Source organism: Streptomyces sclerotialus (assembly GCF_040907265.1).
GTDB classification, from domain to species: Bacteria; Actinomycetota; Actinomycetes; order Streptomycetales; family Streptomycetaceae; genus Streptomyces; species Streptomyces sclerotialus.
Genome location: NZ_JBFOHP010000002.1, coordinates 5,629,310 through 5,859,995, shown reverse-complemented (window position 1 = coordinate 5,859,995; position 230,686 = coordinate 5,629,310). Strand labels below are relative to the sequence as shown.

The following is a 230,686-nucleotide window of genomic DNA, read 5'->3' as shown; positions in this document are numbered from 1 at the left end:
TCCCCCGTCACGGATGCACGGGCGGTGCCTGTGACAAGCACCCCGTCCATGACCGACTCCAGGCGGAGGTCGAGCTCGATCGGTGCGCCCTCGGGCACGCCGATGACCTCGTTGCCGAGGTCCGCCGGGGCCTCGACGGAGCGGGAGACCTTCTTCATCGCACCGGGACGCCGGCCCAGCTCGCGTGTGTCGAACACGAGAGGGGAGCGGTGGTCGAGGCGGGCGTTGATGGCTTCCTGCTTTCTACGGCGGTTCGGGCCGCCCACGCCGCACGGGGCGGTCGTCGGGCAGCACAGATCGCGGACGTATGCGCGACCGAACAGCCAGGATACTGGACGGGCCGCGATTGACCCAATCCACACCCGGCGGCCCCCGGCGGGGCGCGCCGCCGGGCCGCGCGGGGCCGTCCGTCAGCGCCCCTGCTCGTACTGCCGCAGCTGCTCCAGGTCGATCATGCTGGTGTCGAACAGGCTGGTCTCGTCCAGGGCCGCGGGCTGCTGTCCCTGGTGGTGCGGGGGCTGCTGCGGCTGCCCGCCGTGCGTGAGGTGCTGGTCCCGGTCCTGCTGAGGGACGTACGCACCGGCGTCGTACCCCTGCTGGACCTGCTGGGCCTGCTGCTGCCAGCCGTAGCCGTACGGGTCCTGCTGCTGGGCGTACTGCTGCGGCTGCTGGTAGCCGTACGCGTCCTGGCCGTAGCCCGCCGTGGCGTAGTAGTCCTGCTGCGTGGCGGCCGCGGGGTCCATGGCGGGTGGCGCGAAGGGCTGCCCGGCGGGCTGGGCGGGCGGCGCGGCGGGCACCGGGGGCATCTGGGGGGCCTGGGGAGCCGTGGGCTGCTGGATGCCGGCGAGGTCGGCGAGGTACTCGGCGTCGCCGGACTGCGGCAGGCCCGTCGCGGGGTCGGTGTGCGCCGCGTACTGCGCCCCCAGCTCGTCCGTGGGCTGCGCGCCCAGGAGCTTCTGGCGGCCCCGCCCGACCGCCTCCAGGGTCTTGGTCAGTACGGCCTCGAAGGCGCCGAACTTGGCGTCCACGTACGCGTCGGCCCGCTGCCGCAGCGTCTCCGGGTCCGCGCTGCGCTCGGGCGCCTCGGTGTCCTCGTACCCGTCCTGGTCCAGGCCCGGGCCGCGGCCGAGCAGCTTCTCCCGGCCGCGGTCCACCGAACCGATGGTCTTGGTGAGCACGACCTCGAAGTTGGCGAGCTTGCTGTCGACGTAGTCGTCGGCCTCGGCGCGGATCTCCTCGGCCTCCCGCCGGGCCTCGGCGAGGATGCGGTCGGCCTCCTCCTGCGCCTGCCGGGCGACCTCCGTCCCGGAGATCAGCGAACCGCGCCGGGCGTGCGCCTCCTCGATGATCCGCTCCGCCTCGGCGCGGGCCTCCTCGACCACCTGCTCGCGCCCGCCGAGCAGCTCCTGTGCCTGCGCGAGCGACCCAGGGAGCGCGGCCCGCACCTCTTCGAGCATGGCCAGCAGCTCGGCGCGGTTCACCACGCAGGAGGCCGACATGGGCATGGACCGGGCATGGCCGACGGTCTCGACGATCTCGTCGAGCTTCTTCTGCACGTCCACTGGGGCTCGCCACTCTCTGGGGGATGAAACGACGTAACGGGGACGACTGTACGGCCACCCGCCCTCGCCCCGACACCCACTGACGCCCCGTCAGCCGGACGGCCCTCCGCCGCTTCCGGCGTCACTTCTCCGCGAGGCGCTCGGTGAGGGCTTCGAAGACGAAGTCCGGTACCAGGTGGGAGACGTCGCCGCCCCAGGCCGCGACCTCCTTGACCAGGCTGGACGAGAGGAAGCTGTAGGTGGGGTTGGTCGGGACGAAGAGCGTCTCGACGCCGGAGAGGCCGTTGTTCATCTGGGCCATCTGCAGCTCGTAGTCGAAGTCGCTGACCGCGCGCAGGCCCTTCACGATGGCCGGAATGTCACGCTGCTTGCAGAAGTCGACGAGCAGCCCGTGGAACGCCTCGACCTGGACGTTCCCGTACTCGGCGGTCGCCCGGCGGATCAGGTCGATCCGCTCCTCGACCGTGAACAGGCCCTTCTTGGACTTGTTGATCATCACGGCGACGTGGACCACGTCGTAGAGCTTGGAGGCCCGGGCGATGATGTCCAGGTGCCCATTGGTGACGGGGTCGAACGACCCCGGACAGACGGCACGGCGCACTTCAGGTTCCTCGCTCTCCGATGCGGTCATGACTCGCTTGCCGACGTGGCATCACCGTCGACAGCGTTCCTGCCGGCGCTGCCGCCGGCGTCCTCACCGGCGTTCTCGCACGTCGAAGCGGCGCGACCGTACCAAAGCGTGGCCTCGCCGTAGCGGCGGGACCGCAGACCCTCGAATCCCTCGGGCCAGCGGAATTCCCCGCCTCTGGTGCTCCGCTCCACGGTGGCGAGCGCATCGCCCGTGATCCAGCCTTGCGAGCGGAGTGTGAGGAGGATCTCGCGAAGATCGTCGTCGCTCACGGCGTACGGCGGATCCAGGAAGACGATGTCGTACGGCTCCCCGGAGACCGGCCCGGCGGCGACCTGCTCGGCCTTCGCCGCGCGGAACTCGGCACCCGGCAGGCCGAGGCTGCGGATGTTCTCCCGGATCGTCCGGGCGGCCTTCGCGTCGGCCTCGGCCAGCAGCACGGCCTCGGCCCCGCGGGAGAGCGCCTCCAGGCCGACCGCGCCGGACCCGCCGTACAGGTCCAGCACCCTGGCCCCGGTCAGCGGGCCGTCCAGCGCCTCCCAGGTGGAGAACAGGCCCTCGCGCGCCCGGTCGGAGGTCGGGCGGGTGCCCGTGCCCGGCGGCACGGCCAGGCGCCGGCCGCCGGCCACGCCGGCGATCACGCGGGTCATACGATCTTCGTCCTCAAGCTGTGCGGCCCATGCGGCCCATGGGCGGGGCGGGGCCGGGAGCGGTCCCGCACCCCCACGATATGGCGTGCGCGCCTCACCTGCCGTCGGTCTCCTCCACCCCGCCCACCAGCGCCGGTGAGGCATACCGCGACCAGGACAGGCAGCCGTCCGGCGGGCAGTACTCCGGGCGGCGCGGGTCGTGGCCGAGCTCGCGCAGTTTCGTCCGTACCGAATCGGGCGTACGGCCGAAGCGGGCGGCTATGCGGGCGATGGTCTCGCCGTCGTGGAAACGGCGGGTCAGGTCCTCCTCGTGCTGCGGCACCCACGGGGCGCCGTGCCCGGGGAACAGCTCACGCAGCACGTCCCGGTCCGGTATCGGCTCGGCCACGTCGGCCACCAGCGCGAGCGCCCGCAGGGCGCGGTTCAGCGCGATCCGCAGGGCCGGGACCTCGGTCAGGGGCAGGGTGAGGGCACCGGAGGCGAGGAGCGTCTCGGGAGCGTCCTCGTGCCAGCCGGTGAGGGTGAGGGTGACGGTCGCGTCGTCGTCGCTCGTCAGCTCGATACGGAAGATCTTGTCGCCGAGCGGCAGCTCGTTCAGATGCCGGAATGCCATGAGACGGCCCCCCTGGTCCGCGCACGGCCGGCCGCCGGACGGAGAGATCAGGACCGGCCCGTACGGAATCCAGTCTCCCAGGAGGGTCCGACAACGGGGCCCGCTCTCCCCGGAACGCCCGGCGACGGGGCGGGGCCCGCCCGCGCCGCCTCACCCCTTGTCCAGGTAGCTCTCCCGCTCGGTGTCCAGCAGGGCGTCCAACGCGACCCGCAGCTCGGGGAGTCCGGCCAGCTCCGGGTCCGCCGCCACGGTCGCCGTCGCCTCCTCCCGGGCCGCCTCGATGACGTCCTCGTCCTCGATGACCGCGAGCATCCGCAGGCTGGACCGCACCCCGGACTGCGCCTGTCCCAGCACGTCGCCCTCGCGCCGCTGCTCCAGGTCGATCCGGGACAGCTCGAAGCCGTCCAGGGTGCTCGCCACCGCGCCGAGCCGGGCCCGCGCCGGGCTCGCCTCGGACATCTCCGTCACCAGCAGGCACAGGCCGGGGGCCGAGCCACGGCCGACCCGGCCGCGCAGCTGGTGCAGCTGTGAGACGCCGAACCGGTCCGCATCCATGATCACCATGGCGGTGGCGTTCGGGACGTTCACCCCGACCTCGATGACGGTCGTCGCCACCAGGACGTCCACCTCACCGGCGGCGAACCGGCGCATCACCTCGTCCTTGTCGTCCGGCTGCATCCGGCCGTGCAGCACCTCCACCCGCAGCCCCGCGAGCGGCCCCTTCGCCAGCTGCTCGGCGACGTCCAGCACGGCCAGCGGCGGCCGCTTCTCCGCCTCCTCCGCCGCGGCGTCCTCCTCGGCCTCCTCGCCCTTCTTCTTCGCGCCCTTCGGCTCCTCCTCGTCACCGATCCGCGGGCACACCACGTACGCCTGGTGGCCGCCCTCGACCTCCTCGCGCACCCGCTCCCAGGCGCGCGCGAGGAAGTGCGGCTTGTCCTTGGCCGGCACCACATGGCTGGCGATCGGCGACCGCCCGGCCGGCAACTGGTCCAGTACGGAGGTCTCCAGGTCACCGAAGACCGTCATCGCGACCGTCCGCGGAATGGGCGTGGCCGTCATCACCAGAAGATGCGGCGGCTGCTTGCCCTTGGCGCGCAGCGCGTCCCGCTGCTCCACACCGAAGCGGTGCTGCTCGTCCACCACGACCAGGCCCAGGTCGTGGAACTGCACCTTGTCCTCGATCAGCGCATGCGTGCCGATCACGATGCCGGCCTCGCCCGTGACGAGGTCCAGCAGCGCCTGCTTGCGCGCGGCGGCCCCCATGGAACCGGTCAGCAGCACGACCTTCGTACCGTGCTCCGCTCCCCCGAGCATGCCGCCCTCGGCCAGCTCCCCCATCATCTCCGTGATCGACCGGTGGTGCTGCTGCGCGAGCACCTCGGTCGGCGCCAGCATCGCCGCCTGGCCGCCGGTGTCCACCACGGCGAGCATGGCCCGCAGCGCGACCATGGTCTTCCCGCTGCCCACCTCTCCCTGGAGGAGGCGGTGCATCGGGTGGTCCGTGGCCAGGTCGTCGAAGATCTCGCGGCTGACCTTCTGCTGGCCGTCGGTGAGGGTGAAGGGCAGCCGGGCGTCGAAGGCGTCCAGGATGCCGCCCTCGGTCAACGGGCGGGGCACGGCGGGCAGCTGGGTCTCGGCGAAGCGGCGGCGGGCCAGCGCGACCTGGAGGACGAACGCCTCGTCCCACTTCAGGCGGGCCCGGGCGTCGGCGATGTCGGCCTTGGTGGCGGGCCGGTGCACCTTGAGCAGGGCCTCGGGCAGGGGGATCAGGCCGCGGCCCTCACGGAGCGCGGGCGGCAGCGGGTCGACCGCCTCCCGGGCGCTGGGCAGTACCGCGTCCACCGCCTTGGCGACCTTCCAGGAGGGCATCTTCTGGGCGGCCGGGTAGATCGGCAGGAGCCGGCCCGCGAACGCGTCCACGGCGTCCTCGCCGCCCTCGCCCGCGAGGAGTTCGTACTCGGGGTGGGCGAGCTGGAGCTTGCGGTTGAAGACCGACACCTTGCCCGCGAACATCGCGCGGCGGCCCGGGACCAGGTCGTGCCGCGGCTTGTGGATGCCCTTGCCGAAGAAGACCAGCTGCAGCCGGCCGCTGCCGTCGGTGAGGGTGACCTCCAGGCGCTGGCCCCGGCCGTGGTTGAAGGTGAGCACGCGGGCGTCGGCGACCCGGGCGACGACCGTGACGTGCTCGTCCAGCGGGAGGTCGGCGAGGGTGGTCAGCTCGCCGCGCTCGGCGTACCGGCGGGGGTAGTGGTGCAGCAGATCGCCGACCGTGTGCAGGCCGAGGTGCTCGGCCAGCACCTTCGCGGTGGTGCCGCCGAGGATCTTCTTCAGGGGTTCATCCAGCACGGGTCCATTGCACACCACGCCACTGACAAGCGGCGGGAGGACCGGTGTTCCCGATACCGGGAGGACCGCTGATCCCGGTACCGGGAGGACCGGTGGTCCCGGCACGCGGGGCGGGGCCGCCGCCCCGGGAGCGCTACTCCACGCCGATCAGCAGCAGCGGTGCCGACCGGCCGCCCTCGTAGACGACCGTGTCCACGGCCAGGTGGTGCTCGCGGACGTGGCGTTCGAGGCGTTCGGCCAGTTCCTGGGGGAAGCCGCCGCCGAGTACGAGGGTGACCATCTCGCCGCCCGCCGACAGCATCCGGTCCAGTACGTCGGCCGCGACGGCCGCCGGGTCGGCGCCGATCACCGCGACGTCGCCGTCCACCAGCCCCAGCACGTCACCGGCCTGGCAGACCCCGGCCGTGGTCCAGGACTGCCGTTCGGCGACCGCCAGCTCCCCGTACCGGGTGGCGCCGGCGGCCGCGGTCATGGCCACCACGTCCTCGTCGAACGTGCGCCCGGGCTCGTGGACGGCCAGCGCCGCGATGCCCTGGACCGCGGCCCGGGTGGGGATCACCGCGACGCGTACGCCTTCGGCCCGGGCCTCCCCGGCCGCCGCGGCGGCCGTGTGCCGCAGCTCGGCGTCGTTGGGCAGCAGGACCACCTCGCGGGCGTGCGCCTGCCGGATCGCCTGCACCAGCTCGCCGCTGGCGGGCGGCTCCCCGGGCCGCACGGAGACCACCGTCGCGCCGGCCTCGGTGCACAGGCCGGCCAGCCCGTCCCCGGGCACCACGGCGACCACGGCCCGCTCCACGCGCTCGGGGGCCTTGCCCCGCGTGGCCTCGGCGCCCGCGAAGTGCGTGATGCGGATCCGGTACGGGCGGCCCGCCTCGATGCCCGCCTCGACGGCCGCGCCCGCGTCGTCCACGTGCACATGGACGTGCCACAGGCCGTCCCCGCCGACCACGACCAAGGAGTCACCGAGCCGGTCGAGGCGGGCCCGGAGCCGGGCCACGGCGGCGTCACCGGCCTCCAGCAGATAGATCACCTCGAAGGCGGGGCCGCCGGCGGCGGCGTGCTCGTCGGCGGCCCCGCAGCCGCCGGCCTCGGCGACGACCGCGACCGGGTCCGTACCGGCCCGTACGGCGGGCGCGCCCACCGCGAGCCGTACCCCGCCGGCCGCGGGCGCCCGCTCCCCGGACAGCGCTTCCGCGAGCGCCCCGAGGACGGCGACCAGGCCGCAGCCGCCCGCGTCGACGACCCCGGCCCTGCCCAGCACCGCGAGCTGCCCCGGAGTCGCGTCCAGCGCCTTCCCGGCCCCCTCGTGGGCGGCGCGCGCCACCGCCGCCGCGTCGCCGCCCGGGACGGCGCCCTCGGCGGCGTCCGCCGCCGCCGTCGCCACGGTGAGGACCGTGCCCTCCACCGGGTGCGCCACCGCTTCGTACGTGGACGCGGCGGCCCGCCGCAGTGCACGGGCCAGCGCGTCGGCCGCACTGTGCGCCGCGTCACGTTCCGCCGTACCGGAGGCGGGGGCCGGCGTCTCCGTACCGGGCGCGGGGGCCGCCTCCGGAGGCGCCGCCAGCACTTCCGTCATGCCGCGCAGCAGCTGCGCGAGGATCGTGCCGGAATTGCCGCGCGCCCCGATGAGCGCGCCGTGCGCCATCGCGCCGATGGCGTCGGCGAGGCCGGGCGCTGCGCCGGAGGCGCCATGGCCGTCGAAGGCCGCTTCGACGGCGCGGGCCGCCGATTCCATGGTCAGGTAGAGGTTGGTGCCGGTGTCGCCGTCCGCGACGGGGTAGACGTTGATCGCGTCGATCCGCTCCCGGTCCCGGCCGAGCGCCTCCAAGGCCAGCCCGCACCAGGCACGCACCGCTGCGGCGTCGAGCGTGTGCGGCACGGATGTCCTCCTCGGTAGGGGCCGTGCACCGCAGAGTAGCCGCGGGCGGCGCGTGCACTCGGAGCGGGGCACCGGACGGGCCGTGGTAGTTTCGTAGGGCGGGAGCGGTCGTTGTATGCTGCTCCGGTTGCCCGATGCGAATCGGGCCATTTCCCTCCCGGCACCGCTTGTCGTTCAATGCACTCGGCGCGCTGGGAATTACCGTAAGTGCATCTGAAGTCTTTGGAGTGACCCGTGGCTGCCAACTGCGACGTCTGCGGCAAGGGGCCGGGCTTCGGCAAGAGCGTTTCTCACTCGCACCGCCGCACCAACCGTCGTTGGAACCCCAACATCCAGACGGTGCGCGCTGTGATCGGGCGCACGCCGAAGCGGCTCAACGTCTGCACCTCGTGCATCAAGGCCGGCAAGGTCGCGCGCTGACGTTACGTCGTGGCGCAGCCTGCCGGTTGCCTTGGAGCCGGTCCACCTGAGGGTGGGCCGGCTTTCTGCTGTGCCGGGGGTGCGGGCCGCTCGTACGGAGCGCCCGCACCGGTGCGCAGGCGCCTCCGTAAAGCCCCGGCGCTCAGCGCAGCTGCCAGCCGTGGTCCACGGGGCCGATCCCCTCGCCCAGCCGGAAGCCGGCCGCGATCGCGCCCGTGACGTACTCCTTCGCCGCCGCCACGGCCTCCGGAACGGTGTCGCCGTGCGCCAGCCGCGCAGCGATCGCACTGGCGAGCGTGCAGCCCGTACCGTGCGTGTGGCGGTTGTCGTGGCGCGGGGCACGCAGCCAGTGCTCCTGCTCACCGTCGGTGAGCAGGTCCACCGCGTCGCCCGACAGATGCCCGCCCTTGATCAGCGCCCAGCCCGGACCGAACTCCAGGACGGCCGCCGCGGCCCGCCGCATGTCGGCCTCCTCACGCACCTCCACGCCCGTGAGCTGGGCGACCTCGTCGAGGTTGGGGGTGGCGACCGTCGCGGTCGGCAGCAGCTTCGTACGGACCGCTTCCAGGGCCGTGGCGGCGAGCAGCGCGTCACCGTGCTTCGAGACGCCCACCGGGTCGACGACCACGGGGGCGGAGACCTCACCGAGCAGGGCGGCGACGGTCTCGACCAGTTCCGGCGAGGAGAGCATCCCCGTCTTGACCGCCTGGACGCCGATGTCGTCCACGACGCTGCGGAACTGGGCCCGCACGGCCTCGGCCGGCAGGTCCCACGCGCCCTGCACCCCGAGGGAGTTCTGGGCGGTGACGGCGGTCAGCACGCTCATGCCGTGCGTGCCGAGCGCGAGCATCGTCTTCAGGTCCGCCTGGATCCCCGCGCCGCCGCCGGAGTCGGAGCCGGCGACGGTCAGGACGCGTGGTGGTGTGTACATGCTTCGAATCTAATCGACGGCGGACGGCCGGGGCCCGGAGGCCGTCAGCCGACCACGTCGTCGTCCCCGAAGTGGTCCCAGCCGCCCTTGGTCCAGGGCGCGCCGTCCACCGTCACCTGGGGCAGCGCGGAGGGGTTCAGCACCTCGCCGATGACCTTCCAGCGGGCCGGCAGCTTCACGTCCGGCGGGAACGTCGCCACGATGGCGTGGTCCTCGCCGCCGCTGAGCACCCACTGGAGCGGGTCCACGCCGCAGGCCGTACCGATGTCGGCCATCTGCGAGGGCACGTCGATCTTCTGGGACTGCAGGTCGATACGGACCTTGCTGGCCTCGGCGATGTGCCCGAGGTCGGCGACCAGGCCGTCGCTGACGTCCGTCATGGCGGTCGCGCCGAGCCCGGCGGCCGCGGGGCCCGCGTGGTACGGCGGCTCCGGCCTGCGGTGCGCCTCCACGAAGGCGCGCGGGGAACGGAAGCCGCGGGTGAGGACCGCGTGGCCGGCGGCGGACCAGCCGAGCCAGCCGGTGACCGCGACGACGTCGCCGGGCTGGGCCCCGGAGCGGGTGACCGGCTCGGCGTTGCGCAGGTCGCCGAGGGCGGTGACGGCGACGGTGATGACCTCGCCGCGTACGACGTCGCCGCCGACCACGGCGGCGCCCGCGACCTGGCACTCGTCCCGCAGGCCGTCCATCAGCTCGGTGGCCCAGGTGGCGGGGAGTTCGGCGGGCACGACGAGGCCGAGCAGGATGGCGGTGGGGACCGCGCCCATGGCGGCGATGTCGGCGAGGTTCTGGGCGGCGGCCTTGCGGCCGACGTCGTAGGCGGTGGACCAGTCGCGGCGGAAGTGCCGCCCTTCGAGGAGTACGTCCGTACTGGCCACGACCCGGCGGTCCGGCGCGGTGACCACGGCGGCGTCGTCGCCCGGTCCGATGCGTACGGCCGGGGTGGAGGTGAGCCGCGAGGTCAGCTCTCTGATGAGGCCGAACTCCCCCAACTCGCCCACGGTGCCCTTCATGCTGTTGCCCTTCCCATGCGTACGGACCTTCCGTACTCCACTGACGCGTCGCGCACGGCCGACGCCGCCTTGCCGGACGGCCGCGCTCCGGATGACGCGTTCCGCGCCGGCGGCCGCCAACTGTTCGCCGCGTCGGCCGCGCGGGTCTCCCCGCTCCGCTCGGCGACGCGGTACCGTGGCGTCCCTTCTTCCCACATGATCCTCGAAGCCGCCCTGGAGGTCCCGTGGTACAGGCCTACATCCTGATCCAGACCGAGGTCGGCAAGGCCTCCGCGGTCGCCGAAGTGATCGCCAAGCTGCCCGGTGTGATCCAGGCCGAGGACGTGACCGGCCCCTACGACGTGATCGTGCGTGCCCAGGCTGACACGGTCGACGATCTCGGCCGCATGGTGGTCGCCAAGGTCCAGCAGGTGGACGGCATCACGCGCACCCTTACCTGCCCGGTCGTCCATATCTAGTCCCCCGTATGCTCGGCCGGGTGAAATCCTCGCCCCGCCGGTCACTCGCTCCGCCCCTGCTCGCCGTGCTGATCACCGCGGTGGGCTGTGCCCCGTCCGACGACTCGGCAAGCGTGGCGGTTCCCGCCCCGAAGGGGGAACCCGCCCGGCTCTGCCGGGCGCTGCACGGAGAACTGCCCGACGCCGTGGACGGCCTGAAGCGGCGGACCGCCGATCCCGTCTCCGACTTCACCGCGGTGTGGGGGACGCCCGCCGTGCGTCTGCGCTGCGGCGTGCCGAAGCCCGAGGTCCTGCAGCGTGGTAATGAACATTACAACCCGCTGCAGGACGCGGCGAAAATCAACGGCGTCGAGTGGGTCTTCGAGAAGCAGGACGACGGCTATCGCTTCACGACCGTGCTGCGCCGGGCGTACGTCGAGGTGACGGTGCCGGGGACGTACGCGCCCGAGGTCGACGTCCTCACCGACCTGGCATCGGCCGTGAAGAAGACCGTGCCGGTCGGGGTCGTGTAGGTCACGCCCCGACCGGGAGCGGCCCAGCCTCAGCGCAGGCCCGTGGAGCGGCGCAGCGCCGCCTGGATGAGCCGGTCCACCAGCTCGGGGTAGCTCACGCCGGACTCCTGCCACATCCGCGGGTACATCGAGATGGGCGTGAAGCCGGGCAGCGTGTTGATCTCGTTGATGACGAACTCGCCGTCGTCCTGCAGGAAGAAGTCGGCGCGCACCAGGCCCTCGCAGGACGCCGCCTCGAAGGCCTCGACGGCCAGCTCCTGGACGCGCGCGGTCTGCTCCTCGGTGAGCGGCGCGGGCACCAGTCCGGTGGCCGAGTCGATGTACTTGGCCTCGAAGTCGTAGAAGTCGTGCGCGGTGACCGGCGGGATCTCGGCGGGGACGCTGGCCCGGGGGCCGTCCTCGAACTCCAGCACACCGCACTCGATCTCGCGGCCGCTCAGCAGCGACTCGACCAGGATCTTCGGGTCGTGGCGGCGGGCCTCCTCGATGGCCTCGTCCAGCCCGGCGAGATCGTCCACCTTGGAGATGCCCATGGAGGAGCCGGCGCGGGCGGGCTTCACGAACAGCGGCCAGCCGTGCTCACCGGCGAAGTCCACGATCTTCTTGCGTGCCGCCGCGGGGTCCTGCTCCCACTCGCGCGGGCGGATGACCTCGTACGGGCCGACCGGCAGCCCGAAGGAGGCGAACACCCGCTTCATGTAGTCCTTGTCCTGGCCGACGGCCGAGGCGAGCACGCCGGAGCCCACGTAGGGCACGCCGGACAGCTCCAGGAGGCCCTGGAGGGTGCCGTCCTCGCCGTACGGGCCGTGCAGCACGGGGAAGACCACGTCGACGTCACCGAGGGCCTTGGGCACCGCGCCGGGTTCGCTGTAGACGACCTCACGGGTGGTGGGGTCGACCGGCAGGACCACGGCGCCGTCGGCGGACTCGGCCAGCTCCGCGACGCTCGGCAGCTTCCGGTCCGTGATGGCCATCCGCTCCGGATCGTCGGCGGTCAGCGCCCAGCGGCCGTCCGTCGTGATGCCGATCGGCAGCACGTCGTACTTCTCGCGGTCGATGGCGCTCAGGACGGCGCCCGCCGTGACCACGGAGATGGCGTGCTCGGAGCTGCGCCCGCCGAACACGACGGCGACGCGGGGCTTCTGGGAGGAGGTCTCGCTGCTCATATCGGACCGAGACTACCTGTTGGTACGGCCGATGCGAACGTCCTGGGCGGCGTGGGGCGCTTCTATGGGCCAGGCCCCCGCGTCCCCCGCGTCCCTGGCAGGGCCCCTCCCTCTCCCCGGACCAGCGGGAGAGCTCCCGTACCCGTGGCCAAGGCCCCTCCCCCACCTCCACCACACATGCCGCGAAGGTAGCGCTCACGGTGCGTGGCCGTGGGGGCCTGTGGACAAGCTCCGGTTCGTCAGGGCCTGTGGAAAACCACCGGTTCAGTGCCGCTCCGGCTTCGCCGACCGCGACATCAGTTCCTTCAGGGCCACCAGCGGCGGCTTGCCCTCGTGGACGATGTTCACCACCGTCTCGGTGATGGGCATCTCCACCCCGTGCCGGCGGGCCAGATCCAGCACCGACTCACACGACTTCACGCCCTCGGCCGTCTGCTTCGTGACGGCGATGGTCTCCTCCAGCGTCATGCCGCGGCCGAGGTTGGTGCCGAAGGTGTGGTTGCGGGAGAGCGGTGAGGAGCAGGTGGCGACCAGGTCGCCCATGCCCGCCAGCCCCGCGAACGTGGCCGGGTCCGCACCCAGCGCGAGGCCGAGCCGGCTGGTCTCGGCGAGACCACGCGTGATCAGCGACGCCTTGGCGTTGTCGCCCAGCCCCATGCCGTCCGCGATGCCGACCGCGAGCCCGATGACGTTCTTCACCGCGCCGCCCAGCTCCGCGCCCACCACGTCGGTGTTGGTGTACGGGCGGAAGTACGGGGTGTGGCAGGCGGCCTGCAGGCGGGTGGCGACGGCCTCGTCGGTACAGGCGACGACCGCGGCGGCGGGCTGCCGGGCGGCGATCTCCTTGGCGAGGTTCGGTCCGGTCAGCACGGCCACCCGCCCGGCGGGCACCTTGGCGACCTCTTCGATGACCTCGCTCATCCGCTTGGCCGTACCGAGCTCGACGCCCTTCATCAGGGACACCAGGACGGTGTCGGAGGGCAGCAGCGGCGCCCAGTCGGCGAGGTTGGCCCGCAGCGTCTGGGAAGGCACCGCCAGCACGGCGAACTCCGCGCCCTCGGCGGCCTCGGCGGGATCGGTGGTGGCCCGTACGGTCTGCGGCAGCTCCACACCCGGAAGGTAGTCGGGGTTGGTGCGGGTCGTGTTGACGGCCTCGGCGAGCTCCGGGCGGCGGCCCCACAGGGTCACCTCGCAGCCCGCGTCGGCCAGCACCATGGCGAATGCGGTGCCCCACGACCCCGTGCCGTAGACGGCGCAGCGCGTCACTTGCCTTCATCCTCCTGAGTACGGCCGGACGCGTCGTCCCGCCGCTGCATCTGCTGGGTCTTGCGGCGCTGTTCGGCGCGTGCCTTCCGGTGGTCGTACGGCTCGGCGGGCGCGGGCTCGTCGCGGACCTCGGCCAGGATGGCGGTCACCGCTGCCATGATGCGGTCGGTGACGGCGCGCAGCACCTCGGCGGTGGGCTCCTGGCCGTAGAACTCGTCCAGGTCGACCGGCGGGCCCGCCTTCACGCGCAGTGTCTTGCGCGGGAAGAGGCGGAGCTTCTTCTCCTTGGCGTACGGCGGCATCGCCTCGTTGGCGCCCCACTGGGCGACCGGGATGACGGGTGCCTTGGTGAGCAGCGCGACCCGGGCGGCGCCGGTCTTGCCCTGCATGGGCCACATGTCGGGGTCCCGGGTGAGGGTGCCTTCGGGGTAGAAGGCGACGCACTCGCCCCGGTTGATGGCGTCCACGGCGGCCCGGAAGGCGGTGGCCGCGTCGGTGGACTCGCGGTACACGGGGATCTGTCCCGTGCCGCGCATGACCGCGCCGACGAAGCCGCCCTTGAAGAGGCCGGCCTTGGCGAGGAAACGCGGGACCCGTCCGCTGTTGTACTGATAGTGCGCGTAGGAGAGCGGGTCGAGATACGAGTTGTGGTTGACCGCGGTGATGAATCCGCCTTCGGCCGGAATGTTCTCCATTCCCTGCCAGTCCCGCTTGAACAGCACCACGAGCGGCGGTTTTGCGATGACCGCGGCGAGGCGGTACCAGAAGCCGATTCTGTGGCGGGACACTCGGACACCCTCCTTGTGGGAACTGCTGAGCTGCGGCGACCCGGCAGCCGCACAAGTGTCGCCCCCGGTACCCGGTCTGTCGAGGACACCGTAACCCCGCGCCCTGCTGTGGACGGCGGCAGCGGGTGACAATGCTGCCGATGCGAGAAGAAGGAGCGGACGCGGTGTGGAGCCTGGTGGTGCCCCTGAAACCGCTGGTGCGGGCCAAGAGCAGGCTGTCCGCGGCGGCGGACGCCCGCTTCCGGCCCCGGTTGGCGCTGGCGTTCGCCCTGGACACGGTGGCTGCGGCGCTGGAGTGCCCGGTGGTGAGCGGTGTGGCGGTTGTCACGGACGATCCGCTGGCCGGTGAGGGTCTCGCGGCGCTGGGGGCGCGGATTGTGGCCGATGTACCGGCGGCGGGGCTGAATCCGGCGATCGCGTACGGGGCGCGGGCGGTGCGTGCGCAGCGTCCGGATGCTGCGGTGGCGGCGCTGAACGCGGACCTGCCCGCGCTGCGCCCGGCGGAACTGGAACGGGTGCTCACGGCGGCCGCACAATTTCCCCGCGCATTTCTCGCGGATGCGGCGGAAATCGGTACGACGCTGCTGACGGCCGCGCCGGGGACGGAATTGGCACCGGCATTCGGTGGCGCTTCGCGGGCCCGTCACACGGCTTCCGGCGCTCAGGAGATCACTTTGTCCGACGTGCGGTCCGTACGGCAGGACGTGGACACACCGGAGGATCTCCGGGCGGCGCTGGAATTGGGCGTGGGCGCGCGGACGGCCCGGCACACGGCGGCCATCTCGGCGGGAATAGCGGCGCTGGGCGCGCAGGGGGCCTGAGCGGGGCCCGGCAGGCCGCTCAGAAGGTCTGGAGCGTGACCAGGGTGATCCGGCGCTCCCCGGCCTCTTCCGTCACGTCGATACGGACCCGCTGGCCGGGCCTGAGCAGCCGCAGGCCGCCCGCCTCGAAGGCGGTGGCGTCGAAGGGCAGCGGGGTGCCGTCGTCGAGCAGCACGCTGCCCGTGCGGCTGTCGGCGTCGTAGGTGTATGCGGTGGCCTGCATGGTCAGAGCCTAATCGGGAGGGGCGTGGACGACGCACCGCGGGCCGGGCTCCCCAGGGGAGCCCGGCCCGTCGCGAGGTTCCGCCGGACGGTCAGCGCTTGCGCGCGGTGGTCTTCTTGGCGGTGGTCTTGCGGGCGGTGGTCTTCTTGGCCGGCGCCTTCTTCGCGGTGGCCTTCTTGGCCGGTGCGGTCTTCTTGGCGGTGGTCTTCTTCGCCGCGGTCGCCGTCTTCTTCGCCGGGGTGGTCTTCTTGGCGGTGGTGGCGGTCTTCTTGGCCGGGGTCGCCTTCTTGGCGGTGGTGGCCTTCTTCGCCGTGGTGGTCTTCTTCGCGGGCGTGGTCTTCTTCGCCGCGGTGGTCTTCTTCGCCGCCGTGGTGGTCTTCTTCGCCGCCGACTTCTTGGCGGTGGCCTTCTTGGCGGCGGCCTTGGCGGTGGTACGGGTCGAGGAGCCGCCCGAAAGGCTGCCCTTGGGGGCCTTCTTGACGGCCACGTCGTTCTTCGGGAGCTTCTTCGAGCCGCTGACCAGGTCCTTGAAGCCCTGTCCTGCGCGGAATCGCGGCACGGAGGTCTTCTTCACGCGTACCCGCTCACCCGTCTGCGGGTTACGGGCGTAACGGGCCGGGCGGTCGACCTTCTCGAACGAGCCGAATCCGGTGACCGAAACGCGGTCGCCGCCGACCACGGCGCGGACGATGGCGTCCAGGACCGCGTCGACCGCGTCCGCGGCGTTCTGACGTCCGCCGAGCTTGTCGGCAATGGCTTCTACGAGCTGCGCCTTGTTCACGTCTTCCCCTTCGGAGACATTGCTGGAACGAATGTGTTCAAGCTTTTTCGCACGTTAGGCAGATATATACCGCAAATCAAACACGAAACGGGCTAATCACCCTTGTGCCGCAACGAACTCGACCGTCACGGAGTTCCGTCGGCATCGACATCTTCGGGATAACGGCCTTCGTCGAGGTCGTTCATGAACCGCTCCAGACGCCGTGCCGCGCCGGCGAGATCGTGTTTCGCCGCAGCCGTGATGACGAGCAGCTTCCGGGTCAGCGCCATCCGTACGCCCTCCGGGACTTGCAGTGTCCGCACTCTTGTGTGTGCGGCCTTGAGGCGGTCGGCGACGAGACCGTAGAGCTCCAGTTGGCCGTCGCGTTCCATGCGCTAATTGTGCCATCTGCGGTGAGTTGTCGCTTCACGGGGCCTCAACACGCCACTCAACAAGACGAAGCGCCCCTTGCCAAGTAGCAAGGAGCGCATCGTATGCAAGATGTCTTTCAGCCAGAAAATCCCGAGGTCAGGCCACTACCGTCTGCGGCTTGAAGGACGGCCTGTTCGCCTCGTACGAGGCGATGGCCTCCTCCTCCCGGAGGGTGAGGCTGATGTCGTCCAGCCCTTCCAGCAGCCGCCAACGCGCGTTCTCGTCCAGCTCGAAGCCGGCCTTGACGCCCTCGGCCCGGACCTCGCGGTTCACCAGGTCGACGGTGACCTCGGCGGTGGGGTCCGCCTCGGCCAGCTGCTGGAGCGCCTCGACGGTCTCCTGCGGCAGCACGACCGTCAGCAGGCCGTTCTTGAGGGAGTTACCGCGGAAGATGTCGGCGAAACGCGAGGAGATGACGGCCTTGAAGCCGTAGTTCTGCAGCGCCCAGACGGCGTGCTCACGGGAGGAGCCGGTACCGAAGTCGGGGCCGGCGACCAGGACGGTGGCGCCCTGGTACGCGTCCTGGTTGAGGACGAAGTCGGGCTGCTTGCGCCAGGCCTCGAAGAGCCCGTCCTCGAAGCCGTCCCGGGTGACCTTCTTCAGCCAGTGGGCGGGGATGATCTGGTCGGTGTCGACGTTGCTGCGGCGCAGCGGGACGGCCCGGCCGGTGTGGGTGGTGAAAGCTTCCATCGTTCTCAGACTCCAGCGGGCGCGGGCGCGGGGACGGCGGCGTCGGACAGGTCGGCCGGGGACGCCAGGTGGCCGAGAACCGCCGTCGCGGCGGCGACCTGGGGCGAGACCAGGTGGGTGCGGCCACCCTTGCCCTGCCGGCCCTCGAAGTTGCGGTTGGAGGTGGAGGCGGAGCGCTCGCCCGGGGCCAGCTGGTCCGGGTTCATGCCCAGGCACATGGAGCAGCCCGCGTGCCGCCACTCGGCGCCGGCCGCGGTGAAGACCTTGTCCAGGCCCTCCTCGACGGCCTGCAGCGCCACCCGGACGGACCCGGGGACGATGAGCATCCGTACGCCGTCGGCGACCTTGCGGCCCTTCAGAAGGGCGGCGGCGGAGCGCAGGTCCTCGATGCGGCCGTTGGTGCACGAACCTACGAAGACGGTGTCCACCTTGATGTCGCGCAGCGGCTGACCGGCCGTCAACCCCATGTATTCCAGGGCCTTTTCGGCGGCGTAGCGCTCCGAAGCGTCCTCGTAGGAGGCCGGGTCGGGGACCCGCTCGGACAGCGGCGCGCCCTGGCCGGGGTTGGTGCCCCAGGTGACGAACGGGGCCAGCTCGGAGGCGTTGATGACGACCTCGTGGTCGAAGACCGCGTCCTCGTCCGTGCGGAGCGTCTTCCAGTACTCGACCGCCGCGTCCCAGTCGGCGCCCTTGGGGGCGTGGTCGCGGCCCTGGAGGTAGGCGAAGGTGGTCTCGTCCGGGGCGATCATGCCGGCGCGGGCGCCCGCCTCGATGGACATGTTGCAGATGGTCATCCGGGCCTCCATCGAGAGTTTCTCGATGGCGGAGCCGCGGTACTCGATGACGTAGCCCTGGCCGCCGCCGGTGCCGATCTTCGCGATGATGGCGAGGATCAGGTCCTTGGCGGTGACCGTGTCGGGCAGCTCGCCCTCGACGGTGACGGCCATCGTCCTGAAGGGCGAGAGCGGCAGCGTCTGGGTGGCCAGCACGTGCTCGACCTGGCTGGTGCCGATGCCGAAGGCCAGCGCGCCGAAGGCGCCGTGGGTGGAGGTGTGGGAGTCACCGCAGACCACGGTGGTGCCCGGCTGGGTCAGTCCCAACTGGGGTCCCACGACGTGGACGACGCCCTGCTCGACGTCGCCCAGCGGGTGCAGCCGGACGCCGAACTCCGCGCAGTTCTTGCGCAGGGTCTCCAGCTGGGTGCGCGAGACCGGGTCGGCGATGGGCTTGTCGATGTCCAGCGTGGGGGTGTTGTGGTCCTCGGTGGCGAGGGTGAGGTCCGTACGGCGCACCGCCCGGCCGGCCTTGCGCAGGCCGTCGAAGGCCTGCGGGCTGGTCACCTCGTGCAGCAGGTGCAGATCGATGAAGAGGAGGTCGGGCTCGCCTTCCGCGCGCCGGACGACGTGGTCGTCCCAGACCTTCTCCGCGAGTGTCCGTCCCATCGCTGTCCCTCCGGCCGGCCGCTTCGCCGGCCCAACTCGTCTGATTGCGCGCCGCTCGTACCCCTCGTACCGGGCGGTACACGGGCCCCGGTCCAGGGCCTCGCATCAAGAGTGGCGACTTCCGCAGAAAATTGAACTTGCGTTTCACAGTGTGAGACGCGAGTATCGTTGCATGGACAACTCTAGCGGCGTCGGCGTTCTCGACAAGGCGGCTCTGGTATTGAGCGCTCTGGAGTCCGGTCCGGCCACCCTCGCCGGGCTGGTCGGAGCGACCGGGCTCGCGCGCCCCACGGCGCACCGGCTTGCGGTAGCACTGGAACACCACCGGATGGTGGCGAGGGACATGCAGGGCCGGTTCATCCTCGGGCCGCGGCTGTCGGAGCTGGCCGCGGCGGCCGGCGAGGACCGCCTGCTGGCCACGGCGGGACCGGTGCTCACGCATCTGCGCGACGTGACGGGCGAGAGCGCCCAGCTCTATCGCCGGCAGGGCGACATGCGGATCTGCGTGGCCGCCGCCGAGCGGCTCTCGGGCCTGCGGGACACCGTCCCGGTGGGCTCCACGCTCCCGATGAAGGCGGGCTCCTCCGCGCAGATCCTGATGGCCTGGGAGGAGCCTGAGCGGCTGCACCGCGGCCTCCAGGGGGCGCGCTTCACCGCGACCGCGCTCTCGGGCGTACGGCGCCGTGGCTGGGCCCAGTCGATCGGCGAGCGGGAGCCGGGCGTGGCCTCGGTCTCCGCGCCCGTACGCGGCCCCTCGAACCGCGTGGTGGCCTCCGTGTCCGTCTCCGGGCCGATCGAGCGCCTGACGCGCCACCCCGGGCGGATGCACGCCCAGGCCGTCATCGACGCCGCCGCGCGCCTCAGCGAGGCCCTTCGTCGTACGAGCTGACCTCTCCCCCGCGCCTGTCGTCGCCAACGCCGCCGACGGCAGGCAGGGGGTCGCACGCTCTCTTCTGTTGTGGCACGAGACCCGTGACAGCCATGGTCCCGCACGGCGGACAGGTACCGCTCGTCCGGGATACGCACCGGGATACGAAAAAGGCCCTTCACCGAAGTGAAGGGCCTTTCTTCTGTACCCCCGACCGGATTCGAACCGGCGCTACCGCCTTGAGAGGGCGGCGTGCTAGGCCGCTACACAACGGGGGCTGGTCTGCTGCTTTCAGCAGATGGTGCAGTTCACCTGCTCAACTGCGCTGGCCTACCAGGACTCGAACCTAGACTAACTGAACCAGAATCAGTCGTGCTGCCAATTACACCATAGGCCATGGTGGTGTAGACCAATCCAGGACCGGTCCACCAGTACCCCCGACCGGATTCGAACCGGCGCTACCGCCTTGAGAGGGCGGCGTGCTAGGCCGCTACACAACGGGGGCCCTAGCGATCCTCATCATCACCGCATCCGGGAGCGACCCGAAGGTGGTGGATTGCAAGGATCTGTACCCCCGACCGGATTCGAACCGGCGCTACCGCCTTGAGAGGGCGGCGTGCTAGGCCGCTACACAACGGGGGCTTGCACTGCAATCAAGAGACGTGCTTCGACGTGCGATGACGCAAAAGATGATCTCTTGCTGGCCTACCAGGACTCGAACCTAGACTAACTGAACCAGAATCAGTCGTGCTGCCAATTACACCATAGGCCACCAAAACGCAACCCCCTACGGGGATTTTGTTCGGCTTGCGCTTCCCGGCCGGGCCTCTCGGCCCTCTCGGGCGGCGCAGAAAGAACATTACCCGAAGGTGTCCGGCGCTCCAAAACGCGTATCGCCGCGCAGCAGGCCGGGCAACTGGTTCAGGCCGGTGATCCGGACCAGCTCGGGCCGGCCGCCCAGTCCCCGGCGGTCCAGCCAGATGCCGGTGAGGCCCGCGGCCACGGCCCCACGAGCGTCGATGTCGGGCTCGTTGCCCACGTACGCCACCTCGGCGGGCGGCAGTCCCAGGGCCTCGCACGCGGCGTGGAAGGCCTCTGCGGCGGGCTTGGCGATCCCCAGGTCCTCCGCGCACACCAGCGCCTCGAAACGGTCGCGTACTCCGAGTACGCGCAGCTTGCGGTCCTGGTTGCGCACGGAGGAGTTCGAGAGCACCGCGTGCCGGTAGTCCGCCGCCAGCAGCTCCAGGGCGGGCAGGGTGTCCGGGAAGAGCTCCCAGGCGGCCTCGTAGTGCGCGAGGTACCGCCCGAACCAGTCGTCGGCCTCCTCGTCGGTCAGCGCCGGCGCATCCAGGAAGTCGCGCACCCGGTCCCGCCGCTGCGCCTCGAAGGTGAGGCCGCCGGCCTCGAACCGCCGCCAGTGCAGCTCGGTGAGCTCCTTCCAACGGGTAAGGGCCTGGTCGACGGAGGGATATCCGTCGGTCAGGCCCTCGGCGAGGAGATGCGCCTGCATCCCCGCACGGTCGGCACTCGCGTAATCGAAGATCGTGTCGTCGACGTCCCAGAGGACCGCGCGTATCGGCATACCGCGCACGTTACCGGGGGTGGCGGGCTCAGGAGACCCAGTTCTTCAGGGGCTCGGTGTCGAGGGTGAGGTCCACGGGGTCGGGGAGGTGGGCCTCTTTGCCGAACGGGGTGATCTGCACCCGCTCGTAGCGGATACCGTCCGGCTGGGAAAAAACCTTGAGCTCGCAGCTGTCCCGGTCGATCAGCAGGTGGACGGGGATGCCGGTCTCGGCGTACGCCCGGGGCTTGTCCATCCGGTCTCGGCGGTCGGCGTCCGCGTCGTACGCCGTCACCTCGACGGCCATCGGGACAGGGCCGGGGTCGGACCAGTCACCGTCCCCCACGAAGGACTCCAGCTCCGCCAGGACGCCCGCGGGGCACACCCGGCCTTCGCCATGCGCCTCGACCTCGAGGCCCCGCAAGGCGTAGAGCCCCAGTTCCGGGCGGTGCTCCCAGCACAGGCGGTAGAGCCAGGCGAACATTTCGCTGTGGTTCCCGTCCGGCCTGGGCTTGACCCCCAGCCGTCCGCCGAGGAACTCCAGACGCAGCTTCTCGGCGGTCCGGTACGCGCAGCGGGCCAGCTCCTCGAATTCGCAGACCAGCATGTGCGGACGGCCGACGGATGTGTGCATGGGGTGCCTCCCGGGGCGCCGGTGCCTTCGCCGGGAGAACGAAAAGGGGGCGCCGCCCGGCACGGGTCGGCGCCCCCTTCCGAAGCCGGGCCGTTACGCGCCCAGCTTCTTCAGCGCGGCGTCCACGCGCGCCAGCGTGCGGTCCTTGCCCAGGATCTCCAGGGACTCGAAGAGGGGGAGGCCGACCGTGCGGCCGGTGACGGCCACGCGGACCGGGGCCTGGGCCTTGCCGAGCTTGAGGCCGTGCTCCTCGCCGGCGGCCAGGACGGCCTCCTTGAGGGACTCGGGGCTCGACCAGTCCGCGGTCTCCAGCTTGGCGCGGGCGGTGGTGAGCAGGGCCACCGGGTCGCCCTTGCCCATCGCCTTGGTCCAGGACGCCTCGTCGAAGACCGGCTCCTTCAGGAAGAGGAAGTCGACGTTGTCGGTGATCTCGGAGAGGACCTTCAGACGGCTCTGGGCGTGCGGGGCGATCGCGTCGAACACCGACTGGTCGAAGTCCGCCTCGTCCCACGGGGCGAAGGGGGCCCGCAGCCAGGGGGCGCAGCGCTCGGTGAAGTCCTTCACGTCCAGCATGCGGATGTGGTCGGCGTTGATCGCCTCGCACTTCTTGAGGTCGAAGCGCGCCGGGTTGGCGTTGACGTCCTCGATCTCGAACTTCGCGACCATCTCGTCGATGGAGAAGAGGTCCTGGTCCTCGGAGAAGGACCAGCCGAGGAGCGAGAGGTAGTTCAGCAGGCCCTCGGGGAGGAAGCCGCGCTCGCGGTAGAGGTTCAGCGAGGACTGCGGGTCGCGCTTGGAGAGCTTCTTGTTGCCCTCGCCCATGACGTACGGCAGGTGGCCGAAGGCCGGGATCTGCTGGGCGATGCCCAGCTCGATGAGCGCCTTGTAGAGCGCGATCTGGCGCGGGGTGGAGGAGAGCAGGTCCTCGCCGCGGAGGACGTGGGTGATCTCCATCAGGGCGTCGTCGACCGGGTTGACCAGGGTGTAGAGCGGCGCGCCGTTGGCCCGGAGGATGCCGTAGTCGGTGACGTTCTCCGGGGTGAAGGTCAGCTCGCCGCGGACCAGGTCGGTGAAGGTGATCGTCTCGTCGGGCATCCGGAAGCGGACGATGGAGGTGCGGCCCTCGGCCTCGTACGCGGCCTTCTGCTCGGGGGTCACCGTGCGGCACTTGCCGTCGTAGCCGGAGGGCTTGCCGGCCTTGCGGGCGGCCTCGCGGCGCTCGTCCAGCTCCTCGGCGGTGCAGTAGCAGTGGTAGGCGTAGCCGCCGTCCAGCAGCTTCTGCGCGACGTCCTGGTAGATGTCCATGCGCTGGGACTGGCGGTACGGGGCGTGCGGGCCGCCGACCTCGGGGCCCTCGTCCCAGTCGAAGCCGAGCCAGCGCATGGCGTCCAGGAGCTGGTCGTAGGACTCCTCGGAGTCGCGGGCCGCGTCGGTGTCCTCGATCCGGAAGACCAGGGTGCCCTGGTGGTGCCGGGCGAACGCCCAGTTGAAGAGGGCGGTGCGGACCAGGCCCACGTGGGGGTTGCCGGTCGGCGAGGGACAGAAACGTACGCGGACGGGGGTCGCGTTAGCCACGCTTGATCACCTTGTTGGTGAGAGTGCCGATGCCTTCGATGGTGACGGCGACCTCGTCGCCGACGTTGAGCGGGCCGACCCCGGCGGGGGTGCCCGTGAGGACGACGTCGCCGGGGAGCAGCGTCATCGCCTCCGTGATGTGGACGATCAGGTCCTCGATCGAGCGGACCATCTCGCTCGTGCGGCCCAGCTGGCGCTGTTCGCCGTTGACCGTGCACTGGATGGTCAGATCGCTCGGGTCCAGCTCGGTCTCGACCCAGGGGCCGAGCGGGCAGGAGCTGTCGAAGCCCTTGGCCCGGGCCCACTGCGCCTCGCGCTTCTGGACGTCACGGGCGGTGACGTCGTTGGCGCAGGTGTAGCCGAGGATGACGTCCTTGACCCGCTCGCGGGGCACCTCGCGGCACATGCGGCCGATGACGACGGCGAGCTCGGCCTCGTGGTGCACCTCCTGCGAGAAGGAGGGGTACACGACGGGGTCGCCGGGGCCGACCACGGAGGTGGAGGGCTTGAAGAAGGCGACCGGCACGTCGTCGACCTCGTTGCCGAGCTCCTTGGCGTGCTCGGCGTAGTTGCGGCCGATGGCCACGACCTTGTTCGGGAGGACGGGCGGCAGCAGCCGCACCTTGTCCAGGGGCACCTTCTGGCCCGAGCGCTCGAACTCGGCGAAGGGGTGTCCCTTGATGACGTCGAGGTCGTTGCCCTCGACGACGCCGAAGCCGACGTTGCCGTCGATGGAAAATCTGGCGATGCGCACGGAAGCCGCTGCCCCTCTTGATCTCTTACCGGGAGTGGACACCCCAGGCTATCGCGGGTCGGCGGCCCGCCCTCTGTCCTTTTTGTACGGGGCGTGCTGCCCCGTTTTGTGCGGCGCGTCCTACTCGGGCGCGTCCATCAGGACGGTGCGGCGGGGGTTGGCGGTCTGCGTGGGCAGCTCGACGGCGTGCTCCGGCTGGGCGGCGTCCTCGGCCGGTGCGGTCTGCAGGTCCTCGGCGTCCTTCAGGTGCGCCAGGGTCGTGCGCCGCGGGTTGGCTATGGAGCGGAACATCATCGTCGTCTTCACTGCGGAATGCCTCGCGTATCTCGCGTGTGGTGGTCGTTGCCGATCAGGTGCCGCTGGGCGATTGCGACACCCTTGTAAAGGGCAAGGCTATGCGCGCCATTCCCGTGCGCAGGGCGGCCAAGTCGACGATCATCATGTGAGTTTGCTCACGAACAGTGTGGCAAATGCCGCAATTTTCATGATCGAAAACCGTTGGCGAAACGGACATTGGCGGATCGAAGCGCACGTTCCACTCCCCTTTACCGCACCGGGGGTGACGCGCTATGGCGACCGGAACGCCCACAAAAGTCCGTAATAAGGGGCAGTCGCTTCTACGACTCGTTACTCACTCCATACATTGCGTCACACATGTCACAGCCAGGGGCTCCGCTCTTGTTGCCGCTCCGGCACTGTGCTGGAATTCCCCGGACCGCCGCATGTTTCACACGGCGCGCAGGGGGCGCACAGCAGCGCCGCGCGGTGGGTGCCGCTCTCTTCGCCAGAGGGAGCAGTCCACCGGTCACACTCACGACCGCCATGGGGCCCGCGGCCCCCTACGACTCGACACCGTCCCGCCGTACCGCGGAGGGACGCCTGGTCCAGAGGTTGCGACGCTAGTGCAGGGACGTTTCAAGAGGGATGGCAGCGCTGCGGCTGACCCGGAGCTGCGCGGCGGGACCGACCGCGCCTCCTCGCAGCAGCGCGCCCAGAGCAACGGTCCGGCGAGCGGCACCTTGCCGACCGACCGGACCGACCCGGCGCCGGCCGGCGACTCCGCCGCCGAGCGCCCCAAGGCCAAGGGCCCCACGGGCCCCGGGGCCCGTCTGTCGCTGCGCAACTGGCGCATCAGCACACGCCTGGTCTCTCTGATCGCGCTGCCCGTGGTCGCCGCCACCACGCTGGGCGGCCTGCGGATCAGCAGCGAGCTGGACAACATGGACCAGCTGGACCGCATGCAGCTCCTGACGGAGATGACGCGGCAGGCCACCGAGCTCGCCGACGCGCTCCAGGAGGAGCGGGACCGCTCGGCGGGCCCGCTGGCCGGCTCGGGCAACACCAAGGACGACACCGATGTCGTGGCGCCGCGCGAGGAGACGGACCGCGCGGTCAAGTCGTTCAAGGAGCACACCGACGACATCGACTCGGCGCGCGGCTCCATGGCCGGCGTCCGCGCCACGATCGTCGACATCCAGCGCCAGCTGGGCACCCTGAACGAGGTGCGCAACAAGGCGTACTCCGACAAGGAGAACGTCGCCCAGACGATCAGCGCGTACAACCAGCTCATCACCTCCCTGCTCGCGCTCTCCCAGGACATGGCGCAGGCGACCAGCAACCCGGAGATGATCCAGAGCACCCGCTCGCTGGCCGCGTTCTCCTCCGCCAAGGAGTACGCGTCGATGCAGCGGGCCTTCGTCAGTGCCGGTCTGGCCCACAAGGGCCACGCGCACCTCTCCGCCAACGACCGGCTGGCCGGCCGTACCGCCGAGGACAACGAGGAGTCCGCGCTCAAGCGGTTCTCGAACATCTACCCCGGCGCCGCCTCCCTCATGGAGGGCCTGGACAGCGGCAACGACGACATCGAGCACGCGAACTCCTTCGCGGACCGCAGCTTCAAGACCGAGTCGGGCATCCGCGGTGAGGAGATGTCGTACCTGGACTGGTACGACCTCGACACCAACAAGATCAGCCTGATGTCGCGCATCGAGACGACGCTGCTCTCCCAGATGGAGCAGAAGTCCCGCGAGCTGCGCAACGACGCCACCACCGGCGCCCTCGTCAACGGTGCGGTGATCCTGCTCGTCCTGGGCATCTCGCTGGTCGGCGCGTTCGTCGTCTCCCGCTCCATGGTCCGCTCGCTGCGCCGCCTCCAGGACACCGCGCAGACCGTCTCCCAGAAGCGGCTGCCCGAGCTGGTCAAGCAGCTCTCCGAGGCCGACCCGCAGGAGGTCGACACCTCCGTCGAGTCCGTCGGCGTGCACAGCCGGGACGAGATCGGGAAGGTGGCCACGGCGTTCGACGAGGTGCACCGCGAGGCCGTCCGGCTGGCGTCCGAGCAGGCGCTGCTGCGGGGCAACGTCAACGCGATGTTCACCAACCTCTCGCGCCGCAGCCAGGGCCTCATCCAGCGGCAGCTGTCGCTCATCTCGGAGCTGGAGTCCCGCGAGGCCGACCCCGACCAGCTCTCCTCGCTCTTCAAGCTCGACCACCTCGCGACCCGCATGCGCCGTAACGGCGAGAACCTCCTCGTCCTCGCGGGCGAGGAGCCGGGCCGCCGCTGGACCCGCCCGGTCCCGCTGGTCGACGTCCTGCGCGCCGCCGCCTCCGAGGTGGAGCAGTACGAGCGCATCGAACTGAGCGCGGTGCCGACCACCGAGGTCGCGGGCCGCGTCGTCAACGACCTCGTGCACCTCCTCGCCGAGCTGCTGGAGAACGCCACCTCGTTCTCCTCGCCGCAGACCAAGGTCAAGGTGACCGGTCACGCGCTGCCCGACGGCCGGGTCCTGGTCGAGATCCACGACACCGGCATCGGCCTCTCCCCCGAGGACCTGTCGGCGATCAACGAGCGGCTGGCCAGCCCGCCCACCGTGGACGTCTCGGTGTCCCGCCGGATGGGTCTGTTCGTGGTCGGCCGCCTGTCCCTGCGGCACGGCATCCGCGTCCAGCTCCGTCCCTCGGACTCCGGCGGTACGACGGCCCTGGTCATGCTGCCGGTGGACGTCGCGCAGAGCGGCGGCGCGGGCAAGAAGCCCGGCCAGGGCGGCAAGTCCGGCAAGCCCGCGGGCGGCCGCGGTGCCGGTGAGGGCGGCCAGCACACCAGCCGCCTCGCGGGTCTCCAGCCGCGCGGCCAGGTCGGCGCGGGCCCCCGTACGGCGCTGCCCACCCGCCCCGGCGCGGGCGCGCCCGGCGGTGCTCCCGGTGGCGCGCCCGGTGCCCCGGCCCGTCCGCAGAACAACGACGCCTTCGGCAGCCGGCCGGCGGCCCCCGCCGGCCAGGACCGGCCCTCGCTGCCGGTGCGCGGTGCCGAGCAGGGCCGGCCGCCGGCCGCGAGCCACCAGCCGACCGTCGCCCCGCCCACCGGCGCGCCCGCGCCGCGCGGCGAGCGCCCGCAGCTGCCCACCCGGAGCCCGGCCGGCGAGCTGACCGGCGGCCCGGCCGGCCCGGACAGCGCCGCCCCGCAGCAGCCCGGCTCCAACTGGGGTGCGCGGCGCGAGCGTGGCGAGGCGGCCGACGACTGGCCGCTGGCGCCCCGGCGCGGCCAGGAGGACCACCCGCGCGGCCACGAGGAGCCGGAGACGACCGGCCGGTACGGCCGTGCGGAGACCACCGAGCAGTACGAGCGCCCGGACACCACCGGTCAGTACGAGCGCCCGGAGAGCACCGGTCAGTTCCCGCGGCCGGCGGCCGGCGGGCCCGGTGACACGGCGCAGTTCGAGCGTCCCGACTTCCAGGGCCCGCGCCCCGGCGCCGGCGCCCCGGCCGGCGACGGTGTCCCGGCGCAGGGCGGCCGGCCGATGTGGAGCGGCGAGTTCGCGCTGCCGTCGGCCCCGTCGTCCGGGCAGCCCGCCGAGGAGGCCCCCACGCCTCCGCCGGCGCCCGCCGGGCCCACCAGCCCCATGTGGAGCGGCGAGTTCGCCCCGCAGTCGGCGCAGGACGGCCGTCCCGCCGAGGAGAGCGCTCCGGCGCCCGCCCGCGGCGAGGAGGCCCCGGCGCGCGGCGGCCAGGCGTACGACGCGGACTCCTTCGGGCGCGACGACTCCTTCGGGCGCGACGACGCGTTCGGCCGGGACGGCTCCTTCGGTCGCGAGGACTCCTTCGGCCGGGAGGACGCCTTCGGGCGGGAGGACGCCTTCGGGCGCGGTTCCCGGACCGGCGAGGTCCCGCTGCAGCAGCAGCCGCACACCGCGCCGGACGACGCCGACCTGCTCGGCGGCCCCGCGCCGCGCGGCGCGGGCGGTGACGGCCGTACGCCGATCTTCGACACGATCGAGTCGAACTGGTTCACCCAGCCGGGCGGCAGCGCGGCACAGGAAGCCCCGAGCCGCCCGCAGAGCGCCCCCGAGGCCCCGCGGCTGCCGCGGCGCGAGCCGGCCGGCAGCGGCGCTCAGGCGCAGGCCCAGTGGCGTTCCTCGCCCAACGACGACGTGTGGCGCCGGGCCGAGCAGGTCCGGCAGCCGGCGGCCGGCGGGGTCACCACCTCGGGCCTGCCGCGCCGCGTCCCGCGGGCCAACCTCGTCGCGGGCACCGCACAGCAGGAACAACGTCCGGGCGGTCCGCAGGTCTCCCGTGCACCCGACGACGTGCGCGGCCGGCTGACCAATCTCCGCCGGGGAATCCAGCAGGGCCGGCAGGCCGGGCACACCGGCACGCACCCCCTCGTGGACCCCACTCACCAGCAGGAGCGTTAGTTGAGTCCGATGAGCCAGGCGGCGCAGAACCTGAACTGGTTGATCACCAATTTCGTGGAGAACACCCCCGGTGTCTCCCACACGGTGGTCGTCTCGGTGGACGGTCTGCTGCTCGCGATGTCCGAGGGCTTCCCGCGGGACCGGGCCGACCAGCTCGCCGCGGTGGCCTCCGGGCTCACCTCCCTGACATCCGGCGCCTCCCGCATCTTCGAAGGCGGGAACGTCAACCAGACCGTGGTGGAGATGGAGCGCGGCTTCCTCTTCCTCATGTCGATCTCCGACGGATCGTCGCTGGCCGTACTGGCGCACCCCGAGTGCGACATCGGCCTCGTCGGTTACGAGATGGCCCTGCTCGTCGACCGCGCGGGGGGCGTCCTCACACCGGACCTGCGCGCGGAACTGCAGGGCAGCCTGCTCAACTGATCCACCACCGAACCCACGTGCCGCAGTTCCCCCCACCGGCCCGACCCGACGACAGCCAGTTGTCCAGCCCGGAGGACCCATGACCCCGCCACCCGCCTCGCCCGGCCCGTACGGCGATACCAGCCAGCCGTACGGTGACGGGGGCGACCAGCCACTGGTCCGCCCGTACGCGATGACCGGAGGCCGGACCCGGCCGCGCTACCAGCTCGCCATCGAGGCGCTGGTCAGCACCACGGCGGATCCCTCCCAGCTGCCCGGGCTGCTGCCGGAGCACCAGCGCATCTGCCAGCTGTGCGCCGAGGTGAAGTCGGTGGCCGAGGTCTCCGCGCTGCTCCACATACCGCTGGGGGTGGCCAGAATCCTGGTCGCCGACCTGGCCGAGGCCGGCATGGTGGCGATCCACCAGCCCGGCGGCAGCGGTGAGGCCGGCGGCACGCCCGATGTGACCTTGCTGGAGAGGGTGCTCAGTGGACTTCGCAAGCTCTGAGGCCGAGTCCCGTTCGACCACGTCCGCGAAGATCGTGGTGGCGGGCGGTTTCGGCGTGGGCAAAACCACCTTCGTCGGGGCGGTTTCCGAAATCAATCCGCTGCGTACCGAGGCCGTGATGACCTCCGCTTCGGCGGGCATCGACGATCTCAGTCACGTCCAGGACAAGACGACGACCACCGTCGCCATGGATTTCGGGCGTATCACCCTCGATCAGGATTTGATTCTTTATCTCTTCGGCACGCCCGGCCAGGACCGTTTCTGGTTCATGTGGGACGATCTGGTCCGCGGTGCGATCGGCGCCGTGGTGCTGGTCGACACCCGCCGGCTCGCCGACTGCTTCCCCGCGGTCGACTACTTCGAGAACAGCGGGCTGCCGTTCGTGATCGCGCTGAACGGCTTCGACGGAGCGCAGCCGTACACCCCCGACGAGGTGCGGGAAGCGCTGCAGATCGGCCCCGACACGCCGATCATCACCACCGACGCGCGGCACCGCAGCGAGGCCAAGGCCGCCCTCATCACGCTCGTCGAGCACGCCCTGATGGCCCGGCTCAAGTAGCGCTTCCGCGCTGACAGTTGCGCCGGGGTGCGCTGTGTCCTTGGACACGCCGGGCCCCGGCGTTCATAACGTTTCGACAGAGAAATCCGGGGACCTCGACACCGGATGCGCACAGCTGGCTTCACTGTGTTCACTTTGTCCCCGTCTTTTGCCGCGCCTCGCCCTTAACGCCCCTTTTATCTGGCGCCCCACGGGCCTTGCTCATCTTGTGCGCACTGTTTGGAACGCGCGGCCCTGACGTGCTGGAATTCGCTGAACTCCGGAGTAGGTAACGCCCAGAACGAAACGGCACAGCGAGATACGTGCCGGCGCCGAGAGGTTGTTGGTCGAGTGAGGCGAAGCAAGTCGGGCCCCGCGCCGCAGCAGGCGGCGCAGCGGGGCAACTTCACACCGCCGCCGCGTCATACGGCGTCGCCTACCGACGCGCCTGAAAGTCCGCTGACCGCCCAGCCGGTGAGCGGCAACCGGCTGTCCCCGCGCAACTGGCGCGTGGCGACCCGGCTGAACGCGATCCTGCTGCTCCCCGTCATCCTGGCGCTGATCTTCGCCGGGCTGCGCGTGAACACCTCGGTCTCCACCTGGAACGAGGCGCAGGACGCCGAGAACACCGCGAAGCTGGTCCAGGCGGCCGCCGCCTACGGCCAGGCCCTCGTCGACGAGCGGGACCGCACCGCGGCGCCGCTCCTCCAGGGCAAGCAGAACGACCCGGCCGTCCGGGACGCGCGTGCCGACACCGACGCCGCCGCCGCCGACTTCCACGACGCGGTCAAGAACATGCCCGACAAGCCGGGCCTCAAGCGCCGCCTCGCGGTCTTCGAGAAGGTCGAGCCCAAGCTCGACGCGCTGCGCAAGGCCGCCTACACCTCGCAGCTCAGCGGCGTGCAGACCGAGGAGGGCTACACCGAGGTCCAGCACCCGCTGATGGAGTTCTCCAACGAGCTGGGGCTGGGCACCGGCAACATCACCTCCTACGGCCGTACGGTCTACGCGGTCTCGCTGGCCAAGGCCGCCACGTCCCTCCAGCGCTCCATCGGCACCCACCTGCTGGTACACCCGGCGACGAACGCCAAGGAGCGCAAGAAGCAGCTGACCGCCTACGCGTCGTACGCCTACCTGGAGGGCATCGCCATCGGCGAGTACACCTCCGGCGGCACCCCGGAGGACGTGGCGCGCCTGAAGAAGGACTCCGCCGCGCTGCAGAAGAAGGCCCAGCAGCAGGCGGCGCAGGCCAAGAAGCAGGCCGCCGCCGCCGGCCGCGCCTTCCAGGCCCCGCCGACCATGGACCAGATGGTCCAGGCGATCTCCTCCGGCGCCTCGCCGCAGTTGCTCGCCGCCAAGGGCATCACCCCGAAGACCTGGTACACGGCGGCCACCGGCAAGTTCGACATGTACCGGGGCATCGAGAAGGACCTCGCCGACAAGGCGGTGGCCGAGGCCGCGCAGATCTCCTCGGACGCGCAGCAGACCACCTTCGTGGACTCCGGCGTCGCCCTGGGCGCGCTGATCATCGCCTTCCTCATCGCGGGCATGATGGCGCGCTCGATGACCCGCAACATGCAGGAGCTGCGCACCGCCGCCTTCGGCATCGCCGAGCAGCGGCTGCCGATGCTGGTCGACCAGCTCTCCCGTACGGACCCGGGCCGGGTCGACACCCGGATCAAGCCGATCCCGATCAACACCACCGATGAGATCGGCGAGGTCGCGCGGGCGTTCGACCAGGTCCACCGCGAGGCCGTGCGGCTCGCCGCCGAGCAGGCGCTGCTGCGGGGCAACGTCAACGCGATCTTCACCAATCTCTCGCGCCGTAACCAGGGCCTGATCGAGCGGCAGCTGACCCTCATCACCGACCTGGAGAACAACGAGGCGGACCCGGACCAGCTGGAGAACCTCTTCCGCCTGGACCACCTCGCCACCCGTATGCGGCGCAACGGCGAGAACCTCCTCATCCTCGCGGGCGAGGAGCCCGGCCGCCGCTGGACCCAGCCGGTCCCGCTGGTCGACGTGCTGCGCGCAGCCACCTCCGAGGTGGAGTCCTACGAGCGCATCGAGCTCCAGGGCGTCCCGGAGAGCGAGATCCACGGCCAGGCCGTGACCGACCTCGTGCACCTGCTGTCGGAGCTGCTGGAGAACGCCACCACGTTCTCCTCGCCGCAGACCAAGGTGCGGGTCACCGCGACCCGTCTCCCGGACGGCCGCGTGATGATCGAGATCCACGACAAGGGCATCGGGCTCACCCCCGAGGACTTCGCGGACATCAACCACAAGCTGGCCAACCCGCCGACCGTCGACATCGCGATCTCCCAGCGCATGGGGCTCTTCGTGGTCGGCCGGCTGGCGGACCGGCACGGCATCCGCGTCCAGCTGCGCCCCTCGGGCGAGCAGGCCGGCACCACCTCGCTGGTCATGCTGCCGGAGGCGATCACCCACGGCGGTGGCGGCGAGGACAGCTTCGAGGACGACTTCACGGTCTCCCGGATCATGCCGGAGCACCCGCAGTCGTTCCCGCAGCAGCCCGACATCCGTACCGCCGCCGAGCTCGGCTTCGACGACCAGTACCGGCCGTCGGGCGACGGCATGGAGCTCGACCCCGTGGGGCGCTCGCTGCACCGCGAGGAGCGCCGCGCGGCGCTCGAGGCGCAGGCGAGCGGTCAGCAGGGCCAGGAGCCGGTGCAGGAACCGGCGCAGGACTTCGGCGGGCTCCCCCGGCGCGGCGAAACGGAGGGCACGGGCGCCGCGTACGACGGCTTCCAGCAGCAGCCGTACGCCCCCCAGGAGGCCGCCGGGCAGGCCTACGCCGAGCCCGCCGGCGCCTACGAGGACCCGTCCTTCGGTGGCCGGAACCTGTTTGACCAGGGTCCTTCGGACGCCACCGGCCGACAGGCGCAGTACCCGGCGCAGGACCAGCAGCGTCCCGCGTGGAGCGAACCGGCGCCGTTCCAGGGGTACTTCGGCGGCCAAGCGGAATCGGACCACAATGGTCCTGAAGCTCCCGCGCAGCCGCAGGAACGCGTAGCATTCGATCGTCCGGGTCCCACCCCGAGCGAAACCCACTCGCTGACCGACGCCGGCCTTCCGCGCCGCGGAGGTGACAAGGCTCAAGGGCAGCGGGAGTGGCAGCAGCCCGAGGAGCCGGCGTCGCCCCCGCAACAGCGGAGCGCGTCGGAGGACAGCTTTGGTTGGCGTACCGCCAACGATGAGCGCTGGCAGCGGGCGGAGCAGCTTCGCGAGCCGAAGGCAGGCGGGATCACTCCCTCCGGCCTCCCCCGGCGGGTGCCCAAGGCCAATTTGGTCGAGGGTGCGGCGGAGCAGACCCCGCAGGGCGGCCCCCAGGTCTCCCGTGCGCCCGAGGACGTCCGGGGCAGGCTGAGCAACCTGCGCCGCGGCATCCAGCAGGGACGCAGTGCCGGTATGGAGGCACCCAAGAATGACCAACAGGGCTTCGGCCCCGGCAGCACCTACGATCAGGAGCGTTAGTGTGAGCCCGATGAGCCAGGCGGCGCAGAACCTGAACTGGTTGATCACCAACTTCGTGGACAACACCCCCGGTGTGTCCCACACGGTCGTGGTCTCCGCGGACGGTCTCCTCCTCGCCATGTCCGAGGGTTTCCCTCGGGACAGAGCCGACCAGTTGGCGGCGGTGGCCTCCGGGCTCACCTCGCTGACCTCGGGTGCCTCCCGCATCTTCGAAGGCGGGAGCGTCAACCAGACCGTGGTGGAGATGGAGCGCGGGTTCCTCTTCATCATGTCCGTCTCGGACGGATCGTCGCTGGCCGTACTGGCGCACCCCGAGTGCGACATCGGCCTCGTCGGTTACGAGATGGCTCTGCTGGTCGACCGTGCGGGCAGCGTTCTCACGCCTGACCTGCGCGCCGAACTGCAGGGCAGTCTTCTCAACTGACAGACAGGCAGTGCGTTTCTCGCCACCGCACCATAGGGTGCGGTGGCGCGACCGGCGTCGGATTGGCAAGTTGGAGGAGGAGACGTGGCAACGCCCCCTAGCGGATACCCGTACGATTCCGGGCATCATCCCGAGTCGCAGGGCGAGACCCAGTACAACCGCTTCAACTTTCCCTCCGCGCCGAGTCGTCGGCAGCCGCGGCCGCCCGCGCCGCAGCCCCAGCCCTACGACACGCCGTACGGCACCCCGTCCGCGTCACCGTACGGTCACGGTGACGCGGCGCCGCAGGTCCCGCGTATAGAACCGGTGCAGCCGCAGCGCCGCGCCGAGCCGTCGGCGCCGACCGGCGGTACGCAGAACCCGCTGGTCCGTCCGTACGCCATGACCGGGGGCCGTACCCGGCCGCGCTACCAGCTCGCCATCGAGGCACTGGTGCACACCACGGCCGGTCAGTCCCAGCTGCAGGGCCAGCTGCCGGAGCATCAGCGCATCTGCCATCTGTGCCGCGAGATCAAGTCGGTCGCCGAGATCTCCGCGCTCCTCTCCATCCCCCTCGGCGTCGCCCGGATCCTCGTCGCCGACCTGGCGGAGGCCGGACTCGTCGCCATCCATCAGCCCGGCGGTGACGAGTCCGCCGGCGGACAGCCAGATGTGACACTGCTCGAAAGGGTGCTCAGTGGACTTCGCAAGCTCTAGCGGTGCAGCCCGCTCCACCACCTCCGCGAAGATCGTGGTGGCGGGCGGCTTCGGCGTGGGCAAGACGACCTTCGTCGGGGCCGTCTCTGAGATCAATCCGCTGCGTACCGAAGCCGTGATGACCTCCGCCTCGGCGGGCATCGACGACCTCACGCACGCGCCGGACAAGACCACCACGACGGTGGCCATGGACTTCGGCCGCATCACGCTCGACCAGGACCTGATCCTGTACCTCTTCGGTACGCCCGGTCAGGACCGGTTCTGGTTCATGTGGGACGACCTGGTCCGCGGCGCGATCGGCGCCGTGGTGCTCGTGGACACCCGCCGCCTGGCGGACTGTTTCCCGGCGGTCGACTACTTCGAGAACAGCGGCCTGCCGTTCGTCATCGCCCTCAACGGCTTCGACGGACATCAGCCCTACACCCCCGACGAGGTCCGTGAGGCCCTGCAGATCGGCCCGGACGCACCGATCATCACGACGGACGCACGACACCGCAGCGAGGCCAAGAGCGCGCTCATCACGCTCGTGGAGCACGCCCTCATGGCACGCCTGCGCTGACGCCTGACGGCGCGCCCGCCGTACGCGAAGGGCCCCGCACACCATGGTGTGCGGGGCCCTTCGCGCGCCGTAAGCGGCGCGGGGAACTGCGCGGCCGGCGACGACGGCGGCGCGGCCGTCAGCGCAGCGTGCCGCCCACGGCGGTGACGATCAGGGCCAGCGACGTCGCACCCGCATCCGCGTGGCCGTACCCCATGTCGCCCATCCGGGCCGCACGCCCCCGGGCCGGTACCAGCTCCGCCGTCGCGGCCGCGGCCTTCGTGGCCACCTCGGCCGCGGCCCGCCACGCGGGCCCCAGGTCCTCCGCGCCCCGCGCGGCCAGCTCGGCCCGGAACGGATCCACCGCGTCCAGCATGGTCTTCTCACCGACCCGTGCACCCCCCAGCTCGGCGACCGCCCGCTGCGCCGCGGCCACGGCCTCCGCGAGCAGCGCCGTCGTACAGGGGGCGCCGTCCGGGGCCCGTACGAGGACGGCGCCGGCCTCGGCCAGCAGCGCCCCGTAGAGTGCGCCCGACGCGCCACCGGAGGCGTCGGAGAGGGCCAGGCCCGCGCTGAGCAGCGCCCGGCCCGCCGAGTGCGGGTCCCCGGCCGGCCCCGGCTCGTCGACGCGCGCTGCGGCCACGGCCGCGCGCAGCCCGCGGACGATGCCGATGCCGTGGTCCCCGTCGCCCGCGACCCCGTCCAGCCGGCCCAGCTCGTCCTCGTTGGCCGCGACCAGGTCCAGCGCGGCCTGGAGCGCGGCGGTGGCGGGCAGGTCTGCGGCGGGCGGCCCGGCCTGCGCCTGCTCAGCGGCGGGCGCCGGGGTCTCCCGTACGTCGTCGGCGTCCCTACGGGGCACCGGCAGGCTGCGGAAGGCCGGGGTGTCGCACGGCGCGTCGTACAGCTCGGCCAGCTCCTCGTCGAGGACCATCACGGACAGCGAGACGCCCGCCATGTCGAACGAGGTGACGAACTCGCCGACCTCCGGCCGGAAGGGCGTCAGCCCGGCCGCCTTCAGGCGCCGGTTGACCTGCCGGAAGATCACGAACATCTCTTCGTACTTGGTCCGGCCGAGGCCGTTGAGCAGTACCGCGACCCGGCCGCCCGCGCCCTCGGGCAGCGGCGGCAGCTCCGGGAGGAGGTTGTCGACCAGTTCGTCGGCGAGCTCGCTCGCGGTGAGCCTGCGGGTGGTGCGCAGGCCGGGCTCGCCGTGGATGCCCATGCCCAGCTCCGTGGTGCCGCTGCGCACGGTGAACAGCGGCTCGGCCGCGCCGGGCAGCGTGCAGCCGGCGAAGGCGGCGCCGAAGGTCCGGGTCATGGCGTTGGCGCGGGCCGCCACGCGGGCCACGCCGGCCAGGTCGTCGCCGCGCTCGGCGGCGGCGCCCGCCACCTTGAAGACGAAGAAGTCGCCCGCCACGCCGCGCCGGTCGCGTGAGGGGTCGATCTCCTGGCCGGCCACCGGCGGCGGGCCGCTGGCCACGTCGTCGGTGACCAGGACGGTGCGTACGGGCACGCCCTCGGCGGCGAGGCGGCGCGCGGCCAGGCCGAAGTGCATCACGTCGCCCGCGTAGTTGCCGTAGGACATCAGGACGCCGGCGCCGCCGTCGGCGGCCTTGGCGGTGCGGTAGATCTGCTCGGCGCTGGGGCTGGCGAAGACGTCGCCGACCGCGGCGGCGTCCGCGAGCCCGGGCCCGACCAGTCCGGCGAAGGCCGGGTAGTGGCCGGAGCCGCCGCCGATGACGAGGGCGACCTTGCCGGGGCGCGGGGCGTGGTGGCCGACCACGCCGAAGGTGCCGGGGACCCGCCGGAGCGTGCGCGCGTAGGCGTCGGCCAGTCCCTCCAGCCAGTCCTCGCGGAAGGTCGCGGCGTTGTGTCCGAGGCCGTCGGGCGTCGTGGTCATCAGGGCACACTCCTTTGATCCGTCCCTGTTGGATTTAACACCCGCATCACAGATTCGTCACCCCTCAGCGCGTAAATCACGCTCAGTACTGTGAGAAACACGTGAGAACCGCGGACCGGAAAACCCTGGATCACATCTTGCATGTGAAGTTCACAGGATTCATGCTGCTGATGTCACACCCTCACCACCCTCGTTCCCACGGAGGCGCGACATGGCTCCCCCATCGGCGCTCTCACTGCCCGACCGTCTCGGCATCCCCAAGCCGCTGGTCCTCGGTTACCTCGGCGTGCTGCTCTTCATGATCGGCGATGGCGTCGAGTCGGGCTTCATCGCGCCGTACATGGCGGACCACGGCGCCGGTACCGAGGTGCACGCCTCCTACGTCATCACCGCCTACGGCGTCACGGTCATGCTCGCCTCGTGGCTCTCCGGCGCGCTGTCGGACCTGTGGGGGCCGCGCCGGGTGATGCAGCTGGGGCTGGCGATCTGGATCGTCTTCGACGTCCTCTTCCTGGTCCTCGCGCTCGGCCCGCAGAACTACGCCCTGATGCTGGTCTTCTACGGCCTCCGCGGCTTCGGCTACCCCCTGTTCGCCTTCGGATTCCTGGTCTGGATCACGGCGACGGCGCCCATGGCGCGGATGGGTGCCGCGGTCGGGTGGTTCTACATGGCCTTCACGGGCGGTCTGCCCACGCTGGGCTCGCTGGTGGCCGGCGCGAGCAACCCGGTCTTCGGCCAGTTCGGCACGTTGTGGGTGGCACTCGGCATCATCGTGCTCGGCGGCGCCTTCTGCATGTTCGGCGTGAAGGAGCGGACCGGCTTCGCCCGGCTGGCACCGCCGGACGTCAAGCCGGTGCAGTCACTGGTCTCCAGCCTCTCGATCGCCTGGACGCATCCCCGGGTCGCGGTGGGCTGCGTGGTGCGCATCATCAACACGGCGCCCGAGTTCGGCTTCCTGGTCTTCCTGCCCACCTTCTTCGGCAAGGAGCTGGGCTTCGGCGAGGGCCGCTGGCTGACCCTGCTCGCCGTGATCTACGGCACGAACGTCGTCTTCAACCTGGTCTTCGGCGTCGTCGGCGACAAGATCGGGTGGCGGAGGACGATCGCCTCCTTCGGCGGCATCGGCTGCGCGGTGACGACCCTGACGCTGTACTTCGTGCCGCAGGCCGTCGGCAGCAACTACCCGGTCGCGATCGTCTGCGGCATGCTCTACGGCATCACCCTGGCCGGCTTCGTCCCCATCTCCGCGCTGATCCCGGCGCTGGCCCCGGAGAACAAGGGCGGCGCCATGGCCCTGCTGAACCTCGGCGCGGGCGGCGCGGCCTTCGTCGGCCCCGCCATCGTCAGCCTCTTCCTGACCCCGGTCGGCCCGGCCGGCGTCGTCGTCATCTTCGCCGCGCTGTACGTCGCCTCGTCGCTGATGACCCTGTACCTGAAGCTGCCCGAGGCGACCGCGGACACCACTCCCCCGGCGCCCGCGGTCGAGGCGGCCGGCGCGGTACGCACCTGACCGCCCCGGCACGCCGAAGGGCCCCGCACACCGAGGTGTGCGGGGCCCTTCGTACGTACTTCGCGTCACCGCTGCCAGGAGCGCGCGCCGTGGAAGCCGCGCTGGCGCTCCAGTCGGCGCCAGCGGGCCGCCGTGGCGTGCGGCTGCGCCGGGACGGCGGCCGGCCGGTGCGCGGCGCGCGCCAGCAGCACCGCGGTCAGCGCGGCGAGCTCCTCCTCGCTGGCCTCGCCCTTCTCGACGCGGACCAGGGAACGGTCGGAGATATCGGCAGGGTTCACTTTCGTCGTCTCCAAGGTCGCAGGGGTGCTGCGGTACAGAGCGGTAACGGGATCACTGCGGCGGGTTGCCGTGCTTGCGGGCCGGCAGGTCGGCGTGCTTGGACCGGAGCATGGCCAGCGAGCGGATCAGCACCTCGCGGGTCTCGGCCGGGTCGATCACGTCGTCCACCAGGCCGCGCTCGGCCGCGTAGTACGGGTGCATCAGCTCGGACTTGTACTCCTTGACCATGCGCGCCCGCATGGCCTCGGGGTCGTCCGCCTCGGCGATCTGCTTGCGGAAGATCACGTTGGCCGCGCCCTCGGCGCCCATCACGGCGATCTCGTTGGTCGGCCAGGCGTAGGTGAGGTCGGCGCCGATGGACTGGGAGTCCATGACGATGTAAGCACCGCCGTAGGCCTTGCGCAGCACGACCGAGATCCGCGGCACGGTGGCGTTGCAGTACGCGTACAGCAGCTTCGCGCCGTGCCGGATGATCCCGCCGTGCTCCTGGTCGACGCCCGGCAGGAAGCCGGGGACGTCCAGCAGCGTGAGGATCGGGATGTTGAAAGCGTCGCACATCTGGACGAAGCGGGCGGCCTTCTCCGACGCCTCGATGTCCAGCACGCCCGCCAGCGACTGCGGCTGGTTGGCGATGATGCCGACGACCTCGCCGTCCATGCGGGACAGCGCACAGATGATGTTGGTCGCCCAGCGCTCGTGGACCTCCAGGAACTCGCCGTCGTCGACGAGCTCCTCGATGACCTTGCGCATGTCGTACGGGCGGTTGCCGTCGGCCGGCACCAGGTCCAGCAGCGCATCCCCCGTACGCTCCGCCGGGTCGTCGCAGGGCACCGACGGCGGGTTCTCACGGTTGTTGGACGGCAGCAGGGAGAGGAGGTAACGGACCTCCTCCAGGCAGGTGGCCTCGTCGTCGTACGCGAAGTGGCACACGCCCGAGGTCTCGGCGTGCACGTCCGCGCCGCCCAGCCCGTCCTGGGTGATCTCCTCGCCGGTCACCGCGCGGACCACGTCGGGTCCGGTGATGAACATCTGCGAGGTCTCCCGCACCATGAACACGAAGTCCGTCAGCGCCGGGCTGTAGGCCGCGCCGCCCGCGCACGGGCCGAGCATCACCGAGATCTGCGGGATGACACCCGAGGCCTTGGTGTTGCGCTGGAAGATGCCGCCGTAACCGGCGAGCGCCGAGACGCCCTCCTGGATACGGGCGCCGGCGCCGTCGTTCAGCGACACCAGCGGCGCACCGGCCTGGATGGCCATGTCCATGATCTTGTGGATCTTGGTGGCGTGGGCCTCGCCCAGCGCGCCGCCGAAGATCCGGAAGTCGTGCGCGTACACGAAGACGGTACGGCCGTGCACGGTGCCCCAGCCGGTGATCACACCATCGGTGTAGGGCTTCTTGTTCTCCAGCCCGAAGCCGGTCGCCCGGTGCCGGCGCAGCGGCTCCACCTCGTTGAACGACCCCTCGTCCAGCAGGAGGTCGATCCGCTCGCGGGCGGTGAGCTTGCCCTTGGCGCGCTGGGCCTCGGTGGCGCGCTCACTCGGGCCTCGCCGGGCCTGCTCACGGATCGCGTGCAGCTCGGCGACGCGCCCGCGGGCGTCGTTCGCCTCGGCGGGCGCATCTTCGACAGTGGTCATGCATCGACGGTACGCGGACAGGTGCTCATGAACCGATGTCGGTTTCGTACAACGTCGAGCGCGAAATGGTGGGCAGGCAGAACAGAACCACGCTGCACGCGGGGCGCAGCCAGGGCCCGGACGCAGGCGACCACTCCCGGGGCGCTGTACGGGGCCCACAAAAGACACCGGTGTGCTCTTGTGGCGGTCCGCCGGTTGACCGCGCTCCCCGGCCACCGGCCCGCACCGGCGCCGGACGGCGGGACCAGGCCCGTGCCGCCCGGCGGCCGGCTCAGCCTGTGGTGACCGTACAGGTACGGGTGGCGCAGACCTTCCCGGGATCGATCCGCAGCCGCAGCCGCCGCCCGGTACCGAGGACCGTGACCCCGGGCCCGGCGCTCACCACGCCCCGCACCGGCCGGTCCCAGACGATCTCCACCGGCTCCCCCGTACGCGGCGGCTCCGCCACGCACAGCGTCGCCGTCCGCCCGCGCCCGCGCACCAGGACGGACACCGGGCCTGAGACGGTCAGCTCCCCCGCCGTACCCGCCGCCCAGAAGTTCGCCGCCGTCACCCCCAGCGCACGCACCGCCACCGCCTGCGCCGTGCCGGTGTTGGCGAGCACCCGCAGCCAGTGCCGGTCGGCGGCGCGCGCGGCCAGCTGCCGCGGCCCGGCCCCCGGCATCAGGACGTAGGCGTACGAGGCGTCCGCCGGGTCCTTCCCGTGGTCCCGCCAGAGCGTGAGGTAGCGGCGGGTGACCCGGTCCGGCGAGGAGCCGGTGTTGATGTCCCGCCACGCGCCGGTGCGCGCCTCACGCAGCGCCCGCAGCTCCGTGCCGCCCGGGAAGACGTACCCGCCGTGCCCTTCCAGGTGCGCCCAGCGGGCCCGCGGGAAACTGCCGGTCCAGCCGGTCGCCGTGGGCTGCGGCACGCCGTCGACGGTGAGCACCGGGCTGCCCGAGGCGCCGAGGTTGCGGTTGTCGACGATCGTCTCGGCGGCCACGCCGTCCCGCCCGGTGATCCCGGCGCCGAGGCAGACCACCGCGTCGGCCAGACAGAACCAGGACTTCTTCGCCCGCAGCGTCGAGGAGAGCCCGCGGACGTCCTGCCCCACGGCGGCGAACTCCCCGTCCGTCGTGCCGCCCACCCACGACGCGGCGGGCTTGGGCTCGCCCCAGCCGCCGCCCTCGTTGTCCGCGAGTCGCTTGGTGGAGACCGTCGTCCCCGGCAGCCGGTACGGGTCGGCCGTCGGCCAGAAGAAGTCGGTGTACTGGCCGCCCCCGAAGTCCGCGCCCCACCAGTAGAGCATTCCGGCGCCGGTGTGCCAGCCGCGCGGATTCTCGCCGTTGCCGTTCTCGTAGTACGCGATCCGCTCCGAGGCCATGGAGATGTTGGCGGCGAAACCCGGACGGCGGTGCACCGCGCGGTCCATGGCGGGGAACAGCTTGTGCGCGACGGGCTCGGGCGCGGCGGGGGCGGGCCCGGCGGCCACGGCGGCCAGCCGGGCGGCGTCCGCCACCCCGAACTGCCGGTCGGTCAGCACGTCCAGCGTGGTGTCCCGCTCGATCCAGCCCTTGAGCAGGGCGTGCCAGCGGTCCCGTTCGGCGGCCGAGGCCCCCTGCCCCAGCACCGCGACGGCGGCCAGCAGCGCGTGCCCGTGGAAGTGGTCGCTGCGCATCACCTGCCGGTCGTCGCTGACCAGGTAACCGCGGCTGACCGCGCGCCCGTTGACGCTGTCCATCATCAGACCGTTGTGCAGCAGCGGCGCGTAGGCGTTCTCGACGCTGTCGAAGATGATCTGCCGCTTCGGGTCGGTCACCTCCCAGCTGCTGCCCCGCAGCAGCGCGAACAGCCGCCCGAGCCCGTCCAGCAGCACGTATCCGTACGTACCGGAGTAGGCGACCCAGGTGTGCTGGACGAACGACCCGTCGGCGTACAGCCCGTCCCCCTTCGTCACGTACGGGAAGACCGGCGACAGGGCGTCGCGGGCGAGCGCCAGCTTCGCCGCCGACCGGCCGAGGACGCCGCGCACCGCGACGACCCGGCACAGGTCGACGCGGTTGGCGCCGGTGCTCGTCCCGGTGTAGTCGCCGAGCACCGAGTCGGGCACGAAGTGGTCGACGGCGGCGAGGTACCGGCCGCGCCGCGCGTCGCCGAGCGCCTCGTCGACGATCGTCATCGTGTCGAGGAGCAGCCGCGGGCTGCCGATCTGCCAGTCCCACCAGTTGCCGTACCGGGTGGTGTCCGGGTGGTAGACCCGGGCGTCGAGGTGGTCCAGGCCCGTGAGCACGTCGGTGAGGAGCCCGGCGTCCCCGGTGAGGCCCGTGCCGGGCTGGGCGTACGCCTGCGCCATGGTGTTGAGCCGGCTGTAGCTCTGGGTGACGCCGGCCGACGGTTCGAACGGGGAGTCGGGCCAGAGCGAGCCGGCGGCGGGCGCCATGGCAGCCCGGAAACGCCGTGCGAGGTCGCCGGTCTCCCGCAGCCGGGAGGCGTACGGCTCGGCCGCCGGGTCGTAGCCGGTGCCCAGCTGGAGGTCGAGCCAGCGCTGCCGCAGGGTGGCGAACTCGTCGTCGGCGGCCCGGCCGGAACCGGCCGCCCGGGCGCCCGGCGCGGGCAGCGTGAGGGCGGCCGCGCCCGCGCCGCCCGCCGCGAGGAAGCCCCTGCGGGTCCAGTGGGAAGCGCGTGCGGCCATGGTCAGCAGCCGCCGCAGTTGTAGTAGAGGACGTCCCAGTGCGAGCCCTCCTTGGCGTAGATGTTGCCGGAGCCGGACTTGTACATGGGCGCGCCGTCGCCGCGTACGCCGATGTAGGTGAAGGTGCCGGTCACGTAGTTGCTGACGCAGGTGGAGAGGGAGAAGTCGAGCTTGTAGCCGTTCCAGTGGCTGTACGTGCCGCTCGCGTGGCCGGTCTCGGTGCCGCCGGTGATGTTCAGCGCGCAGCCGCTCGCCTTCTTGAGGGTGACGGCGCCCTGGGCGGTGGGCAGGTTGAGCTGGTCGAAGGACGTGCAGGTGGGCGTGTTGCGGTCGGAGCAGCCGCCGGACGAGGACCAGGTGATGCCGGCGTCCCGGAACATCGCGGTGGCCTGGGCGTGGGTGAGCTTGGTGACGGCGTGCGCCTCGCCCGCCGCGGTGAGGACGCCGAAGCCGGGCGCGAAGAGGGCGCCGAGGACGAGCGCGAGGGTGCCGAGGACGGCGCGGACTCTCATGGGGAACCTCCTGCGGTGTACCGGTGAACCGTGCGACGGGTGTTTCGGCGGTGCAGGTGGAGCACCGCCGATGATGCCCGACCTCTACACGCGTCGCCAGCCCCCGTGAACAGGGCGGACGAGGGCCGTACGGCTGCCCTCCGACGGAAAGGTTGAAACTTGAACCAGTGGGCGCTACGCTCGATCTCGTTGAACGTTAAACAAGGCGTTCGGCGACACCCGAGGTCTCCCCGACCCGTCCCCCGAGGAGGAGCCATGGCTCTGTTCCACCGCAAGCGCACCGCCGAGAGCGCTGCCCCCGCCGCCACCGCGACCCTCGCGGCGGACCCGGCCCTGGCCGCGCTGACCGGCGACTACACCATCGACCCCGCGCACAGCAGCATCGGCTTCACGGTGCGGCACGCCATGGTCACCAACGTCCGCGGCGCCTTCGGCGAGCACGAGGGCACGCTGCACCTGGACGGCGCGAACCCGGCCGCCTCGACCGCGTCCATCGACGTACGGATCGACAGCATCGACACCGGCATCGCGGACCGCGACGGCCACCTGAAGAGCGCCGACTTCTTCGACGCCGAGAAGTACCCGCTGATGACCTTCCGCTCCACCGCCGTCGAGCAGACCGGCAGCGAGACGTACCGGGTCACCGGCGACCTGACGATCAAGGACGTCACCAAGCCGCTCGCGATCGACCTGGAGTTCCACGGCTCCGCCACCGACGTCTACGGCGCCGAGCGCGTGGGCTTCGAGGGCAGCGCCGAGATCCTCCGCTCCGAGTGGGGCCTCACGTGGAACGCCGCGCTGGAGACGGGCGGCGTGATGGTCAGCGACAAGGTGAAGCTGACGTTCGACATCTCGGCGGTCAAGGCGGCCTGACCTTTCCGCCGCTTTCCGTGGCAGGGCCCCTCCCTCTCCCCGAACCGGGGATGAGGGAGGGGCCCCGTCCGTCCGCCCCCGCCCAGTGGCAAGGCCCCTCCCCCACCTCCACCACGCATACGGCGAAGGTAGCGCGCCTCACCGCCCGTCGCTGGGGCCTGTGGACAACCGCGGCGCTCAGTCCTGCGGCTCGACGCCCGCGCGCATCAGGCCGTACGCGTACGCGTCGTCCAGCGCCTGCCACGACGCGGCGATGACGTTCTCCGCGACGCCCACGGTGGACCACTCGCCGCGGCCGTCACCGGTGGAGACCAGGACGCGGGTGATCGAGTCGGTACCGAGCGCGCCCTCCAGGGTGCGGACCTTGTAGTCCACCAGCTCCAGCTCCGCCAGCTGCGGGTAGATCTGCTCCAGTGCGACCCGCAGCGCGCGGTCCAGTGCGTTGACCGGGCCGTTGCCCTCGGCGGTGGCCACTATCCGCTCGCCCTTCGCCCACAGCTTCACCGTGGCCTCGTTGGCGTGCGTGCCGTCCGGGCGGTCCTCCACGATCGCCCGCCAGGACTCGACGGTGAAGTACCGCAGCGGCCGGCCCTGCACCTCCTCGCGCAGCAGCAGCTCGAAGGAGGCGTCGGCCGCCTCGTAGGTGTACCCCGCGAGCTCCCGCTCCTTGACCCGCTCCACGACCCGGCCGACCAGCTCGCGGTCGCCGCTCAGGTCGATCCCCAGCTCCTTGCCCTTGAGCTCGATGGAGGCGCGGCCGGCCATGTCGGAGACCAGCATCCGCATGGTGTTGCCGACGAGCTCGGGGTCGATGTGCTGGTACAGGTCCGGGTCGACCTTGATCGCGGAGGCGTGCAGGCCCGCCTTGTGCGCGAAGGCGGAGACGCCGACGTAGGGCTGGTGGGTGGAGGGCGTGAGGTTCACGACCTCGGCGATGGCGTGCGAGATCCGGGTGGTCTCGGCGAGCTTGCCCTCGGGCAGGACCTTGCGGCCGTACTTCAGCTCCAGCGCGGCCACGACCGGGAAGAGGTTGGAGTTGCCGACCCGCTCGCCGTAGCCGTTGGCGGTGCACTGCACGTGGGTCGCGCCCGCGTCGACCGCGGCCAGGGTGTTGGCGACCGCGCAGCCGGTGTCGTCCTGGGCGTGGATGCCCAGCCGTGCGCCGGTGTCCGCGAGGACGGTCCGGACGACCGCGGTGACCTGGGCGGGGAGCATGCCGCCGTTGGTGTCGCAGAGGACGACGACGTCCGCGCCGGCCTCGCTCGCGGTACGGACGACCTGCTTGGCGTAGCCGGCGTCCAGGGCGTAGCCGTCGAAGAAGTGCTCGCAGTCCAGGAACACCCGGCGGCCCTGTTCGCGCAGGTAGGCGATGGTGTCGCGGATCATCGCCAGGTTCTCGTCGAGCGTGGTCCGCAGGGCCAGCTCGACGTGGCGTACATGGGACTTGGCGACCAGGGTGATCACCGGGGCCTTGGACTCCAGCAGGGCGGCGACCTGCGGGTCGTCCTCGACGCGTACGCCGGCCTTGCGGGTGGCGCCGAAGGCCACGAGCTGTGCGTGGCGGAAGGGGACCTCTTCCTGTACGCGGTGGAAGAACTCGGTGTCCCGGGGGTTGGCACCGGGCCAGCCGCCCTCGATGAAGCCCACGCCGAAGTCGTCCAGGTGGCGCGCGATGGTCAGCTTGTCCGCGACGGTCAGGTTGATGCCCTCACGCTGCGCGCCGTCGCGCAGCGTCGTGTCGAACACGTGGAAATCGTCGGACAGAGAGGGTTCTGAGGTGTCCGTCATGCTGGTCTGGCTCCTGTCGGGATCTCGGTCTACCGGAATAACCGGTTCCACCGTCCCCTCATGATCCCTCGCGCTCCGTCCCCGGCCGTGGTGGGCCGGGAAACGAAAAAACCTCTCGCGGGTGCGAGAGGTCTGCGCGCGGGTCTGGGACGACGGTGCCGCGCCGTACTCGGTTTCGTACGGGGCGGTCACTGCGGACCGGCGCGCCTGCTGCCAATAATCATGGCGAACGAGAGCATGGGGGCAGTCTTGCACACGACTGCCCCCGAAGTGCCCGTTGTCTCAGGATGCGAGCACTCGTGCGCCGGTGTCCTCGCCGTCGGTCCGGGTGCCGACCCGCTTGAGGTCGATGTCACGGGTCTCGCGCATGGTCAGGTAGACGACCAGGGAGACGGCCGCGCAGCCCGCGACGTACCAGGGGTACGCCGACTCGACGCCCGCCTGCTTCAGGCGCAGCGCGATGGGTTCGGCGGTGCCGCCGAAGAGCGCGTTGGCGATGGCGTACGGGAAGGCCACCCCGAGTGCGCGGACCCCGGTCGGGAACAGTTCGGCCTTCACGCAGGCGTTGATCGAGGTGTATCCGGTGACGATGACCAGGGCGAGCAGCGAGAGCCCGAGTGCCGGCCAGAAGCTTCCGGCGTACTTGAGGAGTGTCATGAGCGGCACGGTCAGGAAGGTCGCGCCGACGGCGAAGGTGATCAGCAGGGGGCGGCGGCCGATGCGGTCGGAGAGCATGCCGGCCAGCGGCTGCAGGCACATGAAGACGAAGAGGGCGCAGAAGCTGACCAGGGTGGCGGTCTGCTTGGGCAGTCCTGCGGTGCCGGAGAGGTACTTGGTGAGGTAGGTCGTGTACGTGTAGTAGGCGACCGTGCCGCCCATGGTCAGCGCGATGACGAGGAAGGCTTCGCGCTTGTGCTGCCAGAGGGCCTTGAGGGTGCCGCGTCCGGCGGCCTGTTCTCCGGTGCCGCCGGCGACGGTCTCGCCGGCCTCGTCGAACACCTCGGTCTCCAGCATGTTGCGGCGGAGGTAGAAGACGACGGCGGCGCCGAGTGCGCCGATGACGAACGGGATGCGCCAGCCCCAGCTGTGCAGCGCCGCGTCGGACATGGTGTTCTGCAGGATGATCTGGAGGCCGAGGCCGATCAGCTGGCCGGCGGTCATCGACACGTACTGGAAGCTGGAGGCGAAGCCGCGCTTGCCTTCGGCGGAGGCCTCGGTGAGGTAGGTGGCGCTGGCGGCGTACTCGCCGCCGACGGACAGGCCCTGGAGCAGCCGGGCCACCAGGAGCAGGGCGACGCCGCCGTAGCCGGCGACGGCGTAGGTCGGGGCGACGGCGATGAGGACGGCCGAGGCGGACATCAGGGTGACGGTGAGGGTGAGTGCGGCCTTGCGGCCGCGGCGGTCGCCGACGCGGCCGAGCAGCCAGCCGCCGACGGGCCGCATGATGAAGCCGACCGCGAAGATCGCCATGGTGTTGAAGAGCTGGGCGGTGGCGTTGCCGGCGGGGAAGAAGGAGCCCGCGAAGTAGACGGCGAAGCTGGAGTAGACGAACCAGTCGAACCACTCGACCATGTTGCCGGCCGAGCCGACCCAGATCTTCCGCCAGTCGGCAGTGCCACCGCCCGGCCCCTGCTCGGTACCGCTCTGCGCCACGGCAGCCTCCCTCTTTCCCTTTGTACTGGTGGACCAGCGCATACGGTGACCGATGGCGGTGCCGGGTGACAAGGGTGTCCGGGGCAACGATCGGGCGTCGTTCTGTGTGGTCGTACCTGGCGAGGGAGTGCGCGCGGCAGCGGGGCGGGGCGCCCGGCCCGGAACGGAGGGCGCCCCGCCGCACCGGGCTCAGGGTTTGCAGTGCCCGATGTACTTCGCCCCGCGCACCTTGGTCGGGAAGGGGCTGACGGTGCCGAGGAACTCGTCCTTGCCGGGCTTGACGCAGTGGGTGAGGTCCGGCGCCATGATGTGGTCGACCTTCACCTTGTGGCCGTACTTCTTCGAGCAGTTCTTGTAGTACAGGCCGGCGGAACCCCCGGTGTGGACGCCGCACTTGGTCTTCTGCACGGCCGCGCCGGCCGGTGCGGGTGCGGCGGCGGGTGCGGCGGACGCCGGGCCGGTCATGCCCAGGAGCGCGGCGGCGGTCATCGCCGCGCCCACGGCGGTCATGGCCTTCTTGCGGTTGCGCATGCTGTTCCCCTCGTCGGTGCGTGCACTGCGGTGGTTCGTGCACCGCGAGGAGAAGCTAGTTGCGGGTGATCACTCGGACAATGAGTTCCCGTACTCATCCTGCCCGTCCTGCCGGGGTGTCCTGAGCGACTCGTCCAGGAAGTCGCGTACGTGGCCGAGTACCTCGTCGCGGGAGAGGCCGGGGAGGCCGACGACGAGGTGGGTGCCGAAGCCGTCGAGGAGGGCGCGGGTGCGGGTGGCGAAGCGTTCGGCGTCGACGGGGCGGAGTTCGCCTTTGGAGGCGCCTTCGACGAGGAGGGCGACCAGGTCGCGGTGCCAGGCGAGTTCCAGGTCGAGCTGGCGTTCGCGGGTGGCGTCGTCGGCGTTCTGGGAGCGGTTCCAGACCTCCAGCCAGAGGGTCCAGCGGGGGTCGCGGGGGCCGTCGGGGAGGTAGAGGTCGACGAGGGCGTCGATGCGTGCACGGGCGGGGACGCGGCGGGCCAGCTCGGCGCGGCGCTGGGCGCCGAGCTGTTCCTCGCTCCACTGGAGGGTCTGCAGCAGCAGCTCGTCCTTGGTGCCGAAGTAGTAGAGGATGTGGCCGCTGCTCATGCCGACCTCGCGGCCGAGCCCGGCCATCGTGAGCCGGTCCAGGCCCTCTTCGGCGATGGTGGTCATGGCCGCGGCGAGCACCTGCTCGCGTGGCTGGCTGAGCCGCCGCCGGGGACGGCGTGCGGGACCGGGCACGGTGACCTCCTGGACCGGCTGATCTGCGGTTCGATCAGACCTTGGGCTGCTGCTGGGTGATGCAGTGGATGCCGCCACCCGCAGCGAAGATCGTACGGGCGTCGACGAGGGTGACCGTACGGCCGGGGAAGAGCCGGCGGAAGATGCCGGCGGCGTGCTCGTCGCGCGGGTCGTCGAAGGCGCAGAGGACGACGCCGTCGTTGCAGAGGTAGTGGTTGATGTAGGAGTAGTCGACGTACTCGCCGTCCTCCTCGACGACGGTGGGTGCGGGGACCTCGACGACCTCCAGTGTCCGGCCCTTGGCGTCGGTGGCGGTCTGCAGGAGCTTGACGATCTCGGTGCAGACGGCGTGGTCGGGGTGGGCGGGGTCGGGCTGGGTGTGGACGACGACGGTGCCGGGGCGGGCGAAGGCGGCGACGATGTCGACGTGGCCGCGGGTGCCGAACTGTCCGTAGTCGGCGGTGAGGCCGCGGGGCAGCCAGATGGCCTTGGTGGTGCCGAGGAAGGCGTGGATCTCGGCCTCGACCTCTTCGCGGGTGCGGCCGGGGTTGCGGCCGGGGTCGAGCTGGACGGTCTCGGTGAGCAGGACGGTGCCCTCGCCGTCGATGTGCAGGCCGCCGCCCTCGTTGACGAGGGGGGTGGGGTAGCGGCGGGCGCCCGCGAGGTCCGCGACCTCGGCGGCGATCTTGGCGTCGTGTTCCCAGCTCGCCCAGTCCTGGGCGCCCCAGCCGTTGAACACCCAGTCGGTGGCGGCGAGCCGGCCGTTGCCGGTGAGGAAGGTGGGGCCGATGTCGCGCATCCAGGCATCGTTCAGGTCGCGTTCGACGACGTCGATGCCGGGGCCGAGGAGGCCGCGGGCGTTCGGGGCCTGGCCGGGCCCGGCGACGACGGTGACCGGTTCGAAGCGGCGTACGGCGCGTGCCACGCGGGCCCAGGCGACGCGGGCTTCGGAGAGGGTGGTCCCGCCTTCCTCGCCGAAGGTGAAGTTGGCGCCCGGCCAGGCCATCCAGGTGCGCTCGTGCGGTGCCCACTCCGGGGGCATCGCGTATCCGTCGGCGGCCGGGGTGGCACCGGTGGAGGGCAGGGGCTGGTCCGTCATGAGCTGCGTCCTTGCAGGTGGGAGGGGGAAAGGGGCGGGGCGGCCGCCGGGGGGGGGCGGCCGCCCCGGTGCCGCCCGGGAAGGGACGGGCCCCGGGCGGGGCGGGGTGGCCGAAGCGGGGCAGGCCGCTTCGGCGGTACGGGGCCGGTCCGGGCGGGGCGGTCCCCGTGCTGGGACCGCCCGCGGCAGGAAGGGGCCCGCGGGTCCGGGGCGCCCGGTGTCAGGGGCGTCCCGGACCCGCGGGGCGGGTCCGGCTCAGAGGGTTCAGAGGAAGTAGAGCCGGGACAGTGGGACGTAGTCGGCGGGGTCGGAGCGCATGGGGCTGCCGTCCAGGGTGACCAGGCCGGTGTCGCCGTCGACCTGGACGTCGCCGACGCGGTCGTTGCGCAGCAGGTCGCGCGGGCCGATGCCGCGGGTGCCGCGGACGGCGATGCGCCGGCGCCGGGTGGGCAGCGAGTCGAAGGCCTTGCCGGGGGCGCCGGCCGCGGCGGCGGCGCCGCTGACGAAGGCGACGGAGAGGTCGGCGGCGGTGGCGCCGTGCGCGCCGAACAGGGGGCCCATGACGAGGGGTTCGCAGGTGTCGGTGGCCGCGTTGGGGTCGCCGGTGACGCCCCACGCCGGGAAGCCGGACTTCAGGACCAGCTGCGGCTTGGCACCGAAGTAGCGGGGCTGCCAGAGGGAGATGTCGGCCATCTTGCCGACTTCGAGGGAGCCGATCTCGTGGGAGAGGCCGTGCGCGATGGCGGGGTTGATGGTCAGTTTGGCCATGTAGCGCAGCACGCGCGCGTTGTCGTCGTGCGCGCCGTCGCCCTCCATGGGGCCGAGTTCGGCCTTCATCTTGCCGGCCATGGCGAAGGTACGGCGTACGGTCTCGCCGGCGCGGCCCATGCCCTGCGCGTCGGAGGAGGTGATGCCGATGGCGCCCAGGTCGTGCAGGACGTCCTCGGCGCCCATGGTGCCGGCGCGGATGCGGTCACGGGCCATGGCGGCGTCGCCGGGCAGGTCCGTCTTGAGGTCGTGGACGGAGACGATCATGCCGTAGTGCTCGGCGACGGCGTCCCGGCCGAAGGGCAGGGTGGGGTTGGTGGAGGAGCCGATGACGTTCTCCACGCCCGCCATCTTCAGGACGTTGGGTACATGTCCGCCGCCGCAGCCCTCGATGTGGAAGGCGTGGATGGTGCGGCCTTCCAGTACGGCGAGGGTGTCCTCGACGGACAGGCATTCGTTGAGGCCGTCGCTGTGCAGGGCGACCTGGACGTCGTGCTCCTCGGCGACGCGCAGGGCGGTGTCCAGGGCGCGGGTGTGGGCGCCCATGTCCTCGTGGACCTTGAAGCCGGAGGCGCCGCCCTCGGCGAGCGCCTCGACGAGCGGGGCGGGGTCGGAGGAGGAGCCGCGGGCGAGGAAGCCGATGTTGACGGGCCAGGCGTCGAAGGAGTTGAAGGCGTGCCGCAGGGCCCACGGCGAGTTGACGCCGACGCCCCAGACGGGGCCGAACTCCTGGCCGATGATGGTGGTGACGCCGGAGGCGAGGGAGGCCTCCATGATGCGCGGCGAGAGCAGGTGGACGTGGGTGTCCACGGCGCCCGCCGTGGCTATCAGGCCTTCGCCGGAGACGATGGTGGTGCCGGTGCCGACGACGACGTCGACGCCGTCCATGGTGTCGGGGTTGCCGGCCCGGCCGATGCCGCTGATGCGGCCTTCGCGGATGCCGATGGAGACCTTGCGGATGCCCTGTACGGCGTCGATGACCAGCACGTTGCTGATGACGACGTCGCAGGTCTCGCGGACGGCGGCGGCTTTGAGGTGGAGGCCGTCGCGGGCGGTCTTGCCGAAGCCGGCGAGGAATTCGTCGCCGGGCTGCTGGGCGTCGGACTCGACGCGTACGACGAGGCCGGTGTCGCCGAGGACGACCCGGTCGCCGGCCCGGGGGCCGTGCACGGACGCGTACTCACGCGGATCGATGGTGGTCATGCCCGCTCCTCCTCTGCAGTGTTCGCCCCCAGGTAGCCGCAGGCGGCGGCCCGCCGCAGCGCTTCTTCCTTGGCCCCCGGCGCGTCCAGCGGGCCGTCGACCAGGCCCGCGAAGCCGATGGCGATCCGGTCGCCGCCGATCGGTACGAGGCCGACCTCTTCCTCGGTGCCCGGACCGAAGCGCTGGGAGGAGCCGGCGGGGACGTTGAGCCGCATGCCGTAGGCGGCGGCGCGGTCGAAGTCGAGCCGGGGGTTGGCCTCGAAGAAGTGGAAGTGGGAGGTGACGCTGACCGGGACGGTCGCGGTGTTGCGGACGCGGACGGTCAGCGCGGGTGCCGGGGCCTCGTCGGCGGGGCCGGGCAGGACGGCACCCGGGGCCGCGTCGCCCAGCGAGCCCCCGGCGATGGGGTCGCTGACCACGGCGAGCCGGGAGCCGTCGTCGAAGACGGCTTCGACGTGCACCTCGGTGACCACGTCGGCGACGCCGGGCAGGACGTCGTCCGGGCCGAGGACGGCGCGGGCCGCCTCGATCGCGTCGGCCAGCCGGCCGCCGTCCCTGGCCACCTCGCAGACCGTGTCCGCGACGAGAGCGGTCGCCTCGGGCACGTTCAGCTTCAGGCCGCGTGCCCTGCGCGCTCTCGCCAGTTCGGCGGCGCCGAACAGCAGCAGCCGGTCGCGCTCGGTCGGGGTCAGCCGCATGCCACCACACCTCCTGATCGATTAGAGCGCCACTCTAACCAGAGAAACCAGGAGTCCGAAAGGGTTGACCGGTCACAGGGGCATGGGTCACATTGAGCGCCGCTCAAAAAACCGGAACGCTTCCCCCGGAGCGGCCACCCCCCGACAGTTGTCCGGCCTCTCAGAGGAGCCCTCTCATGCCGATCGAACAACGCGGAGTCGACACGATCCCCGACGAGGAACGCACCAGCCGGCCGCGCGACCTCGTCTCCATCCTGCTGGGCTCGAACCTCGCCCTCGGGGTGGTGATCTTCGGCTGGCTGCCGGTCTCCTTCGGGCTGGGTTTCTGGCCGTCGGTGACCTCGCTGACCGTGGGCACCCTCGTGGGCACGCTGCTCACCGCGCCCCTCGCGCTGGTCTCCCTGCGCACCGGCACCAACCTCTCCACCAGCTCCGGCGCCCACTTCGGCGTACGCGGCCGGCTGGTCGGCTCGGTGATCGGCCTGCTGCTCTCGCTCGGCTACACCGCGCTCACCCTCTGGGTCGGCGGGGACGCCGTCGTCGGCACCCTCGCCCGGCTCACCGGCCTCCCCCGACGGCGGCGCGAGCTACGCGGCCGTCTACGCACTGCTCGCGGTCTGCACGGCGGCCGGCGCGGTCTACGGCTACAAGCTGCTGCTCCGCCTCTCCCGCGGCCTCGCGCTCGGCATGACCGCGATCCTCGCCGCCGGCCTGCTGGCGTACGCGCCGGACTTCACCACCGCGGCCCCGCACGGCAGCACGTACCTGCTCGGGAGCTTCTGGCCCACCTGGCTGCTGGCGGTGGTCTCGGCCGGGCTGAGCGGCCCGATCGCCTTCATCACCCTGCTCGGCGACTACACCCGGTACATCTCCCCGCGCCGGCACAGTTCCCGCAGGGTGTTCCTGGCCACCTGCCTCGGCCTGGTCGCGGGGCTGCTGATCCCCCAGCTCTTCGGCACGTTCACCGCGCTGGCGGTCGGCGCGGGCGACGACTACGCCGGGCCGCTCGTCGCGGGGGCGCCGTTCTGGTTCCTCGTCCCGCTCTTCCTCGCCGCCTCGGCGGGCTCGGTCGGCAACGCGGGCCTGATGCTGTACTCGATGGGCCTGGACCTCGACGCGATCCTGCCGCGCGCCACCCGCACCCAGGCCACCTACGTCGTCGCCGGGATCGCGACGTTCTTCGTCTACCTCGGCCACTTCGCCTGGGACGCGCAGGACGCGATGACCGCCTTCGTTCTGCTGCTCACCGCGGTCGGCACGCCCTGGGCGGTGATCACCGTGATCGGCTTCGCGCGCTGCCGCGGGGTGTACGACTCCGAGGCGCTGCAGGTCTACAACCGCCGGGCCCGGGGCGGCCGCTACTGGTACACCGCGGGCTGGCACGTGCCCGCGACGGTGGCGTGGGCGGCCGGCTCGCTGGTCGGCCTGGCCGCGGTGGACACTCCGCTCTACACCGGCCCGCTCGTCCCGTACACCGCCGGCATCGACCTCTCGTTCCTGCTCTCGGCGCTGGTCACGGCCGTGCTGTACGGGGTGCTGACGCGCCGCCCGGCAGCCGTGCCGGTGGCCGTGGCGCCCATGGAGGAAGCACCCGCCGAGGTGCGCTGACCGGCGGACGGCACGACGACGGCACGACGACGGGCCGCTCCGGACGCGGGTACGTACGCGTCCGGGGCGGCCCGTCGGGAACCGTGCGTGGCCGGGTGCTCAGCCCAGGGGGTGCATCCAGCCGTGGGTGTCCTCCGCCGTGCCCCGCTGGATGTTCAGCAGCGCCTCGCGGAGCTTCATGGTGACCTCGCCGGGCTCGCCGCCGCTCTGCTGCCACTCGGCACCGGCGCGCTTCACCGTGCCGACGGGCGTGATGACCGCGGCGGTGCCGCAGGCGAAGACCTCGGTGAGGGTGCCGTTCTCCGTGTCGGCCTGCCACTGGTCGATGGAGACGCGCGCCTCCTCCGCCTCGTACCCCAGGTCGCGGGCGACGGTGAGGAGGGAGTCACGGGTGATGCCGGCGAGCAGCGAGCCCGTGAGGGTGGGCGTGACGATCTTGTTGCCGTACACGAAGTACAGGTTCATGCCGCCCAGCTCCTCGACCCACTTGTGCTCCACGGCGTCGAGGTAGGCGACCTGGTCGCAGCCCTTCTCGGCGGCCTCGGCCTGGGCGAGCAGGGAAGCGGCGTAGTTGCCGCCGGTCTTGGCGTCGCCCATGCCGCCGGGGACGGCGCGGACCCGGTCCTCGGACAGCCAGATGGAGACGGGCTTGACGCCGCCGGGGAAGTAGGCGCCGGCGGGCGAGGCGATCACGATGAAGAGGTACTCGTTGGCGGGCTTCACGCCCAGGCCGACCTCGGAGGCGAACATGAACGGGCGCAGGTAGAGCGACTCCTCGCCGCCGTGCGCCGGGACCCAGTCCTTGTCCTGCTCGACCAGCGCGTCGCACGCCGCGATGAACGTCTCGACGGGCAGCTCCGGCATGCCCAGGCGGCGCGCGGAGCGCTGGAAGCGCTCCGCGTTGGCCTCCGGGCGGAAGCTGGCGACCGTGCCGTCGGGACGGCGGTAGGCCTTCAGCCCCTCGAAGATCGTCTGGGCGTAGTGCAGGGTCATGTTCGCCGGGTCGATCGAGAGCGGCGCGTACGGGACGAGCTGCGCGTCGTGCCAGCCGCGGCCCTCGGTCCACCGGATGGTCACCATGTGGTCGGTGAAGTGCCGGCCGAAGCCGGGGCTGGCCAGGATCTTCTCGCGCTCCGCTGCGGGCAGCGGGTGCGCGGAGGGCTTGAGCTCGATCGTGGGCGTCGTCATGAGTGCGTGTCCTTCACCGGTGTGGTTGTGGCGGCCGCGCTCACGACGTCCTTCGGTACGTGGACGTCCGAGCTTCCCCTTGCGCGGTCCCACGTTCGATTATCGCTCGCGTGGGACCGCGGAGAGGAAGGAGGTGGCGTACTGCGCGTGCGCGGCCTGGGGTCGATGGTCGCACCCAACCGCCGAGTAGCCCAGCGGCCGGGTGCCTTGTCAGGCATCGCCGCTGGGCTACGGGCAGGGACAGCTTCAGCTGTCGTGTCGGAGCAGCGGCGTCAGCCCGCTACTCGGCCGGCGAGCGCGTCACCGATCTCGTCGGTGGTGCGGGCGGTGCCGTCGCGGCCTTCGAGGTCTGCGGCGACGGCCTCCTCGATGCGGACGGCCTCGGCGTCGTAACCGAGGTGGCGCAGGAGGAGCGCGACGGAGAGGATCGTCGCGGTCGGGTCGGCCTTGCCGGTACCCGCGATGTCCGGGGCCGAGCCGTGGACCGGCTCGAACATCGACGGGAAGTCGCCCGTCGGGTTGATGTTGCCGGAGGCGGCCAGGCCGATGCCGCCGGTGACGGCAGCGGCGAGGTCGGTGAGGATGTCGCCGAAGAGGTTGTCGGTGACGATGACGTCGAAGCGCTCCGGCTGCGTGACGAAGAAGATCGTCGCGGCGTCGACGTGCAGGTAGTCGGTGGTGACCTCGGGGTACTCCTCGCCCACCTTGTCGAAGATCTTCTTCCACATGTGGCCGGCGTGGACCAGGACGTTGTTCTTGTGGACCAGCGTCAGCTTCTTGCGCGGGCGGGCCTGGGCGCGCTCGTACGCGTCCCGGACGACCCGCTCGACGCCGTACGCCGTGTTCAGGCTCACCTCGGTGGCGACCTCGTGGGGCGTGCCGGTGCGCAGGCTGCCGCCGTTGCCGGTGTACGGGCCCTCGGTGCCCTCGCGGACGACGATGAAGTCGATGTCAGGGCGGCCGGCCAGCGGGGTGCTGGTGTTCGGGAAGAGCTTCGACGGGCGCAGGTTCACGAAGTGGTCGAAGGCGAAGCGGAGCTTCAGCAGCAGCCCGCGCTCCAGGACGCCGGAGGGCACGGACGGGTCGCCGATGGCGCCGAGCAGGATGGCGTCGTGCTGCTTGAGCGACTCCATCTCGGCGTCCGGCAGGGTCTCGCCGGTCGCGTGCCATCGCTTGGCGCCCAGGTCGTACTCCTGGGTTTCCAGCTTCACGTCCTGCGGGAGGACGGCCGAGAGGACCTTGAGGCCCTGGGCCACGACTTCCTGGCCGATTCCGTCACCGGGGATCACTGCGAGGCGAATGCTGCGAGACATGCCTGGACCCTACTCTTCGTCCCAGGGGCTGACATCCACCGTCCGGCATACGGACACATGGTGCGCCGTACAGCTGAGGTTAACCCGCAGTACGTGATCCGGTTCCGCGGCGATGGCACGTTTTCGGCATGGCTTCACGTGAGACCCCCGCCTCCCCCGACATCCCCCGCTTCGGCATCCCCGAGCGGCTCGCCGCCCGCATGTCCATGGCCGAGCAGCACGAGTACCTGCGCACCAAGCTGTCCCGGCGCGGGCTGCTGCGTACCTCGGCGGCCGGTGCGGGCCTCGTCGCGGGCAGCGGGCTGCTCGGCTCCACCACGGCGTGCGCGGCGCCGCGCTCCACGTCCCTGCTGTCCGCACCCGCCTCGGCCACGGTGGACGGCAAGCTGGTGGCGCCCTTCGGCCGGCATCTGCAGTTCGGTGCCGACCCCAGGACGCAGATGCGGGTCTCCTGGCAGGTGCCGTTCGCGGTGAAGCGGCCGTACCTGCGGGTGGGCCTGAAGCCGTGGGACCTCAGCCGGAAGATCGAGGCGGAGGTGCGGGACCTGCACACCCCGGCGCTCACGAAGAAGCTGCCGGCCGTCGACCAGTACTACCTGCACGCCGCACTGGACGGCCTCAAGCCGGGCACGACGTACTACTACGGCGTCGGCCACGACGGCTTCGACCCGGCCGACGCGCGCCACTTCTCGACGATCGGCACGTTCCGTACGGCTCCCGCGCGGCCCGAGAAGTTCGTCTTCACCGCCTTCGGCGACCAGGGCGTGAGCTACGACGCACTCGCCAACGACCAGCTGATCCTGGGCCAGAACCCCTCCTTCCACCTGCACGCGGGCGACATCTGCTACGCCGACCCGGACGGCCAGGGCTCGGTGGAGGACACCTACGACGCGCGGGTGTGGGACCAGTTCCTGGCGCAGACGGAGACGGTCGCCAAGTCCGTGCCGTGGATGGTGACGACCGGCAACCACGACATGGAGGCCTGGTACTCCCCCGACGGCTACGGCGGCCAGCTGGCCCGCTGGTCGCTGCCGGAGAACGGCCCGGACCCCGAGCGCGCGCCCGGCGTCTACTCCTTCACCTACGGCAACGTCGGCGTGGTCGCGCTGGACGCCAACGACGTCAGCTACGAGATCACCGCGAACACCGGCTACACGAACGGCAAGCAGACCCGCTGGCTGGACCGCCGCCTCGGTGAGCTGCGCGGCAGCAAGGACATCGACTTCATCGTGGTGTTCTTCCACCACTGCGCGTTCTCCACGACCGTCTCGCACGCCTCGGACGGCGGTGTCCGGGACGCCTGGCTGCCGCTCTTCGAGAAGCACGGCGTGGACCTGGTGATCAACGGCCACAACCACATCTACGAGCGCACCGACGCCATCAAGGGCACCGACGTGTCCCGCAAGGTGCCGGTCGGCGGTCACGTGGACTCGGCCCGCGAGGGCATCGTGTACGTCACGGCGGGCGGCGCGGGCAAGGCGCTGTACAAGTTCCCCGTGCCGGACAGCTACGAGGGGCACGTGAAGGACCTGGACGAGGTCGAGACGTACCACTGGGTGAAGGGCGGCGGGAAGAACACCGACAAGGTCGAGTGGTCCCGGGTCCGCTACACCGGCTTCTCCTTCCTCGCCGTGGAGGTCGGGACCGGCCACCGCCCCCGGATGAAGGTCACCGCGCTCGCCGAGACGGGCGAGCGCATCGACCACTTCGAGGTGACGCGGTCCGCCGACGCCCCGGCGAAGGGCTGACCGCGGCGCTCAGCCGTGCGGCAGGATCACGGCCCGGCCGTTGACCTGCCCGTGGTGCAGCCGCTCGTAGGCCAGCGGCGCGTCGTCGATGCCGTACGTCTCGACGTGGACCTGGAGGGCGCCGGCCCGGGCCAGTTCCAGGACCTCGGCCAGTTCGGCGCGGCTGCCCCAGTACGGCGCCGCCACCGACACCTCGTACGCCGAGGTGCCGAAGCCGACCGGCAGCGCGCCGCCGCCGAGGCCGACGATCGTCACGTCCGCCTCGACCGCCGCCACCGCGCCCGCGGTGGTGACGGTGGGCGGCGCGCCGACGAAGTCCAGGACGAGCTGGGCGCCGAGGCCGCCGGTCAGCTCGCGGACCGTCGCCGCGGCGCAGGCGTCGGACAGCACCGTCTCGTGGGCGCCGACCTCGCGGGCCAGCGCCAGCTTCTCCTCGCTGACGTCCAGCGCGATCACCCGGGCCGTGCTCAGCGCGCGCAGCAGCTGGATCGCGACGTGGCCGAGGCCGCCGGTGCCGATGACGACGGCGGTGGAGCCGGGCACCAGCTTCGGCAGCGAGCGCTTGATCGCGTGGTAGGGGGTCAGGCCCGCGTCGGTGAGCGGCACGGCCTGGACGGGGTCCAGGCCGCCGAGCGGCAGCAGGTGGCGGGCGTCGTCGACGAGGAGGTACTCGGCGAGCGCGCCGGGGGCGCCCAGGCCGGGCGGGCGGATGCCGAGCTCGGGTGCGCGCAGGCAGTAGTTCTCCTTGCCCTCGGCGCACTTGGCGCAGGCACCGCAGCCCCACGGGCCGTACACGGCGACCTGGTCGCCCACGGCGAAGCCGGTGACGCCCTCGCCGAGCGCGGCGACCGTGCCGGCGCCTTCGTGGCCGAGGGTGAGGGGCAGCGGGAAGGGCAGCTGGTCCGCCGTCCACTGCATGACGGAGAAGTCGGAGTGGCAGACCCCGGCGGCGGTCACCTTCAGGAGCACCTGGCCGGGCCCGGGCTCGGGGACGGGCACCTCGACGACCTCGGGCGCGGCGCCCACGGTGCGGTACTGGACGGCCTTCATGGTGGCCTTCATGGTGAACCTCCTCGTTCTGCGGAAAGCGCCGCGAAGGCCTCGTCGACCAGGCGCGGCAGTGCCCCCGTGTCCCCGCCGCGCACCCAGGCGGTCTGCGCGGCGATCAGGGCCCCGGCGCCCGCGCCGACCAGGACGGCGGGGCGCAGGTCGGTGTCGGGGTCGGTGCCGAGCCGGTCGGCGACGATGCGGACGGAGTCCTCCTGCGCTTCCACGCGGGTGTGCTGGAGCGCGGCGTAGAGCGTCGGCTCCTGTTCGGCGAGGCGCAGCAGGTCGAACACGCGGGCGCTGCGGTGCCAGGCGGGGGTTTCCGGGTCGGCGAGCCAGTCCCGTACGGCCCGGTGGTAGGCGGTCAGCGGTGGTTCACCGGCGGGCCGGGCGCGCAGGGCGCGGTTGATCCGGTCGGCGTCGGCACGGAGGCAGTCCACGACGGCGCTCTCCTTGCCGGTGAAGTGGCGGCTGAAGGTGCGGCGGGTGACGCCGGCGCGGGCGGCGATCTCCTCGACGGTGACGGCGGCGAGTCCGCGGTCCAGCGCGAGGGCGAGGGCGGCGGCCGCCAGCCGGTCCCGGGTGCGGCGCGCGGCTTGCGCCTTACGGTCCGGTTCGGGCGCTTCCTCACTCATATATGCACGGTACACCCACATGTGTCCCCATGGGACACATGTCCCGCGGGGACACCGGGAAATGGGTGTGAACCGTACGACAGCGCGCCCGACCGGGAGGGAAGAACCGCAGGTCAAGGCCGCGCGAGCGGCTTCGGCGGCGGCGACCCGTCTCAGATAGTAGGAAGCCCAAGTAATTGTGCAGACATCACGGCCCGGCTGTCCTAGCTTTGTAGGAGCCGAACGTCTCGCTTCATCCAGCGATGGCGGCTCCGGCCGGCGCGCACGCCCAGGCGACCCCTGGCGCGCCAGGCCCCGCCCGCTCCGGCGACGTATTCCGCCTTCTTTGGCATCTCGGGGATCGAACTCACGATTCTTAAGGAGAGACGTAGCCATGGCCGAAACCGCTGCCCCCGCCCGCAGGATCCGCCACCGCGTGCGTACGTCCGGCGAGACCGACCGCAAGAACGCCGCCGCCGCCCTCCAGCGCGCCCTGGACCGCCGCGACAACGGCGGCGTGACCGGCCACTGAACGCACCACTGCCCCCTCCCGGCCGCGGGAGGGGGCAGTGGCCGTGCGCCGGGGCGTCAGCCCATGTGCGGGTAGCGGTAGTCCGTCGGAGCGACCATCGTCTCCTTGATGGCGCGCGGCGACATCCAGCGCAGCAGGTTGAACTTCGAACCCGCCTTGTCGTTGGTGCCCGAGGCGCGGCCGCCGCCGAAGGGCTGCTGGCCGACGATCGAGCCGGTCGGGCGGTCGTTGACGTAGAAGTTGCCGGCCGCGAAGCGGAGCTTCTCCGAGACCTCGGCGACGACCTCGCGATCCTTGGCGATCACGGCGCCGGTCAGCGCGTACGCCGAGGCCGACTCCATCTGCTCGACCGTGGCGTCGAAGTCGGCGTCCTCGTAGACGTGGACGGCGATGATCGGGCCGAAGTACTCGGTCTTGAAGACGTCGTTCTCCGGGTCGGAGCAGGCGATGACGGTCGGGCGGACGAAGTAGCCCACCGAGTCGTCGTACGTGCCACCCGCGATGATCTCGCACGCCGGGTCGGCCTTGGCGGCGTCGATGGCGGCCTTGCTCTTGGCGAAGGACCGGTCGTCGATGACGGCGCCGATGAAGTTCGACAGGTCGGTGACGTCACCCATGGTCAGGCCCTCGACCTCGGCGACCAGCTCGTCCTTGAAGCCGGACTCCCAGGTGGAGCGGGCGATGTAGGCACGCGAGGCGGCCGAGCACTTCTGGCCCTGGTACTCGAAGGCGCCACGGGTGATGGCGGTCTTCAGGATCGCCGGGTCGGCGGTGGGGTGCGCGACGATGAAGTCCTTGCCGCCGGTCTCGCCGACCAGACGCGGGTAGGAGCGGTACTTCTCGATGTTCTGGCCGACCTCCTTCCACAGGTACTGGAAGGTCTTGGTCGAACCGGTGAAGTGCACGCCGGCCAGCTCCGGGTGCGGCAGCGCGACCTCGGAGACCTCCTTGCCGTCACCGGTGACCAGGTTGATCACGCCCTTGGGCAGCCCGGCCTCCTCCAGCAGCTGCATCAGCAGCACGGCGGAGTGGGTCTGGGTCGGGGACGGCTTCCAGACCACCACGTTGCCCATCAGGGCCGGGGCGGTGGGCAGGTTGCCGGCGATCGCGGTGAAGTTGAACGGCGTGATCGCGTAGACGAAGCCCTCCAGCGGGCGGTGGTCCAGGCGGTTCCAGACACCGTTCGGCTGCATCGGCGGCTGCTCCTGGAGCAGCTCACGCGCGAAGTGCACGTTGAAGCGCCAGAAGTCCACCAGCTCACAGGGCGCGTCGATCTCGGCCTGCTGCGCGGTCTTGGACTGGCCGAGCATCGTCGAGGCGGCGATCGTCTCGCGCCACGGGCCCGACAGCAGGTCGGCGGCCTTCAGCAGGATCGCCGCACGGTCGTCGAAGGACATCGCGCGCCAGGCCGGGGCCGCGGCGAGGGCCGCGTCGACGGCCTCCTGCGCGTCGGCCTTGGTGGCGTTGGCGTACGTACCCAGCACGGCCTTGTGGTTGTGCGGCTGGACGACGTCGAAGCGCTCGCCGCCGCCCATCCGCTTCTCACCGTTGATCGTCATCGGGAGGTCGATGGGGTTCTCGGCGAGCTCCTTGAGCTTCGCCTCCAGGCGGGCGCGCTCCGGGGAGCCGGGGGCGTAGCCGTGCACCGGCTCGTTGTACGGGGCGGGGACGTGGGTCACAGCGTCCATGGCGGCCGTGTCTCCTTCTGTCGGGTGCGGGTGCGAAGTCTGTGGGGTCCGGGCCGGCGGCGGGACCGGCCCGGGCGGGCTCAGCTGCGGGTGAGCACCGAGCGGGCGAAGAACGCGAGGTTCGCGGGGCGCTCGGCCAGCCGGCGCATGAAGTAGCCGTACCAGTCGGTGCCGTAGGCGACGTAGACGCGCATACGGTGGCCCTCGGCGGCGAGCCGCCGGTACTCGCCCTCCCGGATGCCGTAGAGCATCTGGAACTCGTAGTCCTCGTACTTGCGGCCGGCGCGGAAGGCGAGGTCCTGGGCGATGGCGACCATACGCGGGTCGTGCGACCCGACCATCGGGTAGCCCTCGCCCGCCATCAGGATCTTCAAGCAGCGGACGTACGCCTTGTCCACCTCGGTCTTGTCCTGGTACGCGACGGTGGCGGGCTCCTTGTACGCGCCCTTCACCAGCCGCACCCGCGAGCCTTCCCCGGCCAGCGCGCGGCAGTCGTCCTCGGTACGGAAGAGGTAGGACTGCAGCACCGCGCCGGTCTGCGGGAAGCGTTCACGGAGCTCGCCGAGGACGGCGAGGGTGGAGTCCACAGTGGTGTGGTCCTCCATGTCCAGGGTGACCGTCGTGCCGATCTCGGCGGCGGCCTCGACGACCGGGGTGACGTTCTTCAGGGCCAGCTCGTGGCCGCCGGGCAGGGCCTGCCCGAAGGCGGAGAGCTTGACCGACATCTCGGCCCGGGTGCCCAGGCCCAGCGGCCGCAGGCCCTCGACCAGTTCCAGGTAGGCGTCGCGGTTGCGGAGCGCCTGCGCGGGGTCGGTGATGTCCTCACCCAGCACGTCCAGGGTGACCTCCAGGCCGGCGTCGGCCAGGGAGCGGACGGCGGGGACGGTGTCGCCCAGCGTCTCGCCCGCGATGAAGCGGTCGACGACGGGGCGGGTGACCGGCGCGGCCGAGACGAGACGGCGCATCTTGTCGCTGCGCGCTGCGGCGAGGATCACGGGACCCAGCACGGGGCACCTCCACGGTTCACGGATGACAGATGCCGAGCGTGCGGGGCGCGCCGGCGGGTCGAGCCACCAGAAACGTAAGTTTCACGGTACGTCGGTAGCCATCGACAGCTGTCACGCCTTCGTGTCCGGGATCTCAGACAGATGTATGAGAATGTGCCGTGACACCTGACGCAGAGGTGACCGGAGAGGAGCCAGGCGGCGACATGCCAGGGGACTACGAGCAGCTGGTGGACGAGATCTCGGCGGCGCTCGGCGCGCCCGCGACGCTGGAGGACCGGGACTTCCGGCTGATCGCGTTCGGCGCGCACGAGGGCGACGACGACTCGATGATGGACCCGGTGCGGACCCGGTCGATCCTGCAGCGCCGGTCCACGGCCGCCGTCCGCGCCTGGTTCGAGGGGTTCGGCATCGCCCGCGCCAAGTCCGCGCTGCGCATCCCGCCCGACCCGGCCGCCGGCGTGTACAAGGGCCGCATCTGCCTGCCCGTACGCCACCGGGGCATCGTGCACGGGTACGTCTGGCTGCTGGACGACGGGCACCTCAGCAACCTGGAGCTGGGCGGGCGTGGCACGCCGCCCGATCCGCGCATCGAGCAGGCGATGGAGGCCGCCACGCGGATCGGCGCACTGCTGGCGGCCGAGGCCCGCGCCGGTGCCGAACTGGGCGATCTGCTGCGGGAGTTGCTGGTGAGCGGCGCTTCGGAGCGGCAGGCCGCGGCGGCGGCGCTGCGCGGCGCGCTGCGGCCCGGCGCGGCCGAGGCGTCGCTCGCGGTGGTCGCCGTACTGCCCTGGGACACCTCCGACACCGACGTGGCGCCGCTGCCCGGCCTGCCGGGGCTGCTCGCCGCGAGCGCGATGCCGCCGGGCGCGGCCGGGGCCACGGGCACCGATGAGCGCCCCGGCGGGCCGCCCGGCGCGGGAGCGCGGCCGGGCGCCACCGGGCACACCCTCGCGGCCCTCGTGCGCCTGCGGACGGCCGGCGGGCTCGCGCCCGCGCACTCGGCGGCGGAGCACCTGCTGCGTTCCCCGCGCGCGGGCGCCGGGGCCGCCGCCGGCATAGGGGCGGCGCGCGAGGAGCTGTCCGACCTGCCCGGCGCCTGGCGCGAGGCGCTGGCGGCGGCGCGCGCCGCGCACGCCGAGCCGCGGCTGGGCCCGGTCGCGCAGTGGGACGCCATCGGCGCGTACCGGCTGCTGACGGGCCTGCCGGTCGGCACATCCGATGAAACGATTCGCCCGCTACTCTCCCCCGCCCACGCCGAACTCGCCCGCACCGCCGAGGCGTTCCTGGACTGCGCCGGCCAGGCGAGCCGCACGGCCCAGTCGCTCGGCATCCACCGGCAGACGCTGTACTACCGCCTGGGCCGCGTGGAAAAGCTCACCGGCCTGGACCTGGACGAGGGCGCCGACCGACTGCTGCTCCACATGGCGCTGAAGTCGGCGCGGCTGTAGCGCACTTGGCGCCGGGACCCGTTCCGTAACACCGGGAAACATCCGTGTCATCGCGCAAGCGGGTGCAGGTAACACGCGATTCCTAGGGTCCCCGCCATGGACACAGGGCTGTACTCCGAGGCGGACACCGCACCGGCCGCGCCGCGCACCGGACGGCCGGCCACCGACCACGCGGCGAAGGAGACGCTGGAGGACTACACCCTCCGCTTCGCGCCGCGCAGTTACCGCCGCTGGACGCCGATGGTCGTGGCGACCACCGCACTGGGCGGCATCGCCTACCTCGCCGACTTCTCCATCGGCGCGGGCATCGGCCTCGCCCACGGCACCGGCAACGCGCTGGCCGCGATCCTGGTCGCCGCCGTGGTCATCTTCGTGACCGGCTTCCCGCTCGCGTACTACGGCGCCCGCTACAACATCGACCTGGACCTGATCACCCGCGGCTCCGGCTTCGGCTACTACGGCTCGGTCCTGACCAGTGTCATCTTCGCCAGCTTCACGTTCATCTTCTTCGCCACCGAGGGCTCGATCATGGCGCAGGGCCTGAAACTCGGCCTCGGCCTGCCGCTCTGGCTCGGCTACCTGGTGTCCACCCTGCTGGTGATCCCGCTGGTCGTGTACGGCATGAAAGCGCTCAGCAAGCTCCAGGTGTGGACGACACCGGTCTGGCTGCTGCTGATGATCGGTCCGCTGGTGTACCTCGTCGCCACCGACCCCGGTACCGTGCGGGACTTCCTGGCGTACCCGGGCACGTCCGGCGACGGCGGCCTGGACACCGCCTCCGTGCTGCTGGGCGCGGGCGTCTGCCTGTCGCTGATCGCACAAATCGGCGAACAGATCGACTACCTGCGCTTCATGCCGCCGAAGACGCGGGCCAACCGGCGCGCCTGGTGGACCGCCGTGATCATGGCGGGGCCCGGCTGGGTGGTGCTCGGCGCGCTGAAGCAGGCCGTCGGCATCTTCCTCGCCGTGTACGCGCTCGCCGAGGTGGCACCGGCAGCCGCCGCCGAGCCGATCCAGCAGTTCAAGGGCGCCTTCGAGGCGATGCTGCCGCCGTGGCTCGTCGTACCGCTGGCCGTGGTCCTGGTCGTCATCAGCCAGATCAAGATCAATGTGACCAACGCGTACTCGGGCTCGCTGGCCTGGACGAACTCCTTCACCCGGGTCACCAGGCGCTACCCCGGCCGGATGGTCTTCGTACTCGCCAACCTCGGCATCGCGCTGATCCTGATGGAGGCCGACATGTTCAGCTTCCTCAACGCCGTCCTGGGCTTCTACTCGAACTGCGCCATCGCCTGGATCGTCACCGTCGCCACCGACATCTTGGTCAACAAGTACCTGCTGAAGCTCTCCCCGCACGCCCCGGAGTTCCGCCGCGGCATGCTGTACGCGGTCAACCCCGTCGGCGTGGTGGCGTTCACCGCGGCCTCCGGGCTCTCGATCGCGATGTACTTCCACGCCCTCGGCGACACCCTCCAGCCGTACTCCCCGGTCGCCGCCGCGGTGCTCGCCTTCGCCCTCACGCCCCTGATGGCCGTCGTCACCAAGGGCCGGTACTACCTGCGGCGGACCGAGGACGGAATCGCCGCACCCCCGCTGGACGCGGACGGCAACCCCAGCGCCGTCACGTACACCTGCCACGTCTGCCGGCAGGAGTTCGAGCGCCCCGACGTGGCCGCCTGCCAGGCCCACGACGCGGTGGTCTGCTCCCTGTGCCTGAGCACCGACCGGACCGGCGCGCACGTCCTGCCCGCCGCACCCGGCACGGCCTGACCGCGCGCGACGGAGCGACGCCTGCCCGTGCTGAGCCGGGCAGGCGTCGCGTGCGGTGCGGCGAGCGGAGAACCGCCTTGGATCACCAGGCGTGCCCCGTGTCCTCCTCGCCGGTCTCCTTGGTGCCCTTCATGCCCGTCCGGTCCGTCGGCCCCGTACGGCCCTTGCCGCCGGCCGCCGGGGTCGTGCCGTCGTCGAACTCCAGCTGCTCCCGGCGGACCTCGGTCGACACCTCCTGCTGCTCGGTGACCCGGTCGGTCTCCAGCCGGACCCGCTCGTAGGCCACCGTCTCCTTGCTGACCACGGGCTCCTCGCGGTGCAGCGTGATGTCGTACTCACCGTCCTCCAGCTTGGCCGGCCTGCCACCGGTGCGGCGGGCCTCGTCCTCGGGGATCCGCTCCCGCGTGATGCGAGCCTCCTCGTGGCTGACCGGCACGGTCTGGCTCACGTTCTCGGTCACCACATGCTTCCGCAGGTGCGCGTGGCCGCTCTCGTGCTCCTCGACACCGAACCGGGCCCGCTCCTCCGAGAGCGTCATCTCAGGATTCTGCTCCTTGGCGCGGTCCGCGTCCGAGGCACCGCCACGCGACATGGCCATGCCCCCGGCGCCCGCGCCGGCCAGCGGCCGGTCGGCCTCGGGGCGCGTGTGCTGCCCGGCCATGCCGGCCGCACCCGCGGTGCCCATGCCGCCCGCGGCGGCCGCGGTCCCCATACCTCCGGTCTGCCCCGTGCCCATGTTGCGGTCCATGCCGCCGCGGCCCGACCGGGTCAGACCGTAGTGCCGGTACAGACGCTCCTCCTCCGACGGTTCCAGGTGACCGTCGGCGTCCATGCGCGGGGCGTCCTTGATCTGCTCCTTGGTGTGCGGCACACGCAGACCGTCGTCCGTCCGCGTACAGCCGGCCAGCGGTACGAAGGTCTCCTTCGTACCGAACAGCCCGGTACGCACCGTGATCCACTCCGCCTCATTGGTGGCGTCGTCCCGGTAGACCTGCTGGACAGTGCCGACCTTGTTGCCGTCGGCGTCGAAAACGGTCAGCCCGGCCAGGTCATGAGGGGTGTCACCCAGAGGTGCATTCATGGCGTCTCTCCTTTCGCGCGCGCCTGCAGGAGAGGCACGCACCACTCCCATTGCGCACCCCATGGAGCCGCGCAGCGAGTCGGGAGCACCTGGGCGCCGTGCCGGCCACCGGTCCGTACCGGTCCCGAAGCCGCTCCTGAGGGCGGAGCGCGGCACCCGCCGGCACCGCGCCCCACCCCCCGGCGTTACTCCGTTCGAGTGAACGCCTCTGTGGCTCAGCTTCCGCTGCCGTACGGGCGGGTGATCAGCTCCATGTAGTGGCCGTCCGGGTCGGCGAAGTACACACCGCGTCCGCCGTCATTGGTGTTGATCTCGCCGGGGAGCTTGCGGTGCGGGTCGGCCCAGTACTCCAGGCCCAGCTCCTTGATGCGGTTGAAGCCGCGGGTGAACTCGTCCTCGCCGACCAGGAACGCGTAGTGCTGCGGGGTGATCTCGCCGCTGTCCTGGGCGAAGTCGAGGGTGACGCCGTTGTCGGTCGCCACGGGGAGGAAGGGGCCGAACTCGGGCTGCACCTCCAGCCCGAGGATGTCCGCGAGGAACTCCGCCGACCGCTTCCGGTCGCTGGCGTGGATGATCGTGTGGTTCAGCTCAACTGCCATGGTTGGCCTCCCTGTTCGTCTCTGTCGAGCCTAGGAGGCGCGGGCTGCGGGGCGTATCGTCCATAGGTCTTACGCCGGGGGCCGGAGGGGGGGTCAGGACTGGGGGCGGAGGGGGGCTCAGGACTGGGGGCGGAGGGGGGGCTCAGGGCTGGGGGCGGAGGGGGGCTCAGGCCTTCCGTTCCCTGGCAGGGCCCCTCGCTTTCCCATCCCTGGCAGGGCCCCTCCCTCTCCCCAACCAGCGGAAGAGCTCCCGGTGGCGAGACCCCCTCCCCCGCCTCCACCACACATACCGCGAAGATAACGGGCCCCCGGCGTCCCGCGGGGCCCCTGTGGACAACTCATGAACGCGTCGAAGGGCCCGGACGGAACGCATCCGTCCGGGCCCTTCGCTCGGGCTGCCGAGGGCGTCAGTCGGTCAGGTTGACCGTACGCGCCGAGGTGGCGCCGATCTCGTCGGCGATCTCGCCGAGCACCGGGGCCGCGATCGTGTCGTCGACGGTCAGCGCGACCAGCGCCTCGCCGCCGACGTCGGCACGGGAGACCTGCATGCCGGCGATGTTGATGCCGGCCTCGCCCAGGATCCGGCCGAGCGTGCCGACCACGCCGGGACGGTCGCTGTAGCGCAGGAAGGCCATGTGGTCGGCGAGCGCCAGGTCGATGCTGTGGTCGTTGACCGCGACGATCTTCTGCTGGTGCTTGTGGCCGGCCAGCGTGCCGGAGACCGAGATCTCCTCACCGTCGGCGAGCGTGCCGCGCACCGTCACGACGTTGCGGTGCTCGGGCGACTCGCTGCTGGTCGTGAGGCGGACCTCGACGCCGCGCTCCTGCGCGAACAGCGGAGCGTTGACGTACGACACGGTCTCGTCGACGACGTCCTCGAAGACGCCCTTGAGCGCGGAGAGCTCCAGCACCTTCACGTCGTGCTGGGTGATCTCGCCGTACACCTCGACGTCCAGGCGGACCGCGACCTCGCCCGCGAGCGCGGTGAAGATCCGGCCCAGCTTCTCGGCCAGCGGCAGGCCCGGCTTCACGTCCTCGGCGATCACGCCGCCCTGGACGTTGACCGCGTCCGGGACCAGCTCGCCGGCGAGCGCCAGGCGCACCGAGCGGGCCACCGCGATACCGGCCTTCTCCTGCGCCTCACCGGTCGAGGCGCCCAGGTGCGGGGTGCACACGACCTGGTCGAACTCGAAGAGCGGGGAGTCGGTGCAGGGCTCGGAGGCGTAGACGTCCAGGCCCGCGCCGGCGACCCGGCCCTCCTTGAGCGCCGCGGCGAGCGCGGGCTCGTCCACGATGCCGCCGCGGGCCGCGTTGACGATCCGGACGGACGGCTTGACCTTGTGCAGCGCCTCGTCGCCGATGAGGCCGACGGTCTCCGGGGTCTTGGGGAGGTGGACCGTGATGAAGTCCGAGACCTCCAGCAGCTCGTCCAGGGAGAGCAGCTTGACACCCATCTGGGCGGCGCGCGCGGGCTGGACGTACGGGTCGTACGCCACGACCTTCATGCCGAAGGCGGACATGCGCTGGGCGACCAGGACGCCGATGCGGCCGAGGCCGACCACGCCGAGGGTCTTCTCCGCCAGCTCCACGCCGGTGTACTTGCTGCGCTTCCACTCGCCGTTCTTCAGCGCGGCGTTCGCCTGCGGGATGTTCCGCGCGGTGGCGACCAGCAGGCCGCAGGCCAGCTCGGCAGCGGTGACGATGTTGGAGGTCGGCGCGTTCACGACCATCACGCCGGCCTTGGTGGCGGCGGAGACGTCGACGTTGTCCAGGCCCACGCCCGCGCGGGCGACGACCTTGAGCTTCTTCGCGGCGGCGATGGCCTCGGCGTCGACCTTGGTCGCGGAGCGCACCAGGATCGCGTCGACGTCGGCGATGGCGGGGATCAGCTCGGCGCGGTCCGCGCCGTTGCAGTGCCGGATCTCGAAGTCCGGACCGAGCGCGTCGACGGTCGCGGGGGAGAGCTCTTCGGCGATGAGTACGACAGGTTTGCTGGCAGGAGCAGTGCTCACGTGGTCTTCAGTCCTCACTAATCCTTCGCGGACGGCCGTCCCGACGGCCGAAGGCGGTGAAGGGGGCAGCCGCGTGGAAGACGCACGACGTTGTGAGCCTGACGCGCTTGTGGTCAGCAGTGTAGTGGCGTTCCAGGGCTCATCCTTCGCCGGAGCGGAAGGATCACCCGTGCGTGGTTCTACGCAGTGGACAAGGGAGTGGCGCAAGGGGCCGTACCGCACCGGTACGGCCCCTCGGCCATGAGGCTTACGCCTCCTCGTCCACCCAGCTCATCAGGCCACGCAGCTTCTTGCCGGTGGTCTCCAGGAGGTGGTCGGCGTCGGCCTTCTTGTACTCGTTGTACTTCGGCAGGCCGGCCTCGTACTCCTTCATCCAGGTGTTGGCGAAGGTGCCGTCCTGGATCTCGGCGAGGACCTTCTTCATCTCGGCCTTGGTCGCCTCGTTCACGATCCGCGGGCCGGTGACGTAGTCGCCCCACTCGGCGGTCTCGGAGATCGACCAGCGCATCTTCTCCAGGCCGCCCTCGTACATGAGGTCCACGATCAGCTTCAGCTCGTGGAGGCACTCGAAGTACGCGATCTCGGGCTGGTAGCCCGCCTCGACCAGGGTCTCGAAGCCGGCCTTGACCAGCGCTGCGGTGCCGCCGCAGAGCACGGCCTGCTCGCCGAACAGGTCGGTCTCGGTCTCCTCGGTGAAGGTCGTCTTGATGACGCCGGCGCGGGTGCCGCCGATGCCCTTGGCGTACGAGAGGGCCAGCGCGAAGGCGTTGCCGGAGGCGTCCTGCTCGACGGCGGCGATGCAGGGCACGCCGCGGCCTTCCTCGTACTGGCGGCGGACCAGGTGGCCCGGGCCCTTCGGGGCGACCATGCAGACGTCGACGTTGGACGGGGGCTTGATGAAGCCGTAGCGGATGTTCAGGCCGTGACCGAAGAACAGGGCGTCGCCGTCCTTGAGGTTGTCCTTGACGGACTCCTCGTAGACCTTGGCCTGGATCGGGTCCGGCACCAGGATCATGATGACGTCGGCCTCGGCCGCCGCCTCGGAGGGGCTGACCACGCGCAGGCCCTGCTCCTCGGCCTTCGCCTTGGACTTGGAGCCCTCGTGCAGGCCGACGCGCACGTCGACGCCCGAGTCGCGCAGCGACAGCGCGTGGGCGTGGCCCTGGCTGCCGTAGCCGAGAACCGCGACCTTACGGCCCTGGATGATGGACAGGTCGGCGTCGTCGTCGTAGAACAGCTCGGCCACTTCGGGTATCTCCTTGGTACTAGCTGGTGCCCACAGACTATGCCGGGGCTCGGGGATGAAAGCTCAGGGTCTCGCCATGCGGGCAGGGTCCGCGGGCGAGGGGGTGCGTTCCGGCCGTGGCGGGGTGCCCCGGCCGGAGGACGCGGATCAGGCGGAACGGTCCAGGGCCCGCAGCGAGCGGTCCGTGATGGACCGGGCGCCGCGCCCTATGGCGATCGTGCCGGACTGCACCAGCTCCTTGATGCCGAACGGCTCCAGCATCTTGAGCATGGCTTCCAGCTTGTCGGCGCCGCCGGTGGCTTCGATGGTGACGGCTTCCGGCGAGACGTCCACGGTCTTGGCGCGGAACAGCTGGACGATCTCGACGATCTGCGAGCGCGTCTCGTTGTCCGCGCGGACCTTCACCAGGACCAGTTCGCGGTGGATGGCCGAGGACGGCTCCAGCTCGACGATCTTCAGGACGTTGACCAGCTTGTTCAGCTGCTTGGTGACCTGCTCCAGGGGGAGCGACTCGACATTCACGACGATGGTGATGCGTGAGATGTCGGGGTGCTCCGTGACACCGACGGCGAGTGAGTCGATGTTGAAGCCGCGGCGGGAGAACAGCGCGGCGATCCTGGCCAGGATACCCGGCGTGTTCTCCACCAGGACGGAGAGCGTGTGCTTGGTCATGTGCTCGGTCTCTTCTCTTCTGTCCTGGCCGGTCAGTCGTCTTCGTTGTCGCCGAAGTCGGGGCGCACCCCGCGGGCGGCCATGACCTCGTCGTTGGAGGTGCCGGCGGCGACCATCGGCCAGACCATGGCGTCCTCGTGGACGATGAAGTCGACGACGACGGGGCGGTCGTTGATGGCGTTCGCCTTGGCGATCACGGCGTCCAGTTCGGCCGGGTCCTCGCAGCGCATCGCCACGCAGCCCATGGCCTCGGCCAGTTTCACGAAGTCCGGGCAGCGGGTGCCGAGGTTCGGCTTCTCGGCCGCTTCCGGTCCGGCGTGCAGCACGGTGTTGCTGTACCGCTGGTTGTAGAACAGCGTCTGCCACTGGCGGACCATGCCGAGCGCGCCGTTGTTGATGATCGCGACCTTGATCGGGATGTTGTTCAGCGCGCAGGTGACCAGTTCCTGGTTGGTCATCTGGAAGCAGCCGTCGCCGTCGATCGCCCACACCGGGCGGTCCGGCTGTCCGGCCTTGGCGCCCATCGCGGCCGGGACCGCGTACCCCATCGTTCCGGCGCCGCCGGAGTTCAGCCAGGTCGCGGGCTTCTCGTAGTCGATGAAGTGGGCGGCCCACATCTGGTGCTGGCCGACGCCCGCGGCGTAGATGGTGTCCTCCGGCGCGAGCTGGCCGATGCGCTGGATGACCTGCTGCGGGGAGAGGCTGCCGTCCTCGGGGAGGTCGTACCCGAGCGGGTAGTGCTCGCGCCAGCGGTTCAGGTCGTTCCACCAGGCGGTGTAGTCGCCGGTGCGGCCGGCCTCGTGCTCGGCCTGGACGGCCACGATCAGGTCGGCGATGACCTCGCGGGCGTCGCCGACGATCGGCACGTCGGCCTCGCGGTTCTTGCCGATCTCGGCCGGGTCGATGTCCGCGTGCACGATCTTGGCGTACGGCGCGAAGCTGTCCAGCTTGCCGGTGACGCGGTCGTCGAAGCGGGCGCCCAGCGCGACGATCAGGTCGGCCTTCTGCAGCCCGGTGACCGCGGCGACCGTACCGTGCATGCCGGGCATGCCCAGGTGCTGCGGGTGGGTGTCGGGGAAGGAGCCCAGTGCCATGAGGGTGGTGGTGACGGGGGCTCCGGTCAGCTCGGCGAGCACCTTCAGCTCGGCGGTCGCGCCGGCCTTCATGACGCCGCCGCCGACGTAGAGCACCGGCCGCCTGGCGGCGGTGATCATGCGGGCCGCCTCGCGGATCTGCTTGGCGTGCGGCTTGGTCACCGGGCGGTAGCCGGGCAGGTCGGTCTGCGGCGGCCAGGAGAAGGTGGTCTTCGCCTGCATGGCGTCCTTGGCGATGTCCACCAGGACGGGGCCGGGGCGGCCGGTCGAGGCGATGTGGAACGCCTCGGCGATCGTCTTGGGGATGTCGGCCGGGTCGGTCACCAGGAAGTTGTGCTTGGTGATCGGCATCGTGATGCCGCAGATGTCCGCTTCCTGGAAGGCGTCCGTGCCGATCGCGGCGGAGGCGACCTGGCCGGTGATCGCGACCAGCGGGACGGAGTCCATGTGCGCGTCGGCGATCGGGGTGACCAGGTTGGTGGCGCCGGGGCCCGAGGTGGCCATGCAGACGCCGACCTTGCCGGTGGCCTGCGCGTAACCGGTGGCCGCGTGGCCCGCGCCCTGTTCGTGGCGGGCGAGGACGTGACGGACCTTCTTGGAGTCCATCATCGGGTCGTACGCCGGGAGGATCGCACCGCCGGGGATGCCGAATACGGTGTCGGCCCCGACCTCCTCAAGAGAGCGAATGAGGGACTGCGCGCCCGTGACGTGCTCGACGGCGGTGGGCTGCTGTGCCCCGCCGGTACGGGCCCGCGGCTGCGGATGGTGGGCCCCGGAGGCCTGCTCGGTCATCTGCGTCTCTTCTCGGAGGTGAGGGTTTTGATGGGGTTTGGCGGTGCTGGTGCAACAAAAAACCCCTCGTGCCGTCAGGCAAGCGAGGGGAGCGCGTCGGTGCGTTGCGCCGGGCTATGTCATGGCCCGGCTTCAGCCGACGCGCTGTCCAAGTACGAGAATTCGGGTGCGCATGGCTCCGACCTTCCCCCCGGCGCACCAGGGGTGTCAAGTGGGTGGGACGGAGGTCTCACTATTTGAGCGCAACGGGGGATGGCTGATCGCGTCGGGACCGGCCGGCACCTCGCTCGCGCCGAGCCGCCGCGGCAGCTCCCCGAGCCGCCCCGCGCCGCCCGCCTCCCGCGGCGGGCCGGCCCGCCGGGCGGCCGGCACGGCGCTGCTCAGCACCATCTCGCGGCTCTCGGGCAGCAGGCCGGGCACGGGGTAAGCGCCGATGGTCAGCGCCCTGCGGAGCCGGTGCTCGTCCAGCGGGCCGGAGAAGGCCATGCCCTGGCCGTGCGTGCATCCCATGGCGCGCAGCGCGGTGACCTGTTCCGGGCGGTCCACGCCGTCGGCGACGGACTGGAGTCCCAGGTCGCCCGCGATCCGCAGCAGACCAGCGGTGATCTTGTGCAGCCGTGCGGACTCCACCACCCCGTCGACCAGGCCGCGGTCCAGCCGCAGCACGTCGATGGGCAGCCGGCGCAGTGCGCTGATCGCCGCGTAACCGCTGCCGAAGCCGTCCAGCGCGATCCGTACGCCGAGCCGCCGCAGGGCCGCCAGACGGCGCTCCAGCTCGTCCAGCGGGATCCGCGGGTCGCTGTCGGACAGCTCCAGCAGCAGCGCCCCGGAGGGCAGGCCGTGCCGCGCGAGTAACGTCTCGATGCTCCTGGGCGGCAGCTTGCGGTCCAGCAGCCGCCGGGCGGAGAGCCGGACGGCGACGCTGACCGGATGGCCCGCGCGGTGCCGCCGCGCCGCCTGCTCGACGGCCTCCTCCAGCTGCCAGCGGCCCAGCTCGGCGGTGCGCTCGCCCTCCTCGGTGGCCGGCCGGCCGCGCTCGCCCACCCGCAGGAACTCGGCGGGGGTGAAGAGGATGCCCTGTGCCGAGCGCCAGCGGGCCTGGGCGGCGACCGCCGTGATCCGGCCACTGGAGAGCTCGACCACGGGCTGGTGCAGCAGCGCGAACTCGCCGTCGTGCAGGGCCGTGCGCAGCTTGGTCGCCAGTTCGGAGCGGCGCACCACGTCGGCCTGCATCTGCGGTGCGTACATCTCCACCCGGCCCTTGCCGGCCTGCTTGGCGCGGTACATCGCGAGGTCGGCGTTGCGCATCAGGGTGGCCGGGGTGACACCGGGCTCGGCGAAGGCCACACCGATGCTGGCCGCGACCCGGACGTCCTGGCCGTCGATGCGGTACGGCTCGGACAGCCTGATCCGCAGCCGGTCGGCGATCTCGTGGACGCGGAACTCCCGGCTCGTGAGGTCGCGGCTGCCGTCGCCCATGATCAGCGCGGCGAACTCGTCGCCGCCCAGGCGCGCGGCGATGTCTCCGGCCCGTACGGATTCGGCCAGCCTGCGCGCGGCCTGGATCAGCAGCTCGTCCCCGGCCTGGTGCCCGATGGTGTCGTTGACCTGTTTGAAGCCGTCCAGGTCGATGTAGAGCACGGCGGTGTCGTGGTCGGAGGAGCGGCGGCCGCTGACGGCCTGGCTGACCCGTTCGGTGAACAGGGCGCGGTTCGGCAGGTCGGTCAGCGCGTCGTGCGAGGCGTTGTGCTGGAGCTGGGCCTGGAGGCGCACCCGCTCGGTGACGTCACGGGAGTTGAAGATCAGGCCGCCTTCGTGGCGGTTGACCGTGGACTCGACGTTGAGCCACTGCTCGCCGCCGGGGCGGCCGCCGCCGGCGCGGAAGCGGCACTCGATGCGGGTGGTGGGCTCCGCCTCGGGGTCGGCGGCGAGGAAGCGCCGTACTTCGTGGACCACGCGGCCGAGGTCCTCGGGGTGGATCAGCGAGGCCAGCTCGGAGCCGACCAGGTCCTCGGCGTCGCGGCCGTAGACACCGGACGCGGCGGGGCTGACGTAGCGCAGGATGCCGGTCGGCGCGGCGATCATGATGACGTCGCTGGAGCCCTGCACGAGGGAGCGGAAGTGGTTCTCCTTCTGGGCCAGCTCCCGGGTCAGGGTGATGTTGTCCACGAGCATGATGCCCTGGCGGACGACCAGGGCGAGCACGACCGTGCAGCCGGTGAAGAGCACGACGTGGTCGATGCGGCGGCCGTCCAGGACGTTGAGCAGGATGCCCAGGGTGCAGACGGCGGCGGCGAGGTACGGGGTGAGCGCGGCCAGCGAGCCGGCGATCGGGCGGCTGCCGGGCGGCACGGCGGAGCGCCGGGTGGCGCGGGTGAAGTCCTCCCCGGGGGTGTCGGCGCCGGAGCGCGCGGCGACCCATGGGGCGTACGCGAGCAGCATGGACCCGGCGAACCAGCCGGCGTCCAGGATCTGCCCGGAGCGGTAGTGCTCGCGCAGCAGCGGCGAGGTGAACAGCGCGTCGCACAGCACGGTCAGCGCGAGCGCCGCGATGGCGGTGTTGATCGCCGAGCGGTTGGCCGAGGAGCGCCTGAAGTGCAGCGCCAGGACCATGCTCACCAGGACGATGTCCAGCAGCGGGTAGGCGAGCGACAGCGCGCCCTGGGCGACCGTCCGGCCCTGGAAGTGGGTGGTGTGGGCGAGCGCCAGGCTCCAGGAGAGCGTGAGCAGCGAGCCGCCGATGAGCCAGGCGTCCAGCCCCAGGCAGACCCAGCCGGCCCGGGTGACGGGCCGCTTGGCGAGCACCAGGAGGCCGACGATGGCCGGCGGCGCGAAGAGCAGGAAGCAGAAGTCGGCGACCGAGGGGCTGGGCACGGGCGCTTCGAGGACGACCTCGTACCAGCCCCAGACGCCGTTGCCGATGCCGGCCATCGCGGAGGAGGCGGCGAAGAGCAGCCAGGCGGGTCGAAAGCGGCTGTGGTGCCTGCGGGCGTACAGCACGCAGGAGACCGCCGCCGCCAGGGCCGCCGCGCTGAGCCCGAAGTCACCCATGATCAGGGCCAGTTTCTCCGAGCCCCAGCCGAACGCCGCGCCGGTGGCGTAGCCGCCGCAGACGACGGCGAGCAGGATCTGCGGGAGGCTGCTCGCGCCCGAGCGGGGCCGGGCCGGCGGGGCGAGCACCGCGCCGGAGGCGGTCACCGTGCTCTCCCCCGCGCCGCCCACCGGCGTGGTCGTGGCGGGCGCGGCCCGCGCCGCGTCCGTATCGCGGTGGGAACGCGCGGAGAGCGCGTGTGCTCAGCGGTCCTCGTCTCGGTGGTGCATCGGCCGTTCATCGCCCGTCGCCCCCCTCGGTTACGGTCGTTCGCTGCGCGCCGCCACGTCCCGGCGCTGGTCCCCGTTCGGGACGATACACCAGTTCCGTCACACAGGGACATAGTCGCTCTACAGAGCGTGACTGGCGCCCGAAGTGGTGGTACGGGACGCAGTCGTACGACTCCGGAGAGCTACGGTCAACCCGTCAGCCGGCGGTCGTGATGACGTTGCGCAGCGGCTCGCCGGCCGCGAAAAGCCGCAGTTGATCACGGAGAAGCCGCTTCGCACGGGGCAGGAATGCAGTACTGGGGCCACCGACGTGCGGAGTGATGAGCACGCCGGGAGCGTGCCACAGGGGATGCGTGGCAGGCAGCGGTTCCGGGTCGGTTACATCGAGTGCTGCCCGGAGCCGTCCCGACTCCAGTTCGGCGAGGAGCGCCTTGGTGTCGACGACACCCCCGCGCGCGATGTTGACGAGCAGTGCGCCGTCCTTCATACGGGCCAGGAAATCGGCTCCGACCAGGCCACGCGTGTCGTCGGTGAGCGGCGTGGCCATGATCACGACGTCGGCCTGAGGCAAGAGGGCGGGCAGTTCGGCGAGTGGAAGCACAGGACCGCGCACGGTGTCACGGGCGGTGCGCGCAATGCGCGCCACCCGCGCACACTCGAAAGGCGTGAGCCGGTCTTCGATGGCACTTCCGATCGAACCGTAGCCCACAATGAGGACGGACTTGTCGGCCAGCGAGTCACGGAAGCCCTGCCGCCACTCCCCCGCGTCCTGGGCCCGGACGAACGTGGGGAGGTCGCGGAGCGCGGCGAGGACGAGCGTGAGGGCCAGCTCGGCGGTGCTGGCGTCGTGCAGTCCGCGCGCGTTGCACAGTCTGGCACCGGCCGGCAGCTGGGGTACGGCGGGGAGCATGTGCTCGATGCCGGCCGTGAGGGTCTGCACGACGCGCACGTTCGCCATTTCGGTCAGCGGGCGCAGGATCCGGTCGGCGGGCTTCATGTAGGGGACGGCGTAGAAGGCGCAGCGGGCGGGATCGGCGGGGTATTCGGGGCCGGCGTCCCAGTGGACGTAGGAGAGGTCCTCGGGGAGCCCGTCGATCTCGGTGGCCGGTATGGGGAGCCAGACGTCGGTGGCGCGAGTGGTGTCTGCGGAAGCCATGGCCCGAGGCTATGCGAAGAGTGCCCCTCATCAGACGTTAGTTTGGTCAGCGCCCTTGACCGGGGCGAGGGGACGGAGGCACGACCAGGTGGAGCGCAGGACAATCGGTGCGGCGGCGCTCGAAGTGGGCGCAATCGGGCTCGGCTGCATGCCGATGAGCTGGGGGTACACCGCGTCGCAGCGGAACGGGGAGAGCTCGGTGCGGACCGTGCACGCCGCGCTCGACCGGGGCTGCACTCTGCTGGACACTGCCGACATGTACGGACCGTTCACCAACGAACTGCTGGTGGGGCGGGCGCTGAAGCAGCGCCGCGCGGAGGCGTTCGTCTCGACCAAGGTCGGGCTGCTCGTCGGCGAGCAGCACATCGTCGCCAACGGCCGCCCCGGTTACGTCAAAAGGGCCTGTGACGCCTCGCTGCGCCGCCTGCAGACCGACCACATCGACCTCTACCAGCTGCACCGCGCCGATCCCGAGGTGCCGATAGAGGAGACCTGGGGGGCGATGGCGGAGCTGGTGGCGGCCGGGAAGGTCCGGGCGCTCGGGCTGTGCGCGGTCGGCGCGCGGGCCCCCAGGCGCCGCGGTGCCCGTACGCACGACACCACCTTGCGCCAACTGGAGCGCGTCCAGCAGGTGTTCCCGGTCAGCAGCGTGGAGGCGGAGCTGTCCGTGTGGTCGCCGGAGGCGCTGGAGGCGCTGCTGCCGTGGTGCGAGACGCGCGGCGTGGGCTTCCTCGCCGCGATGCCGCTGGGCAACGGCTACCTCACCGGCACGCTCACGCCGGGCCAGGGGTTCGAGCCGGAGGACATGCGGGCCCGGCACCCGCGCTTCACGGCGGAGATGATGGCCGCCAACCAGCCGGTCGTGGCGGGGCTGCGCCGGGTGGGGGCGCGGCACGGGGTGACGCCGGGGCAGGTCGCGCTGGCCTGGGTGCTGGCGCAGGGCCGGCACGTCGTCCCGGTGCCGGGCGCGAAGAAGGAGCGCTGGGCCATCCAGAACGCCAAGGCCGCCGCGGTACGGCTGACCCGTCACGACTTCGCCGAGATCGCCTCCCTGCCGCCGGCCCGGGGGTCGTGGGACTGAGCGCCCGGGGGCGGCCGGGGCGAGATCCGGACGGCGGGGCGCCGTATGTGGTGTGCTGGTGCGGCCCGCCGACGAGAGGACGCCCGCCGTGCCACGCCGTACCGCGACCGCCGCGCTGACCGCCGCCCTGCTCCTGGCGGCGGGCTGTTCCTCGGGGGACGGCTCCCCCGGCGCGGCCGGGAAGTCCACCGGTCCGTCGCGCGGCGCCACCGGCTCGGCGGCACCGCACAGCACCCCGTCGGCGGCCCCCGCCAAGGGCTCCGTGCAGGTCGTCGACACCCTCACCACCGGCCTGGACTCCCCCTGGGGCGTCGCCGTACTGCCCGGTGGCGACCTCCTCGTGGCGTCCCGGGACACCGGGAAGATCGTCAAGGTGGACGGGGAGAGCGGGAAGAAGACCGAGCTGGGCTCGGTGCCCGGCGTCGCGGCGGACGGCGAGGGCGGGCTGCTGGGCCTCGCGGTGTCCTCGACGTTCGGCGCCGACCACCTGGTGTACGCGTACTTCACCACCGCGTCCGACAACCGCATCGCGCGCATGATCTACAACGACAGGCGGCCGGCCGGCGACCAACTGGGCGCGCCCGACACGGTGTTCAAGGGCATTCCCAAGGGTCACATCCACAACGGCGGGCGGATCGCGTTCGGCCCGGACAAGATGCTGTACGCCGGTACGGGCGAGACCGGCGACGGCGAACAGGCCCAGGACAAGGACTCGCTGGGCGGCAAGATCCTGCGGATGACGCCCGACGGCGAGCCGGTGCACGGCAATCCGTCGGCCGACTCCGTCGTCTACTCCTACGGCCACCGCAACGTCCAGGGGCTGGCCTGGGACGCCGGGAAGCGGCTGTGGGCGTCGGAATTCGGCCAGGACACCTGGGACGAGCTGAACCTGATCCGGCCGGACGGGAACTACGGCTGGCCCGGCGCCGAGGGCAGGAGCGGCGGCGGCTCCTCCGTACGGCCGGTCGAGCAGTGGCGCCCGGCGGACGCCTCGCCCAGCGGCATCGCGTACGCCAAGGGGTCGGTGTGGATGGCCGGGCTGCGCGGCGAGCGGCTGTGGCGCGTCCCGCTGCGGGGGACGGAGCCGGTGGCGGAGCCGCAGGCGTTCCTGGCGGGGAAGTACGGGCGGCTGCGGACGGTGGTCCCCACGGGTGACGGCGGGCTGTGGCTGGTCACCAGCGAGACGGACAAGCGGGGTACGCCGGAGAAGGGCGATGACCGGATTCTGCGGCTGAAGATCACATGATGTCCTTTTTGCGGCGCGCGTGCCTACACTGACCGCAGTGAGCAGGACGCCACGCCAGGGGGTCGCGATGTTCAACCTCGCCGAAGAGCTCTTCGCGCCGAGCCGCAAGCACACCGAGGACGAGCGGCAGAAGCTCTCCCTCGTGGTCACGGACGTCGGTGACGCCGATCCGGGGCGCGGCCCCGTCGACCTCGCCTCCGGGCGGGTGGTCGTCCGCCTGCCGCGCCCGGCGGCCTGAGAGCCTGTGTCATGCCCCCGGCCGTCTCAGGCTGATTCCGCTTCGGGGAACAGCCGCAGCCGGTGCGCCAGTGCGCCCGCCTCGCCGCGTCCCGAGACGCCGAGCTTCGCCAGAATGTTGGAGACGTGCACGCTCGCGGTCTTGGGCGAGATGAAGAGCGCGTCGGCTATCTGGCGGTTGCTGCGGCCCGCCGCGACCAGCCGCAGCACGTCCTGCTCCCGCGGTGTGAGCCCCAGCGAGTCGGGGGTGGCGCCACCGACGGACTCCGCCGCCGGGTCCCCCGCCGGGACGTGCGGCGGGCCTGACGGTGCGGGCGCCGGCGCGGGATCTCCGGGTCTTCGCCCCGGCTGCGCCGCGGCGCCCTCGTGGCGCGCGGGCGCCGCCGTGGCCGTGGCAGCCGCTCCGGTCACCCCCGCCGGTGCCGCACCCGCCGTGATCGCCGGACGCCACGCCCTTTCGGCCCCCGGCCACCGCGGTGCCGCCCCGGCTTCCGGTCCCCGCCCGTCGGCGTCCCCGGGCCCGTCGGTGTCCTCCGCCTCCGCCGGCAGCGTGAGCCGGGCCCGTACGGCCAGCTGGTCGATCTCCACGGCCAGCGGGCCCGCGCCCATCCAGCGGGCCGCCGCCCGCGCGTCGGCGAGCAGCGCCGTGGCCGCCTCGCGGGGGCCGCGGGCCACCGGGCCGGAGGACAGCAGCGCCTCCGCCCAGTGCAGGCAGGCCCAGGCGAGCTCGTACGGCCGCTCGACCTGCCGGAGCGCGGTGACCGCCTCGGCCCAGCGCTCCGGTGACGGCCGTCCCTCGGCCCGCCGCAGCTCGGCCTCGGCCAGCCGGCCGTACGCCTGCCACACCGGGACCGGGCGGGGCAGCGTCTTCACCGCGGCGGCCAGCCGGGCGAGGAACTCGTCCCGGCCCGGCGCCGCGGCGGGCAGCCCCCGGGCGTCCGCCTCCGCCGCGACGGCCCGCCACAGCAGCGGCCAGCCGAAGTTGTACGTACCGAGCGGGAATCCGGCCGTGAGCAGCGGCTCCAGCACGGCGCGCGCCGCGACCACGCCCTCCCGCCGGACGGTGATCTCGTACGCGAAGCGGGTCATGGGGAGGCTGTGCTGGGGTTGGTTCTCGTAGCTGCCGAAGTGGGCCCGGGCCTGCTCCAGTTCTTCGGCGGCGGCGTCGGTGTCGCCGCGCAGCAGGGCGAGATCGGCGAGCCGGGACGCGGCCAGCGCGCGAGTGCGGTTGCCCAGGGCGAGGCGCCGGCAGGCCGCGGCGGCCTCGGCGGCCTCCGCCCAGCGGCCCAGTGACAGCAGGCTCTTGGCGCGGTTGCCGTACACCCAGCCGCGGGAGTCCTTCATGCCGAAGTGGTCGGTCAGGGCGAGCCCGCGCTCGGTGGCCGCCACCGCCTCCTGGGACCGGCCCACCGACTCCAGGTGCGAGGGAAGGTTGGTGCAGCCGCGCGCGACGACGGCGGAGAAGCCGCGCTCCAGGGCGCGGTCCAGCGCCTCCCGGAAGCCGGCCAGGCCGCCGTCCACGTCCCCGGAGGAGACCTGGAGGCCGTACAGCGTCAGGCGGGCGTTCAGCTCGACCTCCTCCTCACCGACCAGGCGGGCCAGCTCCACGGCCCGTTCGGCGGCGGTGAAGGAGTCCGGGCCCGGGGCGTGCAGCGCGCCCCAGGCGGCGGCCTGGGCGAGCACCGCGGCGTGCACCGGGGACGGCGGCAGCCCGCGCACCAGCTCCTGGGCGGCGCCCAGGTCCTCCCAGCCGTCGCCGCGCCCCGTGCTCTCCGCCAGCCGGGAGCGCTGGGTGAGGAACCATGCCTCGCGCAGCGGGTCCTGCTCCCCCGCGAGCGCGCGCAGCGCCCGCTTGGTGACCGTGTAGGCGCGCTCGCGGTCGCCGGAGAGCCGGGCGGCCACCGCGATCTCGGCGAGCAGGTCGAGGTAGCGCAGCGCGTCGTCGTCGCAGCCGCTGGCCGGATACGCCTCGGCGTAGTCCACCGGGCGGACCGAGCGCCGGACGTCCTTGGGCACGTCGTCCCACAGCTCCAGGGCGCGGTCCAGTAGTCGCAGCTGCTCCGCGTAGGCATGCCGGCGGCGGGCGGTGACCGAGGCGGTGAGCACGGCGGGCAGCGCCTTGGCGGCGTCCCGGGCGTGGTACCAGTAGCTGGCCAGGCGCGCCGCGCACGCCTCGGCGCGCACCAGGCCGGGGTCGGCCTCCAGGGCCTCGGCGTACCGGCGGTACAGGCGGGTCCGCTCGCCGGGCAGCAGGTCGTCCTGGACGGCCTCGCGGACCAGCGCGTGCCGGAAGCGGTAGCCCGTGCCGTCGCTGGTGGGCACGAGGGTGTTGCTGCCGACGGCGACCCGCAGGGCTTCGATGAGGCCGTCCTCCGGCAGTCCCGCGACGGCCGCGAGGAGGTCGTGCTCGACGGTGGAGCCGCCCACGGCGGCCGTGCGGATCACCCGCTGGGTGTGCTCGGGGAACGCCTCGACGCGCACCAGGAGGAGGTCGCGGAGCGAGTCGCTGAGGCCGGGCAGGGTGCCGTCGTGGATGCTGCAGGCCAGCTCCTCGACGAAGAAGGCGTTGCCCTCGGACCGCTCGAACACCCGCCCCACCAGGGCCTCTTCGGGCTCGTGGCCGGTGATGCCGGCCATCTGGGAGCGGACCTCGTCGCGGGTGAAGCGGGCCAGCTCGGCGCGCCGGACCGTGCGCATCCGGTCGACCTCGGCGAGGAAGGGGCGCAGCGGGTGGCGGCGGTGGACGTCGTCGGAGCGGTACGTCGCGAGGAGCAGCACCCGGGCGTCGTGCAGGGTGTGCAGCAGGTAGCTGAGCAGCTCGCGGGTGGAGCGGTCGGACCAGTGCAGGTCCTCGACGACGATGACGAGGCTGCGGTCGCGGGCGAGCCGCTCCAGCAGCCGGGCGGTGAGCTCGAAGAGGCGGGCCCGGCCGTGCTCGTCGTCGTGGGACTCGCCGGGGGCCTCGGCCAGCTCGGGCAGGATGCGGGCCAGCTCGCCCTCCTGGCCCGCGACGGCGGCGGCCAGCTCCTCGGGCAGGCGGGCGTGCAGGGCGCGCAGGATCGCGGAGAAGGGGGCGAACGGCAGGCCCTCGGAGCCGATCTCGATGCAGCCGCCGAGGGCGACGAGCGCGCCGGCGGCCCGCGCGGCCGCCGCGAACTCCTCGATGAGCCGGGTCTTGCCCACGCCCGCCTCGCCGCCGATCAGCAGCGCCTGCGGCTCGCCGGACGCCGTGGTGCGCGTCAGCGCGTCGCCCAGCAGGCTCAACTCGCTGCTGCGGCCGACGAACACGCTACTGACGGACCTGGTCTCCACGTCGCAGAGCATCGCACAGGCGACTGACAGTCCGGCACCGAGTTTCCCGGTCACCGGGCGTCCTCAGCGGGCCGTGCCCGTCAGGCCGCGGCCCGGCGGCGGGCCCGTACGGACCAGCCCCTCCTGCGACTCACCCGCCCTCCGGGTTCGTCCTCGGCGGACCGGGCGGCGCGGCGTCCTTCGGCGGCCTCACGGGCCAGCCGGTCCTGGTCGGCCTCCCGGCGCAGCTCCTCGTGGCGGACCCGGTGCTGGACTTCGTAGTAGAGCATGGTGCCCCCTGTGAAGGGCCGCGGGAGTCGGCTCCCACGGCGGCTGAACGGTATGCCGTCAGCCTCGCCGCCTCAGGGGGTGCGCCACATCGGGCAACTTCCCGATCTCCACAGCCGGAGGGGCCTTAGATTCCGCCGCGGTGTCTCACCGTGCGGTCTAAGGCCCCTGCCGTGTTCCGTGTGCGGTCGTACGGGCTCCCTCAGGAACCGCCCGCGCCGAGCTTCGGCGCGGACGCGAACAGGTCGAGGTACATGCCGCCGGCGATCACCAGGCCGAGCACGGCGAGCGCGAACCCGCCCCAGGCGACGGCCTTGGTCCAGGCGGCCTGCGGGCGGCGGAGCAGGACGACGCCGGTGACCACGAGGGCCAGCAGGGCGAAGATCCCGTTGACGAGCGCTGTGGTGTGCCAGGGGGTGGTGTAGACGGCGGCGATCTGGTCCTGGGTCTTGCCGGTCTGCAGCTTGATCTGGCCGAGTACGGTCTGCCGCTCGGCCAGGACCGTGCCGGCCCAGGTGCCGGTCAGGGAGGCGAGGCCGAGCGCGGCACCGGCGACGGCGCCCGCGCCGGCCGCGATGGAGCGCCGTACGGGAGCGGCCTGCCCGGTGACGGGCGCGTCCTCGGGACGCAGCTCCTCCTCGCGGGTCTCCTCCGTGGCGGTGTCCGGCGCGCGGTCCTCGGAGGCCGCGGCCTTCTCCGCCGGTGCGGCGGTCTGCTCCTCGGAGGCGGCCGCCGGCTTCGGGTCGGCGGCCGTGCCGTCGGTGGCCGCTTCGGTCTTCTCGGTGTCGTTCTTGCTCGTCGTGGTACCCATGGGCGCGACCGTAGGGGCCGCGTCTGAGAGTCGTATGAGAGAGCCGCGTCAGCGGGGTACCAGGGGCTCGCGCTCGGCGTGCCGGGGCGCGGGAACGGGCACGACGGTGTCCGGGGCCTCCTCAGGGGCCTCTTCCGGCGGCTCGATGCTGATCCGGGGCAGCCGCCGGTCCAGCCAGCCCGGCAGCCACCAGTTCGCGCCGCCCAGCATGTGCATGAGGGCCGGTACCAGGAGCGTGCGCAGCACGAACGCGTCGAGGGCGACGGCGGCGGCCAGCCCGATGCCGAACATCGCGATGGTCCGGTCGCCGCTGAGCACGAAGGCCGAGAAGACCGCGATCATGATGACCGCCGCCGAGTTGATCACCCGGCCGGTCTCGGCGAGACCGACCCGTACGGACCTGCGGTTGTCGTGGGTGCGCCGCCACTCCTCGTACATCCGGCTGACCAGGAAGACCTGGTAGTCCATGGAGAGGCCGAAGAGGACCGAGACCATGATCACCGGGAGGAACGGTTCGATCGGGCCGCCGCTCCCCAGGCCCAGCAGCTCGCTGCCCCAGCCCCACTGGAAGACGGCGACGACGATCCCGAAGGAGGCGGCGACCGCGGCGATGTTCATGACGGCGGCCTTGAGCGGGATGCCGATGCTGCGGAAGGCCAGCAGGAGCAGCACGCACCCGAGGGTGACGACCACGCCCACGAAGAGCGGCAGCTTGCCGACGATCACGTGGGCGAAGTCGTCGTAGCCGGCGGTCACGCCGCCGACGTCGACGCGCAGGGTCGAGCCGTCGGCGGCCTGCGGCAGGACGTCCCCGCGGAGCCGTTCGACCAGGCCGGAGGTCTCCTGGGACTGCGGTGCGCTGTCCGGGACGACCGTGATCACGCCCGTGCTGCCGCTGCCGTCGAACTCCGGGCCGCTGACCTGGGCCACGCCGGGCGTGCTCCGCAGCCGGTCCGGGAGGTCGTCGAAGGCGAGCCGGTCGTCGGCCCCGTCCAGGTCGCCGACCAGGGTGAGCGGCCCGTTGAAACCGGACCCGAAGCCCCCGGCCAGCAGGTCGTACGCCTGCCGGGTGGTCGAGCCGGGCGGATCGGTGCCCTGGTCGGAGGTGCCCAGGTGCAGCCCGAGCGTGGGCAGCGCGAGGACGAGCATGATCCCGGCGGCGAGGGCGCCGAGCAGCTTGGGGTGACGCTCGACGAAGCCGGACCAGCGGACGGCGAAGCCGGTGGGGTGCGCGACGGCCGGCCCCTCGGCGGCCAGCCTGCCGCGCTCGCGGCGGCCCAGCACGCGCGTGCCGATCAGCCCCAGGAGGGCGGGCAGCAGCGTCACGGAGGCGGCCACGGTGAGCACGACGGTCAGCGAGGCGGCGAGCGCGACGCCGTTGAGGAAGCTCAGCCGCAGGACGAGCATGCCCAGGAGGGCGATGCACACGGTGGCCCCGGCGAACACCACGGCCCGTCCCGTCACGGCCACCGCCTTCTGCGCGGCCTCCGCGACGCCCATGCCCGCCCGGAGGTTCCTGCGGTGCCGGGTGACGACGAACAGTGCGTAGTCGATGCCCACGCCCAGCCCGATGAGCATGCCGAGCATGGGCGCGAAGTCGGCCACGGTCATGACGTGGCTGAGCAGTCCGATGCCGGCCGAGGCGGTGCCGACCGCGACGACGGCGGTGAGGAGCGGCAGGGCGGTCGCGGCCAAGGAGCCGAAGGCCAGGAAGAGGACGACGGCGGCCGCCGCCAGGCCGATGGCCTCGGCGAGGTGGCTCTTGGGCGTGTCGGTGAGGCCGATCCCGGCACCCCCGAGGGCGACGGTGAGGCCGTCGCCGGAGGCGTCCTGCGCGGTGTCCACGACGGCCTGCACGGTTTTCGCGTCCAGGTCGTCGGCGGGTGCCTCGAAGACCACGGAGGCGTAGGCGGTGTGCCCGTCGGCGCTGACGCGCCGGTCGGCGGCCCCGTCCGCCGGGGCGTCGGTCCGGGTGTCGTACGGGCCGTCCACCGAGGCCACTCCGGGCAGCTCGGCGATCCGGTCCAGGGCCGGTGCCATGCGGTCCCGTACCGCGTCCGCGCGCACCGTCCCGGAGTCGGTGTGCCACACGATGGTGTCGCTGTCCCCGGACTCCCCGGGGAAGGCGTCCGCCATCCGTTCCGCCGCGCGTCCGGACTCGGTGCCGGGCACGTCGTAGTCGTTCGAGTACGAGGAGCCCAGCGCACCGGCTGCGGCGGCGACGCCCGCGAGGACGGCGAGCCACCACACGATGACCAGGGCGCGGCGCCGTAGACACCACCGGGCGAGTGCGGTCATGAAGGCCTTTTCTGCTTTCCCGGGCGTTGCGTCGAACTCCGGGAGCACCGGTGATGCCGAGCGCGGGACGGGCGGGGGACGGCGCGGGCCCGCCGCCTGCCGACGAAGGGGCGGCGGGCCCGCGTCCAAGAAGAGTGACAGCCCGAAAAGATCCTTTGACCCCTTTGTGCACTTCCCCACAAAGAAGCGGGAGGGCCGCCTCCGCTCGGATCAGCCCGTTATGGACTCCGCGCCGTTCTCGATGTGGCCCATCAGCCGGCGACGGAACGATTCGTCCTGCGCGACCGTGAGGTTTAGGTCGTACCACCCGTGGTCGCCGGCGGCCGGGTGCGCGAGCGTACGGGTGCGGCCGGCCGGCAGCTCCACCGTGCGCGGCGCCGCACCGGAGTACGCCAGCGGGGCCAGCGTGACGGTCAGTGACCGGTCACCTCGGTTGACGAGCGTGAGGTGGATCTCCCGCTCCCGGGCGTCCAGATGGGTGCTCACCCGCAGCCCGGCCGCCTCCCCCGCCGCGGTCCCGGCGAACTCCCGCCGGAAGCCGTTGGGCCCGGTGAGCGTGAAGTCGTACGCCCCGTCCCGTACCGGTACGTCCCAGCCGGCCTTCCCCCGTACGTCGCGGTGCTGAGGGGTGGCGTATTCCGCCGCGTACGGGTACAGCGCGAGGTGCGCACTGGCCGCGCCCGTGTTGCGCAGCGCCAGCCGGAACCGCCCGGCCGCCGGGTCGTAGGCGCCGTCCGCATCGGGCTGGTACGGCAGCGGACGGGCCGGGCGCGTGCCCTCCTCCGGCCGCGGCAGCCGCTGTTCGGCGGGCGGCTCGGGGCGCCACCGCCCGGTGAAGGGCGGGATCGGGCCCGGCTGGTCGACGGCGGGCTGCCGGCGGCCGCGGGAGAAGTCGAAGGCGCTGGTCAGGTCGCCGCAGACGGTGCGCCGCCAGGCGCTGACGTTCGGCTCGCGGACGCCGGTCCAGCGCTCCAGGAAACGGATGATCGAGGTGTGGTCGAACACCTGGGAGCAGGCGTAGCCGCCGACCGACCAGGGCGAGATCACCAGCATCGGGACCCGGATGCCGAGGCCGGTGGGGTGCCCGTCCCAGTACTCCTCGTCGGTGCCGGCCGGTGCGACGGGCGGCGGGACGTGGTCGAAGAAGCCGTCGTTCTCGTCGTAGGTGAGCAGCAGGACGGTGCGCCGCCAGACGTCGGGGTTCTTCCCGAGGGCGTCGAGGACCTTGTAGACAAGGGTGGCGCTGGCGATCGGGGAGGACGAGCCGGGGTGCTCGGAGTCGGCGGCGGCCGGGACGAGGTAGCTGACCTCGGGGAGCTTCCCGGCGGCGACGTCCGCGGCGAAGGCGGTGGCGGTCGAGCCCGGCTCGCCGCGGCGCAGCGCGCGCTCGAACAGGCTCCGGTCAGCCCGCGAAAGCGCCTTCACGCCCTCCTCCAGCAGGCCCTGCAGCCGCTTCCGCTCCGCCTCGTCGGCGTCCGCGACCTTGGCGTAGAAGGCCGTCATGTTCTGGATCCTCGGGTCGCCGACCCTGGCGAGGGCCTTCTTCGCGACGGCCTTGAAGCTCGCGTAGAACTCCAGGTTGTTGTCCGTGAAGTTGTCCCACTCCTGGTAGACCTGCCAGCTGTGGCCGGCCTTCTCCAGCCGCTCGGCGTACGTCGGCCAGTCGTAGCCGGGGTGGGTGTCCTCCGCGTACGCGTCGTTGCCGACCGCCCGCTTGCCGTCCGCCTCGAAGCCGGTCCAGCCGCTGACCAGGTGGTTGCGGTTGGGGCTGGTGGAGGAGTGGATCGAGGAGTGGTACGCGTCGCAGACGGTGACGGTGTCGGCCAGCTCGTAGTGGAGCGGCACGTCCCGGCGGTCGTAGTGCGCCATGGTGGCCGCGGTCTTGGCGCTGACCCAGTTGTCCATCCAGCCGCCGTGCCAGGCCTTGGCGCCGCCGTCCCAGCCGTGGTCGAGGTCGCCGATGTACTGGAGGTCCTTCTTCTGCGCCGCCGCGGCCTCCCGTACGGAGAAGGGCAGCACGGTCCGGCCGAGCGGGGCGGGCTGCTCGTACACGCTCCGCCCGCCGGGGATCGTGATGGCGTTGCGGTCGGCGTAGCCCCGTACGCCGCGCAGCATGCCGAAGTAGTGGTCGAAGGACCGGTTCTCCTGCATCAGGACGACGACGTGCCCGATGTCGTCGAGTCCGCCGTCCGTGCGGCCCGGCCGTGCCGCGTCGGCGGCCAGCGCCTGTTGCAGCGAGGGCGGCAGCAGCGAACCGGCGGCGGCCGCCCCCACGGCCGCCGCGCCGACTGCCAGTACCCGTCTACGCGTTGTCTCCGGTGCCACGCTCGCCTCCAGTCGTCCCCAATGGTCCGCGGTCGGTCCATTGATGTGGTGCGCGGGGGACGATAGAGCGCTTGCGTGGCCCGCGATACGTCTCGGGATGACAACTTTGCGAACAGCGGGCCTCGCTCGGCCTGCCGATGGCCTCACTTGCCCATGCCGGCCGCCAGTCCGCGGACGAAGTGCCGCTGCCCGATCAGGAAGATCACGATCATCGGGAGCGCGGCGATGGTCAGGCCCGCGAAGAGGACCGGCCAGTTCGAGTTGAGCCGGCCCGCCATGTCGGCGAGGCCGACGGGCAGCGTCTTGAGCCGGTCGTCGGTGATGAAGACCAGCGCGAAGGCGTACTCGTTCCAGGCGAACAGCGCCTGGAGGACGGCGGCCGAGGCGAGGATCGGACGGGCCATCGGGACGACCACCCGCCAGAACGTCTGCCACCGGCTCGCCCCGTCGATGAACGCCGCCTCCTCCACCTCCACCGGCTGCCCCAGCAGGTAGGCGCGGATCAGGAAGGTGGTGAAGGGCACCTTGAAGGCGGTGTAGAGGACGATCAGCGCCCAGTAGGTGTCGTAGATGCCCAGCGCCTGGAGCAGCTGCGACAGCGGGACCAGGGCCACGGTCGGCGAGAGCATCATCGCGCCGAGCACCAGCAGCAGCGCCGGCTGCGAGCAGGGGATGTCCAGCCGGGTGAGACCGTAGGCCGCCCAGGCGCTGACGAGGACGACGGCCAGCACGCTCGCCGAGGTCACCAGCACGCTGTTGAGCAGGTACCCGAGCACGCCCTGGTGCCAGGCGTCGGCGTACGTCGACCAGCGCGGGTCGGCGGGCAGCCCCCAGGGATCGGAGAAGATCTCGCCGTTGCTCTTCAGGCCCGCCAGCGCCATCCAGCACAGCGGATAGATCACCGCGACGGCGAGCGCGGCCAGCGCGCCGTAGGCCAGCACGCGCGCCGCGACCGGTCCGAAGCGGGCGGGGCGCCGCGTACCGGGCCGGGCGGGGGCCGGTGCCGTACGGGCCGGCCTGCCGAGGGTGAGGGTCATGCGGCGACCGCCTTTCTGCGCGAGTGGAGCAGCTGGAGGGCGCCGGCGGCGAAGGTGATGAGGAAGATCACCGTGCCGATCGCGGCGGCGTAGCCCATGTCGTCGCCGGTGAAGGCGCTGGCGTAGAGCCAGGTGCCCAGTACCTGGCTGGAGTTGGCGGGACCGCCGCCGGTCATCACCATCACCTCGTTGAAGACCAGGAAGGCCCCGGAGACGGTGAGGATGATCAACAGGGTGGTCATCTCGCGCACCATCGGCACGGTGACGTGGAAGAACGTGCGGATCCGGCCCGCGCCGTCCACGGTCGCCGCCTCGTAGAGCTCGCGGGGGATGCGCTGGATCGCGACGGTCAGCAGCATCGTGGTGTACCCGAACGACTGCCACTGGCTCATGTTGATGACGCCCCAGATGGAGGTGGCGGTGTCCCCGAGCCAGTCGTGCCGGAGCCCGCCGAGCCCGACCGCGTCCAGGGCGCTGTTCACCAGCCCGGCGTCCGGCTGGTACAGGAACTGGAAGAGGAGACCCGCGACGGTCATGGAGACGGCGGCGGGGATGAAGTAGACGGCGCGCAGCACCCCGCGCAGCCGCCGGCCGATCAGCTCCTCCAGGACGGCGGCGAGCACCAGCGCCGCGCCGACCTGGAAGACCACCGAGGTGACCGCGTAGCAGACGTTGTTGAGCAGCGCGTGCCAGAAGACCGGGTCCTGGAAGGCCTGCCGGTAGTTCTCCAGCCCGACGTAGCGCATGCCGGGCCGGAAGACGCTGAACTTGAAGAGGCTGAGCCGGACGTTCTCGACGATCGGGTAGTAGACGAACAACGCGATCAGCGCGAGCGCGGGAGCGACGTAGAAGGTATGCCGGATGCGGCGTCGTGTCACTGGTGCACCTCCTTCGGGAGCGGTCGGGACGAGTGGGGGGTGTCGGAACCGGCGTGCTCTCAGGGCCGGACGCCGAAGCGGCGGGCGTTCTCGGCGCCCCGGCGTACGGCCTTCATGGCCTGCTCCGGGGTGGTGTTGCCGCCGAGCACGGAGTCGGCGGCCGACAGGTAGGGGTTGACGATCTTGTCGTCGGCACGGGTGTCGAGCCAGACCGACATCTCGTGGCGCGCCACGGTGCGCTGCGCGCCGGCCAGTCCGGGCAGCCGCGCGGCGTCCGCCGTGCCCTTCACCGCGCTCAGCCAGCCCAGCTCGCGCACCATCTGCCGGGCCTGTTCGCGGCCGGTGAGGAACGTGAGGAAGTCCACGGCGAGCGCCTTGTTCGGCGAGGTGTTGGAGACGAGCAGGCCGTCCGTGCCGCCCGCCACGGCGCGCGGCGAGCCCTCGCCGCCCGGGATCGCGGGCATCGCGAAGAAGTCCCAGTTCTCCGCGAATGCCTTCGGCGCGCCGCCGCTCTCGTCCAGGTACGAGAACTCCAGCGTCTCCAGGTACTGCATGGCGGCCTTCCCGTACAGCAGCTGCGCCTGCGCCGACTCGTGGCTGATGCTGGTGCCGCCGGCCGGCATGCACCGCTCGCGCAGCCGTGCCAGGTCCTTGAGGGCACGGGTGTAGCCGGGGTGCGTGAAGGCCCCTTCCGCGCCGTCGTAGTCCCTGGCCAGCACGTCGGCCGGTACTTCCATGGCGTTGAACTGGGTCAGCAGGTGCCCGGCCGGCCAGCCGTACTGGTTGCCGAAGGCCAGCGGCGTGTACCCGGCCTTCCTGATCCGGTCGCAGGCGGTGAGCAGCTCGGGGAAGGTCCGCGGGACGCGCCGCACCCCGGCCTTCGCGAAGATCTTCTCGTTGTAGGCGAAGACCTTGGCGTCCATGGTCAGCGGCACGCCGTAGATCCGCCCGCCGAAGGTGAAGGCGTCCAGCGCGTCGGGCTCGAAGGTCTTCCCCCAACGGGTGCCGCGCAGCTGCCCGGTGAGGTCGGCGGCGAGCCGTCCTTCGGCGAATTTGTGTGCGTACCGGCCCGGCCAGGCGAAATAGATGTCGGGCAGCTCGCGGGAGGCGGCGAGCACCGCGATCCGGTCCTTGTAGGGCTGGTCGCCGACGGCCTGGAGGTCGATGGTGACGCCCGGGTTGCGCTTCTCGTACTCCCGCACCGCCGCCTTGAAGTACGGCGCGTACTCCGGGTCCGCCCACTTCTCCAGGACCGTCAGGTGCCCCTGGGGGCGTCCGGAGAGCTGGAAGTTGTCGGCGGTGGCCCGGACGGGGGCCTGGCCGCAGCCGCTGAGCAGCGTCAGCAGGACGGCGAGCAGGCAGCCGGCGGCGGTTGCTGAGGTACGGCGCATCGGCTCTCTCCTGGCGGGAAGCGGGCGGACGGGGGGGCGGACGGTCAGCGGCGGACTGGACGGAGACGGGCGGTCAGTGGGGGGCGGCGCTGCCGGGCAGGGCGAGGGGGTGGCCGAAGGCTCCGGGACGGGTGCAGACCCCGGCGGCGTAACCGGCGGCCACCGCGGCGGCGTCGGCCAGGGCCCGGCCTTCGCCCAGGGAGACCAGCAGCGCCGCGATGAAGGAGTCACCGGCGCCGAGGGTGTCGGTGGCGGTGACCGGGACGACGCTCTGGTGGTGCACCGTCCCCTCGTACGACACCAGCGCCCCGCGTGCGCCGCGCGTCACCACGGCCAGCTTCGGCCCGGCCTCCCGTACCCGTTCGGCGAGCGCGGTGGCCTCGTCGTCCCCGGCGTCGGGCCGGGAGAGGACGGCGCCGTGCACGTACGGCAGCAGTGGCGCGGCGTAGGACCAGGGCCGGTCGGAGAAGTCGAAGCTGACCGGGCAGGCCGCGGCGAGCGCGGGCAGGTGCGGCTCCAGGCGGCTGCAGTCGCCGGTGTGCAGCAGGTCGAAGCCGGCCAGCCAGGCCAGGTCGGCGGTGTCCGGTGTGAAGACCGAGACGGTCGCGTCGCAGTCGCCGAAGGTGCGGTTGCCGTCCGCGTCGAGGTGGACGGTGGCGTACGCGTTGGGTCCCTCCGCCGTACGGGCCCGGTCGGTGCGGACGCCTTCGGCGGCGAGCACCGCCCGGATGTGCGCCCCGGCCTCGTCGGTGCCGGTGACGCCCAGGTACCCGGCGTCGGCGCCGAGCCGCGCGGCGTGCACGGCGACGTTGAGCGCGTTGCCGCCCGGGTACATCAGGCCGCGCTGGGGATAGCGGTCCACGACGTTGTCGCCGACTCCGCAGATGCGCATGGGGGTTCCTTACGGGGAGGAGCTACGGGAGGGAGCGGGTACGGAACGGCCCGGTGCGGCGCCGCACCGGGCCGGGTCGCGGGCGGGGGGGTGGATCAGTACTCGACCTGGAACATGTAGCGGCGCTTGTCCAGGTCGTGGCCGCGCACGGACTCGTAGTGGCGGGCGAGCCGGGTGCCGAAGACGTCCAGCGCGATCGGGGTGATGTCGCCGCGCACCGCCTCGGGGACGCCGGGCAGCGAGAAGATCCGGGAGTCCACGTAGTGGGCCTTCTTGGTGTACTTGTCCAGGAAGGTCTTCGCGCGCTCGGCCATCGGGCGGGTGGCGTCCTCACCGAGGAAGAGGATCACCGGCTGGTCCTCGGTGACGACCTCGAAGGCGCCGTGGAAGAACTCACCGGCGTTGTAGGTGCCGCCGTGCTTCCACTGCATCTCCATCAGGTAGCACATCGTGAAGCCGTAGCCCGCGCCGTAGTTGGGGCCCGCGGACAGCACGTACGTGACGTTCTCGTCGGCCAGCGCGGTGGCGATCGAGGCGGCCAGCTCCTCGCCCTCCTCCTGGGCCTTGTGCAGCGCCTCGGGCAGCGCCTCGTACGCCGTGCGGAGCGCCGCGTAGTCGCCCTCGGCGCCGGTCTTCTCCAGCAGCGCGTACACGAGCTGGCCGAACAGCACGCCCTTCGGCGCGACGACGGTGTCCTCGCTGCGGTAGGTGAACGCGGTGTGCGCGGCCTTCGCGAGCGGGCTGTCGGCGCTGCGGGTGAGCGCTGCGACCGTGGCACCGGCGCCGCGGGCGTACTCGGCGGCGGCGACGGTCTCCTTGGTGGTGCCGGTGTGCGAGGAGACCAGGACGAGGGAGCCCTCGCCGAGCAGGGCGGGGCGGCGCAGGTTGAACTCGTCGCTGTTCATGTGGAAGACGGGGAACGAGGCCCGGGTCTCCAGCAGGAAGTGCGCCGGGTAGGCGGCGGTGAGCGAGCCGCCGCAGCCGACGAGGAAGACGTTGCGCAGCCCGCCCGCGACGACCTCGTCGACGAACGTGCGCGCGGCGTCGTTCTGGCTGAGGGCGAAGGCCACGGCCTCCTTGAAGTCCTCGGTGATCGGCTGGAGGGGCAGGGATGCGGTCGTCACGCGGGTCCTTTCCGAGGCGGTGCGCGGGGCGTCGCGCGCCCAGCGGTGAGAACGTTCCCAAGCGCTTGTCCGAGAACGTTCCCAACCCCACCGCACGGCGCGTTTGGGAACGTTCTCGATCGCGGGATGCTGGGAACCTTCCCACTCCCGTTCCCCACCGTCAATACCCCCGGCGGACCCGGTAGCCTGAGCGCGCCATGACGACGAACCGAAGCAGGCCGGCAGGCCGCCCCGCGACCATCCCCGACGTCGCACGCGAGGCGGGCGTCTCCCGCTCCACCGCGTCCCGCGCACTCGCCGACTACGGCTCGGTCAGCCCCGAGGCCCGCGAACGCGTACGGGCCGCCGCCGAGAAGCTCGGGTACCGCCCCAACCTGCTGGCCCGGTCCATGATCACCGGGCGGACGCACACCCTCGGCGCGATCGTCGCGGACATCCAGAACCCGTTCTTCGCCGGCGTCACCCGCGGCATCACCGACGCGGCCCGCGCCGCCGGCTACCAGGTCCTGCTCGCCAACACCGACGAGGACGTCGCCGCCGAGCGCGCCGCCGTGAAGATGCTGCGCGACAAGCACGTCGACGGCCTGATCGTCGCGCCCGCCGCCACCACCGAGACCGGCCACCTGGCGGCCGCGCACACCGCGGGCTGCCCCGTCGTCCTCCTCGACCGGCAGGCGCCCGGGCTGCCCGCCGACTCCGTCACCGTCGACAACCACGGTGCGGCGCAGGACGCGGTACGCCGTCTGCTCGCCGCGGGCCACCGCCGGATCGCCCTGGTGAGCCTGCTCGGCAGCGCCCCCGCCGACGACTCGGCCGACGCCCCGGCAGCCCCCGCCGATCCGGTCTCCACCGGCCTGGAACGCATCGAGGGCTACCGCGCCGCGCTGCGCGAGGCGGGCCTCACCGACACGGACACCTACCTGCGCACCGGCACCTTCCACCGCGAGGACCCGGCCGACCTCACCGCCGGCCTGCTGTCCCTCCCCGAGCCGCCCACCGCGGTCTTCGCCACCGACAGCATGATCGCCCTCGGCGTCCTCTCCGCGGCCCGCGACCACGGCCTCCGCGTCCCCGACGACCTCTCCGTCGTCACCTTCGACGACACCGACTGGGCCCGCGCCGTACGCCCCCGCGTCAGCGTGGTCGCCCAGCCCGTACAGGAACTCGGCGCCCGCGCCGTCCAGTCCCTGATCGCCCGCATCGAGGGCACCACCCGGGCGCCCGAACACACCGTCCTCGACACCGAGTTCATCGACCGTGAGTCGATCGCACCGCCACCGGGGACGTGAGCGGCGCACGCGTCCGGTGGCGCGTGGGCGGTTCCGGGCAACCGGTCTTCTCCGTTGCCATACGCGCATCTTGACGGTCAAAAGTCGCTACTGAAACATCTGCGGCATCGACGGACCGGACAGAGGAGCACACCTCATGACCACTCCGCCCCCTTCGCCGCAGCAGCTGTTCCTCGCCGGCGCCTACGACGACGGCGCCGGCTCGCAGACCTTCGAGGTGATCAGCCCGGCCACGGGCGAGCAGGTCGGGACCGTGCCCGTCCCCACCTCGGCCGACCTCAACAGAGCGGTGCACGCCGCGCATGCCGCCCAGCGCGCCTGGGCCGCGGTCAACGTCTGGGAGCGCGCGGCCGCGTGCCACCGCATCGCCGACCACCTCGACGAACGGCGCGCCGAACTCGCCCGGCTGCAGACCCTGGAGCAGGGCAAACCGCTGGCCGAGTCGGTGGCGGACGTCACGGAGGCCGCCCAGCTCTTCCGGCTGCACGCCGAGGACGCCGTACGCCTCAACGGCGAGACGCTGCCCTCCCGCGACTCCAGCAAGCGGATGTTCACCTTCCACCGGCCGGTCGGCACCTGGGGCGTCATCACGCCCTGGAACTTCCCGCTCCTGATGTTCGCCGAGTTCGCGGCGCCCGGCCTGGCCACCGGCAACGCCCTGGTCGTCAAGCCGCCGGCGCACACCCCGCTCACCGTGCTGAAGGCGATGGAGGCGGTACTGGCCGCCGGGCTGCCGGACGGCCTGGTCAGCGTCCTGCCCGGCGACGGCGCCTTCGGCGACGCGCTGGTACGCCACCCCGGCATCCACGCCATCGGCTTCATCGGCTCCTCCGCCACCGGCGCGAAGATCCAGGCGGCGGCCGGTCTCAAGCGCTCCCTCATGGAGTGCTCCGGCAACGGGCCGCTGGTCGTGCTCGCCGATGCCGACGTCGAGGCCGCCGCCAAGGCCGCGGTCGACGGCGCCTACCCCTGCGCGGGCCAGGTGTGCTGCGCCACCGAGCGGGTCGTCGTGCACACCGATGTCCACGACGCCTTCGTCGAGGCCGTCGTACGGGAGTCGGAACGGATCGTGCTCGGCGATCCGCTCGACGACAAGACCGTCCTCGGCCCGCTCAACAACGAGGGCGTCGCCGCGAAGATGGACCGCCACCTGGCCGACGCCGAGGCCCGGGGCGCCCGGATCCTCACCGGCGGCCGGCGCCGCGCCGGGATGCCCACCGACCTCTACTACGAGTTCACGGTCGTCGACGGCGTCGCGGAGGGCAGCCTGCTGGCCCGGGAGGAGTCCTTCGGCCCCGTCGTACCGATCCTCACCGGCCGCGACGAGGACGACCTGCTGCGCATCGCCAACGACGACGCGCTCGGCCTCCAGGGCGCGGTCTTCACCCGCAGCATGACCTCGGCCTTCCGCTTCATCGAGGAGATGGAGGTGGGGCAGGTCATCGTGAACGAGACCAACAACTGGTGGGACATCAACATGCCGTTCGGCGGCGCCGGCGCCCGCTCGACCGGCTGGGGCCGCATCGGCGGCAAGTGGACGCTGCTGGACATGACGGACACCCGTACGGGCGTGATCAGCCTCTGACGCCCGGCACCGTACGCACGAGGGCGGCGCACCCGGTGGGTGCGCCGCCCTCGACGGGTGCGGGCCGGAATCAGCCCTCGACGCCCAGCTTCTCCAGGATCAGCTCCCGGACACGGGCCGCGTCGGCCTGGCCGCGGGTGGCCTTCATGACCGCGCCGACCAGCGCACCGGCCGCCGCGACCTTGCCGCCGCGGATCTTGTCGGCGATGGCGGCATTGGACTCGATCGCCTCGTCGACGGCCTTGCCGAGCGCGCCCTCGTCGGAGACGACCTTCAGACCGCGCTTCTCGACGACCTCGTCCGGGGTGCCCTCGCCCGCGAGGACGCCCTCGATGGTCTGGCGGGCCAGCTTGTCGTTGAGGGAACCCTCGGCGACCAGCGCGGCGACCCGGGCGACCTGCTCCGGGGTGATCGGCAGCGCGGCGAGCTCGACGCCGTCCTCGTTGGCACGGCGGGCCAGCTCGCCCATCCACCACTTGCGGGCCGCGGCGGCGTCCGCACCGGCCTCCGTGGTGGCGACGATCAGGTCGACCGCACCGGCGTTGAGGATCGACTGCATGTCGTGCTCGGAGATGCCCCACTCCTCGCGCAGCCGGTTACGGCGGACGCGCGGCAGCTCGGGCAGGCCCGCTCGCAGCTCCTCGACCCACTCGCGGGACGGGGCGACGGGGACCAGGTCGGGCTCCGGGAAGTACCGGTAGTCCTCGGCCTCCTCCTTCACGCGGCCGGACGTCGTGGAGCCGTCCTCCTCGTGGAAGTGGCGGGTCTCCTGGACGATCGTGCCGCCGGAGGAGAGCACCGCGGCGTGCCGCTGGATCTCGAACCGGGCGGCGCGCTCGACGCTGCGCAGGGAGTTGACGTTCTTGGTCTCCGAGCGGGTGCCGAACTTCTCGCTGCCCTTGGGCATCAGCGAGAGGTTCACGTCGCAGCGCATCTGGCCCATCTCCATGCGGGCCTCGGACACGCCGAGCGCCTTGATGAGCTCGCGCAGCTCGGCGACGTACGCCTTGGCGACCTCGGGGGCACGCTCGCCGGCACCGGTGATCGGCTTGGTGACGATCTCGATGAGCGGAATGCCCGCGCGGTTGTAGTCCAGCAGGGAGTGGGACGCGCCGTGGATACGGCCGGTGGCGCCGCCGACGTGCGTCGACTTGCCGGTGTCCTCCTCCATGTGGGCCCGCTCGATCTCCACGCGGAAGACCTCGCCGTCCTCCAGCTGTACGTCGAGGTAGCCGTCGAAGGCGATCGGCTCGTCGTACTGGGAGGTCTGGAAGTTCTTCGGCATGTCCGGATAGAAGTAGTTCTTCCGGGCGAAGCGGCACCACTCGGCGATCGAGCAGTTCAGGGCCAGGCCGATCTTGACGGCGGACTCGACGCCGGTCGCGTTGACGACCGGGAGCGAGCCGGGCAGGCCCAGGCAGGTGGGGCAGGTCTGGGTGTTGGCGTCGGCGCCCAGCGCCGTCGAGCACCCGCAGAACATCTTGGTCTTGGTGCCGAGCTCGACGTGCACCTCGAGACCCATGACGGGCTCGTACGTCGCGAGGGCGTCCTCGTACGAGACCAGGTCAGTGACAGTCACGGTGAAACTTTCTCCCTCAGCCCAGCAGGACGTCGTCGTCGCCCAGGTGCTTCAGTTCCCGGTAGAGGATCGCCAGGCCGGTGACGATGGCCGCGGCCGAGACGGCCGCGTCGATCAGCCGGAGCGTGTCGTTCTCCTGCCGGGCCAGCTTCGCCTGCCTGGCGACGCTCAGCGCGCCGAAGGCGGTGGTGCCCATGGACAGGTACAGACCCGACTTGGACTTCTTGAAGTTCTTGGCCTTCTTGGTGATCGCGCTCACAGCGACGGTGCCTCCTCAAGCAGCGGGTGGCCCCACTTTTCCACGAAGGCGGCCTCGACGGCGGCACCGGCCTTGTAGAGCCGGTCGTCCTTCATGGCGGGGGCGATGATCTGCAGACCCACCGGGAGCCCGTCCTCGGGGGCGAGGCCGCAGGGCAGCGACATGGCCGCGTTGCCCGCCAGGTTGGTGGGGATGGTGCACAGGTCGGCGAGGTACATCGCCATCGGGTCGTCGGCGCGCTCGCCGATCGGGAAGGCGGTGGTGGGCGTGGTCGGCGAGACGATCACGTCGACCTGCTCGAAGGCCTGCTCGAACTCGCGGGTGATCAGCGTCCGCACCTTCTGTGCCGAGCCGTAGTACGCGTCGTAGTAGCCGGAGCTGAGCGCGTACGTACCGAGCATGATCCGGCGCTTGACCTCGGGGCCGAAGCCGGCCTCACGGGTCAGGGCCGTGACGTCCTCGGCCGACCGCGTGCCGTCGTCGCCGACCCGCAGGCCGTAGCGCATGGCGTCGAAGCGGGCCAGGTTGGAGGAGCACTCGGACGGCGCGATGAGGTAGTACGCCGACAGCGCCAGGTCGAAGGACGGGCAGTCCAGCTCGACGATCTCGGCGCCCAGCTCCTTCATCAGCGCGACGGCCTCGTCGAACCGCTGGAGGACACCGGCCTGGTAGCCCTCGCCGCGGAACTGCTTCACCACGCCGACGCGCATGCCCTGCACCGAGCCGTTGCGGGCGGCCTCGACGACCGGCGGGACCGGCGCGTCGATGGAGGTGGAGTCCAGCGGGTCGTGGCCGGCGATCGCCTCGTGCAGCAGCGCCGCGTCCAGGACCGTACGGGCGCACGGCCCGCCCTGGTCCAGGGAGGAGGAGAACGCCACCATGCCGTACCGCGAGACGCCGCCGTAGGTGGGCTTCACGCCGACCGTGCCGGTCACGGCGGCGGGCTGGCGGATCGAACCGCCGGTGTCCGTACCGATCGCCAGCGGCGCCTCGTACGAAGCGAGCGCGGCGGAGGAACCGCCGCCGGAGCCGCCCGGGATACGGGTCAGGTCCCACGGGTTGCCGGTCGGCCCGTACGCGCTGTTCTCCGTCGACGACCCCATGGCGAACTCGTCCATGTTGGTCTTGCCGAGGATGACGACGTCGGCGGCCTTGAGCTTCTTGGTCAGCGTCGCGTCGTACGGCGGGAGCCAGCCCTCCAGGATCTTCGAGCCGACGGTGGTGGGCACACCCTCCGTCGTGAAGATGTCCTTCAGGGCGAGCGGCACGCCGGCCAGCGGGCCGAGCTTCTCGCCGCGCTCACGCTTGGCGTCCACGGCGCGGGCCTGGGCGAGCGCGCCCTCCCGGTCGACGTGCAGGAAGGCGTGCACCTTCTCGTCCACGGCCTCGATCCGGGCCAGGTGGGCCTCGGTGACCTGGACGGCGGTGACCTCACCGGCCGCGATCCTCGCCGCGGTCTCGGCCGCGGTCAGCCTGATCAGCTCGTGTGCTGCGTTCTCGGTCATCCCGGTCACTCCTCCCCCAGAATCTGCGGCACCTTGAATCGCTGCTGCTCCTGGGCGGGGGCGCCGGAGAGCGCCTGCTCGGGGGTGAGCGACGGGCGCACCTCGTCCGCCCGCATGACATTCGTCAGGGGCAGCGGGTGGGAGGTCGGCGGAACGTCTTGGTCGGCGACCTCGGAGACGCGGGCTACCGCGCCGATGATGTCGTCGAGCTGTCCGGCGAAGTGGTCGAGCTCTTCGTCCTTCAGCTCCAGACGTGCCAGCCGTGCGAGGTGGGCGACCTCCTCGCGCGTGATGCCAGGCATGCAGCGATCCTCTGCTGGTTTCCGGTGGAGTTTTCGCCCCAATCCTATGGCGCGTGCACCGGTGACCGCGAAACGCTTTCCCATCGGTGGCCGGCCGGGACCGGTCCGGCTACTTCACGACCTGGCCCGAGGGCCTGTCGACCTCCTCGGAGGAGTCGGAGGACGCGCCTTCCGACTCGCGCCGCCAGCCGTGGTGCTCCCGGGCCCGCAGCCAGGCCGTCGTCTCGTCCGGCGGCATCGCGGCCGCCACCAGCCAGCCCTGTACCGCGTCGCAGCCCAGGTCCCGCAGCCGCTCCCAGGTCTCGTCGTCCTCGACGCCCTCGGCGACGACGAGCAGCCCGAGGGAGTGCGCGAGGTCGAGCGTGCAGCGGACGATCTCGGCGTCCTCGGTGTCCACCGCGAGCCGCGCCACGAACGAGCGGTCGATCTTCAGCTCGCTGACGGGCAGCCGCCGCAGGTGCACCAGGGAGCTGTACCCCGTGCCGAAGTCGTCCAGCGACATCTTCACGCCGTGCCCGGTCAGGCCGTTCAGCGTGTCGGCGGCCCGCTGCGGGTCCTCCAGCAGCACGTGCTCGGTGATCTCCAGCTGGAGCGCGCCCGGCGGTACCTGGTGCCGGGCCAGCCGCGCGGCCACCGCGCCGGCGAACCCGGGGGTGTGCACGTCACGCGGCGAGACGTTCACCGCGACCGGGACCTCGAGACCGTCCGCGCGCCACCGCGCCACCTGGCCGAGCGCGGTCTCCAGGACGTACTCGGTCAGCCGCGGCATCAGCCCGGAGGACTCCGCGATGGCGATGAACTCGTCCGGAGGGACTCTCCCGCGGTCCGGGTGCACCCAGCGCACCAGCGCCTCGAGACCGGCCACCTGGCCGTCGAAGCGCACCTTGGGCTGGTAGTGCAGCTCGACCTCGCCCGCGTCCAGCGCCCGGCGCAGGTCGCCGAGGAGGCCGAGCCGGTCGGGCGTGTTGCCGTCCCGCTTGGCCTCGTAGAGCTCCACGCCGCTGCGGTCCCGCTTGGCCTGGTACATCGCGACGTCCGCGCGGCGCAGCAGGCCCTCCGCGTCCAGCGCGTGGTCCGGATAGACGGCGACGCCGGCACTCGCCTCGAGCACCAGCGTCAGCCCGTCCAGGTCGAGGGGCGAGCCCAGCGCGGCGACAAGCGAACGGGCCACCCGCTGCGCGCTGGTGAGCGAGTCGGCGGTGGGCAGCAGCACCGCGAACTCGTCCCCGCCCAGCCGCGCGGCCTCCGCTCCGCGGGGCAGGGCGTGCCGCAGCCGCTCGGCGATCTGCAGCAGCAGTCGGTCCCCCGCGAGGTGCCCGAGGGTGTCGTTGACCGACCGGAAACGGTCGAGATCGATCAGTACGAGGGCGGCGCGGGCGCCGACGCGCTCGGCGTCGTCCAGCGCGCTCCAGGTCCGCTCCAGCAGCCACTGTCTGTTCGGCAGGCCGGTCAGCGGGTCGCGCAGCTGCTCCTCGGCGCGCGCCCGGGCGATCCACAGCGTGGAGTCCAGCGCGATGAGCGGTACGGCGAACAGCGGCAGCAGCAGCGGGGCGTGCGCGGCGACCACCACGATCAGCGGGGCTATGCCCACCAGCGCGACGCCGACCAGGGCCTGCCGGGTCACCGCGCGGCGTGCGATGGAGGGCAGCCGGCCGTTGCGCGAACCCATCAGGAACCACATCAGCGCCCGGGTGACCGCGAGGTACACCAGCGCCGCGCCGAGGACCGGCGGCAGGACGGAGAGGTCCCAGCCGCCGACCCCCGCGGGCTCGGCCACGGTGGGCGCGACCCCGCACAGCCGGAGGCCCAGCGCGGCGGCGCCCAGGCCCAGTACGTCGATCGCGCCGTGCACCATCGCCTGTCGCCAGCGCTGCCGGCGCGCCGCCCCGACCAGGACGACGACGGACAGGCTGATCAGTGTCGCGGGCACCCAGCCGTACAGCAGCAGGACCGCCAGTGCCAGCGCGGCCCCGGAGCCGGCGCCGCCGGACCAGCGGTCCCGGCCGATGGCGACGAGATGCCCGACGATGACTCCGGTCAGGACGGCCAGCGACCAGCCGACGGCGCCGCGCGGGAAGAGCGCGGCGCCGCCTCCGATCGTCATGATCACGCCCGTCACGAGCACCAGGGCGGCCGTCAGGACCACGGCCGCGGGCAACGCGGGCATGACGAGCCGCCGGAGCCGCGACGCCGGAGCGGCGCTGTCGGTCGGTTCCATTCCGATCCCTCTCACAGCCGGCTGTGCCCGCGCCACGGCAGGCGCACCCCTCAACAGTAGGCCGCAGAAGGCCGCCACGGGCAGCGATCGGCAGCGGTTGCCCGAATGCGACCCGACCACCCGTAAGCGTCTGGTATGCACCGAAGGAGTGTCTTGCTCACTCCTCCTCCGGAGGTGTGACAGCTACCGCTCGCGCGGCATCGGGGCCCTGTTCGAGCAGCACCGCGAATCCGTCATCATCCAGCACGGGCACCTTCAACTGCATAGCCTTGTCATATTTCGAACCAGGATTGTCGCCTACGACGACGAAACCGGTCTTCTTCGAGACAGAACCGGTCACCTTCGCACCAAGGCGTTGCAGCGCTTCCTTCGCGCCGTCTCTGGTGTGTGATTGAAGTGTTCCCGTTACGACGACGGTGACGCCCTCCAGCGGCCTCGGGCCTTCGTCCCCGGTGCTTTCCTCCTCCATCCGGACCCCGGCGGCCCGCCACTTCTCCACGATGTCGCGGTGCCACTCCTCCTCGAACCACTGCTTCAGCGAGGCGGCGATGGTGCCCCCGACGCCCTCGACCGCGGCCAGTTCCTCCTCGCTCGCCTCCCGGATCCGGTCCAGCGAACGGAACTCCATGGCCAGCGCCTGCGCCGCGACCGGGCCCACGTGCCGGATCGAAAGGCCCGTCAGGATGCGGGCCAGCGGGCGCTCCTTGGCGGCCTGGATGTTCTCCAGCATCGCCAGGGCGTTCTTCTTCGGCTCGCCCTTCTGGTTGGCGAAGAACGTGACGACCTTCTCCTCGCCGGTCTTCGGATCCCGCTTGGGCAGCCCGCTGTCCGGGTCCAGGACGTAGGACTTGATGGGCAGCAGCTGCTCGATGGAGAGGCTGAAGAGGTCGCCCTCGTCCTTCAGCGGCGGCTCGGCCGGCTCCAGCGGCTGGGTCAGCGCCGTCGCCGCGACATAGCCGAAGTTCTCGATGTCCAGGCTCTTGCGGCCCGCGAGGTAGAAGAGCCGCTCGCGCAGCTGCGCGGGGCAGCTCCGCGCATTCGGGCAGCGCAGGTCGACGTCGCCCTCCTTGGCGGGCTGCAGTTTCGTCCCGCACTCCGGGCACTCGGCCGGCATCACGAACTCCCGCTCGCTGCCGTCCCGCAGGTCCACCACCGGCCCCAGGATCTCGGGGATCACGTCGCCCGCCTTGCGCAGCACGACCGTGTCACCGATGAAGACGCCCTTGGCCTTGACCACGTCCTGGTTGTGCAGCGTGGCGAACTCGACCTCGGAGCCGGCCACCATGATCGGCTCCACGACGGCGTACGGCGTCACCCGGCCCGTCCGCCCGACACCCACCCGGATGTCCAGCAGCTTGGTGTTGACCTCCTCCGGGGGGTACTTCCACGCGATGGCCCAGCGCGGGGCGCGCGAGGTCGCGCCGAGCCGGCCCTGCAGCGGGACCTCGTCGAGCTTGACCACGACGCCGTCGATCTCGTGCTCGACGTCGTGCCGGTGGTCGCCGTAGTACGCGATGAACTCCCGCACGCCGGCGAGCGAGTCGACGACCTTGTTGTGCTTGGCGGTCGGCAGGCCCCACTCGCGCAGCAGGTCGTACGCCTGCGACTGGCGGTCGATGTCGAAGCCCTCACGGGCGCCGATGCCGTGCACCACCATGTGCAGCGGGCGGGTCGCCGTGACCTTGGGGTCCTTCTGGCGCAGCGAACCGGCCGCGGCGTTGCGCGGGTTGGCGAAGGGGGGTTTGCCGTCCTCGACCAGACGGGCGTTCAGCTGCTCGAACTTCTCCATCGGGAAGAAGACCTCGCCGCGGATCTCCACCAGCTCCGGGATCCGGTCGCCCGCCAGCCGGTCCGGGATCTCCGCGATCGTCCGCACGTTGGGCGTGATGTCCTCGCCCGTGCGGCCGTCGCCGCGGGTCGCGGCGCGGGTCAGCCGGCCGTGCTCGTACGTGAGGTTGACCGCCAGGCCGTCGACCTTCAGCTCGCACAGGAAGTGGTACCCCGCCGACTTCGGGTCGCCGCCGAGCTCCGTCGCCAGCCGCTCCGCCCAGGCCGCCAGCTCCTCGTCGTCGAAGGCGTTGTCCAGCGAGAGCATCCGCTCCCGGTGGGCGACCTCCGTGAACTCCGTCTCGTAAGCGCCCGCGACCTTCTGGGTGGGCGAGTCGGGCGTCCGCAGCGGCGGATGCTCCTCCTCCAGCGCCTCCAGGGAGCGCAGCAGCTTGTCGAACTCCGCGTCGCTGACGATCGGCGCGTCCTTGACGTAATACCGGAAGCGGTGCTCCTCGATCTGCTCCGCGAGCCGCTGGTGCCGCTCGCGCGCCTCCGAGGGCACGCCGGCTCCCGCCGCGTCGTCCACCGCCTGTCCGGTCTGCTCTTCGCCGGCCACCGTCTGTCCTCCCGTGTCCTTGAGTGCGCTCACTCAGGGTTGTCCGCGAGCGATCCCGCCGCCCGGACGCAATGGGCGAGCGCCTTACGGGCATACTCGGGCGAAGCACCCGCCAGCCCGCACGCGGGAGTGATCACCACGGACTCGCTGAGAGTCCCCGGATTCAGCCCCAGCCTGCGCCACAACGTCCTGACACCCATGACGCTACCGGCAGGGTCTGACAATGGGCCGTCGGTGCCCGGCACGACGCCGGCGAAGAGCGTCGTGCCGCCCTCGACCGCCTCGCCGATCGCCTCGTCGTCACGCTCGGTGAGCAGCGAGAAGTCGCACGCGATGCCGGTGGCGCCGGCGCGGCGCAGCAGCGCGAACGGCACGTCGGGGGCGCAGGAGTGCACGACGACGGGCGTACCGTCCTCCTGCGCGCCGCCCGCCGCGTCGATGATGTCGCGGAGCGCGCCCTCGACGACGGCGCGGTCGACGGCCCGGTGGGTGCGGTAGCCGCTCGCCGTCTTCACGCTGCCGCGCAGTACGGCGGTCAGCGACGGCTCGTCCAGCTGGAGCACGATCCGCGCGCCCGGCACCCGCCGCCGTACGTCCGCGAGGTGCCCGCGCAGCCCTTCCGCCAGCGAGGCGCCCAGGTCCCGGCAGGCACCCGGGTCGCTCAGCGCGGCCTCGCCGTTGCGCAGCTCCAGCGCCGCGGCCAGCGTCCAGGGCCCGACGGCCGAGATCTTCAGCGCGCCCTCGTACCCCTGCGTGAACTCCTCCAGCGCGTCGAGGTCCTCACCGAGCCAGGACCGGGCCCGGCGGGTGTCACGGCCGGGCCGGTCACTGATCCGCCAGCCGCTGGGCTCCACATGCGCGTACACCTCGACGAGCAGCCCGGCGGTCCGGCCGATCATGTCGGCGCCGGGCCCACGCGCGGGCAGCTCGGGCAGGTACGGCAGCCGTTCGAGGGAGCCGGTGACGGTCTTCGCGGCCTCCCGCGCGTCACCACCGGGCATCGACCCGATACCGGTGGCCGCGCGGGCGCCCCAGGGGTTAGTGGTCTTGTCGCTCACGCGTCCGAGCCTATGCGGCGGGGGCACCGCGGTTCTCCGGGGCCGGGTGCGCGTGGCGCGCGGGCGCGGGCCTCACGGTGGCCCAGGCGGCGGCCTGCGGCCGCTTTGTCCTCAATCGCCGGACAGGCTTGATCCTGCTAGCTGCCCGGCCGTACCGACAGGTCGGTAATCTCGGCGTCCCTGGGCAGGTCGAGGGCCGTGAGGACCGTCGTCGCGATCGACTCCGGGTCGATCCAGCGGGAGGCGTCGTACGCCTTGCCCTCCTGCTGGTGCACGCTCTCCTGCATGGCGGTCGCGGTACGCCCGGGGTACACGGAGGTGACGCGCACCCCGTTGTCGTGCTCCTCGGCGCGCAGCGCGTCCGCCAGCGCCTTCAGGCCGTGCTTGCTGGCCGCGTACGCGCCCCACTGCGGGTTCGCGCGCAGTCCGGCCCCGGAGTTGACGAAGACCACATGGCCCTGCGCGAGCCGCAGCTGCGGCAGGAAGAGCCGGGTCAGCTCGGCCGGCGCGACCAGGTTGGCGGTCAGCTGCCGCTGCCAGCTCTTGGCGGGCAGGTCGGCGACCGCGCCGAGCTCGACGACGCCCGCGATGTGCAGGACGGAGTCCAGCCGGTCCGGCAGCGTCTGGTGGCCGAGCGCCCAGGCGAGCTTCTCGGGGACGCCGAGGTCACCGACGACCGTGCGGGCCCCGGGGAACTGCTCGGCCAGCTCCTTGGCGCGGCCCGCGTCCCGGGCCAGCAGCCACAGTTCCTCGCCGCGGTCGGCCAGCCGCCGCGCGACCGCCGTCCCGATGCCCGATCCTGCGCCGGTGATCAAGTGCGTACCCATGGGGCCGATCCTAACGACAGGTACGTACAAGGCGGGCGTACGGGGCGGCGGCTCTGCCCGGTGCCTCTCAGGCGGCCTGGATACCCGCCTGCTCCTCCAGGTAGGCCAGCGCGCCCACGCCGTCCTCCGCGAAGAAGGCCAGATCGGTGAGCGGCACCGGGAGGAAGTTCTCCTCCTCCATACGCTGGAACTGCTGCTTGAGGCCGTCGTAGAAGCCGTTGGTGTTCAGGATCACCACGGGCTTGGTGTTCAGGCCGTGCTTCCGCAGCTCCAGGATCTCGGTGGCCTCGTCCAGCGTGCCGGTGCCGCCGACCATCACGACGATCGCGTCGGCGCGGGCGAGCAGCGCCGCCTTGCGCTCCGCGAGGTCCGCGGTGATCACCATCTCGTCGGCGCCCGCGCGCGCCTTGTGGGCCAGGAACTCCACCGAGATGCCGATGAGCCGGCCGCCGTTCTCCTGCACGCCGTCGGCCATGACCTTCATCAGGCCGGTGTCCGAGCCGCCCCAGACCAGCGCGTGACCGCCCTTGCCGATCAGCTCGGCGAACTCCCGGGCGGGGGTGGTGTAGGCCTCGGACAGGTCGGCGGCGGAGCAGAAGACGCAAATGTTCATACCGCAACCATACGGGCGGGCGGGGACCCCGGCGGTCCCCCGCCCACTCGTCACGGGGCGTGTCAGATCAGCCCCTGCGCCAGCATCGCGTCCGCGACCCGCTCGAACCCGGCGATGTTCGCGCCCGCGACGTAGTCGCCCGGGTGCCCGAACCGCTCCGCCGTCTCGAAGCAGGTGTCGTGGATGGTGCGCATGATGGCCGCGAGCTCGCCCTCCGTACGCTCGAACGTCCACGTCTCACGCGCGGCGTTCTGCTGCATCTCCAGGGCGCTCGTCGCGACGCCGCCCGCGTTGGCCGCCTTGCCGGGCCCGAAGGCCACCCCGGCCTCCCGGAACACCGCGATCGCGCCCGGCGTGGTGGGCATGTTCGCGCCCTCCGAGACCGCCTTCACACCGTTGCGCACCAGGGCCCGCGCGGCGTCCTCGTCCAGCTCGTTCTGGGTGGCCGAGGGCAGCGCCACGTCGGCCGGGACGTCCCACACCGACCCGCCGGGCACGTACGTGGCCGAGGCCCCGCGCCGCTCCGCGTACTCGCTGATCCGCCCGCGCTCGACCTCCTTGACCTGCTTCAGCAGATCGAGGTCGATCCCCTTCTCGTCCACCACGTAGCCGCCGGAGTCCGAGCAGGTCAGCACGTTCGCGCCGAGCTCCTGGGCCTTCTCGATGCTGTAGATCGCGACGTTGCCGGAGCCGGAGACCACGACCTGCCGGCCGTCCAGGTCCTCGCCGCGCTGCTTCAGCATCTCCACGGTGAACAGGACGTTCCCGTAGCCGGTGGCCTCCGTACGGGCCCGCGAGCCGCCCCAGTCCAGGCCCTTGCCGGTGAGCACCCCGGCCTCCCAGCGGTTGGTGATCCGCCGGTACTGCCCGAAGAGGTAGCCGATCTCGCGGCCGCCGACGCCGATGTCACCGGCGGGGACGTCCGTGTGCTCCCCGAGGTGCCGGTGCAGCTCGGTCATGAAGGACTGGCAGAACCGCATGACCTCGGCGTCGGACCGGCCGTGCGGGTCGAAGTCGCTGCCGCCCTTGCCGCCGCCGATGTTCAATCCGGTGAGCGCATTCTTGAAGATCTGCTCGAACCCGAGGAACTTCACGATGCCGAGGTTGACCGAGGAGTGGAAGCGCAGGCCGCCCTTGTACGGGCCGAGCGCGCTGTTGAACTCCACCCGGAAGCCCCGGTTGACCTGCACCCGGCCGCGGTCGTCCAGCCACGGCACCCGGAACATGATCTGCCGCTCCGGCTCGACCAGCCGCTCCAGGATGCGGGCGTCGGCCAGCTCGGGACGCGCGTCGAGCACGGGGTCCAGCGTCTCCAGGACCTCCAGCGCGGCCTGGTGGAACTCCGGCTCCCCGGGATTGCGCCGGACCAGCTCGGCATGGAGCGCGGCCGGCCCGGCCCCATGGACCCCGGCCTTGTCCTCCGTATGCACGGTCACGTTGACTCCCCTTCGATCAGCAGTCGTTGTCGTCCCGTCGCCCCCGCGACTCTACGTCCCCGCCCGCCACGCGCGGTATCAGGTCCTGCCAAACCCTGGCGGAATCCCGGGCACTGTGCGCCTGAGCCCCGCCGTCGCGTTGCCTCCGTCCCGGGGCAGCGGCACGCTGGAAACACGCGCGACCGGGCCTGTCCGGTACCCCGAAGGAGCGCCCGCCCGGCCGGAAAGGGGTTCCCATGCGCATGCTGCTGAAGGTTCAGCTCGACACACCGACGGCCAATGACGCCATCAAGAACGGCACCCTGCCGAAGACGATGGAGAACGCGCTGACGGCCCTCCGCCCCGAGGCGGCCTATTTCACCACCGAGGACGGCTGCCGCACGGCGTACATCTTCTTCGACCTGCAGGACCCGTCACAGATGCCGAAAACCGGGGAACCGTTCTTCCTGGAGCTCGGCGCCAAGGTCCAGTACTCGCCGGTCATGAACGCGGACGACCTCCGCAAGGGCCTCGCGGCCCTGGGGCGCGACGGCTGACCACCACTCACCGGCGGGCTGCCCCGCTCGGCAGTCCGCCACCCGCAGGGCATCCCCCAGCGCCTCCACCAGGCAGCGCGACAGGTACCGGAACTCCGCGTCCTGGCCCCGGACCGTGCCCCGACGCGATACACGTACGGGACTCCGAGGGCACCGCACGCCCCCACTTCACCGTCTCCCACGGCGCCTGGGCGGGCTTCGCTCAGGCCGCGTCGGCGGGGGCCTTCGTCGCCACGTAGTACACGTTCACCGGGTCGCCCTCGATCGATTTGACGTCGATCTCGGTGAAACCGGCGGCGTGTTCAGGGGGCAGCGTGTGCGTCGCGCTGTCCGGCTCGTACTCCACGAGGCCGCCGACGACCATGCCGCCGAGCCACTCGCGTACGTACCGTTCGTCGGGGTCCGCGCCTTGGCGATGTCGTCGCTGGTGGCGGGCGGCAGCGTGCTCATGGTGCCGAACAGCCGGGTCTGGTGGGGCCGGTGTCATGGCCCCTCCCCCTCCTCGGAACGACGTCGTACGCCCCCGTTACTCACGTCACGCCGTGCTCGCGGACAGGCATCTCGGAGCGCGCCGACGGGCCGGGCGCCGGGACCGCCCGGCCATGGCGCCGGCGGTCAGCAGCCGCAGTCGCAGCACTCGCAGCATTCGCAGACCTCACAGCACTGACAGCACTGGCAGCCGTCGCAGCAGTCGTTGAGGCAGCCCTTGCGGTTCTTGCGGGACCAGGGGCCCTCGTACTCGTCGGCGCAGCAGAGCCGGCAGGTGCAGCAGAGACCGATGAAGGCGGCGCAGCCGGCGAAGAAGCCGCGGGGCTTCTTCGGCCTGTAGGGCTCTTGGGGGCCTTGGGCGCCTTGCGAAGATCCCCCGCCCGAGCCGTCGCCCCCGGAGCCTCCGGACCATCCGGCTCCGTCGGCCCCTCCGTGGTGGCCGCCGTGGCCGCCGCCGTGCGGGTACTGCGGCGCGTTCAACGGCTGCTGCCCCTGGCCGTAAGGGCCGTACGGGGACGGCTGCCCGAGGGCGGCGGCGTGGTCGTCGAGCTGCGCCGTCTCGTGGCCCGTGTGGCGGCATGCCGTCGTGCCGAAGGCGCGGTCCACCGAGCGGCGGAGTTCGTGGACGAGCAGGAGGTGGACGAGCCTGGCGTCGGCGAAGTCGACATCGCGCAGGGCGAGCCGGATGCCGTGCAGCGCGTCGTCGCAGAGGCGGCGGGCCTGACCGAGGCCGGTGCCCGTGGCGGTGAGCGGGTTCCAGGCGCCCTCCGCGGCGTCCGCCGCGCGGTCCTCCACGGCGTCGAGGAGGTGGGCGAGACGGCCGAAGAGGCGGCCGGCCTCGGCGAGCGGTTCGGCGTTGCCGGGCCGGCCCGCCAGTACCGCGGTGTGGGCGAAGGCCGCGGCGGTCGCCGTCTCGGTCGGCTCGGTGATGACCGTCAGCGGCGTACCGGGACCGGCCAGCCGCTCGATGCCCGGCTGCCGGTCGACCGCGTCGACGAGTACGGCGGTGTCGAAGCCGAGCGTGCTGCCGGTGCGCGCCCCGGCCCGGTCCCAGCCGGCGGCGATCCTGCGCGCGGCGGCGGCCACGGGGCGGCGGCGCAGCAGTCCGTTCCGGTCGGTGACATGGTCGCGTATCTTCGCCGAGGCGAGGACGAGGGAGACCGACGCGGCGAGCCGCGCGCCTTCTCCCCGCGCCACCGAAGCGGTCCGCATGCCGCGGAGCGGGCACGGGCCCGCGGTGCGGCGCTCGGCCGTCGCACGGCCGGCCTGAGCATCCGTCAGTACGGAGACGATCAGGCCGTCGTAGTTCGTGACCACCCGGGCGAACTGCCCGTGATCGTTACGCAGCGCGAGACAGAGCCCGCACAGATGGGCCATCCACTCCGCTTTGAGCCCTTCGGTCAGGCGATGCGTGCAGGGCCTGACGATTCCGAACATCCGAAACCCCCGTTTGACGTCGACAGCGCCTGGGGATCGTACAGAGCGCGCGGCTGACCTGCATAAACGGCGTACACAGGTCCCCGCATGGGCGTCGTGTCGTCAGATGGGACGGTTTCCGGCTGTCCCCGGCCGTGGCCCGCGTGGTGGTCGCGATCGTCGCCGAGCCGACCCGTGACCGCCGTCTCCTCACCGTGGGCGCGGAGCTGGGCCGTGTACGTACCGGGGCCGGACGGGGGCGTGCCCCCCCAGCGGGGGGCGGATGGCCGTGGGGACCGTCACGTCCAGGGCCTCGGCGGGGCCGACGGTGACGGTGTTGTCCACCGGGCAGATGTCCCGGACGTAGCGCGGCTTGCCCTCGGCGGCTGAGGTGCCGATGCGCAGGGCCCTCGCGCCGGCCGATCGTGAAGCCGTACGCGCCCTCGTGGCGCGGCCCAGCCGCTCGGCGAGAAGGCACCGGGTAACGCCGGCGGTGAGGTAACCGCCAACTTCGTCGCGTACGCGCACGTCGTACCGGAAACCGGCTGACCGTGTACCGGTGGGGCGGGACCAGGCCCCGCCCCCCCTGCAGCCGGTCCCGCGGTCACGCGTGGGCGCTGATCACGCCGCCGGCGCTGAGCACGATGTACACGCCGTTGGCGTCGAGGCCGGTGTCCTGCTCGTTCGCCTCCATCGTGCCGTGGACGGCGCCGTCCCTGCCGATGATCTTCGCGCGGTACCGGAGTTCGCCGACCTTCGTGACCTCGGCCTTCCAGCCGCCCGCGAGCTTGAACGTGCCCGGACCCTGGTGCCCGCCGCCCATCCAGGAGCGGACCTCGCCGCCCATCGTGAGCACGACGAACATGTCGTTGGCGTCGAGCCCGGCGTCGCGCTCGTTCGCCTCCATCGTGGCCAGGACCGAACCACCGTTGACGATCTTGGCGCGGTAGTGCGAGTCGCCGAGCCGGTACACCTCGGCCTTGCTGCCGTCCACCAGGGTCACCGTGCGGACCGGGGACTTCGTGCCGGCCGTGGCGGCGGGCGCGCCGCCCGCCTGCTCGTCCGCAGTGCCCGCGGCACCCGCCTTGGTGCCGACCTCGGCGGCCTTGCCCGAGTCCGAGTGGCCCGCGGGCTTCATGGCGGCGGTGTCCGAGCCGGAGCAGGCGGTCAGGCTCAGGCCGGCGGCTGCGATCAGGGCAGCGGCGGCGACGCGCACGGTGCGGCGACGAGCGGTGCGGGCAGTGGTGCTGGAGCGCATTTGCGGTCCCCCGGGTAAGTCGGTGACGTGGTTCTGCTCGGTACGTCATCCACTCTCGTCGGGGCCGCTGTCGTGAGGCTGCCGCTTCCCTAACGTCCGGCTAACGCGGCCTCGTGAAGCCCGGCGACCGCCCGGCGGCGGTCGCGGCCCGGCGGTCACCGCCCCGGCATCCTTCTAGCGGACGCTGCCCGCGGTCGCACGCTGCGTCGTGGCGATCGTCGCCGAGCCGACCACCCGTGTCCCGTCGTACAGGACGATCGCCTGGCCCGGGGCCACGCCTCGGGCCGGGGTGGCGAAGGTGACGATGAGGCCGTCGGGGGTGGGTTCGGCGGTGACCTCGGTCTCGTCGCCGTGGGCGCGGAGCTGGGCGGTGTAGGTGCCGGGGCCGGAGGGGGGCGTGCCGCACCAGCGGGGGCGGATGGCCGTGAGGGCCGTCACGTCCAGGGCCTCGGCGGGGCCGACGGTGACGGTGTTGTCCACCGGGGAGATGTCCAGGACGTAGCGCGGCTTGCCGTCGGCGGCCGGGGTGCCGATGCGCAGGCCCTTGCGCTGGCCGATGGTGAAGCCGTACGCGCCCTCGTGCGTGCCCAGGACGTTGCCCGTCTCGTCGACGATGTCGCCCTCGGCGCGGCCCAGCCGCTTGGCGAGGAAGCCCTGGGTGTCGCCGTCGGCGATGAAGCAGATGTCGTGGCTGTCGGGCTTCTTGGCGACGAAGAGGCCGCGGCGGGCGGCTTCTTCGCGGATCTCCGCCTTGGTGGTGACCGTGTCGCCGAGCGGGAACATGGCGTGCGCGAGCTGGCGCTCGTCCAGGACGCCGAGGACGTAGGACTGGTCCTTGGCCATGTCGGAGGCGCGGTGCAGCTCGCGGGTGCCGTCCTCGTGGGTGATGACCTTGGCGTAGTGGCCCGTGCACACCGCGTCGAAGCCGAGGGCCAGGGCCTTGTCGAGGAGGGCGGCGAACTTGATCTTTTCGTTGCAGCGGAGGCAGGGGTTGGGCGTACGCCCCGCCTCGTACTCCGCGACGAAGTCGTCGACGACGTCCTCGCGGAAGCGTTCGGCGAGGTCCCAGACGTAGAAGGGGATGCCGATGACGTCGGCGGCCCGGCGGGCGTCGTGCGAGTCCTCGATCGTGCAGCAGCCGCGCGCGCCCGTACGGAACGATTTGGGGTTCTCGGAGAGCGCGAGGTGTACGCCGGTCACGTCATGGCCCGCCTCGGCGGCACGGGCGGCGGCGACGGCGGAGTCGACACCGCCGGACATGGCGGCGAGCACACGGAGGCGGCGGGGAGCGTCAGTCATAGCCCTTCCAGAGTAGACGGAACCGCTGACACGGGTGGCAGGGGAGAGTGCCCGGCCGCCGGCGGAACCGGAAGCCAGGGGGTGAGCGTTGTTCAGCGCATGGGAGACGGTGATCACACGGCCCGCAGAAGCGTCGGCCGCCGCGCGGTGCTGATCGGCGGGACGGTCGCGGTGGCGGCCGCGGGACTGGCGGCGCACGAGCAGCTGGAGCGCTGGTGGTGGCGGCTGCCCGGCCAGGAGAAACCCCGCAAGCCGGGCGAGGTCGACTACCGCGACGCGCAGTGGTCCGCCGCTTCCGGGACGAACTGGCGGCGGGCCGACCGCCCGGACGACTACGCGATCGACCGGGTGGTCGTGCACGTCGTGCAGGGGAGCTACGCGACCGCCCTGCGGGTCTTCCGCAATCCGGCGCACGGCGCGGCCTCGCACTACGTCGTACGGAAGGACGGGCAGGTGGCGCAGACCGTGCGCGAGCTGGACGTCGCCTTCCACGCGGGCAACCGGGAGTACAACGAGCGCAGCATCGGCATCGAGCACGAGGGGTTCGTCGACCGGCCGCAGGACTTCACGGCCGCGATGTACGAGAGTTCGGCGCAGCTCACCGCGGACATCTGCGCGCGGTACGGCATCCCGGCGGACCGTACGCACGTCATCGGCCACATCGAGGTGCCGGGCGCCGATCACACCGACCCGGGGCCGCACTGGGACTGGGACCGGTACATGGGGCTGGTACGGGAAGCCGTCTCCCGGAATCCCGGCAAGGGGCGGGACCCCGGGAAGGCGCCTGCCTAGCCCCACAACTGGGTCAACTGAGCCCCGCGCTCCTGGCCCGGTCCACGACCGGGCCGATCGCGTCCGCCAGGGCTGCCACGTCCGCCTTCGTGGAGGTGTGGCCCAGCGAGAAGCGGAGCGTGCCGCGGGCCAGGTCCGGTGCCATGCCGGCGGCGAGCAGGACGTGGCTGGGCTGGGCGACGCCGGCCGTGCAGGCCGAGCCGGTGGAGCACTCGATGCCCTGCGCGTCCAGGAGGAGGAGCAGGGAGTCGCCCTCGCAGCCGGGGAAGGAGAAGTGCGCGTTGGCGGGGAGGCGCCCGGCCGGGTCGGGGTCGCCGCCGAGGACGGCGTCGGGCGCCGCCGCGCGTACGGCCGCGATCAGCTCGTCGCGCAGGGCGCCGATCTCGCGCGCGAATTCCGCACGGTGCGCGACGGCGTACCGCCCGGCCGCGGCGAAGGCGGCGATCGCGGGCGTGTCGAGGGTGCCGGAGCGTACGTGGCGTTCCTGGCCGCCGCCGTGGAGCACGGGTACGGGGGCGTACTCGCGGCCCAGCAGCAGCGCCCCGATGCCGTACGGGCCGCCGATCTTGTGCCCTGAGACGGTCATCGCGGCCAGTCCGCTGGCGGCGAAGTCCACCTCCAGCTGGCCGACCGCCTGCACCGCGTCGGCGTGCAGCGGGATGCCGAACTCGCGTGCCACCTCGGCCAGTTCGGCGACCGGCTGGACCGTTCCGATCTCGTTGTTGGCCCACATGACCGTGGCGAGCGCGATGTCGTCGGGGCCGGCCCCGGACTCGATCGCGGCGCGGAACGCGTCGGGGTGCACCCGCCCGTACGCGTCCACGGGCAGCCATTCCACGCGCGCGCCCTCGTGCTCGGCGAGCCATTCGACGGCGTCCAGCACGGCGTGGTGCTCGACGGGGCTGGCGAGCACGCGGGTGCGGGACGGCTCGGCGTCCCGGCGGGCCCAGTACAGGCCTTTGACGGCGAGGTTGTCGGCCTCCGTGCCGCCCGCGGTGAAGACGACCTCACTGGGGCGGGCGCCGAGCGACGCGGCGAGGGACTCCCGGGCCTCCTCGACGGTACGACGGGCACGCCGGCCGGCGGCGTGCAGCGAAGAGGCGTTGCCGGTGACGGTCAGCTGGGCGGTCATCGCCTGCACCGCCTCCGGCAGCATCGGAGTGGTGGCGGCGTGGTCGAGGTAAACCATGGTGCGCACGATTCTACGAGCAGCCGGGAGGCGCACCGGGAGCGCACACCCGGCGCGCGGAGGCACCCTCCACAACACCGCGGCCGGGCAACTCCACGGAACCGCTACCCGGCGCGGCACCCGGTCACCGCACCGAACCGTCCGGTCCCGTACCGAACCGCACCGGTCCCGTGCCGAACCGGGCCGGAATCCGGACCGGATTCAGTCCAGCAGCGCCCGCGCCAGCTGCCGGGACTGGGCGACCAGGCGATCATCGGCGTCCCAGACCTCGGCGTCCTCCTCCAGGAAGCCGCCGGCGAGGTTGCGGGTGATGATCGAGACCCGGAGCGGGCCGGGGGCGGGGCGGCAGCGGATGTGGGTGGTCAGCTCGACGGTGGGGACCCAGCCCTTCAGTCCCATCTCGAAGGCGGTGGGCGGCAGCGCGTCGACCGTGAGGAGGAGGGAGAGCGGGTCGGCGTCGCGGCCGTCGGCGAGGCCGAACCAGCCGCGCATCTCGCCGTTGCCGCTGGGCACGCCGACGGCCCAGCCGCAGGTCGCGGGGTCCAGGCGGACGTCGAGCCGGGCGGTGATCGCGGAGCTGCCGGGGAGCGCGGGGCGGCCGCCGGGCGCGGCGTCGGCGCCGAGGCACTCCGCGAGGGGCGGCATGGCGGGCGGCTTGGCGGTGGTGCGGACGTCGTCCGGGAGCGCGTCGAGGTCGCCGTAGGCGGCCAGCACGCGCAGCCGCTCGACCTCGCTGCCGTCCTCCTCGAACTGGACGAGGGTCGCCGTACCGGTGGACATGGTGCGGCCGGTGCGGACGACCTCGGTACGGATGACGGCGGGGCCCGGCCTGGACGCCGTGAGGTAGTGGGCGGTGACCGTCATCGGGTCCGGGTGCGGCAGCGCGTCGCCCAGTGCGCGGCCCATCAGCGCGAGGAGGTAACCCCCGTTGACCGCGTGGATGATCGTCCAGCCGGCGGAGAGCTCGGCGTCGTAGACGCCGGGAGAGCGGCGGACGATCGCCGTGTCACGGTCGAACTCGCTGTTACCAATGGTCACCTGTGCCATGCGATGCACGGTACAGGGAATTATTACCGACCGGTAGGGGTGTCTTGGCCGCCGGTCACCGGGCTGCTGCCCGGCGCCCGGCGACCCGCGACCCGACTACTCCGCCGCCTCGCCGGGCGCATTCTCCGGGTGGTGGCACGCCACCTGGTGCCCGGTGCGCAGCGCCACCAGCGGCGGTTCTGTCGTCGTGCACACCTCCGTCGCCTTCCAGCAGCGGGTGCGGAAGCGGCAGCCCGACGGCGGGTTGATCGGCGAGGGCACGTCGCCCTTGAGCAGGATGCGGTCGCGCTGCGTGCGGCGCTTGGGGTCCGGCACGGGCACGGCCGAGAGCAGTGCCTTGGTGTACGGGTGCATCGGCGCCTCGTACAGCGACGTCCGGTCCGCCAGTTCCACGATCTTGCCGAGGTACATCACCGCGATGCGGTCCGAGACGTGCCGGATGACCGACAGGTCGTGCGCGATGATCACGTACGTCAGGCCCAGCTCCTCCTGGAGGTCGTCCATCAGGTTCACGACCTGGGCCTGGATGGAGACGTCCAGCGCGGAGACCGGCTCGTCGGCGACGACCAGCTTGGGCTTGAGCGCGAGCGCGCGGGCGATGCCGATGCGCTGGCGCTGGCCGCCGGAGAACTCGTGCGGGTACCGGTTGTAGTGCTCCGGGCTCAGGCCCACCAGCTCCAGCAGCCGCTGCACCTCCTTCTTCACGCCGCCCTCGGGCTCGACGTTCTGGAGGCGGAAGGGGGTGCCGACGATGCCGCCGATGGTGTGCCGGGGGTTCAGCGAGCCGTACGGGTCCTGGAAGATCATCTGGACGTCGCGGCGCATCGGGCGCATCCCGCCGGTCGACAGGTGCGTGATGTCCCGGCCCTCGAACTCGATGGTGCCGCCGGTCGGCTCGTCGAGCCGGGTGATCAGCCGGCCCATCGTGGACTTGCCGCAGCCGGACTCGCCGACCACGCCCAGCGTCTCGCCCGGGTACACGTCGAAGTCGATGCCGTCGACCGCCTGCACCGCGCCCACCTGGCGCCTGAGCAGCCCCTTGGTGATCGGGAAGTGCCGGACCAGGCCGCGCACCTTCAGCAGGGGCCCGGCCCCGTCGGCACCGGGCTCCGCCTTGGTGAGGACCGGCTTCGGGTTCTTCTCGTCAGTCGTCTCGGTCACAGCTTCGGCGCAATCTCTTCGGTCCAGATCCGCTCCCGCTCCTCCTGCGACATGTGGCAGGCGGAGAAGTGGCCTCCCTCGACCTCACGCAGCTCGGGGCGGACGGTACGGGTGAGGTTGTCCTTCGGTACGTCCGCGTACGGGCAGCGCGGGTTGAAGGCACAGCCGGCGGGGACGTTGATCAGGCTGGGCGGCGATCCCTTGACCGGGATCAGGCGGTCGGTCTGCTCGCGGTCGATGCGCGGCATGGAGCCGAGCAGGCCCCAGGTGTAGGGGTGCTGCGGCTCGTAGAAGACCTTCTCGGCGGGGCCGCGCTCCACGCACCGCCCGCCGTACATCACCAGCAGGTCGTCCGCGAGCTCGGCGACCACGCCGAGGTCGTGGGTGATGATGATGACCGCCGAGCCGAACTCCTTCTGCAGGTCCCGGATCAGGTCCAGGATCTGCGCCTGGACGGTCACGTCCAGCGCGGTGGTCGGCTCGTCGGCGATCAGCAGCTCCGGGTTGTTGACCAGCGCCATCGCGATCATCGCGCGCTGCCGCATGCCGCCGGAGAACTGGTGCGGGTGGTCGTCCACCCGCTTGTCCGGCTGCGGGATGCCCACCCGGTCCAGCATCTCGACGGCCCGCTTGCGCGCGGTCTTCTTGTCGACGTCGTGGTGGACGCGGTACGCCTCCACGATCTGGTTGCCGACCGAGTAGAAGGGGTGCAGCGCGGACAGCGGGTCCTGGAAGATCATCGCCATCTCGCGGCCGCGCAGCCGCCGTACGTCGTCGGGGTCGGCGGAGATCAGTTCCTTGCCGTCCAGCCAGATCTCACCGGACATCCGCACCTTGCTGCGCTGCTGCCGGGACGCCCGGTGCAGGCCCATCACGGCGAGCGAGGTCACGGACTTGCCGGACCCCGACTCGCCGACGATGCCGAGGGTCTTCCCCTTCTCCAGCTTGAAGGAGAGCCCGTCGACGGACTTCACGATGCCGTCGTCGGTCGGGAAGTGGACCTTCAGGTCGCGTACTTCGAGGAAGGCCGACGGCGCCGCGCCGCCGTCCGCCACCGGCTCGGCGATCGCCGCCGCGGACGCCGCCGGGCCGGTCTTCGTCAGGTCGTCGGAGTCGGTCACGAGAGCCTCACCCGCGGGTCGACGGCGGCGTACAGGATGTCCACCACCAGGTTGCACAGGACGATGAAGAACGCGGCGAGAAGGGTGACGCCGAGGATGTTGGGCAGGTCGTTGGCGGTGATCGCCTGGACGGCGAAGGCGCCGACGCCCTGGAGGGAGAAGACCTGCTCGGTGATGAGCGCGCCGCCGAGCAGCAGACCGAGGTCCATGCCGAAGACGGTGATGATCGGGGTGAGCGCGGCGCGCAGGCCGTGCCGGACGACGACCTTGCGCTCGCGCAGACCCTTGGCCCGGGCGGTACGGATGAAGTCCTCGTTCAGCGTCTCCAGCATGCCCGCCCGGGTGAGCCGGGCGTACAGCGCCGAGTAGAGGAACGCCAGGGTGACCCAGGGCAGGACCAGGGTGCGTGCCCAGAGGAACGGGTCCTCCAGCAGCGGTACGTAGTCACTGCGCTCGAAGACCGGCCACTGGTAGGTGAAGAGGGCCAGCGCCAGGGCGCCGGTGAAGAACATGGGGAGCGAGACGCCGGCCAGCGCCACGCCCATCGCGGCACGGTCGAAGAGCGAGCCGGGACGCAGCGCGGACAGCACGCCGGTGGCCACACCGGAGACGACCCAGACGACCGCGGCACCGGCGGCCAGCGACAGGGTCACCGGGAGCCGGGACTGGATCTCGGGCCAGACCTCGATGTGGGTCTTGAAGGAGTAGCCGAAGCACGGGAAGTTGCAGCGGGCCGCTTCGGGCCCGAACTTGTAGTCGACGCCGACGAAGATGCCCTTGAGGAAGTCCCAGAACTGCTCGTACACCGGCTTGTCCAAGCCGAGGTTCTTCTTCACCGCGGCGATGTCCGCGGGCGTGGGGGCCTTGCCGATGTACTGCTGCGCGAGCTGGTCGGTGGACTGCCCGGCCAGCTTCGGCAGCACGAAGAAGATGCCGAAGGTGACCGCGCTGACGATCAGCAGCAGGATCACTGCGCTGATCAACCTGCGGATGATGTACGAGAACACGGGACTGCGGCGTCGGTGCCCGCCGGCCGCCGCCGGGCGGGCACCAATGCCTTCACCTGCCTTCCGGGGCTGCTACTTCTTGACGCCGACGTTGAGGTAGTCGTACTGACCGCTGAAGGCCGAGGTGGACACCAGGTTCGTGGCCTCCGGCGAGCGGTACATCAGCACCTTGAAGTAGGTCAGCGGCACGATCACCGCCTGCTCCATCGTCTTCTTGTCGATCTCGTGGTACGCCTTCTCGCGCGCGGCCTGGTCGGTGTCGGCGATGGCGGTGTCGAGCAGCTTGTTGATCTCCGGGTCGTCCAGCTCCGAGAGGTTGGTGTTACCGGACTGGCTGATCGCCTTGCCGTTCAGGATCTGCTGCAGGTAGCCGTAGCCGGTCGGGAAGTCCGAGCCCCACTGCATCATGATCAGACCGACGTTGTTCTTCTTGTTGAACTTCGGCACACCGGCGTAGTCCGAGAAGTACTTGCTCGTCGGGTACTGCTGGATCTTGGCGTTGATGCCGATCTTCTTCAGCGAGTCGATGACCGTGGTGGCCGCGTCGACCTCGTCCTGGCGGTCCGAGCGGGCGAGGATGGTGGTGTCGACCTTGCCGGCACCGCACTCGCTCCACTTCTTCTTCGCCTCGGTCAGGTCCAGCTTGTCCTTGGCGTCGTACTTCTGCGGGTACAGGTCGAACTTCTGGTACCCGGCGATGTCGGTCGGCAGGACGGTGGAGGCGATGTCACCGCGGATCGGGCCGCCGAGCGAGGTCTGCACGGCCTTCTTGTCGATCGCGTACTGCACCGCCTGGCGGCAGGCCAGCTTGTCGAACGGCTTCACCTTGGTGTTGATCGCCGTGTAGACCAGCCGCTGGCCGAGCGCGTTGTCGGTGTTGGCCTTCTCCGACGGGTCGGTCAGCAGCTGGGCCTGGGTCTGGCCGTCCACGCCGCGCCCGGCGAGGTCGATGTGGGTGTTGCCGGACTTCAGGTCCTTGTCGATGGTCGACTGGGCGACCTTCATCTTCAGGACGATCTTGTCCGGGAGCTGCTTGCGCAGCGGGTCGGTCTTGGCGGACCACTGCGGGTTGCGCTCCAGGACGAGCTGCTTGCCCTCCTGGTAGCTCTTGAACTTGTAGCTGCCGGTGGAGACCACGGACCGGGTGTAGTCCGCGCCCTTGTCCTTGGCCTGCGGCACCGGCGCGGTCTGCGGCGCCGAGACCAGGTAGTCGAACTCCGCGAACGGCTTCTTCAGGTGGAAGACGATCGTGTGGTCGTCCGGCGTCTCGATGGACTTCAGCCCGGCCTTGGACTTGTCCTTGTACGGACCCTTGTACTTGTCCTCGTCCACCAGGAACTGCTGGAAGTAGTTCGGGCCGAGGGAGAGGGTGTCGCGCGCGAAGTTGGAGCGCTCGACCGCGTACTTGACGTCCTGCGAGGTGACTTCCTTGCCGTCCTCGTACTTCACGCCCTTGCGGATCTTGTACGTCCAGGTCTTCCCGCCGTCGGAGGGCTTGCCCATCGACTCGGCGAGGTCCGGGACCAGCTCGTTGCCCTTCTCGCCGGGGGCCGGCTTGAAGGTGGTCAGGGGACGCGCGTAGAGACGGCTGAAGTTGTAGATGAAGGCGTAGTAGGTGTTGCCCGGGTCGAAGGACTCGGGGGCGTCGCTGATCGCGTAGTTGACCGTCCCGCCCTTGGCGTCGGAGGCGTTGACGATGCCCTTGGTGGCGGCGTTCGCCTCGGACGACCCGTTGGCGGAGTCCTTGCCGCCACTGCAGCCGGCCAGCACAAGGCCCGCACTGGATATGGCCGCGATCATCGCGACCGGAACTGACCTTCGCATGATGGTCGGTTTCCCCTTCGTTCGTCGGAAACTTCGGTGGAACTGCCGGGACTGCCCGGGCACTGCCGGAGCGGCTCAGCGGCTGCGCGGGTCCAGCGCGTCCCGCAGGCCGTCACCGAGCAGGTTGAACGCGAGCACGGTGACGAAGATCGCGAGGCCGGGGACGAGCATGTACTGGGGGTCGACCTCGTAGTACTTGACCGCCTGGTTGAGCATCCCGCCCCAGGAGGACTGGGGGGGCTGGATACCGACACCGAGGAAGCTGAGCGCCGCCTCGAAGAGGATGTTGGAGGGGATCAGCAGCGTGGAGTACACCACGATGGGCCCCACCAGGTTCGGCAGCAGCTCCCGGAAGAGGATGAACGGTCCGCGGGCGCCCAGCCCCTTGGCCGCGTCGACGAATTCGCGCTCCCGCAGCGACAGCGTCTGGGCCCGCACGATGCGGCCCATGTACGGCCAGTTGAAGAAGCCGATCACGAAGATCAGGACCGAGATGTGCAGCGGCAGGCCCTCCAGGCCGAAGGCTCCGCCCTGCAGCGAGGCGGAGATGGCGATGGCGAAGAGCAGCAGCGGGAACGCCAGGAAGACGTCCATCATCCGGCTGATCACCGCGTCCACCCGGCCCCGGTAGAAGCCCGCCACCACGCCGAGGACCGTGCCGATCGCCACCGACAGCAGCGTCGCGCCGAACGCCACGATGAGCGAGACCCAGGAGCCCTCCAGGACCCGCGCGAGCAGGTCACGGCCGAACTTGGGGTCCACGCCGAGCGGGTGGTCCGCGCTCATGCCGCCGAAGTCGCCCAGCGGCAGGGTGGTGTTGGGGTCGATCAGCGACTGGTTCGGCTGGTTCGGGTCCAGGCCGAGCAGTGACTGCAGCGGCCGGGAGAGCGCGGCGATGACGATGAGGAGGATGACAACGATGGCACCGGCCACCGCGACCTTGTCGCGCTTGAAGCGCAGCCAGGCGATCTGGCCGAGCGAGCGCCCTACGATCCGCTTGCTCTCGACGCCTTCCAGCACCGCTTCCGGCTGCGCCTCAGCAGCCGCCCCGGTGGTCTCGATCGGTGCGGTCACGGTGCCTTTGACCCCTCTCGGCCGCCCTGTGGCCGGCCCACGCCCGCCGCGTCGGCGGCTCGGTTCACATCACTGGTGTGCACGCCGGCGGACGGTCCGGAGGTCGCTGGAAGCTCATCGGTTTTCGGATGTCCGCGCGACAGTGGTCGAGTTGCTTGTCGCACACAGGGTCTAGACCCCTGCTGCGGGAGTCTTCATCCGAGTCGCGATCAGTCACCAGTCCTGCCGGGGAAAGGATGCGCAACTGTGATGTGCTCCACGGCATTCCGTTATACGGACATCACGGACGGCTGAGCGGTTCGCACACCGGCTCGCGGCGACCCCAACGGCGGTACACACGGGGGCAATTCGGCACAGTACGGCCCACGGAAGGGTGGCGGCACCCACCACGCCACGGGCCGCGCGTGACCTCAGTAGGGGCGGGGGTAACCGTAACCGTACGAGGCGGCCGGGGCGGGTGCGGGGCCGTGCGCCCCACGGTCGAAGAAGGGACGGGAGTAGGCACGCATCCACATGCCGACGGGGTCGTACTCGTCGTCCATGGCCACCGTGGAGACCGGCAGCCCCTCCGGTACCGCGCTGATGGACTGCTGCATCATCAGCCGTACCGACTCCACAGCGGCCCGCCCCGTGTCGTACAGATCCAGGCCGATCGCGAGATAGGGGACGCCGAGCGCGGGCTGCACCCAGGCGCGGCGCAGCGAGCGGACGGCGGGGGTGCGGTGCGCGTTCTGCCCGAGCAGGGCGTAGAACTGCGGGATCTCCACGGCCGGTTCGGTGATTCGCAGGGGACCGGCGGGCAGCCGGTCCAGACCACCGGCGATCCGGCGCAGGTCCAGCCAGGGGATGCCGACGCCGCCGTCGGGCGCGTGCGGGTTCAGCCAGAGGCCCCAGCGGTCGGGGTAGAGCGCGGCGGCGATCTCGGCACCGGGGACGACCTCGTGGGCGCGGGTCCAGCCGCTGGCCGCGAGCTCGGCGGGCGAGGTCACGCAGGGCGCGTAACCGAGCCCGTCGACCTCCATGTTCCCGTACTGCGCATCGGGGGCCCCGGCCTGGCCCTGCCACAGCAGCATCCACACCTGCCCGCCGGACAGCGCCTGCAGCAATGCCTCGTAGGCGTCGTACCGGCCGGGCGAGACCTGCTGCAGCACCTGCTCGACCTGGCCGGCCGCCGCTCCCTGATGCGCACCCGCGCTCACGTGTCCCCGTCCCTTCTCTCGGCGGGCACGTGGGGGCGCCCGCCCGGTCATCCCACCAGCTTACGGGCCGGGTCCGCCGGTGGACGGGGCCCGGGCGGCCCCGCGTGCCGACCGGTCCGGCGCTACACGTGGTCCTGCGTGTAGAACGGCCGCACCCGCTCCAGCATCCAGTCGACGACCGGGTCCTGCGCGATGTCGAGCATGACCAGCTGGACCGGCCAGGGCACCGGCACCGCGCCGAGCGCCCGGCCCAGCGCGGCGAGCGCCACGTCCCGCTGCGTCTGGTCCTGGAAGGCCGCCGCCGGGTCGCTGACCTGCACGCCGACGAACAGGGTGGGTGCGTCGCCCTCTATGTTCGCCAGGCAGCGGCGGGCGGTCGTGACGTGCGGCACGCCGGAGAACTCCAGGCCGGCGGCGGCGAGGAAGTCCACCGGCTCGTCCTGCCAGTCCGGCTCGTACAGCCGCACCCGGCCGCCGGAGGGCAGACCCTCGCGGGGTACGTCACCGCGGCACAGCTCGGCCACGGCGGGCGGCGGCAGCGGGACGCCGACCGTCCCGTCCGGGTTCACCGCTATGCCGATCTTCGGCGGCATGCCGCGGGCGAACTCGCGGGCCGGTGCGACCGTGAACGACATGTGCGCCCCGACGACCCGCAGGAACTCCTGCTCGGAGCTGAAGACGGGAACGTACGCCAGGCCGTCGGGCAGCTCCACCGTGGGCAGGTCCAGGCCGGGCGCGCCGAAGCCCGCGCTCTCGGGGCCGCCGCCCTTGGGCAGCGGCACCCATATCCGGCTGCGGCCGAGGACCTCGACGATCCGGGCACCGGCTCCGGGATGGCCGACCGACGCCGTGAGCACTTCCTCCAGCTCGTTGGCCGGCCAGGCCAACTGGGGAATGCCCTGCTCGGAAATGCCCTGACCGGGGATGCTCTGCTCCGGAATGTCCATGGTCACCCACCCGCTTCGTGCCGCACTGCCTGATCGAAAACCCTAGCGGCCGACGGCGGGAACTTCGCCCCCCGTCCCGGAGCGCGGACGGAGGGCACGGCGGCACGGGACAGGCGCCTCAGCCGAACGCCGTCCGCTCCAGCGCGTCCGCGGCCCGCCGGTCCAGCAGCACCGCCGCCGTGAAGCCCTTCGGCAGCCGTGCCGTCCGGGCCCTGGTGAGCAGCCGGCGCACCGCGCGCCGGTGCCGCGCGAAGGCGTAGCCGGACACGCCGCGGCCCCTGGCCCGCTGCCCGGACAGCGCCACCTCCGGCGGCACGTCGAGCAGCAGCAGGTGCAGCTCGCGGCCGTCCCGGCGGGCGGTGCGCGCGATCCAGCGGCGCACCCAGGCGAGCGTGCCGCAGTCGTGCACGACCACGCTGCCGCCGGAGCGCAGCGCCCGCCACAGGCCGTAGTAGTGCGAGGCCCGCACCAGCGGCCGGATCAGGCCGTACGGCAGCGCACCGAGCCGGCCGGCCTCCCAGCGCTCCCGTACGTCCTGGGAGTCGATGCGGTGGACGGCCGCTCCGGCCCGGTCCAGCGCCGGGACCACGCGGTGCATCAGCGTGCTCTTGCCGCTGCCCGGCAGGCCCGAGACGACCACCAGGCCGCGGGCGGGAAAGTCCAGCTCACGGACGGCCGGCTCCCCTCCCCCCTCTCCCGTGCCGCGCAGGTCCGTCACGGGGGCGCCGCGGCCCGGACGCACCACCGCCTTGGGTGTGCGGGCGCGGCGGGGCACCGCGCCGCGCGCGACCCCTGCCGACGTCGCGCATGCGGCTTGCCTCTGCACCGTGATCGCCCTCCCCGTCCCGTTCATGGCCTCCCCCTACCCGCAGAGTGTCAAGAAAAGGTAATGAGCTTCAAGCGGAGGGCAGGTCGTGGCGGGTTCGCCCCTGGTTCCCCGGGCGGCGCGGGCCGGGACTCCTGTATCCGGCGATCCCGTGCAATGATGTGCGCGCCGGGCGCCGTGACCGACGCCGGCCGCCAACTGCATACCGGCCGCTTGAATCCGCGCGGGAGAGTCCCCGCCAGGCCACGGCGGGGCGCCGAAGGAGCAAGTCCTCCCTTGAATCTCTCAGGCCCCTGTACTGCGCGGACGAGGCAGATCTGAAAAGCGGGCCGCACGCCGGTGCGGCCCCACCCAAGGTGCAAGCCGAGGCCCCGATGGGGGCTGTCGGTGAACCTCTCAGGTTCCGATGACAGATGGGGAGACGTCCGATACGTCCCTGTCGTCCATTCCGGGAGCCCGCAGCATGAGTGAAGCCCGCCCGTCGCCCGCCACCGCCCCAGATGGAGTCGCTTCGCGACGAAGCGCTCGACTCACCGCGCTCGATGCCACCCATCGCGCCCTCGGCGCGACCATGACCGACTTCGCCGGCTGGGACATGCCGCTGCGCTACGGCAGCGAGCGTGACGAGCACGTCGCCGTCCGTACCCGCGCCGGCCTCTTCGACCTCTCCCACATGGGCGAGCTCACCGTCACCGGACCGCAGGCCGCCGACCTGCTGGACTTCGCCCTGGTCGGCAACATCGGCAAGCTGGCCGCGGGCCGGGCCCGGTACACGATGATCTGCCAGGAGGACGGCGGGATCCTGGACGACCTGATCGTCTACCGGCTGGCCGACCAGGAGTACATGGTCGTGGCCAACGCCTCCAACGCCCAGGTCGTGCTGGACGCGCTCACCGCCCGCCAGGCCGGCTTCGACGCCGCCGTACGGGACGACCGGGACGCGTACGCGCTGCTCGCCGTCCAGGGCCCGGAGTCGGCGGGCATCGTGCAGAGCCTGACGGACGCCGACCTGGACGGGCTGAAGTACTACGCGGGGCTGCCCGGCACCGTCGCGGGCGTCTCCGCGCTGATCGCCCGGACCGGCTACACCGGCGAGGACGGCTTCGAGCTGTTCGTCCGCCCCGCCGACGCGGTCGCCCTCTGGGAGGCGCTGACCGAGGCCGGCAAGGACGCGGGGCTGGTCCCCTGCGGCCTGTCCTGCCGCGACACGCTGCGCCTGGAGGCGGGCATGCCGCTGTACGGGAACGAGCTGAGCACCTCGCTGACGCCCTTCGACGCGGGGCTCGGGCGGGTCGTGAAGTTCGAGAAGGCCGGGAACGAGGGCCGCTTCGTGGGCCGCGAGGCGCTGGCGGCCGCCGCCGAGCGGGCCGAGCAGAACCCGCCGCGCAAGCTGGTCGGACTGATCGCCGAGGGCCGCCGGGTGCCACGCGCCGGCTACCCCGTCGTGGACGCCGAGGGCACCGCCATCGGCACCGTCACCTCCGGCGCCCCCTCCCCCACCCTCGGCAAGCCGATCGCGATGGCGTACGTGGACGCGGCGCACGCCGAGCCGGGGACGAAGGGCGTCGCCGTGGACATCCGCGGCAAGCACGAGGCGTACGAGGTGGTCGCGCTGCCCTTCTACAAGCGGGAGAAGTGACCGTACGGCCCGCTGCCGCCAGGAGAAATGGCCGCACGACGGCCGCCCGGCCGGTAGAAGTGACGCAGTCGCGTCTCACCTGTCAAGACCCTCTGCACGATCATTCCCGCGTATCCAGGAGAATCGAACCATGAGCAACCCCCAGCAGCTCCGCTACAGCAAGGAGCACGAGTGGCTGTCGGCCGCCGAGGACGGCGTCTCGACGGTCGGCATCACCGAGCACGCGGCCAACGCGCTCGGTGACGTCGTCTTCGCTCAGCTCCCCGAGGTCGGCGACACCGTCACCGCGGGCGAGTCCTGCGGCGAGCTGGAGTCGACCAAGTCCGTCAGCGATCTCTACTCCCCGGTCGACGGTGAGGTCACCGAGATCAACGAGGACGTCGTGGCCGACCCGTCGCTGGTGAATTCCGCCCCCTTCGAGGGCGGCTGGCTGTTCAAGGTGAAGCTGAGCGGCGAGCCGGAGAACCTGCTCTCCGCCGACGAGTACACCGCCTTCACCGCCGGCTGACCTGCCCACCCGCCGTACGAGGGGCCGTTCCCCCCTCGGAGGCTCCCACCCAGGAAGACTCATGTCGCTTCTGAACAGCTCCCTCCATGAGCTCGACCCCGACGTCGCCGCCGCTGTCGACGCCGAACTCCACCGTCAGCAGTCCACCCTCGAAATGATCGCGTCGGAGAACTTCGCTCCGGCCGCCGTCATGGAGGCCCAGGGCTCGGTCCTCACCAACAAGTACGCCGAGGGCTACCCGGGCCGCCGCTACTACGGCGGCTGCGAGCACGTCGACGTCACCGAGCAGATCGCGATCGACCGGGTCAAGGAGCTGTTCGGCGCCGAGTACGCCAACGTGCAGCCGCACTCCGGCGCCTCCGCGAACCAGGCCGCGCTGTTCGCCATGGCCAAGCCCGGCGACACGATCCTCGGCCTGGACCTGGCGCACGGCGGGCACCTCACCCACGGCATGCGCCTGAACTTCTCCGGCAAGCAGTTCAACGTGGTCCCCTACCACGTCGACAGCGACGGCCTGGTCGACATGGCCGAGGTCGAGCAGCTCGCCAAGGAGCACCGCCCCAAGGTGATCATCGCGGGCTGGTCGGCGTACCCGCGCCAGCTGGACTTCGCGGCGTTCCGGCGGATCGCCGACGAGGTCGAGGCGTACCTGTGGGTCGACATGGCGCACTTCGCCGGCCTGGTCGCGGCGGGCCTGCACCCGAACCCGGTCGAGCACGCCGACATCGTGACCTCCACCACGCACAAGACGCTCGGCGGTCCGCGCGGCGGCATCATCCTCGCCAAGAAGGACTTCGCGAAGAAGCTGAACTCGTCCGTCTTCCCGGGCTTCCAGGGCGGCCCCCTGGAGCACGTGATCGCGGCCAAGGCGGTCTCCTTCAAGGTCGCGGCCTCGGAGGACTTCAAGGAGCGCCAGCAGCGCACCGTCGAGGGCGCCCGGATCCTGGCCGAGCGTCTGACCTCCCCGGACGCGCGTGAGGCGGGCGTCAACGTGCTGTCCGGCGGCACGGACGTGCACCTGGTCCTGGTCGACCTGCGCGACAGCGACCTGGACGGCCAGCAGGCCGAGGACCGCCTCCACGAGGTCGGCATCACCGTCAACCGCAACGCCGTCCCGAACGACCCGCGGCCCCCGATGGTCACCTCGGGTCTGCGGATCGGCACCCCGGCCCTGGCCACCCGCGGCTTCCAGGCCGAGGACTTCCGCGAGGTCGCCGACATCATCGCGCTGGCGCTGAAGCCGGAGTACGACGCGGCCGCCCTGAAGGCCCGCGTCACCGCGCTGGCCGACAAGCACCCGCTCTACCCGGAGCTGGGCAAGTGACGCACTGACGTACGCAGGACCGCGGGCCCGGGGCGCAGCCGTCCCGGGCCCGCGGTCCTGCACGCCGCGCCACGGCCCCGGCGCGGCGCCCGGCCCGTAGGCCGTCCCTCACAACCCACTGGTAACGGTTCTGCTCTGCCCCGTGAGCGCGTTAGGCTCGCCGTGCGGCCGCAGAAACGTCCCGCTTTATCCGGGTCCCCACCGTCCGACCCGGATCGTCCGGCCGGTCCCCCACCCCTGGGCCCGGACCCCATGGCCTGCTCTCGCCCAGCACCACCTCTCGCCACCGAGCAGTCAAAGGAGCCCGCCCCGTGGCCATCTCCGTCTTCGATCTCTTCTCCATCGGCATCGGCCCGTCGTCCTCGCACACGGTCGGCCCGATGCGCGCGGCACGGATGTTCGTCGGCCGCCTCAAGAAGGACGGCCTCCTCGCACAGACCGCCGCCGTACGGGCCGAGCTGTTCGGCTCGCTCGGCGCCACCGGCCACGGCCACGGCACCCCCAAGGCGGTGCTGCTGGGCCTGGAGGGCCACTCCCCGCGCACCGTGGACGTCGAGAAGGCCGACGACATGGTCGAGCGCATCCGCACCACCAAGCGGCTGCGGCTGCTGGACGCCGAGATAGGCGATGCGCACGAGATCGGCTTCGACGAGTCCACCGAGCTGATCCTGCACCGCCGCCGCTCGCTGCCGTACCACGCCAACGGCATGACGCTGTTCGCCTACGACGAGCACGGCGCACCGCTGCTGGAGAAGACCTACTACTCCGTCGGCGGCGGCTTCGTCGTGGACGAGGACGCGGTCGGCGCCGACCGCATCAAGCTCGACGACACCGTGCTGAAGTACCCCTTCCGCACCGGCGACGAACTGCTGCGGCTCTCCCACGACACCGGCCTGTCCATCTCCGCGCTGATGCTGGAGAACGAGAAAGCCTGGCGCACCGAGGAAGAGATCCGCGCTGGACTGCTGGAGATCTGGCAGGTCATGCAGGCCTGCGTGGCCCGCGGCACCAGCCGCGAGGGCATCCTGCCCGGCGGGCTGAAGGTCCGCCGCCGGGCCGCCAACGCCGCCCGCGCACTGCGCGCCGAAGGCGACCCGCAGGCCCGCGCCATGGAGTGGATCACGCTGTACGCGATGGCGGTGAACGAGGAGAACGCCGCCGGCGGCCGGGTGGTGACCGCGCCCACCAACGGCGCGGCCGGCATCATCCCCGCCGTCCTGCACTACTACAGGAACTTCGTGCCCGGCGCGGACGAGGAGGGCGTGATCCGCTTCCTGCTGGCCGCGGGCGCCATCGGCATGCTCTTCAAGGAGAACGCCTCCATTTCCGGCGCCGAGGTCGGCTGCCAGGGCGAGGTGGGCTCGGCCTGCTCGATGGCGGCCGGCGGCCTGGCGGAGGTACTGGGCGGCTCCCCCGAGCAGGTGGAGAACGCCGCGGAGATCGGTATGGAACACAACCTGGGCCTGACCTGCGACCCGGTCGGCGGCCTGGTGCAGATCCCGTGCATCGAGCGCAACGGCATGGCCTCGGTCAAGGCCGTCACCGCCGCCCGCATGGCCCTGCGCGGCGACGGCCGCCACCACGTCTCCCTCGACAAGGTCATCAAGACCATGAAGGACACCGGCGCCGACATGTCCGTGAAGTACAAGGAGACGGCCCGCGGCGGACTCGCGGTCAACATCATCGAGTGCTGACCGGCCTGCCTGGCCACCGGCCCGCATCCCGTCACGCGCCCCGAAACCAACTGTGACTCACGTCACGGAATGGCCCTGGGGGTTCGGGGCAGGCGAGGCTGGTGATTGTCATACCGCTGATCATGCTCGCGTCGCTGGGCGTGCTGGTGGCGCGCTACGCGCCCCGCCCCCCGGCCTGACCCTCCTACCCCCACGACGGGTCCGTTCCCTCCCCGGGAACGGACCCGTTGCCGTTTCTTGCTTGCGCACCCCGGCCCGTACCCCGTATCCGTATTACCGACGGGAACTCCCGTCCACGGAAAGGCGTTTGGTCACCGACGGCACTTGTCACGCAGCGTGCACAGCCGTCGTGCACCGGGGGACGTCGAGGGGAGCGACGAAGCACGGCCAGGAGGCAACTCCACCTTTGAGACCTTGCGTCAGCGGGAATCCCAGCAAGGACCGCAGTGACGCTTGGTGATCGCACGGTTGCGGGAGGATTGCAATGCTGCACGGCGTCGATGTCAGCTCGTACCAGCCCACCTACTCCACCAAGGGCCTCGACTTCGTCTTCATCAAGGCGACCGAGGGCCGCTCCTACATCAATCCGCACCAGAACTCCCAGGCCGCGCGGGCCCGCGAGGCCGGCTGCGTGGTCGGCTTCTACCACTTCCTGTGGCCGGGGAACATCGCGGCGCAGGCCCGGTACTTCGTCGAGAAGTGCGCGTCCAGACTGGGCGACATACTGATCGTCGACTGGGAGCGCACGAGCGCCGGGACGTACGCGAGCAACGCGCAGAAGGATCAGTTCATCCGCGAGGTGAAGGCCCTGCGCCCGCACCGCCACCAGGTACTCCTGTACTGCAACCGCGACTTCTGGCTCAACCACGACACCACGTCCTACGCCGGCGACGGGCTGTGGATAGCCGACTACGTCCGGGCGGGCCACCCGCGGATCAAGGCCAAGTGGCGCTTCCACCAGTACACCGACAACCCCCTCGACAAGAACGTCGGCCAGTTCTCCAGCAAGGCCGCGCTGAAGAAGTGGGCGGACGAAGAATAGAGTTTCCTCGTACGTATGCGCCTGTGCGCCGGTGCCGCCCGCCCCTCCGCACGCCCTGGCGCCACAGCGAGACCACGAGGAGCCACTGTGACCGACCCGGCGTCCATCAGCCTGCAGCAGGAGATCGCCCGGGATCTCCAGGTGTCCGCGTCCTTCGACGCACAGGAGGAGATCGAGCGCCGGGTGGCCTTCCTCACCGAGCGGCTGACGCGCACGGGGCTGCGCTCCCTGGTGCTCGGCATCAGCGGCGGCGTGGACTCCACCACCGCGGGCCGGCTGTGCCAGCTCGCGGTGGAGCGGGCCCGCGAGGCCGGCCATGACGCGGTGTTCTACGCCATGCGGCTGCCCTACGGCGTCCAGGCCGACGAGCACGACGCGCAGCTCGCGCTCTCCTTCATCAAGCCCGACGAGCTGCTCACCGTCGACGTGAAGCCGGCCAGCGACGCGGCCCTGCAGGCGGTCGTGGACTCCGGGGTGCCCTTCCGGGACGCCGCTCACCAGGACTTCGTCCAGGGCAACATCAAGGCACGGCAGCGCATGATCGCCCAGTACGCGGTGGCCGGTGCCCGCGAGGGCCTGGTGGTCGGCACGGACCACGCCGCCGAGGCGGTCTCGGGCTTCTTCACCAAGTTCGGCGACGGCGCGGCGGACCTGGTGCCGCTGACCGGCCTGACCAAGCGGCGGGTGCGCGCGCTGGCCGATGCCCTCGGTGCCCCCTCCGAGCTGGTCTGGAAGGTCCCGACCGCCGACCTGGAGACGCTGTCCCCGGGCAAGGCGGACGAGGAAGCGCTCGGTGTCACGTACGACAACATCGACGACTTCCTGGAGGGGAAGCCGGTCAGCGAGCAGACCTACGAGACGATCGTGCGGCGCTACCGCCTCACGGCGCACAAGCGCGAGCTGCCGATCGCGCCCTGAGACGCAGGGACCGGGGCCGGGCGCGGGCACGGGCGCGCCCGGCCCCCGCCGCCCGGCACGGAGATGTCATGCCCCCGCAAGAGGGGCTTCCGCTCCGCGGTGGTGCATCGTGGCCGACGGCGGGCATGGATCGGCCCATGAGATGCCACGAAGTGCGATCGGAAGATCAACTGTCAGTGGGTGCGCCTACGCTCCGGGGCATGAGTTACGCAGACCTGCGCGAACTCCAGACCGCGCTCACCCTCGCCGCCGACCTCGCCTCGGGCCTGCAGACGGCCCCCAGCCGGCAGGACGCCGACCAGCTCGTCGACGCCCTGCGGCGTGCCCTGTCCGCCGCCGGCTCGCTGAGCTCCGACACCGGCACGGGCGGCAGCCCGACCGGCTGTGCCGCGCACCCGCACGGCGCCGTCGACCCGCTGTACGGCGACCCCGAGGACCCGCTGCCGCCCGGCTACGGCAAGTGCCTGCTCTGCAACGACCGCCGCCGCCGGGCTGATGCCCGTCCGCACCCTCCGCTGCGCCGCAGCGCCTGACCGGCCCGCGCCCTCGGCTCAGCGCACCAGCCCCAGGTCGTACAGCAGCTGGTAGCGGCCGGGGGCGACGGGCAGGAAGGCGTGCAGTCCCGCCGCCAGGAAGACGGACACCCCGCTCACCGCGATGACCGCCCCGGCGAGGAGCAGCGCGGCCAGCCCCGCCGCCCGGTGTGCCCCCTGCGTGGGGATCCGCCGGGCCGTGGTGAGGTGCGAGGTGACCAGCACGGCGCCGATCGCCAGCACGGACGCCTGGAAGAAGAGCCAGGCCCAGACGTCGGGCGGCAGGCCCTGGACGGTGCTGCCGTACAGGCCGCTGTCGTACGCCCCGCCGGCGAGGACCCCGCTGCCGGACGCCCCGGCGCCCCGCTCACCGCCGCCGGGCAGCAGGTACAGCAGCGCCTGCCGCCCCGCCGCCAGCGAACCGGCCGTACAGCCGACGAGCGCGAGCCCCCACCCCATGAGGTAGTCCCGGCGCGGCACCGCGCCCCGCAGCCCCTGCCGGACGATGTGGGCGGCGCCCAGCAGCGCCAGCACCATGAACAGCCGCTGGACGACGCAGAGCGGACACGGCTGTTCCCCGCGGAAGAACTGGAGGTAGAGGCCGCCGCAGAGGACGCCGGTCCAGCCGGTCACGAAGAGACAGGCGAACCAGTACTGTGCGCGGGCGATGATTCCCGGCGGCCCGGGATCCAGCGCGGGAATCGCCGGCGTACCCATCGGCGTACTCATCCGCCCGGTCAGTAGTGCACTCATGAGAAAGAAAACTCCGGTCCAGTCGTTCTGCGGCCCGCCGGCCCGTGCCGGCGGGGCACGGCACGGTTCAGTGCGGAAGACCGAGCACGACGGCGCCGGTGACGTGATGAGCCATCAGCCAGACGACGGCGGCGAACATCACCGACCACACCGCGACCACCACCACCCGGCTCTTCAGACCCACGATGCACAGGAACGTGGCGAAGAGACCGGCGAAGAGGAGGGCGTCCATGGCACGGGAAGGTAGTGGCCGGCCGGCGACATCACGCGTACGCCACGGAAAGTCACCGGCCGCCGCACCGGATATGAGCCGAATGGCCCTACGGCCGGCCCATGCGTGGGATCAGTCCTTCGTCTTCTTGTCCGGACGCAGCGCGATGCGGCCGAGCACCGCGGCGACGGCCAGCGCCGCCACCGCGATCAGCACGGAGTCCGGCACGGCGTCCCCGGTCCTGGCCACCCATTCCTCCAGCCGGAACTCCGCGTCGGTGTCGAGGATTCCGGGCAGCGCACTGGTTCCGTTGAACGCCAGGAAGAGAATCCCGATACCGATGAAGAACAGCCCGGAGACGAGCGAGGTGGTGTGCAGGCGCAGCGGCCCGAGACCGAATTCCCGGCCGCGCAGCCAGCCGCGCCGCCCCAGCTGGAACCGGTCCCAGAGCAGGGCCAGTACGAAGAGCGGCAGCGCCATCCCCAGCGCGTACACGGCGAGCATCGACGCGCCGTACACGGGCGAGCCGCTGACCGCCGTGACCGTCAGCACCGCACCCAGGATGGGCCCCGCGCAGAAGCCGGCGAGCCCGTAGACGCAGCCCAGCAGGAAGGTGGAGACGGCCGAGCGCGGGGTGATCCGCGCCGCGGCGGACTGCGCCCGGCGGGACGCGAAACCCAGGCCCAGGATCTGCAGCACACCCATCGCGATCACCACCCAGCCGCCGACGGCGATCAGCAGGTCGCGATGGCCGTTGAACAGCCGGCTGGCCGCGGTGCTGGCGGCGCCGAGCGGCACCAGCGTGGTCGCCAGGCCCAGGTAGAAGACGCCGGTACGGGCGAGCAGCCGCCCCGGTGTGGCGAGCGAGTACGCGAAGAACGCGGGCAGCAGCAGCGCGCTGCACGGGCTGAGCAGGGCGAGGGCGCCGCCCAGGAAGGCGGCGAGGTAGCCGATGTCGGTCACTTGCCGCCCCCGTTCTCCTTCGCCCGGGCCGCGGCCTCGTCGATGGCCTGCGTGAAGGTGGCGGTCGGCTGGGCGCCCGCGATCGGCTCCCCGTTGACCAGGAACGACGGGGTGGACTGCACGCCGAGCTCGTACCCCTCCTGCTGGTCACGGTCCAGCGCCTCGGCCGCCTCGTCGCTCCTCAGGTCGCGCCGGAAGCGGTCGATGTCCTCGACGCCGCTGTCACGCGCCAGCTCGACGAGCTTGTCCTCGGCGAGCGCGGGGCCCTTGCGGCTCTTGGCGTACAGCGCGTCGTGCAGCTCCCAGAACTTGCCCTGCCGCCCGGCGGCCCAGGACGCGCGGGCCGCCCGCTCGGAGTCCTCGCCGTAGAGGGTGAAGTTGCGGAACTCGATGCGCAGGACGCCCTTGTCGACGTACTTCTCGATCAGTTCGGGCTGGGTCTCGCGGGTGAAGCGGCCGCAGAAGCCGCACTGGTAGTCGGCGTACTCGACCAGCACGACCGGCGCGTCGGTACGGCCGACGGCCAGCGCGTCGCCCTTCTCCCGGCGCGAGGTCTTCCCGGCGATGTCGTCGTACATCTGCCGGCGGCCGTCGGGGTCCCCCTCCGGGACGGAGGCGGCGGGGCCGGGCTCGGCGGACGTGCGGCCGCCGTCACCCTCGACGGCCGTGCCGACCGCGATGCCGATGGCGACGAGGCCGACGATGAGGGCGAGGATCGCGCCGACGGCCGCGAGGCGGCGGCCCGGCGAAGCGGATGCGGACATAGGTGTGCTCCTGGTGTACGGATGCGGATACGGAGGGACTGCGACCGGCGCGCGCGGGCGCCCGGGCCACCGGGGTGGCGGGGGCACCGGCGCGCGGGCGGCGCTATATCCGCAGTACGGGCAGGAGGGCGCAGGGATCGGTGGCGGGCGCTGGGCCGGTGGGCGGCCGGGCGAGCGCGCAGCACGCGGGGGCGTGGCCGAGGTACGGGACGGGCGCGGCCGCCGGGGCGGCGAGCGGCTCCCCGCGGTGCGTGGCGGGTGCGGGCGCGCTCTCGCCGGAGCCGGGCGCGTCGTGCTGCGAGCACCTCTTGGGGGCGGACGTGGCGACGGGCGCGGGGTCCGGGACGGCGGTCAGCAGGTGGCCGTCCGCCGTCGCGTGCGGGGCGGTGACCGGGTGCTGCGGGGCCGCCGCTGCCGGTGCGGCGCCGCCCGTCCGGCACAGCAGCGGCGCGAAGACCACCGCCAGGAGGACCAGCAGCGTCCAGGCCGCCGAGCGGTGCGTACGCCCTGTCGCTCGCATACGGCCGCTCCCTCCCCGGTGTCCGGTGCCGCCCAGGGGCGAGCGGCCTCGGCGCCCCATCCTACGGACCGGCACGGCGCGCTCCCACGAGGGAACGGCGGTCCCGTGCACCAGCGTCCGGCCGGGCCGCATAACCATCAGCCGGTCCCGGTATTTACTCAGCGATCACCCGCGCGGGAACGGTGTTTGCAAGGCCGGTGGCGCAACTCACCTTGGATCAGCCGCGAGTTAACACCCATACGCCCGATATGCCACGCTATGCACCTTTGGCAGCTGCCTGCCCCGCCTGCCATAGTCGGGGCAACGACCCCCATTGACCCGGGCGAGGTCGTACCGGCGCCGTGGGCACACCCCTTCCGCCCGTCGGCGCGCGACTACTGGGGCCCGTTCCGCCGACCGCGCGGAAGGGCCCCAGTCACGTTTCCGGGCACCGGCGCCCCGGCCCGCCGCCGCGGCCTCACGCGCGGTCCGTCACCCGCATCTCGAACCACGTCGTCTTGCCGCGCGGCAGCAGATCGACGCCCCAGCGGTCGGAGAGCTTGTCCACGAGGAAGAGCCCCCGGCCGCTCACGTCCATCTCGTGCACCGGCATCAGGCAGGGCAGCCCGCGCGACGGGTCGCGCACCTCGACCCGGATCCAGCCGCGCCGGCGCAGCATCCGCAGCCCGAACGTCCGGGCGCCGGTGTGCCGCACCGCGTTGCCGACCAGTTCCGAGACGAGCAGTACGGCGTGCTCGGCGAGCTGGGGCGTCAGCGACCACTGCTTCAGCAGCACGGACTGCGTCAACCGCCGGGCGGTGGCGGCGGATTCGGGGCGCGAGGGGAGCCGCACCTCCTCGTTGGCGGGGTCGCCGATGAGATCGAGCGCCCTTGACGCCCCGTCACCCCGAGCGGCAGCCGTCACCCTGGCCCTCTCCCCCTCCATGTCCTGGGCGGGCAGGACCCAGCGCATGGCAGCCGTCCCGATGCGCGGCTGCGGCTGCTCCCTACCTTCGAGGCCCGCCATGCCACCATCATGGACGCAACCGGTGCGGTACGGGGGCGGAACCGCGGGAATCGGTCTCCCGGAATCCGCGGTTCCACTGCCCCCTCCGGACATATGCCAACGGCAGTCAACCGGCCCGTACGACCCACCTGACCTGCACGGGAGCCCTGCCCGTAGCTGACCGTCGGGCCCGCGCGCACCGGCTGCCTTAAGGCTGCCTTGAGCCGCCCCTCATTCGCCCGCAAGGGGCACGCAACCGGGGAACGCGTCCCTTCCGCACCGGCAACACCGAACCGTTCAGCGGAACTTGGCCTTGCCCGGGCCCTCCTCGACGAAGCTGCGCATGCCCGTCTCGCGGTCCTCTGTGGCGAACAGACCTGCGAACCAGTTGCGTTCGATCGTCAGTCCGGTGTCGAGGTCGGTCTCCAGACCGGCGTCCACCGACTCCTTCGCGGCCCGCAGCGCGATCGCCGGGCCCGCGGCGAGCCGGGCCGCCCAGGCGTGCGCCTGCGCGTACACCTCTTCGGCGGGAACCACACGGTCCACCAGCCCGAGGGTGAGCGCCTCGTCGGCCTTCACCTGACGGCCGGTGAAGATGAGGTCCTTCGCCTTGGAGGGGCCGATGAGGCGGGCGAGGCGCTGGGTGCCGCCCGCGCCGGGGATCAGGCCGAGCAGGATCTCGGGCTGGCCGAGCTTCGCGTCCTCCGCCGCGATACGGAAGTCGGCGCAGAGCGCGAGCTCGCAGCCGCCGCCGAGCGCGTACCCGGTCACCGCGGCGACGACGGGCTTGGGGATGCGGGCGACCGCGGTGAAGGAGTCCTGCAGGGCCTTGGACCGGGCGACCATCGCCGCGTGGTCCATCACCTGCATCTCCTTGATGTCCGCGCCGGCCGCGAACACCTTCTCGCCGCCCCAGATGACGACGGCGCGGACGTCGTCGCGGCGGGTGGCCTCCTCGGCCAGCTCACGCAGCCGGTCCTGGGTGGCGGTGTCCAGCGCGTTCATGGGCGGGCGGTCCAGGCGGACGGTGCCGACCCCGTCGGCGACCTCGAAGTTCACAGTCATGCAGGCAGGTTAATGGCCGTTCACGCGGAGGGCGCCGGTGCACTTGGTCACAGTGCGGCGGACGGCGGTGCGGGCGGGCGGTACGGCGCGTTGCCTGCCCGCACCGCCCTCCTGCCGCCCGCCTGCCGTGCGCCGTCCGGTTACTTCGACGCCTCGGCCGGCTGCGGCTTCTTCCACTCCTCCCACGGCATGTTCCACACGTTCAGCCCGTTCTCGGGCTGGATGGTGCGGTCGTGGGAGTTCTTGACGACGACCAGGTCGCCGATCAGCGAGTTGTTGTAGAACCACCCGGCGGGCGTGGACGTGCTGCCGCCCCGGTAGTCGAAGAGGCCCACGCAGCCGTGGCTGGCGTTGCGGTTGCCGAACGTCCACTGCCCGGACCAGTAGTTGCCGTGGATGAAGGTGCCGGAGTCGCTGAGCCGCATCGCGTGCGGCACGTCGGGTATGTCGTACTCGCCGCCGAAGCCCACGGTCTCGCCGTTCATCCGCGTCATCGCGTGCTTCTCGCTGATCACCATCTTGCCGTTGTACGTCTCGGTGCCCGGCGCGCCCGCGGTGACCGGCAGCGTCTTGATCTTCTTGCCGTCGCGGACCACGGTCATCCGGTGCGACGCCGCGTCCACCGTGCTGATCTGGCTGCGGCCGACGGTGAAGGTGAGCTTCTTGTTCTGCGTCCCGTACACCCCGGGACGGCCCTCGACGCCGTTGAGGTTCAGGGAGACCGTGACCTTCGTACCCGGCTTCCAGTACTTCTCGGGGCGGAACTCCAGGCGGTCGTTGCCGAACCAGCGGCCGTCGATGGGCACCGACGGCTCGGCCGTCACCTCGATCGCGTCCTCGACCGCCTTCCGGTCGGTGATGCCACGGGTGAAGCGGACATCCACCGGCATCCCGACGCCGACCGTCTGCCCGTCCTCCGGCACGTAGCGCCCGATGAAGGTGTTCTTCGGGGTCAGGGTGGTGAAGTCGGCGTGCTCGGCGGCCTCACGGCCCTCGGAGTCCTTCGCCACCGCGTCGACGGTGTACTCCGTCGCGTTGGTCAGGTGGCCCGCCGGCTGCCAGACACTGCCGTCCTTCGAGAGCCTGCCCTTGACGGCGTTGCCCTTGCGGTCCTTGACCGTCACGGACTTCAGCGTGCCCTTGTCCACCGTCACCTTCAGGGCGCCGCTCGTGGCGACGCCCTCGGCGCCGTCCTTCGGCGATATCTTCACCGCTGCCTGCGACGGCGCGTCCTTGCCGCCCTTGTCCCCCTCGTCGTCACCGCTGCCCCCGCACGCGGCCACCAGCACCATCAGCGCCCCGAGCACCGGAGCGAGCAGGACCTTTCCCCCCTGCCGCCGCCGAAACCGCTCCCGCGGCGCCCCCCATATCGGCTGCACGTCCAAGACTGGCCTCTTTTCCCCTCGCACGGCCCGCATCCGCGGCGCGCGGCACGGGCCACGCGCGCGCCTGCCGCCAGATAACCACACTGCGTACGGGTGGGGACTCCCCGGACATGTCACCGTTTCGTACCGACTGGTGGGCGTGGTGCGGGACGTACGGCTGGGGTTTCGGCGGGCGGTCAACTCGGCCGGATAAGAGTGCGGCCGGGGCCCGTCGGAGGGCCGCGGTCAGCGGACGGCGGAGCCCCGCAGCCACTCGCGCCACGGCATGTTCCAGCCACCCAGCCCGTTGTCCGGTGCCACCGTCGTGTCCTGGGAGCGGACCACCTCCACGATGTCGCCGACGAGCGAGTTGCGGTAGAACCAGCCCGCCGGGGTGTACGGGCTGCCGCCCTGCTCGTCCCGCAGCCCGACGCAGCCGTGACTGGTGTTGGCGACGCCGAACGTGTTCCTGGACGCCCAGTAGTTCCCGTGCAGGAACGTGCCCGAGGTGGTCAGGCGCAGTGCGTGCGGCACATCGGGGATGTCGTACTCGCCCCCGAAGCCGACCGTGCCGCCGTCCATCCGGGTCATCGGATGCCGTTCGAGGATCACCATCCGGCCGTTGTACGTCGGGTTGCCCTGGTCGCCCGCGGTGACCGGCAGGGTGGCGAGCGGCTTCCCGGCGCGCCGTACCGTCATGGTGTGCGCGGCCGCGTCAACAACGCTGGTCTGATCCCGGCCGATCCTGAAGCGGACGGTCTTCCGCTGGACCCCGTACACCCCGGGTGCCGCACGGACGTCCCGCAGCCGCAGGGCCATCGTGACCTCGGTACCGGGCCGCCACGGCTCGCGGGGGCGGAAGTCCAGCCGGCGGGTGCCGAACCAGTGCGGCGCGACGGTCACGGCGGGGCGCGCGGTGACGGAGACGGCGCGCTCGACGGCGGCCCGGTCGCGCACCGGGCGGTTGAAGTCGAAGGAGACGATCATCCCGGTGCCGACGGTGGAGCGGTGTTCGGGGCGGAAGAAGCCGACGATGCGGTGTTCGGGGACGTACGTGGTGAACGAGGTCTGGCGGGCTGTACGCCGCCCGTGGCCGTCCAGCGCCACGGCCTCGACGGTGTACCGGGAGGCGAGCGCGAGCGGGGCGCCGGCCGAGCGCCAGCTGAGCCCGTCGCGGGAGAGCCGGCCCGGCACCGGTTCGCTGCCGGTGTCCCCCGCCCGGGTGACCTCGACCCGCTCCAGCCGTCCGTCGGGCACCCGTACCTCGATGCGGCGCCCGGCGGGTACGCCGCGTGCGCCGTCGCCCGGCAGCACCCGGACGGCCTCCCGCAGGGCGCGCGGCGCGTCCGACGTCCACCCGCCGGGCCCCTGGCAGCCGGCGAGCAGGGCGGCGCCCGTGAGCAGCGGCACGGCGGCCGTCCAGGGACGCCGGATCGGTCGGTACGTCAGGGATCGGTTGGTCACGGTGGTCTCAACGAGCGCTCCCTTCGTGGGGAAACGTGACGCCCCGACCGGTTCGGGGAAGGAAGGGTGCAGGGAAGGATTGCCGGGAGGGCACGTCCACACGCGCGGCCGGGACGCCGTGTACGGCACCGCCCGATCGAGTCGCGAGCCGCGGGAGGCTGCCACGTGTCGAGCGCACTTGAGCAGGAGGCACTGCCGGACGAGGGCCGGGCGAGACCGGCCACGGGCACGGTCACGGTGCGGCCCGGGAGTCCGCAGCCGCTCGGGGCACGGTTCCGCAGCGGCCCGGACGGCGTCGCGGGCACCAACTTCGCGCTGTGGTCGGCGGGTGCCGAGGCGGTGGAGGTCTGCGTCTTCGACGACGCGGGGGCCGAGACCCGGTATCCGCTCACCGAGCTGACGCACGAGATCTGGCACGGCTTCGTCCCCGGTGTGCTGCCGGGGACGCGGTACGGGTACCGGGTGCGCGGCCGCTGGGACCCGTGGACCGGCGCCCGCTGGAATCCGGCGAAGCTGCTGCTCGACCCGTACGCCCGCGCGGTCGACGGGGACTTCCGGCTGCCGCCGGAGGTGTACGGGCACGTGCGGGACTGGCCCGAGCAGCACATAGCGGACACGGTGCGCGACGACCGGGACTCCGCGCCGCACGTCCCGAAGGGCGTGGTGGTGCACGACGACGCGCCGGGCGACGAGTGGGAGGACGACCGCCGCCCGAAGACGCCATGGGCCGATTCGGTGATCTACGAGCTGCACGTGCGGGGCTTCACCAAGCGGCACCCGGACGTCCCCGAGCATCTGCGCGGTACGTACGCCGGTCTCGCGCATCCGGCCGCGATCGGGCATCTGACCCGCCTCGGGGTGACGGCGGTCGAGCTGCTGCCCGTACACCAGTTCGCGCACGAGGACCATCTGCTCCGGCGCGGGCTGCGCAACTACTGGGGCTACAACTCCATCGGCTACTTCGCGCCGCACGCCGCGTACGCCGCTTCGGGGACGCGCGGCCAGCAGGTGGGCGAGTTCCGCCGGATGGTGCGCGCGCTGCACGCGGCGGGCATCGAGGTCATCCTCGACGTGGTCTACAACCACACGGCCGAGGCGAACGAGATGGGCCCGATGCTGTCCCTGCGCGGCATAGACAACCGCGGCTACTACCGCCTCGCCCAGGACCCGCGCCGGTACGCCGACTACACCGGCTGCGGCAACACCCTGCACGTGGTGCAGCCCAACGTGCTGCGCCTGATCACCGACTCGCTGCGCTACTGGGTCACCGAGATGGGCGTGGACGGCTTCCGCTTCGACCTGGCGGCGGCGCTGGCCCGCTCCATGCACGACGTGGACATGCTCTCGCCGTTCCTGGCGGTGATCGCGCAGGACCCGGTGCTGCGCCGGGTGAAGCTGATCGCCGAGCCGTGGGACGTGGGCATGGGCGGGTACCAGGTCGGCGCCTTCCCGCCGCTGTGGACGGAGTGGAACGACCGGTACCGCGACACCGTGCGGGACTTCTGGCGCGGCGCGCAGCACGACGTCCGGGACCTGGGCTACCGGCTGTCCGGCTCCAGCGACCTGTACGCCTGGGGCGGCCGCCGCCCGCAGGCCTCGGTCAACTTCGTCACGGCGCACGACGGCTTCACCCTGCGCGACCTGGTCTCCTACGAGCACAAGCACAACGAGGCCAACGGCGAGGGCAACCGGGACGGCACGGACGACAACCGCTCCTGGAACTGCGGCGCCGAGGGCGAGACCGACGACCCGGACATCCGCGCGCTCCGCCGCCGCCAGCTGCGCAACCTCCTCACCACGCTGCTGCTCTCCACGGGCGTGCCGATGCTGGTCGCGGGCGACGAGCTGGGCCGCACCCAGCACGGCAACAACAACGGCTACTGCCAGGACAACGAGCTGGGCTGGCTGGACTGGTCGCTGGCCGAGGACCCGGAGTGGCGGCCGCTGACCGAGCTGGTCTCCCGGCTGATCGCACTGCGCCGGGCACATCCGGTACTGCGCCGGCGGGCCTTCTTCTCGGGCCGCCCGAACGGCCCGGACGGACTGCGGGACCTGGCGTGGTTCACGCCCGCGGGGACGGAGATGACGGCGGGCGACTGGTACGCGCCCGCCACCGGGCTGGGCATGTTCCTGTCCGGGACGGACATCCCGCAGCGGGACGAGCGGGGGCTGCCGGTCACCGACGACAGCTTCCTGGTCGTCCTGCACGCCGGGCCCGAACCGGGCCGCTTCACCCTTCCGGGTGCGCCGTGGGCCCGTTCGTACGAACTTCTCGTCGACACCGCGCGCGAGGACCAGGAGGCGGAGCCGGGCACGGCGTACGAGGCGGGTACCGAGGTGGAGATGCCGGGGCGGGCGGTGTGGCTGCTGCGGGCCGGGCGGTGAGCCGCTGACGGACGGTGAGCCGCTGACGGACGGCGCGCTGCTTTCCGGACGGCCCGCCGCCGGACCGCTCCTCCGGCGGAAAAAAACCGTATGAGGACCGTCAGCGGTGACTTCTACTCTCACTGCTGATGAGCGCTGCAGCGAACTGCCCCGAGTCCGCCGTCCCTCCACCCCGCTCCGCGGTGCGGTCGCTGCTGCGGCTGTGGCCGTACATCCGTCCCGTGCGCGCCCGGCTGTTCGGCGCGGCGGGCGCCGCCGTCCTCGCCTCCGGCATGGGCCTGCTCATCCCGCTGGTACTGAAGTGGCTGGTCGACGGGCCGGTGGCACGGCGGGACGCGGGCGGCATCTGGCTGGGCGGCGGGCTCCTGCTGCTCCTGGGGCTCATCGAGGCCGGGCTCTTCGGGCTGCGCCGGTGGCTGATCGCGCGCCCGCTGGCGGGCGTCGAGGCGTCGATGCGGGACGCCCTGTACCGCCATCTGCAGCGGCTGCCGGTGGCCTTCCACGACCGCTGGCCCACCGGGCAGCTGCTCTCCCGTGGCACGACCGACCTGCAGCTGCTGCGGAGGCCGCCGTGCAGGCCGGGCCGCTGCTGGTCGCGTACGCCATCGACCACGCCGTACCCGCGCTGCGGGCGCACGACCACGGCCCGCTGCTCGCCGTCGGCGCCGGCTACCTCGGCTGCGCGCTGGCCGCGGGCGTCCTGCAGTACGCCTTCACCCGCTCCTGCGCACGGGTCAGCCAGGACGTCCTGCGCGACCTGCGCGGGCGGATCTTCCGGCATGCCCAGGCGCTCAGCCTGGACTTCCACGAGCGCTACACCTCCGGCCGGCTGATCTCCCGCTCCACCACCGACGTGGAGTCGCTGCGCGAGCTGCTCGACGACGGCCTGCAGGAGCTGGCCGGAGTGGTGCTCTCCATGGTCTACGTGACGGCGATGCTGCTGTACCTGGACTGGGGCCTGGGGGCCGCCGCCGTGCTGTCGGCGGGCCCTCTCCTGTTCCTGATCCGCTCCTTCCGGCGCCGCTCCCGGACCGTCCACAAGCGCCGCTCGACGGCCATCGCCGCGGTCATCGTGAAGTTCACCGAGACGCTCAACGGCATCCGTCCCGTCCAGGCGTTCCGCCGTGAGCGGGCCAACGACGCCGCGTTCGCCCGGCTGAACCACGTCCACGAGCGGGCCAACGGCGCCGGCATCCTGGAGATGGCCCGGTACGTGGTCCTCTCGCGTATGTCCGCCAACATCTCCCTCGCGGCCATCGTCCTGTGGGGCGCCTACCGGGTCGCCGCCGGCTCGCTGGCCCTCGGTGTGCTCGCCGCCGCCGTGCTGTACCTGCGGCGGCTGTACGACCCGATCGACCGGCTCGGGCTGTTCCTCAACAGCTACCAGTCGGCCGCCGCGTCCCTGGAGAAGATCGCGGGCCTGCTCGCGCAGCGCCCGGCCGTCCCGGAACCGGCCGCGCCCGTGCCGCTGCCCGCGCGCGCCGCCGGCCGCCCCGGCCGCGAAGTGACGTTCGCCGGCGTCCGGTTCGGGTACCGCACGGGCGGCGAGGTGCTGCCCCGCTTCGACCTCACGCTGGCCGCGGGGAGCACCGTCGCCTTGGTGGGCAGCACGGGCGCGGGCAAATCCACCCTCGCCAAGCTGCTCGCCCGCTTCTACGACCCGAGCGAGGGCCGGGTCCTCCTGGACGGCGTCGACCTCCGCGACCTGTCCGCCGCCGACCTGCGGCGCGGGGTCGTCATGGTCACCCAGGAGGCATTCCTGTTCTCCGGCACGGTCGCCGAGAACATCGCCCTCGGCCGCCCGGACGCCACCCGTGCCGACATCGAGGCGGCGGCGAAGGCCATCGGCGCGCACGAGTTCATCAGCGCGCTCCCCGAGGGCTACGACACCGACGTACGCAAGCGCGGCGGCCGCATCTCCGCCGGCCAGCGCCAGCTGGTCTCCTTCGCCCGCGCGCTGCTCGCCGACCCGGCCGTCCTCGTCCTCGACGAGGCCACCTCCTCCCTCGACATCCCCGGCGAACGCGCCGTCCAGCGCGCCATGCACACCGTCCTCCGCGACCGCACCGCCGTCGTCATCGCCCACCGCCTCTCCACGGTCGGGATCGCCGACCGCGTCCTGGTGATGTCCGGAGGCCGCATCATCGAGGACGGCGCCCCCGGCCGGCTCATCGCCGGAAAGGGCCACTTCGCCGGCCTTCACGACGCCTGGCGGGAGAGCCTGGTCCAGTGACACCGCCATGACAAGACGCTGACCATGACCACGCCGCCGCCTCCCCCGGCCCTTCGTACCCTCCGCACGGACAGCAGCCGGTACCTCCGCAGCTGTACGGGCAGCAGCCCGGCGCGCCGTGGGGGATGCCGCCCATGGGGCCGCCGCCGAAGGGGAAGGGACCGGGTTCCGGCGCGATCGTCGCCCTCGTGCCCGGCGCACTGTGTGTCGCGTCCGTGGCGGTACGGGGCGTGTTCCAGACCGGCGCGCCGTTCGCCCGCGGCTCGTACGGGCCGCGGTACGCGCCGGCGGTGCCCGGGACCCTGGACGGCGGGGCGTACTCGCTCGACGCCGGCCCCGGATCCGTCGGCCTCCAGGCCTTCGCCCCCAAGGCGGGCCGCGTCCGGGACGAGGTGCGCGTCGAGGCCGACTGACCATCCCCGATTGGTTGACCGTTATACGAACACCGTCCGCCGCTCTACGGACGGTTTCCGGCCATATCGTTGTCCGGACCCTGTCAATCGGCCCCGGCAGGTGGGAAGCTGCGCGGCAGTCGGAGCGGGTCCCCACAGCATCACTGCCCGCGCCGGTCACGCACGTACCGCTCCCCCCACACGCACTTGTTCTGCCCGGCCGGCCACCCAGCCGGCCGGTCCCCCCGGCAGCGGCCCATCCCGCCGCTGCCCCGCAGAAGGAGCCAGCGTGAGACGCACCCCCCATGGACGCTCCGGCCAGGCCCGCAGACGTGCGACGGCCACCGGGACCCTCGTCGCCGTGACGGCCCTGCTCGCCGTCGGCGTGCAGACCGGCGCGGGCAACGCGGCGCCCAACCCCGGCACCGCCCACGCCCAGCCCCGGGCTGGCGCCCTGCCCGTCAAGCTCTCCCCCTCGCAGCGTGCGGAGCTGCTGAAGGACGCGGCGGCCACCACCGCGCAGACGGCGAAGAAGCTCCAGCTCGGCGCCGACGAGAAGCTCGTCGTCCGGGACGTCCAGCAGGACCGGGACGGCACCACCCACACCCGGTACGAGCGCACCTACAAGGGACTGCCCGTACTCGGCGGCGACCTCGTCGTGCACGAGACCCGCGCCGGGAAGGTCGAGCGGGTCACCAAGGGCGTCACGGCCCGGATAGCCGTGGCCGGCACCAAGGCGACCGTGACGCCGGCGACCGCCGAGGCGAAGGCACTGAAGGCCTCGAAGGCGGAGGGCGCGGAGAAGTCCGTCGCCAAGGAGCCCCGCACGGTGGTCTGGGCGGCGGACGGCAAGCCGGTACTCGCGTACGAGACCGTCGTCGGCGGGCTGCAGGACGACGGCCAGACGCCGAACCAGCTGCACGTCATCACCGACGCCACCACCGGCGAGAAGCTCTTCCAGTACCAGGGCATCGAGCAGGGCACCGGCAACAGCCAGTACAGCGGCAAGGTGACCATCGGGACCGCGCCGTCGTACACCATGACGGACACCACGCGCGGCAACCACAAGACGTACAACCTCAACCACGGCTCCTCCGGGACCGGCACGCTCTTCACCGACGCCGACGACGTGTGGGGTGACGGCACCCCGCAGAACGTCCAGACCGCGGGCGTGGACGCCGCCTACGGCGCCCAGCTCACCTGGGACTACTACAAGAACGTGCACGGCCGCAGCGGCATCAAGGGCGACGGCGTCGGCGCGTACAGCCGGGTCCACTACGGCAACAACTACGTCAACGCCTTCTGGGACGACAGCTGCTTCTGCATGACCTACGGCGACGGGTCGGGCAACGCGGCGCCCCTCACCTCGATCGACGTGGCGGCGCACGAGATGACGCACGGCGTCACCTCCGCCACCGCCGACCTCGTCTACAGCGGTGAGTCCGGCGGCCTGAACGAGGCGACCTCCGACATCTTCGCGGCGGCCGTGGAGTTCAACGCCGACAACCCCGAGGACCCGGGCGACTACCTCGTCGGCGAGAAGATCGACATCAACGGCGACGGCACCCCGCTGCGCTACATGGACAAGCCCAGCAAGGACGGCGCGTCCAAGGACTACTGGTACTCCGGCGTCGGCAACGTCGACGTGCACTACTCCTCCGGTATCGCCAACCACTTCTTCTACCTGCTGTCCGAGGGCAGCGGCGCGAAGGACATCAACGGCGTGCACTACGACAGCCCGACCTCCGACGGTCTGCCCGTGCCGGGCATCGGCCGGGCCAACGCCGAGAAGATCTGGTACAAGGCGCTCACCCAGTACATGAGCTCCACCACCAACTACGCGGCGGCCCGCACCGCCACCCTGAACGCCGCCGCCGACCTCTTCGGCAAGGACACCGCGACGTACAACACGGTCGCCAACACCTGGGCCGCGGTGAACGTCGGCAGCCGCGTCGGCGACGGCGGCGACCCGGGCGACCCCGGCGACAACGTCTACGAGAACAACAACGCCCTGGCGATCCCGGACGCGGGTGCCGCGGTCACCTCGTCGATCGCCGTCAACCGGACCGGCAAGGCCCCGAGCACGCTCAAGGTCGGCGTGGACATCACCCACAGCTACCGCGGTGACCTCGTCCTCGACCTGGTCGCGCCGGACGGCACGGCGTACCGCCTGAAGAACTCCAGCGCCTGGGACTCGGCGGCGGACGTGAAGGCCACCTACACGGTCAACGCCTCCTCGGAGAACGCCTCCGGCACCTGGAAGCTCCGCATCCGCGACGTGTACTCCGGTGACACCGGCCGCCTCAACGGCTGGAAGCTGACCTTCTGACCCGGTCCCCCGGCAGACACACGACCAGGAGTGCCACCCCCGCCGCCCGGCGGGGGTGGCACTCCTCCGTTATGCGGACGACAGCGCGCTCTTTGCGAACAAATTGCACACCGCCCCCAATTACCCGGTGACAGCCGTCCGTTGGAATGGCACGCTGACCCCGCACGTACCACCCGCATCACTTTGCACCCCCACCATTTGGCAAAGTTGAAGGAGCACGCGTGACCCCCCACATATCGCGCACCACCCGTATCGCCGGCGCCTCCGTCGCCGCGGCAGCACTGCTCGCGGCCGGCATCGCCACCGGCACGGCGGGCGCGGCCCCCACCTCCCACGAGGCCGCCGGATCACCGGTCAAGATGACCGCCTCGCACCGCGCGGAACTGCTCCGCGACGCGCAGGCCACCAAGGCGAGGACCGCCGAGGAGCTCGGGCTCGGCGCCAAGGAGAAGCTGGTCGTCAAGGACGTCGTCAAGGACGCCGACGGCACCACCCACACCCGCTACGACCGCACCTACGACGGCCTGCCCGTCCTCGGCGGTGACCTGATCGTCCACCAGGCCAGGGGCGGCGCCATCACGTCGGCCACCAAGGCCACGAAGGCCGCCGTCAAGGTCACCTCCACCACCGCGAAGATCGCCCCCAGGAAGGCCGCGGCCTCGGCCCGGTCGGTGTCCGGGAAGACCGAGGGCATCAAGAAGTCCGACGCGGCCACCCCGAACAAGGTCATCTGGGCCGCTTCCGGCAAGCCCGTCCTCGCGTACGAGACCGTGGTCAAGGGCGTCCAGAAGGACGGCACGCCCAGCGAGCTGCACGTCGTCACCGACGCGAACACCGGCAAGAAGCTCTTCCAGCACCAGGCCATCGAGACCGGCGCCGGCACCAGCATGTACAGCGGCAAGGTCGAGCTGGCCACCAAGAAGGGCAGCGGCGGCTACGAGCTGACCGACGACAGCCGCGGCGGCCACGCCACGTACGACCTGGGCGGCAAGGAGAGCGGCGAGGGCAAGCTGCTCACGGACGACGACGACACCTGGGGCACCGGCAAGGGCGACGACCCGCAGACCGCCGCCGTCGACGCCGCGTACGGCGCCCAGGTCACCTGGGACTACTACAAGAACGTGCACGGCCGCAGCGGCATCAACGGCGACGGCAAGGGCGCGACCTCCCGCGTGCACTACGGCCAGAACTACGTGAACGCGTTCTGGGACGACAGCTGCTTCTGCATGACGTACGGCGACGGCGAGGGCAACACCCACCCGCTGACCGCCCTGGACGTGGCGGCGCACGAGATGTCGCACGGTGTCACCTCGGCCACCGCGAACCTGGAGTACAGCGGCGAGTCCGGCGGCCTGAACGAGGCCACCTCCGACATCTTCGGCACCGCGACCGAGTTCAGCGCCGAGAACGCCGAGGACCCGGGCGACTACCTCATCGGCGAGAAGATCGACATCAACGGTGACGGCAGCCCGCTGCGGTACATGGACAAGCCCAGCAAGGACGGCAACTCGCTGGACTTCTGGAAGGAGGGCGCCGGCGACGTCGACGTGCACTACTCCTCGGGCATCGCCAACCACTTCTTCTACCTGCTGTCCGAGGGCAGCGGCGCGAAGGAGATCGACGGCGTGAAGTACGACAGCCCGACCGCCGACGGCTCCAAGGTCGAGGGCATCGGCCGGGAGAAGGCCGAGAAGATCTGGTACAAGGCGCTCACCGCGTACATGACCTCGACGACCGACTACAAGGCGGCCCGCGAGGCGACCGTCAAGGCCGCCACCGACCTGTACGGCGCGGACGGCGCCGAGGTCAAGGGCGTCGAGGCGGCGTGGACGGGCGTCAACGTGAAGTAACGCTCCGCCACCAGGCCCCCCTTACAGTCCGGGGAGCTTAGCGGGGCGGATCACCCGGCGGGCGTTGTCCACAGGGTGATCCGTACCCCGCGTGGCGCACGGGGTGATCCGTACCCCGCCAGCCGTACGGATCGGCGCGTCGCCCGCAGACCGAGCGGTGCCCGGAGGCTCCCGACATCCCTCCGGGCACCGCTCTTCCGTCTCGTTCCTCGCTCTGCCGGCCGGGGCCGTGCCGGTCAGCGCAGGAGTACTCCCGCCGCCTCGCCCGTGGTCTCCGAAGGGGTCGCGAGCAGGCCCATTTCGGCGCCCGTGGCCAGGAGGGGGGTGGGCGGGGAGGATGCGGACGGTGTAGCCGAAGGGGCCCGTCCGGTCCAGGACGAGGGGGCCCTCGTAGAGCCAGCGGCCCTCCATGTCGGGGCCGCCCGCCGGCTTGAGCGGCACGGTGAGCGGGTCGGCGATCCGGTCGGACTCGTCGACCCGGCCGGACACCAGCTGTACCTCGACGTCCTCGGGGGCCAGCTCGTCCAGGGTCACCCGGACGCGGAGGGCCAGGGTGCCGCCCAGTTCGGCCTGGCCGTTGGCGGGCGTGGCGGCGCTGCCGGTCTCGACGTGGTCGACGGCGACCCGCGGCCAGGCCTCCCGTACCCGGGCCTTCCACCGTGCGAGGTCGCGCGCGGCGTCCGGGGTGAGGGCGCGGTGCGCGTGCGCGGCGGGGGCGTAGAGCCGCTCGACGTACTCGCGGACCATGCGGCCCGCCAGGACCTTCGGGCCGAGGGTGACCAGTGTGCGGCGGACCATCTCGACCCAGCGGTGGGCCACGCCCGCCTCGTCGCGCTCGTAGAAGCGGGGCGCGACACGCTGTTCGAGGAGTTCGTAGAGGGCCGCGGCTTCGAGGTCGTCGCGGCGTTCCTCGTCGGTGGCGGTGCCGTCGGCGGTGGGGATGGACCAGCCGAAGTCCGGCTCGTACCACTCGTCCCACCAGCCGTCGAGGACGGAGAGGTTCAGCGCGCCGTTGAGCGCTGCCTTCATGCCGGAGGTGCCGCAGGCCTCCAGGGGGCGCAGCGGGTTGTTCAGCCAGATGTCGCAGCCCGGGTAGAGCTTCTGCGCCATGGCCATGCCGTAGTCCGGCAGGAAGACGATGCGGTGCCGGACGCGCGGGTCGTCGGCGAACCGGACCAGTTCCTGGACGAGGCGTTTGCCGCTGTCGTCGGCGGGGTGCGCCTTGCCGGCCACCACGATCTGGATCGGCCGCTCGGGGTGGAGCAGCAGCTCCATGAGGCGGTCGCGGTCGCGGAGCATGAGGGTGAGGCGCTTGTAGGAGGGCACGCGGCGGGCGAAGCCGATGGTGAGGATGTCGGGGTCCAGGACGGAGTCGATCCAGCCCAGTTCGGCGGTGGCGGCGCCGCGCTGCCGCCAGGAGGCGCGCAGCCGCATGCGTACCTCGGTGACCAGCTGTTCGCGCAGGGTGCGGCGGAGGTCCCAGATGGCGGGGTCGGGGATGTCGGCCACCGCCGACCAGCGTTCGGAGCCGCCGACGGTGAGGGCGTCCTCGGCGCGGGTGGCGCCGATCTGCTTGGCGCCGAGGCGGAAGACCTCGGGGGCGACCCAGGTGGGTGCGTGCACGCCGTTGGTGACGGAGGTGATCGGTACCTCGTCGGGGTCGAAGCCGGGCCAGAGTCCGGCGAACATCTCCCGGCTGACGCCGCCGTGCAGCGTGGAGACGCCGTTGGCGCGCTGGGCCAGGCGCAGGCCCATCACGGCCATGTTGAAGACGTTGGGCTCGCCGCCGGGGTAGCTCTCCATGCCGAGGCCGAGGACCCGGGCGGCGTCGATGCCGGGGAGTTCGCCGTCGGGGCCGAAGTGGCGGGCGACCAGTTCGCGGTCGAAGCGGTCGATGCCGGCGGGGACGGGGGTGTGGGTGGTGAAGACGGTGCCGGCGCGTACGGCTTCCAGGGCGCTGTCGAAATCCAGCCCGCCGGCGTCGTCTTCGGACAGTTCGCGGATGCGTTCCAGGCCGAGGAAGCCGGCGTGGCCCTCGTTGGTGTGGAAGACCTCGGGCGCGTGGTGGCCGGTGAGCCGGCAGTACGTACGGACAGCGCGTACGCCGCCGATGCCGAGCAGCATCTCCTGGAGGAGGCGGTGCTCGCTGCCGCCGCCGTAGAGGCGGTCGGTGACCTGGCGTTCGCCGGGGCCGTTCTCCTCGACGTCGGAGTCGAGGAGGAGCAGGGGGACGCGGCCGACGCGGGCCTGCCAGATGTACGAGCGCAGCCGGCGGCCGCCGGGCAGCGCGAGGGAGACCTGGGCGGGGGCGCCGTCGGCCTCGCGGAGCAGTTCCAGGGGCAGCTCGTTGGGGTCGAGGACCGGGTAGTGCTCCTGCTGCCAGCCCTCTCGGGAGAGGGTCTGGCGGAAGTAGCCGTGGCGGTAGAGCAGGCCGACGCCGATGAGCGGGACGCCGAGGTCGGAGGCGGCCTTGAGGTGGTCGCCGGCGAGGATGCCGAGGCCGCCGGAGTACTGCGGGAGGGCGGCGGTGATGCCGAATTCCGGTGAGAAGTAGGCGACGGCCCGGGGCAGGGCGCCGTCGACGGACTGGTACCAGCGGCGGCCGGAGAGGTAGTCCTGCAGGTCGTCGGCGCAGGCGGTGAGGCGGCGCAGGAAGCGCCGGTCGGCGGCCAGCTCGGTGAGGCGTTCGGCGGTGACGGTGCCGAGGAGCTGGACGGGGTCGGAGCCGGGCCGCTGCCGGCCGTCGGGGTCCAGGGAGTGGAAGAGCTCGCGGGTCTCGGTGTGCCAGGACCAGCGCAGGTTCCGCGCCAGTTCGCTGAGCGGTCGTAGGGACGGGGGAAGGACAGGGCGCACGGTGAATCGACGAATGGCCTTCACGCTCCGACCGTAGCGGCGGGCCGCCCGCGGCAACCACAGCGCGCGCTTCGTGCCGCTGACAACCGCTCGAAAGGCCCGCCCCGCGCGCCAGGTGTGCACCTGTGCGCCCCTTGCCGACCGGGGCGTACGCCTCTTGGCTGAGGTGCCTGCCCTGGAGCGCCCCGCGGGGTCCGGCCGGGGGCGCCCCGGTGGGCGCGAGGGCTGCCGGGGCGCGGGAATCCGGCCAGAAATCACCGCAACCTTCGCCATGCACAGCCCACCCGATATGGCCGATTCCGCCCCCTCGTCCGCTCTTGTACTGACTCCTGGGTCACGGAAGGCTGCAGGATGGCGTCCGTGGAGCGCGGTGCGGCAGCCGGCGCCACAGGACCGCAACACCCTTGCCCGCCTGTCGAGTTGAAGAGGGGAACTCCGTACATGGCCTGGACACGAATAGCCCGGCGACGGCTGACGGCAGGGGGTACGGCCGCCGCCTCGGCGGCCCTGCTCTGTGCCGCCACGCTGCCGGCCCACGCCGCGCCGCCCGAAGGCCGGATTCTGGGAGCGGGGGCGTCCGGCGCGGTGAACAGCAGTTACATCGTCACCCTCAAGGCGGGCACCCGGGGTGTCGAGGCGCGGTCCGCGGCGGGGAAGAACCTGGCGGCCAAGTACGGGGTGGCGATCCGCCGGACGTACCACAAGGCCATCAACGGCTACGCGGTACGGGCGAACGAGACCCAGGCCCGGCGTCTCGCGGCCGACCCGGCGGTGGCCGCGGTGAGCCAGAACCGCACGGTACGGCTGACGGACACCGCCGCGGCCCCCGGGACCACCCAGAAGAACCCGCCGTCCTGGGGCCTGGACCGGATCGACCAGAAGAGCCTGCCGCTGGACAAGTCCTACACCGCGCCCGGGAGCGGTGCCGGGGTGGAGGTGTACGTGCTGGACACCGGCGTACGCGCCGGTCACAGCGACTTCGGCGGGCGGGTCAGAAGCGGGTGGGACTTCGTCGGTGACGACGCGGACGCGAGTGACACCAACGGCCACGGCACCCATGTGGCCGCCACCATTGCGGGTGAGAAACACGGCGTGGCCAAGAAGGCCGGCATCGTCTCCGTACGGGTGCTGGACGCGAAGGGCTCCGGCACCACCGCCAATGTCATCGCCGGCATCGACTGGGTGGCGCAGCACGCCCGGAAGCCCGCCGTGGCCAACCTGAGTCTGGGCAGCATGCCCTCGCCGCAGCTGGACCAGGCGGTACGCAACGCGGTCGCCGCCGGGGTGACGTTCACCGTCGCGGCCGGGAACGACGGGCTGCCGGCCGACCTGTTCTCACCCGCCCGGGTGCGGGAGGCCGTCACCGTCGGCGCCACCAGCAGCAAGGACGTCCGCGCGGAGTTCTCCAACTGGGGCCCGGCCGTGGACCTGTTCGCGCCGGGTGTGGGGATCACGTCGGCGTGGCACTCGGGGAACACGGCCGTCAGGACCCTCTCCGGTACCTCGATGGCCGCGCCGCACGCCGCGGGCGCTGCCGCGCTGTATCTGGCGGAGCACCCGAAGGCGACGCCGAAGCAGGTCCAGAAGGAGCTGGTGGGCCACGCTTCGCAGGGCCAGGTGCAGAGCGCCCTCGGCTCGCCGAACCGGCTGCTGCGGGTCGGGGACTCCTGACGCGGTCCCCTTACGGGCCGGGCACGACGGCCGGCTCCGCCCGACGGCGGGGCCGGTCCGTTGCTGTCCGGACGCCGCGCGGCGGCCGGTTCGCGCGGCGTGCTCGGCTTGCGCTGTTACGTACGAGTAGTTCATCCGCGGGCGGATTGCCCGGCCGCGGCGCGTGGGAAGGCTCAGTCGGAACGCGCCCTTCCCTTGCGTGTCCCGCCCTGCGCACCTCCAACCGAGTGAAAGGCGACAGGACCGTTCATGCCCGCAACCCGTAAGCCCGCCGCGGAGATACAAAGGACAACACCCCGCAAAGTGTCCCAAGTCTCAGGTGATCCCATGATCGGTCGCATTCCCGTCCTGGACGTCCGTCCCCAGATCGACTGCGGGCGCCGCCCGGCCAAGGCGGTGACCGGCGAATCCTTCGAAGTGTCCGCCACGGTCTTCCGGGAAGGCCATGACGCGGTCGCGGCCAATGTCGTACTGCGCGATCCGAACGGCAGGAGCGGCCCGTGGACGCCGATGCGGGAGCTGGCGCCGGGGACCGACCGCTGGGGCGCCACGGTCACCCCGGATGCCGAGGGCCGCTGGACGTACACCGTGGAGGCCTGGTCGGACCCGGTGAGCACCTGGCGGCACGTGGCGCAGGTCAAGATCCCGGCCGGTCAGGACACCGGTCCGGTACTGGCCGAAGGCGCCGATCTGCACGAGCGGGCGGCGGCCGGGGTGCCGAAGAACGCGGGGCGCGAATCGATTCTCCGGGTGGCCGACACGCTGCGCGACGAGAGCCTGCCGGCGGCCACCCGGCTGGCCGCCGCGCTCACCCCCGAGGCCCTGGAGATCCTCGGCCGGCACCCGCTGCGCGAACTGGTCAGCGCCTCCCGGCCGATGCCGCTGCTGGTGGAGCGGCGCCGGGCGCTGTACGGCTCCTGGTACGAGATGTTCCCGCGTTCGGAGGGGGCGTACGAGGCGCCCGACGGGACCCTGGTCAGCGGCAATTTCCGGACCGCCGCCGAGCGGCTGCCGGAGGTCGCCGCGATGGGCTTCGACGTGGTCTACCTGCCACCGGTCCACCCGATCGGCACGACCCACCGCAAGGGCCCGAACAACGCGCTCTCCGCGGGCCCGCACGACGTCGGCTCGCCGTGGGCGATCGGCTCGGCCGAGGGCGGGCACGACGCCCTCCACCCGGACCTGGGCACCTTCGAGGACTTCGCGCACTTCGTGCGCACCGCGCGGGACCTGCGGATGGAGGTGGCGCTGGACTTCGCCCTGCAGTGCTCGCCGGACCACCCCTGGCTGGACAAGCATCCGGAGTGGTTCCACCACCGCGCCGACGGGACCATCGCGTACGCCGAGAACCCGCCGAAGAAATACCAGGACATCCACCCGATCGCCTTCGACGCGGACTTCCGCGGGCTGGTGAAGGAGACGGAGCGGCTGCTGCGCTTCTGGATGGAGAAGGGCGTCCGCATCTTCCGGGTGGACAACCCGCACACCAAGCCGGTGGTGTTCTGGGAGAAGGTCATCTCGGACATCAACCGCACCGATCCGGACGTGATCTTCCTGGCGGAGGCGTTCACCCGCCCCGCCATGATGCGCACCCTCGCGCAGGTCGGCTTCCAGCAGTCCTACACCTACTTCACCTGGCGCAACTCCAAGCACGAGCTGACCGAGTACCTCACCGAGCTGTCCCGCGAATCGGCCTCCTACATGCGGCCGAACCTCTTCGTGAACACGCCGGACATCCTCCACGCGTACCTCCAGCACGGCGGCCGGGCGGCCTTCGAGGTACGCGCGGTGCTCGCGGCCACGCTGTCCCCGACGTGGGGGGTCTACGCCGGTTACGAGCTCTGCGAGGGGACTCCGGTACGAGACGGGAGCGAGGAGTACCTGGATTCGGAGAAGTATCAGCTGCGTCCCCGCGATTGGCAGACAGCGGGCCGTGAGGGCCGTAGCATCGCTCCCCTCATCACGGCACTCAACCGGCTGCGCCGCCGCCATCCGGCACTCCAGCAGTTGCGTGATCTGCACTTCCATCATGTCGACAACGACGCGGTCCTCGCCTACTCCAAGCGTGAGGGCGCCGACGTGGTCATCACGGTCGTGAACCTGGACCCGCACCACACCCACGAGGCGACGGTGTCGTTGGACATGCCGGAGCTCGGCCTCGACCGGCACGAGTCCGTACCGGTGCGCGACGAGCTCACCGGCGAGACCTACCACTGGGGCAGGGACAACTATGTGCGCCTTGAGCCGGGACGCGCCATGGCGCCCGCGCACGTACTGTCCCTGCGACCGTCCTCACCGATCGGAGGGTCACCCAATTGATCGTCAACGAGCCCGTCCCCGACACGTTCGAGGACACTCCGGCCAAGGACCGCGATCCCGAATGGTTCAAGCGGGCCGTCTTCTACGAAGTCCTGGTGCGCTCGTTCCAGGACAGCAACGGGGACGGCATCGGCGACCTGAAGGGCCTGACGGCCAAGCTGGATCATCTGCAGTGGCTGGGCGTCGACTGCCTCTGGCTGCCGCCGTTCTTCAAGTCCCCCCTGCGGGACGGCGGTTACGACGTCAGCGACTACACCTCGGTGCTGCCGGAGTTCGGTGACCTCGCCGACTTCGTGGAGTTCGTGGACGCCGCGCACCAGCGCGGCATGCGGGTGATCATCGACATGGTGATGAACCACACCAGTGACCAGCATCCGTGGTTCCAGGAGTCCCGCAGCGACCCCGACGGGCCGTACGGCGACTACTACGTCTGGGCGGACGACGACAAGCAGTACCAGGACGCCCGGATCATCTTCGTCGACACCGAGGCGTCCAACTGGACCTTCGACCCGGTACGCAAGCAGTACTTCTGGCACCGCTTCTTCTCCCACCAGCCGGACCTGAACTACGAGAACCCGGCGGTCCAGGAGGAGATGATCTCCGCGCTCCGGTTCTGGCTGGACCTGGGCATCGACGGCTTCCGGCTGGACGCCGTGCCCTACCTCTACGCCGAGGAGGGCACCAACTGCGAGAACCTCCCGCAGTCGCACGCCTTCCTCAAGCGGGTGCGCGCCATGGTCGACGCGCACTACCCGGACACGGTGCTGCTGGCCGAGGCCAACCAGTGGCCGGAGGACGTGGTCGACTACTTCGGCGACCCGGAGACCGGCGGCGACGAGTGCCACATGGCGTTCCACTTCCCGGTGATGCCGCGGATCTTCATGGCGGTACGCCGCGAGTCCCGGTACCCGGTCTCGGAAATCCTCGCCAAGACACCGGAGATCCCGTCCGGCTGCCAGTGGGGCATCTTCCTCCGCAACCACGACGAGCTGACCCTCGAAATGGTCACGGACGAAGAGCGCGACTACATGTACGCGGAGTACGCCAAAGACCCGCGGATGCGCGCCAACATCGGCATCCGCCGCCGGCTCGCGCCCCTGCTGGACAACGACCGCAACCAGATCGAGCTGTTCACCGCCCTGCTGCTCTCGCTGCCCGGCACGCCGATCCTGTACTACGGCGACGAGATCGGCATGGGCGACAACATCTGGCTGGGCGACCGGGACGCGGTGCGCACCCCCATGCAGTGGACGCCGGACCGCAACGCCGGCTTCTCCTCCTGCGATCCGGGGCGGCTCTTCCTGCCCACGATCATGGATCCGGTCCACGGCTACCAGGTGACCAACGTCGAGGCCGCGATGTCCTCGCCGTCGTCCCTGCTGCACTGGACCCGGCGCATGATCGAGATCCGCAAGCAGAATCCCGCCTTCGGGCTGGGCACGTACACCGAGCTGCCGTCGTCCAACCCCGCGGTGCTGGCGTTCCTGCGCGAGTACCAGGACGACCTGGTGCTGTGCGTGCACAACTTCTCGCGCTTCGCCCAGCCCACCGAGCTGGACCTGCAGTCGTTCGACGGCCGTCACCCGGTCGAACTGATCGGCGGCGTGCGCTTCCCCGCGATCGGCCAGCTGCCCTACCTGCTGACCCTCGCGGGACACGGCTTCTACTGGTTCCGGCTGCGCAAGGACGCGGTGGCTTAGCCGGCAGGACGTTCCGGGCACCGGCCGGGCCTGTGGGCCGGTGCCGCGCGGGCGCGCCGTACGGAGCGCCCGCGCACCGCCGCGTACGGGCCCGCCGCGGTGGCCGGCCGGCCACCGCGGCGGGGGCATGCATTACCCGCCCGTACATGCACGCAAGGCGTGTTCGGGAGTTTTTCGACCTTTCGCCCGGGCAGTCTCCCTACTGCCGCACGGGCCGGACGAGTCACACGCCGAGCCTGCGGGCGTGGGGAATCCTGCCGCGGATCCGCTGCCGTACGGACGATCCTCGCCCGACACGTCCCGCACCGCCCCACAGTAAAGGCCGTATTCCGGGACACTTTGCCGTAGCTGTCGTGTGCCCGGGGAAAGGACGCGACGTCATGTCGGAAACCGCCTCGACCCGTGCTCTGCAAGGCCGGCACCACCGGCCGCCCGTCACCGCCGCGCCCGGGCTGCTGCCCTCGCTCGTCCCGCTGCTGCGCGAATGGGTGCCGCGGCAGCGGTGGTTCGCCGGCAAGGGACGGCCGGTCAGCGGCTTCGATCTCGTGTCGGCCGCCGAACTGCTGCCCGTCGACGGGGCCGCCGCCGCTCCCGGGCTGCTGCACCTCCTCGTCCGCGCCCGGCAGCCCGGCGGCCCGGCCCGGGCGCCGGAGGACGACGACTGCTACCAGCTGTTCCTCGGCGTGCACGGCACGCTGCCGCCGCGGCTCGCCCACGCCTTGATCGGCCGCCCGGACGAGGGACCGCTGGCCGGGCGTACGGTCTACGACGCGCTGCTCGACCCGCGGCTGTGCACGCTGCTGCTGGAACGGCTGCGGGTGCCGGGCCAGCTGGGTGCGCTCCGCTTCACCGTCGAGCCGGACGCCTCGCTCGCCTCCGGCCTCACCGCCCGGCCGCTGACCGGCGAACAGTCCAACACCTCGGTGGTGTTCGGTGACGCCTACATCCTGAAGGTCTTCCGCCGGGCCGCCCCCGGCCTCAACCCGGACCTGGAACTCCCGCTGGCCCTGGCCCGCGCCAAGTGCTCGCGGGTACCGGGGCCTGTCGCATGGTTCGAGTCATCGGCGGCGGGCCCGGTGAATCCGGCCGACGGGCCCCGGCACCACGCCGCAGAACCGATCACTCTCGGTGTGCTCACCCCGTTCCTGGACGGCGCGGCCGACGGCTGGCAGCTCGCGCTGAACGCCCTGTCGGTACGCGCCGACTTCACCGGCTCCGCGCGGGCGCTCGGCCACGCCACCGCCGAGGTGCACACCGCGCTCGCCGAGACGCTCCCCACCACCCAGCTGCGCCGCACGCACCTGGAGCGGATCGCCACCGGCATGACCGAGCGACTGGACGCGGCGGCCCGCGCGGTCCCGGCGCTGCGCCCGTACCGCAACCGGCTGCGCGCCGCCTTCCAGGCGCTCACCACGCTCGGCGAGGACGGCCGTACGTTCGCCGCCCAGCGCATCCACGGCGACCTGCACCTGGGCCAGACGCTGCGCTCCGCGGGCGAGGGCCGCTGGTCGGTCATCGACTTCGAGGGCGAGCCCGCCCGGCCGCTGGCGGAAAGGCGCGACGTCCAGCCCGCGGTGCGGGACGTCGCCGCTATGCTCCGGTCCTTCGACTACGCGGCGCGCAGCGGCCCCGGCGGCGGCGACGCCTGGTCGCTGGAGTGGGCGCGGCGCGCACGGGCCGCGTTCTGCCGCGGCTACGCCGAGGCCGGCGGCCTGGACCCGGACTCCGTTCCGGAGCTGATGCGCGCGTACGAGACCGACAAGGCCGTGTACGAGGTGCTCTACGAGGCCCGGCACCGGCCGGACTGGCTGCCGATCCCGATGGCCGCCGTCCGCCGCCTCGCCGGGACCGATCCGCACCTCGGCACCGGTGCGCACCTGACGACCGAACCCCATGTGGGCGCGGGGCCCGACCCCTACGCCGACGCGGACCCGGAGGAGGGCGACCCGTCGTTCACGAGTTACGCCCCGCCCGAGGACCGCACCTGACCCCCGTGTCCAGCCCTTCGATCCCCCGACCGCCCGACCTGCCCGCCAGGAGGCTCCTCCCGTGACCCCCCGTCCGCCGTCCCGCTCCTCGTCCGACCCTGCCGCAGCGGCGCCCGACGCCGACGTACCGACCACCTTCCTGCCGGCCCCGGCGCGGCCGGAGGGCGCACCGGACGGTGAGCCGGAGGCCCCGCCCGCCCAGCGCTCCGGGCCCGCCCCGGAGGCGGAGGCGGCCACCACCGAAACCACCACGGAACCCGCCGCGAAGCCGGCGCGGAAGGCCTCGCGCGCCAAGCCGGCCCGCGGTGCCGCCAAGCCCTCCGACGCGCCGGCCACCGAGGTGAAGCCGGCCGCGGCGCCGGGGACCGACGCTCCGGCATCCGAGAAGCCCGCTCCGAAGCGGGCCGCCGCGAAGAAGCCGACGGCCAGGAAGTCCCCCGCCAGGAAGACGGCCGCCGGGAAGTCCACGGCCGGGGCGGGAGCGGCCGGCGCGAAGAAGACCGCCGGGGCCGCCGCGGGGCCGGAGCCGGCCAAGAAGCCCGCGGCCCGCAAGCCCGCGGCGCGGAAGCCCGCCGAGCCGAAGGCCGTCGCCGCCCGCAGCACCGCCACCGTCGGTACCGCCACCGCCCGGGCGGCCGCGAAGCCTCCCGCCGCGCGGGCCGCCGAGGTCCCCGCCGTCGCGGGCGGCAGCGGCGGGGTGCGCCCCGCCCCTCCGCTCGGCGACACCGACCGCGGCCGGCTGCTGTCCGGTACGCACCACGACCCGCACGCGCTGCTCGGCGCGCATCCCGTGCGCGGCGGGGTGCTCTTCCGCGTGCTGCGCCCGTACGCCACCTCGGTGACCGTGCTGGCCAAGGGGCTGCGGGTGGAACTTCCCGAGGAGGGCGACGGCCTGTTCGGCGGGGTGCTGCCGCTGTCGGAGATCCCCGACTACCAGCTGGCGGTCGCCTACGGCACCGGCGAGGACGCGCACGAGGTCACCGTCCACGACCCGTACCGCTTCCTGCCCGCCATCGGCGAGCTGGACCTGCACCTGATCGGCGAGGGCCGGCACGAGGAGCTGTGGCAGGCGCTCGGCGCCCGGGTCATGGAGCACCAGGGCGTGACCGGCACCCGCTTCACGGTGTGGGCGCCGAACGCGCAGGGCGTCCGCGTCGCCGGGAACATGAACTACTGGGACGGCACGGTCTACCCGATGCGCTCCCTCGGCTCCACCGGCGTGTGGGAGCTGTTCATTCCCGGCCTGGGCGAGGGCGAGCTGTACAAGTTCGACATCGCGCGCCCGGACGGCAGCCACACGCTGCGCATCGACCCGATGGCCCGGCGGACCGAGTGCCCGCCCGCCAACGCCTCGGTCATCGACGTCTCGCGCCACGAGTGGGGTGACGCGGAGTGGATGGCGCGCCGCGCCGAACGGCCGGTGCACACCTCCCCGTTCTCCGTCTACGAGGTGCACCTCCCCTCCTGGCGGCCGGGCCTGTCCTACCGCGAACTGGCCGAGCAGCTGCCCGCGTACGTCAAGGACCTGGGCTTCACGCACGTGGAGCTGATGCCGGTCGCCGAGCACCCGTTCGGCGGGTCCTGGGGCTACCAGGTCACCGGCTTCTACGCGCCCACGGCCCGGCTCGGCTCGCCGGACGACTTCAAGTACCTGGTCGACGCGCTGCATCAGGCGGGCATCGGCGTGATCATGGACTGGGTGCCGGCTCACTTCCCGCGCGACGACTGGGCGCTGGCGGAGTTCGACGGACGGCCGCTGTACGAGCACGAGGACCCGGCGCGGGCCGCGCACCCCGACTGGGGCACCCTCGAATTCGACTACGGCCGCACGGAGGTCCGTAACTTCCTCGTCGCCAACGCCGTCTACTGGTGCTCGGAGTTCCACATCGACGGCCTGCGGGTGGACGCCGTGGCCTCGATGCTCTATCTGGACTACTCCCGTGAGCACGGCGAGTGGACGCCCAACCAGCACGGCGGCCGGGAGAACCTCGACGCGGTCGCCTTCCTCCAGGAGATGAACGCCACGGTCTACCGGCGCTGCCCGGGCGTGGTGACCATCGCCGAGGAGTCCACCGCCTGGGACGGCGTCACCCGCGCCACGCACCACGTCGGGCCCGGCGGCTTCGGCGGCCTGGGCTTCGGGCTGAAGTGGAACATGGGCTGGATGCACGACTCGCTGGTCTACATGTCCAAGGAGCCGGTGCACCGCAAGTACCACCACAACGAGATGACGTTCTCGATGGTGTACGCGTACTCCGAGAACTACGTGCTGCCCATCTCGCACGACGAGGTCGTGCACGGCAAGCGGGCGCTGGTCTCGAAGATGCCCGGCGACTGGTGGCAGCAGCGCGCCAACCACCGCGCGTACCTGGGCTTCATGTGGTCCCACCCGGGCAAGCAACTGCTCTTCATGGGGCAGGAGTTCGCGCAGGGCGCCGAGTGGTCCGAGGGGCACGGCCCGGACTGGTGGCTGCTGGACCCGGCGTACTCCGCCGAGCCGGACCACCGCGGCGTCCGCGACCTGGTCCGCGAGCTGAACCGGTTGTACTCCGCCACCCCGGCCCTGTGGGAGCGGGACACCGACCCGGGCGGTTTCTCGTGGATCGACGGCGGCGCGTGGGAGGACAACGTCTTCTCGTTCGTGCGCTACGACGCCGAGGGCGGTCCGCTGCTCGCGGTCTGCAATTTCTCGCCGGTGGTGCGCCACGAGTACCGCCTCGGCGTGCCGGAGAACGTGCCGGCCTGGCGGGAGGTGCTCAACACCGACGAGGAGCGGTTCGGCGGCAGCGGGGTGGTCAACACCGGGCGGCTGAAGTCCGAGCCGGTGCCGTACCACGGCCGGCCCGCGTCCATCGCGCCGGTGCTCCCGCCGCTCGCCACGGTCTGGCTGCGCCCGGAGGGCTGACGGCCGTACGGACGTGCTTGCGGGCCGGTGTCGCACCCCCTGCCCGTACGCACAAGAAAGGGGCCCGCCGGCGTCTGCCGCCGGCGGGCCCCGCTCCCCCGTGATCCCCCGTGCCCCCGTTCACCGGCGACTTCCCGCCGGCCCTGACGACTCTGCCGCTTCACAGCGTCCGGGGACAGTCCCGCCACGGGTTCGTTTCCGGCCCGCTACACCCTGAGACGCAATCGAGAAATTCCGCACGTGATCGCGAACTCCGGACACGGGCGAAGCCCTCGCCGCGGCGCGCGGCGAGGGCTTCGTGGGGCCTGCGGGGCGGGCCGGTCAGACGACCGCCTTCTTGTCGTCGGCGCGGGGCTCCGGGACCTCCGCGTCGGCCTCGGGGGACGGGCCGTGGCCGTCGTCGACGAGGGTCTTCTCGTCGAAGGGGACATTGCCGGCCAGGACCTGGCCCACGCGGGCCTTGTCGATCTCCTTGGTCCAGGTGCCGATCAGGACCGTGGCGACGGCGTTGCCGGCGAAGTTGGTCAGCGCGCGGGCCTCGCTCATGAAGCGGTCGATGCCGACGATCAAGCCGACGCCGTCGACCAGGTCGGGGCGGTGCGACTGGAGGCCGCCGGCCAGGGTGGCCAGGCCCGCGCCGGTGACGCCGGCGGCACCCTTCGACGCGATGATCATGAAGACCAGGAGGGAGATCTGCTCACCGAGGGAGAGCGGTGCGCCCATCGCCTCGGCGACGAACAGCGAGGACATCGTCAGGTAGATGGCGGTGCCGTCGAGGTTGAAGGAGTAGCCGGTCGGGACGGTGATGCCGACCACCGGCTTGCTGACTCCCAGGTGCTCCATCTTCGCGATCAGCCGCGGCAGGGCCGACTCGGAGGAGGAGGTGGAGAGGATCAGCAGGAACTCGCGGCCCAGGTACTTCAGCAGCGCGAAGATGTTCACGCCGGCGACCAGACGCAGCAGCGCGCCGAGGACGACGACCACGAAGAGCAGGCAGGTGACGTAGAAGCCGACCATGATGACGGCGAGGGACTTCAGCGCGTCCAGGCCGGTCTCGCCGACCACCGCGGCGATGGCGCCGAAGGCACCCACCGGCGCCGCCCACATGATCATGGACAGGACGCGGAAGACCAGCCTTTGGAGGTGGCCGATGCCGCGCAGGATCGGCTCGCCCGAGCGGCCCATCGCCTGGAGGCCGAAGCCCACCAGCAGCGCGACCAGCAGGGTCTGCAGCACCTCACCGGTGGTGAAGGCGGACACCAGCGTGTGCGGGATGATGCCGAGCAGGAACTCCGAGGTGGACTCGCCGCCGCCCTCGGTCTGCGCCTGGCCCGCGTCCCGGACCGTCTCGGTCAGGTGCATCCCGGAGCCGGGCTCCAGGATGTTGCCGACGACCAGGCCGATGGCGAGCGCCACGGTCGACATCAGCATGAAGTAGCCGAGCGCCAGGCCGCCGACCGCGCCGACCTTGGCGGCCTTCCGGACCGAGCCGACGCCGAGGACGATCGTGCAGAAGATGACCGGCGAGATCATCATCTTGATGAGGTTCACGAAGCCCGTGCCGAGCGGCTTCAGCTCCACGGCGACACCGGGGGCGATGAAGCCGACGGCGATGCCGAGCACTACGGCGCCGATGACGGCGATGTAGAGGTAGTGGGTGCGGTCACGCTTCTTCGGCGCGGGCGTGCCGGGCTCGCCGGGGGTCCCGCCACCCGGCAGGGTCGTTGCGGCCACGACTGCCTCCTGTCCTCGATTGTCCGGTTCTGCGTGCGACCTGCGGCTCTTGAACGCAAAACAAAGTCCCGGCGACTATGCACCCCCCTCTTGATCACGTCACCCTTACGTACATTTCGTTCATGTAAACGTGACCGGGCAAACTTATGCACATGCGCCTCCCCCGCCCCCGCAGCCTGGCCGGCCAGCTCTTCGCCATGCAGGCCGTCCTCATAGCGGTCGTCGTGGCGGGCTGCGCCGTCTTCGCGTACCTCAACGCGAGCGAGCGGGCCGAGGAGACCGCGCGCCGCCAGACCACCGCCGTCGCCACCTCCGTGGCCGATGCCCCCGGGGTCGCGCGGGCGGTCCGCTCCGAGGACCCCACGCGGCTGCTCCAGCCGTACACCGAGCGGGTGCGCAAGGACGCGGGCGTGGCCTTCGTCGTGGTGATGGACACCGACAAGACCCGGTATACCCATACACGGCCGTCCGCCATCGGCGAGAAGTACCTCGGCCACATCGGTCCGGCGCTGCGCGGCGAGGTCTTCCACGAGACGCACCGGGGGACGCTCGGGCCGTCCGTGCGGGTGGTGGCGCCGGTACGGTCCGGCGGCAAGGTGGTCGCGCTGGTCAGCTCCGGCATCACCGTCGAGACGATCAGCGGCGGGCTGCGCCGCCAGATGCTCTCGCTGATCGCGGTCGCGGCCGGCGCGCTGGCCCTGGGCGGCCTCGGCACGTACGTCGCCAACGCCCGGCTGCGGCGCCACACGCACGGCATGAACGCCGCCGAGCTGAGCCGGCTGCACGACTACCACCAGGCCGCGCTGCACGCCGTACGCGAGGGCCTGCTGCTGCTCGACGGGCGGCGCGCGGTCGCCCTGATCAACGACGCGGGGCGTGAGCTGCTGGGCCTGGCCGGGAACGCGGTGGGCCGGCCGGTCGCGGAGCTCGGGCTGCCCGCGCCGCTCACCGAGGCGCTGCTCTCCCCCGGCCCGCGCGTCGACGAGCTGCACCTGACCGCCGACCGGGTGGTCGTCGTGAACACCGCGCCGGTCGACGGCGGCGAGCGGCGCGGCACGCTGGTCACCCTGCGCGACCACACCGAGCTCCAGGCGCTCTCCGGCGAGCTGGACTCGGTACGCGGCTTCGCCGAGGCGCTGCGCTCCCAGGCGCACGAGGCCGCCAACCGGCTGCACACCGTCGTCTCGCTGATCGAGCTGGGCCGCGCCGAGGAGGCCGTGGAGTTCGCCACCGCCGAGCTGGAGCTGGCGCAGACCCTGACCGACCGGGTGGTGGGCGCGGTCGCCGAGCCGGTACTGGCCGCGCTCCTGCTGGGCAAGGCAGCGCAGGCGAACGAGTACGGTGTGGAGCTGACGCTGACCGAGGACAGCGGGATCGACGACGGACTGCTGCCCGACCGGCTGCCCGCACGCGATCTGGTGACCGTCCTCGGCAACCTCGTCGACAACGCGATCGACGCCGCTTCGGGCGGTCACCCCGCAGGTGAGGCGGGCCGCGTCGTGGTCACGGCCCGCGCCACGGACGGCGAGCTGCTGCTCCGGGTCGCCGACTCCGGGCCCGGCGTGGATCCCGGAAACGCCGAGGAGATCTTCCGGCGCGGCTGGACGACCAAGGAAGCGGGCCCTACGGTGCACGGCCGGGGCCTGGGGCTGGCCATCGTGCGGCAGACCGTGCGCCGCCACGGCGGCACGGTCACGCTGGACCGGGCACCCGAGGGCGGTGCGGCGTTCGCCGTCCGCCTGCCATTGCGGACGGAGCAGCCGGTATGACCCCACAGGACGGCACGGGCGGTGCGCCACCGCCCGACAAGGCCGGCGGCACCCCGCCGCCCCCGGAGGAGGCCCCCATCCGGGTGCTGGTCGTCGAGGACGACCCCGTGGCGGCCGACGCGCACGCGCTGTACGTCGGCCGGATCGCCGGCTTCACCGTCTCCGGTACGGTGCACACCGCCGCCGCGGCCCGCCGCCACCTCGACCAGCACCCCGTCGACCTGCTCCTGCTGGACCTCTTCCTGCCCGACGGGCACGGTCTGCAGCTGGTACGGACGCTGCGCGCGGCCGGGCACACCGCGGACATCTTCGCGGTCACCTCGGCCCGCGACCTGACCGTCGTACGGGAGGGCGTGTCGCTGGGCATCGTGCAGTACGTCCTGAAGCCCTTCACGTTCTCCACGCTGCGCGACCGGCTCACCCGGTACGCCGTCTTCCGCTCGTCGGCGGGCGAGGCCAGCGGCCAGGACGAGGTGGACCGGGCCATCGGCGCGCTGCGGGCACCACAGCCGGCCACCCTGCCCAAAGGGCTCACCCGGGCCACGCTGCGGGTGGTGACCGACGCGCTGCGGGCGGCCCCCGAGGGGCTGTCGGCGGGCACGGCGGCCGAGACGGTGGGCATCTCGCGGATCACCGCACGCCGCTATCTGGAGCACTTGGTGGACGCCGGGCGGGCCGTCCGGGCTCCGCAGTACGGCCACGTCGGACGCCCCGAATTGCGGTACCGCTGGTCGGACCATTGACCTGACCAACCGGTCACCTTACGGTCACCGTGCAGCCCGTCGTGGCCAGTTGGAGGTACTGCTGTGCGTCCTGCCGTCCCGCTGATGTTCCTCTCCGCCGTGCTCGCCGCCGCCACGCTGACCGCCTGCGGCGGCGGCTCCGGGAGCGACCCGGATGTCGTCAAGGTCTCGTTCAAGCAGTCCACCGACAACAAGGTCCGGGTCATGGACACGTACCTGGCCGACATGAAGAAGGAGTTCGAGAAGGCGCACCCGGGCAAGAAGGTGAAGCTGGTGCCGATCAAGGCACCGGACTCCGAGTACTACACGAAGCTCCAGCAGATGCTGCGCTCCCCCAGGACGGCGCCCGACCTCGTCTACGAGGACACCTTCCTCATCAACTCCGACATCACCAGCGGCTACCTGAAGCCCCTCGACCCCTATCTGGAGAAGTGGAAGGACTGGAAACAGTTCATCGACACCGCGAAGACCGCGGCCAGAGGCGAGGACGGCAGGACGTACGGCGTGCCGGACGGCACCGACACCCGCGGCCTCTGGTTCAGCAAGGACATCTTCAGGAAGGCGGGCCTGCCCACGGACTGGCAGCCGAAGAACTGGGACGACATCCTCGACACCGCCCGCACCATCAAGAAGAAGGTCCCCGGCGTCATCCCGCTGAACGTCTACACCGGCAAGCCCGCGGGCGAGATGGCCACGATGCAGGGCTTCGAGATGCTGCTCTACGGCACGGGCGAGGACCCGCTGTACGACCCGGAGCAGAAGAAGTGGGTCGCCGCCGGCAAGGGCTTCAAGGACTCCCTGACGTTCGTGGAGACCGTCTACAAGGAGAAGCTCGGCCCGGACGTCTCCGACGCGCTCGACCCGAACATCGGCACCCGTACCCGTGGCGAGCTGCTGCCCGAGGGCAAGCTCGCCATCAACCTGGACGGCTCCTGGCTGCCCCAGGACTGGATCGAGGGCTCGGGCCACGAGTGGCCCGAGTGGCCGAAGGAGCTGGGCCTCGCGCACATGCCCACACAGGACGGCCGGGCCCCCGGAAAGGTGAGCATGTCGGGCGGCTGGACATGGGCGGTCCCGGCCAAGGCGGGCAACCCGGACCTGGCCTTCGAGTTCATCAAGACCATGCAGACGAAGCAGAACGCGCGGAAGTGGTACATCGCCAACTCCGGCATCGCGGTCCGTAAGGACGTCGCCGAGGACCCGGAGTACGTGAAGGCGCAGCCCGGCATCAAGTTCTTCACGGACCTGGTCGCGCACACCCACTACCGGCCGGCCTACCCCGCGTACCCGAAGGTCTCCACCGCGATCCAGGAAGCCATGGAGGGCGTCACGACGGGTGACACCTCGGTGGCGGAGGCGGCGAGGACCTACGACGAGGAGCTGGACTCGATCACGAACGGCGAAGTGATCAAGAAGTGAGCGCCGTCGGTACGCGCCCGCGCCGCAGCCTGGCGCGGGCCCTGCCGGCGGGCCCCGGCGTCGTCCTGCTGCTGCTCTTCCTCGCGGGCCCGATCGGCTACTGCGTCTACCTCGCCTTCACCGACCTCCAATTGACCGGCCAGGCGGAGTCGTCCTTCGTCGGCCTGGACAACTTCACCGAGGCCTTCGGCGACAAGGACTTCCGCAACGCGGTCTGGCTGACGCTGGTCTTCACGGTCGTCTCGTCCCTGATCGGCCAGAACACCCTGGGCCTGACGCTCGCGGCCCTGATGCAGCGCGCCTCCGGACCGGTGCGCACGCTCACCGGCGGCATCGTGGTGGTGGCCTGGGTACTGCCGGAGGTGGTGGCGGGCTTCCTGCTCTACGCCTTCTTCCGCCGTGAAGGCACCCTGAACGCGGTGCTCGACTGGCTGCACCTGCCGGGCCAGAACTGGCTCTACACCCTGCCGATCCTGGCGGTCTCCTTCGCCAACGTCTGGCGCGGCACGGCCTTTTCGATGCTGGTCTACTCGGCGGCCCTGAACGAGATCCCCAAGGAGATCACCGAGGCCGCCCAGGTCGACGGCGCGAGCGGCCGGCGCCGCATGTGGCACATCACGCTCCCGATGATCCGCCGCTCCATCGGCACCAATCTCATGCTCAACACCCTCCAGACCCTCTCGGTCTTCGGCCTGATCTGGGTGATGACCCGCGGCGGCCCCGGCAACCGCAGCCAGACGCTGCCCCTGTACATGTACGAACAGGCCTTCCAGAACAGCATGATCGGCTACGCGACGGCGGTGGCCCTGCTCCTGCTCCTGGTCGGCTCCCTCTTCTCCCTCGTCTACATGCGCCTGCTGCGCACGGAGGTCTGAGTGCCCGGCTCCGTGAAGCGCACCCCGGCCGCCCGCCGCACCGTCCGCCGCCTCACCGCGGACGCGGCGCTCCTGGTGGTCGCGGCCGCCTTCGTCCTGCCCCTGGCCTGGGTGGTCCTCTCGTCCCTGGACGCGCAGGCCGACCTGCGGGTGAAGGTCCCCGACGAGTTCACCTTCGGCAACTTCGACGCGGTCCTCGTCCCCGACGTCACCTTCACCCCGCTCCTCAACAGCCTGGTCCTGTGCGGCGGAGCGACCCTCCTGACGATCGTCTGCGCGGCCCTGGCGGCCTACCCGCTGTCCCGCTACCGCTCCCGTACGGGCAGCGCCTTCCTGGCCACGATCCTCTTCGCCACCTGCCTGCCGATCACGGCGATCATGGTCCCGGTGTACGCCCTGTTCGTCCAGGTCGAGCTGATCGACACCGTGCACGGGACGATCCTGTTCTTCGCGGCGTCCCAACTCCCCTTCGCCGTATGGCTGATGAAGAACTTCATGGACGGCGTGCCGAAGGAGCTGGAGGAGGCGGCCTGGACCGACGGCGCCTCCTCCATGCAGTCCCTGCTCCGCGTCGTCCTGCCCCTGATGGGTCCGGGCATCGCGGTCGTCACCGTCTACTCCTTCGTCATGATGTGGGGCAACTTCTTCGTCCCCTTCATGCTCCTGCTCGATCCGGAGCAGATGCCCGCCTCGGTCAGCATCAACGACTTCTTCGGCAACCGCGGGACCGTGGTCTACGGCCAGCTCGCGGCCTTCTCCGTCATCTACTCGACCCCGGTGCTGCTCCTGTACGTCCTCATCGCCCGCCGCCTCGGCGGCGGCTTCGCGCTGGGCGGTGCGGTGAAGGGCTGAGCCCCGGCCCGCGGGACGCCAGCCGAAACGGCTCTGGCACGACGGGTGACGCGCGGCCTAGCGTGCCCGGTAGCCATGACGCCGCGAGGAGGCCCGCCATGTCCAGCGTTCCCTCCGCACCGTCCGCCGCTCTGCCGTCCCGCGCCCGCATCGTCGCCGTGCACAGCGGCAAGGTGCTGTGCGTGAGCGAGGCGTCCACCGCCGACGGCGCGCCCGTGATCCAGTTCTCGCGCGGCGCGGACGACCACGAGAAGTTCTCCCTGGAGCCCGCCGGGGACGGCTCGTACCGGCTGATGGCCGAGCACAGCGGCAAGGTGCTGGTCATCGAGGACGTCTCGGAGAAGGAGGGCGCGTGGCTGATCCAGTGGCGCGCGGTCGGCACCGAGAACGAGAAGTTCCTGTTCGAGCCCCAGCCCGGCGGCGCGTACCGCATCGCCGCGCGGCACAGCGGCCAGTACCTCGATGTCGCGGGCGGCGCGACGGGCGACGGCGCGCGGGTCGTCCAGTGGCCGCGCGAGGAGGTGGACCACCAGCTGTTCCGGCTGGAGCCGATGGCCGACGCCGACCGGTGACCCGGCCGGCGAGTCGACCTGGCTGAGCGAGCGCTCAGTAAGCAGTCATCTTTGGCCGAGAATCCTCTCGCCTCCCGCTCACGGTACGTGAAAAAATCACCCACCGTCACAAGATCACTCTCTGCAACCCGTATATTGCTACGAGTTTTCGAAGCGAAGAGCAGAACTACCCGCGTAGACATATCCCGGTCCTTTACGGTGTGGCCGTGCACACGCCAGACAGGGGCGAGCGCCGCCCACCCTTCGACGCCCAGGCAGCCAAGCGCATGCGCGAGGCTCTCGGCATGACGCCCGCGCACGTCGCGTACGGCATCAACGCCGCGTACGGAAAACCGATTCAGCCACGGACGATCGCCGCATGGGAGCGCGGCGAGGGCTCGCCGACGGAGAGCGAGCTGAACGCGCTCGCGGGCGCCCTGTGGTGCGCGCCCGGCGATCTGCTCGGCACCCCCGACACACTGCGCGAGTACCGCATAGCCCGGGGCATCGCCGCCGACGACCTCGCGCTGCGCATCGGAATGGAGATCCCGGCGTACGAGCGGATGGAGGCCACCGGGCAGTGGCAGGGCAACGACCGGCAGGCCGCGGCGCTCAAGGTCGAGCTGGACCTCCCGCTGCCCGCGCTGATCCGGCTGACCGGCCGCGAGCAGCAGCTGGCGGAGATGCTGCGCAGCGCCGCGACGACGCGCTGGCAGGCGTACGTGCGCCCGGTGTACAAGTCACTGGGGCTGCCGAAGCCGCGGGTGCAGAAGGCGCTGGAGTTCCTGTTCGAGGAGTACCACCGGCGGATGGCCGGGACCCTGGGCTGGGGCGGCGGCGTGGAGACCGCCGCGGAGTCCAGCGACGCGGGCCGCGAATTCCTGGCCGACGTGCTGGCCCACTTCTGGGACCAGGTCGGGGAGGCGTGAGCCGTTCCCGGCCCCGACGGACCGGGCGCCGGGAACGGCCCGGCCGGGTCAGAAGACCGACTCGGCCTCGTGCATACGGTCGGCCGGCACGGTCTTGAGGTGGGTGACCGCCTCGGCGAGCGGCACCATCGTGATGTCCGTGCCGCGCAGCGCGGTCATCTTGCCGAATTCGCCGCGGTGCGCGGCCTCGACGGCGTGCCAGCCGAAGCGGGTGGCGAGCACCCGGTCGTACGCGGTGGGGGTGCCGCCGCGCTGGACGTGGCCGAGGATGACCGGGCGGGCCTCCTTGCCGAGCCGCTTCTCCAGCTCGACGGCGAGCTTGGTGCCGATGCCCTGGAAGCGCTCGTGACCGAACTGGTCGATCTCGCCCTTGGCGTAGTCCATCGTGCCCTCGGCGGGGTGCGCGCCCTCGGCGACGCAGACGACGGCGAACTTCTTGCCCCGCGCGAAGCGCTCCTCGACCATCTTGACCAGGTCGTTCACGTCGAAGGGCCGCTCGGGGAGGCAGATGCCGTGGGCGCCGCCGGCCATGCCGGACTCCAGCGCGATCCAGCCCGCGTGGCGGCCCATGACCTCCACGACCATGACCCGCTGGTGCGACTCGGCGGTGGTCTTCAGGCGGTCGATGGCCTCGGTCGCCACGCCGACGGCCGTGTCGAAGCCGAAGGTGCGGTCGGTGGAGGAGATGTCGTTGTCGATGGTCTTCGGCACACCGACCACCGGCAGGCCCGCGTCGGCGAGCATCCGGGCCGCGGTGAGCGTGCCCTCGCCGCCGATCGGGATGAGCACGTCGATGCCGTACTCCTTCGACATGTCCTTGGCGTCCTCGCAGGCCTGGCGCAGCCGGGCGCGCTCCAGGCGGGAGGAGCCGAGGATCGTGCCGCCGCGGGCGAGGATGCCGCCGACGGCGTCGAGGTCGAGCTTGCGGTAACGGCCGTCGAGCAGACCCTTGAAGCCGTCCTCGAAGCCGATGACCTCGTCGTCGTGGCCCGTGACGGCGCGGTGCACCACAGAGCGGATCACGGCGTTGAGGCCGGGGCAGTCGCCGCCCGCGGTCAGGACTCCGATACGCATCGTGCTGAGTCTCCTGTGCTCGATGTTGGTTCTGGTGAGCCGATGCGATTGTTTCACGGGCCGGTGACCGGTGACCTCACGCGCCTCGGGTACTCCGTCTCCGGGTACCCCGCACACGGGTCCTCACCCGCCTCCCGCACCCGCCTTCGCCCACCGGCACCGACCATGGACACTGGGAGAGAGCGGCTTATCCACTGGCGCAGGTATTGTCAAGGGGGGCAAGGCCACCATATCGGGTAATTTTTCCCCGTGAGCAACGGAAAAGGACGGAGATCGCACGTGACGCGGAGCGTGTACGTGACCGGCATCGGCCGCGGCGACGGACGCCAGGTCATCGAGCTGGGGGTCATGGAACTGCTGACCCGCCATGTCGACCGGGTCGGCGTCTTCCGCCCGCTCGTGCACGACGACGGCCCGGACCGCCTCTTCGACCTGCTGCGGTCGCGGTACCGCCTCACCCAGCCCGCCGACTCGGTGTACGGCATGGGGTACGAGGAGGCGAACGCCCTCCAGGCCGAGCAGGGCACCGACGAGCTGGTCTCCCGGCTGGTGGACCGCTTCCTGGACGTCGCCAGGGAGTACGACTACGTCCTGGTGCTGGGCACGGACTACGCCGACACCGGCCTGCCCGACGAGCTGAGCCTGAACGCCCGGCTGGCGAACGAGTTCGGCGCCTCGGTGCTGCCGGTCGTCGCGGGCCGCGACCAGGAGCCGGAGTCGGTACGGGACGAGGCACGCAACGCCTACCGCGCCTTCGACTCCATGGGCTGCGACGTGGTCGCCATGGTCGTGAACCGGGTCGCCGCCGCCGACCGCACGGCCGTCGTGGAGCGGCTGGCCACCCACCTCCCGGTGCCCTGCTACGCGCTCCCCGAGGAGCCCTCGCTCTCCGCGCCGACCGTCTCCCAGATCGCGCACGCGCTCGGCGGCGAGGTGCTGCTCGGCGACGACTCCGGGATGGCCAGGGACGCCAGGAACTTCGTCTTCGGCGGCGCCATGCTGCCGACGTTCCTCAAGGCGCTGACCGACGGCAGCCTGGTCGTCGCGCCCGGCGACCGCGCTGACCTGATCATCGGCGCGCTCGCCGCGCACAGCGCGGGCGCCCCGCCCATCGCCGGCGTGCTGCTCACCCTGGGCGAGCGCCCCGGCCCCGACATCATGGCGCTGGCCGCCCGGCTGGCCCCCGGTACGCCGGTGATATCCGTGCCCGGCGGGTCCTTCCCCACGGCGGCCGAGCTGTTCGCCATCGAGGGCAAGCTGAGCGCCGCCTCGCCGCGCAAGGCGGAGACCGCGCTGGGCCTGTTCGAGCGGCACGTGGACACCGTCGAGCTGACCAAGCGCATTTCGGTCCTGAAGTCCGACCGCGTGACGCCGATGATGTTCGAGCACGAGCTGATCGAGCGGTCCCGGTCCGGGCGCCGCCGGGTCGTGCTGCCCGAGGGCACCGAGGAGCGCGTGCTGCGCGCCGCCGACGTGCTGCTCCGCCGCGACGTGTGCGACCTGACCCTGCTGGGTGAGGAGGACGCGATCCGCAAGCGGGCCGCCGACCTCTCCATCGACCTGGGCGACGCGCAGATCATCGACCCGCAGACCGCGCCGGTGCGCGAGCGCTTCGCCGAGCGGTACGCGGAGCTGCGCGCCCACAAGGGCGTCACGTACGAGCTGGCGTACGACGTGGTCGCCGACGTCTCCTACTTCGGCACCCTGATGGTGCAGGAGGGCTTGGCCGACGGCATGGTGTCGGGCGCCGTGCACTCCACCGCCGCCACGATCCGGCCCGCCTTCGAGGTCATCAAGACCAAGCAGGACGCCGCGATCGTCTCGTCGGTCTTCTTCATGTGCCTGGCCGACCGGGTCCTGGTGTACGGCGACTGCGCGGTCAACCCGGACCCGAACGCCGAGCAGCTGGCCGACATCGCCATCCAGTCCGCGGCCACCGCCGCGCAGTTCGGCGTCGAGCCGCGGATCGCGATGCTGTCGTACTCCACCGGCACCTCCGGCTCCGGCGCCGACGTGGACAAGGTGCGCAAGGCCACCGAGCTGGTCCGCGAGCGCCGCCCCGACCTGCTGGTCGAGGGCCCGATCCAGTACGACGCCGCGGTGGACGCCGACGTCGCCCGCACCAAGCTGCCGGACTCCGAGGTCGCGGGCCGGGCCACCGTGCTGGTCTTTCCGGACCTGAACACCGGCAACAACACCTACAAGGCCGTGCAGCGGTCGGCCGGCGCGGTCGCCGTCGGCCCGGTCCTGCAGGGCCTGCGCAAGCCGGTCAACGACCTCTCGCGCGGCGCCCTGGTCCAGGACATCGTCAACACCGTCGCGATCACGGCCATCCAGGCCCAGGGCGGCGCGGCCCCGGCCGGCCGCTGACCCCGTCCCTCCGTACCCCTCCCGTACCCGACCCGAAAGCTTCTCCATGACTACCGACGCCACCCGAGTCCTCGTCCTGAACTCCGGATCCTCCTCGCTGAAGTACCAGCTGCTGGACATGAACGGGGGCGCCCGGCTGGCGGTGGGGCTGGTCGAGCGGATCGGCGAGCAGACCTCGCGGCTGGTGCACTCCCCGCTGGCCACCGGCGGGGAGAAGCGCGAGCGCGAGGAGCGGATGGCCGACCACGACGCCGCGCTGAAGGCCGTCGCGGACGAGCTGTCCGCGGACGGGCTGGGCCTGGACTCCCCCGAGCTGGCCGCGATCGGCCACCGGGTGGTGCACGGCGGCCTGAAGCTCACCGAGCCGACCGTGATCGACGACGCGGTGCTCAAGGAGATCGAGCGGCTGGTGCCGGTGGCGCCGCTGCACAACCCCGCCAACATCACCGGCATCCGGACCGCGCAGCGGCTGCGCCCGGACCTGCCGCAGGTCGCGGTCTTCGACACCGCCTTCCACTCCACGATGCCGGAGTACGCGGCCCGGTACGCGATCGACGTGGAGACCGCGGACGCGCACCGCGTGCGCCGGTACGGCTTCCACGGCACCTCGCACGCGTACGTCTCACGCGAGACCGCCAGGCTGCTGGGCAAGGACCCGTCCGAGGTCAACGTCATCGTGCTGCACCTGGGCAACGGCGCCTCCGCCTCGGCGGTGGCCGGCGGCCGCTGCGTCGACACCTCGATGGGCCTGACGCCGCTGGAGGGCCTGGTCATGGGCACCCGCTCGGGCGACATCGACCCGGCGGTGATCTTCCACCTGGAGCGCAACGCCGGGATGTCCAGCGACGAGATCGACGCCCTGCTCAACAAGAAGAGCGGCCTGATGGGGCTCTGCGGCGACAACGACATGCGGGAGATCCGGCGGCGCATCGACGAGGGGGACGAGCAGGCGGCGCTCGCGTTCGACATCTACATACACCGGCTGCGCAAGTACATCGGCGCCTACAGCGCGGTACTGGGCCGGGTCGACGCGGTGGCGTTCACCGCGGGCGTCGGCGAGAACTCCGCGCCCGTACGGGAGGCCGCGGTGCGGGGCCTGGAGGAGATGGGGCTCGCGGTGGACGCGCGGCTGAACGCCGAGCGGTCCGGCGAGGCGCGCATCATCTCGCCCGAATACTCCCGGGTCGCGGTGGCCGTGGTGCCGACCGACGAGGAGCTGGAGATCGCCAACCAGACATACGCACTGGTCAGCGCCTAGTTATCGGCGCTTCCGCCAGGTGGAATATTCCGCTCTGAAACAAACCGATAGGATTCAGCCCATGCGCCGTTCGAAAATCGTCTGCACCCTGGGCCCCGCCGTTGACTCCTTCGATCAGCTCAAGACGCTGATCGAAGCCGGTATGAACGTGGCCCGTTTCAACATGAGCCATGGCACCCACGCGGAGCACGAGGAGCGGTACCACCGCCTCCGCAAGGCCGCCGAGGAGACCGGCCGCGCCGTCGGTGTCCTCGCCGACCTCCAGGGCCCGAAGATCCGCCTGGAGACCTTCGCCGACGGTCCGGTGGAGCTGGTGCGCGGTGACGAGTTCGTCATCACCACCGAGGACGTGCCCGGTGACAAGACCATCTGCGGCACCACGTACAAGGGCCTGCCCGGCGACGTCTCCAAGGGCGACCCGGTCCTGATCAACGACGGCAACGTCGCGCTCCAGGTGGTCGAGGTCGACGGCCCCCGCGTGCGCTGCATCGTCATCGAGGGCGGTGTCATCTCCGACCACAAGGGCATCAACCTGCCCGGCGCCGCGGTGAACGTCCCCGCGCTGTCCGAGAAGGACATCGAGGACCTGAAGTTCGCCCTGGACATGGGCTGCGACCTGGTCGCGCTGTCCTTCGTGCGGGACGCCAAGGACGTCCAGGACGTGCACCGCGTCATGGACGAGGTCGGCCGCCGGGTGCCGGTGATCGCCAAGGTGGAGAAGCCGCAGGCGGTCGCCAACATGGAAGAGGTCGTCGCGGCCTTCGACGGCGTGATGGTGGCCCGCGGTGACCTGGCGGTGGAGTACCCGCTGGAGAAGGTCCCGATGGTGCAGAAGCGCCTGGTGGAGATGTGCCGCCGGAACGCGAAGCCGGTGATCGTGGCGACCCAGATGATGGAGTCGATGATCACCAACTCGCGGCCGACCCGCGCCGAGGCCTCCGACGTCGCCAACGCGATCCTGGACGGCGCGGACGCGGTCATGCTCTCCGCGGAGTCCTCGGTCGGCCAGTACCCGATCCAGACCGTCAAGACGATGTCGAAGATCGTCGAGGCGGCCGAGGAGGAGCTGCTGTCCAAGGGCCTGCAGCCGCTGGTCCCGGGCAAGAAGCCGCGCACCCAGGGCGGCGCCGTGGCCCGCGCGGCCGCCGAGATGGCCGACTTCCTGAACGGCAAGGCGCTGGTGGCCTTCACCAAGTCCGGTGACACGGCCCGCCGGCTGTCCCGCTATCGCGCGACCCAGCCGATCCTGGCCTTCACCACCGACGTCTCGACCCGCAACCAGCTCTCGCTGAGCTGGGGCGTGGAGACCTTCGTCGTGGAGCACGTCAACACCACCGACGCCATGGTGGACCTGGTCGACTCCGAGCTGCTGAAGCTCAAGCGGTACAACGCCGGCGACACCATGATCATCACGGCTGGTTCGCCCCCCGGCGTCCCCGGCACCACCAACATGGTCCGGGTGCACCACCTGGGCGGCGAGCGCGGCTGACGCGCCCCGTACGTACGCGAAGGCCCCGCTCCTCCGAGGAGGAGCGGGGCCTTCGCGGTGCGGCTCCCGGAACGGCTTGCGCGGGCCGGGCGGACCCGGACCGGCGGCGATGCCTCAGGTCATGTACTGCTGCAGGCCCGGGACGTGCAGGTTGCCGCCGAACTGGCCGGCCTGGTCGATCTTCACCTTGGTGAAGTAGGCGAACGGCGTGTTGATGGGCGGCGGGTGCTCCGGGTCGAACGTCACGGGGATCAGCCCGAAGAGGTTGCCCTGCAGCTTCTCGGTGTACATCGTCACCTTGCCGCCGCGGATCGTGGACGTGGAGCCCTCGCGCGCCTGGACGTGGTACTTCTTCCCGGACGTCGGGTCGTCGACGATCTGGTGCAGGTCGCCGATGTCCACGCTGTCGGCGGTGAACTTCAGGGCCTGCTTGGTGCTGCCGTTCTGGGTGGTGACGTTGACGACGCCCTCGTAGTCCAGGCCGCGCAGGGTGAGCGCGGAGGACTCCAGGTGCCAGGGGTCGTCGGGCAGGGTGACGGGGGTCTGCTCGTCCTTGCCCTTCTGCTTGTTCTCGACGACGCAGGGGTAGCCCTTCTTGCCGTCGGCGTCCGTGCCGTCGAGGCCGCCGCCGGGCAGGACGTTGTCGACGGTGCCCACGGCACCGTGGACGGTGTCCTTGACCGTCTTCTCCCCGTCGCCGTGACGGGTGACGCCGTCCAGGGTGTCCTCGACCGGCTTGGTCACCTTGTCGGTGGCGGAACCGGAGTCCTCGGTCTTCGTGTCGTCGGACGTGGCCTCCTCGGACGCGGTGTCCTCGGACGCCGACGGGCTCGGGCTCGGCGAGGCGGTGGACTCCTCTTCGGCCGAGTCACCGCCGCCGAGCAGACCGCCGAGCGCGTCACCGACGCCGCCCAGCAGGCCGCCGTCCTTCTCCTCCTCCTCGGGGGAGGCGGACGGCGACGGCGTGGCGGAGTCCGACGGCTCACCGCCCTCCGGGCCGGCGGACGGCTCGGACGTCTTGTCCTCGTCCGTGCCGGAGGGCGAGGCGGACGGCTCGGCGGTGTCCGCGCCGCCCTTCGCACCGTCCTTCTTGTCCTTGTCCTTCGCCTTGGCGTCGTCCTCGGCCTTGGCGTCCTGCTCGTCCACCTTGTCCGGCGCGGTCACGCACGGACCGTTCCGGAAAGGGCTCTCCGGGGGCTTGGGCTTGGCCATGGCCAGCTGGGGCGTGAGCCCCATGCCCATGAGCACGGCGGAGGGCATGGCGGCGATGGCGATCGCCTTGCCGGCGGGCACGTGCAACCGCGTCAGCAGCGGCTTCCTCGGCGCCGCGTGCCGCCCGGATCTCGCCCCGGCGGCTGCGCCCTCGTCGTGCAGCTCGTCACCCGGCACGGTGCCTCCCGTTCGTCCCGTTGGTCGGGCTCTTACCTGACAGGTCGTCCAGTACGCCGCGCGAACCGCCCGCTCCGGCCGCCGCGGGCCGCCCGCCGCCGAACGCGTCGAACCCGTCGCCGGCGCCGTCGTCCGCACGCCCGCGGGGACCGTCGGTGTCCTCGGCGGCACCGGCCCTGGCCGGCTTGCCGGGGGCCCAGGAGACCGCCAGCGCACCGCCGATCAGTCCCAGCAGGAAGCCGATCAGGAAGGCACCGAAGTTGGAGACGACCAGGGACACCAGCGACAGCAGGATCGCCGCGACACCGGCGAACACCCGTGAAGCGGGCTGGAACCACATGGTCAGACCGAGCACGACCAGCAGCACGCCGATGATCAGCGAGCCTGCTCCCGCCGTCGTCGCCATGCGGACGGTCAGGGAACCGATCGTGAGGTTCGCGTAGGGGATGTACATGATCGGGATGCCGGCCAGCAGGGTCAGCAGCCCCGCCCAGTACGGGCGTTGTCCACGCCAAACCCGGAAGGAACGGCGCTGCCGGCCGATTGTCTCGCTCAGCCGTGGTCGCGTGTCGGCGCTCATCTCGTACAGCTCCTCGGGACTGGCAATTCGGTGGTACGTGAGCTGGTGGTGCTCGGTGCTGTCGGAAGGACCGGCGCACGGGCACAGGGATACGGCCTGGGGCCTGGTATCGGCTCCCCCGTGCCCGCACGCTCAGTGCGTCAGTAGCACTCGTTCTTGCCCTTGGAGACCTTCATCTTCAGGCCGCTGAGCTTGAACGTTCCGGCCGTGGTCGCCCAGGCCGTCTGCTTGACACCGGTCAGGGTGGCCGTGTCGGCCTCCTGGGCGAACGAACCGGGATCGGCCTTGTCGCCCTTCTTGATGCCGGGGCCCTTGGACGTCGAACCCGCGGCAACACCGATGTTGATGTTGTTGAAGGTCGCGTCCGCCTCGAGCTGGTCCAGGTCGATGTAGAGGTTCTTCGCCTCGACCGGGGTGCTACCGCCGCCCGCCTGGAGCTTCATCGACACGTCGCCGAAGACCGGGACGGGCACGACGACGGACTGGCACAGGTTCTTGATCTTGGCGTTGGAGAACGCCGAGACCGCCACCGGGATCTGCTTGCCGCCCTTCTGGGCGTCAACGGCGCCGTACTGGACGAACCCGGTGCCGTCCAGGCGGTCGGTCGACACCTTGAACTGCTGGCCGGACACGCTGAACGACGCGGCCAGCGCACCCTGCGAAAGGGCCACGCCGATCGCGGCCGTCGCAGCGACGCTCGGCACCATGACGACGGCGAACCGCTTCCATCTGGTCCCGCCACGAGCCAGGGACTCCATGACTTTCCTCCTTCTCGGACGTACATCTCCGGCGCCGGCCGCCCGGTCATGGACACGGCCGCACCTGGGATGGGAGAAGTGCTACGTCCTCGGGAAGGAGAGCGCCCGCTTCGGAGGACTTGCGTTCCGAACCACCGGCGATCACCCCCGAGCGACAACCACTGGCCACGCTCTCGCGCAACCTCTCTGGACAGGCTCCGCCGGTACGGCGAAGACCCCCCTGTCCTCGGCCGGCGCCACTGCCGCCGGCCCACTCGGTGGGGACCCGCCTCCCGCGCGCTTCCCGGCCGGCTGCCGGACTGCGGGGTGACGGACCGAGCTTGGCTGATCGTGGTCCATTCGGAGCCGCCGCACAAGGGGCTCGTTACCTACCAGTAACAGGCAACCGATCCGGCGCGCACCGAGCGAGATCATCCGGGTACACAGGGTCGCCTTTAACGCGGAAGAAACATCCGTAAATTACGCCCAAAACACGGCAAGCCATCCCAGCGGGCTTACTCCAAGTAACAGCGGCCACGATTACCAAGTTTTGGTAAAACGTGGCCGCCGTTCCGTTTGAGGAGGAAGGACTTGGCGAGTCGTCAGAACAGGACGCGAGCCAGCGCCGTGCGCGCGCTCACGACGCGCGGATCGTCGGCGCCGATGACCTCGAAAAGCTCCAGCAGCCGCACCCGCGCGGCCTCACGGTCGTCGCCCGCGGTGCGCCTCACGACGTCGACCAGCCGCCCGAAGGCGTCCTCCACGTGCCCGCCGACCAGGTCGAGGTCGGCCGCCCGGATCTGGGCCTGCACGTCACCGGGGCTGTCGGCCGCCTCCTTGCGCACGGCCTGCGGGTCGAGGTCCTGCACCCGGTGCAGCAGCTCGGCCTGCGCGAGCCCCAGCTTGGCCTCGGCGTTGGCCGGGTCGTCGGAGAGCACGTTCTTGTACGCCTGGATCGCGCCGCCGAGGTCGCCGGAGTCCAGCGCCTGGGTCGCCGCCTCCAGCAGCGCGTCGTACGGACCGGCCGGCACCGGCGCCTCGGCCGGCTCGGCGCCCTGCGCCGCCGGGTCGACCGGCGCGCCGACGATGCCGAACTGCTGCTCGGCCGCCTGGATCAGCTGGTCCAGCACCTGCCGGATCTGCGCCTCCGGGGCCGCGCCCTGGAACAGCGGGATCGGCTGGCCGGCGACGACGGCGAACACCGCCGGGATGCCCTGCACGCCGAACTGCTGGAACAGGGCCTGGTTCTTGTCTACGTCGATCTTGGCGAGCACGAACTTGCCGGCGTACTCCCCCGCCAGGCGCTCCAGCAGCGGGCCCAGCTGCTTGCACGGCTCGCACCACTCGGCCCAGAAGTCGATGACGACCGGCACTTCGGTGGAGCGCTGCAGGATCTCCTGCTGGAACCCCGCCTCGTCGACATCGACCACGAGCCGGCCGGCCGCCGGGGCCTGGCCGGTACGCGCCGCCTCGGCGCGCGACTGTTCCGCCTTCTGCTTCGCTTCCCCGGCCGCCTTCACCGCGGCGAGGTCGACCACTCCACTCATGGACATATTGCGTGGCTGCATGGCCCCATCCTCCCCCCTGAGCGGGCAGTTCCGGAAAGCGGTGCGGAAAATCCAGGGCCCCCATGGCCCTGGACCCCGCGGGGTGAGCTCCGCGCCCGGCCGCACATCCCGCCGGATTGCCTGAAGCGGGCCGGATACGGAGCTCTGTGGTGGTCCCGAGGAGGACCGGTCTGTGGGCACGGCCCTCACGGAGGGCCGGCGTGGCCGGGGGTCCCCACCCACGGCCGATGTGGCGTCGCTCTTTCGCTACGAGTCGTAGCGTAACTCTCCGGTCCCCCGCCGCCGCAAGCGTGCCGGCCGGCCGCGTCCGTGATCTGTCTCACCCGCCGCGTGGGCCACTCGCCTACCGGCCGGTATGGTCAGCCGCATGCAGTGCTCTCCCCCCGGCCCCCGCAAGGGACGCGCCCGCCCCACCGGTCGCACGGGACGCCCGCGCAGCGCCGAGGCCGACGCCGCGATCCTGGAGGCCACCCGCGCCGCGCTCGTCGAGCTGGGCTGGGGAAAGCTGACGATGGGGGACGTGGCGGCCCGCGCCAAGGTCGCCAAGACGACGCTGTACCGCCGCTGGGCGAGCAAGAACGAACTGGTCGTGGACGCCGTCGCGGTCCTCTTCGACGAACTCGAACTGCCCGACCGCGGCTGTCTGAAGGACGACATCGAAGGCGTCGTGCTCCAGTTCGCCGCGCTGCTCGCCCGCCCGGAGACCAAGACGGCCCTGATGGCGGTGGTCGCCGAGGCCACGACGGACGACGCGCTGCGCGACCGTATCGGCACGGCCGTCGTGGCGCGGCAGAAGCGGCTGGTGGTGCAGGGCCGGGAGCGCGCCCAGCGGCGCGGCGAACTGCCCCCCGACAGCGGCGGCCCCGAGGGCGCGGCCGCCGCGGCCCGCAGCGTGGACCTGATCTTCGATGTGATCGCGGGTGCGGTGGTGCACCGCGCCCTGGTCAGCGGGGAGCCGGTCGACGCGGCCTGGGCGGCCCGCTTCACCACCCTCCTGCTCACCGGGCTGGGCGGGCTGGAGAACCGGGACTGACCACCGGGCCGCCCCCGGCTCCCGAAAGCCGCGACCGGGTGCGGGCCGCCCGGCCCCGCATGCTCAGACCTGGTAGCGGTCCGGCGCGAAGAGGTGCAGGTGCCCGCCGACCCAGTCCGAGGTGCGCCGCAGCCCCACCCCGAGCGGCACCCGCGGCTCCCAGCCGGACAGCTCCCGGGCCCGCGCGTTGTCCGACAGCAGCCGCTCCACCTCGCTGCCCGCGGGCCGCAGCCGCGCCGGGTCCACGACCACCTCGGCCTCCCGGCCGGAGGCCGCCATCAGCTCCTCCACGAGCTGCCCGATGGAGATCTCCCGCCCCGTACCGAGGTTGACCACCTCGCCCACCGCCCGGTCGCACTCCGCGAGCGCGAGGAACCCCTCGGCGGTGTCCGTGACATACGTGAAGTCGCGGGTCGGCGTCAGCGAGCCCAGCTTGATCCGCCGGGCGCCGGAGTGCAGCTGCGCGAGGATCGTGGGGATCACCGCGCGCGCCGACTGCCGCGGCCCGTAGGTGTTGAACGGGCGGACCACCGTGACCGGCAGCCCGAAGGCGTGCCAGTGGGAGAGCGCCGTCATGTCGGCGCCGATCTTCGAGGCGGAGTACGGGGACTGCGGCTGGAGCGGGTGGTTCTCACCGATGGGCACGGTGCGCGCGGTCCCGTACACCTCGCTGGTCGAGGTGTGCAGCAGCCGCCGTACGCCGTGCAGCCGGGCGGCCTCGCACACGTTCTCCGTACCGACCACATTGGTCTGCACGTAGGCGCCCGGCGAGTCGTAGCTGTACGGGATGCCGATCAGCGCGGCGAGGTGGAAGACCGTGTCGCAGCCGGCCACCGCGTCCCGCACCCGGCCCGCGTCCCGCACGTCCCCCGCCATCATCTCGACGGGGCCGTCCGGACCGAGGTACCGGGCCAGATGGCCCTTCTCCGCGTACGGCTTGTAGTGGACCAGGGCCCGGACCCGCGCGCCGCGCGCGACGAGCAGGTCGACCAGCGTCGAGCCGATGAACCCCTCGGCGCCGGTGACGAGGACCCGGCGGCCCTCCCAGGGATTGTGCTGCGTGGTCATGCGTACTCCTTCGAAGAGGCGGGGTGGATGGTGGGGGCGGTCCGGCCGGCCAGCCGGAGGACCTTCGCGGCCAGCAGGCCGGCGGCGCGGGCGTGGCTGCCCGGGTCGGCCGCCGCGGCCATCGCCGCCAGCCGCGCCGGGTCGTCCAGCAGCGGGCCGACGACGGCGTCGAGCCGCTCGGCGGTGGTCTCGGCATCGGGCAGCAGCAGCCCGGCACCGGTGTCGGACAGCACCCGCGCGTTGTGCGTCTGGTGGTCGCCGGGGGCGTGCGGATACGGCACGAGGACCGCGGGCATCCCGATGGTGGCCAGCTCCGCGACGGTCGCCGAGCCGGCCCGGCACACCACCAGGTCGGCGGCGGCGTAGGCGAGGTCCATCCGGTCCAGGTACGGCACCGCCTCGGCGACCGCGGCGCCGCCCCCGGCGGCCAGCCGCTCCCGCGTCGCGTCCAGCGCCGCCGGACCGGTCTTGATCAGCAGCCGCAGGCCGGCGCGGTGGCGGTACCGCGCTGCCAGCCCGACGGCGGCCTCGGTGAGCCGGGCCGCGCCCAGGCTGCCCCCGTTGACGAGCAGCAGCCGCGCGCCGTCCGGGATGCCGAGCGCCCGGCGGGCCGGGCCGCGCAGCGCCGCCCGGTCCAGCCCCGCCAGCGGCCCGGACAGCGGCATGCCGACCGTCTCGGCCCGCTCGCCGCCGGGCAGGTGCGCCCGGCTCCGGTCGAAGGCGACGGCGAGGTGCGGGGTGAGCCGCGCCGCGAACCTGTTGGCCCGGCCCGGTACCGCGTTGGACTCGTGGATCAGGCTCGGCAGCCCCGCCAGCCGCGCACCGACGATCACCGGCGCGCTGGGGTAGCCGCCCATCCCGACCGCGACCTGCGCGCCCTGCGCCCGCAGGAGCGCCCGGCACTGGGCACCGGACTTCAGCAGCGCGGCGGGCAGCAGGTAGCGCCGGGCGCCCAGCGCCGGATCGAAGGGGATCATGTCGACGGTGTGCAGCGGGTAGCCGGCCCGCGGGATCAGCCGCGTCTCCAGCCCGCGCTCCGTACCGACGAAGGAGATCACCGCGTCCGGCACGGCGCGGCGCAGCGCGTCGGCGAGGGCGAGTCCGGGGTAGATGTGGCCGCCGGTGCCGCCGGCCCCGATGACGACGGAGAGTGGTGTGCGCATGGCCGCCACGCTCGGCGCGCGCCCTAAGAACGTTCTAAGAGCGGCGTGCGGCAGCCTTGGACCATGCCGCCGACCGCATCGTCACCGCCGCCCCCGGGCGCCGTCCCGCACCCGCCCCGCATCCTGGTCGTCGACGACGACGCCGAAGTACGGGCGGCCGTCGAGGACGGCCTGTCCGTGGAGGGTTACCAGGTCAGCGGCGCGGCCGACGGGCTGGCCGCGCTGAGCGCCGTCGCCGGCCGGCAGCCGGACGCGATCGTGCTGGACGTGATGATGCCCGTACTGGACGGCCTCGCCGTCTGCCGGCGGCTGCGCGCGCTGGGCGACCGTACGCCCATCCTGGTGCTGACCGCGCTGGACTCGGTCAGCGAACGGGTGGACGGCCTGGACGCCGGCGCCGACGACTACCTCGTCAAGCCCTTCGCACTGGACGAACTGACCGCCCGGGTACGGGCCCTGCTCCGCCGCGCCACCGCACCGGACGCCGACGACGGCAGCCTGGCCGTCGCCGACCTGGTGCTCGACCCGGGCAGCAGGACCGGGCGCCGGGCCGGCCGCCGGCTGGAGTTCAGCCGCACCGAGTGGGCACTGCTGGAACTCCTCGCCCGCAATCCCGGACAGGTCGTGCCGCGCGAGGTGATCCTGGAGCGGGTCTGGGGCCGCGACTTCGGCCCCGACTCCAACTCCCTCGCGGTCTACGTCGGCTACCTGCGCCGCAAGCTGGAGGCGGGCGGCGAACCACGGCTGCTGCACACCGTGCACGGCATCGGCTACCGGCTGGGCGCGGAGTGAGCGGCCGGCGCGGGGCCGGCGCGCCCTGGCGGCGCCGGCGGCCGCTGCGCACGCGGCTGGCGCTGGCCGCCTCGGCGGCCGTCGCGCTGGTCGCGGTCGGCGTGTGCACCGCGGCGTTCGTCATCATCCGCTACGCCATGGGCCACCAGCTGGAGCTGAACCTCACCCAGTCGGCGACCCTGGTCATGCAGCAGAACCGGGACCAGGGTCCCGGCGTCGTCGCCGCCGAATGCCGTTACCTCTCCGCACCGGCCTGCTCCCAGATCGTCCCCGCCGACCCCGCCGACGACCCGTCCGGGCGGTACGCGCTGCCGGTCACCGGCGCCGTCCGCGAGGTCGCGGACGGGCGGCGCGCCCCGTACTTCAGCGCCGTCACCCTGGACGGCCGCCCCGCCCGGATGCTCGTGCAGCACTTCAAGGACGGCACGGCGGTCCAGGTGGCGCTGCGCGCCGACACCGTGGAGAAGGGCGTACGGCAGGCCGCCTGGATGCTGGCCGCGGTGGGCGGCGCGGGCGTGCTGCTGGCCGCGGCGCTCGGCTACTGGGTCTCCCGTACGGGCCTGGCCCCCGTGGCCCGGCTGACCGCGGCGGCGGAACGGATCGCCGCCACCCGCGACGCCGGGCACCGCATCGGACTGCCCGCCGGACCGCCGGGCCGCGAGGACGAACTGACCCGGCTGGCGGCCAGCTTCGACACCATGCTCGGCGAGCTGGAGCAGTCGGTCACCGCCCAGCGCCGGCTGGTCGCCGACGCCTCGCACGAACTGCGCACGCCGCTGACGGCGCTGCGGACCAACGCCGAACTCCTCGCCCGTGCCGACCGGCTGACCGACGCCCAGCGCGACCGGGCCTCCGCCGCCCTCGGCCGTCAGCTGCGCGAGGTGACCACGCTGGTCAACGACCTGATCGAGCTGGCCCGTGACGAGGAACCGCAGCCCCTGGTCGAGCAGGTCCGGCCCGCCGCGCTGCTGGAGCACGCGGTGGGCGCGGCCCGCGGCCACTGGCCGGAGACCGGCTTCACCGTACGGACCGAGGCGGGCGCCGAGGGACTGACGGTGCCGGGGGTCCCCGCCCGGCTCACCCGCCTGCTGTCCAACCTGCTCGACAACGCCGCCAAGTTCTCGCCGCCCGGCGGCCCGGTCGAGACGGAGCTGACCGCCCCGCCGGGCGCGCTGGAGATCACCGTCCGGGACCACGGCCCCGGCATCGCCGACGAGGACCTGCCGCACGTCTTCGACCGCTTCTACCGCGCGCAGGCCGCGCGAGCGCTGCCCGGCTCCGGGCTGGGCCTGGCGATGGCCCGGCAGATCGCCCGCGCACACCGCGCCGCGCTGACCGCGGAACAGGCCCCGGGCGGCGGGGCGCTGTTCCGGCTGCGGTTCCCACGCTGAACGGCCGGGTCACTCACCCGCCTGCTGCCAGGCGCAGCTGCCCAGCGTGGCCCGTCCGCCGGCCACCAGCTTCTCCGCCGCGGCGGCCTCCGCCATCTCGCTGTGCCCGTTGACGCAGATCACCGTGCGGTCCGGGTACCCGGCCAGGTCGACCAGGATCTGGTCCCAGTGCCGGTACTGCACGTCGTGTCCGGAGTCGGCGTAGGAGCGCACCACCGGCTTGCCGGGCAGGTGCTGCTGCCACGTCGCGATCGTGCTCGGCGGGACGGTGGTGTCCTTCCTCCCGCTGTAGAGGAAGACCGGGGCGGTGAGCTTCGACAGGTCCGGGCCCGGCCGCTCGCAGTACAGCTTCTGCTCGTGCACCTGCGGCGCCGGGTCCGCCTTCTGGCCGCGCTGGTGGTAGGTGCGCGCGCCCTCTTCGTACGCGGTGTCGGCGAAGCCCGGGATCTGCTTCGTCGGGCTGTCGTCGGGGAACGCCCACCACTTGCGCGGGTCGGCGATCGTCGGGGCCAACTGCTCGCCCAGCTCCGCGTCGGACAGGCCGCAGTAGTCGGGCTTCTTGCCGTACGGGGGCAGCGCGGCGGCCAGGTGCAGCGCCGCGATCCGCTCCGGGGCCCGGCCCGCGAGCTCGGCGGCGTACGGCCCACCGCCCGAGATCGCGATCACGCTGACCTTCTTCACGCCGATCCGGTCCAGGACCTCCAGCGCGTCCTTCGCGAAGTCGCCCTTGCCCAGCCCCTTGTCGTACTCCGTGTCACCAAACCCGTTCCGCTCGACCGATATCAGCCGCAGATTCAGCGATTCACGCGTACTGCGGAAGAAGTCCGTCATGTGCGCGGCCCGGGCGCTGGTGCCCGTACCGCCGATGAACAGCACGGGCTTCCCGTCCCGCGGTCCCTCGTCGATGTAGTGCGCGGTGCGCCCGGTGGACAGCTTCGTGGCCCGCACCTCGGGGCCGAGGGAGTCGAAATCGTCCTGGACGCGGGCCTGGTGGAGGCCGGCCGCGTGCGGCTCGGGTGCGGGCTTCGCCGTGGCGGACGTGCCGAGGACGACGGAACCGGTGAGCAGGGCGGTGGCCAGCGCGGTCGCGCCACAGGCAGCGAGAACGGATCTCTTCACGTACGTCTCCCGGGGTAGGTGAATGCAAGCTGCACGCACCTACCCCGCCGCGCCGAAAGCACGCAGGGGCCTCAGAACCCGGCGGGCTCCGTGTAGACGCCCCACTCGTCCCGCAGCGCGCCGCAGATCTCGCCCAGCGTCGCCTCCGCCCGCACGGCGTCCAGCATCGGTCCGATCATGTTGCCGCCGTCGCGGGCCGCGGCCAGCATGCCGTCCAGCGCCGTGCGCACCGCCGCGTCGTCGCGGGCCGCCTTGCGGTCGGCGAGGACCCGTACCTGCTCGCGCTCCACCTCGTGGCTGACCCGCAGGATCTCCAGGTCGCCGGTGACCGAACCGTGGTGGCAGTTGACGCCGACGACCTTCTTGTCGCCCTTCTCCAGCGCCTGCTGGTACTGGAAGGCGGACTCCGCGATCTCGCCGGTGAACCAGCCGTCCTCGATGCCGCGCAGGATACCGGAGGTCATCGGGCCGATCGGGTGCTGCCCGTCGGGGACGGCGCGTGCGCCACGCTCCTTGATCCGGTCGAAGATCTTCTCCGCGTCCGCCTCGATCCGGTCGGTGAGCTGCTCGACGTACCACGAACCGCCCAGCGGATCCGCGACGTTGGCGACGCCGGTCTCCTCCATCAGCACCTGCTGCGTACGCAGCGCGATCTCCGCGGCCTGCTCGCTGGGCAGGGCGAGGGTCTCGTCCAGCGCGTTGGTGTGCAGCGAGTTGGTGCCGCCTAGGACGGCCGCGAGAGCCTCGACCGCGGTGCGTACGACGTTGTTGTACGGCTGCTGCGCGGTCAGCGAGACGCCGGCGGTCTGCGTGTGGAACCGCAGCCACTGCGCCTTCTCGCTGGTCGCGCCGTACACGTCGCGCATCCAGCGGGCCCAGATCCGGCGCGCGGCGCGGAACTTGGCGATCTCCTCGAAGAAGTCGACGTGCGCGTCGAAGAAGAAGGACAGGCCGGGCGCGAAGGTGTTGACGTCCAGACCGCGGGAGAGGCCCAGCTCGACGTAGCCGAAGCCGTCGGCGAGGGTGTACGCCAGCTCCTGCGCGGCCGTCGCACCCGCCTCACGGATGTGGTAGCCGGAGACCGAGAGCGGCTTGTACGCGGGGATGTCGCGCGCGCAGTGCTCCATCAGGTCGCCGATCAGGCGCAGGTGCGGCTCCGGCTGGAACAGCCACTCCTTCTGGGCGATGTACTCCTTGAAGATGTCGGTCTGGAGCGTGCCGTTCAGCACGCCGGGGTCGACGCCCTGCCGCTCGGCGGCGACCAGGTACATGCAGAAGACCGGGACGGCCGGGCCGCTGATCGTCATCGAGGTCGTGACGTCGCCGAGCGGGATGTCCTTGAAGAGGACCTCCATGTCGGCGGCCGAGTCGATGGCGACGCCGCAGTGCCCGACCTCGCCCAGCGAGCGCGGGTCGTCGGAGTCGCGGCCCATCAGGGTCGGCATGTCGAAGGCCACGGACAGGCCGCCGCCGCCCGCCTTGAGGATCATCTTGTACCGCTCGTTCGTCTGCTCGGCGTTGCCGAAGCCCGCGAACTGGCGGATGGTCCACGTCCGGCCGCGGTAGCCGGTCGGGTACAGGCCGCGCGTGAAGGGGTATTCGCCGGGCCAGCCGATCCGCTCGAAGCCTTCGTAGGCGTCGCCGGGACGGGGGCCGTAAACCGGGTCGACGGGGTCGCCCGAGAGCGTGCTGAAGTCCGCGTCGCGCGTGCGGGCGGAGTCGTACCGGGCCTGCCAGCGGCGGCGGCCCTCTTCGATCGCGTCAGCGTTCATGCCTCCAAATTTACTTGGACGTCCTACTAATTGTCGATGGCGGACCGCGGCGAAGCGTGCCCCCAGGGGCCCGAGTCAGCCGCGCAGAGCTGCCAGATGCGCGTCCCTGACATCCGCCGTCTGGCCCTGCACCAGCAGAAACATGCCCTCACGGGCGAGCCGCTGAGCCGGCCTGTCCAGGCCCACCGCCCGGCCGCCACCCGCGACGACCGCGGCCGTGGTCGCCGCCCGCAGCACGTCGTACGCGCGCATCTTGGCCGCCAGCCGGTCCGGAATGCGCTCCCCCGCCGGCACCTCGTCCAGCAGCGCGTACGCCTCCTCGCGCACCGCCGCCAGCCGCGCGCGCAGCACGCCGGCGGTCTCCGCCGCCGCCCCGTCACCCGAGGCGTCCAGCAGATCGAGCGCGGCGCGGGTGACGCCCAGCACCGCCGGGTTGACGTTGGTGTTCTTCGGCCGGTCGGCCGCCGCCCACTCCTCGTACGACTGCCGCAGCGCCACCGCGCCGTCCGGCAGCACCAGCCCGTCCAGCTCCAGCCCGACCGTACGGGTACCGGAGAGCGCGGCCAGCTCCAGCGGTTCCGTGGCCCGCAGCCCCGGCTGCTCCCGCGCCTCGACGACACCGAAGACGACCTCGCCGTCCTCGGTCGCGCCGCCGAGCATCAGGACGTCGTTCAGGCCCCAGCCGGTGTACCAGGGCACCCGCCCGTCGAAGCGCCAGCCCGCGTGCTCACGGGTGACGCGCACCGGCAGCCGCGGGAAGGCCCGCAGGTGGGAGAAGGCGATACCGGCCAGCAGCGTGCCGTCGCACAGCGGCCGCAGCAGCTGCTCACGGACGGGCGTGCCCTCGGGGGCCGCGGCCAGGAGGGTGACCGGGGTGTGGTGCTGCGCCTGGACGAAGAAGGTGGCGCAGCAGGCCCCGGCGAGGGTCTCGGCGGTCTCCCGGACGACGGGGGCGGGCGCCGCCGATCCGCCGTACGCGACCGGGCCGACGGCACCGAGCACGCCGGACGCCTTGAGCGCGGCGATCGCGGCGGGCTCGACGCCCTCGCGGTCGGCGCGCTCGGCGGCCGGGGCGAGGGTGTCACGGGCGAGCCGCCGGGCGGCGGCGACCAGCGGATGCCCGTCGTACGGCACGCTCACGGAGCCGGGCTCAGACCTTGGCGGTCTGCGGGGCCGCGGTGCCGGAGACCAGCGGCTCCAGCTCGCGCGAGACCTTGCGCTCGACGAAGAACGCGGCCGTGGGGATCGTGCCGGCGATCAGCACCCACAGCAGCTTCCCGACCGGCATCTTGGCCTTGGAGCCCAGGTCGAAGGCGAAGACCAGGTACACGACGTACAGCCAGCCGTGGGCGATGCCGACGATGCTGGTGAAGCCGGCCGCACCGTCGATGTGCAGCAGGTACTTGGCGATCACGCCGAGGGTCAGCAGGACCAGCAGCACGCCCGTCACGTACGCCATCGTCCGGTAGCGGGTCAGCACGCTTCGTTTCATACCTACGAGCCTAACCGGCCGCAAAACCCCCGCGGAGGCGGGGACGACTGCCATCGTCCGGCAGCAGGTGAGCACCCTCTTCGGGCCACCCCCGCTCGCGCGGGGAGCAAGCGCGCTGACCCAGCGTAAGCATACGCGCGGTCGGTCACTCGTCCTTGAAATCCGCCGCCGCCACCCGCAGCGGGCGCAGCAGGGCGAAGATCTCCTGGCACTCCTCCGCGTCGTACGCGCCGAGCCCGAAGTCCATCGCCATCAGGTCGCGGGTGGCCGCGTCGCACACCTCGCGCCCCTTGTCCGTGATGGACGCGAGGGTGCCGCGGCCGTCGTTGGGGTTGGGGCGCTTGGCCACCAGACCCGACTTCACCAGCCGGTCGACGGTGTTGGTGACCGAGGTGGGGTGCACCATCAGACGTTCGCCGATCTTGGACATCGGCAGCTCGCCGGCCTGCGAGAAGGTCAGCAGCACCAGGGCTTCGTAGCGCGCGAAGGTGAGGCCGTACGGCTTGACCACGGCGTCCACCTCGCCGAGCAGGATCTGCTGGGCCCGCATGATCGAGGTGATCGCCGCCATCGCCGGGACGGCCCCCCATCGCCGCTGCCACAGCTCATCGGCGCGGGCAATGGGATCGAAGGGGAGACTGAGCGGCTTCGGCACATCTCCGACCCTACCGGTCGCCCACATGGTGGTCAGCCCCGTCTCAGGGAACGGGCGCGAGAGGGGCGTTCCCCAGCCGTACCGGGCGCGTCAGCCGCGGCCCTCCGCGAGGTGCCGCTCGACCGTCTCCACCTTCGAGGTGAGCCCGTCGGTCACACCGGGCCGGATGTCGGCCTTGAGGACCAGGGAGACCCGGCCCGCGCGCTCCTCGACGGCGGCGACGGCGCGCTTGACGACGTCCATGACCTCGTCCCACTCACCCTCGATCGACGTGAACATGGCGTCCGTACGGTGCGGCAGCCCGGACGCGCGGACGACCCGTACCGCGTCGGCGACGTACTCCCCGACGTCCTCGCCGACGCCGAGCGGGCTCACCGAGAAGGCGACGATCATGCGCCGGCACCTCCGACGACGCCTTCCTTCTCCTTGCGGGCGCGTGCGGCGATCACGGAGGCCTCGGCCTCCCGCTTGAGCTTGCGCTCGGCGAAGAAGCCGCCGGTGGGCAGCACGGAGAGGACGAAGTAGAGCGCGGCGGTGCCCAGCGGCCACTTCGTGCGGTTCCAGGCGTCCGCCCAGAAGAGCACGTACAGCACGAAGAGGATGCCGTGGACGGCGCCCAGCACCGGCACCGCGTTGAACTCCGTGGTCCGCTTCAGGACCGAGCAGATCAGCAGGAGGATGAAGGAGACGGCCTCGGGGGCGGAGACCAGGCGGAGCCGGCGCAGGGCGGATGCGGTCTTGATGTCCACGGGAACCTCGTCGGGTGGAATGGGGCGGCCTTTAGCTTGTGCTTACATTCACAAGCACCGCTCCATTGTGACAGGGGTGCGTGCGCGCCCTGTCCCCGGGCCCGCCCCGGCCGGTCGCCGCCGGGTCCCCTGCCCTCGGCGGCCGCGGCGGACTACGGTCTGGTGCCGTGGCTCAGTTTCGGCTCCAGGGGAGCAAAGTGCTCGCCGTCGACATGACCGGCGATGCCGTGAAGGCGAAGAACGGCGCGATGGTCGCGTACGACGGCCGGATGGCGTTCAAGAAGATGAGCGGCGGGGGCGAGGGCCTGCGCGGCATGGTGACCCGGCGGCTGACCGGGGAGCAGATGGAAGTCATGGAGGTGAAGGGCGAGGGCACCTGCTATTTCGCGGACCGTGCGAGCGAGATCAACCTGGTGGACCTGCACGGCGAGAAGCTGTACGTGGAGGCGAGCAACCTGCTGTGCACGGACGCCGCGCTGCGTACCGGGACCAGCTTCACGGGGCTGCGCGGCGCCTCACAGGGCAACGGGCTGTTCACCACGACCGTGGAGGGGACGGGGCAGGCCGCGATCACCTCGGACGGCCCGGCGGTGGTGCTGCGGGTGACGCGGGACACCCCGCTCCAGGTCGACCCGGGCGCGTATGTCGCCCATACCGGTGACCTGCGTCAGCACTTCCAGTCGGGAGTGAACTTCCGCACGTTCATAGGAGAAGGTTCGGGCGAGGCGTTCCAGATCCGTTTCGAGGGCGAGGGCCTGGTGTACGTACAGCCCAGCGAGCGCAACACCCTCGGGGGTGAGGTCTGATGCCGTTCACGGTGCTCAACTCACGCATGGTCCAGGCCCAGGTCACGCCCGGGCAGCGGCTGTTCAGCCAGCGCGGCGCGATGCTCGCGTACCAGGGTGAGGTCAGCTTCACCCCGAACATGCAGGGCGGCCAGGGCGGTCTGGGGTCGATGATCGGCCGCCGGATCGCGAACGAGGCCACCCCCCTGATGACCGTGGAGGGCAGCGGCTCGGTGATGTTCGGGCACGGCGGCCACCACGTCCACGTCGTCGACCTGGCCGGCGACACCCTCTACGTCGAGGCCGACCGGCTGCTGGCGTTCGACGGGACGCTGCGCCAGGGCACGATGTTCATGGGGTCGCAGGGTGGCGTGATGGGCATGGTGCGCGGCCAGGTGACCGGCCAGGGCCTGTTCACCACCACGCTCGAAGGGCACGGCTCGGTGGCGGTGATGGCGCACGGCGGTGTGATCGAGCTGCCCATCCGGCAGGACCGGTCGGTACATGTCGACCCGCAGGCGTACGTGGCGCACCGCGGGAACGTCCGCAACAAACTGTCGACGGCGCTGGGCTGGCGGGACATGGTCGGCCGCGGCTCGGGCGAGGCGTTCCAGCTGGAACTGTCCGGCCAGGGCACCGTCTACGTCCAGGCGTCCGAGGAGAAGCTGTGACCGGTCCCGTCATTCACGATGTGCATTCGCTGCCGTCGGACGACAACGTCAATCCGTACGCCTTCAGCGTGGATCTGAACGGTCAGTGGTTCCTGCAGAAGGGAAAGATGGTCGCCTACTTCGGGCAGATCGATTTCCAGGGAATCGGGCACGGCGCGCTGGACCGGATCATCAGGACCAGTTTCCATTCCCCGCTGCACGCGGCGGACTGGGTGGTCGCGCAGGGCCGCGGGAAAATGGTGCTGGCGGACCGGGCGTTCGACGTGAATTCCTACGACCTGGAGGACGGCAATCTCACGATCCGGTCGGGGAACCTGCTCGCTTTTCAGCCATCCCTGTCGCTGAAGCAGTCGATCGTGCCGGGCTTTTCGACGCTCATCGGGACCGGGAAATTCGTCGCCGCGTCCAACGGTCCGGTGGTCTTCGCCGAGCCGCCGATCCGGGTCGATCCGCAGGCGCTGGTGGGCTGGGCGGACTGTCCTTCGCCGTGCCATCACTACGATCATCAGTATCTGCGCGGCTTCCTCGGCGGCGTGCGTGCCCACACCGGAATCGGTGGGGTCTCCGGCGAGGAGCACCAGTTCGAGTTCGTCGGCGCCGGCACCGTGCTGCTGCAGTCGACCGAGCAGCTGATGCCGGAGGTGCCGACGGGGACGGTGGCGGCGGAACCCGGCGTACCGGGCGGGTCCGCTGGTCACAGCGGTGGCTCACAAATGCCTCAGCTGCCGGGCTCCCTCGGGGGGCTCCAGCGTCGCTTCGGGCTGTGAGCGGTAGTCTGCGGAGGGTGACCTCGAACGTCTGAGCCCTCCCGGCGGACTGACCCCCAGCGGGAGGGCCCGGTGAGGGCACGATCACGGGGCATGACTAATTCACTATTCAACTTTCACGGGTAGAATTCATTCATGACGACCGACAGCGACACCCCCTGGCTGACCGACCAGGAGCAGCGCGCCTGGCGCACCCACCTCGACGTCAGCAGGCTGCTGACGCACCAGCTGGAGCGGGACCTCCAGCCGTTCGGGCTGACCTACAACGACTACGAGATCCTGGTGAACCTCTCCGAGGCGGAGGACCGCAGGATGCGCATGAGCGACCTCGCGGCCTCCACCCTGCAGTCCAAGAGCCGGCTCTCGCACCAGATCACTCGCATGGAGAACGCCGGCCTGGTGCGCCGCGAGAGCTGCGAGTCCGACCGGCGCGGGCTCTACGCGGTCCTCACCGACGAGGGCTGGGACACCATGCGGCGGGTCGCGCCGCACCACGTGGCCTCGGTGCGCAAGCACTTCATCGACCTCTTCTCGGCGGACGACCTGGCCGCGCTGCGCGACTCGCTGACGCCGGTCGCTGACCACCTCCGGGGACACCGCGGCAAGTACTGACCGGCAGGCACCGGCCGGCCGCCGCGCGGGACGCGGGTGGGGGAACACCGTCGCACCCGCGCGGCAGCACCGGGCCGCCTCCGGGTCAGTCCCGGCTGTCCGGAGCCACCGGCAGCCGCAGTTCGAAGGCCGCGCCCTCGCTCACCGACAGGGTGCCGCCGTGCCGTTCGGCGATGTCCCGGGCGATGGCGAGGCCCAGCCCCGCGCCGCCCTCGTCGCGGCTGCGCGCGTCGTCCAGCCGCACGAACCGCTCGAAGATCCGCTCCCGGTCGGCCTCGGCCACCCCGGGGCCGTCGTCGTCCACCCGCAGCACCGCCCAGCCGCCGTTCCGCCGGACGTCCACCGTGACCTGCGTACGGGCGTGCCGCTGGGCGTTGTCGACGAGGTTGCCGAGGATGCGGCCCAGCTGGCCGCGTGAGCCCGCCACCTCCACGCTCGGCAGCTCACCGGCGCGCACCGGCAGCCGGTCGGCGATGCGCTGCGACAGTTCCTCGCGGGCCAGCGCGCCCAGGTCCACCCGGGTGTCCTTCGGCCGCTCCCCCGCGTCCAGCCGGGCCAGCAGCAGCAGGTCGGCGGCCAGGTGCTGGAGCCGTACGGTGTCCTCCACCGCGCCCGGCAGGTCCAGCAGCTCCGGATGGGCCTCGGCCACCTCCAGCTGGGTGCGCAGGCTGGCGATGGGGCTGCGCAGCTCGTGCGAGGCGTCCGCGATGAAGCGGCGCTGGCGCTCGACGGACGCCTCCAGCGCGGCCAGCGTCTCGTTGGTGGTCCGGGCCAGCCGGGCGATCTCGTCGCGCGAGGCGGGCTCCGGGACCCGGCGGGAGAGATCCGTACTGGCGGTGATGGCGGCCATCTCGCTGCGGATGCCCTCGACGGGGCGCAGCGCGCGGCGGGTGACCAGCCAGGTCACCCCCGCGACGACCAGGAGCAGCAGCGGCAGGCCGACGAGCATGGCGTTCCGCACCGAGCCGATGGTCTTCTCCTCGGCGGCGAGCGGGGTGCCGGCCATGACGGTCACCGTGCGGCCCTGGGTGTCGGTGGCGTCCACCTCGGCCCAGCGGTAGTCGGCACGCTCACCGTCGACGACGGCGGTGCCGTCGGAGGATTCGACCTCGTCGTCCACCTCGCCGGGGCGGGGGGGCTCGCGGTCGTCGTCCTCGTCGTCCCCGTGGCGGCCGGTGCCGGGCGGCGCGCCACGGGTGACCTTCCAGCCGTCGACGACCTGGAGGTCCTCGTCGGCCGCCAGCACGCGGCCCTGCTCGTCGTCGACCAGCACGGGGTGCTCGTCGGCGTCCGGCAGGTCGAGGTCCTTGTAGGCGGTGCCGGTGGCGATCTCGGAGGCCACCTCGCGGGCGGTGACCTCGGCGTGCAGGTCCGCCTGGTCCGAGAGGTTGCCGCGCAGCACGACGAGGACGGCTATGCCCACCGCGATGAGGGCGACCGCGACCACGGCCGTCGCGCCGGCCGTCGCCCTGGCCCGTACCGTGCCCAAGGCCTTAAGCACCGGGCACCATCCGGTAACCCGCGCCGCGTACGGTCTGGATCGTGCCCGCGCCGAGCTTGCGGCGCAGCGCGCTCACGTACACCTCGACGATGTTCGGGTCGCCCTCGTAGGCGAAGTCCCAGACGTGCTCCAGGATGTCGGTCTTGGAGACCACGTCGCCGGCGCGCAGCGCGAGCTGTTCCAGTACCGCGAACTCCTTGGTGGTCAGCGGCACGTCCTCGTCCGCGCGCCGTACGGTACGGGCGCCCTGGTCGATGGTGAGGGGGCCGACGGTCAGCACGGGCAGCGCGGTGCGGCCGCGGCGGCGCAGCAGGGCCTTCACCCGGGCGACCAGCACGACGTAGCTGAAGGGCTTGGTGAGGTAGTCGTCGGCACCGGTGTCCAGGCCCTCGGCCTCGTCGTACTCGCCGTCCTTGGCGGTGAGCATGAGGATGGGCACGTCGTTGCCGGCGGCCCGCAGGGCACCGCAGACGCGGTAGCCGTTCATGCCGGGCAGCATGATGTCCAGGACGAGCAGGTCGTAGCTGCCCTCGCTCGCCATGTGCAGGCCCTCCAGGCCGTCGTGCACGACGTCCACGGCGTATCCCTCGGCGGTCAGGCCGGCGGCGAGGGAACGGGCCAGCCGCTTCTCGTCCTCCACGATCAACAGGCGCATGCGACCAGGGTGCCATCGCCTTGCTGAAGGCCGCTTCAGGCTCGGTTCCTGAAGACGTCTTCAGGCTCCTTCAGGGTGGCTTCAGGAACGGATCGGCAGGGTGAAGGCATCACCCCGGGGGCCGTACCCCGGCCCCCTCCGGGGAGACCCCCCGGCCCCCGGGTGATCCTGCCGGACAACTACTGCTTTGGAGGCTTCTCAATGAAGCGCAATGTCGTCATCGCCACCGTCGCCGCGGCCGCCCTGATCGCCGGCGGCACCGCGACCGCTGTCGCGATCGGCAACGAGGACGGGACGGCAACGGCGTCGAACTCCTCGCCGGCGCAGGGTCAGCAGGCCGGCGGCGTGGCGTCGGACGAGAATGCGCAGGGGCAGGACGACGACGGCGACGGCGACGACGCCCGTGAGGCGCGGTCCGCCTCGGTCACCGCGCGGCAGGCCGCTGCCGCCGCGCTGAAGGCCGTGCCGGGGACGGTCACCGAGGTCGACCTGGACGACGACGAGTCCGGTGTCGCCTGGGACGTGAACGTGCTGGGCAAGGACGGCAAGTGGCACGACATCACCGTCGGCGCCGACAAGGCCGAGGTGCGCGACCGGCACGTCGACCAGGACGACGACGGCGACGAGGGCAAGGACAAGGTCCGCTCCGTGCTGAACGACGCCTCCGTCGACATCGCTCAGGCCGCTGAGAAGGCCGCCGCGCACGGCACGGTCGTGTCGGTGGAGCTGGACGGCCCCGACCACGGCAAGAAGCTCGCCTGGGAGGCCGAGACGGTCACCGAGGACGGCGCCGAGCACCACGTGACCGTCGACCCGAAGAGCGGCGCCGTCGGCCAGGCGCACTCGGACGACCACGACGGCGACCATGACCACGACCACGACGGTGCCGACGACCACGACGGTGACGAGGACTGACCGTCCCTGAGACCGGCGGCGCCCCCCGCCGCCAGCCAGGCCGGCCGGCTCCCCGCCCCCCGGGGAGCCGGCCGCCCACTTCCGCGTCAGCCCGGTGCCGTCACGCCTGCGCCCTCACGACTGCGCCCTCACGCCTGCTCCGTCAGGCCCGCCACCAGCTCGTCGGCGGCGGTGTACGGGTCGAGCGTGCCGGCCACGATGCGCTCGGCCAGGGCGCCCAGCCGGCGGTCGCCGTGCAGGTCGCCGATGCGCTCCCGGAGGGCCGTGACGGCGATCGTCTCGACCTCGCGGGCGGCCCGTGCCGCCCGCCGCTCGGCGAGCACGCCGTGCTCGTCCATCCAGGCGCGGTGCTTCTCCAGCGCCTCCACGACCTCGTCGACGCCCTCGCCGCGGGCCGCGACGGTCTTCACGATGGGCGGCCGCCAGTCGCCCGGCGCCCGGGACTCCCCCAGGCCCAGCATGTGGTTCAGTTCCCGGGCCGTCGCGTCGGCGCCGTCCCGGTCGGCCTTGTTGACGACGTAGACGTCGCCGATCTCCAGGATGCCCGCCTTGGCGGCCTGGATGCCGTCGCCCATGCCCGGCGCGAGCAGGACCATGCTGGTGTCGGCCTGCGAGGCGATCTCCACCTCGGACTGGCCCACGCCCACGGTCTCCACGAGGATCACGTCGCAGCCCGCCGCGTCCAGCACGCGGATGGCCTGCGGCGCCGCCCAGGCGAGGCCGCCGAGGTGGCCGCGGGTGGCCATGGAGCGGATGTAGACGCCGGGGTCGGAGGCGTGCTCGCTCATCCGGACCCGGTCGCCGAGCAGGGCGCCGCCGGAGAACGGCGAGGACGGGTCGACGGCGAGGACGCCCACCCGCCTGCCCGTCTTCCGGTACGCGGTGACCAGCGCCGAGGTCGACGTCGACTTGCCCACGCCCGGGGAGCCGGTGAGGCCCACGACGTACGCCCGGCCCGTCAGCGGGGCCAGCGCCGCCATCACCTCGCGCAGCTGCGGCGAGGCGCCCTCCACCAGCGAGATCAGCCGGGCCACCGCACGCGGCCGGCCCTCCCGGGCCTGGGCGACCAGGGTGGGGACATCTGCCATTGCTCACCGCTCCGTTCTCGGTCCCTGCGGGATGTACGTACGGGCCGGGGTACGGGTGCCCCGGCGGACACCCGTACCCTCACGTGCCCGGTCGGGTCACTTGCCGGGCACCTTCACGATCAGCGCGTCACCCTGGCCGCCACCGCCGCACAGGGCCGCGGCGCCCACGCCGCCGCCGCGCCGCCGCAGTTCCAGCGCGAGATGCAGGACGATACGGGCGCCGGACATGCCGATCGGGTGGCCGAGCGCGATGGCGCCGCCGTTGACGTTCACCTTTTCCGGGGACACGCCGAGGTCCTTCATGGACTGCACGGCGACCGCGGCGAACGCCTCGTTGATCTCGATGAGGTCGAGATCCGCGACCGTCAGTCCCTCCTTGCCGAGGGCGTGGTTGATCGCGTTGCTGGGCTGGGACTGCAGGGAGTTGTCCGGGCCCGCGACGTTGCCGTGCGCGCCGATCTCCGCGATCCACTCCAGGCCCAGCTCCTGGGCCTTGGCCTTGCTCATCACGACCACGGCGGCGGCGCCGTCGGAGATCTGCGAGGCGGAGCCGGCGGTGATGGTGCCGTCCTTGGCGAACGCGGGGCGCAGCTTGCCCAGCGACTCGGCCGTGGTCTCGCCGCGGATGCCCTCGTCCTGGCTGAAGACGACCGGCTCGCCCTTGCGCTGCGGGATCTCCACGGGGGTGATCTCCGCCTCGAAGAGGCCGTTCTTCTGGGCCGCTGCGGCGCGCTGGTGGGAGCGGGCCGCGATCTCGTCCTGCTCCGCGCGCCCGATGCCGAGGCGGGCGTTGTGCTTCTCGGTGGACTCGCCCATCGCGACGTCGTCGAAGGCGTCGGTGAGCCCGTCGTGCGCCATGGCGTCCAGCATCTCCACGGAGCCGTACTTGTAGCCGCCGCGGGACTTCGGGAGGAGGTGCGGGGCGTTGGTCATCGACTCCTGGCCGCCGGCCACGATCACGTCGAACTCGCCCGCGCGGATGAGCTGGTCGGCCAGCGCGATGGCGTCCAGGCCGGAGAGGCAGACCTTGTTGACGGTCAGGGCCGGGACGTTCATCGGGATGCCGGCCTTCACGGCCGCCTGGCGGGCGGGGATCTGGCCCGCGCCGGCCTGGAGGACCTGGCCCATGATCACGTACTGCACCTGGTCGCCGCCGATGCCGGCCCGGTCCAGCGCGGCCTTGATGGCGAAACCGCCCAGGTCCGCGCCGGAGAAGGACTTCAGGGAGCCCAGCAGGCGCCCCATGGGAGTGCGGGCCCCCGCGACGATCACGGAGGTGGTGCTGCCGTTCGATGAGGACATCAGCGCGGCCTTCCTGTGCAGGGAAGTTAACGAGGGTTTATCTCAATGTACTGAGCGGTACCGGCCGGGTCACCGGGCTGTGGATGTGATCGCGCGCACGTTGCGTAATCATGCGTGCGAGCGGTGCACTGGAGAAATGCTGACGCGAATCGACCACATCGGGATCGCCTGTCATGACCTCGACGCGACCGTCGAGTTCTACCGGGCGACGTACGGGTTCGAGGTCTTCCACGAGGAGATCAACGAGGAGCAGGGCGTGCGCGAGGCCATGCTCAAGATCAACGATACGTCGGACGGCGGCTCTTCGTACCTCCAGCTGCTGGAACCGACCCGGGAGGATTCAGCCGTGGGCAAGTGGCTGGCGAAGAACGGTGAGGGGGTGCACCACATCGCCTTCGGCACGGCGGATGTGGACGGTGATGCTGCTGACATCCGGGAGAAGGGCGTACGGGTCCTCTACGACGAGCCGCGCCGGGGTTCGATGGGCTCCCGGATCACCTTCCTGCACCCCAAGGACTGCCACGGTGTGCTGACCGAACTGGTCACGGCCTCCCAGGAGCACTGACCTTCACGTTCCCCGGCCGGTAGAGTGCTGCTTCGGCCGGGGTCCGGATCGGGGCTCGGTCCAATCTCCGCCGATGATCTGACACCATTTCTTCGGAAGGGTCAGCTCCACGCACGACGGAGCCGGCCGCCACCATGACCAGGGGACGGATGGGACCGCGCAGTGCGGGGCAACGACCGCTACGAGGCTGACGATCACCTCTCGCAGTTCGAGGCCGAGATGGAGCGGCTGAAGACGGAGCGGGACAAGGCCGTCCAGCATGCCGACGACCTCGGCTATCAGGTCGAAGTTCTGCGTGCCAAGCTTCACGAGGCACGCCGTACCCTCATGACGCGGCCTGCGTACGACAACGTCAGTGCCCAGGCCGAACAGCTGCTGCGCAACGCCCAGATCCAGGCGGACCAGCTGCGCGCGGACGCCGAGCGCGAGCTGCGCGAGGCGCGGGCCCAGACGCAGCGCCTCCTCCAGGAGCAGGCCGAGCGCCAGTCGCGGCTGGAAGCGGAGCTGCACACCGAGGCGGTCGAGCGCCGCCGCCGGCTGGACGAGGAGCTCAACGAGCGCCGGGCCACCGTCGAGAGCCACGTCAACGAGAACGTCGCCTGGGCCGAGCAGCTGCGCGCCCGCACGGAGGCCCAGGCCCGCCGGCTCATGGACGAGTCCAGAGCCGAGGCCGAGCAGCAGCTCGCGCACGCCCGGGCCGAGGCCCAGCGGCTGGCCGAGCAGGCCCGCGAGCGGCTGGGCGCCGAGGCCGAGCAGGCCCGCGCGGAGGCCGACGCGATCCTGCGCCGCGCCCGTACGGACGCCGAGCGGCTGCTGAACGCCGCCTCCGCGCAGGCCCAGGAGGCCACCGACCAGGCCGAGCAGCTGCGTACGTCGACGGCCGGTGAGTCCGAGGAGGCCCGCCGCCGCAGCGCCGAGCTGACCCGCGCCGCCGAGGAGCGGATGCAGGAGGCCGACACGGCGCTGCGCGAGGCACGCGCCCAGGCCGAGAAGCTCGTGGAACAGGCGGAGGCCGACGCCGCGAAGCGGCTGTCCGCGTCCGAGTCGGAGAACGAGCAGCGCACCCGTACGGCCAAGCAGGAGATCGCCCGGCTGGTCGGCGAGGCCACCAAGGAGGCCGAGGCGCTCAAGGCCGAGGCCGAGCAGCTGCGCGCCGACGCCAGGGCCGAGGCCGAACGGCTGGTCTCCGAGGCCCAGGAGGCGGCCCGCGCCAAGGCCGCCGAGGACTCCGCAGCCCAGCTGGCGAAGGCCGCGCGGACCGCCGAGGAGATGGTCAGCAAGGCGTCGGAGGACGCCAAGGCCACCACGAAGGCCGCCGCCGAGGAGGCCGAGCGGATCCGCAAGGAGGCCGAGGCCGAGGCGGACCGGCTGCGCGAGGAGGCGCACGAGACCGCGCAGGCCCTCAAGGGTGCCGCCAAGGACGACACCAAGGAGTACCGCGCCAAGACCGTCGAGCTGCAGGAGGAGGCGCGCCGGCTGCGCGGCGAGGCCGAGCAGCTGCGGGCCGAGGCGGTCGACGAGGGCGAGCGGATCCGCGGCGAGGCGCGCCGCGAGGCCGTGCAGCAGATCGAGGAGGCCGCGGCCACCGCCGAGGAGCTGCTGGCCAAGGCCAAGTCGGACGCCGAGGAGACCCGTTCGGGCGCGACGGCCGACAGCGAGCGGGTGCGCAGCGAGGCCGCCGAGCGCGCCACGCAGCTGCGCACCCAGGCCGAGGAGGCGCTGGAGCAGGCCCGCCAGGAGGCCGAGGACCTGCACGCCGCCGCCGAGGAGGCCGCGGCGGCGACCCGTACCGAGGCCGAGGAGGCCGCCGCCGAGCTGCGGGCCGAGGCCGAGCGCAGCGCGGACGAGCGCCGCGAGCTGGCCCAGGCGGAGCTGGACCGACTGCACTCCGAGGCGGAGGAGCGGGTCACCGCGGCCGAGACGGCGCTGCGCGAGGCCCGCGAGGAGGCCGAACGGCTGCGCAAGGAGGCCCAGGAGGAGACGGCCCGCCTGAAGGCGGAGTCCGCCGAGCGCCGCCGCGAGAAGGAGCAGCAGGCCGAGGAGGAGGCCGAGCGGCTGCGTGCCGAGGCCGCCTCGGACGCCTCCGAGGCGCGCGCCGAGGCCGAGGCCGCCGCGAACCGGCTGCGGAGCGAGGCGGCCGCCGAGGCCGAGCAGCTGAAGGCGGACGCGCAGGAGACCGCCGACCGGGTGCGCGCGGAGGCCGCCGCCGCGGCCGAGCGTACGGGCGCGGAGGCCGCCGAGGCGCTGGCCGCCGCGCAGGAGGAGGCGGCCCGCCGCCGCCGGGAGGCCGAGCAGCAGCTGGGCGAGGCCCGCGAGGAGGCCCACCAGGAGCGTACGGCCGCTCGCGAGCAGAGCGAGGAGCTGCTGGCCGCGGCCCGCGCGCGGGTCTCCGAGGCGCAGGCCGAGGCCGAGCGGCTGGTGGAGGAGGCGGACCGGCGCGCCGAGGAGCTGATCGCCACCGCCGAGCAGACCGCGCAGCAGGTGCGGGACGCGGTCGCCGGGCTGCACGAGCAGGCCGAGGAGGAGATCGCCGGGCTGCGGTCCGCCGCCGAGCACGCCGCCGCGCGGACGAAGGAGGAGGCGCAGCAGGAGGCGGACCGGGTCCGCTCCGACGCGTACGACGAGCGCGAGCGCGCCTCGCAGGACGCCGGCCGCGTCCGGCAGGAGGCGCAGATCGAGGCCGACGCCGCCAAGTCGCTGGCCGAGCGCACGGTTTCGGAGGCGATCGCCGAGGCGGAGCGGCTGCGCGCGGAGGCGAACAGCGCGCTGGACGAGGCCCGCGAGGCCGCGAACAAGCGCCGCGCCGAGGCCGCCGAGCAGGCCGACGAACTGCTGGGCGAGGCGACGCAGGAGGCCGACCGGACGGTGGCCGAGGCGGCTGCCGAGGCCGAACGGCTGCGCGCCGAGGCGAACAGCACCCTGGACGAGGCCCGCGAGGAGGCCAACCGCCGCCGCACCGAGGCCGCCGAGCAGGCGGACGAGCTGCTGGGCGAGGCCACCGCGCAGGCCGAGAAGCTGGTCGCGGACGCCACCGAGAAGGCGCAGCAGCTGCGGACCCACGCCTCGGACGCGCTGGCCGCCGCCGAGCAGGACGCGGCGCGCGCCCGTGCCGAGGCCCGCGAGGACGCCAACCGGATGCGGTCCGATGCCGCCGACCAGGCGGACCGGCTGATCGCCGAGGCCCGTACGGAGGCCGAGCGGATCGTCAACGAGGCCACCGAGCTGACCTCGTCGGCCCAGGCGGACGCCGACCGTTCGATCCGGGAGGGCCAGGAGGCCGCCGACCGGCTGCGGGCCGAGGCCGGCGAGCAGGCCGAACGGATCGTCGCGGACGCCACGGCGCAGTCCGAGCGGCTGCGCGCGGAGGCCGCCGAGGTCCTGGAGAACGCCCGCGCGGAGGCCGAGCGGACCGCTGACGAGGCGCGCAAGGACGCGGCCAAGCGCCGCGCGGACGCCGCCGAGCAGGCCGACAGCCTGATCTCCGAGGCCGGTACGGAGGCCGAGCGGCTGCGTACGGAGGCGGCGGAGAACACCGCCGCGGCGGAGCGGGAGGCGGAGCGTACCCGCGCCGACGCCCGCGAGCAGGCGGACCGGGTGCTCGCCGAGGCGACGGCGGACGCCGACCGGATGCGGGCCGAGGCCGCCGAGACGGTCACCTCGGCGCAGCAGCACGCCCAGCGCACGCGTACCGAGGCCGACCAGGTCAAGGCGGATGCCGAGGCCGAGGCCGAGCGGTTCCGCAACGAGGCGCTGGAGGAGGCCGAGCGCATGCTGGACGAGGCGCGCAAGGACGCCGCCAAGCGCCGCGCCGACGCCGCCGAGCAGGCCGACCAGCTGATCGCCAAGGCGCAGGAGGAGGCGCTGAAGGCGGCGACCGCGGCCGAGGAACAGGCCGACACGATGGTCGGCGCGGCCCGCAAGGAGGCCGAGCGGATCGTCGCGGAGGCCACCGCCGACGGCAACGCGCGGGTGGAGAAGTCCCGTACGGACGCCGACACGCTGCTCAGCGAGGCGCGCGGGGACGCGACCGCGATCCGGGAGCGCGCCGAGGAGCTGCGGGCCCGTATCGAGGCCGAGGTCGAGGAGCTGCACGAGCGGGCGCGCCGGGAGTCGGCCGAGGCGCTGAGGACGGCGGGCGAGCGGGTCGACAAGCTCCTCGCGCAGGCCGAGGCGCAGCGGGCGGAGGCCGAGGAGAAGGCCAAGGAGATGCTGTCCGACGCGAGCAGCGAGGCCAGCAAGGTCCGCATCGCGGCGGTGAAGAAGGCCGAGGGGCTGATCAAGGAGGCGGAGCAGAAGAAGGCGCAGGCCGTACGGGAGGCCGAGAGCTTGCGTACCGAGGCCGAGCAGGAGGCCCAGCGGATCGTGGACGACGGCAAGCGCGAGCTGGAGGTGCTGGTCCGCCGCCGGGAGGACATCAACACCGAGATCTCGCGGGTGCAGGACGTCCTGGAGGCGCTGGAGTCGTTCGAGACGCCGGGTGGCGGAAGCGGCGGCGGTAAGGGAGGCTCGTCGCAGGGTTCCGGTTCGGGGGGCGTCAAGGCCGCGGCGGGCGCGGGGGCAACTCGTTCGGGTGGCAAGCAGTCTGATGGCTAGCCACTCAAATGAGGGTTCATTCTCCACTTCAAACGGTCAATGACTCGATGACACGCCGCTCGGGCCCCTAGGATTCCCCTTATCACCTCACCGGTCTCTTTCGACAGGAACCCCATGAGCGACACTTCCTCCCCCTTCGGTTTCGAGCTCGTGCGGCGTGGGTACGACCGCGGTCAGGTCGACGACCGCATTACGAAGCTCGTCGCCGACCGCGACAGCGCGCTGGCCCGTATCACCTCGCTGGAAAAGCGCATCGAGGAGCTCCACCTCGAAACGCAGAATGCCCAGGCCCAGGTCAACGACGCCGAGCCGTCCTACGCGGGCCTCGGTGCCCGGGTCGAGAAGATCCTCCGTCTCGCCGAGGAGGAGGCCAAGGACCTGCGCGAGGAGGCCCGCCGGGCCGCCGAGCAGCACCGCGAGCTGGCCGAGTCGGCCGCCCAGCAGGTCCGTAACGACGCCGAGGCGTTCGCCGCCGAGCGCAAGGCCAAGGCGGAGGACGAGGGCGCCCGGATCGTCGAGAAGGCCAAGGGCGAGGCGCAGCAGCTGCGCTCCGACGCGCAGAAGGACGCGCAGTCCAAGCGCGAGGAGGCGGACTCCCTCTTCGAGGAGACCCGCGCGAAGGCCGCCCAGGCAGCGGCCGACTTCGAGACCAACCTCGCCAAGCGCCGCGAGCAGTCCGAGCGCGACCTCGCCTCCCGCCAGGCCAAGGCCGAGAAGCGGCTCGCCGAGATCGAGCACCGCGCCGAGCAGCTCCGCCTGGAGGCCGAGAAGCTGCGTACGGACGCGGAGCGCCGGGCCCGCCAGACGGTGGAGACCGCGCAGCGCCAGGCCGAGGACATCGTGGCCGACGCCAACGCCAAGGCGGACCGTATCCGCAGCGAGTCCGAGCGCGAGCTGGCGGCGCTGACGAACCGCCGCGACTCCATCAACGCCCAGCTGACCAACGTCCGCGAGATGCTCGCGACGCTGACCGGTGCCGCGGTGGCCGCCGCCGGCAGCCCGGGCGAGGAGGAGTCGTCCCGCGGTGTGCCGGCCCAGCAGGGCCGCTGACGCGGCGTTCAGCCGGGTTTCCGCCTCCGCCCCGTGCCGTGTTCCGCGGTGCGGGGCGGTCGCGTGTCCGGGCGCGGTGACTCGTACGGGCGCGGTGACTCGTACGGGTGCGGGTCTCGTGCCCGTGCGGGCCGTATCGCGGCCTGGCGGCCGCTCGTCCTCGAGCGCCGGACGGGCTCGAATTGCCGGGCTCGCCCTCGTGCAGCGGACGGGACGGCGGCATAGGCCCGTACGGCTGCATTCCGGCGGCGGGCAGGGCGTGCCGCCCGTACCGTGGCCGCATGATCGAAGTTGACGGGCTGACGAAGCGGTACGGCGAGAAGCTCGCCGTCGACCGGCTGGCCTTCACCGTCCGGCCCGGCATCATCACCGGCTTCCTCGGTCCCAACGGCGCGGGGAAGTCCACCACCATGCGGATGATGCTCGACCTGGACCATCCCACCGCCGGCACGGTCCGCATCGACGGCAGGCACTACCGGCAGCTGAGGGACCCGCTGAAGTACATCGGCGCCCTGCTGGACGCCAAGGCGATGCACGGCGGCCGCAGCGCGTACCACCACCTGCTCTGCCTGGCGCAGAGCAACGGCATCCCGCGCGCCCGTGTCCACCAGGCGCTGGACACGGTGGGCCTGACCGCCGTCGCCAAGAAGCGTGCCAAGGGGTTCTCGCTCGGCATGGGCCAGCGCCTCGGCATCGCCGCCGCGCTCCTCGGCGACCCGCGGATCCTGATGTTCGACGAGCCGGTCAACGGTCTCGACCCCGAGGGCATCCACTGGATCCGCAACCTCATGAAGGGCCTGGCGGCCCAGGGCCGTACGGTCTTCGTCTCCTCGCACCTGATGAGCGAGATGGCGCTGACCGCCGACCACCTCGTCGTCATCGGGCAGGGCCGGCTGCTCGCCGACACCTCCATGGCCGACTTCATCCGGCGCAACTCGCGCAGCTACGTACGGATGCGCTCGCCGGAGCACGAGCGGCTGCGGGACGTGCTGGCGGCGGCCGGGCACGCCGCCGTACCGGCCAAGGACGGCGCGCTGGAGATCGACGGGGTGAGTGCCGACCGGCTGGGCGAGCTGGCCGCGGCGCAGGGACTGGTACTGCACGAACTCAGCCCGCAGCAGGCGTCACTGGAGGAGGCGTTCATGCAGCTCACCGCGGAGTCGGTGGAGTATCACGCGCATTCGGACACGGCGGGCCCGGCGGGGCCTGCCGGGCCTGCGGGGCCCGCCGGACCGGCGCCGGGGCCGGGCGCGGGCCCGCAGCCGGGGTCCGGCGGCGGCTGGGGCGAGGACTGGCGGCGGAAGAGGGGGCACTGACGATGGCGGTGGTCTCCCAGGTCGTCGGTTCGGAGTGGACCAAGATCAGGTCGGTGCGCTCCACGGTGTGGACGCTGGGCATCGCCGTGGTCGTCACGGTCGTGCTGGGCGCGCTGATCTGCCTGCTGGTGAAGAACGACTTCGGGTCCATGCCGGCCCGTGAGCGGCTGACCTTCGACGCGACCAACACGGCCTTCGCCGGGATGGGGCTGGGCCAGCTCGCGATGATCGTCTTCGGGGTGCTGGTGGTCTCCAACGAGTACAGCACCGGCATGATCCGCACCTCGCTGGCCGCGGTGCCCCAGCGTGGCACCTTCCTGTTCAGCAAGCTCGCCGTGGCCACCGTGCTCGCGTTCGTCGTGGCGCTGGTGACCGGCTTCCTCACCTTCTTCGTCGGCCAGGCCATGCTCGGCCCCGACCTGCGGGTGGCGCTGGGCGACCCGGGCGTCCTGCGGGCGGTCTTCGGCGGCGCGCTCTACATGACGCTGATCGCGCTGTTCTCGATGGGCGTCGCCGCGATGCTGCGCAGCCCGATGCTCTCGCTGGGCATCCTGATGCCGTTCTTCTTCCTCATCTCCAACATCCTGGGCACCGTCTCGGCCACCCGGAAGATCGGCCGCTACCTCCCCGACCAGGCGGGCCAGCAGATCATGAAGGTGGTGCTCACCGGCGACGCCCCGTACGGGCCGTGGGCCGGGCTCGGCATCATGGCCCTGTGGGTCGTCGCCGCGCTGGCCGGCGGGTACCTCATGCTCAAGAAGCGGGACGCATGACCTCCGTACGGGCCGCCGGCCTCGGTGCCGTGCCGGTCCTGGAACCGCTCAGCTATCCGGGACGGCCGGTGACGGAGCCCGCGCTGCTGGACGGCCAGGCCCTGCTGCCGCTCACCGCCGTCCCCGGACCGCACCGGGTCGGCGGCTGGCGGCTGGGCGCCGACCCCGACCGCACGCTCGACGACGTGCTGCGCGCCCGTGACCTGCCGCTCACCGGACGGCGCCACCCCGTCCTCGCCGTGGGCTCGAACGCCTCCCCCGCCCAGGTCGCCTACAAGCTCGCCCAGCAGGGCCTCCCGGTGGCCGTCCCCATGGTCCCGGTGCGCGTCGGCGGCATCGGCGTGGGCAGCTCGGCGCACGTCGGGACGCCGGGTTACGTGGCCGCCGCGCCCTTCGCCGACCCGGGCTCCGAGGTGACGCTCGTCGCGGGCTGGCTGGACGCCGACCAGCTGGCGGTCGTGGACGCCACCGAGGCCCGCTACCACCGGGTGCTGCTGCCCGGCGACCGGTTCCCGATGACGCTGCCCTCCGGGGAGCGGCTGAGCGGCGCGTACCTCTACGTCAGCCGGTACGGCGTGCTGGCCGGGCCGGACGGCAGGCCCCGGCCCGCCGGGGCGCAGCCGGCGCTGCTCGCCGCGCTGCTGGCCGGGTCGGCGGCGCTGCGGCGGCTCCTCGGGCCCGATCCGCGGACGTGGGTGCGGCGGGCCGCGGCGGACGGCGCGGTGCGGGCCGCGGCCCGGCAGGTCTTCCGTGCGGAGGGCCGGGTGCTGCCGCAGCCGGAGTTCACCCCATATGTGGATGATGGCGCCGAGGTCCTGACGTACGACGAACTGCCGCCCATCAGGGGCGGCGCGGGACTTCGTGGGTCACCGACACGCGGGGATTGAGTGGAACCGTCAATGGCTCGATAGCCTCCTAACCCTCACGGGGGCATGAGGTCATTTCGGCATGCCGTGCCCCACACCATCTCGCGAGGGGCGGAGAATGATCGAGGCAGTCGGCCTGACGAAGCGCTACGGCGCCAAGACGGCCGTGCACAACCTGTCGTTCCAGGTACGGCCGGGGACCGTCACCGGCTTCCTGGGGCCCAACGGGTCCGGGAAGTCCACGACCATGCGCATGATCCTGGGGCTGGACACCCCGACCTCGGGGCACGTGACGATCGGCGGCCACCCCTTCCGCAAGCTGCCGAACGCGCCCCGCCAGGTGGGCGCACTGCTGGACGCCAAGGCCGTGCACGGCGGCCGCAGCGCCCGCCAGCACCTGCTGTCGCTGGCCCAGCTCTCCGGCATCCCGGCGAGCCGGGTGGACGAGGTGCTGGGCCTGGTCGGCCTGCAGGACGTGGCGAGAAAGCGGTCCAAGGGCTTCTCGCTCGGCATGGGCCAGCGCCTCGGCATCGCCGCCGCGATGCTCGGCGACCCGCAGGTGCTGCTTTTCGACGAGCCGGTCAACGGCCTGGACCCGGAGGGCATCCTCTGGGTCCGCAACCTGATGAAGCAGCTGGCGTCGGAGGGCCGTACGGTCTTCGTCTCCTCCCACCTGATGAGCGAGATGGCGCTGACCGCCGAGCACCTGATCGTGATCGGCCGCGGGCAGCTGCTCGCCGACATGAACGTCAAGGACTTCATCGCGGCCAACTCCGCGGGCTTCGCGCGGGTGCGCACGCCCGACACGGAGCCCGGCCAGGCCGAGAAGCTGACCGCGGCGCTGAGCGAGGCGGGCGGCCAGGTCGCCCCCGAGCCGGACGGCGCGCTCCGCGTGACCGGGCTGCCGCTGCCGCGGATCAGCGACCTGGCGCACGAGGCGGACGTCCGGCTGTGGGAGCTGTCGCCGCACCAGGCCTCCCTGGAGGAGGCGTACATGCAGCTGACGCAGGGCGCGGTGGACTACCGCTCGGCGGTCCCGCCGCAGGGCGTGCCGGGCGTCATGCCCGGTGCCGTGCCTGGCGTGGTGCCCGGCGCCGTGCCCGGTGGGCTGCCGCCGCAGGGGTTCGCGGGTGCCCCGTACGCCGGACAGCCCGGCCCGTACGGAGCGCCGCCGCAGGGCGCGCCGGTCCCCGGCCCGTACGGAGCGCCCCAGCCGCAGCCGCAGGCCCAGCCGCAGCAGCACGCCGCCCCCGCCGACCCGACCCAGCAGCACAGCGAGGACGCCCGATGACCAGCCCCGACCAGCCGCAGCAGCCGCAGCAGCAGCCCCGCCAGGACGAGGGCACGATGATGCTGAACCTGAACCGGCAGCCGGGCGCACAGCCGCAGCCCCAGCAGCCCCCGGTCCCGGCTCAGCCGCACCCCGCCCCGCATGCCGCCGCTCCCCCGCAGGCGCAGCTGCCCGGGTCCGGTTACGTCTCGCCCATACCGGTGCGGCGGGCGCACCTGGGCCATGCGCTGGCCTCGGAGTGGACGAAGATCAAGTCGGTCCGCTCCACGGTGTGGACGCTCGGCGTGATGATCGTCCTCGTGGTCGGCATCGGCGCGCTCACCGGTCTCGGCATCTCCGCGAGCGGCACGGACCTGAGCGGCGCGTCGCCGCTGGGCTTCGGCATGTTCGGCATGCTGCTCGGCCTGATGTGCGTGATCACGCTGGGCGTGCTCTGCGTCTCCTCCGAGTACGGCACCGGCATGATCCGTACGACGCTGACCGCCTGCCCCAGCCGGGCGCGGGTGCTCGCCGCGAAGGCGATCGTCTTCTTCCTGCTGTCCTTCGTCGTCACCGCCGTGACCTCGGCGGTGGTGGCGCTGATCCTCAGCGGCATGCTCGGCGGCCAGGGCGGTGCCGAACCGAGCGGTACGGACTGGTTCAAGGCGACGGTCGGCGTCAGCCTCTACGTCGCGGTGCTCGGGCTGCTCGCGCTGGCCGTCGGCGCGCTGCTCCGGCACTCGGCCGGCGCCATCACCATCATGATCGGCCTGGTGCTGCTGCCGCTCGTGCTGGCGATGTTCATGATGGCGGAGAGCCTGTCGGACCTGCGCGAGTGGCTGTTCGAGTACTCCATCCCCAACCAGCTCGGCACGATGTACAGCAACACCGTGACCATGTCGGGGCCGTCCGGCTGGGAACCGCTGTGGATCATGGCCGGAGTGACGGCCGTCGTGCTCGGCGGCGCCTTCGTGGCGCTGAACCAGCGGGACGTGTAGCCCGCCCCGGGAGCCTGCGAGGGACCGGCCGGGGGAGGCCGGAAAGCGCCGCGCCGGACGTCAGTATCTGGGCGCGTTACGGGACCGCTGGAGCCGGGCGCTCCGGCGGTCCCGCGCGTTCCAGCAGGCCTTGTGCCAGTGTCTGCGGTCGTCGCCGTCGCTGTGCCGCGGCCAGGCCACCACATGCGGCACACCGGGCGGGATCTCCTGGTCACAGCCCGGGCAGCGGTAGTGCTTGGCCGCGGCGCCGCCGCCGATCTGCCGGACGTACCACTCCTCGCCGCGCCACTCCTCCGTACGCTCCAGTCCGTAGCGGCTGCCGCCCATGCGGTCCGAGGGCTTCTCACCGCCGCGTGGACGGTTTCGACGGGGGGACACTGGGCACCTCGGGACTTCTCTGGGGGAGTAACGGCCTGTCACCAGCCTACGGTGCGGGACCGGCGTCCCGGACCCCCTGTCGTAATGCTGCGATCATCAGGAAACTTCGGCGGGAGCCGTGCCCTTGGCACGTGTCAGCCGTTGTTGCCTGTAAGGGGGATGTCGCGTCGGCTGCGAGGAGGCAGAAGAGCGATGCGCGTTGGGGCTTTCATTCTGGCCGCCCAGTTTCCGGGCCAGGGCGAGGGGGAGACACTGCACCGGGCCGTCCGGTCCGCCGAGGTGGCCGAGGAGGCCGGGCTCGACGACGTATGGGTGGCCGAGCATCATTTCGTGCCGTACGGCGTCTGCCCGTCGGCGGTGACCCTGGCGGCGCAGCTGCTGGGGCGTACGCACCGTATCGGGGTCGGCACGGCCGTCAGCGTACTGCCGACCGCGCATCCGGTCGCGCTCGGTGAGCAGGCGGCGCTGCTGCACCTGACGTCCGGCGGACGGTTCACGCTCGGCGTCGGGCGGGGCGGGCCGTGGGTGGACCTGGAGGTCTTCGGCTCCGGGCTCGCGGCGTACGAGGAGGGGTTCCCGGAGTCCCTGGACCTGCTGCTGCGCTGGCTGCGCGAGCCGCGGGTCGGGGCCGACGGGGCGCGGTACGCCTTCCGGGACGTGGCGGTGGTGCCGCGGCCCGCCGAGGAGCCGGCCGGGCGGGACGGCCCGCCGGTGGTGGTGGCCTGCACCTCCCCCGGTTCCGTGCGGCTGGCGGCCGAGCGCGGCCTGCCGATGCTGCTCGGGATGCACGCGGCGGACGAGGAAAAGGCCGAGATGGTCGACTGCTGGCGGCGTACGGCGCTGGCCGCCGGACGGGATCCGGCCGAGGTGGCCGCGGCCGGGCATGTCACGGCGGGCGTGGTGCAGATCGCCGACACGCGCCAGGACGCCAGGGAGATCCTGCTGAAGTCGATGCCCGGCTGGCTGCGCCAGGGGCTCGCGGCCCATGTCACGGTCGACGGCCGCCATCGCGCCATGCGTGACCCGCTGGCCTATACGGAGCTGCTGTGCGGGCTCCATCCGATCGGGACGCCGGACGACTGCGCCGACCGGCTCGCGGCGACGGCGGAGAAGACGGGCATCACGCGCTATGCGCTGCTGGTGGAGGGGTCCGGTGACCTCGCCACGACGGAGGAGAACGTCCGCCGGCTGGGCAAAGAGGTCCTGCCGGTACTGTCCTGAAGCCCGCGCGCGTCGCGGGGCCGGGCGAGAGGACCCCGGGGGCTGGGGGGTCCGGAGAGATCCTTCATGTGCCCGGCGAGCGGTCCGCCCGCCGGCGGGGCCGCGGGGCCCCGCCGGCGGACCGTGGTCCGATGCCGCCGCTCACGTACTGGCGCCGTGCGCCACATCCCGCGTACGGGGCGGCGGCAACTCCGGTCAGCAGTCGCGCAGTTCGGGCGACTGGTTGAGCAGCTGGCCCCGGACGGAGGTGAAGCGGGCCAGACGGTCGTCCACCGCCGGGTCGAGCGGGAAGACCGCGACCCGATGGCAGTTCTGGAACGCCAGTCGCACACCGAAGTGGCGCTCAAGCGACCCGCGTATCGCGTCACTCGCCAGCGCTCGCAGCAGTTGGCCGCGCGCCTGCTCGTCGGGCGGCGGGGTCTGATTGTCGGCGAACTCTCCACCGTCAGCCTTCAGCCGGGCCACCAGCGAGCCGATCATCTCCCATGCATAGGGCAGAGAGGTCCGGACGCAGTCGACGAATGCGGCTTCGTCGACTTCGCCTCGCTCGGCCTGTTCGAGGAGGGCCGGTGAGACGTCGAGCGACATGAGGTTCTCCTCTCGCGGCTCCATAAGGGGCGGAGCCTCAGGGACAGGGCAAGGGATCGCCACGCAGCGTGTCCGCGTCACAACCCCCCGCGTCAACGGTATTCCGCCTTTCTTGACCGCACCAGGAGATTGCGCACACAACCGGCCACGGGAGTCCGCCGGAGCTGCGGCGGTTTCGGCCGCAACGTCGCGTGCGTACCGGGTCTGCTGCCGTTCGAGTGTTCCGGGCGTGCGGTACGGGCGAATCGCGTGCACCGCCCGACGTCGAGTAGCGTGGCGCACCATGCGTCTCGTCATCGCCCGTTGCTCCGTGGACTACGCCGGCCGGCTCACCGCCCACCTGCCCTCCGCCCCCCGTCTGATCCTGGTCAAGGCAGACGGCAGCGTCTCCATCCACGCTGACGACAGGGCCTACAAACCGCTCAACTGGATGTCCCCGCCGTGCACGCTCAAGGGCGGCGACGGTGACGTGTGGACCGTGGAGAACAAGGCCGGCGAGAAGCTCATCATCACGATGGAGGAGATCATGCACGACTCCTCCCACGAGCTCGGCGTGGACCCGGGGCTCATCAAGGACGGCGTGGAGGCGCACCTCCAGGAGCTGCTCGCCGACCGGATCGACACCCTCGGCGAGGGGTACTCCCTGATTCGGCGTGAATACCCCACCGCGATCGGCCCGGTGGACATCCTGTGCCGGGACGCGGACGGCGCCACCGTCGCGGTGGAGATCAAGCGGCGTGGCGAGATCGACGGCGTGGAGCAGCTGACCCGCTACCTCGAACTCCTCAACCGTGACCCGCATCTCGCCCCGGTGAAGGGCGTGTTCGCGGCGCAGGAGATCAAGCCGCAGGCCCGGGTGCTGGCCACCGACCGCGGTATCGGCTGTGTCGTCCTGGACTACGACGCGCTGCGTGGCATCGAGGACGACAAGCTGCGGCTGTTCTGAGCCGCCCGGCCGCCCGCCGTACGTACGCACCGGCCCGCCCGCGAACGTCTCGCGGGCGGGCCGGTGCGTACGTACGGCGGCACGGAGCCGGTCCGGCCGTCAGGCCGTCGGCTCACCCGCTCCGGAGGCGGTGCCGCTGGGTCCCGCGCTCATCGGGCCGCTCGCCGAAGGGCCGCCGCCCGTGGTCTCCGACGGGCTCTGCGAGCCGCCGGTGGTCGGGTCCTCCGTCGGCGGCTCCTCCGTGGTCGGCTCACCGGTCGGCGTGGTGGGGTCCTCCGTCGGCTCGGTGGGCCGGCTCGTGGGCGGCGTGGGCCTGCCGGTCGGCTTCCCGGTGGGCGGCGTCGGCTTGCCCGGCGTCGTCGACGGCTCGCCCGTGGAGCCGGTCGGCTCGTCGCCGGGCTCCGTGGTGCCAGGGGTGCCGGGGCCGTCGCTGGTGGCCGGGGCGCCGGGGCGGGTGGTGCCCGACGTGGCGGGCTCGCCGGTACGGGCGCCGGTACCGCTGTTCCAGTGGCCGGAGTCGCTGCTCGAACCCTGGCTCGGCTCGTCGGCGGTCAGGCCGCCGCCGTCCTTGCTCTCCTCGGCCGACTGTTCCGACTTGACCTTGTCGGCCGGACTGTCGCCGCCGGACGTGGCGCCGAGCGTGACGATCGTGCCGAGGACGGCGGCCAGCAGGGCGCCCGCGCCGGCCGCGACCAGATTGCGGCGCGCGCCGGTGAACACCACCCGCTTCTTCTTCGCCGGCGCCGCCGGGGCTGCGCCGGACGTGACAACGGGGGTCACCACGGTCGCCGCGGTCTCGTCCACCCGCGGCACCGGCGTGGTGATCGCGGTCGGGGACCCGGGCGGCGAGGCCGACTCGTCCGTCCCCACCAGCGGCACCTCCTCGCCGGCCGCCGCCACCGCGGTCGCGGTGACCTCGGGCGACACGGGGACACCGGTACGGTCGGCGACCAGGGCGAGGGCCCGCCGCCCCGCGACGGCGCCGCGCCGGTCGGCGAGCGCGCCACGCAGCCCGATGGACGCCTCCAGCTCGGCGCGGGCCTTGTCCAGATTGCCCAGACAGAGCGCGAGGACGCCCAACTCGTGGTGGAAGTAGGCCTCTTCGGCGACCTCCCCGGCGATCCTGGCGGCCTCCTGGCCGTACCGGAGGCTGCGCTCCCAGGCGTTCCACCGGAGGGCCGCGGCGAAGGCGGGGGCCGCGGTACGGGCGAGCAGCACGGCGGCGCTGGCGTGTCCGGACTCCCGGCTCGCGGTGAGCCGGGCCATCACGGCGAGCAGCGCGTCGGCCTCGGCCGCCGCCCGCTCGGGGGCGACCGAGTGGTGCCCGGCCCACCAGGAGTAGTGCTGGGCCGCCGCGTGCGCGCGGCCGGCGGCACCCTCGGCGTACCCGGCGGCGGTGAGCTGGTCCAGGACCGTCGCCGCGAGGCGGTAGTGGGTGCCGGCGGGGCTGATGAGCCCGCAGGCCAGCAGGTCGCCGAGGACCGCGTCCGCGTGGCTGTCCTTGAAGAGCGCCGGCAGGTGGGCGGGGTGCGGGAGGTCGCCGCCGAGGGCGACGGCCAGCCGCAGCGTGTCCTGCGCGGCCGGCGCCAGCCGCTCCGCGATCAGCGTGGCGAACGAGCCGGCCTGGGGGATGCCGGGCAGCGGCGGTACGTCGTCGGAGCCGGCCGGTCCGGCGGTCTCCGCGCCGTCCGCCGTACCGTCCTCGGGCGCCGCGGCGCGGAGCCGGTCGCGCTGCCGCAGGACCGCGCCGGCCTGCAGGAAGCGCAGTGGCAGCCCTTCGGACTCGAACCAGAGGTCGCCCGCCCAGGCGGCCTCCTCCTCGGTGAGCGGCCGGCCGGCGGCGCGCTCCAGCAGCTCCTGGCAGGCGGCGCGGCCGAGTCCTGAGACGAAGACCTCTTCGATGTGCGAGGCGGCGGAGGGCGCGGGCACGTCGGGCGTGGCCACGAGCAGGAAGGCGCACTCGGGGGTGGCGTCCAGCAGCTCCTCCAGCTGCTCGCCGCCGAACTCCAGGTCGTCCACGACCACCACGGCGCCGACGCCGGCCAGCGCGGTGAGCAGCTCGGGGCGGCCCGGCCGGTACGTCGGCGCGCGGTGCACGGCGGCGAACAGGTCGTACATCAGGTCGGTGGCCGTACGGCGGTATCCGGAGAGCCGGACGACGCCGTCGGGCGCGAGGCCGGCGCAGGCGGCGGCGACCGCGTCCAGCAGCCGGGTGCGCCCGGCGCCCGAGGGGCCGGTGAGGCGTACGGAGCGGCCGCGGGTGAGCAGCCGGGTCAGCCGCTCGGTCTCCTCCTGGCGCTCCAGCAGCGGGAGCTGGTCCACGGGGTGGGTGAGGCCGCCGGGCGGTACCGGCGGCGCGCTCGTCGCACGGGTGCGCTCGGCGCGCTCCTTGGGCGTCTGCTTCTGCGGCGTGCCCGGCTCCTCGCCCGGCGGGGTCGGCTCGATCTCGCTGCCGTCGACGGGGTTGACGGTGAGCAGATAGTCGCCGGTGACCAGGCGGGCGGTGCGTGCCGGGCCGTCCGGCGGCCCGGACGGCCGGCTGCCGGTGCCGGACGGAAGCGGGCCGGCAGGGTGGTCCTGCGCGCTGTGCTCCTCCGGCCGCCGGCCGTTGTGCGGATCCATGGAATCGAGCCCCCCAGATGCGTGGCGTGCCGAACTGCGCTCCCGGCCGTCCGCACTCCCCGACCGGACCGGGGCGGGTGGCCCCGGCCGCCTTCTGGTCCGGTGTCCGCCGCGGCCGTTCGGGACGCGACGAAACCGAACATTAAGCCTTCGGACAGTATCTACGATGCGCCGGGGTCCTGCTCTGACCGGTACGTCACGGATCTTCGGGATCAGTGGTGTTTTGTACCGCTCCTGCCTCTCACTTCTCGTCGGTCGTACGGCCCCTCGCAGGTCGCACGGCCCTCAGACGCGGGGCAGCGACTCCGCTTCGATGCCGCCCTCGATGGCGAGAATGCGATGCAACCGTGTGGCCACGAGGAGGCGCTGCATCTGGGGTGGCACCCCGCGCAGCACGAGCCGGCGGTTGACACGGCCCGCACGGCGGTGCGCGCCCATGATCACGCCGAGTCCGGTGGCGTCCCAGGAATCGAGTTCGGTCAGGTCCAGCACCAGGTCGCCGCAGCCTGAGTCGACGGCGGTGTGCAGGGCCGTACGGGCGTCCGCCGCGCTGCGGACGTCGAGGCGGCCCCCGACGACCAGCTCGGCGTGGTCGCCCTTGATGTGCATATGCGCTCCCCGTGATGATGCGAAATGTTTTTTGCGTCTACAGAACTGACTGCCTCTCACACGACGAAGTTGCCGCCTGTAAGCGAACCGATACCGAAATCACTCTGCCGAGTGACGACTGAACAGGTGTGGCATCGGACCGTGCGGAAACCCCGGCGCCGCCCGAGCCGGGGTCCGGGGCGCGGGCTTTCTTCAGTCCGCGCCCGCTCTCAGGCCCGGACTCTCAGTGCTCGTAGAATCCCTGCCCGCTCTTGCGGCCGATATCGCCTGCATCCACCATGCGGCGCATGAGCTCCGGCGGCGCGAACTTCTCGTCCTGCGATTCGGTGTAGATGTTCTCGGTGGCGTGCAGGAGGATGTCGACGCCCGTGAGGTCGGCGGTGGCCAGGGGGCCCATCGCATGACCGAAGCCGAGCCTGCAGGCGGTGTCGATGTCCTCGGCGGTGGCCACGCCCGACTCGTACAGCTTGGCGGCTTCGACGACCAGCGCCGAGATGAGCCGGGTGGTGACGAATCCGGCCACATCACGGTTGACGACGATACAGGTCTTGCCGACCGACTCGGCGAACTCCCGCGCGGCGGCGAGCGTTTCGTCACTGGTCTTGTAACCGCGCACCAGTTCGCACAGCTGCATCATCGGCACCGGCGAGAAGAAGTGCGTGCCCACGACCCGCTCGGGGCGGGAGGTGGCCGCCGCGATCTTGGTGATCGGGATGGCGGAGGTGTTGGAGGCCAGTACGGCGTCCTCCCGGACCAGCTTGTCCAGCTCCTGGAAGATCTCCCGCTTGATCTCGATCTTCTCGAAGACGGCCTCGACGACGATGTCGGCGTCGGCCGCCGCGTCCAGGTCGGTGGTGGTGGTGATGCGGGCCAGCGCCTGCTCGGCGGCGGCCGCTTCCAGCTTGCCCTTGGCGACGAACTTCTCGTAGGACGCCTCGATGCCGCCCCGGCCGCGGGCCAGTGCGCCGTCGGTGACGTCCCGCAGGGTCACGTCCCAGCCGGCCTGTGCCGAGACCTGCGCGATACCGGATCCCATGAGTCCGGCCCCGATGACGGCGAGCTTCCTTGCCACTGAACGACCCCTCACGCCCTGTGCACTTCACGATGTCTTCCGGCGACGTTAGCGCTCGTTCGCCGCCGTTGGGAGTACCGCGAGATGTGCGTCCTGTCTCACATGACGGACATCACACCGCTCAGCCCGCCGCGCGCACCGCGTAGTTGAGGACCCGTTCGCTCAGCAGGTCCTCCACCTCGTCCAGCAGGAGGAGCGCATCGCGGGACACCTCGGACGGCTTGCCCCCGGCGACCATGGCCCGGCCGACGTACTCCATGAGCGTGGCGTGCACCCAGTTCAGCTGCCCGGCCACGAGCAGCGGCAGCAGGTCCCCCTCGTCGGCACCGGTCTCCTCGCGCAGCGTGCACACCAGGTGCTCGGCCGTCTCCTGCTGGACGTACCACAGCCGCGCCTTGAGGGCGGCCGATCCGTGGATGACCCGCATGAACTGCTCGTACCCCTCGAACAGCCCCACCTTCGGCGAGACCGTCTCGACCTCCTCGCGCAGCTCGCGCAGGACCGCGGCGGCGGCCGACTCCCCGGCCCCCCGGCCGCGCACCCAGCGCGAGAGCCGGTCCACGACCCCCTTGCTGCGGTCCAGGAACAGGTCCTCCTTGGCCGGGAAGTAGTTGTAGACGGTGTTGACGGAGACCTCGCAGGCCTCGGCGATCTCCGCGACGGTCACCGCGTCGAAGCCACGCTCCACGAAGAGGCCGGTGGCGACGTCCGACAGGTACTGCCGGGTCTGCCGCTTCTTCCGCTCGCGCAGCCCTTCCTTCTTCGGCCCCTCACTCATGGCCCCCATCTTAGGCATGCTTGTGCGGATTGAAAATTTGGGGGCATTGCAAATTTGTGGTGACTCTGTTTTTCTTGCCGTCATGCCCGCCATCACCGCCTCCGGACTGTCCCGGACCTTCGCGACCAAGCGCGGCCCCGTCGAAGCGGTCCGCTCCGTCGACCTCACCGCCGAGCGCGGCGAGATCGTCGGCCTGCTCGGCCCCAACGGCGCCGGCAAGACCACGACCCTGCGCATGCTCACCACGCTGCTGCCGCCCACCGGCGGCACCGCCACCGTCGCCGGCTGCGATCTCGCCCGGGACCCGGCGGGCGTCCGCCGACGGACCGGCTACGTCGCCCAGTCCGGCGGCGTCGACCCGGCCGTCTCGGTACGCGAGGAGCTGGTCTCCCAGGGCCGGCTGTACCGGCTCGGCAAGGCCGAGGCCACGGCGCGCGCCGGCGAACTCGCAGCCGACCTCGGCCTGGAAGGACTGCTGGACCGGAAGACGGCCGCACTCTCCGGAGGGCAGCGGCGCCGGCTCGACCTCGCCATGGGGCTCATCCACCGTCCCGAAGTGCTCTTCCTCGACGAGCCGACCACCGGCCTGGACCCCGGCAGCCGCGCCGACCTGTGGGACCTGGTCCGCCGGATCCGTGCCGAGCACGGCACCACCGTCGTGCTGACCACCCACTACCTCGACGAGGCCGACGCGCTCGCCGACCGGCTGGTCGTCGTCGACCAGGGCGTCGTCGCCGCCGAGGGACCGCCCGCCGCGCTCAAGAAGCGGTACGCCGGCTCGGCCGCCGCCTCCCTCCAGGACGCCTTCCTCGCCCTCACCGGCCGCTCGGTCCCCACCGAGGACCCCGCCCCCCTCTCCGTCTGAGGAGCCCGCCCCGATGTCCGCACTGCTCTCCGACACCGCGCTGGTCTTCGGGCGCTACGCCCGCCAGACCCTGCGCTCGAAGTTCCAGATCCTCTTCGGCACCCTGATGCCGCTGCTCTACCTGCTCTTCTTCGGCCCGCTCCTGACCGGCCTCCCGCTCGGCTCCACAGGCAGCTCCTGGCAGGTGCTGGTGCCCGGCCTGCTGCTCCAACTCGCCCTCTTCGGCGCCTCGTTCTGCGGCTTCGCGATCATCCTGGAGAAGAACTCCGGGGTGCTGGAGCGCATGCGGGTGACACCGGTCAGCCGGCTCGCGCTGCTGCTCGGCCGGGTCCTGCGCGACGTCCTGCTCTTCGTCTTCCAGGCGGTGCTGCTGGTCCTGGCGGCCCTCGTCATGGGCCTGCGCGCACCGCTGGGCGGCATCCTCATCGGCTTCGGCTTCGTCGCGCTGCTGGTCGTCTCGCTCGCGTCGCTCTCGTACGCGCTGGCGCTGAAGGTCCGTACGCCCCAGGAGTTCGGCCCGGTCATCAACTCCCTGACCATGCCGGCGATGCTGCTCTCCGGCCTGATGCTGCCGATGGCGCTCGGCCCCGGCTGGCTGGACGCCCTCTCGCGCGTCATGCCGCTGCGCTATCTGGTGGACGCGGTACGGGACGCGTACGTGGGCCGGTACGCCACCACCGCCATGCTGTACGGCGTCCTGGTCGCACTCGCCTTCGCCGCCCTCTCCGTGACGGTCGGCACACGTGTCTTCCGGCGGGCCGGGGCATAACTACGCTGGCGGAATGGTCAATCTGACGCGCATCTACACCCGCACCGGCGACCAGGGCACCACCGCCCTCGGCGACATGAGCCGGACCGCCAAGACCGATCTGCGGATCGCCGCCTACGCCGACGCCAACGAGGCCAACGCCGTCATCGGCAGCGCCATCGCCCTCGGCGACCTCCCCGAGGAGGTCGTCAAGGTCCTCGTCCGCGTCCAGAACGACCTCTTCGACGTGGGCGCCGACCTCTCGACGCCGGTCGTGGCGGACCCGGAGTTCCCGCCGCTGCGGGTCGAGCAGGCCTACATCGACAAGCTGGAGGCCGACTGCGACCACTTCCTGGAGCAGCTGGAGAAGCTCCGCAGCTTCATCCTGCCCGGCGGCACGCCCGGCGCGGCCCTGCTGCACCAGGCGTGCACGGTCGTCCGCCGCGCCGAGCGGTCCACCTGGGCGGCCCTGGAGGTGCACGGCGAGACCATGAACACGCTCACCGCCACCTACCTCAACCGCCTCTCCGACCTGCTGTTCATCCTCGCCCGGACCGCGAACAAGGAGCTGGGCGACGTGCTGTGGGTGCCGGGCGGCGAGCGCTGAGCCACTCCCTCCGGCCCTGGTCAGGGCTTGGTCAGGGTCCGGGGCCGGTCCCCCGCGCCGTCCCCGGACCCGTACCGCTCCGGCTCCCGCTCCCCGTTCTCCGGCTGCTTCGGCTGCTTCGGCTGCTTCTGCTTCTTCGGCCAGATCGTGTACGTGAGCGCTATCAGTCCATGGATCGCCACGGCGCGGGCCACGCCGGTCTGCCACATCCGCAGGGAGGCGGTGTCGCCGTCCCCCACGTACTGGATCGCGGCCTGCAGCAGCCCGGCCGCGACCGCCGCCGCCACCACGGTGCGCAGCCACAGCTTCCACTCGTACACCGCGCGCGCCCTGTCGTACCCGGGGCCCGGCGGCTTCGGCCCGCCCGCGAACCGGTACGCGAACTGCCCGTCCGCCCACCGGATCAGGTAGTGGCCGTAGGCGACCGTGAAGCCGATGTAGACCGCCGCCAGCCCGTGCTTCCAGTCCGCCTGCGCGCCGTTGCGGAGGTCGAGCACCGTCACCACGAGGAGGACCACCTCCAGCAGCGGCTCCATCAGCAGCACGGCGGCCCCGGTCCGCGGCATCCGCGCCAGATAGCGCAGCGCCAGCCCCGCGGCCAGCAGCACCCAGAACCCGACCTCGCACAGCACGACCAGCGTCACGATCACGGCTCGCTCCTTTCCCTCCCCTCCAGCCTCCGCGCCCCGCGCGCTCCTTTCGTCGTCGCCCGTGACGATCCGGCACTGCATCCTTCGATGTACGCGGCGCCGGCGGCGGATCATCACCGATAGGGAGGCCCCGGCCGCCGCTCCCGTGTTGGATGGCAGGGTGAGCCCCTTTGCAGCCCCCGGCCGCCCGCACCGCGACGACCTCCTCATCGCGGCCGCCGGCCTGCTCGGCGGCGTGCTGCTGTGGTTCCTCGGACTGCACGGCGGCCCGCCCCTGTTCGGCCTGCCCGCGCAGCTCGCACTGGCCGCCCTCGCCGCGATGGCCGGCGCCGAACTGCTGCGCCGCACCGCGCCCCGCGCGGCTCTGGCCGTCGGCGTGGCGGCGATGGTCCTCGACGTCCTCTGCGGCACGTTGATCGCCACCGTCCTGATGTTCACCGACGTGATCTACGCGGCCGTCATGTACGGCACCCCGGCCGCGGCCCGCCGTATCCCGCGCGCCTGCGCCCTGGTCACCGTCCTCGCCACGCTGCTGCCCGTCGCCCTGCTCCGCGACCCGCAGGCGCTGCTCATCGGCGTCGCGGTCGGCGTCGGCACGATCGGCCCGGCCTGGACCGCGGTCATCATCCGCAACCACCGCGAGGCCGCCCGGGCCGCCCGGCTGCGTGCCGAGCAGACCGCGCTGCTGGCCGAACTGGACCGCCGGGAGGCCGTGCTCGCCGAGCGCGCCCGGATGGCCCGCGAGCTGCACGACATGGTCGCGAACCACCTCTCCGCCATCGCCATCCACGCCACCGCCGCGCAGGCCCTCGACGACCCCGACGCGACCGGGGACGCGCTCGGCGTCATCCGCGAGAACAGCGTGCAGGGCCTGGCGGAGATGCGCCGCCTCATCGGCCTCCTGCGGGACGCCGGGGCCCAGGACGCGCCGGCCGCCACGCCCCGGCTCGACGCCCTGGACGCCCTCCTGGAGCGGGCCCGCGGCCACGGCGCGGACAGCGGTCTCACCTTCGTCCTCGCCGACGAGCGCCCGCCCGGCGGCCCGGCGCTCGCCGCGCCGGTGGAGCTCGCCGCGTACCGCATCGTCCAGGAGTCCGTGACCAACGCGCTCAAGCACGCGGTGCCCGGCGAGGTGACCGTCCGCCTCGGCCGCGCGGACGGCTCCCTGACCCTCGCCGTCACCAGCCCGTACGGCCGCCGGCCCGGCCCCCGCGCGCCCGGTTCCGGCGCCGGCCTGGTCGGCATGCGCGAGCGGGCCGCCCTGCTGCACGGCACGTTCGACGCGGCCCCCGACGGGGACGTGTGGCGCGTACGCGCGACCCTGCCCGCCGACGAGAAGGAGCATGACCGATGACCGACCGCACCGACCGCCCGATCCGGGTCCTGGTGGCCGAGGACCAGTCGGCCGTCCGCGCGGGACTGGTCCTCATCCTGCGCTCGGCGCCCGACATCGAGGTGGCCGGCGAGGCCGCCGACGGCGAGGAAGCGGTCCGGCTGGCCGCCGCGCTCCGGCCCGATCTGGTGCTGATGGACGTCCAGATGCCCCGGCTGGACGGCGTCTCGGCCACCCGGGAGATCACTGGTCAGGGGCTGGCCGACGTCCTGGTGCTGACCACGTTCGACCTGGACGAGTACGTCTTCGGGGCGCTGCGCGCCGGCGCTGCCGGGTTCCTGCTGAAGACCAGTGACGCGGCGACGCTGCTGACGGCGGTCCGTACGGTGGCGGCCGGGGAGGGGATCATCGCGCCCGCCGTCACCCGGCGGCTGATCGCGGAGTTCGCGGCACCGCGCCCGGCCGCCGCGACGGCGGACCCGGCCGTACTGGACGTCCTCACCCCGCGGGAGCGCGAAGTGCTGGGCTGCCTCGGGGAAGGGCTCTCCAACGCGGACGTCGCGGCCCGCCTGGACATGGCGGAGGCGACGGTCAAGACGCATGTCAGCCGGTTGCTGAACAAGCTGGAGCTGCGCAGCCGGGTCCAGGCAGCCGTCCTCGCCCAGGAGCTGGGCCTCGGCCGCGAGCACGCCTAGGACGGGGCCGGCCGCGCGGCACCCCCCGGAAAACAGGAAACCCGGACAGTCGTCACGCCACGTTGACTCTCTGTCCGGGTGGTGCCGCCTCCAGCCACGCGAGGAAGCCGGTCAGCGCGTCCTCACTCATCGCCAGCTCCAGGCGCGTGCCCCGATGCCGGCAGGCGAGGACGAGGGAGTCGGAGAGCAGGGCGAGCTCCTCCTCACCCTCCGGGCTGCGGCGCTCCAGCACCTCGATGGAGGCCCGCTCCAGGACGCGCCGTGGACGCGGCGCGTAGGAGAAGACGCGGAACCACTCGACACGGTCACCGTTGTACCGGGCCACGCCGTAGATCCAGCCTTTGCCGCTGGGCTCGCCGTCCGGCGTCGTGACGGCCGCCGCGGCGGGCACGTCCCAGCGCAGGCTGCAGTCGAACGTGCCGCCGGACCGCTGGATCAGCCGCCGTCGCAGTCCGAAGACGAAGAGCCCCAGTAGTACCAGGACGACGACCGCGGCGCTCACACACAGAGCGAGGACCATCTCCACCGACCTCCTCGCCTCGAATACGGGTCACGCACCTGCATCGGCTCAGCCGCGGACCGCTCTGGAGAATTCCAGCGCAGCCCGCGGCTGAGGGTAAAGCTCGTCTGTGTCAGGGCTCAGTGAGCGCCTGCCACCGCACGCAGCCGGACATCGGCGCGGCGCTCGGCGGCCGCGTCG

At 72.0% G+C, this 230,686-nt stretch carries 196 protein-coding genes, 5 tRNA genes, 4 pseudogenes and 1 riboswitch (2 of these 206 cut by a window edge); of the genes and pseudogenes, 78 read left to right on the top strand and 127 right to left on the bottom strand.

The window, feature by feature from the left end; all coding sequences use genetic code 11:
• From AAC944_RS26045 to AAC944_RS26015, 7 genes are all read right to left on the bottom strand, one after another.
• Positions 1-197 carry the start of a YceD family protein gene (locus AAC944_RS26045; protein ID WP_368396452.1) on the bottom strand. 403 nt of this gene lie to the left of the window's left edge, so 197 of the gene's 600 nt are visible here — the first part of the coding sequence; it begins with the start codon at positions 195-197; its stop codon lies beyond the left edge, outside the window.
• A gap of 213 nt (positions 198-410) precedes the next feature.
• On the bottom strand, positions 411-1,562 hold the full coding sequence (locus AAC944_RS26040) for a F0F1 ATP synthase subunit B (RefSeq protein WP_030623678.1): 1,152 nt from the start codon (positions 1,560-1,562) through the stop codon (positions 411-413).
• Positions 1,563-1,683: 121 nt separating this feature from the next.
• Entirely contained in the window at positions 1,684-2,193 is a 510-nt protein-coding gene (gene coaD / locus AAC944_RS26035) for a pantetheine-phosphate adenylyltransferase (protein ID WP_030623681.1), read from the bottom strand.
• Positions 2,190-2,840, bottom strand: a complete 651-nt coding sequence (rsmD, locus tag AAC944_RS26030; protein ID WP_051872383.1) for a 16S rRNA (guanine(966)-N(2))-methyltransferase RsmD — start codon at positions 2,838-2,840, stop codon at positions 2,190-2,192. Before rsmD ends, coaD begins: the two co-directional genes overlap by 4 nt.
• A 94-nt stretch (positions 2,841-2,934) precedes the next feature.
• Entirely contained in the window at positions 2,935-3,453 is a 519-nt protein-coding gene (locus tag AAC944_RS26025) for a hypothetical protein (protein WP_030623686.1), read from the bottom strand.
• 150 nt (positions 3,454-3,603) lie between these two features.
• Positions 3,604-5,799: an ATP-dependent DNA helicase RecG gene (gene recG, locus AAC944_RS26020; RefSeq protein ID WP_037773441.1), complete on the bottom strand. Its 2,196-nt coding sequence runs from the start codon at positions 5,797-5,799 to the stop codon at positions 3,604-3,606.
• A gap of 133 nt (positions 5,800-5,932) precedes the next feature.
• Positions 5,933-7,678: a DAK2 domain-containing protein gene (locus AAC944_RS26015; protein WP_030623690.1), complete on the bottom strand. Its 1,746-nt coding sequence runs from the start codon at positions 7,676-7,678 to the stop codon at positions 5,933-5,935.
• Between the two features lie 234 nt (positions 7,679-7,912).
• Between AAC944_RS26015 and rpmB the strand changes: the two genes are divergently transcribed.
• Complete coding sequence (gene rpmB / locus AAC944_RS26010) at positions 7,913-8,098, top strand: 50S ribosomal protein L28 (protein WP_030267048.1); 186 nt, start codon at positions 7,913-7,915, stop codon at positions 8,096-8,098.
• 142 nt (positions 8,099-8,240) lie between these two features.
• Here rpmB and thiD read toward each other — a convergent pair whose 3' ends face one another.
• Positions 8,241-9,029, bottom strand: coding sequence for a bifunctional hydroxymethylpyrimidine kinase/phosphomethylpyrimidine kinase (thiD, locus tag AAC944_RS26005; protein WP_030623693.1), 789 nt, complete (start codon positions 9,027-9,029; stop codon positions 8,241-8,243).
• 44 nt (positions 9,030-9,073) lie between these two features.
• Positions 9,074-10,042 carry a thiamine-phosphate kinase gene (locus tag AAC944_RS26000; RefSeq protein ID WP_030623696.1) on the bottom strand — a complete coding sequence of 323 codons (969 nt, stop codon included), beginning with the start codon at positions 10,040-10,042 and terminating at the stop codon, positions 9,074-9,076.
• 224 nt (positions 10,043-10,266) lie between these two features.
• Between AAC944_RS26000 and AAC944_RS25995 the strand changes: the two genes are divergently transcribed.
• Both AAC944_RS25995 and AAC944_RS25990 read left to right on the top strand, forming a co-directional pair.
• Positions 10,267-10,500 (top strand): Lrp/AsnC family transcriptional regulator, encoded by a 234-nt coding sequence (locus tag AAC944_RS25995; RefSeq protein WP_030267036.1) that lies wholly within the window; start codon positions 10,267-10,269, stop codon positions 10,498-10,500.
• Between the two features lie 8 nt (positions 10,501-10,508).
• A complete protein-coding gene (locus AAC944_RS25990) occupies positions 10,509-11,012 on the top strand; it encodes a DUF3515 domain-containing protein (RefSeq protein WP_030623699.1) in 504 nt (167 codons plus the stop codon).
• Positions 11,013-11,041: 29 nt separating this feature from the next.
• Here AAC944_RS25990 and AAC944_RS25985 read toward each other — a convergent pair whose 3' ends face one another.
• The 3 genes from AAC944_RS25985 to AAC944_RS25975 all read right to left on the bottom strand — a co-directional run bounded on the left by AAC944_RS25985 (position 11,042) and on the right by AAC944_RS25975 (position 14,232).
• Entirely contained in the window at positions 11,042-12,178 is a 1,137-nt protein-coding gene (locus AAC944_RS25985; protein WP_030623702.1) for a D-alanine--D-alanine ligase family protein, read from the bottom strand.
• 264 nt (positions 12,179-12,442) lie between these two features.
• Positions 12,443-13,444: an NAD(P)H-dependent glycerol-3-phosphate dehydrogenase gene (locus AAC944_RS25980; RefSeq protein ID WP_030623704.1), complete on the bottom strand. Its 1,002-nt coding sequence runs from the start codon at positions 13,442-13,444 to the stop codon at positions 12,443-12,445.
• Complete coding sequence (locus tag AAC944_RS25975) at positions 13,441-14,232, bottom strand: lysophospholipid acyltransferase family protein (RefSeq protein WP_368396451.1); 792 nt, start codon at positions 14,230-14,232, stop codon at positions 13,441-13,443. The genes AAC944_RS25980 and AAC944_RS25975 overlap by 4 nt, the downstream gene beginning before the upstream one ends.
• A 140-nt stretch (positions 14,233-14,372) precedes the next feature.
• Between AAC944_RS25975 and cofC the strand changes: the two genes are divergently transcribed.
• Entirely contained in the window at positions 14,373-15,053 is a 681-nt protein-coding gene (cofC, locus tag AAC944_RS25970; RefSeq protein ID WP_030624300.1) for a 2-phospho-L-lactate guanylyltransferase, read from the top strand.
• A 19-nt stretch (positions 15,054-15,072) separates the two neighbouring features.
• Here cofC and AAC944_RS25965 read toward each other — a convergent pair whose 3' ends face one another.
• From AAC944_RS25965 to leuC, 5 genes are all read right to left on the bottom strand, one after another.
• Positions 15,073-15,276: a hypothetical protein gene (locus AAC944_RS25965; RefSeq protein WP_030624303.1), complete on the bottom strand. Its 204-nt coding sequence runs from the start codon at positions 15,274-15,276 to the stop codon at positions 15,073-15,075.
• Between the two features lie 91 nt (positions 15,277-15,367).
• Complete coding sequence (locus AAC944_RS25960; RefSeq protein ID WP_030624306.1) at positions 15,368-16,057, bottom strand: HU family DNA-binding protein; 690 nt, start codon at positions 16,055-16,057, stop codon at positions 15,368-15,370.
• Positions 16,058-16,182: 125 nt separating this feature from the next.
• Positions 16,183-16,428, bottom strand: coding sequence for an SCO5555 family protein (locus tag AAC944_RS25955; protein WP_030267010.1), 246 nt, complete (start codon positions 16,426-16,428; stop codon positions 16,183-16,185).
• 136 nt (positions 16,429-16,564) lie between these two features.
• The gene (gene leuD / locus AAC944_RS25950) at positions 16,565-17,158 is read right to left on the bottom strand and encodes a 3-isopropylmalate dehydratase small subunit (protein ID WP_030624309.1); all 594 of its coding nucleotides are present in this window, start codon (positions 17,156-17,158) and stop codon (positions 16,565-16,567) included.
• A gap of 5 nt (positions 17,159-17,163) precedes the next feature.
• On the bottom strand, positions 17,164-18,600 hold the full coding sequence (gene leuC / locus AAC944_RS25945; RefSeq protein ID WP_030624312.1) for a 3-isopropylmalate dehydratase large subunit: 1,437 nt from the start codon (positions 18,598-18,600) through the stop codon (positions 17,164-17,166).
• 172 nt (positions 18,601-18,772) lie between these two features.
• Here leuC and ndgR point away from each other — a divergent pair, with 172 nt between their 5' ends.
• Positions 18,773-19,489 (top strand): IclR family transcriptional regulator NdgR, encoded by a 717-nt coding sequence (gene ndgR, locus AAC944_RS25940; protein WP_030624314.1) that lies wholly within the window; start codon positions 18,773-18,775, stop codon positions 19,487-19,489.
• A gap of 184 nt (positions 19,490-19,673) precedes the next feature.
• On the opposite strand, the gene AAC944_RS25935 is transcribed toward ndgR, so the two are convergent.
• From AAC944_RS25935 to AAC944_RS25885, 11 genes are all read right to left on the bottom strand, one after another.
• Positions 19,674-19,746: transfer RNA gene (locus AAC944_RS25935), tRNA-Glu, on the bottom strand.
• A 47-nt stretch (positions 19,747-19,793) separates the two neighbouring features.
• Positions 19,794-19,865 (bottom strand) — tRNA-Gln (locus tag AAC944_RS25930).
• 35 nt (positions 19,866-19,900) lie between these two features.
• Positions 19,901-19,973: transfer RNA gene (locus AAC944_RS25925), tRNA-Glu, on the bottom strand.
• 64 nt (positions 19,974-20,037) lie between these two features.
• Positions 20,038-20,110: transfer RNA gene (locus AAC944_RS25920), tRNA-Glu, on the bottom strand.
• A 58-nt stretch (positions 20,111-20,168) separates the two neighbouring features.
• Positions 20,169-20,240: transfer RNA gene (locus tag AAC944_RS25915), tRNA-Gln, on the bottom strand.
• 87 nt (positions 20,241-20,327) lie between these two features.
• The gene (locus tag AAC944_RS25910) at positions 20,328-21,050 is read right to left on the bottom strand and encodes an HAD family hydrolase (RefSeq protein WP_030624317.1); all 723 of its coding nucleotides are present in this window, start codon (positions 21,048-21,050) and stop codon (positions 20,328-20,330) included.
• A gap of 28 nt (positions 21,051-21,078) precedes the next feature.
• Positions 21,079-21,663 carry a Uma2 family endonuclease gene (locus AAC944_RS25905; protein WP_030624320.1) on the bottom strand — a complete coding sequence of 195 codons (585 nt, stop codon included), beginning with the start codon at positions 21,661-21,663 and terminating at the stop codon, positions 21,079-21,081.
• 93 nt (positions 21,664-21,756) lie between these two features.
• The gene (gene gltX, locus AAC944_RS25900) at positions 21,757-23,238 is read right to left on the bottom strand and encodes a glutamate--tRNA ligase (RefSeq protein WP_078888979.1); all 1,482 of its coding nucleotides are present in this window, start codon (positions 23,236-23,238) and stop codon (positions 21,757-21,759) included.
• Positions 23,231-23,992, bottom strand: coding sequence for a fumarylacetoacetate hydrolase family protein (locus tag AAC944_RS25895; protein WP_030624327.1), 762 nt, complete (start codon positions 23,990-23,992; stop codon positions 23,231-23,233). The genes gltX and AAC944_RS25895 overlap by 8 nt, the downstream gene beginning before the upstream one ends.
• Before the next feature lie 120 nt (positions 23,993-24,112).
• Positions 24,113-24,298, bottom strand: a complete 186-nt coding sequence (locus tag AAC944_RS25890) for a hypothetical protein (RefSeq protein ID WP_030624329.1) — start codon at positions 24,296-24,298, stop codon at positions 24,113-24,115.
• Positions 24,299-24,341: 43 nt separating this feature from the next.
• Positions 24,342-24,524 carry a hypothetical protein gene (locus AAC944_RS25885; RefSeq protein ID WP_196943364.1) on the bottom strand — a complete coding sequence of 61 codons (183 nt, stop codon included), beginning with the start codon at positions 24,522-24,524 and terminating at the stop codon, positions 24,342-24,344.
• 370 nt (positions 24,525-24,894) lie between these two features.
• Here AAC944_RS25885 and AAC944_RS25880 point away from each other — a divergent pair, with 370 nt between their 5' ends.
• The 8 genes from AAC944_RS25880 to AAC944_RS25845 all read left to right on the top strand — a co-directional run bounded on the left by AAC944_RS25880 (position 24,895) and on the right by AAC944_RS25845 (position 35,305).
• The gene (locus tag AAC944_RS25880) at positions 24,895-28,683 is read left to right on the top strand and encodes a sensor histidine kinase (protein ID WP_030624332.1); all 3,789 of its coding nucleotides are present in this window, start codon (positions 24,895-24,897) and stop codon (positions 28,681-28,683) included.
• Positions 28,684-29,106 (top strand): roadblock/LC7 domain-containing protein, encoded by a 423-nt coding sequence (locus AAC944_RS25875; protein ID WP_078888980.1) that lies wholly within the window; start codon positions 28,684-28,686, stop codon positions 29,104-29,106.
• 79 nt (positions 29,107-29,185) lie between these two features.
• The gene (locus AAC944_RS25870) at positions 29,186-29,593 is read left to right on the top strand and encodes a DUF742 domain-containing protein (protein WP_030624338.1); all 408 of its coding nucleotides are present in this window, start codon (positions 29,186-29,188) and stop codon (positions 29,591-29,593) included.
• Positions 29,574-30,152 carry a GTP-binding protein gene (locus AAC944_RS25865; RefSeq protein ID WP_030624341.1) on the top strand — a complete coding sequence of 193 codons (579 nt, stop codon included), beginning with the start codon at positions 29,574-29,576 and terminating at the stop codon, positions 30,150-30,152. Before AAC944_RS25870 ends, AAC944_RS25865 begins: the two co-directional genes overlap by 20 nt.
• 330 nt (positions 30,153-30,482) lie before the next feature.
• A complete protein-coding gene (locus AAC944_RS25860) occupies positions 30,483-33,626 on the top strand; it encodes a sensor histidine kinase (RefSeq protein WP_030624345.1) in 3,144 nt (1,047 codons plus the stop codon).
• Between the two features lie 10 nt (positions 33,627-33,636).
• A complete protein-coding gene (locus tag AAC944_RS25855) occupies positions 33,637-34,050 on the top strand; it encodes a roadblock/LC7 domain-containing protein (protein WP_030257992.1) in 414 nt (137 codons plus the stop codon).
• A gap of 84 nt (positions 34,051-34,134) precedes the next feature.
• Complete coding sequence (locus tag AAC944_RS25850) at positions 34,135-34,746, top strand: DUF742 domain-containing protein (RefSeq protein WP_030624347.1); 612 nt, start codon at positions 34,135-34,137, stop codon at positions 34,744-34,746.
• Complete coding sequence (locus AAC944_RS25845) at positions 34,727-35,305, top strand: GTP-binding protein (protein ID WP_073447656.1); 579 nt, start codon at positions 34,727-34,729, stop codon at positions 35,303-35,305. Before AAC944_RS25850 ends, AAC944_RS25845 begins: the two co-directional genes overlap by 20 nt.
• Positions 35,306-35,423: 118 nt before the next feature.
• Here AAC944_RS25845 and AAC944_RS25840 read toward each other — a convergent pair whose 3' ends face one another.
• Positions 35,424-37,184, bottom strand: a complete 1,761-nt coding sequence (locus AAC944_RS25840) for a dihydroxyacetone kinase family protein (protein WP_030624351.1) — start codon at positions 37,182-37,184, stop codon at positions 35,424-35,426.
• Positions 37,185-37,395: 211 nt separating this feature from the next.
• Here AAC944_RS25840 and AAC944_RS25835 point away from each other — a divergent pair, with 211 nt between their 5' ends.
• Complete coding sequence (locus AAC944_RS25835) at positions 37,396-38,694, top strand: MFS transporter (protein ID WP_051872413.1); 1,299 nt, start codon at positions 37,396-37,398, stop codon at positions 38,692-38,694.
• A gap of 65 nt (positions 38,695-38,759) precedes the next feature.
• Here AAC944_RS25835 and AAC944_RS25830 read toward each other — a convergent pair whose 3' ends face one another.
• The 4 genes from AAC944_RS25830 to AAC944_RS25815 form a co-directional block, all read right to left on the bottom strand.
• Entirely contained in the window at positions 38,760-38,972 is a 213-nt protein-coding gene (locus AAC944_RS25830) for an acyl-CoA carboxylase epsilon subunit (protein ID WP_030624358.1), read from the bottom strand.
• 52 nt (positions 38,973-39,024) lie between these two features.
• The gene (locus tag AAC944_RS25825) at positions 39,025-40,608 is read right to left on the bottom strand and encodes an acyl-CoA carboxylase subunit beta (RefSeq protein ID WP_030624360.1); all 1,584 of its coding nucleotides are present in this window, start codon (positions 40,606-40,608) and stop codon (positions 39,025-39,027) included.
• A 271-nt stretch (positions 40,609-40,879) separates the two neighbouring features.
• The gene (locus AAC944_RS25820; protein ID WP_030624364.1) at positions 40,880-43,279 is read right to left on the bottom strand and encodes a polysaccharide lyase 8 family protein; all 2,400 of its coding nucleotides are present in this window, start codon (positions 43,277-43,279) and stop codon (positions 40,880-40,882) included.
• A 2-nt stretch (positions 43,280-43,281) separates the two neighbouring features.
• Positions 43,282-43,791: a hypothetical protein gene (locus tag AAC944_RS25815; protein WP_030624368.1), complete on the bottom strand. Its 510-nt coding sequence runs from the start codon at positions 43,789-43,791 to the stop codon at positions 43,282-43,284.
• A gap of 255 nt (positions 43,792-44,046) precedes the next feature.
• Between AAC944_RS25815 and AAC944_RS25810 the strand changes: the two genes are divergently transcribed.
• The gene (locus AAC944_RS25810; RefSeq protein WP_030624381.1) at positions 44,047-44,664 is read left to right on the top strand and encodes a YceI family protein; all 618 of its coding nucleotides are present in this window, start codon (positions 44,047-44,049) and stop codon (positions 44,662-44,664) included.
• 177 nt (positions 44,665-44,841) lie between these two features.
• On the opposite strand, the gene cimA is transcribed toward AAC944_RS25810, so the two are convergent.
• The 7 genes from cimA to ureA all read right to left on the bottom strand — a co-directional run bounded on the left by cimA (position 44,842) and on the right by ureA (position 53,127).
• Complete coding sequence (gene cimA, locus AAC944_RS25805) at positions 44,842-46,452, bottom strand: citramalate synthase (protein WP_030624384.1); 1,611 nt, start codon at positions 46,450-46,452, stop codon at positions 44,842-44,844.
• A gap of 282 nt (positions 46,453-46,734) precedes the next feature.
• Positions 46,735-48,024, bottom strand: coding sequence for an MFS transporter (locus AAC944_RS25800; protein WP_051872415.1), 1,290 nt, complete (start codon positions 48,022-48,024; stop codon positions 46,735-46,737).
• Positions 48,025-48,294: 270 nt separating this feature from the next.
• A complete protein-coding gene (locus tag AAC944_RS25795; protein ID WP_030624388.1) occupies positions 48,295-48,636 on the bottom strand; it encodes a hypothetical protein in 342 nt (113 codons plus the stop codon).
• A gap of 69 nt (positions 48,637-48,705) precedes the next feature.
• Complete coding sequence (locus AAC944_RS25790; protein ID WP_051872414.1) at positions 48,706-49,359, bottom strand: TetR/AcrR family transcriptional regulator; 654 nt, start codon at positions 49,357-49,359, stop codon at positions 48,706-48,708.
• A 34-nt stretch (positions 49,360-49,393) separates the two neighbouring features.
• A complete protein-coding gene (locus tag AAC944_RS25785; RefSeq protein WP_030624392.1) occupies positions 49,394-50,458 on the bottom strand; it encodes an agmatine deiminase family protein in 1,065 nt (354 codons plus the stop codon).
• 264 nt (positions 50,459-50,722) lie between these two features.
• Positions 50,723-52,429 (bottom strand): urease subunit alpha, encoded by a 1,707-nt coding sequence (locus AAC944_RS25780; protein WP_030624395.1) that lies wholly within the window; start codon positions 52,427-52,429, stop codon positions 50,723-50,725.
• Positions 52,426-53,127 (bottom strand): urease subunit gamma, encoded by a 702-nt coding sequence (gene ureA / locus AAC944_RS25775; RefSeq protein ID WP_030624396.1) that lies wholly within the window; start codon positions 53,125-53,127, stop codon positions 52,426-52,428. The genes AAC944_RS25780 and ureA overlap by 4 nt, the downstream gene beginning before the upstream one ends.
• A 176-nt stretch (positions 53,128-53,303) precedes the next feature.
• On the opposite strand from ureA, the pseudogene AAC944_RS25770 reads away from it, so the two are divergent.
• Positions 53,304-54,735: pseudogene (locus tag AAC944_RS25770) on the top strand (cytosine permease).
• 99 nt (positions 54,736-54,834) lie between these two features.
• On the opposite strand, the gene AAC944_RS25765 reads toward AAC944_RS25770, so the two are convergent.
• Together AAC944_RS25765 and AAC944_RS25760 are read right to left on the bottom strand one after the other, a co-directional pair.
• Positions 54,835-55,923: a branched-chain amino acid aminotransferase gene (locus tag AAC944_RS25765; protein ID WP_030624403.1), complete on the bottom strand. Its 1,089-nt coding sequence runs from the start codon at positions 55,921-55,923 to the stop codon at positions 54,835-54,837.
• A 272-nt stretch (positions 55,924-56,195) separates the two neighbouring features.
• Positions 56,196-57,236 (bottom strand): 3-isopropylmalate dehydrogenase, encoded by a 1,041-nt coding sequence (locus AAC944_RS25760; protein WP_030624406.1) that lies wholly within the window; start codon positions 57,234-57,236, stop codon positions 56,196-56,198.
• 128 nt (positions 57,237-57,364) lie between these two features.
• Here AAC944_RS25760 and AAC944_RS25755 point away from each other — a divergent pair, with 128 nt between their 5' ends.
• Positions 57,365-58,984 carry a purple acid phosphatase family protein gene (locus tag AAC944_RS25755; protein WP_030624409.1) on the top strand — a complete coding sequence of 540 codons (1,620 nt, stop codon included), beginning with the start codon at positions 57,365-57,367 and terminating at the stop codon, positions 58,982-58,984.
• A 9-nt stretch (positions 58,985-58,993) separates the two neighbouring features.
• Here AAC944_RS25755 and AAC944_RS25750 read toward each other — a convergent pair whose 3' ends face one another.
• Both AAC944_RS25750 and AAC944_RS25745 read right to left on the bottom strand, forming a co-directional pair.
• On the bottom strand, positions 58,994-60,034 hold the full coding sequence (locus AAC944_RS25750; protein WP_030624410.1) for an NAD(P)-dependent alcohol dehydrogenase: 1,041 nt from the start codon (positions 60,032-60,034) through the stop codon (positions 58,994-58,996).
• An 8-nt stretch (positions 60,035-60,042) separates the two neighbouring features.
• Positions 60,043-60,666 (bottom strand): TetR/AcrR family transcriptional regulator, encoded by a 624-nt coding sequence (locus tag AAC944_RS25745; protein ID WP_030624413.1) that lies wholly within the window; start codon positions 60,664-60,666, stop codon positions 60,043-60,045.
• Between the two features lie 373 nt (positions 60,667-61,039).
• Between AAC944_RS25745 and AAC944_RS25740 the strand changes: the two genes are divergently transcribed.
• Positions 61,040-61,177 carry a hypothetical protein gene (locus AAC944_RS25740; protein ID WP_196943366.1) on the top strand — a complete coding sequence of 46 codons (138 nt, stop codon included), beginning with the start codon at positions 61,040-61,042 and terminating at the stop codon, positions 61,175-61,177.
• 56 nt (positions 61,178-61,233) lie between these two features.
• Here the strand turns inward: AAC944_RS25740 and pruA are convergent, their stop codons facing one another.
• Both pruA and AAC944_RS25730 read right to left on the bottom strand, forming a co-directional pair.
• Positions 61,234-62,865 carry an L-glutamate gamma-semialdehyde dehydrogenase gene (gene pruA, locus AAC944_RS25735; RefSeq protein WP_030624415.1) on the bottom strand — a complete coding sequence of 544 codons (1,632 nt, stop codon included), beginning with the start codon at positions 62,863-62,865 and terminating at the stop codon, positions 61,234-61,236.
• Positions 62,866-62,945: 80 nt separating this feature from the next.
• The gene (locus AAC944_RS25730; protein ID WP_030624418.1) at positions 62,946-63,872 is read right to left on the bottom strand and encodes a proline dehydrogenase family protein; all 927 of its coding nucleotides are present in this window, start codon (positions 63,870-63,872) and stop codon (positions 62,946-62,948) included.
• Positions 63,873-64,075: 203 nt separating this feature from the next.
• On the opposite strand from AAC944_RS25730, the gene AAC944_RS25725 reads away from it, so the two are divergent.
• Positions 64,076-65,320 (top strand): helix-turn-helix domain-containing protein, encoded by a 1,245-nt coding sequence (locus tag AAC944_RS25725; protein WP_030624421.1) that lies wholly within the window; start codon positions 64,076-64,078, stop codon positions 65,318-65,320.
• A gap of 96 nt (positions 65,321-65,416) precedes the next feature.
• Positions 65,417-67,090 (top strand): purine-cytosine permease family protein, encoded by a 1,674-nt coding sequence (locus AAC944_RS25720; RefSeq protein WP_030624424.1) that lies wholly within the window; start codon positions 65,417-65,419, stop codon positions 67,088-67,090.
• An 82-nt stretch (positions 67,091-67,172) separates the two neighbouring features.
• Here the strand turns inward: AAC944_RS25720 and AAC944_RS25715 are convergent, their stop codons facing one another.
• The 8 genes from AAC944_RS25715 to AAC944_RS25680 all read right to left on the bottom strand — a co-directional run bounded on the left by AAC944_RS25715 (position 67,173) and on the right by AAC944_RS25680 (position 79,063).
• Positions 67,173-68,171, bottom strand: a complete 999-nt coding sequence (locus AAC944_RS25715; RefSeq protein WP_063760039.1) for a PRC and DUF2382 domain-containing protein — start codon at positions 68,169-68,171, stop codon at positions 67,173-67,175.
• A gap of 215 nt (positions 68,172-68,386) precedes the next feature.
• Complete coding sequence (locus tag AAC944_RS25710) at positions 68,387-68,770, bottom strand: VOC family protein (RefSeq protein ID WP_030624428.1); 384 nt, start codon at positions 68,768-68,770, stop codon at positions 68,387-68,389.
• A gap of 407 nt (positions 68,771-69,177) precedes the next feature.
• Positions 69,178-70,782: a phosphoglycerate dehydrogenase gene (serA, locus tag AAC944_RS25705; protein ID WP_030623867.1), complete on the bottom strand. Its 1,605-nt coding sequence runs from the start codon at positions 70,780-70,782 to the stop codon at positions 69,178-69,180.
• 247 nt (positions 70,783-71,029) lie between these two features.
• A complete protein-coding gene (gene ilvC, locus AAC944_RS25700) occupies positions 71,030-72,028 on the bottom strand; it encodes a ketol-acid reductoisomerase (RefSeq protein WP_030623864.1) in 999 nt (332 codons plus the stop codon).
• A 147-nt stretch (positions 72,029-72,175) separates the two neighbouring features.
• The gene (gene ilvN / locus AAC944_RS25695; protein WP_030623861.1) at positions 72,176-72,700 is read right to left on the bottom strand and encodes an acetolactate synthase small subunit; all 525 of its coding nucleotides are present in this window, start codon (positions 72,698-72,700) and stop codon (positions 72,176-72,178) included.
• Between the two features lie 32 nt (positions 72,701-72,732).
• Entirely contained in the window at positions 72,733-74,586 is a 1,854-nt protein-coding gene (locus AAC944_RS25690) for an acetolactate synthase large subunit (protein ID WP_030623847.1), read from the bottom strand.
• A 207-nt stretch (positions 74,587-74,793) separates the two neighbouring features.
• On the bottom strand, positions 74,794-77,784 hold the full coding sequence (locus AAC944_RS25685) for a putative bifunctional diguanylate cyclase/phosphodiesterase (protein ID WP_037773486.1): 2,991 nt from the start codon (positions 77,782-77,784) through the stop codon (positions 74,794-74,796).
• A gap of 319 nt (positions 77,785-78,103) precedes the next feature.
• Positions 78,104-79,063, bottom strand: a complete 960-nt coding sequence (locus AAC944_RS25680; protein ID WP_030623842.1) for a 2-hydroxyacid dehydrogenase — start codon at positions 79,061-79,063, stop codon at positions 78,104-78,106.
• An 88-nt stretch (positions 79,064-79,151) separates the two neighbouring features.
• Here AAC944_RS25680 and AAC944_RS25675 point away from each other — a divergent pair, with 88 nt between their 5' ends.
• The 3 genes from AAC944_RS25675 (at position 79,152) to AAC944_RS25665 (ending at position 81,628) form a co-directional block, all read left to right on the top strand.
• Positions 79,152-80,144 carry an aldo/keto reductase gene (locus AAC944_RS25675; protein ID WP_030623839.1) on the top strand — a complete coding sequence of 331 codons (993 nt, stop codon included), beginning with the start codon at positions 79,152-79,154 and terminating at the stop codon, positions 80,142-80,144.
• A gap of 88 nt (positions 80,145-80,232) precedes the next feature.
• Entirely contained in the window at positions 80,233-81,390 is a 1,158-nt protein-coding gene (locus AAC944_RS25670) for a PQQ-dependent sugar dehydrogenase (RefSeq protein WP_030623836.1), read from the top strand.
• 37 nt (positions 81,391-81,427) lie between these two features.
• Positions 81,428-81,628: a DUF6191 domain-containing protein gene (locus tag AAC944_RS25665; RefSeq protein ID WP_196943346.1), complete on the top strand. Its 201-nt coding sequence runs from the start codon at positions 81,428-81,430 to the stop codon at positions 81,626-81,628.
• Positions 81,629-81,654: 26 nt separating this feature from the next.
• Here AAC944_RS25665 and AAC944_RS25660 read toward each other — a convergent pair whose 3' ends face one another.
• The 10 genes from AAC944_RS25660 to AAC944_RS25615 form a co-directional block, all read right to left on the bottom strand.
• A complete protein-coding gene (locus AAC944_RS25660) occupies positions 81,655-84,951 on the bottom strand; it encodes a helix-turn-helix transcriptional regulator (protein ID WP_037773477.1) in 3,297 nt (1,098 codons plus the stop codon).
• A gap of 68 nt (positions 84,952-85,019) precedes the next feature.
• The gene (locus tag AAC944_RS25655) at positions 85,020-85,208 is read right to left on the bottom strand and encodes a hypothetical protein (RefSeq protein ID WP_030623831.1); all 189 of its coding nucleotides are present in this window, start codon (positions 85,206-85,208) and stop codon (positions 85,020-85,022) included.
• A gap of 200 nt (positions 85,209-85,408) precedes the next feature.
• Positions 85,409-86,017: a hypothetical protein gene (locus AAC944_RS25650; RefSeq protein WP_030623829.1), complete on the bottom strand. Its 609-nt coding sequence runs from the start codon at positions 86,015-86,017 to the stop codon at positions 85,409-85,411.
• Positions 86,018-86,065: 48 nt separating this feature from the next.
• A complete protein-coding gene (locus tag AAC944_RS25645) occupies positions 86,066-88,315 on the bottom strand; it encodes an MMPL family transporter (RefSeq protein ID WP_037773475.1) in 2,250 nt (749 codons plus the stop codon).
• Between the two features lie 210 nt (positions 88,316-88,525).
• Positions 88,526-90,640, bottom strand: coding sequence for a phosphocholine-specific phospholipase C (locus tag AAC944_RS25640; protein WP_030623824.1), 2,115 nt, complete (start codon positions 90,638-90,640; stop codon positions 88,526-88,528).
• A 143-nt stretch (positions 90,641-90,783) separates the two neighbouring features.
• Positions 90,784-91,677, bottom strand: a complete 894-nt coding sequence (locus AAC944_RS25635; protein ID WP_030623821.1) for a carbohydrate ABC transporter permease — start codon at positions 91,675-91,677, stop codon at positions 90,784-90,786.
• Positions 91,674-92,555 carry a carbohydrate ABC transporter permease gene (locus AAC944_RS25630; protein ID WP_030623817.1) on the bottom strand — a complete coding sequence of 294 codons (882 nt, stop codon included), beginning with the start codon at positions 92,553-92,555 and terminating at the stop codon, positions 91,674-91,676. The genes AAC944_RS25635 and AAC944_RS25630 overlap by 4 nt, the downstream gene beginning before the upstream one ends.
• 59 nt (positions 92,556-92,614) lie before the next feature.
• A complete protein-coding gene (locus tag AAC944_RS25625; RefSeq protein WP_051872390.1) occupies positions 92,615-93,946 on the bottom strand; it encodes an ABC transporter substrate-binding protein in 1,332 nt (443 codons plus the stop codon).
• A 73-nt stretch (positions 93,947-94,019) separates the two neighbouring features.
• Entirely contained in the window at positions 94,020-94,838 is an 819-nt protein-coding gene (locus tag AAC944_RS25620; RefSeq protein WP_030623812.1) for a PfkB family carbohydrate kinase, read from the bottom strand.
• 95 nt (positions 94,839-94,933) lie between these two features.
• Positions 94,934-95,962, bottom strand: a complete 1,029-nt coding sequence (locus tag AAC944_RS25615) for an SIS domain-containing protein (protein ID WP_030623810.1) — start codon at positions 95,960-95,962, stop codon at positions 94,934-94,936.
• A gap of 197 nt (positions 95,963-96,159) precedes the next feature.
• Here AAC944_RS25615 and AAC944_RS25610 point away from each other — a divergent pair, with 197 nt between their 5' ends.
• Complete coding sequence (locus tag AAC944_RS25610; RefSeq protein ID WP_030623807.1) at positions 96,160-97,251, top strand: LacI family DNA-binding transcriptional regulator; 1,092 nt, start codon at positions 96,160-96,162, stop codon at positions 97,249-97,251.
• Positions 97,252-97,387: 136 nt separating this feature from the next.
• The gene (locus AAC944_RS25605) at positions 97,388-98,836 is read left to right on the top strand and encodes an aldehyde dehydrogenase family protein (RefSeq protein WP_030623805.1); all 1,449 of its coding nucleotides are present in this window, start codon (positions 97,388-97,390) and stop codon (positions 98,834-98,836) included.
• A gap of 70 nt (positions 98,837-98,906) precedes the next feature.
• Here the strand turns inward: AAC944_RS25605 and gatB are convergent, their stop codons facing one another.
• The 10 genes from gatB to gdhA form a co-directional block, all read right to left on the bottom strand.
• Complete coding sequence (gene gatB, locus AAC944_RS25600; RefSeq protein WP_030623802.1) at positions 98,907-100,415, bottom strand: Asp-tRNA(Asn)/Glu-tRNA(Gln) amidotransferase subunit GatB; 1,509 nt, start codon at positions 100,413-100,415, stop codon at positions 98,907-98,909.
• A 16-nt stretch (positions 100,416-100,431) separates the two neighbouring features.
• Positions 100,432-100,674, bottom strand: coding sequence for a hypothetical protein (locus AAC944_RS25595; protein WP_030623800.1), 243 nt, complete (start codon positions 100,672-100,674; stop codon positions 100,432-100,434).
• Complete coding sequence (gatA, locus tag AAC944_RS25590) at positions 100,671-102,179, bottom strand: Asp-tRNA(Asn)/Glu-tRNA(Gln) amidotransferase subunit GatA (RefSeq protein WP_030623797.1); 1,509 nt, start codon at positions 102,177-102,179, stop codon at positions 100,671-100,673. Before gatA ends, AAC944_RS25595 begins: the two co-directional genes overlap by 4 nt.
• A 5-nt stretch (positions 102,180-102,184) precedes the next feature.
• Positions 102,185-102,481, bottom strand: a complete 297-nt coding sequence (gene gatC / locus AAC944_RS25585) for an Asp-tRNA(Asn)/Glu-tRNA(Gln) amidotransferase subunit GatC (protein ID WP_030258164.1) — start codon at positions 102,479-102,481, stop codon at positions 102,185-102,187.
• Positions 102,482-102,590: 109 nt separating this feature from the next.
• Complete coding sequence (locus AAC944_RS25580; RefSeq protein WP_030623783.1) at positions 102,591-104,699, bottom strand: putative bifunctional diguanylate cyclase/phosphodiesterase; 2,109 nt, start codon at positions 104,697-104,699, stop codon at positions 102,591-102,593.
• A gap of 157 nt (positions 104,700-104,856) precedes the next feature.
• Positions 104,857-107,085, bottom strand: coding sequence for an NAD-dependent DNA ligase LigA (gene ligA / locus AAC944_RS25575; RefSeq protein ID WP_438272836.1), 2,229 nt, complete (start codon positions 107,083-107,085; stop codon positions 104,857-104,859).
• Between the two features lie 29 nt (positions 107,086-107,114).
• Complete coding sequence (locus AAC944_RS25570; protein WP_030623779.1) at positions 107,115-108,143, bottom strand: methionine synthase; 1,029 nt, start codon at positions 108,141-108,143, stop codon at positions 107,115-107,117.
• Positions 108,144-108,280: 137 nt separating this feature from the next.
• The gene (locus AAC944_RS25565; RefSeq protein ID WP_030623776.1) at positions 108,281-108,970 is read right to left on the bottom strand and encodes an SDR family oxidoreductase; all 690 of its coding nucleotides are present in this window, start codon (positions 108,968-108,970) and stop codon (positions 108,281-108,283) included.
• Between the two features lie 67 nt (positions 108,971-109,037).
• A complete protein-coding gene (locus tag AAC944_RS25560; RefSeq protein ID WP_030623774.1) occupies positions 109,038-109,583 on the bottom strand; it encodes an LOG family protein in 546 nt (181 codons plus the stop codon).
• 62 nt (positions 109,584-109,645) lie between these two features.
• The gene (gene gdhA / locus AAC944_RS25555) at positions 109,646-110,953 is read right to left on the bottom strand and encodes an NADP-specific glutamate dehydrogenase (RefSeq protein ID WP_438272835.1); all 1,308 of its coding nucleotides are present in this window, start codon (positions 110,951-110,953) and stop codon (positions 109,646-109,648) included.
• 302 nt (positions 110,954-111,255) lie between these two features.
• Here gdhA and AAC944_RS25550 point away from each other — a divergent pair, with 302 nt between their 5' ends.
• A complete protein-coding gene (locus tag AAC944_RS25550; protein ID WP_030623767.1) occupies positions 111,256-111,555 on the top strand; it encodes a hypothetical protein in 300 nt (99 codons plus the stop codon).
• Between the two features lie 202 nt (positions 111,556-111,757).
• Here AAC944_RS25550 and AAC944_RS25545 read toward each other — a convergent pair whose 3' ends face one another.
• From AAC944_RS25545 to mnmA, 5 genes and pseudogenes are all read right to left on the bottom strand, one after another.
• Positions 111,758-112,042: a hypothetical protein gene (locus AAC944_RS25545; RefSeq protein ID WP_196943342.1), complete on the bottom strand. Its 285-nt coding sequence runs from the start codon at positions 112,040-112,042 to the stop codon at positions 111,758-111,760.
• Between the two features lie 128 nt (positions 112,043-112,170).
• The gene (locus AAC944_RS25540; protein WP_030623764.1) at positions 112,171-113,481 is read right to left on the bottom strand and encodes a DUF5685 family protein; all 1,311 of its coding nucleotides are present in this window, start codon (positions 113,479-113,481) and stop codon (positions 112,171-112,173) included.
• A pseudogene (locus AAC944_RS36555) lies at positions 113,445-113,908 on the bottom strand (tRNA methyl transferase PRC-barrel domain-containing protein); the annotation flags it as partial. The pseudogene AAC944_RS36555 and the gene AAC944_RS25540, both read right to left, overlap by 37 nt.
• A gap of 156 nt (positions 113,909-114,064) precedes the next feature.
• Entirely contained in the window at positions 114,065-114,718 is a 654-nt protein-coding gene (locus AAC944_RS25530; protein ID WP_030623761.1) for a hypothetical protein, read from the bottom strand.
• A 174-nt stretch (positions 114,719-114,892) separates the two neighbouring features.
• Positions 114,893-116,017 (bottom strand): tRNA 2-thiouridine(34) synthase MnmA, encoded by a 1,125-nt coding sequence (gene mnmA / locus AAC944_RS25525; RefSeq protein ID WP_030623758.1) that lies wholly within the window; start codon positions 116,015-116,017, stop codon positions 114,893-114,895.
• A 99-nt stretch (positions 116,018-116,116) separates the two neighbouring features.
• Here mnmA and AAC944_RS25520 point away from each other — a divergent pair, with 99 nt between their 5' ends.
• The gene (locus AAC944_RS25520) at positions 116,117-116,809 is read left to right on the top strand and encodes an N-acetylmuramoyl-L-alanine amidase (protein ID WP_030623755.1); all 693 of its coding nucleotides are present in this window, start codon (positions 116,117-116,119) and stop codon (positions 116,807-116,809) included.
• A 13-nt stretch (positions 116,810-116,822) separates the two neighbouring features.
• Here the strand turns inward: AAC944_RS25520 and AAC944_RS25515 are convergent, their stop codons facing one another.
• The 10 genes from AAC944_RS25515 to AAC944_RS25470 all read right to left on the bottom strand — a co-directional run bounded on the left by AAC944_RS25515 (position 116,823) and on the right by AAC944_RS25470 (position 128,231).
• Positions 116,823-117,998 (bottom strand): cysteine desulfurase family protein, encoded by a 1,176-nt coding sequence (locus AAC944_RS25515; RefSeq protein ID WP_030623753.1) that lies wholly within the window; start codon positions 117,996-117,998, stop codon positions 116,823-116,825.
• A gap of 201 nt (positions 117,999-118,199) precedes the next feature.
• Entirely contained in the window at positions 118,200-119,045 is an 846-nt protein-coding gene (locus AAC944_RS25510; RefSeq protein ID WP_030623751.1) for a thioesterase family protein, read from the bottom strand.
• Positions 119,046-119,141: 96 nt separating this feature from the next.
• On the bottom strand, positions 119,142-120,206 hold the full coding sequence (locus tag AAC944_RS25505; protein WP_030623749.1) for an ABC transporter ATP-binding protein: 1,065 nt from the start codon (positions 120,204-120,206) through the stop codon (positions 119,142-119,144).
• On the bottom strand, positions 120,203-121,327 hold the full coding sequence (locus AAC944_RS25500; RefSeq protein ID WP_030623747.1) for an ABC transporter ATP-binding protein: 1,125 nt from the start codon (positions 121,325-121,327) through the stop codon (positions 120,203-120,205). Before AAC944_RS25500 ends, AAC944_RS25505 begins: the two co-directional genes overlap by 4 nt.
• The gene (locus AAC944_RS25495; protein WP_030623745.1) at positions 121,324-122,334 is read right to left on the bottom strand and encodes an ABC transporter permease; all 1,011 of its coding nucleotides are present in this window, start codon (positions 122,332-122,334) and stop codon (positions 121,324-121,326) included. The genes AAC944_RS25500 and AAC944_RS25495 overlap by 4 nt, the downstream gene beginning before the upstream one ends.
• Positions 122,335-122,406: 72 nt before the next feature.
• Entirely contained in the window at positions 122,407-124,158 is a 1,752-nt protein-coding gene (locus AAC944_RS25490) for an ABC transporter substrate-binding protein (RefSeq protein WP_030623743.1), read from the bottom strand.
• 75 nt (positions 124,159-124,233) lie between these two features.
• Positions 124,234-125,232 (bottom strand): ABC transporter permease, encoded by a 999-nt coding sequence (locus AAC944_RS25485; RefSeq protein WP_030623741.1) that lies wholly within the window; start codon positions 125,230-125,232, stop codon positions 124,234-124,236.
• Between the two features lie 410 nt (positions 125,233-125,642).
• On the bottom strand, positions 125,643-126,431 hold the full coding sequence (locus tag AAC944_RS25480) for an enhanced serine sensitivity protein SseB C-terminal domain-containing protein (protein WP_030623739.1): 789 nt from the start codon (positions 126,429-126,431) through the stop codon (positions 125,643-125,645).
• 122 nt (positions 126,432-126,553) lie between these two features.
• A complete protein-coding gene (locus AAC944_RS25475; protein WP_030623737.1) occupies positions 126,554-127,378 on the bottom strand; it encodes an enhanced serine sensitivity protein SseB in 825 nt (274 codons plus the stop codon).
• A 118-nt stretch (positions 127,379-127,496) separates the two neighbouring features.
• Positions 127,497-128,231 carry an AAA family ATPase gene (locus AAC944_RS25470; protein WP_051872389.1) on the bottom strand — a complete coding sequence of 245 codons (735 nt, stop codon included), beginning with the start codon at positions 128,229-128,231 and terminating at the stop codon, positions 127,497-127,499.
• 187 nt (positions 128,232-128,418) lie between these two features.
• Positions 128,419-128,515, top strand: a riboswitch (glycine riboswitch).
• Positions 128,516-128,667: 152 nt separating this feature from the next.
• On the opposite strand from AAC944_RS25470, the gene gcvT reads away from it, so the two are divergent.
• The 7 genes from gcvT (at position 128,668) to AAC944_RS25435 (ending at position 135,862) form a co-directional block, all read left to right on the top strand.
• Positions 128,668-129,843, top strand: a complete 1,176-nt coding sequence (gcvT, locus tag AAC944_RS25465; protein ID WP_051872388.1) for a glycine cleavage system aminomethyltransferase GcvT — start codon at positions 128,668-128,670, stop codon at positions 129,841-129,843.
• Between the two features lie 130 nt (positions 129,844-129,973).
• Positions 129,974-130,351, top strand: a complete 378-nt coding sequence (gene gcvH, locus AAC944_RS25460; RefSeq protein ID WP_030623730.1) for a glycine cleavage system protein GcvH — start codon at positions 129,974-129,976, stop codon at positions 130,349-130,351.
• 61 nt (positions 130,352-130,412) lie between these two features.
• Complete coding sequence (gene glyA, locus AAC944_RS25455) at positions 130,413-131,675, top strand: serine hydroxymethyltransferase (RefSeq protein ID WP_368396450.1); 1,263 nt, start codon at positions 130,413-130,415, stop codon at positions 131,673-131,675.
• A gap of 311 nt (positions 131,676-131,986) precedes the next feature.
• Positions 131,987-133,369, top strand: a complete 1,383-nt coding sequence (locus AAC944_RS25450) for an L-serine ammonia-lyase (RefSeq protein ID WP_368396449.1) — start codon at positions 131,987-131,989, stop codon at positions 133,367-133,369.
• 484 nt (positions 133,370-133,853) lie between these two features.
• On the top strand, positions 133,854-134,411 hold the full coding sequence (locus tag AAC944_RS25445) for a GH25 family lysozyme (RefSeq protein ID WP_030621394.1): 558 nt from the start codon (positions 133,854-133,856) through the stop codon (positions 134,409-134,411).
• Between the two features lie 87 nt (positions 134,412-134,498).
• Positions 134,499-135,329, top strand: a complete 831-nt coding sequence (gene nadE / locus AAC944_RS25440; protein ID WP_030621391.1) for an NAD(+) synthase — start codon at positions 134,499-134,501, stop codon at positions 135,327-135,329.
• A 200-nt stretch (positions 135,330-135,529) separates the two neighbouring features.
• Positions 135,530-135,862 (top strand): hypothetical protein, encoded by a 333-nt coding sequence (locus AAC944_RS25435; protein ID WP_030621389.1) that lies wholly within the window; start codon positions 135,530-135,532, stop codon positions 135,860-135,862.
• A gap of 18 nt (positions 135,863-135,880) precedes the next feature.
• On the opposite strand, the gene AAC944_RS25430 is transcribed toward AAC944_RS25435, so the two are convergent.
• The 9 genes from AAC944_RS25430 to AAC944_RS25390 form a co-directional block, all read right to left on the bottom strand.
• Positions 135,881-136,615: a disulfide bond formation protein B gene (locus tag AAC944_RS25430; protein ID WP_368396448.1), complete on the bottom strand. Its 735-nt coding sequence runs from the start codon at positions 136,613-136,615 to the stop codon at positions 135,881-135,883.
• Between the two features lie 67 nt (positions 136,616-136,682).
• Positions 136,683-136,847 carry a DUF5993 family protein gene (locus tag AAC944_RS25425; protein WP_196943211.1) on the bottom strand — a complete coding sequence of 55 codons (165 nt, stop codon included), beginning with the start codon at positions 136,845-136,847 and terminating at the stop codon, positions 136,683-136,685.
• Between the two features lie 111 nt (positions 136,848-136,958).
• Positions 136,959-137,789 carry a cytochrome c biogenesis CcdA family protein gene (locus AAC944_RS25420; protein ID WP_030621386.1) on the bottom strand — a complete coding sequence of 277 codons (831 nt, stop codon included), beginning with the start codon at positions 137,787-137,789 and terminating at the stop codon, positions 136,959-136,961.
• On the bottom strand, positions 137,786-138,553 hold the full coding sequence (locus AAC944_RS25415) for a DsbA family protein (protein WP_030621385.1): 768 nt from the start codon (positions 138,551-138,553) through the stop codon (positions 137,786-137,788). The genes AAC944_RS25420 and AAC944_RS25415 overlap by 4 nt, the downstream gene beginning before the upstream one ends.
• Before the next feature lie 103 nt (positions 138,554-138,656).
• Positions 138,657-139,073, bottom strand: coding sequence for a hypothetical protein (locus AAC944_RS25410; RefSeq protein ID WP_030621382.1), 417 nt, complete (start codon positions 139,071-139,073; stop codon positions 138,657-138,659).
• Positions 139,074-139,530: 457 nt separating this feature from the next.
• Entirely contained in the window at positions 139,531-140,079 is a 549-nt protein-coding gene (locus AAC944_RS25405; protein ID WP_030621378.1) for an ATP-binding protein, read from the bottom strand.
• 276 nt (positions 140,080-140,355) lie between these two features.
• Positions 140,356-141,123: an enoyl-CoA hydratase/isomerase family protein gene (locus AAC944_RS25400; RefSeq protein ID WP_030621376.1), complete on the bottom strand. Its 768-nt coding sequence runs from the start codon at positions 141,121-141,123 to the stop codon at positions 140,356-140,358.
• Between the two features lie 140 nt (positions 141,124-141,263).
• Positions 141,264-142,508: a L,D-transpeptidase gene (locus AAC944_RS25395; protein ID WP_030621374.1), complete on the bottom strand. Its 1,245-nt coding sequence runs from the start codon at positions 142,506-142,508 to the stop codon at positions 141,264-141,266.
• Positions 142,509-142,733: 225 nt separating this feature from the next.
• Positions 142,734-143,951 (bottom strand): L,D-transpeptidase, encoded by a 1,218-nt coding sequence (locus tag AAC944_RS25390; protein ID WP_438272756.1) that lies wholly within the window; start codon positions 143,949-143,951, stop codon positions 142,734-142,736.
• 192 nt (positions 143,952-144,143) lie between these two features.
• On the opposite strand from AAC944_RS25390, the gene glgX reads away from it, so the two are divergent.
• From glgX to AAC944_RS25360, 6 genes and pseudogenes are all read left to right on the top strand, one after another.
• Positions 144,144-146,336 carry a glycogen debranching protein GlgX gene (glgX, locus tag AAC944_RS25385; protein ID WP_051872202.1) on the top strand — a complete coding sequence of 731 codons (2,193 nt, stop codon included), beginning with the start codon at positions 144,144-144,146 and terminating at the stop codon, positions 146,334-146,336.
• A 128-nt stretch (positions 146,337-146,464) separates the two neighbouring features.
• Positions 146,465-146,839 (top strand): annotated as a pseudogene (locus tag AAC944_RS25380) (ABC transporter ATP-binding protein); the annotation flags it as partial.
• Positions 146,749-148,569: an ABC transporter ATP-binding protein gene (locus tag AAC944_RS25375; protein WP_051872200.1), complete on the top strand. Its 1,821-nt coding sequence runs from the start codon at positions 146,749-146,751 to the stop codon at positions 148,567-148,569. The pseudogene AAC944_RS25380 and the gene AAC944_RS25375, both read left to right, overlap by 91 nt.
• Before the next feature lie 134 nt (positions 148,570-148,703).
• Positions 148,704-148,982, top strand: coding sequence for a hypothetical protein (locus AAC944_RS25370; RefSeq protein WP_030621362.1), 279 nt, complete (start codon positions 148,704-148,706; stop codon positions 148,980-148,982).
• A 268-nt stretch (positions 148,983-149,250) separates the two neighbouring features.
• The gene (locus AAC944_RS25365; protein ID WP_051872199.1) at positions 149,251-151,290 is read left to right on the top strand and encodes a M4 family metallopeptidase; all 2,040 of its coding nucleotides are present in this window, start codon (positions 149,251-149,253) and stop codon (positions 151,288-151,290) included.
• A 221-nt stretch (positions 151,291-151,511) separates the two neighbouring features.
• Positions 151,512-153,140: a M4 family metallopeptidase gene (locus tag AAC944_RS25360; RefSeq protein ID WP_030621357.1), complete on the top strand. Its 1,629-nt coding sequence runs from the start codon at positions 151,512-151,514 to the stop codon at positions 153,138-153,140.
• A 236-nt stretch (positions 153,141-153,376) separates the two neighbouring features.
• Here the strand turns inward: AAC944_RS25360 and glgP are convergent.
• Positions 153,377-156,017 (bottom strand): annotated as a pseudogene (gene glgP, locus AAC944_RS25355) (alpha-glucan family phosphorylase).
• Positions 156,018-156,434: 417 nt separating this feature from the next.
• Between glgP and AAC944_RS25350 the strand changes: the two are divergent.
• From AAC944_RS25350 to glgB, 5 genes are all read left to right on the top strand, one after another.
• Positions 156,435-157,664: a S8 family peptidase gene (locus tag AAC944_RS25350; RefSeq protein ID WP_030621352.1), complete on the top strand. Its 1,230-nt coding sequence runs from the start codon at positions 156,435-156,437 to the stop codon at positions 157,662-157,664.
• Between the two features lie 327 nt (positions 157,665-157,991).
• Positions 157,992-159,983, top strand: a complete 1,992-nt coding sequence (locus AAC944_RS25345; RefSeq protein WP_030621350.1) for an alpha-1,4-glucan--maltose-1-phosphate maltosyltransferase — start codon at positions 157,992-157,994, stop codon at positions 159,981-159,983.
• The gene (treS, locus tag AAC944_RS25340) at positions 159,980-161,683 is read left to right on the top strand and encodes a maltose alpha-D-glucosyltransferase (protein ID WP_030621347.1); all 1,704 of its coding nucleotides are present in this window, start codon (positions 159,980-159,982) and stop codon (positions 161,681-161,683) included. The genes AAC944_RS25345 and treS overlap by 4 nt, the downstream gene beginning before the upstream one ends.
• A 380-nt stretch (positions 161,684-162,063) precedes the next feature.
• Entirely contained in the window at positions 162,064-163,671 is a 1,608-nt protein-coding gene (locus AAC944_RS25335) for a maltokinase N-terminal cap-like domain-containing protein (RefSeq protein ID WP_196943210.1), read from the top strand.
• A gap of 61 nt (positions 163,672-163,732) precedes the next feature.
• A complete protein-coding gene (glgB, locus tag AAC944_RS25330) occupies positions 163,733-166,576 on the top strand; it encodes a 1,4-alpha-glucan branching enzyme (protein ID WP_078888838.1) in 2,844 nt (947 codons plus the stop codon).
• A 321-nt stretch (positions 166,577-166,897) separates the two neighbouring features.
• Here the strand turns inward: glgB and AAC944_RS25325 are convergent, their stop codons facing one another.
• Entirely contained in the window at positions 166,898-168,310 is a 1,413-nt protein-coding gene (locus AAC944_RS25325) for a cation:dicarboxylate symporter family transporter (RefSeq protein WP_030621341.1), read from the bottom strand.
• Between the two features lie 152 nt (positions 168,311-168,462).
• Between AAC944_RS25325 and AAC944_RS25320 the strand changes: the two genes are divergently transcribed.
• The 7 genes from AAC944_RS25320 to AAC944_RS25290 all read left to right on the top strand — a co-directional run bounded on the left by AAC944_RS25320 (position 168,463) and on the right by AAC944_RS25290 (position 175,448).
• A complete protein-coding gene (locus tag AAC944_RS25320; RefSeq protein WP_030621339.1) occupies positions 168,463-170,079 on the top strand; it encodes a sensor histidine kinase in 1,617 nt (538 codons plus the stop codon).
• Positions 170,076-170,822 carry a response regulator gene (locus AAC944_RS25315; protein ID WP_078888837.1) on the top strand — a complete coding sequence of 249 codons (747 nt, stop codon included), beginning with the start codon at positions 170,076-170,078 and terminating at the stop codon, positions 170,820-170,822. Before AAC944_RS25320 ends, AAC944_RS25315 begins: the two co-directional genes overlap by 4 nt.
• A gap of 84 nt (positions 170,823-170,906) precedes the next feature.
• Positions 170,907-172,241 (top strand): extracellular solute-binding protein, encoded by a 1,335-nt coding sequence (locus tag AAC944_RS25310; RefSeq protein ID WP_107054222.1) that lies wholly within the window; start codon positions 170,907-170,909, stop codon positions 172,239-172,241.
• Positions 172,238-173,116 (top strand): carbohydrate ABC transporter permease, encoded by an 879-nt coding sequence (locus tag AAC944_RS25305; protein ID WP_030621331.1) that lies wholly within the window; start codon positions 172,238-172,240, stop codon positions 173,114-173,116. Before AAC944_RS25310 ends, AAC944_RS25305 begins: the two co-directional genes overlap by 4 nt.
• Positions 173,117-173,128: 12 nt before the next feature.
• Complete coding sequence (locus AAC944_RS25300; RefSeq protein WP_030621330.1) at positions 173,129-173,968, top strand: carbohydrate ABC transporter permease; 840 nt, start codon at positions 173,129-173,131, stop codon at positions 173,966-173,968.
• 98 nt (positions 173,969-174,066) lie between these two features.
• Entirely contained in the window at positions 174,067-174,540 is a 474-nt protein-coding gene (locus AAC944_RS25295; RefSeq protein WP_051872198.1) for an RICIN domain-containing protein, read from the top strand.
• Positions 174,541-174,746: 206 nt separating this feature from the next.
• Positions 174,747-175,448 carry a helix-turn-helix domain-containing protein gene (locus AAC944_RS25290; RefSeq protein ID WP_037772990.1) on the top strand — a complete coding sequence of 234 codons (702 nt, stop codon included), beginning with the start codon at positions 174,747-174,749 and terminating at the stop codon, positions 175,446-175,448.
• 48 nt (positions 175,449-175,496) lie between these two features.
• Here the strand turns inward: AAC944_RS25290 and AAC944_RS25285 are convergent, their stop codons facing one another.
• Complete coding sequence (locus AAC944_RS25285; protein ID WP_030621323.1) at positions 175,497-176,522, bottom strand: ATP-dependent 6-phosphofructokinase; 1,026 nt, start codon at positions 176,520-176,522, stop codon at positions 175,497-175,499.
• Between the two features lie 279 nt (positions 176,523-176,801).
• Here AAC944_RS25285 and pta point away from each other — a divergent pair, with 279 nt between their 5' ends.
• From pta to pyk, 3 genes are all read left to right on the top strand, one after another.
• Positions 176,802-178,892: a phosphate acetyltransferase gene (pta, locus tag AAC944_RS25280; RefSeq protein ID WP_030621321.1), complete on the top strand. Its 2,091-nt coding sequence runs from the start codon at positions 176,802-176,804 to the stop codon at positions 178,890-178,892.
• 46 nt (positions 178,893-178,938) lie between these two features.
• Positions 178,939-180,150, top strand: a complete 1,212-nt coding sequence (locus AAC944_RS25275; protein ID WP_030621318.1) for an acetate kinase — start codon at positions 178,939-178,941, stop codon at positions 180,148-180,150.
• A gap of 61 nt (positions 180,151-180,211) precedes the next feature.
• Positions 180,212-181,639: a pyruvate kinase gene (gene pyk, locus AAC944_RS25270; RefSeq protein ID WP_030621316.1), complete on the top strand. Its 1,428-nt coding sequence runs from the start codon at positions 180,212-180,214 to the stop codon at positions 181,637-181,639.
• A 114-nt stretch (positions 181,640-181,753) separates the two neighbouring features.
• Here pyk and AAC944_RS25265 read toward each other — a convergent pair whose 3' ends face one another.
• The 4 genes from AAC944_RS25265 to AAC944_RS25250 all read right to left on the bottom strand — a co-directional run bounded on the left by AAC944_RS25265 (position 181,754) and on the right by AAC944_RS25250 (position 185,913).
• Complete coding sequence (locus tag AAC944_RS25265) at positions 181,754-183,028, bottom strand: hypothetical protein (RefSeq protein ID WP_030621313.1); 1,275 nt, start codon at positions 183,026-183,028, stop codon at positions 181,754-181,756.
• On the bottom strand, positions 183,018-183,608 hold the full coding sequence (locus AAC944_RS25260) for a DUF6114 domain-containing protein (protein WP_030621310.1): 591 nt from the start codon (positions 183,606-183,608) through the stop codon (positions 183,018-183,020). The genes AAC944_RS25265 and AAC944_RS25260 overlap by 11 nt, the downstream gene beginning before the upstream one ends.
• Before the next feature lie 140 nt (positions 183,609-183,748).
• Positions 183,749-184,366, bottom strand: a complete 618-nt coding sequence (locus tag AAC944_RS25255; RefSeq protein WP_030621308.1) for a DUF6230 family protein — start codon at positions 184,364-184,366, stop codon at positions 183,749-183,751.
• A gap of 581 nt (positions 184,367-184,947) precedes the next feature.
• Positions 184,948-185,913: a tetratricopeptide repeat protein gene (locus tag AAC944_RS25250; protein WP_030621306.1), complete on the bottom strand. Its 966-nt coding sequence runs from the start codon at positions 185,911-185,913 to the stop codon at positions 184,948-184,950.
• 355 nt (positions 185,914-186,268) lie between these two features.
• Here AAC944_RS25250 and AAC944_RS25245 point away from each other — a divergent pair, with 355 nt between their 5' ends.
• The gene (locus AAC944_RS25245; protein WP_030621303.1) at positions 186,269-186,946 is read left to right on the top strand and encodes a TetR/AcrR family transcriptional regulator; all 678 of its coding nucleotides are present in this window, start codon (positions 186,269-186,271) and stop codon (positions 186,944-186,946) included.
• 63 nt (positions 186,947-187,009) lie between these two features.
• Here the strand turns inward: AAC944_RS25245 and AAC944_RS25240 are convergent, their stop codons facing one another.
• Positions 187,010-188,014, bottom strand: coding sequence for a GDP-mannose 4,6-dehydratase (locus AAC944_RS25240; RefSeq protein WP_030621301.1), 1,005 nt, complete (start codon positions 188,012-188,014; stop codon positions 187,010-187,012).
• Positions 188,011-189,177 (bottom strand): UDP-N-acetylglucosamine--N-acetylmuramyl-(pentapeptide) pyrophosphoryl-undecaprenol N-acetylglucosamine transferase, encoded by a 1,167-nt coding sequence (locus AAC944_RS25235; RefSeq protein WP_030621299.1) that lies wholly within the window; start codon positions 189,175-189,177, stop codon positions 188,011-188,013. Before AAC944_RS25235 ends, AAC944_RS25240 begins: the two co-directional genes overlap by 4 nt.
• 63 nt (positions 189,178-189,240) lie before the next feature.
• Here AAC944_RS25235 and AAC944_RS25230 point away from each other — a divergent pair, with 63 nt between their 5' ends.
• Together AAC944_RS25230 and AAC944_RS25225 are read left to right on the top strand one after the other, a co-directional pair.
• Positions 189,241-189,969, top strand: coding sequence for a response regulator transcription factor (locus tag AAC944_RS25230; protein WP_078888835.1), 729 nt, complete (start codon positions 189,241-189,243; stop codon positions 189,967-189,969).
• On the top strand, positions 189,966-191,360 hold the full coding sequence (locus AAC944_RS25225) for a sensor histidine kinase (RefSeq protein WP_030621296.1): 1,395 nt from the start codon (positions 189,966-189,968) through the stop codon (positions 191,358-191,360). Before AAC944_RS25230 ends, AAC944_RS25225 begins: the two co-directional genes overlap by 4 nt.
• A gap of 9 nt (positions 191,361-191,369) precedes the next feature.
• Here the strand turns inward: AAC944_RS25225 and AAC944_RS25220 are convergent, their stop codons facing one another.
• The 7 genes from AAC944_RS25220 to AAC944_RS25190 form a co-directional block, all read right to left on the bottom strand.
• Positions 191,370-192,479 carry an alpha/beta fold hydrolase gene (locus AAC944_RS25220; protein WP_030621294.1) on the bottom strand — a complete coding sequence of 370 codons (1,110 nt, stop codon included), beginning with the start codon at positions 192,477-192,479 and terminating at the stop codon, positions 191,370-191,372.
• A 71-nt stretch (positions 192,480-192,550) separates the two neighbouring features.
• Positions 192,551-194,251 carry a coenzyme B12-dependent isobutyryl-CoA mutase large subunit gene (gene icmA, locus AAC944_RS25215; protein WP_030621293.1) on the bottom strand — a complete coding sequence of 567 codons (1,701 nt, stop codon included), beginning with the start codon at positions 194,249-194,251 and terminating at the stop codon, positions 192,551-192,553.
• A 75-nt stretch (positions 194,252-194,326) separates the two neighbouring features.
• Positions 194,327-195,391, bottom strand: a complete 1,065-nt coding sequence (locus AAC944_RS25210) for an acyl-CoA dehydrogenase family protein (protein ID WP_030621290.1) — start codon at positions 195,389-195,391, stop codon at positions 194,327-194,329.
• A gap of 10 nt (positions 195,392-195,401) precedes the next feature.
• A complete protein-coding gene (locus AAC944_RS25205) occupies positions 195,402-195,743 on the bottom strand; it encodes a DUF3817 domain-containing protein (protein ID WP_078888834.1) in 342 nt (113 codons plus the stop codon).
• 145 nt (positions 195,744-195,888) lie between these two features.
• Entirely contained in the window at positions 195,889-196,398 is a 510-nt protein-coding gene (locus AAC944_RS25200) for a MarR family winged helix-turn-helix transcriptional regulator (RefSeq protein ID WP_030621285.1), read from the bottom strand.
• 90 nt (positions 196,399-196,488) lie between these two features.
• Positions 196,489-196,791, bottom strand: coding sequence for an MTH1187 family thiamine-binding protein (locus tag AAC944_RS25195; protein WP_030621283.1), 303 nt, complete (start codon positions 196,789-196,791; stop codon positions 196,489-196,491).
• Positions 196,788-197,147: a DUF3817 domain-containing protein gene (locus AAC944_RS25190; protein WP_030621280.1), complete on the bottom strand. Its 360-nt coding sequence runs from the start codon at positions 197,145-197,147 to the stop codon at positions 196,788-196,790. Before AAC944_RS25190 ends, AAC944_RS25195 begins: the two co-directional genes overlap by 4 nt.
• 167 nt (positions 197,148-197,314) lie before the next feature.
• Between AAC944_RS25190 and AAC944_RS25185 the strand changes: the two genes are divergently transcribed.
• The 4 genes from AAC944_RS25185 (at position 197,315) to AAC944_RS25170 (ending at position 199,982) form a co-directional block, all read left to right on the top strand.
• Positions 197,315-197,953 (top strand): AIM24 family protein, encoded by a 639-nt coding sequence (locus AAC944_RS25185; RefSeq protein ID WP_037772986.1) that lies wholly within the window; start codon positions 197,315-197,317, stop codon positions 197,951-197,953.
• Entirely contained in the window at positions 197,953-198,603 is a 651-nt protein-coding gene (locus AAC944_RS25180; protein ID WP_030621277.1) for an AIM24 family protein, read from the top strand. The genes AAC944_RS25185 and AAC944_RS25180 overlap by 1 nt, the downstream gene beginning before the upstream one ends.
• Positions 198,600-199,370, top strand: coding sequence for an AIM24 family protein (locus AAC944_RS25175; RefSeq protein ID WP_030621275.1), 771 nt, complete (start codon positions 198,600-198,602; stop codon positions 199,368-199,370). Before AAC944_RS25180 ends, AAC944_RS25175 begins: the two co-directional genes overlap by 4 nt.
• 135 nt (positions 199,371-199,505) lie before the next feature.
• Positions 199,506-199,982, top strand: coding sequence for a MarR family winged helix-turn-helix transcriptional regulator (locus AAC944_RS25170; RefSeq protein WP_030621273.1), 477 nt, complete (start codon positions 199,506-199,508; stop codon positions 199,980-199,982).
• A gap of 85 nt (positions 199,983-200,067) precedes the next feature.
• On the opposite strand, the gene AAC944_RS25165 is transcribed toward AAC944_RS25170, so the two are convergent.
• Together AAC944_RS25165 and AAC944_RS25160 are read right to left on the bottom strand one after the other, a co-directional pair.
• Positions 200,068-201,471, bottom strand: coding sequence for a sensor histidine kinase (locus AAC944_RS25165; protein ID WP_030621272.1), 1,404 nt, complete (start codon positions 201,469-201,471; stop codon positions 200,068-200,070).
• A gap of 4 nt (positions 201,472-201,475) precedes the next feature.
• Complete coding sequence (locus AAC944_RS25160) at positions 201,476-202,138, bottom strand: response regulator transcription factor (protein WP_030621270.1); 663 nt, start codon at positions 202,136-202,138, stop codon at positions 201,476-201,478.
• A 201-nt stretch (positions 202,139-202,339) separates the two neighbouring features.
• Between AAC944_RS25160 and AAC944_RS25155 the strand changes: the two genes are divergently transcribed.
• Positions 202,340-203,053, top strand: coding sequence for a PepSY domain-containing protein (locus AAC944_RS25155; protein ID WP_030621269.1), 714 nt, complete (start codon positions 202,340-202,342; stop codon positions 203,051-203,053).
• Between the two features lie 128 nt (positions 203,054-203,181).
• Here AAC944_RS25155 and meaB read toward each other — a convergent pair whose 3' ends face one another.
• A complete protein-coding gene (meaB, locus tag AAC944_RS25150) occupies positions 203,182-204,141 on the bottom strand; it encodes a methylmalonyl Co-A mutase-associated GTPase MeaB (protein ID WP_030621266.1) in 960 nt (319 codons plus the stop codon).
• 96 nt (positions 204,142-204,237) lie between these two features.
• Entirely contained in the window at positions 204,238-205,413 is a 1,176-nt protein-coding gene (locus AAC944_RS25145) for an acetyl-CoA C-acetyltransferase (RefSeq protein ID WP_037772999.1), read from the bottom strand.
• A gap of 166 nt (positions 205,414-205,579) precedes the next feature.
• Here AAC944_RS25145 and mce point away from each other — a divergent pair, with 166 nt between their 5' ends.
• From mce to AAC944_RS25105, 8 genes are all read left to right on the top strand, one after another.
• Positions 205,580-206,008: a methylmalonyl-CoA epimerase gene (gene mce, locus AAC944_RS25140; RefSeq protein WP_030621264.1), complete on the top strand. Its 429-nt coding sequence runs from the start codon at positions 205,580-205,582 to the stop codon at positions 206,006-206,008.
• 162 nt (positions 206,009-206,170) lie between these two features.
• Positions 206,171-210,601 (top strand): polarized growth protein Scy, encoded by a 4,431-nt coding sequence (gene scy / locus AAC944_RS25135; RefSeq protein ID WP_030621262.1) that lies wholly within the window; start codon positions 206,171-206,173, stop codon positions 210,599-210,601.
• 114 nt (positions 210,602-210,715) lie between these two features.
• Entirely contained in the window at positions 210,716-211,651 is a 936-nt protein-coding gene (locus AAC944_RS25130) for a coiled-coil domain-containing protein (protein ID WP_030621260.1), read from the top strand.
• 281 nt (positions 211,652-211,932) lie between these two features.
• On the top strand, positions 211,933-212,967 hold the full coding sequence (locus AAC944_RS25125) for an ATP-binding cassette domain-containing protein (protein WP_030621258.1): 1,035 nt from the start codon (positions 211,933-211,935) through the stop codon (positions 212,965-212,967).
• 2 nt (positions 212,968-212,969) lie between these two features.
• A complete protein-coding gene (locus AAC944_RS25120) occupies positions 212,970-213,740 on the top strand; it encodes an ABC transporter permease (RefSeq protein ID WP_030621256.1) in 771 nt (256 codons plus the stop codon).
• Complete coding sequence (locus tag AAC944_RS25115) at positions 213,737-214,627, top strand: hypothetical protein (RefSeq protein WP_063760003.1); 891 nt, start codon at positions 213,737-213,739, stop codon at positions 214,625-214,627. The genes AAC944_RS25120 and AAC944_RS25115 overlap by 4 nt, the downstream gene beginning before the upstream one ends.
• Before the next feature lie 97 nt (positions 214,628-214,724).
• Positions 214,725-215,897 carry an ABC transporter ATP-binding protein gene (locus AAC944_RS25110; RefSeq protein WP_030621251.1) on the top strand — a complete coding sequence of 391 codons (1,173 nt, stop codon included), beginning with the start codon at positions 214,725-214,727 and terminating at the stop codon, positions 215,895-215,897.
• A gap of 59 nt (positions 215,898-215,956) precedes the next feature.
• Positions 215,957-216,874 (top strand): DUF2705 family protein, encoded by a 918-nt coding sequence (locus tag AAC944_RS25105; protein ID WP_030621248.1) that lies wholly within the window; start codon positions 215,957-215,959, stop codon positions 216,872-216,874.
• A gap of 60 nt (positions 216,875-216,934) precedes the next feature.
• Here AAC944_RS25105 and AAC944_RS25100 read toward each other — a convergent pair whose 3' ends face one another.
• Positions 216,935-217,252: an Rv1322 family protein gene (locus AAC944_RS25100; protein WP_030621245.1), complete on the bottom strand. Its 318-nt coding sequence runs from the start codon at positions 217,250-217,252 to the stop codon at positions 216,935-216,937.
• 192 nt (positions 217,253-217,444) lie between these two features.
• Here AAC944_RS25100 and AAC944_RS25095 point away from each other — a divergent pair, with 192 nt between their 5' ends.
• A complete protein-coding gene (locus AAC944_RS25095; RefSeq protein ID WP_030621244.1) occupies positions 217,445-218,473 on the top strand; it encodes an LLM class flavin-dependent oxidoreductase in 1,029 nt (342 codons plus the stop codon).
• A gap of 195 nt (positions 218,474-218,668) precedes the next feature.
• On the opposite strand, the gene AAC944_RS25090 is transcribed toward AAC944_RS25095, so the two are convergent.
• The gene (locus AAC944_RS25090; RefSeq protein ID WP_030621242.1) at positions 218,669-219,061 is read right to left on the bottom strand and encodes an SCO5389 family protein; all 393 of its coding nucleotides are present in this window, start codon (positions 219,059-219,061) and stop codon (positions 218,669-218,671) included.
• A gap of 283 nt (positions 219,062-219,344) precedes the next feature.
• On the opposite strand from AAC944_RS25090, the gene nucS reads away from it, so the two are divergent.
• On the top strand, positions 219,345-220,007 hold the full coding sequence (gene nucS, locus AAC944_RS25085) for an endonuclease NucS (RefSeq protein WP_030621241.1): 663 nt from the start codon (positions 219,345-219,347) through the stop codon (positions 220,005-220,007).
• 99 nt (positions 220,008-220,106) lie between these two features.
• Here nucS and AAC944_RS25080 read toward each other — a convergent pair whose 3' ends face one another.
• The 4 genes from AAC944_RS25080 to AAC944_RS25065 form a co-directional block, all read right to left on the bottom strand.
• Positions 220,107-222,629, bottom strand: a complete 2,523-nt coding sequence (locus AAC944_RS25080) for a tetratricopeptide repeat protein (RefSeq protein ID WP_030621238.1) — start codon at positions 222,627-222,629, stop codon at positions 220,107-220,109.
• A gap of 285 nt (positions 222,630-222,914) precedes the next feature.
• Positions 222,915-223,238, bottom strand: a complete 324-nt coding sequence (locus AAC944_RS25075; protein WP_030621235.1) for an STAS domain-containing protein — start codon at positions 223,236-223,238, stop codon at positions 222,915-222,917.
• A 223-nt stretch (positions 223,239-223,461) separates the two neighbouring features.
• The gene (locus AAC944_RS25070) at positions 223,462-224,310 is read right to left on the bottom strand and encodes a 3-hydroxyacyl-CoA dehydrogenase family protein (protein WP_030621232.1); all 849 of its coding nucleotides are present in this window, start codon (positions 224,308-224,310) and stop codon (positions 223,462-223,464) included.
• Between the two features lie 121 nt (positions 224,311-224,431).
• Positions 224,432-225,088, bottom strand: coding sequence for a TetR/AcrR family transcriptional regulator (locus tag AAC944_RS25065; RefSeq protein WP_037772984.1), 657 nt, complete (start codon positions 225,086-225,088; stop codon positions 224,432-224,434).
• 82 nt (positions 225,089-225,170) lie between these two features.
• Between AAC944_RS25065 and AAC944_RS25060 the strand changes: the two genes are divergently transcribed.
• The 3 genes from AAC944_RS25060 to AAC944_RS25050 are packed head-to-tail and all read left to right on the top strand — an operon-like array spanning position 225,171 to position 227,308.
• Complete coding sequence (locus tag AAC944_RS25060; RefSeq protein ID WP_030621225.1) at positions 225,171-225,953, top strand: ABC transporter ATP-binding protein; 783 nt, start codon at positions 225,171-225,173, stop codon at positions 225,951-225,953.
• A gap of 13 nt (positions 225,954-225,966) precedes the next feature.
• The gene (locus AAC944_RS25055) at positions 225,967-226,722 is read left to right on the top strand and encodes an ABC transporter permease (protein WP_030621223.1); all 756 of its coding nucleotides are present in this window, start codon (positions 225,967-225,969) and stop codon (positions 226,720-226,722) included.
• A gap of 13 nt (positions 226,723-226,735) precedes the next feature.
• On the top strand, positions 226,736-227,308 hold the full coding sequence (locus AAC944_RS25050) for a cob(I)yrinic acid a,c-diamide adenosyltransferase (protein ID WP_030621221.1): 573 nt from the start codon (positions 226,736-226,738) through the stop codon (positions 227,306-227,308).
• A gap of 20 nt (positions 227,309-227,328) precedes the next feature.
• Here the strand turns inward: AAC944_RS25050 and AAC944_RS25045 are convergent, their stop codons facing one another.
• Entirely contained in the window at positions 227,329-227,958 is a 630-nt protein-coding gene (locus tag AAC944_RS25045; RefSeq protein WP_030621218.1) for a hypothetical protein, read from the bottom strand.
• A 160-nt stretch (positions 227,959-228,118) separates the two neighbouring features.
• On the opposite strand from AAC944_RS25045, the gene AAC944_RS25040 reads away from it, so the two are divergent.
• Positions 228,119-229,312: a sensor histidine kinase gene (locus AAC944_RS25040; protein WP_030621215.1), complete on the top strand. Its 1,194-nt coding sequence runs from the start codon at positions 228,119-228,121 to the stop codon at positions 229,310-229,312.
• Positions 229,309-229,986 carry a response regulator gene (locus tag AAC944_RS25035; protein ID WP_030621213.1) on the top strand — a complete coding sequence of 226 codons (678 nt, stop codon included), beginning with the start codon at positions 229,309-229,311 and terminating at the stop codon, positions 229,984-229,986. Before AAC944_RS25040 ends, AAC944_RS25035 begins: the two co-directional genes overlap by 4 nt.
• A gap of 52 nt (positions 229,987-230,038) precedes the next feature.
• Here the strand turns inward: AAC944_RS25035 and AAC944_RS25030 are convergent, their stop codons facing one another.
• Together AAC944_RS25030 and AAC944_RS25025 are read right to left on the bottom strand one after the other, a co-directional pair.
• A complete protein-coding gene (locus tag AAC944_RS25030) occupies positions 230,039-230,506 on the bottom strand; it encodes a DUF2550 domain-containing protein (RefSeq protein ID WP_030621211.1) in 468 nt (155 codons plus the stop codon).
• Positions 230,507-230,625: 119 nt separating this feature from the next.
• On the bottom strand, positions 230,626-230,686 hold the end of the coding sequence (locus AAC944_RS25025; protein WP_030621208.1) for a F0F1 ATP synthase subunit epsilon. The gene runs 323 nt beyond the window's last position; 61 of the gene's 384 nt are visible here — the last part of the coding sequence; its start codon lies off the right edge, out of view; the stop codon is at positions 230,626-230,628.

Coding starts and splice junctions, on each gene's coding strand:
- ureA (WP_030624396.1), bottom strand. CDS start 53,127: ATGCGGCTGACCCCGACCGAGCGCGACCGGCTGCTGCTGTTCGGCGCC.
- AAC944_RS25660 (WP_037773477.1), bottom strand. CDS start 84,951: ATGCTCTGCGACGTGGAGACCAGGTCCGTCAGTAGCGTGTTCGTCGGC.
- AAC944_RS25415 (WP_030621385.1), bottom strand. CDS start 138,553: ATGTCCGCATCCGCTTCGCCGGGCCGCCGCCTCGCGGCCGTCGGCGCG.
- AAC944_RS25990 (WP_030623699.1), top strand. CDS start 10,509: ATGCTCGGCCGGGTGAAATCCTCGCCCCGCCGGTCACTCGCTCCGCCC.
- AAC944_RS25515 (WP_030623753.1), bottom strand. CDS start 117,998: ATGGTTTACCTCGACCACGCCGCCACCACTCCGATGCTGCCGGAGGCG.
- AAC944_RS25060 (WP_030621225.1), top strand. CDS start 225,171: ATGCCCGCCATCACCGCCTCCGGACTGTCCCGGACCTTCGCGACCAAG.
- AAC944_RS25405 (WP_030621378.1), bottom strand. CDS start 140,079: ATGGCGGGCCTCGAAGGTAGGGAGCAGCCGCAGCCGCGCATCGGGACG.
- AAC944_RS25580 (WP_030623783.1), bottom strand. CDS start 104,699: ATGGAACCGACCGACAGCGCCGCTCCGGCGTCGCGGCTCCGGCGGCTC.
- nucS (WP_030621241.1), top strand. CDS start 219,345: ATGCGTCTCGTCATCGCCCGTTGCTCCGTGGACTACGCCGGCCGGCTC.
- gatC (WP_030258164.1), bottom strand. CDS start 102,481: ATGCCTGGCATCACGCGCGAGGAGGTCGCCCACCTCGCACGGCTGGCA.
- AAC944_RS25765 (WP_030624403.1), bottom strand. CDS start 55,923: ATGACGACGCCCACGATCGAGCTCAAGCCCTCCGCGCACCCGCTGCCC.
- AAC944_RS25345 (WP_030621350.1), top strand. CDS start 157,992: ATGATCGGTCGCATTCCCGTCCTGGACGTCCGTCCCCAGATCGACTGC.
- AAC944_RS25650 (WP_030623829.1), bottom strand. CDS start 86,017: ATGGGTACCACGACGAGCAAGAACGACACCGAGAAGACCGAAGCGGCC.
- AAC944_RS25785 (WP_030624392.1), bottom strand. CDS start 50,458: ATGACGGACCAGCCCCTGCCCTCCACCGGTGCCACCCCGGCCGCCGAC.
- leuC (WP_030624312.1), bottom strand. CDS start 18,600: ATGGGACGGACACTCGCGGAGAAGGTCTGGGACGACCACGTCGTCCGG.
- AAC944_RS25155 (WP_030621269.1), top strand. CDS start 202,340: ATGAAGCGCAATGTCGTCATCGCCACCGTCGCCGCGGCCGCCCTGATC.
- AAC944_RS25075 (WP_030621235.1), bottom strand. CDS start 223,238: ATGCACATCAAGGGCGACCACGCCGAGCTGGTCGTCGGGGGCCGCCTC.
- AAC944_RS25795 (WP_030624388.1), bottom strand. CDS start 48,636: ATGCGCAACCGCAAGAAGGCCATGACCGCCGTGGGCGCGGCGATGACC.
- AAC944_RS25605 (WP_030623805.1), top strand. CDS start 97,388: ATGACCACTCCGCCCCCTTCGCCGCAGCAGCTGTTCCTCGCCGGCGCC.
- AAC944_RS25955 (WP_030267010.1), bottom strand. CDS start 16,428: ATGGAACGCGACGGCCAACTGGAGCTCTACGGTCTCGTCGCCGACCGC.
- AAC944_RS25370 (WP_030621362.1), top strand. CDS start 148,704: ATGGGGCCGCCGCCGAAGGGGAAGGGACCGGGTTCCGGCGCGATCGTC.
- AAC944_RS25080 (WP_030621238.1), bottom strand. CDS start 222,629: ATGGATCCGCACAACGGCCGGCGGCCGGAGGAGCACAGCGCGCAGGAC.
- AAC944_RS25550 (WP_030623767.1), top strand. CDS start 111,256: ATGCGCATGCTGCTGAAGGTTCAGCTCGACACACCGACGGCCAATGAC.
- thiD (WP_030623693.1), bottom strand. CDS start 9,029: ATGTACACACCACCACGCGTCCTGACCGTCGCCGGCTCCGACTCCGGC.
- AAC944_RS25540 (WP_030623764.1), bottom strand. CDS start 113,481: ATGTTCGGAATCGTCAGGCCCTGCACGCATCGCCTGACCGAAGGGCTC.
- glyA (WP_368396450.1), top strand. CDS start 130,413: ATGTCGCTTCTGAACAGCTCCCTCCATGAGCTCGACCCCGACGTCGCC.
- AAC944_RS25635 (WP_030623821.1), bottom strand. CDS start 91,677: ATGACCCTCACCCTCGGCAGGCCGGCCCGTACGGCACCGGCCCCCGCC.
- AAC944_RS25475 (WP_030623737.1), bottom strand. CDS start 127,378: ATGGACATTCCGGAGCAGAGCATCCCCGGTCAGGGCATTTCCGAGCAG.
- AAC944_RS25255 (WP_030621308.1), bottom strand. CDS start 184,366: ATGGAGTCCCTGGCTCGTGGCGGGACCAGATGGAAGCGGTTCGCCGTC.
- AAC944_RS25335 (WP_196943210.1), top strand. CDS start 162,064: ATGTCGGAAACCGCCTCGACCCGTGCTCTGCAAGGCCGGCACCACCGG.
- AAC944_RS25090 (WP_030621242.1), bottom strand. CDS start 219,061: ATGTCGCTCGACGTCTCACCGGCCCTCCTCGAACAGGCCGAGCGAGGC.
- AAC944_RS25910 (WP_030624317.1), bottom strand. CDS start 21,050: ATGCCGATACGCGCGGTCCTCTGGGACGTCGACGACACGATCTTCGAT.
- AAC944_RS25430 (WP_368396448.1), bottom strand. CDS start 136,615: ATGAGTGCACTACTGACCGGGCGGATGAGTACGCCGATGGGTACGCCG.
- pruA (WP_030624415.1), bottom strand. CDS start 62,865: ATGGACGCTGTGACCCACGTCCCCGCCCCGTACAACGAGCCGGTGCAC.
- AAC944_RS25740 (WP_196943366.1), top strand. CDS start 61,040: ATGGCCGAAACCGCTGCCCCCGCCCGCAGGATCCGCCACCGCGTGCGT.
- gcvT (WP_051872388.1), top strand. CDS start 128,668: ATGAGTGAAGCCCGCCCGTCGCCCGCCACCGCCCCAGATGGAGTCGCT.
- AAC944_RS25320 (WP_030621339.1), top strand. CDS start 168,463: ATGCGCCTCCCCCGCCCCCGCAGCCTGGCCGGCCAGCTCTTCGCCATG.
- AAC944_RS25725 (WP_030624421.1), top strand. CDS start 64,076: ATGCCAGGGGACTACGAGCAGCTGGTGGACGAGATCTCGGCGGCGCTC.
- mnmA (WP_030623758.1), bottom strand. CDS start 116,017: ATGACTGACGCTCCCCGCCGCCTCCGTGTGCTCGCCGCCATGTCCGGC.
- cimA (WP_030624384.1), bottom strand. CDS start 46,452: ATGACGGACACCTCAGAACCCTCTCTGTCCGACGATTTCCACGTGTTC.
- AAC944_RS25810 (WP_030624381.1), top strand. CDS start 44,047: ATGGCTCTGTTCCACCGCAAGCGCACCGCCGAGAGCGCTGCCCCCGCC.
- AAC944_RS25435 (WP_030621389.1), top strand. CDS start 135,530: ATGAGTTACGCAGACCTGCGCGAACTCCAGACCGCGCTCACCCTCGCC.
- rsmD (WP_051872383.1), bottom strand. CDS start 2,840: ATGACCCGCGTGATCGCCGGCGTGGCCGGCGGCCGGCGCCTGGCCGTG.
- AAC944_RS25750 (WP_030624410.1), bottom strand. CDS start 60,034: ATGAAGGCCGTCCAGTACCGCACCGTGGGCGCCGCGCCCGAGGTCGTC.
- icmA (WP_030621293.1), bottom strand. CDS start 194,251: ATGAACGCTGACGCGATCGAAGAGGGCCGCCGCCGCTGGCAGGCCCGG.
- AAC944_RS25065 (WP_037772984.1), bottom strand. CDS start 225,088: ATGAGTGAGGGGCCGAAGAAGGAAGGGCTGCGCGAGCGGAAGAAGCGG.
- AAC944_RS25245 (WP_030621303.1), top strand. CDS start 186,269: ATGGTCAGCCGCATGCAGTGCTCTCCCCCCGGCCCCCGCAAGGGACGC.
- AAC944_RS25035 (WP_030621213.1), top strand. CDS start 229,309: ATGACCGACCGCACCGACCGCCCGATCCGGGTCCTGGTGGCCGAGGAC.
- AAC944_RS25095 (WP_030621244.1), top strand. CDS start 217,445: ATGCGCGTTGGGGCTTTCATTCTGGCCGCCCAGTTTCCGGGCCAGGGC.
- AAC944_RS25820 (WP_030624364.1), bottom strand. CDS start 43,279: ATGGCCGCACGCGCTTCCCACTGGACCCGCAGGGGCTTCCTCGCGGCG.
- AAC944_RS25715 (WP_063760039.1), bottom strand. CDS start 68,171: ATGAATGCACCTCTGGGTGACACCCCTCATGACCTGGCCGGGCTGACC.
- AAC944_RS25310 (WP_107054222.1), top strand. CDS start 170,907: ATGTTCCTCTCCGCCGTGCTCGCCGCCGCCACGCTGACCGCCTGCGGC.
- gatA (WP_030623797.1), bottom strand. CDS start 102,179: ATGACCGAGAACGCAGCACACGAGCTGATCAGGCTGACCGCGGCCGAG.
- AAC944_RS25195 (WP_030621283.1), bottom strand. CDS start 196,791: ATGATCGTCGCCTTCTCGGTGAGCCCGCTCGGCGTCGGCGAGGACGTC.
- AAC944_RS25400 (WP_030621376.1), bottom strand. CDS start 141,123: ATGACTGTGAACTTCGAGGTCGCCGACGGGGTCGGCACCGTCCGCCTG.
- AAC944_RS25125 (WP_030621258.1), top strand. CDS start 211,933: ATGATCGAAGTTGACGGGCTGACGAAGCGGTACGGCGAGAAGCTCGCC.
- AAC944_RS25105 (WP_030621248.1), top strand. CDS start 215,957: ATGCTGAACCTGAACCGGCAGCCGGGCGCACAGCCGCAGCCCCAGCAG.
- AAC944_RS25235 (WP_030621299.1), bottom strand. CDS start 189,177: ATGCGCACACCACTCTCCGTCGTCATCGGGGCCGGCGGCACCGGCGGC.
- AAC944_RS25205 (WP_078888834.1), bottom strand. CDS start 195,743: ATGAAACGAAGCGTGCTGACCCGCTACCGGACGATGGCGTACGTGACG.
- AAC944_RS25055 (WP_030621223.1), top strand. CDS start 225,967: ATGTCCGCACTGCTCTCCGACACCGCGCTGGTCTTCGGGCGCTACGCC.
- AAC944_RS25680 (WP_030623842.1), bottom strand. CDS start 79,063: ATGGCTTCCGCAGACACCACTCGCGCCACCGACGTCTGGCTCCCCATA.
- AAC944_RS25780 (WP_030624395.1), bottom strand. CDS start 52,429: ATGACCACCATCGATCCGCGTGAGTACGCGTCCGTGCACGGCCCCCGG.
- AAC944_RS25710 (WP_030624428.1), bottom strand. CDS start 68,770: ATGGCAGTTGAGCTGAACCACACGATCATCCACGCCAGCGACCGGAAG.
- AAC944_RS25050 (WP_030621221.1), top strand. CDS start 226,736: ATGGTCAATCTGACGCGCATCTACACCCGCACCGGCGACCAGGGCACC.
- AAC944_RS25645 (WP_037773475.1), bottom strand. CDS start 88,315: ATGACCGCACTCGCCCGGTGGTGTCTACGGCGCCGCGCCCTGGTCATC.
- AAC944_RS25655 (WP_030623831.1), bottom strand. CDS start 85,208: ATGCTCTACTACGAAGTCCAGCACCGGGTCCGCCACGAGGAGCTGCGC.
- gcvH (WP_030623730.1), top strand. CDS start 129,974: ATGAGCAACCCCCAGCAGCTCCGCTACAGCAAGGAGCACGAGTGGCTG.
- AAC944_RS25720 (WP_030624424.1), top strand. CDS start 65,417: ATGGACACAGGGCTGTACTCCGAGGCGGACACCGCACCGGCCGCGCCG.
- mce (WP_030621264.1), top strand. CDS start 205,580: ATGCTGACGCGAATCGACCACATCGGGATCGCCTGTCATGACCTCGAC.
- AAC944_RS25275 (WP_030621318.1), top strand. CDS start 178,939: ATGACTACCGACGCCACCCGAGTCCTCGTCCTGAACTCCGGATCCTCC.
- pyk (WP_030621316.1), top strand. CDS start 180,212: ATGCGCCGTTCGAAAATCGTCTGCACCCTGGGCCCCGCCGTTGACTCC.
- AAC944_RS25445 (WP_030621394.1), top strand. CDS start 133,854: ATGCTGCACGGCGTCGATGTCAGCTCGTACCAGCCCACCTACTCCACC.
- leuD (WP_030624309.1), bottom strand. CDS start 17,158: ATGGAAGCTTTCACCACCCACACCGGCCGGGCCGTCCCGCTGCGCCGC.
- AAC944_RS25745 (WP_030624413.1), bottom strand. CDS start 60,666: ATGAGTGAGGAAGCGCCCGAACCGGACCGTAAGGCGCAAGCCGCGCGC.
- AAC944_RS25855 (WP_030257992.1), top strand. CDS start 33,637: ATGAGCCAGGCGGCGCAGAACCTGAACTGGTTGATCACCAACTTCGTG.
- AAC944_RS25250 (WP_030621306.1), bottom strand. CDS start 185,913: ATGCAGCCACGCAATATGTCCATGAGTGGAGTGGTCGACCTCGCCGCG.
- AAC944_RS25240 (WP_030621301.1), bottom strand. CDS start 188,014: ATGACCACGCAGCACAATCCCTGGGAGGGCCGCCGGGTCCTCGTCACC.
- cofC (WP_030624300.1), top strand. CDS start 14,373: ATGCGAGAAGAAGGAGCGGACGCGGTGTGGAGCCTGGTGGTGCCCCTG.
- AAC944_RS25610 (WP_030623807.1), top strand. CDS start 96,160: ATGACGACGAACCGAAGCAGGCCGGCAGGCCGCCCCGCGACCATCCCC.
- AAC944_RS25560 (WP_030623774.1), bottom strand. CDS start 109,583: ATGAACATTTGCGTCTTCTGCTCCGCCGCCGACCTGTCCGAGGCCTAC.
- AAC944_RS25520 (WP_030623755.1), top strand. CDS start 116,117: ATGGGAGACGGTGATCACACGGCCCGCAGAAGCGTCGGCCGCCGCGCG.
- AAC944_RS25160 (WP_030621270.1), bottom strand. CDS start 202,138: ATGCGCCTGTTGATCGTGGAGGACGAGAAGCGGCTGGCCCGTTCCCTC.
- AAC944_RS25030 (WP_030621211.1), bottom strand. CDS start 230,506: ATGGTCCTCGCTCTGTGTGTGAGCGCCGCGGTCGTCGTCCTGGTACTA.
- AAC944_RS25115 (WP_063760003.1), top strand. CDS start 213,737: ATGACCTCCGTACGGGCCGCCGGCCTCGGTGCCGTGCCGGTCCTGGAA.
- AAC944_RS25295 (WP_051872198.1), top strand. CDS start 174,067: ATGTCCAGCGTTCCCTCCGCACCGTCCGCCGCTCTGCCGTCCCGCGCC.
- coaD (WP_030623681.1), bottom strand. CDS start 2,193: ATGACCGCATCGGAGAGCGAGGAACCTGAAGTGCGCCGTGCCGTCTGT.
- AAC944_RS25690 (WP_030623847.1), bottom strand. CDS start 74,586: ATGACCGAGCAGGCCTCCGGGGCCCACCATCCGCAGCCGCGGGCCCGT.
- AAC944_RS25985 (WP_030623702.1), bottom strand. CDS start 12,178: ATGAGCAGCGAGACCTCCTCCCAGAAGCCCCGCGTCGCCGTCGTGTTC.
- AAC944_RS25470 (WP_051872389.1), bottom strand. CDS start 128,231: ATGAACGGGACGGGGAGGGCGATCACGGTGCAGAGGCAAGCCGCATGC.
- AAC944_RS25760 (WP_030624406.1), bottom strand. CDS start 57,236: ATGTCTCGCAGCATTCGCCTCGCAGTGATCCCCGGTGACGGAATCGGC.
- AAC944_RS25530 (WP_030623761.1), bottom strand. CDS start 114,718: ATGCGCTCCAGCACCACTGCCCGCACCGCTCGTCGCCGCACCGTGCGC.
- AAC944_RS25410 (WP_030621382.1), bottom strand. CDS start 139,073: ATGCGAGCGACAGGGCGTACGCACCGCTCGGCGGCCTGGACGCTGCTG.
- AAC944_RS25120 (WP_030621256.1), top strand. CDS start 212,970: ATGGCGGTGGTCTCCCAGGTCGTCGGTTCGGAGTGGACCAAGATCAGG.
- AAC944_RS25230 (WP_078888835.1), top strand. CDS start 189,241: ATGCCGCCGACCGCATCGTCACCGCCGCCCCCGGGCGCCGTCCCGCAC.
- AAC944_RS26000 (WP_030623696.1), bottom strand. CDS start 10,042: ATGAAGGGCACCGTGGGCGAGTTGGGGGAGTTCGGCCTCATCAGAGAG.
- AAC944_RS25840 (WP_030624351.1), bottom strand. CDS start 37,184: ATGACCACGACGCCCGACGGCCTCGGACACAACGCCGCGACCTTCCGC.
- AAC944_RS25620 (WP_030623812.1), bottom strand. CDS start 94,838: ATGCGCATCTGCGGAGTCGGCGACAACGTCGTGGACCGCTATCCCCAG.
- AAC944_RS25130 (WP_030621260.1), top strand. CDS start 210,716: ATGAGCGACACTTCCTCCCCCTTCGGTTTCGAGCTCGTGCGGCGTGGG.
- AAC944_RS25835 (WP_051872413.1), top strand. CDS start 37,396: ATGGCTCCCCCATCGGCGCTCTCACTGCCCGACCGTCTCGGCATCCCC.
- AAC944_RS25170 (WP_030621273.1), top strand. CDS start 199,506: ATGACGACCGACAGCGACACCCCCTGGCTGACCGACCAGGAGCAGCGC.
- AAC944_RS25425 (WP_196943211.1), bottom strand. CDS start 136,847: ATGGACGCCCTCCTCTTCGCCGGTCTCTTCGCCACGTTCCTGTGCATC.
- meaB (WP_030621266.1), bottom strand. CDS start 204,141: ATGGCAGATGTCCCCACCCTGGTCGCCCAGGCCCGGGAGGGCCGGCCG.
- AAC944_RS25110 (WP_030621251.1), top strand. CDS start 214,725: ATGATCGAGGCAGTCGGCCTGACGAAGCGCTACGGCGCCAAGACGGCC.
- ilvN (WP_030623861.1), bottom strand. CDS start 72,700: ATGACCAAGCACACGCTCTCCGTCCTGGTGGAGAACACGCCGGGTATC.
- AAC944_RS25800 (WP_051872415.1), bottom strand. CDS start 48,024: ATGGTCGAGTGGTTCGACTGGTTCGTCTACTCCAGCTTCGCCGTCTAC.
- AAC944_RS25490 (WP_030623743.1), bottom strand. CDS start 124,158: ATGCGAAGGTCAGTTCCGGTCGCGATGATCGCGGCCATATCCAGTGCG.
- AAC944_RS25755 (WP_030624409.1), top strand. CDS start 57,365: ATGGCTTCACGTGAGACCCCCGCCTCCCCCGACATCCCCCGCTTCGGC.
- AAC944_RS25825 (WP_030624360.1), bottom strand. CDS start 40,608: ATGACCACTGTCGAAGATGCGCCCGCCGAGGCGAACGACGCCCGCGGG.
- AAC944_RS25260 (WP_030621310.1), bottom strand. CDS start 183,608: ATGAGCGCCGACACGCGACCACGGCTGAGCGAGACAATCGGCCGGCAG.
- AAC944_RS25965 (WP_030624303.1), bottom strand. CDS start 15,276: ATGCAGGCCACCGCATACACCTACGACGCCGACAGCCGCACGGGCAGC.
- AAC944_RS25315 (WP_078888837.1), top strand. CDS start 170,076: ATGACCCCACAGGACGGCACGGGCGGTGCGCCACCGCCCGACAAGGCC.
- AAC944_RS25285 (WP_030621323.1), bottom strand. CDS start 176,522: ATGCGTATCGGAGTCCTGACCGCGGGCGGCGACTGCCCCGGCCTCAAC.
- AAC944_RS25625 (WP_051872390.1), bottom strand. CDS start 93,946: ATGCGCCGTACCTCAGCAACCGCCGCCGGCTGCCTGCTCGCCGTCCTG.
- AAC944_RS25565 (WP_030623776.1), bottom strand. CDS start 108,970: ATGGGTACGCACTTGATCACCGGCGCAGGATCGGGCATCGGGACGGCG.
- AAC944_RS25545 (WP_196943342.1), bottom strand. CDS start 112,042: ATGACACCGGCCCCACCAGACCCGGCTGTTCGGCACCATGAGCACGCT.
- AAC944_RS25510 (WP_030623751.1), bottom strand. CDS start 119,045: ATGGCACAGGTGACCATTGGTAACAGCGAGTTCGACCGTGACACGGCG.
- AAC944_RS25350 (WP_030621352.1), top strand. CDS start 156,435: ATGGCCTGGACACGAATAGCCCGGCGACGGCTGACGGCAGGGGGTACG.
- AAC944_RS25870 (WP_030624338.1), top strand. CDS start 29,186: ATGACCCCGCCACCCGCCTCGCCCGGCCCGTACGGCGATACCAGCCAG.
- AAC944_RS25815 (WP_030624368.1), bottom strand. CDS start 43,791: ATGAGAGTCCGCGCCGTCCTCGGCACCCTCGCGCTCGTCCTCGGCGCC.
- AAC944_RS26025 (WP_030623686.1), bottom strand. CDS start 3,453: ATGGCATTCCGGCATCTGAACGAGCTGCCGCTCGGCGACAAGATCTTC.
- AAC944_RS25905 (WP_030624320.1), bottom strand. CDS start 21,663: ATGCACACATCCGTCGGCCGTCCGCACATGCTGGTCTGCGAATTCGAG.
- AAC944_RS25180 (WP_030621277.1), top strand. CDS start 197,953: ATGCCGTTCACGGTGCTCAACTCACGCATGGTCCAGGCCCAGGTCACG.
- ndgR (WP_030624314.1), top strand. CDS start 18,773: ATGGACAACTCTAGCGGCGTCGGCGTTCTCGACAAGGCGGCTCTGGTA.